185 protein-coding genes and 3 pseudogenes (2 of these 188 only partly in view) are annotated in these 230,686 nt (G+C 45.8%); 66 read left to right on the top strand and 122 right to left on the bottom strand.

The genetic code is table 11. The features are described from left to right. The 7 genes from AC0MA3_RS12550 to AC0MA3_RS12520 form a co-directional block, all read right to left on the bottom strand. Positions 1–550: the 5' portion of a cupin domain-containing protein gene (locus AC0MA3_RS12550; RefSeq protein ID WP_474656452.1), read on the bottom strand. The gene continues 179 nt to the left of window position 1, outside the view; only the first 550 of its 729 coding nucleotides appear in the window; the start codon lies at positions 548–550; the stop codon falls past the left edge of the window. Positions 551–752: 202 nt separating this feature from the next. After that, positions 753–2,345, bottom strand: coding sequence for a sensor domain-containing diguanylate cyclase (locus tag AC0MA3_RS12545; RefSeq protein ID WP_474656451.1), 1,593 nt, complete (start codon positions 2,343–2,345; stop codon positions 753–755). 239 nt (positions 2,346–2,584) lie between these two features. After that, a complete protein-coding gene (locus AC0MA3_RS12540) occupies positions 2,585–3,130 on the bottom strand; it encodes a YfiT family bacillithiol transferase (RefSeq protein WP_474656450.1) in 546 nt (181 codons plus the stop codon). Between the two features lie 49 nt (positions 3,131–3,179). Next, positions 3,180–4,805, bottom strand: a complete 1,626-nt coding sequence (locus AC0MA3_RS12535) for a glycoside hydrolase family 9 protein (RefSeq protein ID WP_474656449.1) — start codon at positions 4,803–4,805, stop codon at positions 3,180–3,182. 55 nt (positions 4,806–4,860) lie between these two features. Beyond that, a complete protein-coding gene (locus AC0MA3_RS12530) occupies positions 4,861–5,598 on the bottom strand; it encodes a GTP pyrophosphokinase (RefSeq protein ID WP_379153520.1) in 738 nt (245 codons plus the stop codon). A gap of 144 nt (positions 5,599–5,742) precedes the next feature. Continuing rightward, a complete protein-coding gene (locus AC0MA3_RS12525; protein ID WP_474656448.1) occupies positions 5,743–6,777 on the bottom strand; it encodes an HD-GYP domain-containing protein in 1,035 nt (344 codons plus the stop codon). Between the two features lie 144 nt (positions 6,778–6,921). Beyond that, a complete protein-coding gene (locus AC0MA3_RS12520; protein WP_474656447.1) occupies positions 6,922–7,386 on the bottom strand; it encodes a hypothetical protein in 465 nt (154 codons plus the stop codon). Between the two features lie 95 nt (positions 7,387–7,481). Here AC0MA3_RS12520 and AC0MA3_RS12515 point away from each other — a divergent pair, with 95 nt between their 5' ends. Next, complete coding sequence (locus tag AC0MA3_RS12515; RefSeq protein WP_474656446.1) at positions 7,482–7,784, top strand: Dabb family protein; 303 nt, start codon at positions 7,482–7,484, stop codon at positions 7,782–7,784. Here AC0MA3_RS12515 and lepB read toward each other — a convergent pair. From lepB to AC0MA3_RS12470, 9 genes are all read right to left on the bottom strand, one after another. After that, complete coding sequence (gene lepB, locus AC0MA3_RS12510) at positions 7,781–8,278, bottom strand: signal peptidase I (RefSeq protein WP_474656445.1); 498 nt, start codon at positions 8,276–8,278, stop codon at positions 7,781–7,783. The two genes, AC0MA3_RS12515 and lepB, sit on opposite strands and share 4 nt — an antisense overlap. 26 nt (positions 8,279–8,304) lie before the next feature. Continuing rightward, entirely contained in the window at positions 8,305–8,706 is a 402-nt protein-coding gene (locus tag AC0MA3_RS12505; protein ID WP_474656444.1) for a DUF4265 domain-containing protein, read from the bottom strand. Positions 8,707–8,749: 43 nt separating this feature from the next. Continuing rightward, the gene (locus tag AC0MA3_RS12500; protein WP_474656443.1) at positions 8,750–9,616 is read right to left on the bottom strand and encodes an SDR family oxidoreductase; all 867 of its coding nucleotides are present in this window, start codon (positions 9,614–9,616) and stop codon (positions 8,750–8,752) included. A gap of 72 nt (positions 9,617–9,688) precedes the next feature. After that, positions 9,689–10,828: a GNAT family N-acetyltransferase gene (locus tag AC0MA3_RS12495; RefSeq protein WP_474656442.1), complete on the bottom strand. Its 1,140-nt coding sequence runs from the start codon at positions 10,826–10,828 to the stop codon at positions 9,689–9,691. After that, the gene (locus tag AC0MA3_RS12490) at positions 10,828–12,144 is read right to left on the bottom strand and encodes a F390 synthetase-related protein (RefSeq protein ID WP_474656441.1); all 1,317 of its coding nucleotides are present in this window, start codon (positions 12,142–12,144) and stop codon (positions 10,828–10,830) included. Before AC0MA3_RS12490 ends, AC0MA3_RS12495 begins: the two co-directional genes overlap by 1 nt. Beyond that, a complete protein-coding gene (locus AC0MA3_RS12485) occupies positions 12,141–12,995 on the bottom strand; it encodes an MBL fold metallo-hydrolase (protein ID WP_474656440.1) in 855 nt (284 codons plus the stop codon). Before AC0MA3_RS12485 ends, AC0MA3_RS12490 begins: the two co-directional genes overlap by 4 nt. Continuing rightward, positions 12,992–13,987 (bottom strand): NAD-dependent epimerase/dehydratase family protein, encoded by a 996-nt coding sequence (locus AC0MA3_RS12480; RefSeq protein WP_474656439.1) that lies wholly within the window; start codon positions 13,985–13,987, stop codon positions 12,992–12,994. The genes AC0MA3_RS12485 and AC0MA3_RS12480 overlap by 4 nt, the downstream gene beginning before the upstream one ends. Next, positions 13,984–15,213: an ATP-grasp domain-containing protein gene (locus AC0MA3_RS12475; protein WP_474656438.1), complete on the bottom strand. Its 1,230-nt coding sequence runs from the start codon at positions 15,211–15,213 to the stop codon at positions 13,984–13,986. Before AC0MA3_RS12475 ends, AC0MA3_RS12480 begins: the two co-directional genes overlap by 4 nt. Continuing rightward, the gene (locus AC0MA3_RS12470) at positions 15,203–16,204 is read right to left on the bottom strand and encodes a beta-ketoacyl-ACP synthase III (RefSeq protein WP_379153545.1); all 1,002 of its coding nucleotides are present in this window, start codon (positions 16,202–16,204) and stop codon (positions 15,203–15,205) included. The genes AC0MA3_RS12475 and AC0MA3_RS12470 overlap by 11 nt, the downstream gene beginning before the upstream one ends. A 305-nt stretch (positions 16,205–16,509) precedes the next feature. On the opposite strand from AC0MA3_RS12470, the gene AC0MA3_RS12465 reads away from it, so the two are divergent. Beyond that, positions 16,510–17,325, top strand: a complete 816-nt coding sequence (locus AC0MA3_RS12465) for a hypothetical protein (protein WP_474656437.1) — start codon at positions 16,510–16,512, stop codon at positions 17,323–17,325. Positions 17,326–17,418: 93 nt separating this feature from the next. Here AC0MA3_RS12465 and AC0MA3_RS12460 read toward each other — a convergent pair whose 3' ends face one another. From AC0MA3_RS12460 to AC0MA3_RS12425, 8 genes are all read right to left on the bottom strand, one after another. Next, positions 17,419–18,210: a lipid II flippase Amj family protein gene (locus AC0MA3_RS12460; protein WP_474656436.1), complete on the bottom strand. Its 792-nt coding sequence runs from the start codon at positions 18,208–18,210 to the stop codon at positions 17,419–17,421. A gap of 30 nt (positions 18,211–18,240) precedes the next feature. Continuing rightward, complete coding sequence (locus AC0MA3_RS12455) at positions 18,241–18,642, bottom strand: ribosomal maturation YjgA family protein (protein WP_474656435.1); 402 nt, start codon at positions 18,640–18,642, stop codon at positions 18,241–18,243. A gap of 32 nt (positions 18,643–18,674) precedes the next feature. Next, positions 18,675–19,148 carry an NUDIX domain-containing protein gene (locus AC0MA3_RS12450; protein WP_474656434.1) on the bottom strand — a complete coding sequence of 158 codons (474 nt, stop codon included), beginning with the start codon at positions 19,146–19,148 and terminating at the stop codon, positions 18,675–18,677. A 485-nt stretch (positions 19,149–19,633) separates the two neighbouring features. Then, complete coding sequence (locus AC0MA3_RS12445) at positions 19,634–20,221, bottom strand: putative ABC transporter permease (RefSeq protein ID WP_474656433.1); 588 nt, start codon at positions 20,219–20,221, stop codon at positions 19,634–19,636. 239 nt (positions 20,222–20,460) lie between these two features. Then, positions 20,461–20,646: a hypothetical protein gene (locus AC0MA3_RS12440; protein WP_379153559.1), complete on the bottom strand. Its 186-nt coding sequence runs from the start codon at positions 20,644–20,646 to the stop codon at positions 20,461–20,463. Between the two features lie 187 nt (positions 20,647–20,833). Continuing rightward, positions 20,834–21,007: a hypothetical protein gene (locus tag AC0MA3_RS12435; RefSeq protein WP_474656432.1), complete on the bottom strand. Its 174-nt coding sequence runs from the start codon at positions 21,005–21,007 to the stop codon at positions 20,834–20,836. Between the two features lie 93 nt (positions 21,008–21,100). Then, positions 21,101–21,640 (bottom strand): hypothetical protein, encoded by a 540-nt coding sequence (locus AC0MA3_RS12430; RefSeq protein WP_474656431.1) that lies wholly within the window; start codon positions 21,638–21,640, stop codon positions 21,101–21,103. Between the two features lie 114 nt (positions 21,641–21,754). Beyond that, positions 21,755–22,657: an ArsR/SmtB family transcription factor gene (locus AC0MA3_RS12425; protein WP_474656430.1), complete on the bottom strand. Its 903-nt coding sequence runs from the start codon at positions 22,655–22,657 to the stop codon at positions 21,755–21,757. A gap of 150 nt (positions 22,658–22,807) precedes the next feature. Between AC0MA3_RS12425 and arfA the strand changes: the two genes are divergently transcribed. Beyond that, a complete protein-coding gene (arfA, locus tag AC0MA3_RS12420; protein ID WP_474656429.1) occupies positions 22,808–24,316 on the top strand; it encodes an arabinosylfuranosidase ArfA in 1,509 nt (502 codons plus the stop codon). Between the two features lie 31 nt (positions 24,317–24,347). On the opposite strand, the gene AC0MA3_RS12415 is transcribed toward arfA, so the two are convergent. Both AC0MA3_RS12415 and AC0MA3_RS12410 read right to left on the bottom strand, forming a co-directional pair. Continuing rightward, complete coding sequence (locus tag AC0MA3_RS12415; protein ID WP_474656428.1) at positions 24,348–25,037, bottom strand: LrgB family protein; 690 nt, start codon at positions 25,035–25,037, stop codon at positions 24,348–24,350. After that, positions 25,034–25,444 carry a CidA/LrgA family protein gene (locus tag AC0MA3_RS12410; protein WP_474656427.1) on the bottom strand — a complete coding sequence of 137 codons (411 nt, stop codon included), beginning with the start codon at positions 25,442–25,444 and terminating at the stop codon, positions 25,034–25,036. Before AC0MA3_RS12410 ends, AC0MA3_RS12415 begins: the two co-directional genes overlap by 4 nt. A 331-nt stretch (positions 25,445–25,775) precedes the next feature. On the opposite strand from AC0MA3_RS12410, the gene AC0MA3_RS12405 reads away from it, so the two are divergent. Beyond that, positions 25,776–26,159 (top strand): winged helix-turn-helix transcriptional regulator, encoded by a 384-nt coding sequence (locus tag AC0MA3_RS12405; RefSeq protein WP_474656426.1) that lies wholly within the window; start codon positions 25,776–25,778, stop codon positions 26,157–26,159. 107 nt (positions 26,160–26,266) lie between these two features. Here the strand turns inward: AC0MA3_RS12405 and AC0MA3_RS12400 are convergent, their stop codons facing one another. Further along, positions 26,267–26,644, bottom strand: a complete 378-nt coding sequence (locus tag AC0MA3_RS12400) for a YkvA family protein (protein ID WP_474656425.1) — start codon at positions 26,642–26,644, stop codon at positions 26,267–26,269. Positions 26,645–26,780: 136 nt separating this feature from the next. Here AC0MA3_RS12400 and AC0MA3_RS12395 point away from each other — a divergent pair, with 136 nt between their 5' ends. Next, entirely contained in the window at positions 26,781–27,869 is a 1,089-nt protein-coding gene (locus tag AC0MA3_RS12395; protein WP_474656424.1) for a low temperature requirement protein A, read from the top strand. A 71-nt stretch (positions 27,870–27,940) separates the two neighbouring features. Here the strand turns inward: AC0MA3_RS12395 and AC0MA3_RS12390 are convergent, their stop codons facing one another. Beyond that, the gene (locus AC0MA3_RS12390) at positions 27,941–28,912 is read right to left on the bottom strand and encodes an acetylxylan esterase (protein WP_474656423.1); all 972 of its coding nucleotides are present in this window, start codon (positions 28,910–28,912) and stop codon (positions 27,941–27,943) included. 127 nt (positions 28,913–29,039) lie between these two features. On the opposite strand from AC0MA3_RS12390, the gene AC0MA3_RS12385 reads away from it, so the two are divergent. The 6 genes from AC0MA3_RS12385 to thiD all read left to right on the top strand — a co-directional run bounded on the left by AC0MA3_RS12385 (position 29,040) and on the right by thiD (position 35,164). Beyond that, positions 29,040–29,861: a sugar phosphate isomerase/epimerase family protein gene (locus AC0MA3_RS12385; RefSeq protein ID WP_474656422.1), complete on the top strand. Its 822-nt coding sequence runs from the start codon at positions 29,040–29,042 to the stop codon at positions 29,859–29,861. 151 nt (positions 29,862–30,012) lie between these two features. Then, positions 30,013–31,119, top strand: coding sequence for a glycosyltransferase (locus AC0MA3_RS12380; RefSeq protein ID WP_474656461.1), 1,107 nt, complete (start codon positions 30,013–30,015; stop codon positions 31,117–31,119). Between the two features lie 147 nt (positions 31,120–31,266). Continuing rightward, positions 31,267–32,034 carry an SGNH/GDSL hydrolase family protein gene (locus AC0MA3_RS12375; RefSeq protein ID WP_474656421.1) on the top strand — a complete coding sequence of 256 codons (768 nt, stop codon included), beginning with the start codon at positions 31,267–31,269 and terminating at the stop codon, positions 32,032–32,034. A 237-nt stretch (positions 32,035–32,271) separates the two neighbouring features. Beyond that, positions 32,272–32,808, top strand: coding sequence for an RNA polymerase sigma factor (locus AC0MA3_RS12370; protein WP_474656420.1), 537 nt, complete (start codon positions 32,272–32,274; stop codon positions 32,806–32,808). Next, positions 32,805–34,244 carry a DUF4850 domain-containing protein gene (locus tag AC0MA3_RS12365; RefSeq protein ID WP_474656419.1) on the top strand — a complete coding sequence of 480 codons (1,440 nt, stop codon included), beginning with the start codon at positions 32,805–32,807 and terminating at the stop codon, positions 34,242–34,244. Before AC0MA3_RS12370 ends, AC0MA3_RS12365 begins: the two co-directional genes overlap by 4 nt. 107 nt (positions 34,245–34,351) lie before the next feature. Continuing rightward, complete coding sequence (gene thiD, locus AC0MA3_RS12360) at positions 34,352–35,164, top strand: bifunctional hydroxymethylpyrimidine kinase/phosphomethylpyrimidine kinase (RefSeq protein WP_474656418.1); 813 nt, start codon at positions 34,352–34,354, stop codon at positions 35,162–35,164. Positions 35,165–35,240: 76 nt separating this feature from the next. Here the strand turns inward: thiD and AC0MA3_RS12355 are convergent. The 3 genes and pseudogenes from AC0MA3_RS12355 to AC0MA3_RS12345 form a co-directional block, all read right to left on the bottom strand. Next, a pseudogene (locus AC0MA3_RS12355) lies at positions 35,241–35,434 on the bottom strand (MFS transporter); the annotation flags it as partial. A gap of 38 nt (positions 35,435–35,472) precedes the next feature. Then, positions 35,473–36,381, bottom strand: coding sequence for a hypothetical protein (locus tag AC0MA3_RS12350; RefSeq protein ID WP_474656417.1), 909 nt, complete (start codon positions 36,379–36,381; stop codon positions 35,473–35,475). Between the two features lie 267 nt (positions 36,382–36,648). Next, on the bottom strand, positions 36,649–37,695 hold the full coding sequence (locus AC0MA3_RS12345) for an aromatic ring-hydroxylating dioxygenase subunit alpha (RefSeq protein WP_474656416.1): 1,047 nt from the start codon (positions 37,693–37,695) through the stop codon (positions 36,649–36,651). A 253-nt stretch (positions 37,696–37,948) separates the two neighbouring features. Here AC0MA3_RS12345 and AC0MA3_RS12340 point away from each other — a divergent pair, with 253 nt between their 5' ends. Continuing rightward, complete coding sequence (locus AC0MA3_RS12340) at positions 37,949–38,074, top strand: hypothetical protein (protein WP_379153599.1); 126 nt, start codon at positions 37,949–37,951, stop codon at positions 38,072–38,074. A 128-nt stretch (positions 38,075–38,202) separates the two neighbouring features. Further along, on the top strand, positions 38,203–38,670 hold the full coding sequence (locus AC0MA3_RS12335) for a MarR family winged helix-turn-helix transcriptional regulator (RefSeq protein WP_474656415.1): 468 nt from the start codon (positions 38,203–38,205) through the stop codon (positions 38,668–38,670). Between the two features lie 73 nt (positions 38,671–38,743). Here the strand turns inward: AC0MA3_RS12335 and AC0MA3_RS12330 are convergent, their stop codons facing one another. The 11 genes from AC0MA3_RS12330 to AC0MA3_RS12280 form a co-directional block, all read right to left on the bottom strand. Continuing rightward, a complete protein-coding gene (locus tag AC0MA3_RS12330; RefSeq protein ID WP_379153603.1) occupies positions 38,744–40,612 on the bottom strand; it encodes an LTA synthase family protein in 1,869 nt (622 codons plus the stop codon). Positions 40,613–40,639: 27 nt separating this feature from the next. Then, the gene (locus AC0MA3_RS12325; RefSeq protein WP_474656414.1) at positions 40,640–41,347 is read right to left on the bottom strand and encodes a glycosyltransferase family 2 protein; all 708 of its coding nucleotides are present in this window, start codon (positions 41,345–41,347) and stop codon (positions 40,640–40,642) included. 110 nt (positions 41,348–41,457) lie between these two features. Next, positions 41,458–42,693, bottom strand: a complete 1,236-nt coding sequence (locus AC0MA3_RS12320) for a cation:proton antiporter (protein ID WP_474656413.1) — start codon at positions 42,691–42,693, stop codon at positions 41,458–41,460. A 57-nt stretch (positions 42,694–42,750) separates the two neighbouring features. After that, the gene (gene mnhG, locus AC0MA3_RS12315) at positions 42,751–43,152 is read right to left on the bottom strand and encodes a monovalent cation/H(+) antiporter subunit G (protein WP_474656412.1); all 402 of its coding nucleotides are present in this window, start codon (positions 43,150–43,152) and stop codon (positions 42,751–42,753) included. Next, the gene (locus AC0MA3_RS12310; RefSeq protein WP_474656411.1) at positions 43,136–43,429 is read right to left on the bottom strand and encodes a Na(+)/H(+) antiporter subunit F1; all 294 of its coding nucleotides are present in this window, start codon (positions 43,427–43,429) and stop codon (positions 43,136–43,138) included. The genes mnhG and AC0MA3_RS12310 overlap by 17 nt, the downstream gene beginning before the upstream one ends. After that, complete coding sequence (locus AC0MA3_RS12305) at positions 43,426–43,905, bottom strand: Na+/H+ antiporter subunit E (RefSeq protein WP_379153614.1); 480 nt, start codon at positions 43,903–43,905, stop codon at positions 43,426–43,428. Before AC0MA3_RS12305 ends, AC0MA3_RS12310 begins: the two co-directional genes overlap by 4 nt. A gap of 6 nt (positions 43,906–43,911) precedes the next feature. Further along, the gene (locus tag AC0MA3_RS12300; protein ID WP_474656410.1) at positions 43,912–45,387 is read right to left on the bottom strand and encodes a Na+/H+ antiporter subunit D; all 1,476 of its coding nucleotides are present in this window, start codon (positions 45,385–45,387) and stop codon (positions 43,912–43,914) included. Then, positions 45,384–45,719: a Na(+)/H(+) antiporter subunit C gene (locus tag AC0MA3_RS12295; RefSeq protein WP_474656460.1), complete on the bottom strand. Its 336-nt coding sequence runs from the start codon at positions 45,717–45,719 to the stop codon at positions 45,384–45,386. The genes AC0MA3_RS12300 and AC0MA3_RS12295 overlap by 4 nt, the downstream gene beginning before the upstream one ends. Before the next feature lies 1 nt (position 45,720). After that, entirely contained in the window at positions 45,721–48,579 is a 2,859-nt protein-coding gene (locus AC0MA3_RS12290; protein ID WP_474656409.1) for a Na+/H+ antiporter subunit A, read from the bottom strand. Positions 48,580–48,611: 32 nt separating this feature from the next. Next, on the bottom strand, positions 48,612–49,259 hold the full coding sequence (locus AC0MA3_RS12285; RefSeq protein WP_474656408.1) for a universal stress protein: 648 nt from the start codon (positions 49,257–49,259) through the stop codon (positions 48,612–48,614). 226 nt (positions 49,260–49,485) lie between these two features. After that, positions 49,486–50,535, bottom strand: coding sequence for a PocR ligand-binding domain-containing protein (locus AC0MA3_RS12280; RefSeq protein ID WP_474656407.1), 1,050 nt, complete (start codon positions 50,533–50,535; stop codon positions 49,486–49,488). Positions 50,536–50,802: 267 nt separating this feature from the next. Between AC0MA3_RS12280 and AC0MA3_RS12275 the strand changes: the two genes are divergently transcribed. Next, a complete protein-coding gene (locus AC0MA3_RS12275; protein ID WP_379153626.1) occupies positions 50,803–51,936 on the top strand; it encodes a glycerol dehydrogenase in 1,134 nt (377 codons plus the stop codon). Positions 51,937–51,943: 7 nt separating this feature from the next. Beyond that, entirely contained in the window at positions 51,944–53,704 is a 1,761-nt protein-coding gene (dhaK, locus tag AC0MA3_RS12270) for a dihydroxyacetone kinase subunit DhaK (protein ID WP_474656406.1), read from the top strand. A gap of 65 nt (positions 53,705–53,769) precedes the next feature. Here dhaK and AC0MA3_RS12265 read toward each other — a convergent pair whose 3' ends face one another. Together AC0MA3_RS12265 and AC0MA3_RS12260 are read right to left on the bottom strand one after the other, a co-directional pair. After that, positions 53,770–54,936 carry an NAD(P)-dependent malic enzyme gene (locus tag AC0MA3_RS12265; RefSeq protein WP_474656459.1) on the bottom strand — a complete coding sequence of 389 codons (1,167 nt, stop codon included), beginning with the start codon at positions 54,934–54,936 and terminating at the stop codon, positions 53,770–53,772. A gap of 432 nt (positions 54,937–55,368) precedes the next feature. Continuing rightward, a complete protein-coding gene (locus AC0MA3_RS12260) occupies positions 55,369–56,124 on the bottom strand; it encodes a YheC/YheD family protein (RefSeq protein ID WP_379153630.1) in 756 nt (251 codons plus the stop codon). 210 nt (positions 56,125–56,334) lie between these two features. Here AC0MA3_RS12260 and AC0MA3_RS12255 point away from each other — a divergent pair, with 210 nt between their 5' ends. Both AC0MA3_RS12255 and AC0MA3_RS12250 read left to right on the top strand, forming a co-directional pair. Further along, on the top strand, positions 56,335–57,147 hold the full coding sequence (locus tag AC0MA3_RS12255) for a DUF6492 family protein (RefSeq protein WP_474656405.1): 813 nt from the start codon (positions 56,335–56,337) through the stop codon (positions 57,145–57,147). Positions 57,148–57,161: 14 nt separating this feature from the next. Next, positions 57,162–58,481: a sugar phosphate nucleotidyltransferase gene (locus AC0MA3_RS12250; protein WP_474656404.1), complete on the top strand. Its 1,320-nt coding sequence runs from the start codon at positions 57,162–57,164 to the stop codon at positions 58,479–58,481. Between the two features lie 70 nt (positions 58,482–58,551). Here AC0MA3_RS12250 and AC0MA3_RS12245 read toward each other — a convergent pair whose 3' ends face one another. Both AC0MA3_RS12245 and sbnA read right to left on the bottom strand, forming a co-directional pair. Next, positions 58,552–59,517: a 2,3-diaminopropionate biosynthesis protein SbnB gene (locus AC0MA3_RS12245; protein ID WP_474656403.1), complete on the bottom strand. Its 966-nt coding sequence runs from the start codon at positions 59,515–59,517 to the stop codon at positions 58,552–58,554. Between the two features lie 42 nt (positions 59,518–59,559). Further along, on the bottom strand, positions 59,560–61,749 hold the full coding sequence (sbnA, locus tag AC0MA3_RS12240) for a 2,3-diaminopropionate biosynthesis protein SbnA (RefSeq protein ID WP_474656402.1): 2,190 nt from the start codon (positions 61,747–61,749) through the stop codon (positions 59,560–59,562). A 166-nt stretch (positions 61,750–61,915) separates the two neighbouring features. On the opposite strand from sbnA, the gene AC0MA3_RS12235 reads away from it, so the two are divergent. Next, positions 61,916–62,737 carry a YheC/YheD family protein gene (locus AC0MA3_RS12235; RefSeq protein ID WP_474656401.1) on the top strand — a complete coding sequence of 274 codons (822 nt, stop codon included), beginning with the start codon at positions 61,916–61,918 and terminating at the stop codon, positions 62,735–62,737. A gap of 107 nt (positions 62,738–62,844) precedes the next feature. Here the strand turns inward: AC0MA3_RS12235 and AC0MA3_RS12230 are convergent, their stop codons facing one another. Both AC0MA3_RS12230 and AC0MA3_RS12225 read right to left on the bottom strand, forming a co-directional pair. Then, positions 62,845–64,071: an MFS transporter gene (locus AC0MA3_RS12230; protein ID WP_474656400.1), complete on the bottom strand. Its 1,227-nt coding sequence runs from the start codon at positions 64,069–64,071 to the stop codon at positions 62,845–62,847. Between the two features lie 110 nt (positions 64,072–64,181). Then, positions 64,182–64,529 (bottom strand): VOC family protein, encoded by a 348-nt coding sequence (locus AC0MA3_RS12225; protein ID WP_474656399.1) that lies wholly within the window; start codon positions 64,527–64,529, stop codon positions 64,182–64,184. A 168-nt stretch (positions 64,530–64,697) separates the two neighbouring features. Here AC0MA3_RS12225 and deoD point away from each other — a divergent pair, with 168 nt between their 5' ends. Continuing rightward, positions 64,698–65,420: a purine-nucleoside phosphorylase gene (gene deoD / locus AC0MA3_RS12220; RefSeq protein WP_474656398.1), complete on the top strand. Its 723-nt coding sequence runs from the start codon at positions 64,698–64,700 to the stop codon at positions 65,418–65,420. Between the two features lie 153 nt (positions 65,421–65,573). Here deoD and AC0MA3_RS12215 read toward each other — a convergent pair whose 3' ends face one another. Next, on the bottom strand, positions 65,574–68,231 hold the full coding sequence (locus tag AC0MA3_RS12215; RefSeq protein WP_474656397.1) for an adenosylcobalamin-dependent ribonucleoside-diphosphate reductase: 2,658 nt from the start codon (positions 68,229–68,231) through the stop codon (positions 65,574–65,576). 483 nt (positions 68,232–68,714) lie between these two features. Between AC0MA3_RS12215 and AC0MA3_RS12210 the strand changes: the two genes are divergently transcribed. The 3 genes from AC0MA3_RS12210 (at position 68,715) to AC0MA3_RS12200 (ending at position 72,750) form a co-directional block, all read left to right on the top strand. Then, positions 68,715–70,460 carry a DEAD/DEAH box helicase gene (locus tag AC0MA3_RS12210; protein WP_379153665.1) on the top strand — a complete coding sequence of 582 codons (1,746 nt, stop codon included), beginning with the start codon at positions 68,715–68,717 and terminating at the stop codon, positions 70,458–70,460. Then, positions 70,457–71,533, top strand: a complete 1,077-nt coding sequence (locus AC0MA3_RS12205; RefSeq protein WP_379153667.1) for a YqhG family protein — start codon at positions 70,457–70,459, stop codon at positions 71,531–71,533. Before AC0MA3_RS12210 ends, AC0MA3_RS12205 begins: the two co-directional genes overlap by 4 nt. A 137-nt stretch (positions 71,534–71,670) precedes the next feature. Continuing rightward, entirely contained in the window at positions 71,671–72,750 is a 1,080-nt protein-coding gene (locus tag AC0MA3_RS12200) for a hypothetical protein (RefSeq protein ID WP_474656396.1), read from the top strand. A gap of 157 nt (positions 72,751–72,907) precedes the next feature. Here the strand turns inward: AC0MA3_RS12200 and AC0MA3_RS12195 are convergent, their stop codons facing one another. After that, positions 72,908–73,096 (bottom strand): YqzE family protein, encoded by a 189-nt coding sequence (locus AC0MA3_RS12195; protein ID WP_379153671.1) that lies wholly within the window; start codon positions 73,094–73,096, stop codon positions 72,908–72,910. 188 nt (positions 73,097–73,284) lie between these two features. Between AC0MA3_RS12195 and AC0MA3_RS12190 the strand changes: the two genes are divergently transcribed. Continuing rightward, complete coding sequence (locus AC0MA3_RS12190) at positions 73,285–74,064, top strand: N-acetylmuramoyl-L-alanine amidase (protein WP_474656395.1); 780 nt, start codon at positions 73,285–73,287, stop codon at positions 74,062–74,064. Here the strand turns inward: AC0MA3_RS12190 and AC0MA3_RS12185 are convergent. The 3 genes from AC0MA3_RS12185 to AC0MA3_RS12175 form a co-directional block, all read right to left on the bottom strand. Beyond that, positions 74,051–74,977, bottom strand: coding sequence for a divergent polysaccharide deacetylase family protein (locus AC0MA3_RS12185; RefSeq protein ID WP_474656394.1), 927 nt, complete (start codon positions 74,975–74,977; stop codon positions 74,051–74,053). The two genes, AC0MA3_RS12190 and AC0MA3_RS12185, sit on opposite strands and share 14 nt — an antisense overlap. An 87-nt stretch (positions 74,978–75,064) precedes the next feature. Continuing rightward, positions 75,065–76,168, bottom strand: coding sequence for a glycerol dehydrogenase (locus tag AC0MA3_RS12180; protein ID WP_474656393.1), 1,104 nt, complete (start codon positions 76,166–76,168; stop codon positions 75,065–75,067). Positions 76,169–76,278: 110 nt separating this feature from the next. Then, the gene (locus AC0MA3_RS12175; RefSeq protein ID WP_379153680.1) at positions 76,279–76,734 is read right to left on the bottom strand and encodes a MerR family transcriptional regulator; all 456 of its coding nucleotides are present in this window, start codon (positions 76,732–76,734) and stop codon (positions 76,279–76,281) included. A gap of 196 nt (positions 76,735–76,930) precedes the next feature. On the opposite strand from AC0MA3_RS12175, the gene AC0MA3_RS12170 reads away from it, so the two are divergent. After that, the gene (locus AC0MA3_RS12170) at positions 76,931–77,800 is read left to right on the top strand and encodes an SDR family NAD(P)-dependent oxidoreductase (protein ID WP_474656392.1); all 870 of its coding nucleotides are present in this window, start codon (positions 76,931–76,933) and stop codon (positions 77,798–77,800) included. 269 nt (positions 77,801–78,069) lie between these two features. Here the strand turns inward: AC0MA3_RS12170 and AC0MA3_RS12165 are convergent, their stop codons facing one another. Then, positions 78,070–78,993, bottom strand: a complete 924-nt coding sequence (locus AC0MA3_RS12165; RefSeq protein WP_474656391.1) for a hypothetical protein — start codon at positions 78,991–78,993, stop codon at positions 78,070–78,072. 261 nt (positions 78,994–79,254) lie between these two features. Here AC0MA3_RS12165 and AC0MA3_RS12160 point away from each other — a divergent pair, with 261 nt between their 5' ends. Further along, a complete protein-coding gene (locus tag AC0MA3_RS12160; protein WP_474656390.1) occupies positions 79,255–80,100 on the top strand; it encodes a YihY/virulence factor BrkB family protein in 846 nt (281 codons plus the stop codon). A gap of 8 nt (positions 80,101–80,108) precedes the next feature. On the opposite strand, the gene AC0MA3_RS12155 is transcribed toward AC0MA3_RS12160, so the two are convergent. From AC0MA3_RS12155 to AC0MA3_RS12125, 7 genes are all read right to left on the bottom strand, one after another. Then, a complete protein-coding gene (locus AC0MA3_RS12155; protein WP_474656389.1) occupies positions 80,109–81,521 on the bottom strand; it encodes an FAD-dependent oxidoreductase in 1,413 nt (470 codons plus the stop codon). 15 nt (positions 81,522–81,536) lie between these two features. Next, entirely contained in the window at positions 81,537–83,078 is a 1,542-nt protein-coding gene (locus tag AC0MA3_RS12150; RefSeq protein ID WP_474656388.1) for an extracellular solute-binding protein, read from the bottom strand. 37 nt (positions 83,079–83,115) lie between these two features. After that, positions 83,116–83,991, bottom strand: coding sequence for a carbohydrate ABC transporter permease (locus AC0MA3_RS12145; RefSeq protein ID WP_379153694.1), 876 nt, complete (start codon positions 83,989–83,991; stop codon positions 83,116–83,118). 22 nt (positions 83,992–84,013) lie between these two features. Then, positions 84,014–84,874, bottom strand: coding sequence for an ABC transporter permease (locus tag AC0MA3_RS12140; RefSeq protein ID WP_379154205.1), 861 nt, complete (start codon positions 84,872–84,874; stop codon positions 84,014–84,016). Positions 84,875–85,090: 216 nt separating this feature from the next. After that, the gene (locus tag AC0MA3_RS12135) at positions 85,091–86,935 is read right to left on the bottom strand and encodes a cache domain-containing sensor histidine kinase (RefSeq protein WP_474656387.1); all 1,845 of its coding nucleotides are present in this window, start codon (positions 86,933–86,935) and stop codon (positions 85,091–85,093) included. 55 nt (positions 86,936–86,990) lie between these two features. Further along, positions 86,991–88,655, bottom strand: coding sequence for a response regulator transcription factor (locus AC0MA3_RS12130; protein WP_474656386.1), 1,665 nt, complete (start codon positions 88,653–88,655; stop codon positions 86,991–86,993). A gap of 81 nt (positions 88,656–88,736) precedes the next feature. After that, positions 88,737–89,648, bottom strand: a complete 912-nt coding sequence (locus AC0MA3_RS12125; RefSeq protein WP_474656385.1) for a GNAT family N-acetyltransferase — start codon at positions 89,646–89,648, stop codon at positions 88,737–88,739. Between the two features lie 457 nt (positions 89,649–90,105). Between AC0MA3_RS12125 and AC0MA3_RS12120 the strand changes: the two genes are divergently transcribed. Genes AC0MA3_RS12120 through AC0MA3_RS12105 form a run of 4 tightly spaced genes read left to right on the top strand, consistent with a single transcriptional unit; the run spans position 90,106 to position 99,016 of the window. Beyond that, the gene (locus AC0MA3_RS12120; protein ID WP_474656384.1) at positions 90,106–90,885 is read left to right on the top strand and encodes a ParA family protein; all 780 of its coding nucleotides are present in this window, start codon (positions 90,106–90,108) and stop codon (positions 90,883–90,885) included. A gap of 1 nt (position 90,886) precedes the next feature. Then, positions 90,887–91,957, top strand: a complete 1,071-nt coding sequence (locus AC0MA3_RS12115; protein WP_474656383.1) for a ParB N-terminal domain-containing protein — start codon at positions 90,887–90,889, stop codon at positions 91,955–91,957. Further along, positions 91,941–92,396: a DUF6075 family protein gene (locus AC0MA3_RS12110; RefSeq protein WP_474656382.1), complete on the top strand. Its 456-nt coding sequence runs from the start codon at positions 91,941–91,943 to the stop codon at positions 92,394–92,396. Before AC0MA3_RS12115 ends, AC0MA3_RS12110 begins: the two co-directional genes overlap by 17 nt. A gap of 44 nt (positions 92,397–92,440) precedes the next feature. Next, positions 92,441–99,016 (top strand): N-6 DNA methylase, encoded by a 6,576-nt coding sequence (locus AC0MA3_RS12105; RefSeq protein ID WP_474656381.1) that lies wholly within the window; start codon positions 92,441–92,443, stop codon positions 99,014–99,016. Between the two features lie 188 nt (positions 99,017–99,204). On the opposite strand, the gene AC0MA3_RS12100 is transcribed toward AC0MA3_RS12105, so the two are convergent. The 4 genes from AC0MA3_RS12100 to AC0MA3_RS12085 form a co-directional block, all read right to left on the bottom strand. After that, positions 99,205–101,040, bottom strand: coding sequence for a hypothetical protein (locus tag AC0MA3_RS12100; protein ID WP_474656380.1), 1,836 nt, complete (start codon positions 101,038–101,040; stop codon positions 99,205–99,207). Between the two features lie 117 nt (positions 101,041–101,157). Next, the gene (locus AC0MA3_RS12095) at positions 101,158–101,934 is read right to left on the bottom strand and encodes a hypothetical protein (RefSeq protein WP_474656379.1); all 777 of its coding nucleotides are present in this window, start codon (positions 101,932–101,934) and stop codon (positions 101,158–101,160) included. A 70-nt stretch (positions 101,935–102,004) separates the two neighbouring features. Then, on the bottom strand, positions 102,005–104,452 hold the full coding sequence (locus AC0MA3_RS12090) for a DEAD/DEAH box helicase (RefSeq protein ID WP_474656378.1): 2,448 nt from the start codon (positions 104,450–104,452) through the stop codon (positions 102,005–102,007). Beyond that, a complete protein-coding gene (locus AC0MA3_RS12085; protein WP_474656377.1) occupies positions 104,452–105,264 on the bottom strand; it encodes a Hachiman antiphage defense system protein HamA in 813 nt (270 codons plus the stop codon). The genes AC0MA3_RS12090 and AC0MA3_RS12085 overlap by 1 nt, the downstream gene beginning before the upstream one ends. A gap of 426 nt (positions 105,265–105,690) precedes the next feature. Between AC0MA3_RS12085 and AC0MA3_RS12080 the strand changes: the two genes are divergently transcribed. The 6 genes from AC0MA3_RS12080 (at position 105,691) to AC0MA3_RS12055 (ending at position 109,910) form a co-directional block, all read left to right on the top strand. Continuing rightward, complete coding sequence (locus AC0MA3_RS12080; protein ID WP_474656376.1) at positions 105,691–106,173, top strand: hypothetical protein; 483 nt, start codon at positions 105,691–105,693, stop codon at positions 106,171–106,173. Then, complete coding sequence (gene mobP3 / locus AC0MA3_RS12075; protein ID WP_474656375.1) at positions 106,127–107,392, top strand: MobP3 family relaxase; 1,266 nt, start codon at positions 106,127–106,129, stop codon at positions 107,390–107,392. Before AC0MA3_RS12080 ends, mobP3 begins: the two co-directional genes overlap by 47 nt. 104 nt (positions 107,393–107,496) lie before the next feature. Next, positions 107,497–107,652, top strand: coding sequence for a hypothetical protein (locus AC0MA3_RS12070; RefSeq protein WP_474656374.1), 156 nt, complete (start codon positions 107,497–107,499; stop codon positions 107,650–107,652). Then, complete coding sequence (locus tag AC0MA3_RS12065; RefSeq protein WP_474656373.1) at positions 107,639–108,289, top strand: hypothetical protein; 651 nt, start codon at positions 107,639–107,641, stop codon at positions 108,287–108,289. The genes AC0MA3_RS12070 and AC0MA3_RS12065 overlap by 14 nt, the downstream gene beginning before the upstream one ends. Positions 108,290–108,320: 31 nt before the next feature. Further along, positions 108,321–109,028 carry a hypothetical protein gene (locus tag AC0MA3_RS12060; RefSeq protein WP_474656372.1) on the top strand — a complete coding sequence of 236 codons (708 nt, stop codon included), beginning with the start codon at positions 108,321–108,323 and terminating at the stop codon, positions 109,026–109,028. Between the two features lie 27 nt (positions 109,029–109,055). Beyond that, complete coding sequence (locus tag AC0MA3_RS12055; protein ID WP_474656371.1) at positions 109,056–109,910, top strand: hypothetical protein; 855 nt, start codon at positions 109,056–109,058, stop codon at positions 109,908–109,910. A gap of 228 nt (positions 109,911–110,138) precedes the next feature. On the opposite strand, the gene AC0MA3_RS12050 is transcribed toward AC0MA3_RS12055, so the two are convergent. After that, positions 110,139–110,372, bottom strand: a complete 234-nt coding sequence (locus AC0MA3_RS12050; protein WP_474656370.1) for a hypothetical protein — start codon at positions 110,370–110,372, stop codon at positions 110,139–110,141. On the opposite strand from AC0MA3_RS12050, the gene AC0MA3_RS12045 reads away from it, so the two are divergent. The 22 genes from AC0MA3_RS12045 (at position 110,373) to AC0MA3_RS11940 (ending at position 128,212) form a co-directional block, all read left to right on the top strand. Beyond that, a complete protein-coding gene (locus AC0MA3_RS12045) occupies positions 110,373–111,965 on the top strand; it encodes a VirD4-like conjugal transfer protein, CD1115 family (RefSeq protein WP_474656369.1) in 1,593 nt (530 codons plus the stop codon). 2 nt (positions 111,966–111,967) lie between these two features. Next, positions 111,968–112,309: an Mbov_0395 family pilin-like conjugal transfer protein gene (locus AC0MA3_RS12040; protein WP_474656368.1), complete on the top strand. Its 342-nt coding sequence runs from the start codon at positions 111,968–111,970 to the stop codon at positions 112,307–112,309. A 69-nt stretch (positions 112,310–112,378) separates the two neighbouring features. Beyond that, on the top strand, positions 112,379–112,609 hold the full coding sequence (locus tag AC0MA3_RS12035) for a DUF6133 family protein (RefSeq protein WP_339192341.1): 231 nt from the start codon (positions 112,379–112,381) through the stop codon (positions 112,607–112,609). 61 nt (positions 112,610–112,670) lie between these two features. After that, a complete protein-coding gene (locus AC0MA3_RS12030; protein WP_474656367.1) occupies positions 112,671–113,507 on the top strand; it encodes a conjugal transfer protein TrbL family protein in 837 nt (278 codons plus the stop codon). Between the two features lie 3 nt (positions 113,508–113,510). After that, the gene (locus AC0MA3_RS12025) at positions 113,511–113,720 is read left to right on the top strand and encodes a mercury transporter (protein ID WP_076146555.1); all 210 of its coding nucleotides are present in this window, start codon (positions 113,511–113,513) and stop codon (positions 113,718–113,720) included. 45 nt (positions 113,721–113,765) lie between these two features. Next, positions 113,766–114,098, top strand: a complete 333-nt coding sequence (locus tag AC0MA3_RS12020) for a hypothetical protein (protein ID WP_474656366.1) — start codon at positions 113,766–113,768, stop codon at positions 114,096–114,098. Continuing rightward, positions 114,095–114,529, top strand: coding sequence for a prepilin peptidase (locus AC0MA3_RS12015; RefSeq protein WP_474656365.1), 435 nt, complete (start codon positions 114,095–114,097; stop codon positions 114,527–114,529). Before AC0MA3_RS12020 ends, AC0MA3_RS12015 begins: the two co-directional genes overlap by 4 nt. Positions 114,530–114,554: 25 nt before the next feature. After that, positions 114,555–115,316 carry a Flp pilus assembly protein CpaB gene (gene cpaB / locus AC0MA3_RS12010; RefSeq protein WP_474656364.1) on the top strand — a complete coding sequence of 254 codons (762 nt, stop codon included), beginning with the start codon at positions 114,555–114,557 and terminating at the stop codon, positions 115,314–115,316. Continuing rightward, positions 115,309–116,160, top strand: coding sequence for a MinD/ParA family ATP-binding protein (locus tag AC0MA3_RS12005; RefSeq protein ID WP_474656363.1), 852 nt, complete (start codon positions 115,309–115,311; stop codon positions 116,158–116,160). The genes cpaB and AC0MA3_RS12005 overlap by 8 nt, the downstream gene beginning before the upstream one ends. Next, entirely contained in the window at positions 116,157–117,497 is a 1,341-nt protein-coding gene (locus AC0MA3_RS12000; RefSeq protein WP_474656362.1) for an ATPase, T2SS/T4P/T4SS family, read from the top strand. Before AC0MA3_RS12005 ends, AC0MA3_RS12000 begins: the two co-directional genes overlap by 4 nt. Then, on the top strand, positions 117,494–118,429 hold the full coding sequence (locus tag AC0MA3_RS11995; protein ID WP_474656361.1) for a type II secretion system F family protein: 936 nt from the start codon (positions 117,494–117,496) through the stop codon (positions 118,427–118,429). Before AC0MA3_RS12000 ends, AC0MA3_RS11995 begins: the two co-directional genes overlap by 4 nt. Further along, a complete protein-coding gene (locus AC0MA3_RS11990; protein WP_339192350.1) occupies positions 118,426–118,644 on the top strand; it encodes a hypothetical protein in 219 nt (72 codons plus the stop codon). Before AC0MA3_RS11995 ends, AC0MA3_RS11990 begins: the two co-directional genes overlap by 4 nt. Further along, positions 118,635–119,381, top strand: a complete 747-nt coding sequence (locus AC0MA3_RS11985; RefSeq protein WP_474656360.1) for a JAB domain-containing protein — start codon at positions 118,635–118,637, stop codon at positions 119,379–119,381. The genes AC0MA3_RS11990 and AC0MA3_RS11985 overlap by 10 nt, the downstream gene beginning before the upstream one ends. An 18-nt stretch (positions 119,382–119,399) precedes the next feature. Further along, positions 119,400–120,272: a secretion protein F gene (locus AC0MA3_RS11980; protein WP_474656359.1), complete on the top strand. Its 873-nt coding sequence runs from the start codon at positions 119,400–119,402 to the stop codon at positions 120,270–120,272. Between the two features lie 34 nt (positions 120,273–120,306). Next, positions 120,307–120,699, top strand: a complete 393-nt coding sequence (locus tag AC0MA3_RS11975; RefSeq protein ID WP_474656358.1) for a DUF4320 family protein — start codon at positions 120,307–120,309, stop codon at positions 120,697–120,699. Further along, positions 120,696–121,238, top strand: coding sequence for a hypothetical protein (locus AC0MA3_RS11970; protein ID WP_474656357.1), 543 nt, complete (start codon positions 120,696–120,698; stop codon positions 121,236–121,238). The genes AC0MA3_RS11975 and AC0MA3_RS11970 overlap by 4 nt, the downstream gene beginning before the upstream one ends. Before the next feature lie 127 nt (positions 121,239–121,365). Next, positions 121,366–121,950 carry a DUF6550 family protein gene (locus tag AC0MA3_RS11965; RefSeq protein WP_474656356.1) on the top strand — a complete coding sequence of 195 codons (585 nt, stop codon included), beginning with the start codon at positions 121,366–121,368 and terminating at the stop codon, positions 121,948–121,950. A 73-nt stretch (positions 121,951–122,023) separates the two neighbouring features. Next, positions 122,024–123,760 carry a DUF8193 domain-containing protein gene (locus tag AC0MA3_RS11960; RefSeq protein WP_474656355.1) on the top strand — a complete coding sequence of 579 codons (1,737 nt, stop codon included), beginning with the start codon at positions 122,024–122,026 and terminating at the stop codon, positions 123,758–123,760. 18 nt (positions 123,761–123,778) lie between these two features. Next, on the top strand, positions 123,779–124,450 hold the full coding sequence (locus AC0MA3_RS11955; RefSeq protein WP_474656354.1) for a TraC-like domain-containing protein: 672 nt from the start codon (positions 123,779–123,781) through the stop codon (positions 124,448–124,450). 2 nt (positions 124,451–124,452) lie between these two features. Next, positions 124,453–125,274: a C39 family peptidase gene (locus tag AC0MA3_RS11950; RefSeq protein WP_474656353.1), complete on the top strand. Its 822-nt coding sequence runs from the start codon at positions 124,453–124,455 to the stop codon at positions 125,272–125,274. A gap of 13 nt (positions 125,275–125,287) precedes the next feature. Continuing rightward, positions 125,288–127,102: a VirB4 family type IV secretion system protein gene (locus tag AC0MA3_RS11945; protein ID WP_474656352.1), complete on the top strand. Its 1,815-nt coding sequence runs from the start codon at positions 125,288–125,290 to the stop codon at positions 127,100–127,102. Positions 127,103–127,198: 96 nt separating this feature from the next. Further along, positions 127,199–128,212, top strand: a complete 1,014-nt coding sequence (locus AC0MA3_RS11940) for a hypothetical protein (RefSeq protein WP_474656351.1) — start codon at positions 127,199–127,201, stop codon at positions 128,210–128,212. Positions 128,213–129,126: 914 nt separating this feature from the next. Here AC0MA3_RS11940 and AC0MA3_RS11935 read toward each other — a convergent pair. Further along, entirely contained in the window at positions 129,127–130,350 is a 1,224-nt protein-coding gene (locus AC0MA3_RS11935) for a helix-turn-helix domain-containing protein (protein WP_474656350.1), read from the bottom strand. A 164-nt stretch (positions 130,351–130,514) separates the two neighbouring features. On the opposite strand from AC0MA3_RS11935, the gene AC0MA3_RS11930 reads away from it, so the two are divergent. Beyond that, positions 130,515–131,480 (top strand): SDR family NAD(P)-dependent oxidoreductase, encoded by a 966-nt coding sequence (locus AC0MA3_RS11930; RefSeq protein WP_474656349.1) that lies wholly within the window; start codon positions 130,515–130,517, stop codon positions 131,478–131,480. 182 nt (positions 131,481–131,662) lie between these two features. Here the strand turns inward: AC0MA3_RS11930 and AC0MA3_RS11925 are convergent, their stop codons facing one another. The 3 genes and pseudogenes from AC0MA3_RS11925 to AC0MA3_RS11915 all read right to left on the bottom strand — a co-directional run bounded on the left by AC0MA3_RS11925 (position 131,663) and on the right by AC0MA3_RS11915 (position 133,639). Next, positions 131,663–132,106 carry an NADPH-dependent FMN reductase gene (locus tag AC0MA3_RS11925; RefSeq protein ID WP_474656348.1) on the bottom strand — a complete coding sequence of 148 codons (444 nt, stop codon included), beginning with the start codon at positions 132,104–132,106 and terminating at the stop codon, positions 131,663–131,665. A 655-nt stretch (positions 132,107–132,761) separates the two neighbouring features. Beyond that, positions 132,762–132,944: pseudogene (locus AC0MA3_RS11920) on the bottom strand (IS5/IS1182 family transposase); the annotation flags it as partial. Further along, a complete protein-coding gene (locus AC0MA3_RS11915; RefSeq protein WP_474656347.1) occupies positions 132,926–133,639 on the bottom strand; it encodes an SDR family oxidoreductase in 714 nt (237 codons plus the stop codon). The pseudogene AC0MA3_RS11920 and the gene AC0MA3_RS11915, both read right to left, overlap by 19 nt. Before the next feature lie 184 nt (positions 133,640–133,823). Between AC0MA3_RS11915 and AC0MA3_RS11910 the strand changes: the two genes are divergently transcribed. Beyond that, a complete protein-coding gene (locus AC0MA3_RS11910; RefSeq protein WP_474656346.1) occupies positions 133,824–134,699 on the top strand; it encodes an AraC family transcriptional regulator in 876 nt (291 codons plus the stop codon). A gap of 373 nt (positions 134,700–135,072) precedes the next feature. On the opposite strand, the gene AC0MA3_RS11905 is transcribed toward AC0MA3_RS11910, so the two are convergent. Next, the gene (locus AC0MA3_RS11905; protein WP_474656345.1) at positions 135,073–136,254 is read right to left on the bottom strand and encodes an MFS transporter; all 1,182 of its coding nucleotides are present in this window, start codon (positions 136,252–136,254) and stop codon (positions 135,073–135,075) included. 122 nt (positions 136,255–136,376) lie between these two features. On the opposite strand from AC0MA3_RS11905, the gene AC0MA3_RS11900 reads away from it, so the two are divergent. Beyond that, the gene (locus AC0MA3_RS11900) at positions 136,377–137,300 is read left to right on the top strand and encodes an AraC family transcriptional regulator (RefSeq protein ID WP_474656344.1); all 924 of its coding nucleotides are present in this window, start codon (positions 136,377–136,379) and stop codon (positions 137,298–137,300) included. Positions 137,301–137,725: 425 nt separating this feature from the next. Here AC0MA3_RS11900 and AC0MA3_RS11895 read toward each other — a convergent pair whose 3' ends face one another. The 15 genes from AC0MA3_RS11895 to AC0MA3_RS11825 form a co-directional block, all read right to left on the bottom strand. Next, entirely contained in the window at positions 137,726–139,501 is a 1,776-nt protein-coding gene (locus AC0MA3_RS11895; RefSeq protein WP_474656343.1) for an extracellular solute-binding protein, read from the bottom strand. 96 nt (positions 139,502–139,597) lie between these two features. Further along, complete coding sequence (locus tag AC0MA3_RS11890; protein ID WP_474656342.1) at positions 139,598–140,485, bottom strand: carbohydrate ABC transporter permease; 888 nt, start codon at positions 140,483–140,485, stop codon at positions 139,598–139,600. A gap of 33 nt (positions 140,486–140,518) precedes the next feature. After that, positions 140,519–141,478 (bottom strand): ABC transporter permease, encoded by a 960-nt coding sequence (locus tag AC0MA3_RS11885; RefSeq protein WP_474656341.1) that lies wholly within the window; start codon positions 141,476–141,478, stop codon positions 140,519–140,521. 158 nt (positions 141,479–141,636) lie between these two features. Then, complete coding sequence (locus AC0MA3_RS11880; protein WP_474656340.1) at positions 141,637–143,313, bottom strand: extracellular solute-binding protein; 1,677 nt, start codon at positions 143,311–143,313, stop codon at positions 141,637–141,639. Positions 143,314–143,451: 138 nt separating this feature from the next. Continuing rightward, a complete protein-coding gene (locus tag AC0MA3_RS11875; protein ID WP_474656339.1) occupies positions 143,452–144,603 on the bottom strand; it encodes a response regulator transcription factor in 1,152 nt (383 codons plus the stop codon). Next, a complete protein-coding gene (locus AC0MA3_RS11870; protein WP_474656338.1) occupies positions 144,596–146,284 on the bottom strand; it encodes a sensor histidine kinase in 1,689 nt (562 codons plus the stop codon). The genes AC0MA3_RS11875 and AC0MA3_RS11870 overlap by 8 nt, the downstream gene beginning before the upstream one ends. A 504-nt stretch (positions 146,285–146,788) precedes the next feature. Further along, positions 146,789–147,622: an MBL fold metallo-hydrolase gene (locus AC0MA3_RS11865; RefSeq protein ID WP_474656337.1), complete on the bottom strand. Its 834-nt coding sequence runs from the start codon at positions 147,620–147,622 to the stop codon at positions 146,789–146,791. 252 nt (positions 147,623–147,874) lie between these two features. Beyond that, positions 147,875–148,846, bottom strand: coding sequence for a prolyl oligopeptidase family serine peptidase (locus AC0MA3_RS11860; protein ID WP_474656336.1), 972 nt, complete (start codon positions 148,844–148,846; stop codon positions 147,875–147,877). After that, positions 148,843–148,977, bottom strand: a complete 135-nt coding sequence (locus AC0MA3_RS11855) for a hypothetical protein (RefSeq protein WP_474656335.1) — start codon at positions 148,975–148,977, stop codon at positions 148,843–148,845. Before AC0MA3_RS11855 ends, AC0MA3_RS11860 begins: the two co-directional genes overlap by 4 nt. 227 nt (positions 148,978–149,204) lie before the next feature. Then, positions 149,205–152,228: an S-layer homology domain-containing protein gene (locus AC0MA3_RS11850; RefSeq protein WP_474656334.1), complete on the bottom strand. Its 3,024-nt coding sequence runs from the start codon at positions 152,226–152,228 to the stop codon at positions 149,205–149,207. 329 nt (positions 152,229–152,557) lie between these two features. Then, positions 152,558–153,205 (bottom strand): acetate uptake transporter family protein, encoded by a 648-nt coding sequence (locus tag AC0MA3_RS11845; RefSeq protein WP_474656333.1) that lies wholly within the window; start codon positions 153,203–153,205, stop codon positions 152,558–152,560. 41 nt (positions 153,206–153,246) lie between these two features. Continuing rightward, positions 153,247–155,880 (bottom strand): glycosylhydrolase-like jelly roll fold domain-containing protein, encoded by a 2,634-nt coding sequence (locus AC0MA3_RS11840; protein WP_474656332.1) that lies wholly within the window; start codon positions 155,878–155,880, stop codon positions 153,247–153,249. A gap of 25 nt (positions 155,881–155,905) precedes the next feature. Beyond that, positions 155,906–158,059, bottom strand: a complete 2,154-nt coding sequence (locus AC0MA3_RS11835) for a glycoside hydrolase family 3 N-terminal domain-containing protein (RefSeq protein ID WP_474656331.1) — start codon at positions 158,057–158,059, stop codon at positions 155,906–155,908. A 43-nt stretch (positions 158,060–158,102) separates the two neighbouring features. Beyond that, complete coding sequence (locus AC0MA3_RS11830) at positions 158,103–158,975, bottom strand: carbohydrate ABC transporter permease (RefSeq protein ID WP_474656330.1); 873 nt, start codon at positions 158,973–158,975, stop codon at positions 158,103–158,105. 11 nt (positions 158,976–158,986) lie between these two features. Further along, the gene (locus AC0MA3_RS11825) at positions 158,987–159,919 is read right to left on the bottom strand and encodes an ABC transporter permease (protein WP_474656329.1); all 933 of its coding nucleotides are present in this window, start codon (positions 159,917–159,919) and stop codon (positions 158,987–158,989) included. A gap of 211 nt (positions 159,920–160,130) precedes the next feature. Here AC0MA3_RS11825 and AC0MA3_RS11820 point away from each other — a divergent pair, with 211 nt between their 5' ends. Beyond that, positions 160,131–161,741: a response regulator transcription factor gene (locus tag AC0MA3_RS11820; protein ID WP_474656328.1), complete on the top strand. Its 1,611-nt coding sequence runs from the start codon at positions 160,131–160,133 to the stop codon at positions 161,739–161,741. 71 nt (positions 161,742–161,812) lie between these two features. Here AC0MA3_RS11820 and AC0MA3_RS11815 read toward each other — a convergent pair whose 3' ends face one another. Next, positions 161,813–164,272 carry a glycoside hydrolase family 3 N-terminal domain-containing protein gene (locus AC0MA3_RS11815; protein WP_474656327.1) on the bottom strand — a complete coding sequence of 820 codons (2,460 nt, stop codon included), beginning with the start codon at positions 164,270–164,272 and terminating at the stop codon, positions 161,813–161,815. Between the two features lie 232 nt (positions 164,273–164,504). Between AC0MA3_RS11815 and AC0MA3_RS11810 the strand changes: the two genes are divergently transcribed. Further along, positions 164,505–166,187, top strand: a complete 1,683-nt coding sequence (locus AC0MA3_RS11810) for a sensor histidine kinase (protein ID WP_474656326.1) — start codon at positions 164,505–164,507, stop codon at positions 166,185–166,187. Positions 166,188–166,252: 65 nt separating this feature from the next. Here the strand turns inward: AC0MA3_RS11810 and AC0MA3_RS11805 are convergent, their stop codons facing one another. From AC0MA3_RS11805 to AC0MA3_RS11705, 21 genes are all read right to left on the bottom strand, one after another. Continuing rightward, complete coding sequence (locus AC0MA3_RS11805; RefSeq protein WP_474656325.1) at positions 166,253–167,644, bottom strand: alpha/beta hydrolase family protein; 1,392 nt, start codon at positions 167,642–167,644, stop codon at positions 166,253–166,255. Continuing rightward, positions 167,589–169,952 carry an alpha-L-rhamnosidase-related protein gene (locus AC0MA3_RS11800; protein WP_474656324.1) on the bottom strand — a complete coding sequence of 788 codons (2,364 nt, stop codon included), beginning with the start codon at positions 169,950–169,952 and terminating at the stop codon, positions 167,589–167,591. Before AC0MA3_RS11800 ends, AC0MA3_RS11805 begins: the two co-directional genes overlap by 56 nt. 23 nt (positions 169,953–169,975) lie before the next feature. After that, entirely contained in the window at positions 169,976–171,118 is a 1,143-nt protein-coding gene (locus tag AC0MA3_RS11795) for a pectin acetylesterase-family hydrolase (protein WP_474656323.1), read from the bottom strand. 19 nt (positions 171,119–171,137) lie between these two features. After that, a complete protein-coding gene (locus tag AC0MA3_RS11790; protein WP_474656322.1) occupies positions 171,138–173,609 on the bottom strand; it encodes a glycoside hydrolase family 3 protein in 2,472 nt (823 codons plus the stop codon). Positions 173,610–173,681: 72 nt separating this feature from the next. After that, complete coding sequence (locus AC0MA3_RS11785) at positions 173,682–175,208, bottom strand: tannase/feruloyl esterase family alpha/beta hydrolase (RefSeq protein ID WP_474656321.1); 1,527 nt, start codon at positions 175,206–175,208, stop codon at positions 173,682–173,684. Positions 175,209–175,451: 243 nt separating this feature from the next. Beyond that, positions 175,452–176,282 (bottom strand): alpha/beta hydrolase family protein, encoded by an 831-nt coding sequence (locus AC0MA3_RS11780; protein WP_474656458.1) that lies wholly within the window; start codon positions 176,280–176,282, stop codon positions 175,452–175,454. Positions 176,283–176,856: 574 nt separating this feature from the next. After that, on the bottom strand, positions 176,857–177,825 hold the full coding sequence (locus AC0MA3_RS11775; RefSeq protein WP_474656320.1) for a glycoside hydrolase family 43 protein: 969 nt from the start codon (positions 177,823–177,825) through the stop codon (positions 176,857–176,859). 21 nt (positions 177,826–177,846) lie between these two features. Continuing rightward, positions 177,847–179,400, bottom strand: coding sequence for a glycoside hydrolase family 43 protein (locus AC0MA3_RS11770; RefSeq protein WP_474656319.1), 1,554 nt, complete (start codon positions 179,398–179,400; stop codon positions 177,847–177,849). A gap of 12 nt (positions 179,401–179,412) precedes the next feature. Then, on the bottom strand, positions 179,413–180,252 hold the full coding sequence (locus tag AC0MA3_RS11765; RefSeq protein WP_474656318.1) for a carbohydrate ABC transporter permease: 840 nt from the start codon (positions 180,250–180,252) through the stop codon (positions 179,413–179,415). Further along, entirely contained in the window at positions 180,245–181,189 is a 945-nt protein-coding gene (locus AC0MA3_RS11760) for a carbohydrate ABC transporter permease (RefSeq protein ID WP_474656317.1), read from the bottom strand. Before AC0MA3_RS11760 ends, AC0MA3_RS11765 begins: the two co-directional genes overlap by 8 nt. Before the next feature lie 159 nt (positions 181,190–181,348). Beyond that, complete coding sequence (locus tag AC0MA3_RS11755) at positions 181,349–182,623, bottom strand: response regulator (RefSeq protein ID WP_474656316.1); 1,275 nt, start codon at positions 182,621–182,623, stop codon at positions 181,349–181,351. Beyond that, complete coding sequence (locus AC0MA3_RS11750; protein ID WP_474656315.1) at positions 182,616–184,511, bottom strand: sensor histidine kinase; 1,896 nt, start codon at positions 184,509–184,511, stop codon at positions 182,616–182,618. The genes AC0MA3_RS11755 and AC0MA3_RS11750 overlap by 8 nt, the downstream gene beginning before the upstream one ends. Before the next feature lie 54 nt (positions 184,512–184,565). After that, positions 184,566–191,744: a pectinesterase family protein gene (locus AC0MA3_RS11745; protein ID WP_474656314.1), complete on the bottom strand. Its 7,179-nt coding sequence runs from the start codon at positions 191,742–191,744 to the stop codon at positions 184,566–184,568. Positions 191,745–191,784: 40 nt separating this feature from the next. Next, a complete protein-coding gene (locus tag AC0MA3_RS11740; protein ID WP_474656313.1) occupies positions 191,785–193,503 on the bottom strand; it encodes an S-layer homology domain-containing protein in 1,719 nt (572 codons plus the stop codon). Between the two features lie 72 nt (positions 193,504–193,575). Further along, complete coding sequence (locus tag AC0MA3_RS11735; RefSeq protein WP_474656312.1) at positions 193,576–198,660, bottom strand: pectinesterase family protein; 5,085 nt, start codon at positions 198,658–198,660, stop codon at positions 193,576–193,578. A gap of 165 nt (positions 198,661–198,825) precedes the next feature. After that, complete coding sequence (locus tag AC0MA3_RS11730) at positions 198,826–200,193, bottom strand: ABC transporter substrate-binding protein (RefSeq protein WP_474656311.1); 1,368 nt, start codon at positions 200,191–200,193, stop codon at positions 198,826–198,828. Positions 200,194–200,601: 408 nt separating this feature from the next. Further along, the gene (locus tag AC0MA3_RS11725; RefSeq protein WP_474656310.1) at positions 200,602–203,058 is read right to left on the bottom strand and encodes a glycoside hydrolase family 2 protein; all 2,457 of its coding nucleotides are present in this window, start codon (positions 203,056–203,058) and stop codon (positions 200,602–200,604) included. A gap of 181 nt (positions 203,059–203,239) precedes the next feature. Next, a complete protein-coding gene (locus tag AC0MA3_RS11720; RefSeq protein WP_474656309.1) occupies positions 203,240–205,051 on the bottom strand; it encodes a family 43 glycosylhydrolase in 1,812 nt (603 codons plus the stop codon). A 19-nt stretch (positions 205,052–205,070) separates the two neighbouring features. Continuing rightward, a complete protein-coding gene (locus tag AC0MA3_RS11715) occupies positions 205,071–207,536 on the bottom strand; it encodes a glycoside hydrolase family 3 protein (RefSeq protein ID WP_474656308.1) in 2,466 nt (821 codons plus the stop codon). A 66-nt stretch (positions 207,537–207,602) separates the two neighbouring features. Beyond that, positions 207,603–209,309 carry a type 2 periplasmic-binding domain-containing protein gene (locus tag AC0MA3_RS11710; protein WP_474656307.1) on the bottom strand — a complete coding sequence of 569 codons (1,707 nt, stop codon included), beginning with the start codon at positions 209,307–209,309 and terminating at the stop codon, positions 207,603–207,605. 120 nt (positions 209,310–209,429) lie between these two features. Then, a complete protein-coding gene (locus AC0MA3_RS11705) occupies positions 209,430–210,458 on the bottom strand; it encodes an alpha/beta hydrolase (protein WP_474656306.1) in 1,029 nt (342 codons plus the stop codon). 111 nt (positions 210,459–210,569) lie between these two features. On the opposite strand from AC0MA3_RS11705, the gene AC0MA3_RS11700 reads away from it, so the two are divergent. Further along, positions 210,570–211,541 (top strand): helix-turn-helix domain-containing protein, encoded by a 972-nt coding sequence (locus AC0MA3_RS11700; protein ID WP_474656305.1) that lies wholly within the window; start codon positions 210,570–210,572, stop codon positions 211,539–211,541. Positions 211,542–211,592: 51 nt separating this feature from the next. On the opposite strand, the gene AC0MA3_RS11695 is transcribed toward AC0MA3_RS11700, so the two are convergent. The 4 genes from AC0MA3_RS11695 to AC0MA3_RS11680 form a co-directional block, all read right to left on the bottom strand. Beyond that, positions 211,593–212,450, bottom strand: a complete 858-nt coding sequence (locus AC0MA3_RS11695; protein ID WP_474656304.1) for a class II fructose-bisphosphate aldolase — start codon at positions 212,448–212,450, stop codon at positions 211,593–211,595. Between the two features lie 20 nt (positions 212,451–212,470). After that, the gene (locus AC0MA3_RS11690) at positions 212,471–213,601 is read right to left on the bottom strand and encodes a carbohydrate kinase family protein (protein ID WP_474656303.1); all 1,131 of its coding nucleotides are present in this window, start codon (positions 213,599–213,601) and stop codon (positions 212,471–212,473) included. 23 nt (positions 213,602–213,624) lie between these two features. After that, positions 213,625–214,665, bottom strand: coding sequence for a TIM barrel protein (locus tag AC0MA3_RS11685; protein WP_474656302.1), 1,041 nt, complete (start codon positions 214,663–214,665; stop codon positions 213,625–213,627). A gap of 329 nt (positions 214,666–214,994) precedes the next feature. Beyond that, entirely contained in the window at positions 214,995–215,966 is a 972-nt protein-coding gene (locus AC0MA3_RS11680) for an NAD(P)H-dependent flavin oxidoreductase (protein WP_474656301.1), read from the bottom strand. A 144-nt stretch (positions 215,967–216,110) separates the two neighbouring features. Between AC0MA3_RS11680 and AC0MA3_RS11675 the strand changes: the two genes are divergently transcribed. Continuing rightward, complete coding sequence (locus tag AC0MA3_RS11675) at positions 216,111–216,470, top strand: winged helix-turn-helix transcriptional regulator (protein WP_474656300.1); 360 nt, start codon at positions 216,111–216,113, stop codon at positions 216,468–216,470. A gap of 65 nt (positions 216,471–216,535) precedes the next feature. Here AC0MA3_RS11675 and AC0MA3_RS11670 read toward each other — a convergent pair. Together AC0MA3_RS11670 and AC0MA3_RS11665 are read right to left on the bottom strand one after the other, a co-directional pair. Next, positions 216,536–216,745: pseudogene (locus AC0MA3_RS11670) on the bottom strand (DUF6431 domain-containing protein); the annotation flags it as partial. A 180-nt stretch (positions 216,746–216,925) separates the two neighbouring features. Continuing rightward, positions 216,926–217,630, bottom strand: coding sequence for a DUF3153 domain-containing protein (locus AC0MA3_RS11665; RefSeq protein ID WP_474656299.1), 705 nt, complete (start codon positions 217,628–217,630; stop codon positions 216,926–216,928). A gap of 161 nt (positions 217,631–217,791) precedes the next feature. On the opposite strand from AC0MA3_RS11665, the gene AC0MA3_RS11660 reads away from it, so the two are divergent. Next, positions 217,792–218,319: a TetR/AcrR family transcriptional regulator gene (locus AC0MA3_RS11660; protein ID WP_474656298.1), complete on the top strand. Its 528-nt coding sequence runs from the start codon at positions 217,792–217,794 to the stop codon at positions 218,317–218,319. Between the two features lie 34 nt (positions 218,320–218,353). On the opposite strand, the gene AC0MA3_RS11655 is transcribed toward AC0MA3_RS11660, so the two are convergent. Beyond that, entirely contained in the window at positions 218,354–218,806 is a 453-nt protein-coding gene (locus tag AC0MA3_RS11655; protein ID WP_474656457.1) for a TetR/AcrR family transcriptional regulator, read from the bottom strand. A gap of 366 nt (positions 218,807–219,172) precedes the next feature. On the opposite strand from AC0MA3_RS11655, the gene AC0MA3_RS11650 reads away from it, so the two are divergent. Continuing rightward, complete coding sequence (locus AC0MA3_RS11650) at positions 219,173–220,309, top strand: pectin acetylesterase-family hydrolase (protein WP_474656297.1); 1,137 nt, start codon at positions 219,173–219,175, stop codon at positions 220,307–220,309. A 339-nt stretch (positions 220,310–220,648) separates the two neighbouring features. Here the strand turns inward: AC0MA3_RS11650 and AC0MA3_RS11645 are convergent, their stop codons facing one another. From AC0MA3_RS11645 to AC0MA3_RS11615, 7 genes are all read right to left on the bottom strand, one after another. Continuing rightward, positions 220,649–223,210 carry an alpha/beta hydrolase gene (locus AC0MA3_RS11645; protein ID WP_474656296.1) on the bottom strand — a complete coding sequence of 854 codons (2,562 nt, stop codon included), beginning with the start codon at positions 223,208–223,210 and terminating at the stop codon, positions 220,649–220,651. 208 nt (positions 223,211–223,418) lie between these two features. Beyond that, entirely contained in the window at positions 223,419–224,468 is a 1,050-nt protein-coding gene (locus AC0MA3_RS11640; RefSeq protein ID WP_474656295.1) for a HAMP domain-containing sensor histidine kinase, read from the bottom strand. After that, complete coding sequence (locus AC0MA3_RS11635; protein WP_474656294.1) at positions 224,465–225,139, bottom strand: response regulator transcription factor; 675 nt, start codon at positions 225,137–225,139, stop codon at positions 224,465–224,467. The genes AC0MA3_RS11640 and AC0MA3_RS11635 overlap by 4 nt, the downstream gene beginning before the upstream one ends. Before the next feature lie 26 nt (positions 225,140–225,165). After that, complete coding sequence (locus AC0MA3_RS11630) at positions 225,166–226,446, bottom strand: alpha/beta hydrolase (protein WP_474656293.1); 1,281 nt, start codon at positions 226,444–226,446, stop codon at positions 225,166–225,168. 309 nt (positions 226,447–226,755) lie between these two features. Then, a complete protein-coding gene (locus AC0MA3_RS11625; RefSeq protein ID WP_474656292.1) occupies positions 226,756–227,928 on the bottom strand; it encodes a serine hydrolase domain-containing protein in 1,173 nt (390 codons plus the stop codon). Beyond that, positions 227,918–230,617 (bottom strand): family 78 glycoside hydrolase catalytic domain, encoded by a 2,700-nt coding sequence (locus AC0MA3_RS11620; RefSeq protein ID WP_474656456.1) that lies wholly within the window; start codon positions 230,615–230,617, stop codon positions 227,918–227,920. Before AC0MA3_RS11620 ends, AC0MA3_RS11625 begins: the two co-directional genes overlap by 11 nt. A gap of 52 nt (positions 230,618–230,669) precedes the next feature. Beyond that, on the bottom strand, positions 230,670–230,686 hold the end of the coding sequence (locus AC0MA3_RS11615) for a glycoside hydrolase family 3 protein (protein ID WP_474656291.1). Its footprint extends 2,542 nt past the window's final position; only the last 17 of its 2,559 coding nucleotides appear in the window; its start codon lies beyond the right edge, outside the window — the gene reads right to left on this strand; it ends in the stop codon at positions 230,670–230,672.

The raw sequence follows: 230,686 nt of genomic DNA, 5'->3' as shown, positions 1-230,686 counted from the left end.
CCTCTGTCTTGCCAGGTTCACAGCAACCCGCAGGCGGTCCAATAAAGGTTCCCGGTTTCACCGGTGCCAGCGCTTCCTTGAGTTCAGCTTCATTCATACAATACGTATGGGCAAGCACTTTGGGTGGTGTAAGCGTCAGCAGATCGGAGCCCAGTATGACTTCCGGAATAGGGGCATTGAATATTGCCAGCAAATGCGTGCAATCGGTTGTAGCCACCTCATAATGCCACCACCCTTGCGGTACATTCGCCACCTGGCCCGGTGTAATGGGGAAATGCAGCAGCTCATTGGTAAATGGATTGATCAAGGAGACGACGGCTTCACCAGCAATACAGTAGACCAGCTCAGCCGCATTCTGATGGTAATGGGGTTCCACTACGTTAGACTTGCTGAGAAAAATATCAAGGAGAGAGGTATTCTCCAGCGTGTTAAGCTCTTTAATCGACAGCGTATTGATATAATTACAGTCATCCTTCTTAAACGTTGTGTTGCAGTTCACATCATAGCTGAATTGTGTATTCGGTGATTTGTAATCCATGTATGAAGTCATCTGGGTATCCTTCCCTTCCGCAAATCCGGTTTTTAGCGTTCTTGGAATAGGATATGTACCCGCCCAGGCCCAGGTGAATGATTTTCTCCAGCTGAAGCCCGCAGAGACGGAACACTGAAGAATAAGCGGTCGATTCTTAGCATAGGGGATATCCTTTCCAGCTCAAAAAAAAGCACCTTCCTTGTGGAAGATGCTTTCACATTTATTCACCTGCGATAATCGTCCGGTTCCTGCCCTGTTTCTTAGCTGAATACATCGCATAGTCCGCCTGCTTCAGCAGTTCCTCCAGTGAGCTCCCGTCGCTCGGATAATGGGCAATCCCCTGTGAGGAGGTTACCTTCATCGCCAGCGGAACATCACAGATTTCGAGCGTTTTACGGATTCGCTCCGCAACTAAATAGGCATCGCCAGCCTTAGTTCGCGGGAGAAGTACTACGAATTCCTCCCCGCCCAAGCGGCAACAGACATCACCTGGACGAATGCTCGCTTTCAGTATACCCGCAACCTGCTTCAGAACCTCATCCCCTGCCAGATGGCCATAAGTGTCATTCACAAATTTGAATTTGTCGACATCCAGTACAATCACAGAGAAAGAAAATTGCGCGGCAATCCACTGATTCATCGTATTTTCAAGGGATCTGCGGTTGGGAAGTCCTGTCAAACTATCCGTCATCGCTTCCTGGGTGAGCTGATCGGTCTGTTCCTGAATATCTCTCCAGGCAATGGCCACCGCTTTGGTCAAAAGATCCGCCTCCCGGTTCCAATGCGGCTTCAGTACAGGGAGCTCAGCCTTTTCCTTCCCCACCTTGTTCATCAGATCAGCTAGCATGACAAAGGGCCTGGCTAATTGATGCGCCAATACAAGCACCAGCATCAGGAGAATCACAAAAGGGATCAAAGTATAGGCAAGGGTTTTGCGGAATTGGCTCCATAGCTCATCCTGAATGTAACTAACAGGAGATACGACAACCACTCCCCAGCCATTGGCCGGAACGTTCGAATAACCAGCCAGCATAGGGATACCTTTTACATTGGTTGCTTGCCTTTGCCCGCTGTGTCCTTGCATTAATTCCTGTACAATCTCATTGCTGCTGATATCCTCGTTGAGCCTTCCCTTATCCGGATGAAAGATCAGATGACCGTCCGCGCTGACAATATAATAATAGGAGCCTGTATGGTCAACTTCATTATCGTTACCATATATCATACTCAGTATATTGTTATCCTGCAGATAAATAGTCCCGCCCAATTGACCAAGATAATGTCCTTCCGAGTCAACCATGGGTTCACTCATAAAAACAATCATTCTTCCGGTTGAAGCAGAGGTATACGGCTCCGAGAGATATGGAGTTCTAAGCCGAAGCGCTTCCAGAGCCCACGGGGAAACAACCGGTTTGCCTGCCATTTCAAGGGTTGCCGGTGAAGTATTGCGGATGATCCCATCTGCGCCAACCAAGAGAATTGAATTGAAATAGGTGCTACTCTTCCGCATCCATTCAAGGTAATCGTCCACTTGTTCAGGCTGCTCCCTCTGGATTCGGGAAAGTGTGTCCGCATTGTACTCCATACTGCTGCGCATGGACCGGAATAGTGAATCCACTGTCTTGCTCATGCGTTCAGCGTTGGTAAGATTTAAATTCAGGGTCGTTTCGGTTAGAGAATTTTTTTTCGATTGAAAAGAAGCTGTAAGCAGGATCGTTGAAGTCAGAACAACCACCAATGTGACCAGACCAATCAACAATAGGGTCAGACTGAGTTTCTTGTGTGTGTGTCCTGCTTCTCCCAGTCTAGACATTCCTCAGCCTCCTTATGTTACTGGGCAGCCATTGCCGGCAGGTCCATTTGGTATTCATTATATACGATCGGCAAACAGAGTCTAGACCGTTAATATTTCCAAAACATTGCACTGCGGGCACAATTGGGGGACGGCTAAGTGGAGCCTCAATGGCAAACCGGCCGCCATGTGCAAACATCCGAAAAGAGCAAGCGGCGGGAACTGCTCCCGTATCCGCTTGCTCTTTCTGTTCTCTAGAGTTACCAGCCGCTTCGTTCAATCAATGAAGTAATATGGGCCAGATGATGTCGGTTATGCCAGTTGTATCGCTGAATTGCTGTATCTAAAGTCAACGTACCCAGCATAAGGCTTCTAAAAGTTCTTTGAAATTGTTCCTCTTCCAGAGAATCCAGCAGTCCTGCAAATCTCCGGTTCAGATTCTCAAGCAGTGCAAGTGAAGTTTCAATCGGCTCCTCATAATAATCACTTAACTCAGCCCAAAGCTCCTCCCGGTAGGTAGGAATCTCCGGCGCTTCTTCGGTGAGTCCCCGCTTAAAGCGCAGGTAAGCATTCATATTGTTGTCGGCAAGATGGTGAACCACCTGCTTCACATTCCAGCCTCCTGGGCGATAGGGCGTATGCAACTGCTCGATCGTGAGTGGCAGTACGGTTGCTCTTAACACTTGCGCTATGTTACGGATTTCGTCAATGGATTGTTTGCGCTCTGACGCCGTCGGCTGTCCCGGGCTAACAAAAGGACCAATGGGATAACGTAATTGTTCGATATCTGGTAGATTAGAGTTCACTGGGCTCACGCCCCCCTTTCTGCGTGCAATGCCGCACCCGTCTTATTCCCTACATATTAAACCGTGCCGTCACAAACACAGCCGGGGAGTTCCAGTAGATTGTAACCTCATTCGTAGAATAGCTGAGATCATGATCGGCGAAGCACTGTGCGGCTGGCTTGCCTTGCAGATGCTGAACAACATATTCATCATGCAGCCCGCGGTCCGGTCCGCCGGATACCATGCCGGGAACCGGATCGGCCACACCGTCTCCAACAGAAGGACGATGATGGGGATGCATAACCGGACGGTCGCCGAACCCGGTCACATAACTGATGTCCAGCACATTGCGGCCCATCAGATAATGCAGATGATCCAGCGCACAGTCGCTATAGACAGTCTCCCCGCTGAAATGCTCAGCCGCCAGCAGAAGCATTGCGTTATTCATAACCAGCATATTGCTGCCCCATATATAATCCTCTTCCAGTAAGGAAATGAGGTAGCCATCCTCCCGGCTCTGCCGCACCAGACGGTCAGCTTCAGCCAACAGCCCCTGCTTAAGTGAAGTATATAAGCCCTTCTCAGTTGCAGATTCTCCGGTTAATAGATATGCCAATGTTCCATAACCGCCCATATCTGCCCAGCCCAGACTGTATTTCGGAAAAGAAAGCTCAGCCAGTGCCTGAACCGCCTGGTGATAGACCTCATCACCTGTTGTCCGGTACAGCTCAGCCGCTGCCCAGAAACGCTCGTCACGGTCCATTCCGTCTCCGTATTCTCCGGTGGTAATCTCCGGCGGATTGGTGAACCCGGGCATCTCCGGATGTTGTTCCAGCCAGCCCCATGCAGCCTGAGCCGCTGCGAGGCACTTACTTGCATAGCCTTGATCGTAAGGCTCATATACCCTTGCCGCCATCGCCATCACACCGGCAAAGTCTCCTGTAGCAGTAGCCGAGACTGGTGAAAAATATAGAGCAGCCGTATCCTCCTCGGGCATCACATCAAGATCAGGAAAGTTCAAAGTAGTCAGCTTGTGATATACTCCGCCTGTACCCGATTCTTGCATTTTAAACAGCCAATCCAGCTCTACCTTGCATTCCAACAGCACATCCGGTGTCTTGCCATCGCTCTCCGGGAGCGGAATCGAAGCCGTAAATGCAGTCGGATACAGCTCATAGGCAAGCAGCAGATCGGCAATGGCCTTCGCTCCAGGACCAGAATATTTGCCGTAATCTCCGGCATCATGCCAGCCGCCGCAGCTATCCATCCGCAGCTCCGGTTGTCCATGTACGATGCCTTCTGCCGTGTGGCACGCTCCGTGGGCCCATGGACCAGCAAATTCTTCGATCAGCTCGACACCGCAGCGGAAATAATAAAAGGCTTTCAAAAGTCCCTGCTGCAGTTCTCCATACGGTTTATCCGCAATGACAAAGGAAGCAGAGATATAACCACTATCTCCCTCAAGATGGTACCTTCCTGGTGTGTTAAGCCCGGAGAAGTCCGCCGTACGAACGATGGCACCGCTGGGTTTATCCTGGACCGCGGGACCGGAATTTCCGGTATATACTACGCCCCCCGTGTCTTCATCGATCACTCGGAATTCATGTTCTTCCCCGCTGAATATAGCGACTTTGGCTCCTTCTGTGGCATAACCGATTTGATTCACAACAATATGGCGATGATCATGCGTGCTCAAGTGTTCTTATCTCCTCTATTTAAGTGATTTTTCAGAAAAACATTCATTCCCTCTATTATTCACCTAGCAGCTTAATGAAATTGGCCGGCAAATTAAACTGCTGGTTATTGATCATGATCCGGTGCAGCTCTTCATCGGAATCGTCGCCTTGCGCCTCCTTGATTTCCTTAATTTCACGGTGGAGACGCTCCATCTGCAGATCCAGCTCATACGCTTTATCGGCTGCATTCTTCAATTCACGTGTCAAATGCTCTGGCACTGCTTGGCTGTATTTATAGAAAATCTTATGCTCCAGGCTGGCCCAGAAATCCATAGCAATCGTACGAATCTGTACCTCTACACATACATGCTCCTGGCAGTCTGACAAAAACACCGGAACCTCCACCAGCAAATGCAGGCTTTGATACCCATTAGGCTTGGGATTCTTGATATAATCTTTCACACCCAGTACCTTCAGATCATCCTGCTTCTGCAGCATGGCACTGACCTGATAAATATCGGAGATAAAAGAGCAGGTTATCCGCAGTCCGGCGATATCTTTAATGCTGGCTTTGATCGCATCGAGCGACAGCTCGCTATTTTTGCGTATCATTTTGTTCATAATGCTCTCTGGGGATTTAATCCGTGATTTGGTATGTTCAATCGGACTATAGTCATGGAGCATCTGAAATTCCTGTTTCAGGATATCAATTTTGGTCTCAATTTCCTCCAGCGCAAATTTGTAAATCATCATAAAACGGGTCAATTCATATTTAATCTGTTTAAATTTCTCGATCTGATCCTGGGTGTTCATGCTTAAGTCTCCTATCTTAATCTTTCATTCATCATAGCCAATCTACCAGCTGATTTCAAATTCCTGGCAACCAAAAAGGTTATCCCGAACTTCCGCTGCGAAACGGCTGGGATAACCTTCAGTCATGGCTCATGATTTCTGAGACTATAAAATTATTTCTTCAACCGACAAGCTGCGCTCGCGCGACAAATCCTTGAAGACATCGTCCACTTTGACGAGCGGTTTGAACATGTCCTGCGGATTGTTCATCACAATTATACCGATTTCCCCGTTGGACAGCTGAACACTTTTGCCGACAAATCCTGGCAGAAGATGTCCCGTCAGCGCCTGCACTACCGTTCCGTTCAGTTTGCCGAAGCCCATCTCATGCACCTTGCGGAGTACAGATACGAGCCCTTGCTTTGGCTGATTCAGCCTGGAGGTAGTCAGCCCCATATAAATATTCGCCACTGTGACGATTTCAGTGTAAGGATGAATCTCATTCTTAAGAATCTGATTCGGATACCCTGATCCGTCCTCTAATTCATGGTGCTGAAGTGCTACGAGTGCCGTCTTCTCATCCATCTTGGAGCCACGGATAATATCATATCCATAGGTGGTATGACGTCTCAGCTCTTCCTCCTCGGCAGGAGTCAGAATTCCGACTTTGTTCAATATGGATAATGGTACCTGGCTTTTGCCGATATCATGCAGGTAGCCCGCACGGCTAATCTCATAACGCTCCTCTTTGGAGTGGCCGAGCCAAGCAGCGATATAGTACGACAGCAGGCCAACCTGCAGGGAATGATGATATGTATCAATGTCGTCACGCTCCAGCAATAACAGCAAAGAAACGACATCTTTCTGCGCGTCCAGCGTCAGGAGCAGCGGCTGTAGTGTCTCATCCACCATGGATTGCGTGAAGGAGCCATGAGCCAAAGCTTCCAGGAAAATGGATTCGTAATTCTGGATTGCAAAATCGAAATTGTCATTAAGATTATGACCGAGCCCACTTGCATTTTCGGCTGTGCTAATAGGGCGCGGCTCAATATCCACATAATCAATTTTGTGCCGGATTAGGATGATGACTTCTTCACGCTGAATAACGGTTCTCTTAGGGAGAACGTGCAGGCCTACACTGTTGAAAGTGTCTGTCAGAAGACAGTCGCCGTGTTTAAGATCTGTGACATGAACTTTCAAGTCTCAGCACCCCTTTTTATGTATAGGAATAATTCCTTGAATCTTAACTAGATCATAGCCCAAAAGCCGGCAAAGTAACAATATGGTTAAAGTCATGGAACCTGACCCTGTATAGGTATTTTGAATCCCCGACTTTAGCCTCTGCTACATCCATTTCACGAATCTTTTATAGGCCAGTTTGACCCTGTTCGCTTCCGCCCAGCGGGTTAATTCTTTCATAGCCTGCTCACGGTTATCGATAAAACGGAAGGTAAGTCGAATAGGAGCAATCTTTTTGCCAAGCGGTTTGATGCCTACGTCGGGTCCGTCAATCTGGATCATCTGAATCCCCTGTGGGTAAATGGTTTCACCGCGGATTTGCAGCGAATCGTTCCCCCACTTGATTTCTGCCGCCGGCCGCAGGGCCTTCACTATCGACAGCACAAGGATCACCCCGCATACTACCAGCCAGACAGCCATGACAAGGTGAAGTGTGGAATGGGGATGAAACGCATTGCGCGTCTCAGTGTTCCATAACCAAAATTGCATTGTAAAAATCAACCCAAGCCCCAGAATCAGACGTAGGTTCAGCGGATTCTTGATTCTGGATACAGGTAATTTGTCCTGCATGTTATCTCACCTTTCATGAATCGGAATAACGTAACCATATCCTTTATCCCGTTATACAGCTATAATCGAAATAAAATACTGGGAGGACACTAACTATGTATGAACATCTTGTTGTTTTTAGATTCAATGAGCAATACCAGCCCGAAACCGGAGAACAGCTGGTGCAGACCCTTATGGCACTGAAGAATGCTATTCCAGGGATTGAGGCGCTTACGGCAGGTATCAACGAAACGGAAGAAACAGCGAATATCCATGGATATACGTTGGGGCTTCGCGTGACCTTCACGGATCAGGAAGCCCTGCGCAACTATGGACCGCATCCGGCACATCAACATTTTGTGGGGCTGCTTGAGGGGATCATTGAGAATGTAGTGGTAGTTGATTACCCAATTCATTAGAAAAGGTCATTGACATCCACGAGAACTTTGCCGATCAGCTTATCTTTGGCTACAAAGGGTGTGGTCCACAGATGGGCATCATAACTCGTATTCCGGTTGTCGCCCAGAAAAAAATAATGGTCTGCGGGAACCGTGACCGGCCCGAACGTATAGTTCATCTTTTCCTGAAGATATGTCTCCTCGATCTGGCCGCCGTTTCTGTACAAGACCCCGTCCTTGATCTCAATAGTATCCCCTGGAAGTCCTATAAGGCGTTTGACATACTTTTTCTGTTCATCCCCAGGCACCGGTGGATTGAATACGACAATATCGCCATGCTTAAGCGTAGTCATCCAGAGCATTTTCTCCACCACCAGCCGGTCATTGATCTGTATCGTTGGAATCATCGAACCGGTTGGAACTCGCATGGCTTCAGCTACATATGTACGGATAAACAACGACAGAACAATACCGATGGCTATGCTAGGCACCCATTGCTTCAGAAACTTTTTCATATTATATCTTCCTTTCAGATCCCGGATTATATATCAAAACGTTCAAGAATCAGATTCATCTCGCCCTCTACATCAATCTCAGAGAACCTGGAAATATGGATCACCAGCAGCCCGCCGAAGATCTGCTCCCATCTGCCCTCATGAGCTCTAATCCTTTGCTTAAACTCTTGGATCTCACGCGATCCTGCGGCCACCTTGCTCAGCAGCCAGGCATATCGGATGTAGCCCGATTTCTGCACCGTTTCCACATAGTACGCAATTCCCTGTTTCTCCTCGACCCGAATGATATCTCCAAGCGTAATACACGGGTTGAAAATCGGCGTTTCTTCAATACGGTACTTGCCCCGTGCTACAGGCGTCACATCGAGAATCTCAATCTCCCGGCCAAGCTTATCAAAGCAAATATGCAGTCCTACTGTACCCGGCACTAGACACACCTCCATTCCTGTCAGGCCAAATATATCCTGTTAATTATTTCATGTTTTTAAGCGATTTGGCAATAATCCTTTCGAACACTTTCCAGGGCAGCAGTGTTTTGCCAATCACCAGCAGACGGGAGCCCTTGCCGACAGGGTATCGCAGTCTTGGAGCTTGCATTGCTGTAATCCGTGCAATCAGCCTGGCAACCTGATCCGGTTCGGGTGCGGTCTCGGCACTTTGCCGGGAATAACGCACTACTTGGGACAACTGCTCTTGATAGGGAGATTGGTCGCGGGTATGCATCCCCTCCAGCCCTTTGCCCCAGATCGGTGTGCGGAATGAAGCAGGCTCTACCAGTACGACCCGGATCCCAAACGGAAGCAGCTCCTGGCGCAGGCTTTCACTGAAACCTTCCACAGCGTATTTGGAAGCAGCATACGGAGCATATCCTGGAAAGCCGGTTAAACCGCTGACGCTGCTAACATTGACGATCAGACCTGTCCGCTGATTGCGCATCATTGGAAGTACGGCTTGAGTTACTTCGATCAGGCCAAAAAAGTTCGTATCCATCTGCCGGCGCCATTCCTCCATGCTCACCTCTTCCACAAAGCCGCCAACGGCAAACCCGGCATTGTTGACTAGTACATCTATCCTTCCGAATCTCTTCTTAACTGCTGCTATTGCAAGCTTTATGGACAATGAGTCCGTAACATCCAGGGCAAGCACATGGACCCGCTCTGCGACCCCGGCTTCCTCAGCCTGACGCAGCAGTTCTCCTTGGCGGGTCAGATCCCGCATGGTGGCCGCGACCTGATATCCTTTGCGTGCCAGAGCCAGTGCGGTCAGTAGACCAAAGCCGGAGGAGGCGCCAGTGATGAGGGCAATGTCATCTGCGCTTTGTCCGTTGTCGTTATTCATAACTGTACCTCGATTCAAGGAATTCACTTAGTGGAAGACTTTCTGTGGCAGCTTTAGCGTAAAACAAATCGGTTAGAGCTTCAACTTTTGGATCAAGGGTATGCCTACCCGCCTGAGCAGCAGCCCCAGAAACGACCAGCCGGAGCGGTTCAGCCAGGGTGTTCCTTTATCCAATACTGCAGAGTACTCTGTGGCGGCCACAGCTCCGCGGTTGCGTTTGAATTGACCTACCCCGGAGCTCTCATGCAGCAGTTCTCCCCGGCTTTCAGCAAGATCAATCAACACAGCTGACAGCATCCGGTACAGGCCGATTGACTGGGGCAGCGTAGTATCATAGCCGAACAGTGGCGCCGTCATCGCACCTTCACGGCTGTAGAAGCCAAGCACGGCGTCAAGCCTGCCATTTTTACGCAGACCGTAAATATGTAGTGTCCTCTTCTCCAATGCCAGACGGATGTAGGCTGCGGTGAACTTCGGATTGTGCTCCGAATATTTATGAATATATAGAAGCTCATATAGCTCCACAATACGGGAGATGTCCTCCTGCGTAATCCGATCAGGCGGCTCAACAGTGTATCCCTGCTTATCCAGCAAAGCCCGGTCACGTTTCACCAGCCATTTGGCCTTCGAGCCCTGGGGATGCTGCAGCATATAAATCTGGCGGCTGGGTACCCATTTGCAGCCATAACCGCTGAGTGCATCCATTAATTGCCCTGAAGTCTCCTTGCTTAAGGAACGAAGTAGAATCGTATAACCGGGATACTCGGCGCGCAGATAATCCAGCACCTTCAGCAGTTGCTCCGGGTTCACCGGAGGATACAGGTTGGTGGAGAGCAGCCAGTTGTTAACCTGAACCACCCGGTTAAACCGGGCAGTTCTAAGCATAAAACCCATACCCCGCAAAAGAGCGGCAAGGACTCCCTCCAGCAGCCGGTTATTCAGCAAAGCAAGCTCTTCATGGGCATAGCTGATATAGTGCGTATAGGGAGAGCAGACATACGAGTTGGTATACTCGGCTTCATTTATGGTAATGGGTATAGGCAAGCCGTCAACTGCAACTACCCTGATGGTTGTACGCACATTAGTAAAGTAATGTTCTGCAGGATGCTCCAGCATAGCTGAAATATATTGCTGTGCATGGCGGCCATAATCCGTATCCGGCCATTGCAGTTCCCGTAGGCTGTTCCTGTCGTATTCAAATACTCTGCCCATCAAAGCTTCCAGCTCCTCTCTACCCGCCGAAGCTTCACCGGACCAGGAGAGAAGCTATATTCGGTGAACTGAAGCTGAGGCGGAATACACCTGAGACGGGAAAACACACGCGCGAATTCCCCGGTTAACAAGGATTCAATATCCTCAGAGCATCCCTCTCGTGAGCGGTACGAAATTTCCAGATCCAGCGGACTGCGCTGAATAACCCGGTAATGCTCGATCTCCGGAGAAGCAGCCAGTACAGCCCGGGTGATAAAATCGGGAAACAGCGTGACGAGCTGTCCGTTCTCCAAATGGGGAAGATACAGAATATCATCGCACCGTCCTTCAATACGTTCTATGGCGGTAAACAAAGAACCGCAAGGACAAGGCGCAGACCGTTCGGTCAGAATATCATTCAGCCGGTAGCGGATAATGGGCTGGATCTTTCTTGAAAAGTCCGTCACCACCGGCACGAAACGCCTGGATTCACGATCCAGATACTCTTTTTCAATATGAACAATATCTTCATTAAGATGCAGGGTGCCGTGCTCACAGGTATATCCAAGAAATCCCTCCGTACATTGGTAGGCCTGATGTACCTTCTGACCGAAGATTCGCTCGATATGCTCCCGGTCCAGCGGGTCCAGAACCTCCGCAACAGAAATCAGGCGACGTGGATGAACCGTCAAGCTGCCCGACAGACGCGCTTCAGCGAGCATACGAAGCATGGACGGCGGCGCGATCCAGATGTCCGGGCTGTACTGCTCCAGCCTTGCCACCAGCTGATCGACCGGATCCAGCAGATCGAAATACTGGAATTGCAGCCGTCCTTGTCTGACAGATTCATAGAGATTACTGTTAGCCCGCAGGAAAAATGCAATCTTCGTCCGTTGCCATAGTCCTCCCGGCAGCAGCTTGGCCAGAACGGTACCCGTCCAGGCAGCCTGTTCTTCTTCACTGACAAGAAAGATCCCCCGGCTTCCTGATGTTCCCGACGACAAACCAACCGTAATTCCATGCAATGTTGGTTTAAAATGACGGCTGTTCTCTGCTTCATAAGCCTCAGCGAAAGCCATGTCTTTGGTAATCCCTACTGTATTGAGTGTATCAAAATGATCCATCATGAGCTGCTTCTCAATGATTGGAAAGCGGCGCCAGTCCGCGGCTGGGATATTATCCCACAGATCACGGTAATAAGGCGAGTCACGGCGGATCTGTTCCACATGGCGTCTGATCCTCTTCTCCTGCCACCGTTCCAGAGCATCCCGGTTCTTCCAGTGCTGCCGCCGCTTCGTAAGGCCGTAATACCATAGTGTCCGCAGGAGCCGTCTCATTTCACACCGCCTGTTCCCCACAGTGCCAGTGCTTCGCGGCAGTGGCTGGGTACAATCCTCAGCCCTGGGAAGTTCTCGTGAATCTGACGTAAACGGTCAAAATTCAGCCGGTATTCCTTGCGGTTAGACATAATGATACCGGCTGCAGGATGCGGCCTGCGGTTCTCGCGAAAAGCACGGCTCGACCATACGGTATCCGCGCAGAGCAGGTAGTCGTTCCCTCCATCAGAGACAAACAAGCCGATCATCCCGGCGGCATGACCGGACATTTCTACCGCCAGCAGACTTCCGTCTCCCAGCAGGTCATATGCATCTTTGAAGGGAAATCCGGAATCTAGCGGGCGTCGCGGTGAACGCTCGTCTATAGGTAAAGAACGTGCAGCAAAATCTTCAGGAAGCAGGCCCGGAAGAAACCCGGCCCGCAGTGCCTTAATGGTTCCAAGATTGCGTACGGACTCGTAAGCTTTCTGCAAATAAATGAACTGTGCCCGGGGGAAGTCCCGGACACCACCGATGTGGTCAGCATGAAAATGCGAGAGCACCATATAACGAATCTCTTCAGGCTGAATACCAGCTTCCCGAAGCCGCTCCACGGCACTTTCGCCTTCCTTGAAAACTACGGGTGTAATATGACGGTACAGTGCAGCCGGAAGCTTCGCTGTCTCTTGAAAGAACCGGGCACTATATCCTGTATCGAACAAGATCGGTCCATACTGTGGATGCCTCAGCAGCGCATACCCTGCTGGAAAAGGAACGGATCTAAATGTGCCTCCCCTCAGTGTCAATGCTTCAGGATGCACGCAGTATCCAGCAGACAAGATCGACACCGTTACCGGGATTGAAGTTATCATTTGTATTCTCTCCACCATTCCGCAAAGGACAGAAGACCTTCGTCTATAGTTACACGGGGATGATAGCCAAGCATTTCCCGCGCTAGTGAAATATCGAGTGTCTGAGAGACCCCGAGGGCCGAAGCCGAATAACGGGTAAGCATCGGCTCACCCAGAAATGGAAGCAGTGTATGTACCCCCTCCAATATTCCGGCAACTGCATAAGCGGAACGATATGGAATCTGTCTGCTACGCAGCGGGATCTCTAGCCGGGCAAACAGCCGCACGAGCAGTTCCTTGAACATAATTGGCTCGTCGTTTGAAATATTGTACGCTCGTCCGGCCGCTGTGGACGGGGCGCTGCTGCAGAGCAGCATAGCATCAACAACATTCTCCACGCAGGTCACATCGATCATAGCCCCTCCACCATCAAGCAGAGGTACACCTTTAGCCTCATTGGCCGCGAGCAGCCGCGGAAACAAGGCATTGTCCATAGGACCGAATATCGCCCTCGGGCGCAGTATAAATGCCATTAGTCCCTGGGCAGCAGCCTGCTCTACTGCCTGTTCCGCCATTAATTTGGTTGCCGCATAGCGGTTAGCCGGTTTCGGAGGGAGCGGATCTGCTTCCCGGATGCCGAACCGGCTTTGGCGGCTTGAATATATGCTCGGGGTCGATATATGAATCAGCCGCTGGACCTTGTGCCGCATGCAGCCCTCAACAATATTCTGTGTAGCTGTAACGTTGCATGAGTAAAAGTCACTATATTTGCCCCAGGGCGATGATAGTGCCGCACAATGGAAGACTACATCCATTCCGGCACACGCCCGGACCGCTCCTTCACGCTGACGCAAATCCTCACATACAAACACAGCACCAGCCTGTTCAATCTGTTCGCCGGTTTCCCGGTTGCGCCCGAGGCCATATACTTCCCAGCCCAGTTCAACAAGCCTCCGTACCGTATGACGGCCAAGAAAGCCGGTTGCGCCTGTTACAAGTGCTCTAGCCATCATTCACCGTTCCATTCTATGTCTTCTGTCAAGGCTTCAGTAACCGAAATCTGATTCTGCCTGGCTAGGCGATAGGCATGGTAGACAATGCGAAGCTGCTCGCGGAAAGGTCGCATATCATCCTTGCGGAAGATCACATCTTCAGCTGCACGGAACGCCTTTATCCACCTCACCCAGCCCCCCGGTCCAGGGTGTAGGCCACACGAAAGCATGGGTAGGGCGAGCATTGCTTTTTTGCCTGAACGCGGTGTACTGACGCTTACGTGCTGTTTAATCATATCAGGACTCAGCAAAGCCTGGACCAGCCCATCCTCCGGAGCGAACAAATGAATTCCGCTGGTCGCCCGCGGGTTGCATTCGATCGGGTACAAAACGCCGTTCTCCGCCTGGATGAAATCGAAGCCGATCTGGCCGCTGAATCCGGTGGCTCTGGAGAAATGCTGTATCCATTCAAAGGCTCCCTTATGCTCGACTAGCTCGAAATACACGCTCGCCCCCGCCTTACCCGTCCTGTACCTGCTGCCATATGCAGCATGAGCGGACACCTCACCTTGATGCACAACACTATAAGTGCATATTGCCGCTCCCTTAATAAATTGCTGAGCCACCCAAGGAGCAGCCGGGCCAAGGTCAAGCGGAGCTGCAGGCCTGCTTGATCCGGCAAGGTCTTCCTGACCTCCGCTGATATCACCAGGCAAAATGACTTTGGAAGCAAAGCGGGAATATGCCGGCTTGTACACCCAGGATTCTCCCATCCGCGCCGCTTCCTCCGTCTGACTGTTCCATTCTTCAGGGCTGCTTAGCAGACGTGTCACAGGGACAGTAAATCCCAGCTCCCTCGCCCAGGCCATGAAGTCACCCTTATGATGCAAACGGGCCAGCGTCTCCCGTCCCGCAGAGAGCACGCGGCAGCCGCTAAAGCGGTCAAGGCTCGCTGATATATAAAAAATCTCTTCGCACAGTGGAATGAGCACATGAATGTCCAGTTCTTTGACCAGCTTCACCAACTCATCAATATAGTCCGTCGGACGATGCCTTGGCGGGGGCACAAGATAGCTGCATTCTACAGCCGAGGAAACCCTGCACAGGTGATACTCGGCGCTTTCAGCAGCAAATACCCGGTGGCCAGATGCCCGCAGTAGCCTGGACAGCTCCAGTGCCACAGGGGCCCTCCCCCCTGTAATAAGCACATTCTTTACTGCCGGTTTGTCTGGGAGATCAGTAGTCAATAATCATGCCCCCCAGTGATAATCCTGCCGCAGTGCCAATGAACAGTATGCGGTCTCCCCGCTGCACCCGCCCCTGTATGACCGCTTCATGTAGTCCCATGGGGATGGAGGCTGCAATGGTATTGCCATGTCCTGGCGTATTATCGAGAAATCTGTCCTCGGCAATACCAAGCTTTTTGCGGAGCAGCCTCATTGCCATCGCGCTTCCCTGATGAGGTACAACCAGACGGAAATCATCCATTTGCGTATCTGTCTGTGTCAGCATTTCATTTATGAAATCCGGAAGAAGCTTGGAAGCTTTGCGGAATATGGCTTGCCCGTCCATATGAAATAAATAAGGCAAGGCATTCTCCTTACTGTATTTGTGAGCATGCAGCCTTGTTCCTCCGCCGGCAATCTCAGAGTATCGTGCACCGCTGCTGTAGGTTTTGAGCGAGGCATGGAGAATCTTCGAGGAATCACCGGCAGCACTCGGGCCGATGACCACTGCAGCCGCCCCGTCGCCAAATAACGCCGCACTCTCCTTATCCTCATAATTAAGTCCAGCTGAGGCAATCTCTGAAGCTACCAGAAGCACGTTCCGGTATCTGCCGGCTTCCACCATATAAGACATAACATCCAGACCTACCAGAAAGCTGAGACAGGTAGAGTCGATATCAAAAGCCGGGACACCGGAGTCCTCCTGTCCCATCGCCTGTTGAATAAATACTGCCGTACTGGGCAGGGGTTGCTCTTTAGTTCCGCTCGTGCAGACCAGGCAATCAATATCGGCAAAGCTCAGTCCCGCTGCCGCAAGCGCAGCTTCAGCGGCTCTGGCACCCATACTGGAGGCGGTTTCGCCCTCCCCGGCATAATGCCGTACGCCTACTCCTGTTACTTTGCCGACCCAGCCGGAAGGTGTGCCGAGCCTCATATCCAATTCCTCGTCCGTCACCTTTCTGCCTGGTAAATACTTGCCGGTACCCAAGATTTTCACATGTCTAAGCTGCACGATGTCATCTCCCTGTCTATACTGCTTCTGCTGCGGGTTTTATCCATTATTGTAAACTCTAGAACTATTCTACTAGATTTCTTGGATCAGTTACATGAAAATAGCAGGAAAAGACAAAATAAGCGAACCTGCGTTCTTTTTTTTGGTTGACGATCTCAGGATTACCAGCTATAGTAAAAGAACAGATTTCATACGATAAGCGGGAGAAGCACCTCGCAGGACAGGCCATTGCGCCTTTCTTGGAGGTGCTTTTTGGCGTCTATTATCGACCATACTATTCGACCATACTTTAGGAGATGATGAGAATGATAGCGGGAACATGGAAATGGAAAACTTCTTCAGAACAAAGGAGCAGCACAGCCTTTTACCGCACGTGGATAGGAATACTGTTACTGCTGGCTGTATTCAGCATGTATATCCCCCATGCTGAAGCGGCATCGGATTGGGACTCTTCCTTGGAAGAGATTCATGCGATGTATAGCGACTACACCGGGCTCCAAGCGACTCTGAAGTCTGAAAGTACAAGAACCCAGACACTCCGTAAGCAGAACAATGCCGATCTCACAGCCATAAATCTCAAGCTACAAGCCGTAGATTCCGCCTTGATAAACCGGTTGAAGGCTGAAGCCGAAGCCATGAAGAAGAAACATTCACCGCTGCTGGAGGAATACAGTTCACTCGGACAGCAGATTACAGCAGCCCGAAAGGCCGGAAATCTGAGGTCTGTGACCTTGCTGGAGATTAAGCGTAACAAGCTTAAGGTGGCCGCAGCCGCTGCACGGGCCGAGGTCAAGGCGAAGAACTCCCTCTTAACGGAAGCCCGGGCCCGGACAGCAGCCAAACTCAAACCCGCCAAGGATGCCCTGGCTCCCATAGCCGGCCTAAAGAAGCTGATTACTGCACAAAACAAAGCAGCCAGCACCGCTCAGGCAGAACGCACAGAAGCCGATAAGCGGTATAAAGCAGCGGTTGCAGCAGGCGATGCCGTCACTGCTGCAGCGGCAATGAAATCGTCTTATGCCCGGATGGGCGAGCTCCGTACGTTCGGCCAGCAATCGTATGCCTGGGAGCAGAAGATCACACTTGCGCTCCGTGCAGCGGAAGCCAAGCTGCCTAACTAAGTGTGTAACTCTATACGGTTCATATAATGAAGCGTCTCGTTTAATAGATCATCTATGTATGGATACAGCGGCTATATGTGCTTGGGCTTTCCTTTAGATCAGCTGTACAAGCCAGATAATCGAATGGGCTGCGGGCAAAAGCACAAGCTGGCCAAGCAAGGTTCCCAGGAATCGTGAACCCATCAGGAGAACATAGATTTTGCCCAGCTGATCACGGGAATCTGCATTTTCAGTGGCCTTATGGGTTATAATTCCAAGCTGGGGGTCGATGAAGATGGTCAGCATAATAGTGGCAAGCCCGTTGATCAACCCTGAGGCCTGGGAAGCAGTTGTGCTCAGAGCTGGTACGAGATGCGCTGCCATTAAAGAAGATAGTACACCGACCGTATAAAATCCCGTAACAAATATATTCATGACAATAAATCTCTTCGGAATGCCCAGATACCGAAAGCTGTGCAGCTTCACTTTGGGCTTGCGGATATACTTGCGGGTATTCTTAAGCTGGCTGATCGTCACACTGGTCAGCAGTTTGGGTAGTGAGCCTTCGACCTCCAGCTTGGAGATGATTCTACCTGACAGCCCCACAAAGGTAGGGAATAAGGCAATAGCAATCAATGTACCCAGCGAGGAAGCCAGCATGGTGATCCGCAGATAATTCTCCAGAGGGAAGCTGACATCTATTTTGGCAAGATCAACAAATTTGGCCGTGAGCGGGGCTTGAACCATATTGGCGGTTCTGGATACCAGTACTATGATTCCGGTTAGAGATAAGGCGATGGCGATTTTATTCAGCTTCACGCCGGCAAAACGAACCGAATAAGACAACGTTTCGGCTGTATGAATGATCATCGTCAGCATACACACTAAGATTAAACTGTTTGTCATAAGACCATCTCATCTCCACATCAGGCAGTATTAGGAAGACTTCAGGCTTCGATCATGCCAATAATTACATAGGCAGTCCAGTACATGGGCGAATATTATCCCCGCCGTGTATCGCAGAAGATCGACCCAGAGAAACCCTTTTCCGAGGATCAATCCGCCGATTACCGTATCCCGCACGCCATTAATCCATTCACTCTGATAGAGCTGGCTGAGTTCAATTCCGAAGCAGAAACCTAAACTGAGCAATAGTGACAGCCATAAAGACTGCCGGGTGAACAGCACCCGACAGCTGAAATAAATCATCGAAGCCCAGAGCGCATCTCCTAGATGGTCGGCAACAAACGTTGGCAGACGGTCACCATAAACTCTGGAGCCAAGGCCCAGGACGATGGCCAGGAGCACAGCACAAGCATATATGATTTTGGCCCTCATTGCCTTCATCCTCATTATTATATTGACGTCTATTATTCGAAGATGACCCGCTCTTCAGCAGAACCCTTCATGAAAATCTCCCTGGGAAATGGAATGGCGAGTTCCGGAAGCTCTTCCTCGCTGAAAAATACGAGCTCCTCTGCCTCTCCGTCGATACTCCGGAGCGTTCCCTTGACGATGGAGCATGCAAACACAATGACCGAATATTGTACCCGGTCACCATTGATGTATTCATATGTATATTTCTCTCCGCCGAATACCCCAATGATGCGGAGCGGATTCACCATCAGCCCAGTCTCTTCATACACCTCCCTGCGCAGTGCCCTGGACGGTGTCTCTCCGGGTTCAATAGCACCTGCGGGCAGCCCCCACAGCTGTTCCCCGCCTTTGCGGAGCAGAAGAACCTCTCCTTCCTCATTTCTGATCACCGCCGCGACAGACGGCACCATTAACAGTTCACTCCCAGCTCTTTCCCTCAGCCCGCGGTAATATTCAGATATTGGCATAGTATCCCTCCTGTTTGTGGACTAGCGATATTCAGCATCAGCGCCTATGAATAGCTCTTATCTTTTATCCTTGGGGAAAGAAATCAAGCTGATGGTCTCTTCTTTCGCATAACCGTTGCAATCTGACAACTCCACTCTGTATAATTCCGTCGTCTCGGAAAGGCCAATTGCCTTGCATATATATTCTGTTCTCCCCGGGTTAGCGGCCATGCCGTCTCTGGAATTGTCCACGAACCAGTGGATCTCAGTGCCGTCACTATAGAAATCGTGAATGAGCCTCCAGGACGATAACAAAGGTACTAAGCTTTGGAATTCTGCGCATTTTCCCTCCCGGCGTATGTGCTCTTGTGGACTTCTCTCACTATATTTTACAACATTAGCATGTATTCCTTGTCTCTACAAACAGGAAAGGGACATTATCGGCCAGAAGGCTGATAATGTCCCTTGATTTTCCATATAGCATATACAATATCATTACTCAGTTGTTACCCTTCCCTTAGCTCCAACACTTTTACACCGTGCCGCCAAATCCGCCAGGTCCAGAGCAGGTCAGCAGCAAACACCAAAGCTATTAGTGGCAGAAGCAACATCCACACAGCGGAAACAGGTAGGTACAGTAACTCTACAAGCGGCTGCAGACCATAAATACAGGCAGTTGCCAACGCCCACCAGTACATTGAGAATTTCAAACAGATATGCCCCTTCAATTGATAAGCCATCCCCGAGTAATCCCACCACTGCTTATGAAAAACGGACTTCAGCATCCACCCGCTCGCAAACTCCACAGCGGAAGGGATAATGAAGGCCAGAGATATAATGAGCAGCAGCGGAAAGTGCAGATCCTTAGCCGCCAGCAGCAGCAATGGAGCGAAACCGTACATGGGCTTGAAAGGCCCCTTGAGAAATCCCTCCTTGCGAAAAGACCCCCGGCTGTATAGATTATAGCTCCCTTCCAGCACCCAGCCCAGAAAAGAATACAGCATAAAATAGAAAAAATATTCTCCCGCCAGCATCGCACCGGGGGAATGTCCTAGCGACAGCAGATTTGATATCGATATTGTTCCCGCCCCCACCCTTTTTTAGGTTTAATTGGGAGTAGTATGCCCGGTATGGAGCAGAAACCATTAAGGTAAATACTGGTTGTTATTAAACAGCTATTCCTGAACAGTCTGATAATGCTGTAACAAAAAAACATAACCCGCAGGTTATGTTCTCATACGCAAAGCTATCAAAAACATACTGCCGAATGCTTTGGTATTCAAAGCCTTCGGCAGCTATGGTTAACCATTCTATTGTTCATCTTGTAAAGCGGTTAGTTTTTATCCTGCTGCTCTTTGAGCAGCTGTGTGAACGACAGTCCGCCATGCTGCCTTCTTAGCGTCTCCAGCTTCATGTCGCTGCGTACGCCAAAGTCCGAACCGTACTTTTTCTCAAGGTTGCCTACAAGCGCGTCCCCGCGCTTTTGCCTATAACGGCCGTTCTCGTTCCGACTCCTCATTTAGGATTCCTCCCCGCAAAATGGATTGCCCAGAGAACTGTGAAATCTGTAATGAAACGGAGAATGAAGAAATGCCGCAGTTGGACTTATTTTCAGTATACATTATTTACTAACCGCTTCTCAATATGAACTCGTATCAAAAAACAGACTACCTTGGAGGGTAGTCTGTCAGACAGGCATGCTGTTGTTAGTTCTTAGGAAGCGGATCAGGATGAGAGGTTTCCGCAGGTTTGGCTACCCAATCGTCGGCCTCCGGTTCAATGTCCACGCCATTTTCCATCTTTTTACGTTCCGCCAGTGAATCGCCTTTTTTATTTTCTTTATTGCGGATGTCCGCTTCATTTTCAAGTTGATCTGACATGTGAAATCCTCCTTTGCATGCTTTGCAATGTAGTGGGTTACTTAGTTTATAGTTACCCATTGAACTGTTTTGCAAACATATTTTCTGGAGGAGCTAAGGATTCCGGCTTGTTAAGCGGTCCTGCCAGCGCTGGATCAATTCATGGGATTCCTTCAATGAAGCCTCACGGCCGACTGTGGACAATGTCATGATAATGTCTCCTGCTGTACCTGTAGAATCGCTTTTATTCAACAGGGTATACAACTTACTGTAGGATCTCTGGACGGTGTATGAGGGACCGATCAACAAGCTCCACTTCATATAATCCCCGCTTGAAAATACCATTCCGATGATGTCAGAAGTGGCACCCTTTGCGCCGGCGCAAGTTGCTATACCAAATTCAGGTGATAACCTGCATCTCTCCAGTTCGTTTCCATTAATCGTTATTTTACCTAAATAACTTTTGGATTTCTCATCAAAGACGCCTTTGAGGAGCAGAGTCACTGGCTGAGAGAACTCCGGATTCCCTTCCTTGTAGGCGGTGACTTTGATCTCCTTATCCACATGAAATACTCTGGGGGCACTGACAAAGCCATACACGATAATTCCTGCCAGAGCGAGGACAGCACTGATGGCATAGAGTACTTTTTTCACCTGCTGCACCTCCATATTTTGAAAAGAAAAGCGCGCACGCACCATTTTTTAACAATATATGAAAGGTTATGGAGCAGCAAGACCATATTTCACATCCTTCTGTACTTACACGGCTTATTCGTAATACACCCTGAATACAATATCCTGCTCATAATTTCCGAAGCCACGCCCAAACAAGGTTAATCCTCCCCGTCTTCGGGTGCTGTCCTCCGCAGTCAGCCGGAAGCTCCACTGATCCTGTTGCCAGAATACATCATCAAGCGTCACCGCCGAAATCTGCTGTCCATCAATGTAAGTGCCACCCTTATTGATCCTCAACACTTTCAGCAGCCCGTATTGATTCACCTCTGCATTCCACCAGGACGGGGTTAGACGCCCTCTCATGACGCCAAAGTCACCGGGACTCGTCCACTTGCCCAATTCCACCCCGTTCAAGCTAAATGTAATATCCGAAGGCCATTTTTCATTCACATGAGGAGCTTCTGAACCCATCTCCATGGAGATTTCGATTTCCTGCACCGTCTGATCCATGAAAAGATAATTGGGCACCTTGTACTCCACGTAACCTTTGGCAAACCAGAGTATTCCGGCATCCACACGTTCCGGGTCCAGAAAATAGCGCGGGTCATCATAATAACCTATCAGTTTCTCCGTGGTGGCAATGCCGCATGTAGGCGCTGCCTGTAAATCGGTATATTGTCCGACAGGTACAGATACCTCGACTACCTTTCTGGATATTCCCCGTGCCCCTGACAACTTAATCTGCAAAAAATTAGCCGACAAAGAACAGTATTTATAAGTTCCGCCGCTGATTCTTTTCATCTGCGAGCTGACGAGTCCGGCCCTTTGCAGCTTGGCGACGTGCGAGCTTACAATTGCACTACTCAGGTATAGAGCCTGCGCAAGTTCTTTGATATGCATTTCCCGGACACTCAGCAGATCTATGATCCGCAATCTTACCTCACTGGCCAAGGCTTCGTACACTTTTAGCGATTCAGCACTCGTCGTTAAGTACATACTCAGCACCTCCACATCAAAAGGATTAGTGATTTTATTAATCCTGAATTTTTATATTGCTAAGTATAACGGATGATTCGTATGATGTAATTAACAAAATAAATACTTAATTAATATTTATATTAATTCTGTAAAAGGAGCAAATTATCCATGACTATTAAAACCTCTATGATTGTGGACAAAGACTTCCAGCTGGCAGAGGTAGATCCTCGTCTATACGGTTCATTCATCGAACATCTGGGCCGGGCTGTCTATGGCGGAATCTATGAACCTGGACACCCTACTGCAGACTCGAACGGATTTCGGCAAGATGTTCTGAATGCTGTCAAGGCATTGAATGTTCCAATTATCCGTTACCCTGGCGGTAATTTTGTCTCCGGTTACAATTGGGAAGATGGAGTTGGCCCCCAGTCGGAACGCAAGCAGTCGCTTGAACTCGCCTGGTGGACCACCGAAACCAATCAAATGGGCACCAATGAGTTCGCGGAATGGGCCAAGCTGGCTGGGTCAGAGGTCATGATGGCTGTGAATTTGGGTACCCGGGGCATTGACGCCGCCAGAAATCTGGTCGAATACTGCAACCATCCCTCCGGCTCCTATTGGAGTGATCTGCGGATCTCCCACGGGGTGGAAGCTCCTCATCGTTTCAAGACCTGGTGTCTCGGCAATGAAATGGACGGACCTTGGCAAATCGGGGCCAAAACCGCTGTGGAATACGGACGGCTTGCCAATGAAACCGCCAAAGCCATGCGCTGGGTTGACCCGACACTGGAATTCGTCGCATGCGGAAGCTCGGGAAGTGATATGAGCACTTTTGCCGAATGGGAAGCGACTGTTCTAGATCTGACGTATGACAATGTGGACTTCCTGTCTCTGCATACCTACTACAACAATAATGTGGGCGACACTGCCAATTTCCTGGCCAAATCACTGGATCTGGATCAGTTCATCGACAGCGTGGCAGCGATTTGCGATTATATCAAAGCGAAAAAGAAGAGCAAAAAGAAGATTTATCTGTCGTTGGATGAGTGGAATGTGTGGAAATCCCAGGGATCAAGCCGTATGGAGACCCGCTGGCAAGTTGCACCGCCGGAATTTGAGGATGTCTATAACATGGAGGATGCGCTGGTTGTGGGCTGCTGCCTGATCAGCTTACTCAAGCACGCAGACCGGGTGAAGATGGCTTGTATCGCCCAGCTGATCAATACCATCGCACCGATTACGACTGAAAATGGCGGCCCACTGTGGCTCCAGACCACCTATTATCCTTACATGCATGCTTCCCTGTATGGCCGGGGAACTGTGCTGCATCCGCTCATTTCCAGTCCTAAATATGATTCCAAGGATTTCACAGATGTCCCTTACCTGGAAGCAGTGAGTGTGTATAACGAGGAGCTCAGCGAGATTACAATCTTTGCTGTAAACCGTCATTTGAGCGAAAAGATGGAGTTCACTGTCGATCTACGCAGCTTCGGAAAAACTACAGTCATCCAGCACACCGTTATGGATCATGAAGATCTTCAAGCGGCTAATACCAAGTCAAGTCCGGGCAACGTCCTGCCGCATGACCGTGGAACAGCCTCAGCAGAAGGCGGCCGTATCACCGCCCTGCTGTCCAAAGCCTCGTGGAATGTAATCCGGCTGCGTGTAGAAAATTAAAACGAACAATTTGTGATAGTATAGTGGTGCTTTAGTGGTACATGACCCAGGCCACCAAAGGCCCCACTACGGAACCTACAATGGCACAGACTGTCATAGCTACCGAGCTCATGGACACGGACTGTTCACCGTACTCCAGAGCCTTAGCTGTACCGAGGGCGTGAGATGCAGTACCCAGGCCAATGCCAATCCCGGACTCACTGCGGATTCTGAACAGTTTGATAATATAAGGGCCGCCAATCGCTCCGGTAAATCCGGCAATCATCACAAATACGGAGGTTAAGGACGCGTCCCCGCCCAGGTTGCTTGAAATCTGGATCGCTACGGCTGTCGTAATGGACTTGGGCAATATCGAGAGCATATAGAGCTTGGAAAAGCCCAGTCCGGCAGCCATCAGCAGACCGCTGAACATGCCTACCAGCAGGCCGATAACCGTCCCCCCAAGAATAGCGGGAAGGTTCTGCCACAGCACAAGACGCTGCTTGTAGAGCGGATAGGCAAGGGATACAACGGCCGGTCCGAGCAGGAGGTTGATCCATTGTCCGCCGATCATATAGGTGTCATAGGAAATATGGAAACCAAGTAAGAGGACTACAACTGTAAATGTCGCAGTTAGCGCCGGCAAAAGTACGGGAAGACGGAACCGTTTGTAGAGCATGGACATAAACAGATAGATGCCCACATTCATTAGAATGAAGCTGACGGCAAGCAAAATATTCATGCTTCGCTCCCCTTTTCGCGCACAACTGTTAGGTTAGAGTGATTACTGCGGGCTGCGCGGCGGCCTGTAATCCACTCGCTGGCATGTGCAGTCACAACCATCGTAAGCACACTGCTTATAACCAGTATGCCGATCATCAGCAGCCCGCGGCCGCTGAATATATCCAGGTGATTCATAATTCCGGCAGTCGCCGGGATGAAGAACATGGGAAGATAGGCCAGAATGAACAATGATCCTTCTTCAATCAGCTTCACCGGCACAATGTTAAACAGCAATAAAACAAAAAGAAGCAGCAACCCGACAATGCTGCCTGGAACCGGAAGATGCAGCAGCTTCTGCAAATAATCACCGGCAACAAAAAATATGTACAATACAGCAACCTGGGCAATGATACGAATGATTTTCATACTGCAGGAATCCCTTCAATCTTGAAATGATAATCCATTAGAAAAAGGCTCACTTCATTAGACTATCAGAATTTTCAGCAAGTTTTCAATTCTTTTTCGAAGCTTTTATGTATTTTCAGGACCTTCACACCACAAAAAACTGCTTTGCAGGAAGGCACGCGCAGGAAGCAGCCACCAGCATAGCAGTTTTATCCCATTCATTACACAACCTGACCCGCGCTTTATTGACGGTATGAGGCTGCACTTTTATATTAGAATATACATTCGCGTTTTGATGTACACACTGTAATATGATGTAGTATATACAATGATACTGAGGGAGTGAGCTGTGATGCGTGACCGTAAAGGCGGATTCGGTGAATGCCCAGGAGACGATATGGCAGCCTGCCCTGTGGAGTTCACCCTTGACGTGATCGGCGGCAAATGGAAGGGTGTGCTGTTGTACCACATGATGGAGGAAAAGAAACGGTTCAGTGAATTCCGCCGGATCTGTCCCGGAATTACCCAACGCATGCTGACCCTACAGCTGCGTGAGCTGGAAGAGGATGGCGTTGTCCACCGTGAAGTCTATCAACAGGTTCCGCCTAAAGTGGAATATTCCCTGACCGAATTCGGCCGCACACTTATTCCTATTATCCGGCTGATGAAGGATTGGGGCGAAGAATACCAGACCAAACAGCTTTCCAAAGAAAGCTGCCAGGTGGAGCGTTTGTGAAGGTGCAGCTAAGGCTGCAGCTTTTTTTATAACATTTATACCATGTCCTGTACAAGCTTATAATGAAGCTGAGCTGTGCGGCTAAAGGCCTCACATCGAATATATTTTTAGGTTTCCTGCTCAAAAAAAGCCTCTGATTTCTGACGGTGTTCATCCGTCACCTGTCCGGCTATCGCCCTTACCCCTGCAGCAATTATTGCTGCATCATCGGTAAGGCCCAGGCCAATCAATGCATCTGGAATCGCATCAATAGGGGAAATGAAATAAGCCAATGCTCCAAAGGCGATCCCTTTCGCCCACAAAGGGGTTTTGGCATCAATGGCACAGTAATACATGGCCACCGCATCTTTGGTAAACGGGATTTTTCCGGCAAACTTCCGGGTTTTGCTCCAGAAGCTTTTTTTCACAAGCTGTTCGTTCTTCTCACTGTATTTGAAATGTTCTGCTTCAAGTTCTGCAGGAAGCTTGCCAACATCCTTCTCCATCTGCCAGTTCCTCCTCTAGTGGTCAGTCTGCCTTGCAATCACTCGGTAAGAGCCTTTATTATAACATATAACCCGGAATGCTCCGGGTAAACAGATGACAGGAACCGAATTCATCCGGACATCAAAGGAGCGCTGTATGATTGCAAAAAAAGTAACCTGGCTGGAGCTCTTCTACGATCTGTTGTTTGTGGCCGCCGTGTCCAAAGCCAGCCATGTGCTGCTGCATGTAGAGGACGAAACCCTCTCGCTTGAAACACTGGTCAAATTCGTGCTGATATTCATTCCCATTTGGTGGGCATGGGTAGGGCAGACACTGTTTGTCAACCGGTACGGGCAAGATATTGTCTCTCACCGGATATTTCTGATTATCCAACTATTCTTCGTCCTTATCATGACGGCCAGCCTGTCAGTGGATTTCGACCAAACCTATTATTCCTTTCTGATAGGCTACATTGGGCTCCGCGCGATGACTGCCGTGCAGTATCATTTCGTTCATTCCAAAGAAACTGGTCATTTGAAGACAACCGCTCAATATTTGGGCACCCGGTTCTGGATGGGGCTGGTGATATCCGCCTGCTCTCTGTTCTTCGATTCCTGGGTTCGTTATGCGGTGCTGTACGCCGGTATTGCCCTTGATATTCTTCTGCCGTTAATAGGCCGGAGAATCCTGATCAAGACGCCAACCAATACCCACCATCTGCTGGAGCGATTCTCCCTGTTCGCGCTGATTCTGCTCGGGGAAGCTGTGGTCAGCATTCTGGCTGTGCTGCAATCGAGCACTTGGACCTTGCATTCTGTCGGCTTCGCAGCCCTGACCTTTGTGCTGATTATTGCTATGTGGTGGCAGTACTATGACAATCTGGAGAAGAAAGTGGACAAAAACGTCCATACCGCAGGACAGACGATCATTTACGGCCATTTGTTCATCTTTCTGTCGCTATGTATGCTGGCCGCCTCGATCCAGCTGCTGTTCCTGAGCAAGCTGCATTATGACCAGATGCTGAATCTCATTTTTGGCTCGGCACTACTCTACTTTGCTTCCACTACCCTTGTCTTTCATGTCTATCGGCATAAGCAGCATCAGCTCGGGATCGTTCATCTGGGGATGCTGACAGCGATCCTCGTCTGCTTTTACATTCTGGACGTAATGGTTCATATGCCAAATGTGCTGATTATCGGAGAACTGGCGCTATTCTTTGCCGTCTATGCCAGAATCACAACCTGATAAAAAACAGGGCGCTCACAGCTGCATATGGCCGTGACGCCCCTTTGTGTTCGTACAACCCTATTCCCGTTCTAGCCTTTCGCCTGACTGAGATGCTTTTGCAGAAACAAGACCTTTTGGCGGTTATGATATTCACTAACCTCATGTCCTGAAAATGGATAATCCATTATCTGCTTATCCGATTCTATGCGGTTGTAAGCAGCATATACGGTTTCAGGCATGCATACGGTATCCTTCCAGCCGACAGAGATAAGAACCGGAGCCTTGATGCGCGGTGCCAGGTTCACGATGTCAAAATAAGCTAGCGTATCCAGCACCTGCTCCAGATGCTCAGGATACCGTTTCACATAAGCGCCAATTTCCGTCAGAGAGCTGGTTGAATTCAGCACACCGAAATCCAGACGGCACAGGTTGGGAATGTCTGCGGCAACAGCGGCGACCCTCGTGCTTAGTGCACCTGCCAGCAGCGCAATCCCGCCCCCTTGGCTGCCGCCTGTAATCGCAATTCGCGATGGGTCCACTCCAGGAAGCTGTGCAGCTGTTTCCAAAGCCCTGACAGTATCCATGGCTACACCCAAATAATAAGAACGCTCCTTCTCCAGAAGACCCTGGGTAATCCAGCCCTTTACCACTCCGCCCTCCAGTGCCAGCAGGTTGCCGGTCTCTCCGAGCTGTCCCCTCACATCCACGGCGAGAACGGAATAGCCGAGCAACACCCAGGAAGCGTAACGCTCCGGATATCCTCGGTCATCCGTATAGCCGGGAAACGTAACGATACAGGGAAGCTGCTCCCCGCTTGCTTCTGTATATGAAGGCTGAATATGCCAGGCATTGACCCTCGTGTCATCAAAGCTGTGAAAGCTGACCTTGTCCACCCGCATGCCTGGATAAGGCGTCACTTCAGGAACGGAAATAATATCCAGAGGTTTGCCGGCATACTCTGCAAGGATACCCTCCCAAAATCTGTTGACCGTCTCCAGCTCCAGGGTCGGTTCAGGACGGCAGTTCTCCAGTTCCTGCTTGCGCTGCTCTATCGCATTCATTAGTTTCTCTCCTATTCTGTCAGCGCTATACCGTTGCATGTAGTTGAAAGCGCTATTAATATAATAGTTAATACTAATACAAATCCCTACTTTTCAAAAGGAGCTGTTTTTTATCCGTTACGGCACTTTGGCCCACACCGCAGGTTGTCTGCCGCTTAAAGAACTCACTGCTGCACTTCAAGATTACGGAATCAGTTTTGTACAGCTGGCTTTGTCCAAAGCCATACAAGATATCGACACCTCTACCGGAAAGCTTAGTCCTGGCCTTGCCAATTATATCGGTGAACAGTTTGACCGCGCCGGGATCCGTATCGGCGTGCTCGGCTGTTACATTAACCCGATTCACCCCGACCCGGCTGTCCGCCGGCAGGAGATCGAACGGTTCAAGGAACATTTGCGTTATGCCCGGCAGTTCGGAGCACCGATGGTCGCTACAGAGACCGGTAGCTTGACTACTTTTGCAGAATTCGAGCCTTACCGGTATGAGGAGCTGGGCTGGGAGACTCTGCGGGCCACCGTGGAAGAACTGGCCGAGGAAGCAGATAAATGGGGCGTGTTCCTGGGACTTGAGCCCGTAAGCTCCCATACCTTGTCCACTCCTGCCAAAATGCGCCGTATTCTCGACGAAGTCCCTTCTACCTCCATTGGCGTTGTCTTTGATCCATGCAATCTGATCGGGGACCAGGTGGAGCGGCAGGATGAAATCGTTGACGAGGCCTTCAGCCTGTTCGGGGACCGGATCATCCTGGCCCATCTGAAAGATATATATGCCGAGGGTGCTCGTACCCGTCACGGGCAGGCAGGCGGGGGAATCTTCCACACCGCGGAGTTTCTGAAGAAGCTCCAGGCCCGCAAGCCGATGATCGATGTCTCACTTGAAGATATCAAAGGCCAGGAAATCCGCAAGACGATAGCCCTGTTAGAGAGTCTCGGCAGTCTTTCATCCTAATCCTCCCATACCATAATGCACATCCGGTTTGAAGTGCTGCTGAAGAAATAATACCCGCTGATCTGGTACATTTCAGTTTCCGCCTGAATAAAATAGCATGCATAATCTTTATTCGCTATTTTTTGCAGCTTCAGAAGGGATCTGATCATTGATGAAGTTTACGTTCCCCATTCTTACCTTGTGTCATGGCGGGGCCCAGCGCATGCTGGTAGAACTCACCAACGGACTCACTGCCCGGGGCCATGAAGTTGTGATCCTCATGCCATCCGGTGGCGATATTGCCTATGAGGTCCATTCCCAGGTAGTGCGTACGGATCACACGGTGCTGAGAGAAGCTGATTTTCCCGTCAGTGAAATTATCATATCCAATTTCTACACGATTGTCCCTGTATCAGAGGCTGCAAGTCAAAACGGAAAAGGCATGCATATCCGTCTTTCCTTATGTTACGAACCGCTATTCCTGCCGGATAATGCCGTGTCTTTCTCTACCTATCATATCACTGACAAGCTGCTAGTTTTATCCCGGTGGCAGCAGGAAATTATAGCATTGAGCCATGGGATCACCGGGAACATTGTGCCCGTAGGTATCAGTACAACGTTCCATAACCAGCATATCCGTCATATGCTGCAGGAGCCGCTCAACATCACGGCAATTTTGCGTAAGGAAGATAATGGATTCAGCTCACACCGTGAGCAGGACTATCTGGTAAAACAGCTTGACATCGTCAAGCTTATCGCTCCACAGGTGAACATCAACTTCATCTGTCCGCCGGAAGAATTCAATACCTCAGAATCCTTGCAGAAGATGAGAGCGCTAGGGAAATACCGCTTTTTCACCCCGAAGAATGATGTTGAGCTCTGTTATCACTATAATGGAGCAGACCTGTTTGTCAGTTCCAGCGCCTTTGATGCCGGATCTTTACCTGGGCTGGAGGCTATGCGCTGCGGTGCAGCCCTGGTCTCCGTATACTCCGGAGGGAATCTCCAGTATGCCCGTCACGGTGAGAACTGTCTGCTCTCCTACCGTTATGAGAACCGGCTGGCTCAAGATATATTGCGTCTGATCTATGATACTCCGCTCAGAACCCGGTTAGCTGAACAAGGAGAAGCTGATTCTTTGGCCTGGACCTGGGATAACAGTGTAAATTGTCTGGAGCAGGCTGTTATACGGTTTGTGCAGAATATTTCCCAGAAGGAGTCAAGCCGAACCTCAATATTACACCGATTGGCCAGCTCTATAAAGCACAAAGACCAATAGCTTAAGCGAAAATACAGCAGTTGCGTCCCGTTTCCACGGATGTCGCAGCTGCTTGTTTGGTATGACCCGTGACGTTTATACATAGGCAATGCCTCCATGAATGGTTTACACTAAGATTAAGTACAATATAGTGTCGGAGGTGAGCCAATGCCTGGCAATGAAGGTCGTGTGACAGCAGCAGGTCTGGAGTATAAATATATGGTTAGCGGAGACTCCATCTCGAAGGGTGTAGTCTATGATGAGGGCAGAAGTAAATATGTAATCCTGGAGGATAATTACGTTTCGCTGCTCCAAGGAAAACTTAAGGGAGCATTGCGCAACACCGCCAGGTTCGGCAATACACTGCTCAAAGGTTTCGGCAATCTGAAACGGGATGTGCTTAAAGAGAAGCCCGACCTGGTGCTGATTGAATACGGGGGAAATGACTGCGATTTCAACTGGGAGGACATTGTAAGCCATCCTGAGGCCGAGCATAATCCCAAGACCGATTTTCCGGCATTCGAAAGTATGCTCAGAGATATGATTGATTTTCTGAGAAACCAAGGGATCATGCCTATTCTAATGAATCTACCGCCGCTAAATGCAGACAATTATTTCAAATGGGTCAGCAGAAACAACCCCGCTTCGGAAGAGAGTATCTTGAAATTCCTCGGCAGTGTCACGAAGATCTACTGGTGGCAGGAAAGGTACAACTCTACGATCATCAGGGTCGCTGAGAGTACGAAGACCAAAATCATTGATGTCCGCAGCGCATTCCTTCAGCAGCCGGATTATACGGAGTTCATCTGCCGTGACGGAATCCACCCCAACCGGGCGGGACACCGCATCATCTATGATAAGGTACTGGAGTTCATCTCCAGCACTGAACCTCATCTACTGCTGGACAGCAAGGGACAGGCTCTGCATAGCCATTAGAAAAAATCATAGTCAGGGCCCGCAGCACATTCGGGTATGTGCCGCGGGCCCTTGTTTGCCGTTCAGGAACGTTTGCAGTACACTCCGGGAGCTGCGCCGTTTCCCCTAAACGTTGTACTTCTAGATGGACTGCCTCTCTTTAGCTGCGCCAATTTACCTGCCTAATATTTTTTCCCAAAAAAAGAAACTTTTCCGGGAATGCGGAGGTCAATACAGTAGAGAACAAGGGGGGACAGCATGTCTATCGTAACGAATGAATCGGCCACCATGACCGCCGCCGCGCTGCAGACACTGATGGAGCATTATGGCGAGGATGTATGGAACTATGCCTATTACCTGGCTCGGAGCAGGAGCGCTGCTGATGATATTGCCCAGGAGACCTTCATCCGGGCCTTCAAATATATGAATACCTTTCGCGGGGAAGCCGCAATCAGAACCTGGCTGCTTCAGATTACCCGGACCCGTTGGCTCTCCTACCGGAGCAGCAGCTTTATCCGGCGCGTAACCCTGCAGGAGAACATGGGCAAAGATCCTTCTAGCCCGTCTGCCGAAGAGGTGTTTTTGCAGCAATCCCTGAGCAGTGAGGTATGGAGGATTGTTCTGCAGCTCCCCCGCAAGCATAGAGAAGTGCTGATGCTCTACGCCCACTACGGGCTGAGTATGGAGGAACTATCAGGACTGCTGGGAATCTCACTCTCTGCGGCCAAATCGAGACTGCACCGGGCAAGGAAACAAGCGAATGAATGCTGGGAGAAGGAGCTGGGAAGATCATGAGCACATCACCTGAGGATTGGGAAAAACAATTGAAGGAGAAGCCTTTTGACGGTACACGATTCACGCCGCAAATGAGACAGAATGTCGAAGAACGCCTGAGAACACAGCGGCACAAGCGGGCTAGGAGCTGGAGCTACGCAGTTGTACTGCTACCGCTAACCGTCATATGCTTATGGCTGGGTTACAACAGTTGGGAGCCGGGTAAACCTGCCGCCTCCCCCCTAGCCGCAGTTACACCGTCCATCACTCCACAGGATAATGGAAAGCCGGAGAACGCCCCGGCGAACAGCGCTCCAGGCAGCCCTAACAATGATCGTGCAGTTGGTATTGCACACAACTATAAAGCCACGGTCCCCTTCCCTTCTTCAGAAGAGGGGCATGCAGAAATAACCCTACCGCTGACTGCCATGTTCTCCGTTTCAGCTCTGGAGGGTGGCGAAACACATCATACTTATCCGCCTCTGCCTGACATGACATACCCGTTGCCTCCAAATATGGAAGGCAAACTTCAGGCGGCTCTTGTCTACAAGGCCGATACCGGCAGCGCCTATATGCTGCTGGCACCTGCAGACTGGACAGCATCTGCCGTAACTGGAGCCAATGGCTCCTATGGTGTCACTTTTGAAGATCCGGAAGACCCGCAGCAGACCTTGGAATATTCGGATAATGCCTGGGGCTGCCAAGGCTGCGCCGTAGGTAGCATCGGCACCTATTTCCCCGGCAAAGCCGAGTGGGCTGATGACTATGGAATCACCATCAATCCCCCGGAATTCACCCGGCAACAGGTGATGGGAACTGAAGGACCGGATGCCCGGACGGTGCGGTACACAGGTGCAGCAGAAGCAAAGGGATATCAGACCGATGGAGCCGCCTATTATGAAGAGGGGGAATGGGGTTACCTTTTCCGCAATCTGGAGCTGACCGTCTCCCCCGGCTCCTCCGGGCAGAGCATGATCGACACCATTCTGAGTTATTTCACAACCTATCATGGTCCTCTTCTCCTCCCTGCTATCCAGAATACAGACCTTGCCGCAGGCGATACGGGAAATACAACAGAGTCCCTCTACCTGGCTCTCGAACAGCGGGGAATGAGGCTGAACCGTGTGCCGGACACCGAGGAGCATTTGTTCAAAAAAGAGCTGGCGGGCAGATGGCCGGATGAACTGCTGATCGACAAGACCAATACTCCGGTGCGCCCGGACCGCTTGTCCGTCTATACCTACGATAATGCCGTGGAATGCGCCGCCGGGCTGGACGCGCTAAAGCTTGCGATCAACCGGACGACCTACGATGGAGGGGCACGGATATACCCTCATGTCTTCAGAGGAGGTAATTTTCTTGTGGTGTACTGGATGGGCGGTGACAACGCGGAGCCTTTCCAATATGACAAGGCCATTAAGACAGCGCTAAGCAGCCTAGACAGTCACAAGGAGTAGGCCGTCTATCTAGGTCTTACACGGAGTGCGGACACCGGGAGTGATTTTTGTTATAATGTCGTAGAGTTAAGCAGTATCTATTCATATACCAGAAGGGGACGTTCACTTTGTCAAAAATTATTAAGACCCTAACCATTGCCGGAAGTGACTCCAGCGGAGGCGCCGGCATTCAGGCAGACCTCAAAACCTTTGAAGAATATGGCACCTACGGCTTCAGCGCTTTAACCACCATTGTCACAATGGACCCGGATAACGGCTGGCATCACAATGTCTACCCGATTGATGCAGCCATTGTCGCCGAGCAGCTGAAAACGATATTCGCAGGCGGTCCTGTCGACGCTATGAAGACCGGAATGCTGGGCAGTGTTGATATTGTGCAGGTCGCGGAAAAAGCGATCAAGGACAACCGTCAGACCAACGTAGTTATTGATCCGGTTATGGTCTGCAAGGGCGAAGATGAAGTTCTGAGTCCGGAAAGCGCCAATGCTATCCGAGATCTACTGCTGCCTCTGGCTACGGTGGCAACACCCAATCTGTTCGAAGCCGGGGTTCTTTCGGGGCTGGGCAAGCTTATTTCTATCGACGAAATGAAAGAAGCGGCACGCCTGATTCACGGGCTCGGCACGAAGAATGTTGTCGTTAAGGGCGGCAAAGCACTCGGCGGCGATCTGGCAATCGATGTGTTCTTCGACGGCTCGGAATATACCGTACTGGAAACAGCCAAAATCGAACCGGCGTACAACCATGGTGCAGGCTGCACCTTTGCAGCTGCGATTACAGGCGGCTTGGCTAGCGGATTGTCTGTACACGATGCTGTCTCAAAAGCCAAGGATTTCGTCTCCGCAGCTATCCGGAATGGATATGCGTTCAATTCATATGTCGGCCCAGTCTTTCACGGGGGCTACCGGTTGGAGCATTAACATTAAGACAAGCTTTCACTATACAAGGAATGGCGGAACACAAGGGTATACCCTTAAAGTTCCGCCATTTTTTTGAGATAGGTCCAACCATTCTTGCCAGAGCCTGAATCGATTGGCTACTTCCTTGATTACCCCTTGTTCACTGGAATCGGCAGACTTGGAGAGCATCCCATCGAATGAGGGTCCAAAGATCGAACCCCCAAAACCAAATATGAACATTCCAGCAATAAAAAGAGGATAGAATGTGTTCAAAGCTGATAGCGCAAGAATAACTATCTGTCTATCCTCGCTTTTCCCCGCTTATCTTCTTACTTGCCAGTGTTCTCGTCGACAATATGCTTCACGAATTGCAGGATCTTATCCTTTGGCTCATCTCCGCCCAGCACTCCAATTTCAATCGACTCAGTGTTATGGTTGATCGGCAGGGAAGACACAAACTTCGAGTCCGTTATATCCACGGCGTAGAGCTCGTCCAAGGTACTCTCCCCTAATTTCCCCCATTTCAGACGGGGATCATCTTTGGCGATCTTACCGTCTGCCAGAATCGGCTCCAGATTCTGAAAACCATCCTGGCCGCCGATCCATTGGAGCGTGGCTTCATCCAGAATCAGAATATCCGGTGAGTTCGCAGCCAGCTCAACGACCGCTTTTTGCATATAGTTCATATCCAGTGTATCTGAACCCTCGCCAGTCTTGGGAAGGTATACAATGCTGGTGTCCACCCGTTTCCATTCGGGATACTCATCAATGATCGCCTGATTCAGAGCGTCCATCTTGCCGTCCTTGTCCTTCACACCAAAATTACCGATGAACATAATCTCCGCATCAACCGGCGGCAAGGAAGCCAGATACTTTCGGTGCTGCCAATTGTTATACAGCGCGTTACCGGCAACGATAAGTACAATTACAGCGACTATCGAGATAATGACATGTGTTTTGTAGAGCCGCATAAATCGTTCCCATTTCCGTGCTCCGCCAGCAAGACTGCCGTATTTGGCCAGCCGCTGATCTTCAGCCTCCTGAATCTCCTGCTGATCTCTCGAATCAAGAATAAATTTGATGGCTTGAAAATCCTCTTCATACGCGGCAATTTCCGCGTCAGTGTTCAATGAACGCCGCCGTCTAAGCAGCAGATCGAACCTTTTGTTCAATTCCTCTCTGGTTACGGTCTCAGGCAACCCTAACCTTTCATAGGCTTGTTTCAGTTTCTCGTTCACAATCAAGTCTCCTTTGGGTTGATGCCGGTCCTGCATTTCGCCGCTGCCGGAACAGTCTGGAATAGCTGTATCTTCTACTTCTCTATTTTATCAGACATGCACCTACTTTCTCCAGTCGACATCCCTCCTCTTTAAAGTAGAGTAGTTATTTTGTTAACTCTCTAATTCACTAGATAACAAGCCATCAAAAAAACCTTCCTGCGCGCTGCTCGGAGAACATGCACAGGAAGGGAAATCTTCGAATCGTATTCTGCCATAAATCCATGATTAAGAAGTATAAGACCGTCCAAGCCCCAGTTCCGTTAACAGCTGGCGGTAAGCAATCGAGGTGCGGTCCGCTGGAATATGTGCTTCTGCCTGCAGATCAAGCGGCAGATCCTCCGGAGTCTGTGACTCCACCATTTCAGCGTCTTCTGCGAAGACCTGCAGATTGAAGTTGATTGTATCCTGGACCGGTGCGCTTTTGTCGAAGTTTCTGGAGATCGGACAGAAGAGACGAGTATATCGTGCGGATACCGGGGAAGCACAATTTAGTATTTTGAGTCTGCCTTCATCTGGAAAATAGACGGTAAGCGAAGCCGCAAACGGCGGGAACACGCGGAATTCGCGCAGCCACATGAAGCCTTCCGGAGCGGGGTTTTCCTGGCCTTTCCCGTAATTGCTGACAGTACTCCAGTATTCTGCTACCAGTTCGTTGCCTTCGCGTCTAACCTTATACTGGGGAACCTCAGTGTTGTTGCGGTCGCCGAAGGTTGCCGTATGCACATAAGCGAAATGCGAGACATCGAGGAATCCTTCCATCTGGCGGCCGGATGAACCGGCAATATCGAAGCTCGGCGGCAAAATATTAATATAGTCCGGGTCCTCCCAACCAGGGAAGGCCGGAATTTGCTCAGGTGCTGAGCCCAGACAGGTCCAGATCAAACCGTAGCGTTCAACAGCCGGATACACGATCAGCTTCAGCTTGGGTGAGATTTTGGAGCTGGGATGGGCTGGAACGGCGGTACACTTCCCTTCGCAGTTGTAACGGAATCCATGGTACGGGCAGACAATTTCACCATTCTCCACCCAGCCCTTGCTCAGAGGTGCCCCCCGGTGAAAACACAGGTCACGGGCAATCACCACCTTGCCTTCACTGCGGTAGCAGACCAGCTTCATATCCAGCAGCTTCACCGCCAGCGGTTTGTCCTGCACCTCATCTGCAATCGCGACCGGGTACCAATATTCAGCGAGTACACGCCAGTCCTCCGGGGAGAACGTGCAGTCACGGGGAAGTTCGAGTTCTTGGACCAGCTTCTTATTTTCCTCTATCATGTTCGTTCCACCTCTCCACTCCCAATAAACACCGTTAAGATAAAATATTTTATGTTAGTTTATATAACTTATTGTGTATATTTTAATCTTTTTCCTCTAAAAAAATCAATTCTAAATCGTTCCTTTTTGTATTTTTGACTAAAAATAAGCTATGCATGTTATGCATTATGACATTAAACATGTCTAATCAGCCTCAACACATGTTACTTTTCAAGAATTAACCCAAAAAAAATCCTGCCGGCAGCGAAAGGAAATGAAGCGAATGGGCTCGATCCAATGGACTGTAGCTTCCGCACCACAGTGGTTTCCTTTCGTTCTTGCTGCCGTAGACGCATGTCTGATTCTGCTTGTATGGGCTGTGTTCAAGAAAACCGATTAGCAAACCCCGTTTTGTATGCGCCTACTTTTCGTAACATATTAGCTTTATTCAAAAGTTTTTGTCCTTTCCTTTCTTTTGGTTCATAGGATGCCTATAATTAAAGGAAACAAGGTCCATGAGGTGTGCAGATGAACGAAGACAGAGAAGACAAATACGACAATATCGATGAGCTGATGGCAGTATTTCAGCAGTTCTCCAAAATCAACTGGCAGAACAACAACCCGACGATGCTGAAGCCCAGTGAAATCCGTGTACTGATCACGATCAAATTAGGAACCGAGAAATCCGGCAAGCCGGTGCTTACCATCTCCGACATCAGTAAAATGCATAAGGTTACCTCCCCCACCATCACCCAAATGGTGAACAGCCTGCTGGCACAGGGATATGTAGTCCGTACCAGCGATGCTCAGGATAAACGGGTCAGCGGTATCGCTTTGACAGACAAAGGCGAACGTTGTGCTGATGCCGCTGTTGATAGAATCCGCGATACATTCAAGGGGATGATTGACTATCTCGGCAAGGAACGCAGCGAAACGCTTATCGAGCTTCTGAACGGGGTCTACCACTATTTTGAAGATATCCACGGACAGCTGTAAGACGGATGAATTATATTTTCGGCACACAAAAAAACAGCAAGTACAGGGCAAGCCCTATACTTACTGTTCCGGGTTACTGCTGATCCGGCCGGTCCGGAAGCTGCAGCAGATAACTGTTCGACATGTTCAGGAGCCGCTCCGCAGCTTCGAACTGCGCTTCCGTGGAGCCGCCTTTGGTCACCGAATTATCGCTTAGATTGTAGTTGCTTCCATCCTCATAATCATTCCCCGTCAGATAAATACTTGTGTTATTCACGAAAGAACCTGTAGGCAGGAAATGTCTGAACGGGATCAGGTTGGAAGTAGAGTTCAGCAGATCTTCACCGAAATGCAGCTGATTCTGCAGCGGCACACCCAGCAAGTTAGACACTGTAGGCAGAATATCAATGTGTCCGCCTGTCCGGTCAATGACCTGAGGCAGTGAGCCGCTTGGGGAGTGGACAATGAACGGAATATTGAACATATCCGTATAACCATACTCATGCCCGATCATTTCTTTCATCAGATCCTTCTCATCATTGCCAAGCGTATACATCGGCACACCCTGATGATCCCCGTAGAATACAATCAGACTGTCATCCCACAATCCACTGGTCTTCAGCTCCTCCAGAAATTGCCCCATCGCATAGTCCGCATAATTCTGAGCCTGAATATAATCGCCAAGCAGCGTACCTTGATAGCGCTCCGGCAGCTTCATCTTGAACTTCTCTTCCGGGAGCCGGAATGGATGATGTGCACTCATAGAAATGACCATAGCATAGAAAGGCTGGTCCTTGGCATCTAATGCGACAAGCTCCGGTACTGTTTTGGCAAATAGCACTTCATCCGAAGACCCGAACGCGATATGGTCATCATCACCAAAGAACGACTGGTCATAATATTTGTCAAAGCCTATCGCTTTGTACAAGTCCTTGCGATTCCAGAAGTCCACACTGTTGGTATGGAAAGTAGCGGTAAAATAACCGTTCGCACTCAGCAGCTTCGGCAAGCTGGGCACGGATTTTCTCATATAAGGCGATGATGTTGCAGGTTCGTTCTTCGGCACATAAAATGAAGAGTTGACCACGAACTCGGCATCCGAGGTTGTACCCTGGCCTGCATTGGAGTAAAAATTATTAAAATACGTGTTGCTGTGTGCCAGCTTGTTGATGTTCGGAGTGATCTCCTGACCATCGATGGTCAGCCCGATCAGGAAGTTCTGGAACGATTCCATCTGTACTACAATCAGGTTTTTACCCTTATCGGCACCCTGGTATTTCGGGGACTGGGGAGTCTGGACGCCTTTGATCGCATCCACCGCCTGCTGGGTAATCTCCTTGCTGTCAATAAGTTCTTCCTTCTCCGTGCTGTCCGCAAACAGCGTATACACCTCGTAATTCAGAATCCCCATACTTTCCGCTTTTTTGATCTCATTCATGCTCGCATGGTTAGGCAAGATATTGAAGACACACAAGCCGAGCGATACAGCGGTCACGGTAAGCAGAACAGGACGACTGAGCCGGTACGCCCCTCTTTCCTTCCACTTGGCAATATATTTGGGACGGAACATAAAGAGCAGGAAGAAGACGATGTCCACAAAAATAAACAGATAATACGGCGTGATCAGGGAATAGGTGCTCTCTCCGACCTTCGTAACTTTGTCTGCTTGCTGCAGCGCATGGTAGGTGGCAATTACGCCATAATACTTGTAATACATCAGGACGGAAAAATAAATAACGGTAATAAATAAATTGGCTATCATATAATACAAGATCTTTCGTTTGGAAGACAGCCATTCAATCAGACTAAACACAATAATGAAAAAAGGAATTTCGGTGAAAACCATACTCCAGTTCGGACCGTCGCTGAACACGACAAACCAGGCCACGGCACTTTTAAGCAGCAGCACGAAACTGAACAAAAGAATAGGCCGATTTAGAATGCTGTTCAATGATTTCTTCATGAAATAATTCATTTCCTTTCAAAAAAATTAATCGCCTTTGATCCGGTAATGGATAACCCGCTTTTGCAGCCTGCCGATAACAACTGCGTCCATAAAGCCTACGAAGATACGGTTAAAAGCACCATAACGGTACCCTCCGTCTTTTCCTCCTTGATGGCTCACCGACACCTCAATTACAGAATAGCCGTTCATCTTCGCCAGTGTGGGTAAATACCGGTGCATCCCGCTGTATAAATGAAAGCTGTCCGCCACTTCGCGTCTCATCAGCTTCATGGGGCACTGTGCATCATACAGGCTGTCGCCAGTGAGGAAATTCCGCAGCCCGTTTACGAGCCGGAGCAGCGTCCTGTGAAGCAGCGGACCCTTGCGGTCCATCCGTTTGCCGTTCACGAAATCTACCCGCTCTATAAACGGCATCAACCGGAAAATGTCACGTGGATCGGTCTGCATATCCGCATCGAGCAGGGCGATCAGCTCTCCGCCGGACGCTTTCATTCCCGCCCAGATCGCTGCGGTCTGGCCGCAGTTTTTCTCGAAATGGATGACCTTCACTGCTGAATCGGACCGGGCGATCTCCTCCAGAATACCAACGCTGCGATCCCTGCTGCCATCGTTGACAAACACAATCTCATAGTTCTCCGTCCGGCTCTCCATGGCACTCTTAATGCTCTCGTAGAGCTGACGGATACTGTTCTCTTTATTATATAGTGCTGCGACTACAGATAGTCTGATCAAACCGAACCACCCCGGTATTTGAATCTTATTTTCCTTGACCACATTGACCTCTCCGCCGACTGTATCAATACCACTACTGCATTAAATCACAAAGTACTTAGGTTATCAACCTATTTTTGTGTAGAGCGGATGTCCTGCGTTAATCTAAGCTTTTTCACCAGCGGCTTGATCGACAGCCCTTGAACCAGCAATGAGAATAAGACCACACTGAACGTCAGTACTAATATATCCTGCCTGCCTTCAAAGGACATGGGCAGACTCAAGGCAAGCGCAATGGACAAGCTTCCCTTGAGTCCGCCCCAATTCAGCACACTTTTCCAGGAGCCCGGGAAATTCTTCATAAAAGCAAGGCTGGTGTACAGCGCTACCGTTCTACCCAACAGTACTATTACTATCGCAGCAAGAATAAGCCACCACTTATCGGAGAAGTTGATATTCTTGATCTCCAGACCAATCATCAGGAAGATCAGAGAATTCGCTACAAGGGTAATCACGTCCCAAAAGGAGTTAATGTTCGTCTTCGTAGTCTCGGACATGCCGACCCGCGCCCCATAATTGCCAAAGATCAACCCGCTGACCGCTACAGCAATAACCCCCGAGACATTAAAATGCTCTGAAATGAAGTAGCTCCCAAAAAACAGCAGCATGGAAAAGCCAATCTCCAGCGGGAAATCATCATAAAGGCGGATCAGCTGTGAGAATACATAACCCATAATCGCACCGACCAGAATGCCCCCCAGCGCAAACTTCAGAAACAGCAGAATTCCGCTGCCGATCCCCGCCCACCCCATCTCCATATAGGACAGCAGGTATACAGAAGAAATCTGGAACAGCACAACAGCAATACCGTCGTTAAATAATGACTCCCCTTCGATGATGGTCACGATATGCTTGGGAACACCCAGTGATTTGAAAATGGATATCACACTTATAGGATCCGTTGCGCTCATCAACGCCGCAAAAGTGAAGGAGACGATCAAAGGAAGACCCAAGCCCCAATAAACTGCCAGACCGATTAACAGAAATGACAACAGAGTTCCGCCAAAAGCCAAAGCCAGCACCGGCTTGCGCTGTTCCATCAGATGGAAAAAGGGTAGCTTAAGGGTAGCATCTCCCAGGAGAATAGGCAGGAATAATGAGATAATAATCGCCTGAAACACATGAGACTGTGTAATAAAAACTTCTGCCTCCTCCAGTACTGGAACACGAACCAATCCCAGGAGAAGTCCTACCATAACCAGCGCAATGGAATACGGTTGATTGACCTTTTTCGCCACCGCTATAACGCCTATCGAAATGGCTAGCAGAATCAGGACCTGGATAAACGTTTCATCGAAGTGATTCATACGACACCCCATTTTTCAAAATGATGAGACTTAGGCTAAGTATCTAAGATTATACTTCTATTCTTCCTTAGTAGCATGCTGGCACTTATCCTCAGAGGTTGACTGCTTCGTCACGCCCTCCTCCAGTACCGGCTTCAGGTCATCAAGCACGCTTCCCTTCCATAAGGGCACACCGGACCGGTAGGCCGCCCGGCCATTCAGATGACCGGCTACGGGGGATGTGATGAAGACAAATACAATCGCCAGCAGCAGCTTGATACTGACTATATCTATATAGAAGAAAAAAAACAGAAAGGCTCCCAGGAGCACACATAATACACCTAACGTTGCGCTCTTGGTCGCGGCATGGGACCGTAGATAAACATCCGGCAGACGGACAAGCCCGAACGCCCCAAGCCCGCAAAATAAAGCGCCGAGCAGCACCAGGATCGCAATCAGCAGCTCACCGGTCAAGTTCATCACCTCCCTGTTCGATAACTGCATCTCTTTCAATATACCTTGCTAATGCCGTAGTTCCAATAAAGGTCAGAATTCCGATCACAAGAACAATTTCGATATAATCCTCCGTCTTCTGCTGGATGCTCAGCACTGTGATCACCGCCAGCAGATTGATGCCCATCGTGTCGAGTGCAGTAATCCGGTCTGAGCGCGTAGGTCCCTGAATCAGCCGGTACAAACAGGCCAGCATGGCTAATGACAGGATAATTAGCGCAAGATTAAGCAGTACAGCAATCATAGCCGGGTCACCTCCATAATTGCCTTTTCAAAGGTTCCCTTGATCTGGAGGGAGAGCTGTCCGGCATCTTCAATATCCATTGCGTGAATATAGAGGGTCCGGCCGCTGCCCGAGACTTCCAGTGTAAGCGTCCCTGGTGTCAGACATATAAGGCATGACAGCAGAGTGACTTCAAAGTCGGAGTGAAGTGCAGTCTCATAAGCGAAGATCCCCGGGCGGATCGTCAGTCTGGGCCGGAGGATTTGCCCGATAACCACGAAGCTGGATAACACCAGTTCCCGCAAGAAAAGCACCAGCAGCTTCACAATGGACCACACCCGTTTCAAATAGAGCGGATCAGGCAGGAATTTATGCAGCACCATCAGAATTCCGCACCCCAGCAGATAACCAATGACAAAGCTTGAGCCTGACCCGTCACCCGTCAGCATCATCCACAGAAATGCAGTCATCAGGTTCAATAAGATTTGGATAGCCATCTTCATCTACTCCTTCAGTACAGCTTCAATATAAAGCCGTGGGGAACTAAGGACTTCCCCTGCCTGTGATACATACGTACTTACCCTCTCTGCTCCAAGGCCCATCATAATGACCAGAACCAGGAGTCCAGCGGCTACTGCCGTCCCGCCTTTAAGATTTACCTTAGGCAGTTCCTGGTCCGGGGGGTTACCCCAGAAAGCCAGCTTGAACACCTTGATCAGTGAATACAGCACAAGCAGACTGGAGGCAAGCCCGATTAAGCTTAACGTCAGCATTCCCGAATCCAGCCCTCCGCGGATGATCAGCACTTTGCCGGGAAACCCGCTGAAGGGAGGAATACCGGCAAGCGTCAAAGACAGCGCGAAAAAAATCCAGCCCATTACAGGGTAACGTTTGATCAGCCCCCCCATGCCCTTAAGCCGGTCTGTGTCCGCAGCAGCAATGATTAATCCTCCAAGAATGAACATGAGGCCTTTGCCCAGCATATCATGCAGCAGATAAAAGACGGTTCCGCCCAGCGCATCCGGTGTTCCTGCAGATAGACCGAAGGCAACAAAGCCCACACTGATAATCACGTTGTAATTCAGGATGCGGGGAATGTCATTGTATGCAACAGCGCCTATCGCACCCAGAATCATCGTGGCCGCCGCCATCCAGGCGATCCAGCTGTGTGTGAAGTCAGGATCACCGGCAAAGACGAGCGTGAATGTCCGTATAATCGCGTATAGCCCCACTTTGGTCAAAAGCGCTCCGAACAAGGCACGAACCGCTGAAGGCGGTGCACTGTAAGAGCCGGGAAGCCAGAAGAAAAGGAATAGCCCGGCTTTGAGAGCGAAGACAGTCAGGAACAGCACAGCGATCACATTCAGGACGCCGCTTTGTCCTGTCTCGGCTATGCGCTGGGATAGATGGGCCATATTCAGTGTGCCCACTGCCGCATACAGATAGGCGACTGCCGCTACAAAGAGCGCCGAGGACACAATATTAATCAACAGATATTTTGATGTCTCCCTAAGCTGATGCTTCTTTCCTCCGAGTGAGATCAGCGCATAAGACGAGATGAGCATGACTTCAAAAAAGACAAACAAATTGAACATATCGCCCGTCAGAAAAGAACCGTATACGCCTACTAGAAGAAATTGAAAAAATGAATAATAAAAGAACCTTTCCCGAGCTGCACCAATGCTGGTGAATGAATAGAGCAGGATCCCCAGGCTCACGGCTGAAGCTGTCAGTACAAGCAGTGCTGCCAACATATCTCCAACCAGGACAATGCCGTAAGGCGGAGCCCAGCCGCCCATATGCAAGGTCAGTATACCTTGCTCATGGATACGGGATACCAGCATCCAGGACAGTACAAGATTCAGAATGCCGCTGAATGTGCTTATGAACCGCTGCAGCAGCACCTGTTCTTTCAGAAACATCAAGATAACGGCGGTGCACAAGGGAATCAGGATCGGCATAACCAAGAGATTATTCATGATCCCTCCTCCTGGACAGAGTCCATATCATCCGTCCCGTGTGCCTGATAGGCACGATAGGCTAGGACGAAGAAGAACGCTGTAACCCCGAAGCTGATCACAATGGAGGTCAGAATCAGCGCCTGCGGTAATGGATCTACATAGGCATCCGCCTCACCGCCCAGTACAGGTGCAGCTCCTTTTTTTAGCCCGGCCATAGTTAGAAGAAGCAGATGGACGCCATGGGTAAGCAAGGAAGTACCGAGTACAATCCGCAGCAGGGTTCTAGATAAAATCAGATACACGCCGACCGTAAATAAAATACCGACTGCAACAGCCATCATCCCTTCCATATCACTCATCCCCCCTTATGGTAAAAATAATATTCATCGTCACGCCGATTACCGCCAGATAGACTCCGAGATCGAACAGTACAGCTGTCGCAAGCTCTGTATCTCCAAGCAGCGGCAGATCAAAATGGCCAAAGGAATGGCTCAGGAATGGCGCTCCAAAGGCAAAGGAACCGGCCGCTGTCAGAATAGCGATCAGCAGCCCCACCGCTGTGAGAATGCGGTAATTGACCGGAAGAAACTTACGGACAGGTTCGATTCCCAGAGAAATTGACATTAGAATCAAACCGGCAGATGTCATCAGAGCACCAATAAATCCGCCGCCCGGGTGATTATGTCCGGCAAAAAATAAATACAGTGAGAAGACAAGAATGATCAACACAATTCCCTTGGACATCGTCCGCAGAATCACATCATTGCTGCGCAGCGGAAACAAATAAGCTGCCGGTTTGCCTTTCTCCGCCGGTGTCAAAGTTCCTGGTTCCATTCTCAGATGGACGAGTCCATAAATTCCAAGAGATGCAATGCCAAGAACCATAATCTCGAACAGAGTGTCGAAACCTCTGAAATCTACCAGAATGACATTAACCACATTTTTGCCGCCGGCCTGGGAATAGCTTTCTTTCAGGAAAAATTCCGAGATTGGAGCAAAGGGGCTGCTTCCCATCGCGGCCAGTGCGATCAGTGTCATCGTTAAGCCAACTCCAACAGCGATGATGAGATTCAGCCATTTGAAAGAAGCCTTTTCCTTTTCTTGCTTCAGCTTCGGCAAATATTTGAAACACAGCAGGAACAGGATTACCGATACCGTTTCTATGATCATTTGGGTTAAAGCAAGATCAGGCGCACGGAAGATCACAAACAGTAAGGTCACCATATAGCCGACTGCACCTGTGAATAGAATGGCGTTGACTCTTGACTTGGCAAAAGGGACTGCGATGGCGGCAGCCAGCATGACTGCAACTACTGCTATTTCGTATATTGAGATCGGAGCATAATCTGACATTCCCAGGGTGATCCCCTGCGCTCCTATCAGTGTACTTCCGAGGGCAATAATGAAAAATCCGAAGATATACAGCAGATAATTCCGGTTGCTCCCGGTCATATATAGATTGGTGAAGCGGGCGGATCCGCCTTCCAGAGCGCGGAGTCCAAGATCATACATGCGGTTAAGCGAATCCCGCCCGTTCCACTCCCGATCCAGTATCCGCAATCTGCTGTAGCCTCTATACAAAAGCATACCGGCAGCAATTACACCCAGGGTCATGAAGATTTCCGGTGTCCAGCCATGCCAGAAATGAATAGGGACATGGAATCCCTCCTCCGCTGGCAGAAGCCCGTATTGAATCGAAGCGGTTGCGGGTTCGATCAAGGATGAACTCAACAGGTCGGGGAAGATAGCAAAGATGACAGTCAAGGAAACAAGCAGTACCGGGGCGAACAAAAGCCCCGGCGGAGCTTCATGCGGCACTTTATCCAGCCTCTCCGGCTGTAGCTTGCCGGTGAATGTTCTGAAGACCAGGATCATGCTGTACACAAAAGTAAATACGCTCGCGATCCAGGCAATGACAGGAATAAGCACAAGCCAGGACGGAGTGCTCCATAGATCCAGCTCACGGATATTCACCACGGCGGTGAAGAACATCTCCTTACTCAGGAATCCGCTGAACGGCGGAAGACCAGCCATGGAAAAGGCTCCGATAAGCGCCACAGAAAAGGTGACTGGCATGAGGGACATTAAGCCTCCCAGCTTGCGCAGATCCCTTGTATTCGTCTCATGGTCTACGATGCCAACCACCATAAACAGGGTTCCCTTGAACACGGCATGGTTGATCAGATGAAAGACAGCTGCCGCAGTAGCCATTGCATAGAATACCGATTCCTCTGTACCTGGGAAAAAGGCTGCGGCAGAGCCCAATCCCAGCAGGCACATGATTAAGCCCAGTTGGCTGACTGTAGAGAAGGCAAGCATCGCCTTCAGATCGGTTTGCTTGATCGCTTTGAACGAGCCATACAAAAGAGTAACAAGTCCACATATGGAGACCAGCCAGAACCATTCCGGCTGCCCGGCAAATACAGGCGTAAGCCGCGCTACCAGATACAAGCCTGCTTTGACCATTGTTGCCGAATGGAGATAGGCACTGACCGGAGTAGGTGCCTCCATCGCATCAGGAAGCCAGATATGAAACGGAAATTGAGCCGATTTGGTGAAAGCGCCCAGAAGAATCAGCAGCATGGCCGGAAGAAACATCGGTTCCACTGACAGCCGACTGGCTTGCAGGATAATCTCCCGGATGCTGTAGGTTCCGCTCATCACATACAGCAGGTTGAACCCGGCAAACATCGCCAGTCCCCCGAACACGGTAATCAGCATCGACTTGAGCGCTCCATAGCGTGATCGTTCCCGGCGGTGCCAGAAAGCAATCAGCAGGAAAGAGGTAATACTGGTCAACTCCCAGAACCCGTAGAGCACCATCAGGTTGTCAGATAGGACTACGCCCAGCATCGCTCCCATGAACATCAGCAAATACATATAGAAGTTGCGGATAGATTCCATCCGGCTGTTCAGATAATAGATGGAATATAGAACTACAAGAGCCCCCATCCCTGTAATCAGCAGGGCGAACAGAAGACTTAGGCCATCGAGTACCAGGGTAATATCAATCCCGAGCGAAGGCATCCAGGATATCGTAGCAACCGTATTTTCACCAGCTTGAACATCCGGTATCTTCATCAGAAAGTATACAAAAAGAACCGTTGGAACAGGCAGCACCGCCCACCCGGTATGAAGCCGCGGGATACGCTTAACGAGCGGGACCAGAACAGCCAGCAGAAATGGAATCAAGATAGCAGCATGCAGCACAGCTTAGCACTCCCCCTCTTTACATCAGTAATCTATTTGCCCGGCTTTACCCAGACTCCTTGCACAATCCGTAAATACTCCGCTTCGCCGTTCTCTACCTTTTTGAACAAGCCGGTATTGAAATCAGTGTCCAGTTCGCGAAAGAACACACCTTTCAAAAATTCTGATTCTTCCCCATCAGGCTCTTCCGCAAGCTCATACGTTTCACCCTGTTTCACCAAATAAGCGTTAAAGCCTTGTTCATGGGACTGTTCCAAGAGATCGGGATAGCGCTGTACAGCTACAATATGGAGATCAATGGGGCCAACCAGTTCAACCAGGTCATTGATAAAATTCCCCCGTGTAATCTCCTGCCATAACGTCTGGCCGGACTTCCCAATAATAATCTGCGTAACTCCCCGCTCCCGGGCAGTGCTCACAATGACTTCAGCTGGTTTCTTCCCCAGGCATTTCCGGACCAGAAATTCTCCCCCGGCTTCCTTGGTAAGCTTCTCCCACCCGGAGAGATATTGTTCTTTCTCATGGTTGTACTCATTATCCTTGGACGAATCCACAGTGAGTACACATAGGGGAGCGCCGAGCAGCTTGGATAACTGGCTTCCTCTTTGAATCAGCCGCTGTCCGTGCGGACCGTAATGGACACACACCATAATACTTTCGCCGTTCTGTCTAAGGGTCATATGCAATGCCTCCTGCCTTAAATTTCCATAAAAGAACGCAAAAAGAGCCCGCTGTTGGCAGGCTCCTCCGGGTACATCTATATACAATTAAATTGATTATATAGGTTACCGGGTTGATTGTAAAGGAACAAGCGGGGCAGCTCCCAGCTTTGCGATCAGAATTCGCTGTGTATCCACTCCAATAATATCCCCTTTCCCCGGAAAATTATGACTTCCCCTACAGCCCTCATTTCCCCCTTATCCATGAGCGGTAGGCTGCAGGAGTCTGCTGCTCATGTTTTTTGAAGATTTTGATGAAATATCCGGCATCGCAAAAGCTGAGATGATCACTGATCTGATTAATAGACAGCTCTGTTGTCTCCAGAAGCTGCTTGGCCCACATGATTTTGAGCCGGGAGACATAGACTGAGAAGTTCTCTCCGCTCTCTTTTACGAATAAACGGCTGAAATAACTGGGGCTAATATGGCAGAGCTGTGCCATTGACTCCAGCGTGAAATTCTCGTGCTTGTGGCTGTAAATATAATCAAAGGCCGGCTGCAAGGCTTTATTGGAACAGCTGACCAAAGGTTCGGCTGAAACAGGTGGTAATATATCTCCACTTTCGATCGGTGCACGTACACCAGTCAGCTCCTTATGCCCCGCTTGAACGTTTGAATACATCGAATCTGCCAGCACCTTACTGGGCATAATATCAACCGTCGGTGCCGCCAGTGACTGCTGGTACAAATCCATAATTTCATTTTTGCGGCTGGCTTCTTCAACTATATAATTGCACAGATGGGACAGCATATCAGCAATCAGCTTCACTTGTGCATATGACATAACGGGCAGCTGCTCATATTCCGGTCTTAAATCTGCGAACGTGCTTGCGCTCTCGGGGGTACCCGGGCGGGATACAATCTGCTCCAGACGTGAATGATTGCTCTCCGCAAGCCTGACCTGCCCCGCCATCACAGCTCCAACATACTGATTGTCAACCGTTATGGGAATGGCTATATCAAGAATGTTGAAATGACATAAATACACATAAGGCTCGTTCAGCCGGACCGCTTCGAGGCCACCGCGCGCATCACATTTCTGGCAGTAAGAGGATAGCTCTGCATCCTGTCGCACCGCTTGACAGAAGGATTGGCAACGGCTGTGCCGGGTCACTGGAACCCCTTTATAATCGACTGTGATTATTGCCATTTGTGTAACAAGAGACAATGAATCCTGTAGCGCATGCCACTTTTCAAGATCAATAATCGACTTTAGGTCATATTTCGACTGTAACATCATCCGGTCTCCATCTCTGGCAGAATAACGCCTGTTCTATTCTTGAATTATATCGAACTCTGGCATCATAGAACAAGATAATTATATTTTCATCAAAAATAACAAGAATTTACGATCTGAAAACGCTTAAACTCGCTTGATTACTTCCATGCATCTGTCACAACCCGTGTCTATAATGAAGATATATTAAGCGTACGCTTCCGAAGCCAGTTTTGTACGAAGCTGTTCAAGGATGCGTTGCTAACAAAACTTTAGGAGGAACAAGTCATGAGAAAAGTGTTCATCAGCCCTACCAAATATATCCAGGGTGAAGACGAGCTGCTTAACCTGGGGTACTTTGTCAAAACCTTCGGAGACTCGGCCCTGCTGATCGCTCACCCGGATGATGTGAAGCGTGTCCAAGCCAAGCTGGATGCCACCAGCAGCAAGTTCGGCATTACCCTGATCACGGGGAATTTCCATGGGGAGTGCTCCCGTCAGGAAGTGGCCAGACTGCAGGCGCTTGCCCGTGAACATGCTTGTTCCTGTACCATTGGCCTCGGCGGAGGCAAAGCGATTGATACGGCAAAATGCGTAGCCGAAGGGGATGCCTTAATCATCGTTCCCACCATTGCAGCAACTGACGCTCCTACCAGCCATTCGGCTGTCCTGTATACGCCGGAAGGCGCTTTTGATGACTATGCCTATTTCAAACAAAGTCCTTCCGTGGTCATGATCGATACAACCATTATCGCGCAGGCCCCTTCGAGATTCCTGGTATCAGGGATGGGAGACGCTTTATCCACATATTTTGAAGCCAGAGCTACTTCGAGATCCTTCTCCAACGTCAATGCCGGCCTTCCCTGCGGTGTACGTGAAGGTGTGAGCACAGAGGCCAAAGGAACCAAAGCCGCGCTCGCGCTGGCCCGTGTATGCTACGAAACTCTGCTGGAGGACGGCGTCCAGGCTAAGCTTGCTTGTGATCAGAACGTGGTTACCCCTGCCCTGGAAAATATTATCGAGACCAATATCCTGCTGTCCGGCCTTGGCTTTGAGAGCAGCGGTCTTGCGGCAGCGCATGCTATCCACAATGGTCTGACGGTGCTGGAAGGCAGTCATCATTATTACCATGGTGAGAAAGTAGCCTTCAGTACATTGGCCCAATTAGTGCTGGAGAATGCAGAGAGCTCCGAAATCCAGGAAGTACTCGGATTCTGCGTTTCAGTAGGTCTTCCTGTATGCCTTGCCGACATCGGCGTGGAATCCATTACTAAGGAAGAACTGCTGGAAGTAGCCCGCAAAGCTTGTATCCCAGAAGAGTCGATCCACTCCATGCCATTCCCGGTCACACCGGAAGCGGTAGCTGCAGCGATCACCGTTGCCGATCAGTTAGGCCAGGCCTTCAAGAAAGGCAAGGTGTAAGCGCCACATGAAAAAGATAATCAATCAGCCGGAAACTTTAGTCCGCGAAATGGCAAATGGTTTGGTGATGGCCCATCCAGAGCTGGCTTTTGACAGCAAATACAAGATCATTGCCAAAAAAGCGCTCAACGAACAGAAGGTCACCCTGATAAGCGGCGGCGGCAGCGGACATGAACCTGCCCATGCGGGGTTTGTGGGTCAAGGCATGCTGGATGCCGCAGTCTGCGGGGATGTATTCGCCTCTCCGTCCCAGATCCAGGTATATCAAGCTATCCGCAATACTGCTGGCAGCAAAGGCACCCTCCTGATCATCAAAAATTACAGCGGCGATATTATGAACTTCAGGAATGCAGCACAGCTGGCGATTGAAGACGGGATTCAGGTCGACTACGTGAAGGTCGAAGATGACATTGCGGTGGAGGACAGCCTGTATACTGTTGGCAGAAGAGGTGTGGCAGGGACCGTGTTTGTGCATAAAATCGCGGGAGCCGCAGCGGAGGCCGGCCTGTCCCTGGAGGAAGTGAAGCGGACGGCCCAGCATGCAGCGGATCGGGTCCGCAGTATTGGATTTGCTTTTACCTCCTGTACTGTTCCAACCAAAGGCACCCCTACCTTCCAGCTGGCAGAGGATGAAATGGAATATGGTGTCGGCATCCATGGTGAACCGGGTATCCGCAAGGAAAAGGTCGTGAGCGCTGACGAGCTTGCCGGACGCATGGTCTCCTCTCTGCTGGCAAATCTGCAGCTTGAGGGTAAGACCGGCCAGGAAACCGCCGTTCTTATCAATGGCTTCGGAGCCACACCGCTGCAGGAATTGTACGTTCTGAACAACGCGGTAATGCGCGAACTGTCAGAACGCGGTATTGTTGTCCGCCGCACGCTCGTCGGCAACTTTATGACCAGCATTGATATGGCTGGCGCTTCTGTGACCCTGATGCATCTTGATGATGAGCTGAACCAGTGGCTGGCCGCAGCCTGTGATACACCGGTCTTAAGAATTACAGGCGCCTCTGAACCTGTTCTATATACAGATCCTCTGGAACGGCACACCGATGCCAGAGAAGTTAGCTATACCAATGAGACTAATCCTGAATATGCAGCCATTAAGGACGAACGCTTGTCACTGTCCAACGTCATCTATCTCATCGACCAGATGAGCGAGATCATTATCGAGAACGAGGTACCCTTCTGCGAATTGGATGCTCACGCAGGAGACGGCGATTTCGGTATGAGCGTGGCGAAGGGCTTCAAGCAGTTGAAGAAGGAGTGGCCGGATCTCCTGGAGAATCACTCCCAAGACATTGGCACCTTCCTTAAAGGCTGTTCCCTGATTATTATGGAGCATTGCGGGGGTGCTTCCGGTCCGATCTGGGGCTCCGCGTTCCGTGCGGCAGGTAAATCTGCAGACAGCATGACCTCCTTGTCCATTCACGAAGTCGCTAAGATGCTCGCCGCTACGGTCCAGGGCATTCAGGATACGGGCGAACGTTCTTTCGGACGGGGAGCCGTCGTCGGCGACAAAACCCTGATTGACGCTCTGGTACCTTGCGCTGAATCGTGGCAGAGCAGCGCCGAGCAAGGTGACACGCTACATGCCGCTTTCACCAAAGCCGCCGCGGCCGCCGTTCAGGGCGCCAAGAGCACGGAGGCCATCGTGGCCCGGATGGGCAGAGCCGGCACCGTCGGTGAACGCAGCATCGGCTACCCGGATGCCGGGGCTTACGCACTAGGTGTAATCTTCACAGCACTGGCAGAAAGTATGAAATAAACCGCAGCCGTTATTAGCAAACAGCGCGGCCGTCCACTCGGGACGGCCGCGCTGTTGTTTTATTTTTATATATGATCGCTGTTCTGCAGGTTTTTATGAGAGACTCCGCTTTTGAACGCCGCTGCAGCAACGGCATCGCGGATTCTTTCCACTACCCGCGGATCAAAGGCATCCGGGATAATATATTCCTCATGAAGATCCGCTGGATCTATCACCGAGGAAATCGCCTCAGCCGCCGCCAGCTTCATCTCGTCATTAATGTCGGTTGCTTCACAATCCAGCGCCCCTCTAAAAATACCCGGGAAGCATAGCACATTATTAATCTGATTCGGATAGTCCGAACGGCCTGTCGCCATTACTCTTACATGCGGCGCAGCGATAGCAGGATCAATCTCCGGCATGGGATTCGCCATCGCAAACACGATGGAATCTTCAGCCATATTCATCACATCTTCCAGCTTCAGCACATCCGGTGCCGAAACACCCACAAAGACATCCGCACCCTTGATTACATCCGACAGCTGGCCGCTCTCCAGGTTCGGATTCGTCAGCTGGGCGAATTCGCTCCAATGTGCACGGTTATATTGAACGGTCCGGTTGATGGCCCCTTCCCGGTCCACACCGATCAGATTCACGGCTCCGGCCTGCAGCAGCATTTTGGATACGGAGATACCGGCTGCGCCAATACCGTTTACCACAATTTTGACATCCTTGATCTGCTTCCCGCATACCTTCAGGGCGTTCAGCAGCCCGGCAAGCACAACAATGGCCGTACCGTGCTGGTCATCATGAAACACAGGGATATCCAGCTCATTCCGCAGTCTCTGTTCGATCTCAAAACAACGGGGTGAGGATATATCCTCAAGATTAATGCCGCCGAAGGTAGGGGCAAGTGCTTTTACAATGGTAATAATCTCTTCCGTATCTTTCGAATCCAGGCAGATGGGGACGGCATCCACATTGGCGAACTGCTTGAACAGCGCCGCTTTGCCTTCCATAACGGGCATGGCCGCTCGCGGGCCTATATCTCCAAGACCGAGCACTGCGGTTCCATCGGATATCACGGCTACAGTGTTTTTCTTCGTCGTCAGTTTATACGCCTGGGCCTGATCCGCAGCAATTGCCTGACAAACCTTTGCTACTCCTGGTGTATATACTTTGGATAAGTCCTCTTTCGTCAGGATCGGATTCTTTAAGGTTGTTTCGAGTTTGCCGCCTTTGTGCAGGAACATGATTTCTTCCAATAATTCCACAATATCTCCCCCTTCGACTGATCCACTGCTTGTTCAGACTATTTATGAGCCTCTGTATGTATACCAAATAGTATCGGTAATACTCGCCAGATTCGCAAGATAATCGCTCTAATCATATGAGTGTTAACAGCTTAACTTCTTAACTCTACAACGCTCACTCGTTCTTTTCGCTGAAGTAGATCACACTCTTAGCCACTTTCGCTTTTTTTCGACAAAAAGACTGTGAACACTTCAAGCTTCGTTAACGTCTGACAAATTCTCTTTGAACGGATACCCGTAAAAAGTTTGAAATCCCCTATTTTTTTTCACAAGCCAAAGGAAGTATCCCGGAATGTCCAAAAACGCGAACAGCGATTCTCCAATAACTGAAGAATCGCTGCTAGGACTGGCTCATTTATGGAATATACAGCTTTAGTGTTTCATGCCAAAACGCCGGTACCTCATGACTTTTCTGTACATGGATTTATCCTTCAGCTGATTGAAGATATAAGGGTCCGGATTCATGTTCACTTCAATAATCCATGGCGTCAGGGAGCGGTCCAGCCCGACATCCACACCGATATGGCGGATACGGGGATAGGTTTTCTGCATATGAGCGGCCATACGGGTTCCCAGTCTATTCAATTCGTCTGTCAGTTGTCCGAGCCGGTTAGAAGTCATATGAGTGGAGAGCAGCGTTTCGATCGCCATCGGTTTGCCTCCGCTGTGATAGTTGGTAACAATTTTGTGCGGATGCCCCAGTCTTCCAATGATTCCAGTAGCTTCCCAGACCCCCTTAGGACTAAGCTGCACCATTACCCGGATATCGAAGCGGCGCCGGTTATGCTTCAGCAGATGAATGCCTTTTTGAATCAAATAGCTTCTTCCGCCTGTCTTCTTCGCCAGACTCTTGTGAAAAGCTTCAAAGGTATCAAAATGACGAATCTTCTCCTCATACTGGTACGTGAAGCCCTGCCGCTCCCCACGCTCCGCCCGGATGACCCCATTCCCGTAGGTTCCCCGTTCCGGCTTCACATAGATCATGCCGTAGCTGTAAATCATCTGCTCCAGATTACTTCTATTAAATCTTCGGGTATCGGGGATAAAAGGCTTGATCGAAGCATTGCGGAGCAGCAATTTGGTCTTAATCCATTTGCTCTGTACTGCGTTCACCGGTTTTGCCTTCACACTCGCACTCTCCTGTCTGAGAGGGAGGATTCTCCCTCGCTGATTTGCATGGTCACTGCATTGTATGCAGGATCAGCCCTGGCTGAATGAAGCAAATATCCCGTACGGGAAGATTAACTTTACAGTGCTCTTTGCCCGGTCATGCAGTGCTAATGGAGCATACCTTAATTCAGACGCCCTTAGTGTCAATACGTGCACGGAGATGAACCTATGTCAGCAATTACAGGCTTAACGACCAGCGGTCCCGCGATCGATGTCCTTATCCCGGCCATTGAAAAAGATCTGGCGACCCTTCCCTATGTGATCGACAGTCTTCGCCGCTATGTACGCCATCCTATCAGCCATATCTACATTGTCTCGCCGAACAGCAACAGGATCAGAAGTCTGTGTGCCCGCAAAAACTGTATTTTTGTCGATGAGACCACCGTTCTGCCTTTTACCAAAAAGGATATTCATTATTCCTCCTCCCGCTGGAACCGTTCCGGCTGGCTGTATCAGCAGCTGCTGAAGATGAACGGAGATCATATCTGCAGGGAGAACTTTTTTCTGGTTATTGATGCCGACACGGTGTTAATCCGTCCCCACCGTTTCCGTTCCGGGGGTAAAAGCATCTTTTACTGCCGCAGCTGGAGCCAGCCGGAATATTTCCGCACTTACCGGAAGCTGCTGGGTGTTCCCGCACCCTCTCCCAAATCCTTCGTCACCCATTACATGCTGTTTGAGAGGGCAAAGCTGGCGGGACTTAAAAGAAAAATCGAAGCCAGACATGGGGTATCCTGGCATACCGCCATTCTCCGCAGCATCGACAGGAAGAAGCAGTTCGGTTTCTCCGAATTCGAAACCTATGCCAATTATGTATACAGCATGGACAGCAGCTCCGTACTGCTCAAGAAGGCAAATAATAAATCCCTGACAACAGCTGTGGCCGATCTGGGCAACGCCCGGCTCCAGAACCTGGCCCGAACCTTCCGCTCGCTTTCCTTCCATCAGCGAAAGGGGTATTCCATTCCAGCCAAACGCTAAGGAGGCAGACAGCCATGCATACCATTTTTTTGTGCGGAGGCTCCGGACAGCGGCTGTGGCCCCTGTCCGGCCGCATCCGTTCCAAGATGTTTCTGGATCTGCTCCCTGCTCCGGATGGAGGTACAGAGTCCATGATCGGGCGGGTATGCCGCCAGCTTGAACAAGCCGGACTGGGGCAATCAGCCTTGTTCGTGACGCATAAAGATCAGCTTGCTCTGACGCAGCGGCATACCCGGGGGAGATACCCGGTAATTGGGGAGCCGTATAAGCGCGGCACATTCACGGCTGCCGCGCTGGGGGCCCTCTATTTATATTCCACAGGAAAAGCTAAACCGGAAGACACCCTGTGTGTGGCTCCGGCCGATATGTATGCAGATGACGGATTCTTCCGGCTATTTCATCAATTTACCGATATCTTGGCAGAATCCCAGGCCGACCTTGTATTGCTTGGGACAAGACCCGCCCATCCCTCAGACCAGTATGGCTATATTGTCCCTGGGAAGGCTGTGACCAGTCGGTATTCTCCGGTGGTCTCATTTGAAGAAAAGCCGGATACCTCAGTAGCTAAGGAGCTGATCCGGCACAATGCCCTATGGAACTGTGGTATTTTTGCTTTTCAGTTAGGCTTCATGTTATCCCATTTGCAGCAGATGGGGCTGCCCACGGAACCGGCTGCATTTACAGACCTCTATCCCGGACTCCCTGTCCGCAGCTTTGACAAGGAGATAGCTGAGCACAGCAATAAATCCGTTGTACTCAAGCATGAAGGGGAATGGCTTGATCTGGGGAGCTGGGGATCGCTCAGCGGACAACTGGCTCAGACGGTTATTGGAGCGGGCGGAATGTGGGGGGAATGCCGGAATACGCATATTGTTAACGAACTGGACATTCCGCTGCATGTAATCGGCGTATCCGGAGTTGTTGCTGTCAGTGGTCCCGAGGGGATTCTGATCGCCCGGAAAGAGGAAGCAAACGCAATAAAGGAGATCATCCAGGATGTTACAGCTGAATCCAGATATGGCGAAACCGAATGGGGAAGCTATACCGTACTCGACCGCACCCCATGCGGTAAAGGCCTGGTTATCACACTGAAGCTATCCCTTCTGCCAGGCCAGACGATGTCCGAACAGCTCTGCGGCCATTCCGGCACATGCTGGCTGATCCTCTCCGGTGAAGGAGAATTCCTCCTGAATGGTTTGGCTACAGAAGCACAGCCGGGCGGAATATTGACAATTTCCAGGGGAGACAGCTATGGAATCACAGCTTTTACCGCCATGAAGCTGATGGAGATACGGACTGTGGAAGAAAACGATGACCCGGATTCCAATAAATAGCCGATCACATAAAATAAGCGGTCCAATGGGATTTTGCGCTTAACCGCCTTCTCATGGATCGCTTGTTCATTTAATTAAGCTCAGTCCCGATCCTTTTCTCTCTTGCACGCTTCACGTAATATACGGCTGTAGCAATATCGAAGACGGCCATGCCCATCGGGCAGAAAAGAATCGGTTCATCTGCGGAGAACTCCGTCAGGCAGCGCTTAGAGACAACCTCGGTAATCGTCCGGATACCGTCACGAGTCAGCCCCTGCTCCAGATGGAGGCGCTCGATGTCCGTATTCTCGCGGCACACTTCATCCCAATCGTCCACGATGATGGCTTTTACTGTAGTCAGCGCCTCCGGCTTATAATCCCGCAGCGAAACATTCAGCAGAAGACTGCCCTTGGCAGGGGGAGTATCAATGTACCGGTGATCTGACACCGTACAGGTGATGAAGATATTGGAATGCCGGTAAACATCCACCCAAGTCTTAGCCACTTCTATCCTATCCCTATATTGAGGGGGGATTCCTGACAAATCTGCCCCCCTTATATCATAGATGCGTATAGATTCGATCCGGTCCCCATACAGAGCTGCAGCCATTTGACAGTGATACTGTCCGATCGGTCCCCAACCGATAATGCCAAGATGAATCCGTACCTGCGGGCGCACCTCCATAAAGTGGCGAATCATCAGAGCGCTGACCGTTGCTGTTCTGACAATGCTCGGGAGCGGCGAGTTCAGAACGGCTGACGGTTCGCCCGTATCAGGATCATTCAATACGATCATGCTGTGCGCGCGGGGAAGACCCGCTTTTATGTTATCGGGGAAGCTCGAAATCCACTTGATCCCGGCTGCACTCACCTCTCCGCCTACGTATGCGGGCATGGCAATAATCCGGTTCTGCGGATGGTTATACCTTAGGTAAGGTTTTACCGGCTGCGCGTAATCACCGGAATCGATAATGCGTACCGCAGCTTCCATCCTATTCACAAGGACAGGCCAATCCAGGCCAACTTCCCGAAGGTTCTGGTCGTTTAAATACAGCATGCAGATCCCTCCTAAACCTATACTTTATATCCCCTGTTATGTTCAGTCTTTAGCTGTAAGTTCCCGGCCGAATTGGCTCTGAATCCAGGAGTCCGAATATACAGTATCGAGGTAACGTTCTCCCTTATCATGCAGAATGACCGCACAGACCGATCCCGGAGCCAATTCCTGCTCCATCTTCTTAACAGCGGCAATGATCCCCCCGGAGGATGCACCTGCCAGAACTGATTCGCTCCGGGCGAGTGCCCGGCAGCCTTGAACGATATCCAAGTCCGTGACATGGATGATACGGTCGATCAGATCTGTTCTGCAGAAGGGCGGTACGATACCGGCACCGAGTCCCGGAAACCTCCGTTGCCCCTTATTTCCCCCAAAAATAGCACTTCCCTCCGCATCCACAGCCACGATTTTGGTCCCAAGCGCATGATCCTTTGCATATTCCGCAAGTCCCCGGATCGTGCCGCAGGTACTTACGCTGCAGAACAAGTAATCCACACGGCCCAGCTCTGCCACAATCTCCTTCATTGTCGTATGGTAGTGAGACAGATAATTATGGGGGTTCGCATACTGATTCGGCCAATAACTGCCCGGTATCTCTGCCAACAGCTGCTGCACACGGTTTAGCCTGGCAGGCAGAAATTCGCCTGTTGCGGGGTCGGGTTCGGAGACTAAGTCTATTGTTGCACCCAAAGCCTTCAGAATTTGCAGATTAGTATCTGTGGTTCTGGGATCGACCACACTGATGAAACGCATCCCCACAACCTTACAAATCATTGCCAGGCTGATCGCCATATTTCCCGAACTCGATTCAACAATGTCTGTTCCCGGCCCGATGATGCCCTCATTCCAGGCTTCCTGGATCATCCGCAGAGCCGGACGGTCTTTTGCACTTCCCCCTGGATTCAGCAGCTCCATCTTGGCGTAGACCTCAAATCCGCTATTCTGGAACAGGTTGTTCAGCTTGATTAAAGGCGTGTGCCCAATGGCTGACAAAATCCCGCCATTCAGGTCCATTCCGGCATTATCCTTGCCTGTCCGGTAATACAGCTTTTTGTTCTTCACCTGCCTGCTCTCCAGCGGTTCATCATCCCCTGCCAGAATGACCTCTATAACATCAAGCAGATGGTTTCGAATCATCATGCCGATTTCCGGGATGCATTCTCCGATTTCCTCCCGGATAGCCGGAATCATGGAGCTTTTCGCAGATTTGCTGTGAATGTATACACCAAGCGTGTTGTTCTCTACTCTTACGCGGATGATCGCATCCTCGAGATGACGGTATACAACACGTTCGATATCGTACAGGCTGATTTTCTCGCCGTGCTTCAGTTCCCGCCCTACTCTTTTGACGATAGATGCGAAGCTCTGCTTCTCTACACCGCCTATATTCACAGTCCTGAAGTCCCTTACCACGTCATAGGTCACAAAACGGATGGCAGGCAGCATCTTGCGGACGCTCGAGGTAAGTACCAGGATACTTTCACCGTTAGCCAGCGGCCTCAAATCCTCGCCTAACTCCTGCGTCCCGATCCCCTCCCCGTATATGCCCTCGGCCAGAATATATCGGCCAAGATCATGGGAGTAATAAGCAATCGTCCCGATTTCAATGGAACCATACGTATCGATGATGTCACGCGGCTCAAGACCGAACAGACGGGCCATATTCCGCTGCCACTCGGGTGTGGCGATTTCTCCGACTAGAATGATCTTGCGGATGCCGAAGGCGAGCGGATTGTCGGCGGCGTGTACAATATGATCGAGGATGGAAGGCATCGTGTACAAAAGGTCAGGCTGAAAAGCTTCCAGCTGTTCAATGTGCTGCTGAATCGGCAGTTCAAAAGGAATGGACCTGCACTCCAGGCCCAGCCGTTCAAATATGGTTAGGGCAGTGTTTGCTGCGTGTCCTGTACCCATGTCTGCCAACGCTCGGCTGCATCCGCTGCTTCCGATAAGTTCACCGAACAGCTTTGTTTTGATATCTACATAGTAGTTGTCATCTTCCTCAGAGTAGAGGATCGCTTTCCTGCGGCCTGTGCTAGTACCCGACGTCCGGTATACAGCAAGAGAAGGGTCGTACTGCTCTGTGTAATAATGGGTTTCGAGGATTCCCGCAGTCATCAGAGGAAGGTTCTGAAGGCTATAATTCGTCGTCCTCCCACCGATCAGCCCCTCGTACCAGGGAAATATCTCCATAACTTCATGCACCTTATCCTGCAATTTGTCCAGCAGCATCATCGCCGCCTCCCGCTCTGCTGCAGCTGCAGCCTCTTTAGATTCACACCTGCAATAATCATATGTAGCACGCGCTGGGTGTGTTCTTTTATCGTCTGGCTGCCCAGTCAAAAGCGGAGTCATCTCCGTAAGATAGCCCATAGGCTTATTGTGACGGAGGGACATAATGAAGGGACAAATCACACGTATATCCAACAAGATGATAAAGACCAGGGTACTGGCTGGAAACCAAGAGTTAAAGAGGCATATCCCGGTAACCAAAAGAATGACCCGGAGTGTGCTAAAAGGGATGCTGCTCAAATATCACATGGTGTACATTAAGCCGTGCTGCGGATCTATGGGGCAAGGCGTGATCCGGGTAGAGAAAATTTACGCCAGGAGTAGAGAAAACAACTCAGAGGAACACGCACAATACCGCTATCATGCAGGTACGCAAGTGCATAGTTTCTCCGACTACGACACCGCCTATCTCGCAATCTACAGGGAAACCAAAGGACGATCCTATTTAGTACAGAAGGGAATCCAGCTGCTTACCTATGATCAGCGGCCCTTCGATATCCGGGTAATGGTGCAGCGGAATCCTAAGGGGAAGTGGGTGGCTACAGGAGTAGCAGGACGGGTGGCGCATCCCGGCAAAGTGGTTACAAACGGCAGCCAAGGGGGGAGCATTTATCCGGTTGAGAGTTTGTTGGAAGCTTACACAAGTATAGAAAAGCGGGCAGCATTGATCGCGGCTATGAAGAAAATTGGAGTGAAGTCTGCCCATCAGCTAGGCTCTGCTTTCCCCAGCCTTCGGGAAATCGGTGTGGACATTGCCTTGGATCGGCAATTGAATCTAAGGATCCTGGAAGTGAATACAGTCCCCGATCCCTGTCCGTTCACCAAGCTGAAAGACCGCAGCATGATCCGCCGGATCATCAGATATGGTAAGACCTACGGGCGGACTTACAACCTGAAGTGTATGAAGGCGAAGCAGGGGGTGGTATAAGGTAACGATTTTATTAAGCGCACAAAACAACGGTAATGCCAAAAGCCCACCATCGAGCCGGATCGGCCGAGTGCGGGCTTTTGTTACGCTGCTGGATTGTCGGGGAATCAGTTCACCTTAGGTAATGAGATAAAGATTAAGGAACCTATTAGAAACAACGGAATAATGGCTAATATGCTAAAGCTGGCGTCGCCCGTTAGCGTAGTAGTCAATGACATTAGCGCAGGGCCGAGAATTGCCGCAAACTTGCCAAAGATATTATAGAACCCAAAGAATTCATTAGAATTCTCCTTCGGAATAATCTTCGCAAAGTAAGACCGGCTTAGCGCCTGGATTCCGCCCTGGGCCGAACCAATCAACGCACCCAGAATAAAAATATGCCAGACCGATGTAATGAAAAAAGCCGCAATACAGGAAACAATATAGGTGAAAATCCCGACTATAATCATGGTCCGTGCGGAGTACTTTTTTGCCAGATTCCCATAGAGGATCGCGCACGGAAACGCAATGATCTGGATGATAAGCAGAATCCCCAGCAGCGTAAACGTGTCCAGGGCGTCCGAACCCAGCACCGAAGTGGCATACGGCACAACCATTTTAATAATGGTATCTACCCCATCAATGTAGAAGAAATACCCGATCAGGAATACAAACACAATTTTGTGCTGGCTGATATTCCTGAAAGTGATGGCCAGTCTTTTAAAACTATTCGCAACCGGCCTGGGTTCAGGCTCAATATAGTACTTCTGTTTCACATCTCTGATGATCGGCACCGTCAACAGCCCCCACCAGAGCGCTGTAATGATGAACCCGATCTGGTAGCCAATAGCCTTGTCCATCCCCATCATGAAAATGAGCAGCAGGCTGATCCCAAAAGGAATACAGCTGAAGATATACCCGAAGGCGAACCCTCTCGTAGAGACCTTATCCATCCTCCCGTCCTCCGTAACATCTACCAGGAAGGAGTCATAGAAAATATTAGAACCGGCAAATCCAATCGCTGATAAAATATAAAATACAATCAACAGCTGCCACTGCCCGCTCTCCGGTGAAATAAATGCCAGCGAAGCCGTAGCCAATACGCCGACCGCAGCGAAAAATACGAAGAAGCGCTTTTTCCGGTCCTTATAATCCGCAATGGTCCCTAAGATAGGACTAAGGACCGCCACCAGAATACTGGCAATGGAATTAAAATACCCCAAATCCATACTGCTGCCCACATTCGTGAACATGCCGAAGATAATAGGCAACAGCGCCGTAGTCACCGCCATCGAATAAGCAGAATTCCCGCAGTCATACAGAATCCATGATTTCTCCTCTTTGCTCAGCTTCATCCAACCTTCTCCTCTTATATCCGATTGTTACAGTTATATCACGCGAAGATATGAAGCATATCAAAGGGATGTAAAATCAGATGAGGTACCCGTATTAGGCTCCATTCAATCTATTTTTCCCACAGCTCGACCAGTCGGCCATCAGGATCTTCAATCCAAATAAACGTTCCATATTCACTGCTCTCTTTTTCCTTTGCAAGAGGTACACCCATATGTTCAAGATGTTTCATCATCTCGTTAAGATTATCCACTTGGAAATTCAACATCACCTGTTGTCCTGTTGGAAAATAACTGTCATTCTCAGTAAAGAAAGACAAGATAGTCGCATGTTCTGATTGAGGTTGTATCACAGTCCCATTCCAGCTTTCGAATTCAATCTGCAACACTTCACTGTACCATTTTTTCACAACTTCAAGATTACCCGTTCTCCAAAATATCCCTCCAAAACCTTTTATCATCGTAACCCACTCCTGTCTTTCGTTAAATTTTTAGCTATTCGATTACCTTAGATATTCTAGGTTGAAATTAAAGTTCCTTTCCTGCCCATGCTGAAAAACAAGTTCATAGATGGTATAGTGAAATGGATAAAATAATTATCGAGTAACAAACTTTAGGAGGAATTAATCATGTCAACCCCACATAATGCCGCACAAAATGGTGATATCGCCAAAACGGTATTAATGCCAGGAGATCCTTTAAGAGCGAAATATATCGCAGAAACCTATTTGGACAACTATACCCAATTCAATACGGTACGGAATATGTTCGGATATACAGGAACTTACAAAGGTACACAAGTATCTGTGATGGGTTCGGGAATGGGAATGCCAAGTATCGGTATTTACTCTTATGAGCTATACAATAACTATGGTGTGGAGAATATTATTCGTATTGGTAGTGCAGGAGCTTACACAGACACATTGAATTTATTTGACGTGGTACTGGCAGACAGTGCGTGGAGTGAATCTACATATGCTTATGTGCAAAGTGGTGTAGAAGGAAATATACAGCTTCCAAGTAAAGCCTTAAATGATATCATTGAAGCCGCAGCTAAGCGCATCAACAAGCCTCTTTTGACTGCAAGAATTCATTCAAGCGATGTGTTCTATCATGAAGACAATGTGCCTGGAGTCAATGAATTTTACAATGAACATGGCTGTGTTTGTGTAGAAATGGAGAGCTATGCGTTGTTCCATAATGCTAAAGTATTAGGCAAACAAGCAGCGTGTATTCTTACCATCTCGGATTCCTTGGTTACCCATGCCGTGACTACTGCAGAAGAAAGACAGAATTCTTTCAACAGCATGATGGAAGTAGCTTTAGAAGCAGCCATTTCGATTGAAAAATAAAGGTTAGACAGTTCCTAACAGTTCATATTCAGATCCAAATCATACACAAACAGTCCTGATGAAAGTTTTCATCAGGACTGTTTGTGTATTTGTATAATGTTAGCGAAAATTCTGAATAAAAAATATTCACCGCTTACTTAACCTAAGCTCCTCTTAACCGCACCGGCTATATCCGCAATTGCTGCAGGTTTTGCAGCCCTCGATATTAACCAGCGAGGCGCTGCCGCAGGATGGGCAGAGGTCGCGGGAGGCGGTGGCGTGGCTGTGTGCACCGTGGCCGCCGTGACTATCGTCCGTGGAAGCTGCCGCCGGCACGCTTGAATTCAATTCCGCATTCAAAGCTTCATTGAAATCAAGCTCCAGGGTGGCCGCGATTGGAGCGGGCACATGGTCGTCATGGGCATTGTTCTGCACATGAGTCTCCAGTGCTTTGGCTACCGCGTCAGCGATGGATTCAACGCGGTTCGCGCCGAAGCCAATGGCACCGGAGCCGCCGATGCCCTTGAGATGCTTGATCAGCAGCTCAACCTTCTCGCCGTGGTCTCCGTAACGGAGGAACAGCGAGCAGACACGGCCCAGTGCTTCGGCCATAGCGAAGACGTCGGAGCCTGCTTTGCCGACATTCAGGAAGATTTCGGCCGGAATGCCATCCAGGTCGTTGATAGTGATATACGCCATGCCGAATGGCGTGTTGATCTTATAGGTAGCGCCGCGCAGAACCTGCGGGCGTTTTTTGTATTGTTTGTCTCCACTGCCTGCGGTGCTGGCTTGCGGTGCCGGCGATGCTGCTACAACTGCGCTGGCTGTTACTGCCTGTGCTGCCTGTTCCACTGCCGGAGCTGCGGCTTCTGTTACTGGAGATTCCTTCTTGTCTTCCTTCTTCGCCGTTTCCAGAATCTGTACGTCACGGCTGCCGTCACGGTAGATCGTTACGCCTTTGCAGCCCAGATCGAAGGCCATTTCATACAGCTCTGCTGTTTCCTCAACGGTGAAGTCGGACGGGCAGTTCGCTGTCTTAGAGATCGAACTGTCTACCCAGCGCTGAATTGCGGCCTGTACGCGGATATGATCTTTCGCAGACAGATCCATCGAAGTTACGAAGTAGTCCGGAAGGTCTTCACCCGGATGGGCTTCCAGCCATTCCTGGGCAATCGGTACGAACTGTTCGTCGTATCCCAGACGGCTCTGACGGAAATATTTGAAGGCGAAATACGGCTCAATACCCGTCGATGTGCCAACCATGGTACCCGTACTGCCTGTAGGCGCCTGAGTAATCACGGTAACATTGCGCATACCGTGCTTGCGGATGGATTCGCCGACTTCCGGATAAGTTTCGGTGATATTCTTCATGAATCCGCTGAGCAGATATTTTTCTGTATCAAAGGCCTGGAAGGAACCCTTCTCACCGGCAATACCGGATGAGGCCAGGTACGCTTCGCGTGCCATGAAACCGTAGAGCTTGTCCAGGAACTCCAGGGATTCCGGGCTTCCGTAACGGATGTTCAGCTTGATCATCAGCTCGGCCAGACCCATGGTGCCCAGACCTACTCGGCGTTCCAGCTTCTGGTTCGCTTCATTCTCAGGGAAGTGGTAAGGCGTTTTGTCGATAACATTGTCCAGGAAACGTACGGAATAGCGGGTGGTTGTTGCCAGATCCGCCCAATCTACATCATGATTCTCCGCATCATAGAACTTGGAGAGGTTGATGGCCGACAGATTGCATACACCCCAGCCCGGCAGACCTTGCTCACCGCATGGATTGGTGCAGATAATCGGATTGAAGTACCAGCTGTTGGACATCTGGTTGTAGTATTCCATGAATACGACACCCGGCTCCGCCGATTTCCAGGCCGATTCAATAATGGTGTGCCATACCTCACGCGCCTTGACTGTACGGTAAGGAATCACGGCCCGGCCATCGGCCTTCCATTTATCCAGATCCCCGTCCCAGACAGTATCGTAATCCGGATCAGTCGTATCCGGGAATACCAGCTCCCAGTCCAGATCTTCCTTCACTGCTTTCATAAAGGAGTTGCTCACACATACCGACAGGTTGGCGTTGGTCACCTGGCCCATCGTCTGCTTCACGGTGATGAAATCGACCACATCCGGGTGCCAGTCATTAATCATCAGCATTAGCGCGCCGCGGCGGCTTCCGCCCTGTTCGATTAATCCAGTGGTGTAGCTGAACAGTCCGCCCCAGGATACAGAACCGCTCGACGAGCCATTAACGCCTCTAACGATAGCACGACGCGGACGAAGCGAGGACAGGTTGATGCCTACACCGCCGCCACGGGCCATGATCTCAGTCATTTCAGACAACGTCTGCATGATGCCCCCGCGGCTGTCTTTTGGCGAAGGAACGACATAACAGTTGAACAGGGTCAGTTCTTCACTTGCCCCGGCACCTGCGGCAATGCGTCCGCCCGGAACTAGCTTCCAGTCATCCAGAATGGAACGGAATTTGCCTGTCCATTCTTCCTGAAGCTCCGGGGTTTTCTCTACCGAAGCCATGGCAGAAGCGAGCCGGTCCCACATTTCCTCAGGAGTCTTCTCTATGTTAAGTGTTAATTTTTCCACATCCGACTGTACAAGCTCGCCGCTACGCGTCTTTACGGTTACCACACGGCCGCTACGTTCAACAATCTCCCCGACTTCCTTGGTTGGGAACTTCGGATCGTCTTTGGTCAGCACGAGCACAACGTCGCCTACCTTGGCATTGTTGTTGTCCGCATCCTTCCAGGCATAACGGTCCAAAAATATTTTTTCACTCAGACCTTCAAGACGCTGTTTGCGTTCCACTGTACTCAATAGAAAAACCTCCCGGATATTGTGATATGTAAAACTCTCCAAGTGGAAACGGCTTCGCCATCCTTTTACGGGACGGAATCCGTTTCAGCGAGAAATATAAGGATGATGTATAGCGTGAACCATATTAAATCCTTATATTTCAACCCGAACTTCGGCGGATGGACTGCACCAGACTTGCACGCAGAAACTTTCCCTTGTCAATAAAAAATAACCGAAAAACGCCCGGATTAATCAAACTTTCAAGCATTTGTAACAATATATTGTGTCAATCAGCTTTTCAACTATACCACATATTGTGTAGAAGGTCTTTTTCGAAAATAGGAGCCTCTCAGCGAAATATCGGCAAAAGATGGCACATTTACTCCCGCTTGCTCGCTATTTTACAGCATCGGACCGAAAATAGCAGGTTATGAATTCTCTCTTTTAAGAGCATACTACTGCTACACATTTCGCTATGAACCAAGCGCCGGAGGAGGCTGCAACATGACGCAATTATTCCGTAACCCGTTACCCGAAAAGGATCTGGCCCACGAAACGCTGCTGCCTGTCCCTCTGTCATTCGACCGGAACTGGCTGGATGATCTGGAGTCGAGGCTGGAGAAAGGCGGACCTTGGGGAAATTGGAGGCTGTCCCGGTTAGCCATTCAAGGTGAAAAATCAGGGCTTGTAACCAGCTTTGATGAGCTTCAGTGCATGAAGCATCTGTCCGGTCTGTCCCCTCTCCCCCACCAGCTCGATACCGCTCATAAAGTACTGTTCCAAATGTCCGGACGCGCCATTCTCGCCGATGAGGTCGGACTTGGCAAGACCATTGAAGCCGGGCTCGTGCTGAAGGAATATCTTGTTCGGGGACTTGTGACCAAGGTCCTCATTCTTGTACCAGCTTCACTGGTGCTTCAATGGGTGCGTGAGTTGAATACCAAATTCGGTATATCTGCTATTGCCCAAAAAAAGACCTACTCCTGGGACAACCATATCGTTGTCGCCTCTATGGATACCGCCAAGCGGGACCCGCATAAGGAACTGTTGCTGAATCAAGAATACGACATGCTTATTATCGATGAAGCCCATAAACTCAAGAACAAGAAATCAACCAATTATCTCTTCGTCCAGCAGCTGCGCAAAAAATACTGCCTTCTGCTCACTGCCACACCGGTGCAGAATGATCTCGGCGAGCTGTTTAATCTGATCACACTGCTAAAGCCGGGCCAGCTTGGTAATCAGGGGGATTTTGCCACCAATTTCGTGGTAGACAAGCGCCAGCCGAAGAACGAGGTTCAACTGCGGGGCGAGCTATCCAAAGTCATGATCCGCAACCGCCGCGGCGAAGGCCCGGTGACTTTCACGAAGCGAAAAGTAAAGAATATACCGCTCACGCTCTCACCGGAGGAAAAAGTATTATATGACGGAGTTACGGCCTTTGTCAAAGACCAGTATCAGGAATCGGGCGGCAATCTCAGCAGCATGCTCTCTCTGGTTACTCTGCAGCGCGAGGTGTGCAGCAGCCGGGATGCTGTTTTTATAACCCTGGTCAACCTGATCAAGAAGCTCCCGGCCGACTCGCCAAAACGCGAGCGGATGATGGAGCTGCTCCAGATCCTCCGCACCGTCAAAACGAATACAAAAGCGGAGAAAACCATGGAGCTGATCCGGGAAATGAACGAGAAGGTGATCGTCTTCACTGAATACCGGGCTACTCAGGAGTACCTGCTTCAATACTTCCGGGATCACGGTCTCCAGTGTGTAACTTACTCCGGCGGCATGAACCGGGGCAAAAAAGACTGGATGATGGACTTATTCCGCGGCCGCGCCCAGGTGATGATTGCCACCGAAGCCGGCGGCGAGGGCATCAACCTGCAGTTCTGCCACCATATGATCAATTTCGATCTGCCCTGGAACCCGATGCGGGTGGAGCAGCGGATTGGCCGGGTGCACCGGCTGGGGCAGGAGAATGATGTGGTGATCTACAATCTTTCAACTGAAGGCACCATTGAGGAGCATATTCTCCATCTGCTGCATGAGAAGATCAATATGTTCGAGATGGTCATCGGAGGACTGGACGTCATTCTGGAACGCTTCGAGAAGAAGGAATCACTGGAAAAAAGCCTGTATAAGATCATGCTCGAAGCCCGCAGCGACGAGGAGCTGCGCAGCGGGCTGGACCATATCGGTGAATCGCTGAGCGAGCTGACCCATGGGGTTCAAGGCGAAAGCGAGGCCGGGGCATGACACTCACGCCACAGGAAGTGCGCAAGCAAGTCATGGATTATCTGGAGGCTACAGAGTGCTCGATGATCGAAGTGTCACCCCTGCATGTGACGGTGAAGCTCTCACCTCGCGCGGACCGCATGCTCACGGAGCGGCCTTATTATTGGGGGTTCGTCGAGCGGACGGGCGCCCCCCCGGAAACGCTGTCGTTCACTTTCGTCTTCGATCCGGAGAAGTACGATCATCTGGCGGCAGCCGCGCAGGCAGCACCGCCAGTAAGACAGCCGCGCGGAGCGGGAGACCGCACAGCCGCGGCGGGACTGCCGGCCGGAGCGGGCGCGGCCGGGATAGAAGCCGGCGCGGAGCTAAGCGCCGGCTCAGGGATCGGCCCGGCGGCTGGAGCACCGCCGGGGGGTACAGCTGATCCGCAGGACAGCATCCTTTCCCGCTTCTTCGGGTTCGTTCCGCCGCTCCCCCGGATCGGCCCGGGGATGATCAGGCGCGAGGACGTCACCTACGGCAGCAAGCGCCTGGGACAGATCTGGTCAGCTGCCCGGGAGGAAGGCAAATGCCTGCAGCTGTTCGAGGATCCCGGTGGCAGGCAGCGCTTAACCTTGCTCTCGGCTGCCTATGAACCGTGGCTTGCCGTCTGCTACAAGGTGGAGATGAGCTGTGATCTGAAGCGCGAGGAACTGCATTTCATTGGTGTCTCGCTCACCTCGGGGCTTATTGTCCCTGACTTCGAGGCCAAGCTGGGATCACGTGAATTAACGCCGCGTTTGCCGGAGAATATTCACATTCAACCATCTGAGCTGAACATTGCTGCTGGGGCAGACCGGCTGGAGGGTTATCTGACTTCAAAGCTGGCGCTGCTGGATTACACCTGGGCCGAAGAAGCACGTGAACGGCTGCAGTTGGAACTAAGCATAGTGGATATCTATTACGAGGAGCTGCTCAAGGAGCTGGATGAAGAGAAACGGCTGGCGATCCTTGAGCAGTACAACCGCCGGCGTAAGGAGACCACCTGGCAGTATGAGCCGCAGATTGCAGTATCTGCCGTGACCTATGGCCTGTTCCATCTGCGCAGCACATAAGATGCGACCCTGCTCGCTAAAAGCAGGCAAAAAAACAGTGGAATTCCCGCACACCAGCGCGACAGCAAGCAACAGCCTTTTCAGAGCTTGTCCTCTACAATAAATTCAGTACATCAGTGAAGAAAGGTGAACGCCAAATGAAGATAAAAGCTAGGCAGAAGGACGCTCCCGGACACCGCGGGCGCCTTCTCCTCTGCCTGTGTCTCAGTATAATGCTGTTCTCGGCTAGCTCTGCATTTCCTTCGGAGCTGTCAGCCACAGGAACCCGGGTAACTGTCACGCAAGCAGTCTCCACAACCAATTGGCCTTTAATTGCGATGAAACCCGTTACCTCACCGGAATCCCTGCAGGATTTCGCAAGTACGACCATTCGCAAGCTGTCCGCCGATCCTCCCTTCACCAGCTGGAGCAACGCCGGGACTGAGTATTTCCCCCTTGGACCGGGAACCCATAGCTGGCTGGTTAATGTGATGAATGGAGAGCAGCGAATTGGCTATTTGATTATCACCGCTGCAGAACAAGGCGGTTATATGCTCAGTGAATACGGAGCCGGCAGCTACGGCCTCCCCTACAGCTTGCAAGATCTGCGCCAGTTCCTGGTGCAGCAGGAACTTATCCCAGTCCATTATTCCGGAAAGATTGAACTCACTGCGCTCTACGCACCCCTGCTGCCCGTATGGAAATTAACAATAGACAGTAAAATCATGTATATTAATGCATCCTTGTTACAGGTTCTGCCTTGGAGTTCCAGCCATGCAGATGATGTTCTACATGGCAATACTGCCGGAATCAGCACAATATCCAGCCTGGATGTTGACCGTTCTCCTCTTCCTGTCTACCGGACCGAAGGGCAGGATGATCCGTATGCTGACTTGTTATGGCTGTCGGCACCACCACTACCTACACTTAACGTGGACCAACTCACTCTGACTCTGGCCTCAGGCAGCAGTCTTGCCTTCCAGTCCCGGGGCCGGAACGACGTATATGGGGCTCCCTTTATGGTTACCGGCTTTCAGCGCTGGCGACCTGCCGCCAGGAGCAATCCGGCTAACGGAAGCCCTGGCATTCTATACGCCGCTTCCGGCCCGGACGGCAGACGGTATCTCCCCCTTGACATGCTTCAGCGTAGCGGAACCTTGCACAAGCTTCCCTCTTCGGGAAGTGCTGCACTAGGGGTCGCCTCTGTTGCAGCACAAGCAGTTCCGGCCTCTAAATAAGTTTAGTGCCGCGATGCACTGCAAAGAACCTTCCCTTGTCTGGAATAGGCATAGGAAGGTTCTTTGCTTTAACGTATGTTATATAAGGCTGAAACGTATTTTCCTTCAGTGTCTCTTAGTGTTGAATCCATTTCAGCGAATAAAGCCGCGCCTGGCTTTATTTCCTGCTGCTGCGCGTCCACTTGCTGCGCCACATGGACCAGCCAAGCGGGAGCATACCGAACCATTTTTCCGCCCAGGGCTGTTTCTCAGCCTTTCTGCGTTCCCTGCTGGCCCGCGGATCTTCCATGTAGACGACTACCTTCTCCGTAATATACTTCACCAGATCATCACCCCCGGAAGCCATACGGTTCACCTCCTGTTTCCCTGAACGGGAATTCCTATGTCTCTGCCACAAGCTCCATGCTGCTAGTCTGCTCCAAAAGGACCTGTGTTAAACCTTTTGTACGTTTTTCCGTATAGCCTTGACTGCTGTGGCACAATCTATCAAAGTATCCATCCCCATGACCCGTCCCGGATAAGGAGGTTATTCCCTTGAGAAGCTCATTTCACTTGAAAATTCTGCCGAGAACAGGCGACTATCTGACACAGACACGGCGTGTATGGCTGCTTTTGACGTATGCCGGTCTACTGATGTCACTATTTACAGGAACGGCTGCGGGAGCGCGACCGGCCCTAATAGAACCTTCACAGGTCGGCGGGAAGCCGGAACGTCATCAAATGCTGGGCCACGACCAGCGGATCATTCTAATTGACGCGGGACACGGGGGGATTGATGGCGGCACCTCGTATGGCAACATCCTGGAAAAGGATATTACGCTGGCGATATCCCGCCGTCTGTTCCTCCTGCTGCGCAGTGATGGCTTTGACGCCATTCTGAACCGGACCGGGGATTATGCGCCCAGTGACGAGAACCGCTGGCTGCGCAGCTCCTCCCGGCATTTGCGTGATCTGGCGCAGCGCAAAGAGCTGGCCGAGACCCTGCCGGCAAACGTAGTCGTCAGTATTCACATCAACTGGGCTCCATCTCCTTCGAAGCAAGGTCCACTGGTGCTATATCGCCAGGAAGGCCGCAGCTTCCTGCTCGCAAGATCCATTCAAGACCATTTGAACCAGCTTTACGATGTTAAGAAAGCGCCTAGGGCCGGCAAACCCTTCTATCTGCTCAACAAAATAACCGCCACAACGGTTATCGTTGAGGCGGGATTCATTAGCAATGCAGACGACAGGGCCAAGCTGTGCAGCCCGAAAGGCCAGGAGGACATTGCCGAAGCCATCGCCGGCGGCATTGCCGCCTATCTTATGGAAGTGTGAGACTGGAATTCCATTTCCACTGGTCCTTGACCAGATCGGAGATGCCTACAAATTCAACACTATCTTTCAGTTCAGCAATGCCGCTGCGGATGCCTGCAGCGGTTTCTTTTCCCTGAATGCCGACATGTCCGATGGTGACACAATATTTTTGATTCACTGCCCTTTCCTGCACCAGCCGCATTTGCTTGGCCACATGTTCAGAGGTATGAACATCATCCAGAAAAATGTGATTCTCTACCGGAGGAAGCCCCATCTCCCTGGCCATTCTCCCGGCAATCGAACGGTAGTTGGTATGGCTGTCGACAAAGAACAGCCCCCGCTCCTTGCATACACTCAGGATAATGCCCATCACCCGCTCATCACCGGTCACTTTGGAGCCCATGTGGTTATTCACCCCGATGGCAAATGGAACATTATCCAGTGCTGCCTCTACCCGCTGGCGGACCTCCGTATCACTCATCCGTGTCAGTACGGCTCCCGGCCCCAGCCATTCCGGCTTGCCTTTGTTCGGTTCCATGGGCAAATGCACTAACACATCAAGCCCACGGTCATGGGCACGCCTCGCGTCCCTCTCTGATGTCGGAAGAAACGGCATAACCGCCACTGTAAACTTAACAGGAAGCTTGAACATTTCGTCCGTCCCCCGCAACCCGTTGCCAAAATCATCAATAATGATCGCTACACGCCTATGCCCAGAAACATTCTCTGCCGGCTGAGCATGTGTATTTCCGGCGCCACTCGGTGGAACGGGATTCGTCAGCAGAAAGCTTGAGCGTTCCTGCCCCCTGTACTGGTCTTGGACGGCTTCCTTGCCGTGAGCAAGCGTCACAGCGAAGCACTGGCCAGTTAGTATCACTACAGAAGCAATAAGACATATCATAGTGCCTTTAACCAAACGATAGCCTTTATTCATCAGGAAATCCTCCTTCGAGTTCTACAACCATTGTTCTCATTGTTTGGAACCCGGAGGATAAATATGTACAGAACAGCTACGCAATTATTAACAATCCCCAGCCAGGGCTTGCAGTCCACGCCGATCCGCTGCAAAAATAGCATTGAGTACCTGCTGCGGAGTCACAGTAAAAGGCATATTGCCCATCGGTCCGTCTTCCGCACAGCTGGCTTCAGCAGCATTCATAAGCCGCTCTCCCGTTATACCGGACAACCCCAGTTGACTTAGGGTTAAGGGCAGGCCCGCCATCCGGCAAAAAGAGATTACCTCAAGGATCTCTTCTTCCGGTGCCTCCTCAAGCATCAGCTGCACGAGCGTTGTGAACGCGACCTTCTCCCCATGCAGCACATGCCGGCATTCCTCCAGTATCGTAAGTCCATTATGGATAGCATGCGCTGCAGCTAATCCGCCGCTCTCAAAACCGATGCCGCTGAGATAAATATTGGCTTCCACAATGAATCCAAGAGCCTCAGAGCCGATACCTTCCCGGCAATCCCGAAGCGCTTCTGCCCCATAGGCCAGCAGAGTATCACGGCAAGCACCCGCCAGAACGAAGGCAGCAATGGTGCCTTTTCCTCCCGCCTCAGTAACCGCGCCTGAGCGCCGGCAGGCTCTGGCTTCATAATAAGTCGACAGAGCATCGCCCATACCTGCAGCGAGCAGCCTGGCCGGAGCCTTGGCGATGATATCCACATCGGCAACCACCACATCCGGACTGCGCCGCAAGTGCAGATAATGGTCCAATTGCCCATCCTCCGAATACAGTACAGACAAGGCGCTGCAGGGCGCATCCGTGGAGGCAACTGTTGGCACGAGGACCATTGGCAATCCCGAAAAGTGGCTGACCGCTTTTGCCGTATCCAGGGTTTTCCCTCCACCGATGCCGACAATCACACTAATGCCCGCATCAAGTCCGGCCACAATCTGATTAACTTGCTCCATGGAACACTCTCCCCGGAATTCACGCTGAACCAAAGGGAGCTGAGCCCGATCGAAACCGTCTGCAATCTCCTGCCCGTATACAGAAAGAATATAGGGATCTATGATCGCATAAGCCCCCTTGGCTTCTAGCTGTAAGCAATGGAGTCCAAGCTGCGCGAGTTCGCCTTTCCCCTGAATATATTTTGACGGAGAGCAAACCAGTTGTGTCATTAGTAACTCCTCCCATAAACGTAATCTTACTCATTCCTATCATTCTAAGCAGACTGTCCGAATCCGGCAATGAAAAAAGCCCCAACCTGTGGGCTGGAGCCTGCTGCATATTATCGTATGGTCCTGCGCACAGGCATTTTCTTCTGATCTCCGGTCAATTCACATTCCTGTGGCCCAAGAAAATCCTGGTCCATTTTGCTGTCAATCAGATCTACAATCTGTTGCAAGGATGCGATCTGATCCAATATTTTCTGCTTATGATTCCGTATCATTGCATGCAGTTCCGGGTATTCAGACAAATTGGAATCCAGTGACAGATCCAGGTAAGGACGCATATCATCCAGTGACATCCCAGTTTTTTTGAGGCATGTGATCAGCTTCATGGTCTCAATATCGTTGTCGCTGTAGATACGGTGGCTGTTTCCCTTGCGCTGCGCCCGGGGCAGCAATCCAATTTTCTCGTAATACCGTATTGTATCCTCCGTAATCCCTGTAAGCTCCGAGGTTTGTTTAATGGAATAACTTTGCAGTAGATCTACGCTGGAGTTCGCACCAGATTCGCTCATAGGATCACCTTCCACGGTTATTTTTCACTGTGTCTCTTTATTGTATAACCTGGAGTCAGCTCCAAGTCAACCTTGGTTTTGCGTGAAATCCCCTGCTTGACTTGGAGTCGGCTCCAAGTTATACACTAAGCGCATGAACCGCCAGATCTGCAACTCCGTTACGCAGACTGGGACTAACATCAAAGGAGAATGACAAATGACTACAGGACAACAGTATCGCGGAACAGCGCTTATCACAGGTGCGAACAACGGCATTGGACTTGAATTGACCCGCAAAATGCTGGGTGAAGGCTGGCAGATCATCGCCTTGATCCGTTCAAATTATCCAACGGACGATACATTAATCAGCAGGGCAGTGAAAAGCGGGCAGCTTCGGATCCACAAAGCCGACCTGAGTGATTTCACCGCACTGAGACATGCCTTGAATGAGATCAAAGCTAAAGAGCAGAAGATCGATCTGCTGTTCAACAATGCGGGCGGCAGCTTTCCCGAGCTAAGTAACTCCAGACAAGGGCGTGAAATGCATTTTGATCTCCAGACCGTGGCGCCGTATTTGATTACGATGGAGCTCAAAGAGCTTCTACAAAAAGGACATTTAAAAACTGTAGTCAACACTTCATCTAATGCGTTTATGACAATGAAGCAATTTGACCCGGACATGCTGGAGCATCCCACTGCATTTAAAAAGCTATTCGGTCCGTATGCAGCCTCCAAGCTGGCCCTCTCGCTCTGGACTCGGGAGCTTGCACCCCAGCTCGCAGCAGAAGGAATCCTGGTCCGCAGCGCAGATCCGGGAGGGAACAATACCATTAGAAGCGGCAAAAGATCAGGCTTGCCCTTCTGGCTGAAGCCGATCATGAAGCTCTTCTTCCACCACCCCAGCCATGGCGCCGGACTGCTATACAATGCAGCCTTAGGCCAGCACAGCAAACTGGCTGGAGTTTTTCTGGTCAAGGACCAGATCACCGAGCTGAAGTTCGCTGCCCACAGCGCTGCCGTTCTAGCGAAGGTCCAGACCATCTATGAGCAGGAATTCGCCGAATCAGGCAGTGTCCCTTCTTCGTGAGGAGGATAGGGGGCTGTCGTAATCTTACTAGTACGGTGGATAGCGCGCCATAACCGCACCGTTTCGGGGAATAATGCGTTTAACAACGGAATTCCTGTTGTTGTTTGTGCCTTTACGCGCACAGTGCTTAACCGCAAATCAGAATCGCCGTGAATTTGGCCCCGGTGAAAATTGAAACATGTCAATACTCCCTCATCGCTTGGTGGGTACCATCATCGGATCTATGGCCGGCTAGCTCTAATTCCTCCAGATCCGATCGGGTGCATCTGCTAATAACGGCCAAACGCGCGAAGAAGCAGCATATTCTCAATCACGATATGCGTCTTCCACCAGTTTTCACTGATGGCGAACTCCCGTTCGAAGGCGCCCCAGCTCCAGGTCAAATTCCAGATACCTTCCTCATTTCTTGTCTGAAGAAGATAGTCCAGCTCCTCATGAAGAAGAGCGGCATTGCCAGCATAACCCGGGCTTTCCGGTGATTTGATAAACACCGAGGGTCTGCAGCTGTAGCCGCTCCACTCTCCCGCTTCCCGCTTAATTAATACTGTGATTTGCTCCAATACAGCTTCCTGAAGCTGAGTATAGGGCAATTGTTCCTGCAACCCCGCCTCCGAGATACACTCGAGGAGTGTAACGACACATTTAAGCGGATGCATCTCTAGACCAGAGTCCATAAGGAAATTTGTACTCAATTCCCTGGCAATATCCATCCCTTGATGATAAAGCCTGCTGCTTCTGTCCGCATACTTCAGGATGAATCCGGCCAAAATGGCTGTTGGATTGAACATACTGTGGGCCGTACTATTCGAGCTTGTATGCCACCATGGCGCATGCGGATAATGGTTGTTGGACTCAACCACATTCCTCCACGTATTCCCCTCCATCTCAGCTCCACTATCCAGATAACGTAGAATACCTTGAATCACTGGATGCGATCCATCCTCATAATGAATCTCCAGCAGTTTCTCCACGGCATTAGCTGTCTGAATCGGCGTGGAGCATGGGTTCCACGAATCTGCCTCCAGTGCATGAGCGAACCCGCCATCCTCATTCTGATAAGCCGATAACGCAACAAGCACAGCGTCTGCAGTCCCTTCCTCGAAGTGAAACTTCCATCTTGCCAGGTCAACCAGCCGGGCATTGCGGTACACCCAGTTACGGATCTTTTTGAAATCCGGTTCCATTAAATTCATCCTCATTCTCCTTTGGGTCAAGCTCTTCACATGAACATCTTCTGCACCTGCCTGTATTTAACCCGACTATACTTTTAAATACTATGATATCCTTCATTACGGGGATCAAAAATTAAAAATAGAATACTCTGGGAAAATATCAGGATTCCGGTTTTAGGATAATCTGAATGTTCTCTCCCGCCTCACCTGCTGATTCCAGGCCGGGAAGTTGAGTTAAATATATGCGATAAGCATATTATAGGATAAGCAGAGGAGGGACTTATGAAGAACACTACCGCCGGAAGAGCCTTTTCCTTTTCCAAACAGCTGTATCAAAAGATTAAACTTGATGATGTTCAGGGGATTAGCGCACAGCTTACTTACTATTTAATCCTGTCCTTCTTCCCTTTTCTGATCTTCATTATGACGCTGATTGGGTATGCCCATATCTCGGTGGAGGACAAAATCCGTGATCTGGAACAGATCATGCCTGCCGAGGCAATCTCTATTATTGAAGAAATTCTGAAGGATGTAGCCGAAGGCCGAAGCCAGGCCTTGTTGTCCTTTGGGATGCTGGCCACCTTATGGGCAGCATCCAAGGGGATCAACGCGATTATAAAAGGCCTTAACCGCGCTTATGATATTGAGGAGAGCAGGGTATTCTGGGAAGTGCGCGGTATTGCCTTTCTGGCCACGCTTTTCATCGGGTTTGTGGTGCTGCTCAGCATTTTGCTGCTGGTGCTTGGCTCCTGGCTCAAAACACAGGTCTTCCTGCTGGTCGATCTGCCTTACGGCTTTCAGAAAATATGGGACTTGCTGCAATATGCCGTTCCACTGTTCATCATGTTCATTGTCTTCACCCTGCTATACTGGATTGCCCCCAGCCGCAGGCTCACACTGAAAGAGGTTATGCCCGGCGCGATGTTTGCCACCATCGGCTGGATCATAACCTCTACCCTCTTCTCCATCTATGTCAACCAGTTCAGCAGTTTCACTGAGACCTATGGCAGCCTCGGTGGAGTCATGGTTCTGCTGATCTGGCTGTACATCAGCTCCATCATCATCCTGGCTGGCGGTGAGATCAACGCCATTCTAATGAACCGCAAGCTCAAGCGATCCATCAAGTGAACTTATCCTTAATGGTAAAGAGCCCCGCCGCTGTCTCCTATACTCTTGATTGTCACCGCTCCAGTCGCCTTATCTTCTGCTTCCGTGAGCGGCAGATACGCCCCTTCCTCCCTTAACCGTCTGCGGAGGGAAACCGTGTCTACAGTATGGACGTCAGGCAGGGGTTGCAAAGAAGCCATGGCAGCAGCAATCCCGGCAGCCTCACCCATTGCCAGACAGACAGGCATGACTCTAACGCTGCCCTGCACTTCGCGTACGCACGAAATGGAGCGTCCGGCTACCAGCACATTTTTGAGCGAACGGGGGGTCAGACACCGGTAGGGAATCCCATGGGACTCCCCGGGACCATATCGCTTAATCACTTCCTGCTTGCCTCCGGCCTGTTTCTCCTCCTTCTCGGTTCCGTGAATATCAATGAAATAGCTGTTACGGCATATTTCATCGGCGAAGCTGCGGCGGTTGACGTAATCATCCACACTAAGTACATAATCTCCGGTAATTCTCCGTGTCTCCCTCACGCCCATCAATGATCCCGTATTAGCTACGTATGAGTTCCCGAAGGAGGCTGGCTGATATTCAGCAAGGGCATCCCTGTAGGCTGCAGCCAGCTTACGTCCCTGCATCAGTGCCTCCGATATGGACATAACATCTGTATTGTCCACGTCCCACAAATGTCCTGCATTGAAACCAACCGTTCGGGGTGCAATGATATTGTTACAGATATGCGCATCCGGGATCAGCGGATATTGGCCAGAGCTGAGGATATCATAAATCGGACTGGTTTTGTTATTGTTATGGAGCATCGGTCCATGGAGGTACGCATACTCATCCACATTGCCCAGCGTGAAGCAGTGTGTAGCTGGCATCAGCTCACCAGTATCCGTATCCCCTTTCAAATACTCCGCTCCCGCCCATGCGGCAACATCCGCATCACCTGTACAGTCAATATACACCTTGGCCTTCAAGGCCTGAAGTCCGCTTTTGCTGGCTGTAATCAGAGCTGTAACATTGCCATCCTCATCTGTATCTACCGCTCCCAGCTGTGTCATGAACTGGACTGTTGCCCCCGCCCCTTGGACCAGCTCATCGTAGACAACCTTCAGCTTCTCAGGCTCAATGGGCACCCAATCCATGGCATCCTTATTTACATGCGGCATCTTCGCCTTCAACGTTTCAAATACTTTCATCGCCAGGCCTCTATAGATGATCGATTCCATGTCAGAGAATGGACACCACGCCGGCACAAGTCCCGAGGTTCCCATTCCCCCAAGGCTGCTAGTGGCTTCAATCAACAGTGTCTTCGCCCCTTCACGCGCCGCAGCCGCAGCCGCAGTGCAACCGGATGGACCTCCGCCGACAACAATGACATCCCAGGAATCCTGGAGCGGAATTTCGTTATTCCGCATTCTGTAGCTGTTCATGCGCTTCCCTCCTGACTATTTCTTCACGGATGCATACCACTCATTGACTTCCTTGGCACTGGCTTCTCCGCCGGCGGCATTGTATTTCTCTACGAATGCGGCCACTGCATCGGCAGATTCCTCGCCAACTATCACTTTTACAGCAAAATCATTGATCATCTGATTCAGCGATGCGTTGTTCTTGGAATACTCCGGCAAGGAAGGAGCCATTGCCAAGGGATCCGAGATCCGGAATTCCGCAGGAATTTCCTTGTTCAAGAAGGTGAAGCCTGCGAACAAACGCGGGTCTTTCTGCACACGGGCCTGCCAGTAGACGGGATACAGCTTTTCATCAATTCCGGTCAGAAAATTGCTCGCCAGTCCGCGCTCATCCGTAAACAGCGGCAGAATCGGGCTATACACCCCATCTTTGTAAGTGAAATGCTTGCCTTCCTCGCCAATCGCGATCAGCTTGAAGGTATCTTTGTCCAGCTTGGCATTGATCCACTTGATGGCGTCCTCCGGGTGCTTCGAGGATTTCGGAATAAAGGTCAGCCGGTCAAAGCCGCCACTCATCCCTATACCCGCTTGCCCATCCTTCCCCTTCAACGCCGGAACATAAGCATATTTGGCATCCGGAAAGTTCTTGGTCAGGGCATCTGCAATGCCCGGAATGTCATACCAGGCAAGCGGGATCACGCCGACCCGGCCGCTGGTGAACTTTTCCTTAAGCGTAGCGTCTTTATTCACTGCAAATTCTTTGTCCAGCAGTCCTTGCTTATACAGGTCAGCCATATAGCTCAGATAGTCTTTAAACCCCGGATGCACGGGTGTCGCAACTAGTTTACCATCTACTACATTCCAGCTCGTGGCGATGCCGAAAGCTCCGGTCACATTAACCATCGTAGCCATTGCGCCGTCAATGGAGAGCGGAGCGCCTTTATCACCGTTGCCCCCCGGATCTTTGTCCTTAAAAGCCTTCAGGACGGAGGTTAATTCATCCAGGGTTGTAGGCATTTTGAGACCAAGATTATCCAGCCAATCCGTGCGGATCATCAGACTGCTGCCGGCAAACTCGGAGGCCCGGTTCGGAATGGCATATATTTTACCGTCCACCTTCATAGCTTCAAAGGATTCGGGGGAGATCGAGGCTTTGATATTCTCGCCATACTTGTCAATCAGCGGGGTCAGATCGACAAGCGCACCCATCTTGGCATAATCTGTGTAGACCGCTTTTTCACCCGAGATGGTAATGACATCGTAAGGCTCAGCGGAGGAGATCAGCAGATTCAGCTTATCCATGGCCTTGTCAGCCGGCAGCATCTCGTATTTGACCTTGTAGCCGGTTTTCTCCTCCACCACCTTAGCGAGTGTGTAAGTATTGTAATCATCCTTCGACCATAAATTAAGTGTCTTCAGCTCCGGCTTCGCCCCGCTCTCCGTTTGCGTGCCAGCCGTTTGCTCCGCTGCACTTCCCGCCGCCCCTTCTTTGTTCGTGTTACCGGAAGAACCACAACCGGCTATCGATGCCACGAGCCCTGCAGACAGCAACAGTGTCAGCCATTTTCTATTTAGCATATGAAATAAACCTCCCCATAAGTTCTGCAATCTCAGTTCAGCCCTTTACCGAGCCAATCAGCACGCCTTTGATGAAATACTTCTGCATAAAAGGATATACGAGCAATATCGGCACCGTAGATGCGACCACTGTTGCTGCGCGGATGCCTTCCGGAGACATATTCATGAGATCGTCTACGCTTTTATTCGTAAGATTCGCACTGTTTGCGTCCATCACCACATCCTGCAGATACAATTGCAGTGTCTTCAGTGCGGTGTCATTAATGTAGATCATCGGGCCAAAATAATCGTTCCAATATCCAACGGCGTAGAACAGCGCAATCGTGGCAATCACCGGCATACTAAGCGGAAGGATGATCCGGAACAAAATCGTGTACGTCTTGGCTCCGTCAATCCGTGCGGATTCCTCAAGGGCTTCAGGCAGGCTCTCATAGTAGCTTTTGATCACCAGCATATTGAATACGCTAATCATTCCGGGAAGAATCAGCACCCACAGATTATTGACCAGATGCAGCTGGCGCATCAGCAGATAATTGGGAATCAGTCCGCCGCTGAACAGCATCGTGAAGATGAACAGCACCATAATGAAGGAAATGCCGGGCAGATTGCGTTTGGATAACGGATAGGCTGTAAGCGCCGTCATAAGGATGGAGATTAGCGTGCCGACAGCGGTAACACCGACGGAGATACAGAAGGCCCGAATGAACAGGGATGAGGAAATGACCTGCATCAGGGTGTCGAGCTGGAACCCTACAGGCAGAATGCCGACTTTGCCGGAGGTAATTGCCCACTCTTCGCTGACCGATTTGGAGAAGACACTCGCCAGGGGCAGCAGCATAATGAGTCCGATGGCAATCAGGAATAGATACACTCCGGTATCCAGTAAAAAATCCCCTTTGGTCCGTTTTGTCATGGTTGTCCTGCTCCTTTCCTCCTCACCAGATCCCGCGCTTCAGCAGCTTGCGGCTGAGATAATTGCCGGAGACAATAAGGATAAAACCTACTACGGAGTTGAATAATCCGACTGCTGTACTGAAGCTGTAGTCCATTTTGCCAAGACCGATCCGGTAAACAAAGGTACCGATAACATCAGCCGTCTCGTAGACCACCGGATTGTACATGGTGAGAATCTGTTCAGTCCCGGCATCCAGCACGGAGCCCAGGCGGAGAATGAACATCAGCACTACCGTAGGCAGGATCCCCGGAAGCGAGATATGCAGCATTCTGCGGATCCGGCCTGCCCCGTCGATGGAAGCGGCTTCATATTGCTCCTGATCAATCCCGGCAATCGCGGCAATGAAGACGATGGCATTCCAGCCTACCTCCTTCCATCCAGCAGTGAAGACCACCAGGCTACGGAAATACTGGTTGCTGACAAAGAAACTGACCGGCTCTCCGCCGAACCACTGAATGATATTGTTGACGAGCCCCCCGGAAGTGGAGAGAATCGTCACGAACAATCCCGATATAATAACCCATGACAGAAAATGCGGAAGATAGATAATCGTCTGGATCGTCCGTTTGAAAAACATCAGCCGGACCTCATTCAGCACCAGGGCGATGACGATCGGAACGGGAAACAGCAATACGATCTTATACACACTGATCAACAGCGTGTTCGTGAACACCTGTCCGAACTCATCGGACTGGACCAGCTTGTGGAACTGCTCCATCCCCACCCATTCACTGCCTCGGATGCCGTCAAAAATATTAAAGTCCTGAAAGGCAATCAGCACGCCATATAAAGGCGTATATTTGAAGAGCAGCAGAAACAAAAGTCCGGGTAGCAGCAGCATATAATAATCCCTGTTTCTCCAGGCTAACCTCCATTTGCTGGCGGACCTGCTTCGGGCCGCCGCGGCTCTGCTCTTCGGGTTCAACTCCGTGGCACCTGCACCCAAGTTCAATCACCTCCATTTGCTTGTGAGTTGATTATACTGAGGAAGGGGGCCCGGCTAGTAGAGGGTAATCTGATTATTTCTGGTCACTGGCGACTGTAAATGCAGATGCGTTTATTCCGCCCGGGTTGCTTTGACAGTAATGGTTACGGCAGTGCCCTTTCCAGGCTGGGTATGGATAGACAGACCATAACGGTTCCCGGCAAAATAACGGATTCTTTCATGTACATTGTATAATCCGAACGACCCTTCCAATCCATCCGCCCGTTGCCCGGCAGTTTCGAGCAGCAGCCGTTTAGCCTCCTCCGGGTCCATACCGATACCGTCATCTTTAACAATCAGCACAACATCGCCATTCTCCAGACTCGCCGAGATTTCTATCGTTCCCTGCTTATTTTTCGTCTTGCGGATGCCATGCAGCAGCGCATTCTCCACCAGCGGCTGTAATGTCAATTTGGGGATGATATATGGCATGAGCCCAGACTCCGCCTGGATAGAGAACGTGAACGTAGACGGAAAACGGTTCTGCTGGATCTCCAGGAATACCCGGGCCAACTCTAATTCATCGGCAATGGTGACATTATCACGGCCCTTGTTCAGGCTTAGACGGAAGTACTGTGCCAGCGCTTCGATCATTTCGCTGGTGTCCTCCGCATCATGGGAGATGGCCGACCAATTGATCATATCCAGGGCATTGTAGAGAAAATGCGGATTAATCTGTGCCTGCAGCGTCCTCAGCTGGGCTTCCCGTTCTTGTATCTTCGCCTGATAAGACTCTTCCATCAAGTTGTTGACCTTATGGATCAGATGGTCAACGCTGCGTTCCAGCAGCCGGAAATCCCCGTCCGGCAAGGACCGGCGATCCTCCAGCCAGCCGATGCCCTCCTTGCGAATCATCCGCAGGATCATCTTCACCCGGCCCTGCATGCTTTGGATCATGAACATCAGCAGCACAAACACCAGAACAAGAAACATCACTGTAATTCCTGCCAGGGTGGCAATACTGGTGAATTGGCTGAGCGCCGTAGCACGGTGCGAAATCTCTGCTTCCGATACCTGCGCCACCAGCTTCCAGCCTGTCGTACCAATAGTGGTGTATACCACATTCACGTTGTCGCGGCCAATAGTTCTTTGGATAATTCCTTCTTCGGAATGGCCGATCTCGTTAAGCAATTTTCCAGGAAGAGGATTCACAGCTTTCCCCGAGCCTGCCTCTGCATCCCTATCCCCACCCTGATCCGGTTCATCTGTTCCATAGATCAGCTTACCGGCTCCGTCCAGGAGGAAGGGTGTATATTGATCCGAGAAATGAAGCTCCGATACAATCTCCTGCACTACGGTTTCGGATATATCCATCACCAGTATCCCGACAATTTCCTCGTAGTCCCGCGGGTTACGCAGCAGGCGGGCGGCTGAGAAAATATTCTTTTCGCCAAAATCGTTATAAACTTCCGGATATATCCCCGTCCAGACAATCCCCCCGCCAGCTTCCTTCACAGCTTCATACCAGGGGTACTTATTCATATCCGTTAACGGATACAGATTAATCCGGTCTCCACCATATATCCTGGAAGCTTCGGCAAAAAACCGCAGACGGAAAATATCCTGATTCTCCTGGGCAGTTTCGGCCAGATTACGCAGCTCCTTGATCTGTCCCAGCTGGTCGGTTATCTTATCTTTTTGCAGCAGGTTGTCATACAGAATCTGGTTCATGAAGACAGAATTGCTGCTGTCGCGGATATGGTTCAGCTTATAGGACAGGTTCATGCCAGCTTGCTTCAGCGTAAGCTGCATCGTCCGGGTCACCTCTTTCTCCAGCATGTCATTGGAGCGCTGATAGAAAGAGCCCAGCATAATGGAAACGGGTAGAAGAATGAGCAGGACATAAGCAAATAGCCATTTTCTCGCAGCAAGTATCCCCTGACTTAAACCGGTAAGATATGCCCAGAACTTTGTCATCGTGTAGCCCTCCCGGTCTGCCCGGTTTGTACCAACATGATTTCAGACGCCATACTCATTTATGCAGCTCCCTGAATGCACTTGGTGTTCTTCCGGTCATTTTTTTGAACAGCTTGCTAAAGTGGCTGGGATCGGTATAGCCCACCGCATAACAGACCTCGTACAACTTATTCTGTGGATTCTTCAGCAATTCTTTGGCCTGTTCAATCCGCACTTTGGTTAGATATTCAAATAAGGTTTCTCCAGTTTCCTGCTTGAACAGCAGCCGGACATAGGTAGGGCTGAGATATACGCCTCCGGCGATGTCGGCTGCGCTTAGATTCTCCGCATATCTCTGCCTGATCAGCACGCGCACCCGTTCAATAACGTCACTGGACTTTCCACTGCGCTTCAAAAGAGAGTACTCACATACCTCCTGCAGATATTCAGCGGTATACTGGAGCAAATCCCGCATCGTTTCCTGGCGCATGACCTGCTTCCAGGCCTCCATTTCCTTCTGCTCCCACTCTTCTGTCATCCCGTTCAGCTCAAGCATGACCTGCCCGGACTGCAGGATCAGGTGCAGACTGACGTTCTGGGCGTAACGGGAACCATGCCGGCGATTCTGCGCCAGCTGCGCAAAAATCCACTCCAGCTCACTCAATGTCCGCTCTGAGTCCCCCGATCTCAATGCCGAGAGCACCCGTTCACCCCACTCCGCTTCGTACCGGTACTGCAGATAATCACCGGTCTCCAGCTTATCCATAGTCAGGATACGGTTTTTGCCCAGATACCATTTCTGGTCAGCCGCACCTCTTGCCTGCTTATAGGACAACGGCAGCTCCGACAGACTGCTCACTCCCTCGCCCACCCCGATGGTCACGCTGAGCTTCAGCCATTGCCGCAGATTGCTGCGAATGGATTCCGCCAGTAAGAGCAGCTCCTGCTCTGGGGACTGATCCTCCTCAAGCTCCTCAGTCTCCTCAGTCTCATCGGTATCCCCTTTCTTCAGCTCCGGTGTAAGCAGAATCCCTACATATTCTCCGGGCTGCTTCTCAAAGGTGATGCCCCTCATCTGTTTGTCGATTAATTCCTGAATAATATTCAGCACCGTATAGGACAACAGTTGCTTGTCCTGTTCACTCCGGGTATCCATTACTTGCGGTACGTCATCAATCATAATAACCATGATGATGTAATCGCTTGCAGATAACAGCGGCAAATCCAGGAACTCCAGCTTCTCCCGGATATGTGCCGGATGGATGCTGTCGCTGATGACGGACAGAAGAAACTTCTCCCGCAGCAGCGGCAGGCTCTGCGCCAGTTTCACCTGCATCTCTTTCACCCGGCTTCGTTCTCGGGCTTCTGCATCAAGCGACTCTGTAACTTTGCCCATAACAGCGGCAAGCTCTTTGCGGCGTATGGGCTTCAGAAGGTAATCTACCGCATGGATCTGAAGTGCAGACCGCAAATAATCGGCGTCATTATGCCCGCTAATGAACACAATCTTGGCGAAAGGCAGCACGGTGCGCACCTCCGCTGCCATCCGGATTCCATCCATTGCCGGCATTTGCACGTCCGTCAATACGATATCCGGTTTCAGCTCCTTGATCAGCTCGAGTCCCGCATCCCCATCATCCGCTGTTCCAATAAGCTCAATTCCCTGCGCTGCCCAGTTCACATAGTTTCGTAGACCGTTCAGTACAGACGGCTCATCATCCACTATGACCAGTGTTTTCATTGAAATGTTCCTTTCTGTTCCCGTTAGTTATCCTGTCAGTTTCCTAAAAAAAGTAAAACGCCCAGTCTCCCGGGCGCTTCATCATTTCTGATCTTTAGCTGTCAAATCAAAGGCAAAGCAAGCCGCAGCCTCCACCTGCTTGAAGCCCTCTCCAATATAAAGTGCCTGGGCACGATCATTTTCCGCATTTACACACAATACCGTCTGCGTATAGGAATGATCTTTGGCGAACCGCAATGCCGCCCTTAGCAGAATTTTCCCCAGGCCTTGTCCTTGATACTCCGGAAGTACAGACAGTGGCCCAATGTTCATGATCGGTGATCCTTGGTAATCATCGTCTGCTCCACGGACAACACCCACAGCAAGCCCGTTATGGTACAGGATCATGAGGCCGCCTTCAATGTAGCTCTTGCGGGAGATCATCTGAGTGACCATTTCCGGTGTGGCCGGTGTTTCACTGCCTTTCAGTTTGGCAAATCCGGCATTTCTCACCCCGCACCAGACAGGCTCATCGATTCCAGGCCGAAAAGCCTTAATGTCGTATCCGTTAGGCAAGCTGAGATCAGGAACAGATTCTTCATCCCGTACAAGCAAATAGGAATAACGCTCCACAGCAAAACCGGCAGCCAGTATATTCTGCGTCTCTCTTGTATTGACTGTTGGCACGAAGATATTCAGCTTATCCAGGCCTGCCGTATGCCGTAGAACAGCTTGTAACAACTCCCGGTAGATGGCATGTTCAGCTGTATCCGCCTGAAAAATCCGGAATTGGCCTTTCCGTCCCCTCCAGTTATAGTCATTCAAAATCAGTGAAGCGGCTGCAACCAGCGATCCCTGCTCATTGATGGCCACATAGGTAGGATTCTCGTCGGACAATTCAAACTCGGCAAGCTGTTCTTCATATAAAAAGGAATCATCAATATCCGGCCGGTGCTTCCGGCAAAAGTCCAAAAACTCGTTCCTTCTCTCCTGACTTAACGCTTCAATCTTCATGTAATATGCACCCTTCCCGTCCATTATATGGCTTCTATAAGATATCAGAAGTTCAGTGAACCGAAAAGGGTAAAAAACAATTATATGAGCATTCGGGCATAAAAAAACAAGCATCCCTTCAAAAGAAGGGATGCTTGTTTAAACCGTGATGCGGTCAAGAGGACTCGAACCTCCACGATATTGCTATCACTGGCACCTGAATCGCGTATGCAATTCGGTAACTAACGTACTATAGGCGAAATAAGAGGACTCTAGAACCCGAGAAAAGCCTTGTAGAATCAAGGTTTTTTACGGGTTTTTCGTTTTTTTTCAAGTACAGCAAGGGTTTACCGAGTTGACTTAAAACGCAGTCATTTTTGCACGTTTGGAAGAACTCGGAGAGAACCAGACAAGAAACAGCCCCGCTCCCTACCATTGACAAATTATGTGGAGCATAAACTCCGGGGAGGTTTTTCTGATGAATAAAGCCAAGACGATAACCATTGCCAACCAAAAAGGCGGTACAGGTAAAACAACCACAACCTACAACCTAGCCCACGCCTTATCCCATGCAGGAAAAAAAGTATTGCTTGTAGACTTCGACCCGCAGGGTAATTTGTCATTATGCTTCGGAATCGAACAGCCGGATCAACTCGCTGTCAGCATGTGCAATATTCTGGATGCCATTTTGAGTGACAAGCCACTTCCACCTAAAGAAGAATATCTGCACTCTCAGGACAATCTTGATCTCATCCCCAGCAACATCGAGTTATCGGTTTCGGAAATCAATTTGCGGGATGAAATGGGTAGCGAAAAAACACTGACTACATTGCTTGAACCTATGAAAGAGCAGTATGACTACATCCTTATTGATACCAATCCATCTCTGGGACTTTTGACTATCAATGCCCTCGCAGCCAGTGACAGCGTCCTTATTCCGGTCAATCCACAGCTCTGGTCGGCCACTGGATTAACGCAATTGCTCAATATCATTGTAAAGGTAAAGAAGCGGATCAATCCTGCTATCACGATCGAGGGCATTCTGATGACCATGTGCGATACCCGGACCATCCTGTACAAAGAAGCCTACCAATTGGTACAGGAATACTACGGCGAGATTGTCCGCATTTTCCAATCGCAAATTCCAATGTCCGTCAAAGTAGGAGAAGCGAACTTTTACAGTCAGAGCCTAATGAGCTACCAACCGAAATCAAAAGTCACGTTAGCCTATCATAATCTGGCAAAGGAGCTGATGTAGCATGACGGTTCCTAAGCGAATTGTTCCCAAGTTAGGCAGTATCGATGAGTTGTTAAAGCTGTCCGACCAATCCTCTCAACAACCAGAAGTCTTAAACATCGGTGAAGGAGGAATTATATCTATTCCCATCTGTAAAATAAGATTTTTTAAAAATCATCCGTTTCGTCTTTATGAAGGAGAGCGTTTAACAGATATGGCTGACAGCATCGCCAACAATGGTGTGCTTGTGCCCGTTATCGTCCGAAAAATCGAAATTGACGAAAACGGCTGCGAATACGAAATGCTTGCAGGCCACAATCGGATGAATGCCTCCCTCCTAATCGGCTTGGAGTACCTGCCTTCCATCATCAAGGACAGACTCACCGATGTAGAAGCAATGATGTATGTGGTAGAAACTAACGTTCTTCAACGATCTTTTATAGACATGCTTCCCTCCGAAAAAGCAAAAGTGCTTTCATTACGTCATTCTGAAATGTTCTCTCAAGGGAAACGTAACGATATTATTGAAGAGCTAAAAAGCTTGGAAGACCCACAATACAACAGGGATAATGAAACTTCTGCCCCACTGGGGCAGAGGTCTACCAGTCGGGATAAGGTTGCTCAGGAATATGGATTATCCAAAAATTCTGTCTCCAGGCTGCTGCGGATTGATAAGCTGATTCCCGGATTAAAACAGCGTGTCGATGCTAATGAGATACCATTACGCTGTGCCGTTCACCTGTCATATTTATCAGAAGGTGAGCAAACCATGGTCGAACAATCCATTACTGATAATAGCTTTAAATTGGATATGAAAAAGTCAGAGCTTTTGCAGAGTTACTCCGGCAGGCTCAGCATTGAGCAAACCAATAAAATTTTATCTGGCGAAGCAACTCGAAAGCCCCGTAGCCAAACACAACCACCATTCAAATTAAAGCATAAAGTCTTTTCCAAATATTTTACCAGCCATAGCAAAGCTTCCGAGATCGAGCAGATTATCGACAAGGCTCTTGAAATGTATTTTTCCCATCAAAAACTATATGCTTCCGCCCAAAATGATAAGGAGGTCGATGAACATGAGCCCGAACTTTAAAGATATCGAGCATGAGCAATTCTATGAGGGTAATCTACGAATGGCCAACATACCGCAAGATTCGTACCACAAATCTTTATTCTACACATTGGGCCTATCACCGCAAACCCGCCAGCATATTAAAGATCTTTACGACCATCAAGATAACTGTATCCGACTGGAAGGATTGCTGGAGGGCTGGCAAACCGGCACAACCTTGAAAATCACCCGACTGGCCTTTAATTTGTTCAACGGCTTTACCGGGGATAGCGAGTTGAATCCGGACCGTCCTCGGAATTACAGCCCATACTTTTTGTTTGATACAAACCTGATGCCTTACTTTTTTGAATCCATTAAGTTACGGTATGCAGAGTATACTCACTCCCTTGATCAGTCATCCCTCCCGTTCTCCCTGCTGGATGCTAAAGACATGCTGGGCTTTTATGAACAGGAAATCTAACTCTACTCCTCCCTATGCCAGTTCCAAAGAAAGGAGAGCCAGTCATGAGCCGTATGGATCAACTGCGAGACCTTTACTCATCTGCCATTGCAGACATTACTCACAGCGCAGAAGCTTGGCGTGACTACTTAGAATTTGCAGCATCCATCTACAAGTATTCCTTTGATAACACTTTGCTTATCTATACGCAACGCCCGGACGCCTCTATGCTGGCTCCCTTATCTCTGTGGAATCAACTGGGGAGGTACGTTCGAAAAGGTGAAAAGAGTGTCGCGGTTTGCGACTTCACAACGGGAAATAGCCCCTCTTTGACCTACCTGTTTGACGTAACACAGACAACAGGTAAGAACGCTCCACAGCTTTGGAATTTGAATCAGGTGGACACAGAGGAGCTTGCCGGAAGACTTACTTCTTACGATACGCTGATTTTACCTGAGGCCATATCTCAGATGACGCATACAGCTGTTCTTGCTTCATTAGACGATTGGTTACAGGATATCGAACTTGATATCAAGGATCATTTCTTAGGAACGGTTCCTCTACAAGGTCTAGAACAACACATCGGAGATTTAGTTAAGGACAGTCTTCGCTATCTTATTCATCAGCGCTGTCAGTTAGCTGAACCTGACAATGTAGACTTTACCACCATCACTCATTTTCATACGCTCCCATTGGCGGCGAGGTTAGGCAACCAAGTCAATATTCTAGCCCGCAGTCTGCTAGGAGATATTGCTCGATATATTAAAATCATGGGAGCAGAAAGGAATTTGCAAAATGAACAATCCGAACAACCCGAACCTTACGTATCGCGAAATCGACGGTCTCCTGTACCCCAACTTGAACATTTCGAACGAAGTCAAAGTAGACCAGCAGCCTTTGGGCAAGTACGGCCGGATGGCAATGAGCTATCTTCGGGACAATCATCCACAGCGTTTCCAGATTCTCTTGATGCAAGGCATCCTCATGGAGACATTACACAACGTCGAGCAGGAAGCGCTGGAACGGATGGTGCAACTGACCGAGCAATTGCTCCACCTTCGACCGATGCCAAAGACCGACGACACGCTGGAACGGACACGACACCTGAACCAGATCAAATCGACAGCAGAAGAATTGGTCTTGAACCACATCGTGCTGAAGCCGAGATAGCACAAGTCAGCACGCTTCCTCCCCAACCTTCCGAACCGCAAAAAAGCGGTTCTTTTTTTATGCCCGGCACTTCTCCTAATTTGTCTCACGGCCAAACTGGAGAAGAAATGCTCATCTTTCTGTTATCCAGCGGAAAAGGTATTGAATCCAGAAAGCAGCACATCTATGAGTTTGTGGTTGAGCATCATCCAGTAAAGTCTGCCGATTTGATTGCATATCTAAAACCGTTATATGGCATAAGTGGTGCTAGAGGCGAATTTGAGCATGGCTTAATTGGATATATGTACGATGGAAAAGGTGTTACGATTGATTGGAGAGACTCAAGCGGATCCCATCAAGAGCAATACAAATGGAAAAAAATAAGTGACACCCTCCTTCAATTAATTTCGGAAGGTCGCTATGATGAGGCACTCGCTCCTTTTCCTTCGCCAGAACCTGAATTTACATTATTTGATTTTGCCGAACAATCATCAATAGAAGATGCAACTCCAAAAGATGAGATAGCAAACCATCCTCTAAATTTAAACAAGGATAGCAGTACTCCACTGCATGAAAAATCAGAGAGTGAAGCACAGCCTAGCTCCTTGCCAACACCTGCAGAAAATTATCGTTTTTATCCTGATCATTCTCCTTATGTATCTGGCCCAAAAAGCAAATATAAGCGTAACGTCGAGGCCATACAGTTGCTTAAGCTATTGGAAAATGAACAGCAGCAAGCTAGCCCGGAACAACAACAGATTTTAGCTGGTTACGTGGGCTGGGGTGGCCTAGCGAATGCTTTCCACCCTTCAGCCAAAGGCTGGGAAAATGAATATGCTGAGCTGAAGCAATTACTGGATGAAGAAGAGTATGCAGCTGCCCGCAATTCAACAATTACCGCCTTCTATACAGAACAAGCAATTATCCAAACTATCCATTCTACCTTTCAGCGTTTCGGTTTATCGGAAGGAAATGGGCGACGCATATTGGATCCTGCGATGGGCAGCGGTAACTTTTTCTCCGTACTCCCCACAGATTGGGAGAACGCGGAGTTGCACGGCGTGGAATTAGACTCAGTTACCGGCCGAATTGCTCGTCAGCTTTACCCTACTGCATCTATACACCTACAAGGATTCGAGAGCGTAGATTGGCGAGAAATGCGCTTTGATGCTATGTTTTCCAACATTCCGTTTCATAATATCCGTATTCATGATCGCCGCTTTACCAGTAGCCATCTTATCCATGATTACTTTTTTCTCCGTTCTTTGGAATTACTCAAGCCAGGTGGCATGCTAGCCTATATCGTTAGTAAAGGAACCATGGATAAACAGGATTCAACAGTTCGGCAGCTCATTGCTCAACAAGCGGAAATGATTGGTATGGTGAGATTGCCAAACACCACCTTTCAATCGCTTGCAGGTACTACAGTTACAACGGATATCGTGTTTCTGCAGAAACGTGAGGCCTCCCTTCTCTTCTCCCAAGAAGAACTGCCTGAATGGGTTAACATTGGTGAGACCTCCGACGGTATTCCTATTAATCGCTATTATCTTTCCCATCCCGATATGATGCTCGGAAAGATGCAGTGGGATCGAGGTATGTACGGTGCAGAAAAATCTAGCGCATGTATCCCAGATGAAGAACAAATTCTGCTTCCTACTCTACAGCAAGCGCTTGGATCTCTGCAGGCTAACTTCCCTAAATTGGTTGGTCATTCAACTGAACAGTCTCTAAACAGGCTCTCTTCTCATTGGGAAGAGGACGAAGAACCATCCAGCAGAAATGTTCCACCGGGAACCAAAAATTACACATTCATCGAAGACCAAGGTCAGCTCTTCTACTGCGAAAATGGATTACTTCTACCACAAAATATTCAGGGAAAAAAGGCAGACCGTATAAAAGGATTATGTAGTATACGCCAAGCTCTGATGGATGTTATTAATATTCAAACCCGAGAGTATGGATACGAACTTCCAGAACTACAACAAGCCCAGTCTCATCTTAATCAGGTTTATGACCGCTTCGTTCAGCAACACGGTTATATTAATGATCGGGCGAATACCTCTGCTTTTGCCGATGATGATCAACTACCTCTTCTTCGCTCCATTGAGGATCTTACACCTGAGAAAACCTGGAGCAAAGCCGCGATATTCACCCGGCCAACCATTCGAATTAATACACTGCCTGAGCATACCAACAATCCACTGGAAGCAATGCAAATATGCTTAAATCATCGTTTACAAATCGACCTCTCCTACATTGCCCATCTGTGTAATCTGAGTATTGCTGAAGCAAAAGAAGCCCTAGGGGAACGGATTTATCTGAATCCTCAAAAGTATAGTGGTGATGAAGAGGAAGGTTGGGAACTTGATGAGGAATACTTGTCCGGCAATGTCCGAGACAAGTTGTCTTATGCAACACTAAAGGCTCAAGAGCATCCCGACTTGTTTCAACGAAATGTTGACGCCCTAACTCGTGTGCAGCCGGCTCCCTTGTTGCCCGGCGACATTGATTTTCGTATCGGCAGTCCATGGATTCCAGTTCGTTACTACCGGGAATTCATGTATGAGACATTCGAGACCTCTCAAGTACTGCGAAATTCGCAGACTGTAGATGTAGATTATTTAGAATTCACTAACACATGGCGTGTCTCAGGGAAAAGTATCGAACCGGGTTCCATCAAGGTCAATCAAACCTTCGGAACAAGACGAGCAAATGCTTACGAGATTTATGAAAGTAGCTTGAATCTTCAAAGTATTACAATTCGCGACCCCGTTACCTATTTAGATGCAAGCGGTAGCGAGCAAGTTAAGTATGTTGTCAATGCCAAAGAAACGATGATTGCCCGTGCCAAACAACAGCAGATGAAAGAGGCCTTTGCTACTTGGCTATTTCAGGATAAGACTCGTGCAGACACTCTACTTACTATTTATAACGATAAATTCAACACAATTCGCCCGCGAACTTACAGTGGTGATCATCTCGTTTTCCAGGCAATGAATGAAGAAATCAGTCTACGCAAACACCAAAAGGATGTAGCAGCTCGTATTATTTATTCTGGCACTGCACTCATGGCCCATGAGGTTGGTGCTGGAAAAACAGCAGCAATGATTGCCTCCGGGATGTATCTCAAACGAATCGGTGCGATTCACAAGCCACTGTATTGTGTTCCTAACCACCTTACTGAGCAATGGGCAAATGAATTCTTAAGGTTCTTCCCCAGTGCTAATATTCTGGTAACTACAAAAAAGGATTTTGCCCTATCCAATCGCCAGCGTTTTGTATCCCGTATTGCTATGGGTGAGTACGATGCAATCATCATTGGCCACAGCCAATTTGAAAAGATCCCGATCTCCCGGGAGCGACAAGAACAGCTCCTACAGAACGAAATCAGCAATGTTTCCCAGACGATTAACCAAATCAAAAAAGAAAAAGGCGACAACTGGAGTATCAAGCAAATGGTTGTTTTTGAGAACAACCTCAAATCTCGATTAGAACGCTTAGCCAACGAAAGCAAAAAAGATGATCTTCTTACCTTCGAACAGCTTGGTGTAGATATGCTCTTTGTCGATGAAGCTCATGCTTACAAAAACTGTTTCACCTTTACGAAAATGCGTAACGTAGCCGGTATCGGTAAATCCAGTAGTCAACGGGCAACCGATATGCTGCTCAAATGCCAGTATCTGCAGGAAATGAATCAAGGACGCGGTGTTGTGTTCGCCACTGGCACCCCAATAAGCAACAGCATGTCCGAGATGTACATTATGCAGCGTTACCTTCAGCCCCGCCTTTTGCAAAGGCTAGGTTTAGACTTCTTTGATAACTGGGCAGCTACATTTGGAGAGGTAGTCTCCTCTCTCGAAATTACTCCGGAGGGCAGCGGCTATCGAATGAAATCCCGGTTTGCCAAGTTTCACAACTTGCCGGAACTGATGAGTATGTTTCGACTCGTTGCTGACATTCAAACCGCTGAAATGCTCAATCTGCCCACACCAAAATTAGTCGGTGATAAGGCAACCATCTTCGTCAGTGAATGCTCCCCTTTTCAGCAGAAAATGATGGACGAATTCGTGGAGCGTGCCGAAAAAATCCGCAATAACGATGTGGATGCCAGCGAGGATAATATGCTAAAGCTCACGCATGAAGCAAAACTGATGTCGATTGACCCCCGTCTGGTGCATGAAGATGCTCCGGCCGAAATTGAATCCAAGCTGAACCGATGCATTGAGAATGTCTTTGACATCTGGAATGAAACACAGGCTGAACAATTAACTCAAGTCATTTTTAGTGATAGTGGCACGCCAAAGCCCGGACGATTTAACGTTTATGATGAAATCAAAACACAATTGATCCAGCGCGGTGTGCCAGAAAATGAGATAGCGTTTATACATGATGCTAATACCGATGCGGCACGGGAAGCTTTGTTTGAACAGGTCCGTCGTGGTGAGGTACGTGTGCTACTTGGCTCTACACAAAAAATGGGCACCGGGACCAATGTACAGACTCGGCTTGTCGCTGCCCATCATTTGGACTGCCCTTGGCGTCCTTCGGACATTACCCAACGCGACGGCCGCATTTTACGGCAAGGCAATATGAATGAGATAGTACAGATTTTCCGCTATGTTACCAAAGGGACATTCGACTCTTATCTTTGGCAGATCCAGGAGCAGAAATTGAGCTACATTTCCCAGGTTATGACCGGTAAGAGCATTTCTCGTTCCTGTCAGGATGCCGATGAGACCGTCCTATCTGCAGCAGAAGTTAAAGCCATTGCCGTAGGCAATCCTATGCTGGCGGAAAAAATGGAGGTCGATAATGAAGTAATGCGGCTAAAGATGCTGAAGACGAATTGGCAGAATGAGCAGGCCATCTTGGAACGTCAGATTCATCATCAATATCCGCAAATGATTGCCTCTTGTGCTGATATGTTGGAACAATACAATGCGGATTTAATGCTTGCAGAACAGCACCAGCAAACAGAGTTTTCGATGTTAGTGGATGGAAATGTTTACTCTGAACGCCTTCTAGCTGGAAAAGTGTTAATGTTATTAGCAAAAATGATGGAATTGGATCATCAGGCGATTAAGGTTGGGGAATTCCGGGGGTTCGAAATCTTCCTTTCTCGCTTGGGTTTTGACCGATTGAGTATGCAGCTTCGAGGCACAGCCAGTTATATCGTAGAACTAGGCGAATCTGAGCTCGGGAATATCTCACGACTGGAGAACTTGCTGGATAAAATTCCTGCCAAAATTGCTTATACGGAAAATCAACGTGAGAATTCAATCTGCCAACTGGAGGCAGCCAAGAAAGAGAATGGTAAACCTTTTGAATTTGAAGAAAAGCTTCAGCAGTTTGTTGTTCGACAATGGGAGATAAACTCAGCACTGGAATTTAAAGAACTACAAGGACAGGAACTAATTGATACGGAGGATGAGCTCACAGAGAAATTAATTTTCAAAGAAGATAATATCGAAGAGAATACATTAGAATAATTAAAGTAAACAGTAATTCTAATAAAATGCTAAACACAATGTATAAAAGCAACCTTTTTCTTAGAGATTTTCTTAACCAGTATAGTAGCCTTACAATCTTTTAATGAGAAACGAATTATACGAAAAAGGAGGAAATGTAATCAGGCCCTGTGCTTATAAAGCATCAAGGCCCTCTTTAATTATTCAACTTATTTATTGCTGACAGTATTATTCGAGTTCAATTCACTATAATTATGGTTGATCGATACACAATTAAAAAATTCATCAATTGTATTATTAAAAAATTGATACAACTGGGAGAATCGAACATAATCCCAATCACTGAAATAATCAGATGATATAGTTTTATCTAATATATCTTTTATTTTGATTAGGTAAACAGTGTCTATAGCTTTGTCACCATATTTTGCAGAGTATTCATTCTTCCATTTATTGTTCGCATTAGTTATAGCTTTTACTGCTTGAAAACGATTAATAATTGAGTATCCTCCAAAGTTGGCCCAGACATCTGTAAAAGAATTTTGCAATACGTACTTTAAACATTGCTGGATTTCAATAATATATTTATTCAAAACATCTTTATCTTCCGGCATTTCACAATGTTTTTTTATACAATTCACAATCTCATCTGATTCAAAAAGACTTACTATAAGTGCATTTATTGCTTTCCAAGCCGTAACTGCAAACACCCCAGTTGCTCCGAAAGCATAAGGTCTATCAACCGCCGAAGTGGTAATACCATCCTTTTTACCTAGTAAAGGACCATAAATTAGATCATTAAGAAGGTTAGTTTTTGAATATCCTTTTGTAACAGGTCTTACTATATAATTTTGATTGTTATATTCAAAATATTCTTTAATAATAATTGAATACATTTTTTCGGAAAACACTTCAAAAAACTTATCATGTACATCATTAACTTTGAGTTGATCATCAAAAAACAACATAATTTTATTAAGGAGATCTCTAAAATCTGAAAGGCTACTTAATAATTTATCAAATACCTCAATAGAACAAAACTCATAAATATGATATTCTGGATCGTTAAAATCGACTACTTTTTCTTTTAAAACTCTCACCTCAGGCAGAAGTAACTCTCTCTTATGGGCCTTAATAAGCTGATTGGAAGCATCACCTTTTTCATTAACGATTCCTAATGAGTAAAGAAACTTATGTATTTCTTTAAAATTAAGATTCAACACTTTTTTATTATTAACGAGACCGTTATAAACTTCTGCACTAACACTAATTCCGTTATCTTCGCAATCTTCCAACTTACCTGCAAGTTTTCCGCTACGTTCTATAATAAATGTTGGAACTGCCTCAAAAATTGATTTAACAAACTCTCCGTAAATTTCTCTACCCAGATTAGGCATTGGAGAATCCTGGCCATTCATTAGTATACAGGCTTGAATACCATCTAAGCCTGCTTCAACTAAACTAGGAGGTTTTTTCTCAATTTCATCCATCTTTGCATCTAAGAATCCACGTGTATCACGTAATGTAACTGATTTAAAGCCGTATTTGCTCATTATAGATGAAACTCTCTTAGAGGCTGGTACACTTATTTTGATATATCTAACAAACTTCTCAGCTTTAGGGTTATTAATAATTGAAATAGCAAAATTCATATCGTTTTTAATTTTATCACAAAGATTATTTAAATTCATTTCTAAAGATTTACTGTAACTTCCATCTTCTGAAGCAATAACAGGATAAATATTAAAACTTTTGTAATCTGCACTGTTCAATCTTTGATTCAAACCTTCAATATCATTATTATTAAGATTCTTTGTAATCTGTCCAATGTCAAAAACTACTTCGCTAACTTTCGCTCGGTCATATTCAGAAAGTTCATAAAATGTAGTAACTTTAGTCAAACCACCATCGTTTTGATGTAGTTTATCAATCAACTCCCCAAATTTATACCGGTCAATCATAGATGCAATAAATGTAGATTTTCCTGAGTTAGTTAGTCCAACTATTGCTACATCGATAGCATTACCAAAAACTTTGATGCTCACAAAAACCCTCCTACAATATATTTTTACTTTTAAATTAATCCATTCGATTAAAAGTAATTAAATCAATGTCTTTATACTTAAAAATCTTAAAATGTTATATATTTGTTTTTTTTAAAATCACACAAATTCTTTATATGATAAAACTTCTGTTGTTGCACCAATAAAAGAGTACACTGCTTTACATTTTTTGCAGAGCTTGTTGTCACTCACTACGAACGAATCAACTTTAGTTGCATAAATGGCATGTGTTATATCATGCATTCTAGATCTTATATTTTTTTGCGATTCAGGATAATACCCTATTATCTCCAAAACATTAAATAATTCCTCGATATTTCTTTCGAGTAACCAATAGGTTCGCTCGTGTATTTTCCATACCTCCTCATCATGAGCTAGATAAAGATCACCAAATCGAGTATATTTTGTTACAAATTCTTTAACTGGAGAAATACAAAATATATCCTTCGGATCAACATTATTAATTTCTACCGTTGAGAGGTTATATTCCTCTCTGAGGTAGTCCCATTTTTTTTTGTTGCTAAAAAATCTTTCATTTATTGTCTCAGATTTCTTAGTTTCTGAATAATTCTCTGCAACCCTTTGAAAACATGCCAATGGATTTTCCCATCGAGTAACAATACCATTATCTGTTGTTGGTAGTAATTCTTTATTTTCTGTTAATTGAGAAATTTTTTTAATGTGTACTTCAATTCTATCATTTAGTATTTTTTCGTTAGGCGCTTTTATATTTGCAATCTCTTCAAGATATGCCGGGCTATAATAGTATTCATAACTTTCTTTTAGCTTCTCCAGTCTACCTGAAATGATTGGATCTTTAATATAATTCACGAAAACATTAAAATCTAAGTAAACAGATTTTTTAATTATACTCACTCCGTTTCATTACGAGATGAATAATCATCTCACTTTTTAATACTCTAAAAATATTAATACTTTATTGGTGCTATACATTTAATTTTGTATTGTATCTAACTTCGTGAATAAAGATACCACTCTCATCATTCTCAATCATTTTATTTACAAGCTCCGGCTTTATTAGTACTGTGTTTAAACGTGAATCTACTTCAATATATGATTGATAATCATTAATTATCAAATTGGCTAAACCACCACTTAACCCACTTTTTATTAATGCAATTTTATGTTTATTTGTAGTACCATATTTAACTTTCTCATAAAAATCACTAGTTAAGATTCCAACATCGTTCATTACTTCGATGTACTTTATAAAAGTATTATCTAAAAAATCTTGTTCATCTTTAATACGCACAATTGCTAAATTGATTCGTTGCTGTCTATCCTTAAGTTTAATATCAGTCCATAATTCTCTATGCCCATCGCGCTTTTTATCTCCCCATCTACCCACATAAATATCGGTTGATCCACTAGATGACTCCACCTTACTCCAATAATTCAAAAAACTAGTTATCATTTCTTTATATGTAGCATTTTTTATTCTCCAATTCAAAAACATTTGATAAAAACGTTGGGACTCCTTGTAACTCAATCTGTTTAAGTTTTTATAATCTTCATCGTCTTTAATAAATGGCAAAAAAATCTCTGCAAAAGCCTCAAAAACTTCTTCAGCAGAATTAATACTAGCAACTCCATATGTACTTACAATGCCTTGCATCAAAAATTCATTTTGCATAATATCGATTTCGAAAGTGTTATTCATATAACATAATTTACCTATTTCAGTTTCTGTATGCTTTCTATTGTAGTTTGATATTACTCCTGGTTCGAAATTTTCAATAAAATCATCTGCTTCATTTTTCCTCATAACATTCACTTCAGAAATTTCCACATTTTTTAACAACACATTCTGAGGTTCATCTTCAATTTTTTTATCAACTTTCATACTTACACGAATGAAATTTTCCAGATTTGCTTTGCTAGAAAAATAATTAGAACCCACCAAATAGATTTGAGGCTGAAGTTTTTCTAGATCTCCATTAGTTGGAGAAAAAACCTCACTAAACCTATTCACTCTTCCTATCAAATTTTTAAACTGTGAAGGACTTAGATTACTACGACCTTTTTTATTATCTAACAAAAACATCTTTTCAACCGGTAAGTTTACTCCTTCTAAAAGTGTAGAACTTGTAATTACAAAATCCATCTCTTCTTCCGATGTAAATAGATGTTCTATATATATCCTAACGTTATCTGGGACAGAGCCGTGGTGGTAAATAAACCCTTTTCGCAAACATTTAATCATGAAGTAATCAGGATGCATATAGTCACTTAATTCATTGCAAGCTTGTTGAATTTTTTGAGAAGTAATATCATTCATTCGCGAAACAAATCTTGTTGATAACCTTTCAATATCAAAAGGTTTATTTAAATAAACTAGATTTTTCTTACTTTTATTATTAATAATAAAATCGACATCATCTTTAAAATCACCAGCATCTAAGTCAAAAAACTGATCCAAAAAATGATCATATAACAAAAATTTCTTTTTATCTCTAAAATCGTAAATATAAAACTTCTCGGTTTTAATATATTCAGTAATTCGATATGCTTCTAATGAGTAATTTGAATATTTAACACTCAAATTCGTACTATCAATTAGGAAAGGTGTTAAAAATTTAAAAATCACTCCATTGTTTCGTTTCTCTAATATTGAAATTGTGGCAGCAAGCAATATACTGCGATCATTATTTTCAAGCAGATTATGCGCTTCGTCTATAAAAACTAAATTAAATATCAAATCAGGATTTTTTCTAAGGAGTCTTAGCAATCTTTCTTGGGTTAAAACTGCTGTAATATTACCTTCTCCCTCAACGTACATTTCAGGATGGGTTATAATTTTATTAATATTTTTTATGTCACTCTTAATTAGACGTTGCTTTGTTTGTGCTAGCAAGGCTTTAGTAGGTACAATAACACAAGCATTTCCCTTAATTCTGTTTTTTAAAGATGATATGATAAGTTCTGATTTACCATAAGAGGTCGGCGCAACTACAGATACAGTTTCTTTAATTTTCTCATCAAAAAAGGCAAATAACTCTTGTTGCTGATCACTTAGGTAAATTGAGCCTTGTTTATAATTTTCGCCATATGCAGAATAAAATGAGCCAAAAAAAGTATCCTTAAAATTCCTTTCATATTTTTCAAGATTTTCTATAAGCTTCACTATTGGAATAAGTCCTTCATTTAATGCTATATCATACAGCGGTTTATAATCTTTAGTATCATTGCAATAAAGCACAAGAATTCTATATCCTAAACGCCTTACATCCAAGTTATCATCATTTATAAAGATAATAGCAAGTGATAATAACTTTCTATATTCCGTTTTACTAGGAACTTTACCTATCAATAGCTTTCGATATAATTCTTTAAAATTTGTATTACGTATTCTACTCAGTGTCAGGCCCTTCATCACAATGCCTCCGATTTCAAAAAGTCGACAACTTTTTTGTAAGTACCCTTTTGAAACGAGAAAACAATGACTTCTTTAAAAATTTTTTCTTTCGAAATACTTAAAGAAGCTCCCCTAATTTTCTGTTCTTTAATCTCATCTGATAAACTTGAAAATAGTGAAGATACCAAAATAACATTCTTATCAATACTTTTTGCATTTTCATCCACTACTTCATCTTCAATACTTCCTAAAATCTCTATAACTGCCTCCTTCATATCCTTTTTATTCTCCAGTGCTATTGTTGCACCATTTATAGCATTTTCCCAGAACGTAGGATGATTCTCGTTTAATCTAGCAAACAAATCTCTCTTCGCAGTACCTAAAAGATCATTTACTGTTTCGTTAGCATCCTTGTCCTTATGAAGTCCCCCCGATTTCACCTCAGTTATCCACAACTCATTTTTGCCTCTTGAGTAGAGAACTACATCAAAGCCTTTTTTTATACTTTGCTCTTCGAGATTAAAATAAGGAGAAACGGCATTAAATTCCTCGAAAAATTGCATAACAAGAATATGTGTTAAAAGTTCGCCGATCATGCCCATTTTTGTAGAATATGCTTTACTTTCGTATCTATCTAGAAATTCTTTTAAAGTCTTTTTATAACTGTATGCTTTCCTAGTGGAAGCTGCCTTAGAAGGTCCATAGCAAACAGAAGATAACTGTGCACGTAATATCTCTTTTATATCATCTGACAAATTGTCAATATGGCAAATTGCATATCCTTTTTTCCTTGAAAATCTGATTCCACTTATAGAATTAGCAGTAATCAAGTCTTTCCCTCCAGTAATTTTCGGTTCGAATTATTATGGTAATTTAGATCTAATGGTCTAAGAGGCATACTTTATAACTATCTTTTTCTATCATTCGACTTTTTCCTAGTTTTTCCTTCTTGACAGTGTATTTTTTTTACATCTGTAATTTTTTGTTCACCGGACTTTAATTAATTTTTTAAATCTAAACAAACTCTCAGGAATCGAGGAGATTCAAAATGACACTTGATTTTTTTATTTGGCTTTATCTAATGCCATTATTCTCAAGAAGTCCGCCACTAGTCTTTTGGAATTGTGTTAAAGGCAGGAATAGCCAAATGTCATTTGGCGAAGAAACCGCGTGGAAGCAGAGCTTCCACCGACATTTCTTATTGTTTTCCTCCGGCTATCGAATGTCGTCCAAGGACTCAAAGCGAGGTGCACCTATTGGCTCAATCTGAAAGAACGGTACAGATTACTGTCAAGCTTCCCAAAAAGCAGTATGACACTCTGAAAAAGTATTCAGTCTCCAAACATCTCAGCATGGCAGACATTGTGCGGGCCTTCATTCAGAAAGGTATGTCTATCGAGTCCTACACCCAGGAGATTGATTTTATCACGACAATTATCCGCCAAGAAATCAACATTGCCATTGGTGGACTCAGTAACCGCTTAGCCGGCCTTGCTAGTAAAGACCTCATTATGTCTGCCGCAGCGTACTATTCCACCATCGCCATTATTGCAGACCTCATCGACACGAACCGTTACACAACCTTCCGAGAGATTGAGAAGAAGGCTCGTCAGTTAGCAGTGGAGTATACGAAAATGAAACTGACGGATGCCGAACAGCTCTTCCTCTCTGGCGACGCGTTTGAGAAGAATCTTGCCAAACTACACGGAGGTGCCGAAGATTACAGCCCTGATCTATAAACAACGCTTTTTTCATCCTAATCGCCCTAAAACGGCAGTAAGCAATTATGTACACATCGGCTATATTGCTACTCGTCCTGGGGCCGTTCGTCATGAGAATTTGCCTCATGGACTCTTTGGTAAATTGAAGCCCGGAAATATAGACATCTTCCAGTCTTGGCAAGAATTTGCCCGAATCGCCAGAGAAATATCCAAGCAAGGCAAGAACATGTATCGTAGCGTCATTTCACTTCGTACAGAAACGGCCATGGAGCTGGGCCTTAATGATTTCGAAGCTTGGCAACGATATATAGAGCAGCATATTGCTACACTCGCCACGCACAACCGGATCAAAACAGAAAACCTCTGTTGGGCCGCCGCTTTCCATAACGAAAAGGATCATCCCCATCTTCATGTCGTGTTCTGGGACAAAGAACAAGCAATTCTGAAGAACTTTACTCACCCTGAAATTCCTAACCGTATTCGCAAACAGCTCATTAAGGATACCTTCGCTTTTAGAATAAAGGAGTTTTGTGCTGAACGAGACTTAGCCAAAACAGGAATCACAAGCATCACCGATGACATTCTGGAGCAATTTGAAGCTCACATGAAATCATTAAATCCACAATCTTTTCGCGCTCTTCAACAACGGTTCGAGCATCAATATGAAGATTCATTGCTTCGTCTCCCCAAACATAATCTGACCAATCCCCAATCCGGGGAGCAGCTTGCATCTCATCTATTCCAACTCCGCCAAGCATTACCCCAAAAAGGCCGCTTAGCTTATCAGCTGCTTCCCCCTGATGCAAAGTCGCTCGTAGACAAATTCGTCCAAGATCTGCTGCAGCAAAATCCCTATTTAGCTGAGATGGTGGACACGTATGTCAAAGCCAAGCTAGAGGTTGCCAAGCTTTATACTTCAGACCCTGCTTCCCTCACCCAACAAGGCAGCAAGTATCAAGCAGAAGCTGAGAAACGCATTGCCAATCGTATACTCTCCACCGTTCGCACAATTATTAAACTTGAACAAGCATCAGATGTTGGCATTCGTCAAATCGAACGCTATAAGGCCTGGACGGAGCAACTGATCTTGGAGTTGCTGTCAGCCATGGAACAACTCTCCATGCAGGCACAGCTCGATTACGATGATAAAGCCAAGGTTGTTTTCGGCGGCGAATGGTCCAAACAAGCAAAAAAGGAATGGCTCCTTAAGCAAAAGGACAAAGGAGTAGATCGTTAGCCATCCCTCTTGCAACTACGCTCCCGAAGCGTTTCTTTGTTTCCAGTCAGTGTACAACCTGTGAATAATCTGATGATAACTTATGTAATTGAAAGGAGTCTTTTATGTTATTTACAAATGGAAGATTACAATCTTTCGAAAAACTAATGAAAACAACGCCGCATTGCCCTGCAAAGCCAATGAAAAACCCTGAACCAATGAAACCACTGACAGAACTTAAAAGTCCTCTACAAAAGGAAAAGCCTCATGGAAATCAATGATCGCTTGCTTGATGTCCTTCGCTACGAGTTAGAAAAAGTAGGACTTCAGACAACTCCCCCTGTTCTCGATGAAGTTTTGCTTGTCGTTAAAGGCGACACACCCGTCGCGTACGTTCAAGAAAATGGATTTATTATCTACTCCACTCTTTGTAACAAGGAAGACGCCCTACCCGTTCCAACAATAGTTAACCAAGTCTGGGAAATGGAACGTGCTTATCAAGAAGCTCCTGTTATGCATATTGATTCTGTCAATAATCACCGGAAATTAATTGAGTATAACGGTATCATTCTCACGGCTCGTTACGATGGCAATGGCCAATTCACTTTTGCTAGCTGGCAGTACACGTACGACAATAACGCTGTTTCATTTGGACATTACTTTCATAAAAATCATTACGCTGCCGCTAAAGCCGACTTCTTATACCGCAGTGGGCTTGCCGACCGTTCTATTCTCTTTCAGTTGGATGAACTAGAAGTAATTCGAGACACTCTTTTGTTTCGAGGAATGCAAGACTCTGCACTCCAATTAAAAGAACAGGAGGGTTTAGACAATCTGCTGCATCGAGTGGATTCTATGCTAATACCACTTAATGAACCACTGCTGATAGCTGAGATTGAAATGGAGCAGGAATCCTAATGGTACCTTTCTGTATAAGGAGTGACTCTCATTGAAAAGTAAGAACGAATTTTATAAGGCTTACTTTGCTGCTCTCATGGAACAAGGAATTGAAGTCCGCCGGTCCACTTCTGCAGACTATCTTGCTGATTTTTACCAAAAGGATCAACTGATTGCGTTCTATACTCGTGCCGACCAAATTGAACGTAACCCTTTCGTTACCGTACCGGATCGTCTGATGAGCAGCATTCACGACTTGGCGCGAAAGACCGCCCTGCAGCTTGGCATTTGTACGGAAAAGCCCTATTCCGACAAAAGTGAGAAAATCGTAAACGGAGTCTATAAGCTATGTGAGCATGGCGATGTCGTGCTGGCCTGCAAACATCATCCTTTGTTTGATTATGTATTCTCTACCTATCGCTTATCACCAGACAATCAAACACCTGTTCAGCGGCAGTATTTTTATAATCGCGATGAAGCCACTGAGAGCTTCGCTACACGCAGTGGTCTGGTCGATGCCCGTAAGCTATTCAGTGAAACAGAATTAACACTCATTCACGATGAGATGGTCAAATTCTTGATCACGCCAAACGACAAGAATATGGAACAGTTTGAACAAGTACAGATCCTGATTGACCGGCTCGAAGATCTGATTCCCGCTCTTAAAGAACGGGATATTCACTTAGATTACGATGCTGAATTTGCCCTTGACCTGGATGGTGATCCAGGTTCTCTGGATGTCGCCGAATTATCTCGTTAATCATCTACAAAAAGGAGATGGCTTTTGATGCCCCAACCACAAAACTCTATGTGGGGAACGATTCTGACTTGTGTGGAGATTGGATTGCATATATATGCGCTGCAAGCCGAGCGCGACCAAGGGATTGTCCTGGATGCTGATTATGCAAAAAAAGCACTCAGCGAAAATGCGTTACAATTGGGAAAAGAACGCGATGGCCATATATATTTTGATGATGTGAAAAGCATTGTTCCTACGTATGAGCTAGCCAAGCAAGGTGCGATTACGCATCCAGAATTACAATCAGTAGCCGAAAATCCAGAACAGCTCGTCCCAGAGGGCCATTACTTTGCTCCCGAATATTTTGGTGATTTTCCTCCGCCACAAGACGGCCAGGGTCAAGCATATCCTCAACAACAGACCTGGGATAACGGTATTTATCTGGTTGAACGGCCACAAGGAATACAGCTAGCCGTCCATCAGACGATCGCAGAACAGGTATTGTCCGATATGGCCCTGATGCATGCTGCCGGTCACGGAGACTATTGGTTTTTCCCCTTAAACGACTGCGCGATCCCCATTTACGAATTGTCCGCCTCTCACCCCGGTGTCTTAGCCAAAGTCATAAACGAGGACAGCTTACTCCACACTCTCTGTGACGATCACCCAGCCTATGTCGGCGTGCATAACCTGCACACTGAAGAATGGGGTCATATCCATGATTGCCCTGCGCCTAGTTCCCTTTTCCTGCAGGCTCAGTTGGATGAGGCGGCTGAGCGAAACAACGAAGCCCCTCCCCTTTCACCTTCCATCTATCCGGCGCAAAGTCAGGAGTTTCACACCATGCAGACTCATGAATCTACAGACGCCTTCTACGAGCCAAGTGATGGGATGGAGTGGTGAAAACAAAGCCCAGGCTTGGACTAGCACTACTGATCGTCCTATTCGGAACAATCTGTAATCTGTTTTTCAGCACTGCCTTGCACAACCTTCTATCGGGCATAACGTCCTCTTTGGCATTCCCTTCTCCGAGTCACAGTCTCCACAGCCTACTAAGTAGCAAACCCCACCTACTCTTATTCTTCTGCTTTCAAGGCCTGGTTATTGTACTGGCTACCTTGTTATTTGTCTTTAACAATCAGCCTTATCAAAGTGAGTTGAAACAAGTAGCTCCGGGAATTGAAACCCCAGTGCCGACAGGGCAACATCAACATGGTTCTGCTCGTTGGATGCGAGAGGAGGAGCTTCTGCATCTGTTTGATAATGAGACGCTGGATCTACAGCATCCTTACCTGCAGAAGTTAATCGCAACTGGATATGAGGATTTGACCTTTTTAGAACAACAGAAGAAAGAAAGGACCGCATATGAACCTCCTTCACCCTAAAGGGATTCCCAGAATAACGAGAAGGAATGACACCTCTTCTTCTCCGCTTATATCTTCTGGTGGAATTGTATTGGGCATGCAGCGAGAAAGTAACCGTGAACGTCTCTACTATATCGGAGATGATGTGCATTCCCTATGTGTAGGAGCTACCCGCAGCGGAAAATCGCGTACTGTGGTGCTACAGTCCATCGGACTCTTAGGACTGGCTGGAGAATCCATGGTCATCAGCGATCCGAAAGCGGAATTATTTCATTTCAGCCATGTGCTGCTGGAGAAGCTGGGATACACCGTATGGACACTGGATTTCCGGCATCCCGAAAAAAGCCATCACTACAACCTACTGCAACCAATCATCGATGCTGCACTGGCCGATGACCAGGAACAGGCGGAAATGCTAGCTTGGGATATGACACAGGTGTTGGTGGGCAAATCTCAAGGAGAAAAAATCTGGACGAACGGAGAAATGTCGGTTATCGCTTCTTCTATTCTTAGTGTAGTTTGGGACAACATCAAGCGCCCGGAATATCAGAACCTTACCAATGTGTACTGGTTTTTGGCAGAGATGAACCGACAGATCGGCAGCAAGACTCCAATGCAGGAATACCTTAAACGCCTGCCGCAGAATCATCCGGCTCGTGCCCTGCTCAGTATTTCCGACATTGCGCCTTCTCGCACCAAGGGTAGCTTTTATACTTCGGCACTTACGACCCTAAGGCTTTTCACATCCAAATCCATTTATGCGATTACCCACAAAAGCGACTTTTCCCTGGCTGATCTTGGCCGGAAGAAACAGGCGCTTTTTATTATTCTTCCGGATGAAAAGACCACCTTCTATCCCGTCGCTTCCCTGATGGTTTCGCAGCTCTATGAACTCCTCACTACGCAGGCCGATATCCGCGGCGGGAGATTGGAGCGGCGAGTCAACTTCATTTTAGATGAATTTGGGAACTTCACACCGATAGCCGACTTTACCAACAAGCTCACGGTCGGCGGTGGTCGCGGAATGCGTTTTAACTTGTTTGTTCAGAGCTTTGAGCAGCTCAAAGAGAAATACGACGACCATGTCGCCGGCACGATCAAGAGCAACTGCCAAACCTGGATTTATCTCCAGGCCGACGATCTGGAGACCTTGCGCGAAATTAGCGAAAAGTTGGGGACATACACCACTTCCAGCTACCAACTTTCGGCATCACATGGTAAGTACTCCACTCCCAGCACTTCGCACAGCCTGAATTTACTAGAGCGCAAACTGCTTACCGTTGACGAAGTGCGCCGGGTGTCGAGGCCTTATCAAATCGTCCTTTCTCGGTCCCACCCCGCCATGATGTATTCTCCGGATCTTAGTCAATGGGCATTCAACGCCATGATGGGGCTAGGTGACAAGGAACATAATCGAAAAGTTCGCGAAGAACGAGAGCAGCGCCGCCCTATCCTGACCAACACGAGAGAGGAGGTGAAGCTTTGGAACATCTGGATTTATTATCAAAAAGACATCGCAAGACAAATGGCCGAGCAACGTCAGCAGTCAGCAACCTCTTCCGGCGGATTCATGCCTCCGCCCTTCGACGAGTAGAAATGATCAAGAGATTCACTTATCGCTTTACACTAAGCATGATTATTCTTTTCAGTTGGGTGCAGATTATAAACTCCCAATCAGTTTATGCATCAGGAGATATCAAAGGCAGCAAGCTTGTGACCGGCACAGAGAAGTTGATCGGGGATGTCACAACTTGGTTGATGATCCTCGCCCCCATAGTCGCTGGCCTGCTTATCATTTACTTCTGCATCCGGCGCTCTGCTGCAGATGAGATGGACACGAAGAAATGGAACAATCGGATTATCGTGGCCATCGTTTCTTGTATTGGAGCCGTGCTTGGTTCAGCCACACTCAATGTCATTATTGGCTATTACAAGTAATTCGAGCGTGTCCCCTGGGCAGGCTCTTTTTGTTTTCTTACCACACTACATTTCTGGAGGTTATGGACAATGAAAAAATGGTTGAAGGCAGTAAAGGAAAAAAGCATGGTTACTGCGGCGCTGGCAAAACAAACTCTGCGTAATCGCCGCGGTGAAGGTTACGTGGATACCGGGATCAAAATTCTGATTGCCGTTGTCCTCGGAGCCCTGCTGCTGACTGGCCTGTATCTGCTGTTTAATGGCACGATTCTCCCAACCCTGACACAACGTATCAAGGATATGTTCAATTATAAAGGCTAATCCCACTACCTTTTGCGGGGGCGGCCTGATCGCCGTCTCCTGCAGAAAGGAGGCATGAAGCTTGGAAAAAATCATTTTGCTGCTCATCATCGCGCTTTTGAATGGTTCCTTGGTCTATATCGACTCTTTGCTCAAAGACATCATTCCGATTTCCCTGTACGCCGAGAAATATATGACGTTAACTACCGGAGCAAATCTGCTTGAGGACCTTTACGACATTGTGTTCTCGTTCGGTGTAGCCTTAATGATCCTCAAATTCCTGAAAAAAGGCTTCGAAATATACGTATTATGGACCGATGGCGATCCTGATGAAGAACCACTTTTCCTGCTCACCAACTTTTTTCGCTCCATGGCTGTTGCGATCTGCTTCCCCACCATCTATACCTGGCTTGCTCAAATTGTCGAAGACTTATCTAATCAGCTGCTGGGGGCAATCGGGCAATCCACTAATTATGATTGGCAAATGTGGGTCAATGCGCTGGAGTCTGCCGGATTGGTTACCGCGGTCTTTGGCCTTATCTTCGTGGTGTGCTTCTTTATTCTATACTTTCAGTTCTTAATGCGAGGACTCGAAATGTTCATCTTACGTGTTGGTATGCCGCTGGCCTGTGTCGGTTTACTGGACAACGACAAGGGCGTGTTCCGTGCGTATGCTCAAAAATTTATGCAATCCATGCTGGCAGTTGTCGTCCAGATTGCCTTGGCAAAGCTAGGTGTCGGATTAATGTTACAGAATCATGTGTTTTGGGGTATGGCCTGCATGATGCTGGCGATCCGGACCCCTCGCTTTCTCTCTGATTTCTTGATCACGACCGGAGGCAATGGAGGCGTAGTTAACAATGTCTATCACAGTATTAAGCTCGTGGGCATGGCGCGAAAATTAGGCAAGGCGGGCTAGACGATGGTAACTCTGGAGGAATTAGCCCAAGCTTGTATCCTGCTTATCCGAGTGGGATGTGTATTTCGCTTCATCTATACTATGGTCCGGCTTTCCGGAGCAGACGAGGATTCAAGCAAGTATAAGAAACGCGCTCGAAATGTCGTCATCTTCTATGTACTTGCGGAGAGCATTTGGCAGATCAAAGAGATCATGCTGCATTATTATCAGTAGCACGCCTTAAATAGCTCATACACGCAAAGAAAGGAGCATCCAAACTTGAATGATGAATCACAAACGTTATATATCCCCATGGGGGTCAAACCGCAAAGCGAATGGTTTCCAGGCTTCGGTAAATCGCAACTGATTCAAACCTTCATCGGCTCCTTCGGAGCCTTTTTTCTTGCCCTGATGATCTGGCTCCTGAAAGGCAGTGTCCCCTTTGCCGTCGTCACCTTCCTCAGTGGCGTTGCTGCATCTGTGATGATGACAACCAAAGATCGGCATAATCTCTCTGTACTGGATCAACTACGCTTTATGGTGGCATTCAAGAAGAGTCAGAAGTATTACCCTTACCGTGCTCAGCCAGAATGGGACAGCCATTCGATATGAGCAGCATTCCCCTTCATCTATGGCTGCTCTTTCCACTTTTGCTCTGGGCAAGTATTCGCGACTTGAAAACAAAACAAATCCCAAATGCGATCCCCCTTAGCATTTCCCTCGTAGGTTTACTCCATTTCTCCCCGCTCTTCTCCATCGCTGGACTACTGTGTACCGGACTTCCTTATTGGATTGGTGCCATCGGTTCAGACGGTAAGATTGGCGGCGGCGACATCAAACTGATGGCGGCTTGCGGCTTTGTGTTCGGCCCTATATATGGGACGCTACAAAGCCTGTTCGGCTTGGGATTCGTGCTGCTTTTTGCGATTACTATTGCCTTTCGTCATGGATTTCACAGCGCTAAAAATACGGCCATACCGCTTGCTCCCTTTTTATCTGCTGGCGGTGTGACGGTCGTTCTACTGGCTTATCTCACTCAGTAAATATCATTTCCAGGAGGTCGCTCAATTGAAAAACCTTTTTCGAAAACGCTCGACCATAGGCATTCTTTGCATCATCCTCTCGCTCATTTTGACATTGGGGATCGCTCCTCTGTTGAATCAAAAAAGCAGTGAACAAACCATTATTGTCCGTTTGGTTAAGAATGTATCCAAAGGAAGCATCATTGCCTCGGACGATTTAGAGACGGTACATGTTGGGGCATATCATTTACCGGCCGATGTCCTGTCATCACTGGACAATGTAATCGGGCAATACGCAACTGTCGATATGCTCAAAGGGGATTATCTTCTTCCCGGGAAATTATCTGCGGTGCCGCTGGACGCCTATACAAGCCGCTTGAATGGAACCAAACAAGCCATTTCGATTTCAATCAAAAGCTTAGCTGCTGGTTTATCCGGCAAACTACAATCTGGGGACATTGTAACCTTAATTGCTTCCGACTATGGTGAACTACGGATTACAACTACCCCGCCGGAATTACAATACGTAGAGGTTCTGGCGGTAACAACGAGCAGCGGTGCAGAGGCCCAATCACCGGAGAATGCACCAACGGATTCGCATGAAGATGAACAAGAATTGCCGTCCACGTTAACATTGCTGGCTCTTCCGCAACAAGCAGCAGTCTTAGCCGACCTGGAAAACAAGAGCAAACTTCATGTGGCGTTGGTCTATCGCGGAGATGCAGCTACTGCCAAAACGTTCACTGATAAACAGGATGCTTATTTTGCAGCAATGTCTGCTCCGAAGGAGGAGAGCGGTCATGAATGACAAAACATTGATTGCTGTATGGGGCAGCCCAAGCAGCGGAAAGACGGTGACGGCGGTAAAGCTAGCTCAAGCCTTCGCCAATCGAAAGCAGAATGTACTCTTGCTGTGCAGTGATGCCCTTTGCCCCTCTGCGGCCACCATTGCACCAAAAGGTAGTGCACACCATGCTTCTTTGGGAGAACTGCTTAGCTTGCCAGCCTTAAGCCAGGAAGACATTTTACACTATGCTCTGCCGCTAGACGTCTCTCCGCATATTGCACTTCTGGGATACAAAAAAGGGGATAACTCCTTCAGTTATGCAACCTATAGCCGTGAGCGTGCCGTAGATCTGCTGACGCTTGCTCGTCATTTAGCAGATGTGGTCATTGTAGATTGCTCCAGCTATCTTTCAGCCGACCTCTTATCCGTTATTGCGCTGGAGTTGGCCGATCAAGTGGTCCGCATCCACAGTTGTGACTTGAAAAGCCTGATGTTCTACGCTTCCTATTTGCCGCTTTTGACCGACCATCGTTTTCGCCGCTCCAGTGTTGTTCCGGTGTTGTCCAAAGTAAAGCCCGAGCAGGATAGCAACGAATACAGTCAGATCTTTGGCGGTATCGACATCACACTACCCCATCTTGTGCAGATAGAACAGCAAGTTGCTGCGGCTCAATTATTGGAGGATTGTTCAGGCAAAGAGGCCGCTGCCTACCTACAGGGTATTCATTCATTGATCGAACACCTATTGCCGGCCACCAAAGCAGCCACTCCACCTAAACGAGCAGATTCTTCCGGCCCCTTCCTTTCCTATTTCAAAAACGTGTTGAATCGTTTATCGCGAACGAACCGAGGTGACCGTTCTTGAATCATGTTGACCATTTCTTCTCTACCGAGTCCAAAACGTTTACCGATGTACTGCAAGAGGTTCAGAGTTATCTTTCCGGAAAATACGCAACCTTGATTAGCCGGAAACCAGAAGAACAGAAACAGCAGCTTATTGCCTATATGAGCCAATATCTGACTGACCATCGCCTTCATGTGCCCGGATTATCCTTTGATGACCTGGTCAACCGTCTGTATGCCGAAATGGTTGAGTACTCCTTCCTCACCCGCTATCTGTATTCCAGAGACGTCGAAGAGATCAACATCAATGGCTATAACGATGTCAAAATCAGCTACACGGATGGCCGAATCATTCCGGCGGAGGAACAGTTCTCTTCTCCTGAACATGCCATTGATATCGTCCGGCGGCTTCTGCATCAATCGGGAATGATTTTAGATTATTCACAGCCGATTGTACGTGGGCATCTTGCCAATAACATCCGTATTACGGTATTCGGGCCACCGATTACAGATAAAGAAAAAGGCATTGCCGCCTCCATTCGGATCATTAATCCGCAGAAGCTGGCACGGGAAGATTTCGTTGACAACGGCACGGCAACTGCCGAAATGCTCGATTTTTTGAGCCTTTGCTTGCGCTACGGCTTGTCCATGTGTGTGACAGGCGCTACAGGTAGCGGCAAAACCACCTTGATGAGCTGGCTTCTCTCCACCGTCCCCTTCGAGAAGCGAATTTTTACAATTGAAAATGAGACGCGAGAATTTGATTTAGTAGTCCAGGATGAACAAGGACAGGTCCTCAATAATGTTGTGCACACCGTAACCCGCTCCAGTGAAGATCCACGGCAACACATTGACCAGGAAAGGTTACTGGAGTTTGCCTTAACAGCCAATCCAGATGTCATTTGTGTGGGCGAAATGAAATCAGCAGAGGCGTTCGCTGCACAGGAAGCAGCCCGAACCGGACATACCGTCATTACTACCACCCATGCTAATTCTTGTTTGTCCACTTATTACCGCATGGTCACACTCTGCACCCAGAAATACGAAATGAATGACGCTACGCTGTATAACTTGGTGACAGAGGCGTTTCCGTTGGTGTTATTCGTAAAGAAGCTGGAAGATAATTCTCGGCGGATCATGGAAATTACAGAATGTCGCATCCTGCCAAATGGAGAGCGGGAAATCGCTCCTCTGTTTCGCTATGCCGTTCATTCCATTCGCGAAATCAGCGGAAAAACCGTAGTGGAGGGTGGTTACGAAAAGGTCCATGACATCTCACCTGAACTGCAAAAGAGACTTTTAGAAAATGGAATGCCACTGGCTCGGCTCAATACACTTCTGGAAGGAGGGGCAGCATGATTTTGTTTTTAGTTTCCTTTACCGGCTTATCTGCTGGCTGCCTGCTACTGCTAAATGTCTCTCCGCGGGAGTTGCAACAGGAATTATCGCACACACTCACGCATTTTCCCTCTAGGCAGCTTGCCCTCGGCAAACGTGTCCGATTGGCTCAACACCCAAAAAAGCTTAAAGGGTGGCGCGCTGCTATTCAGGAAGCGAAGGCTATTCTTCAGCAAACCGGGCAAGCAAATAAAATCGGTATCATGGCCGCAAGTTCTCTGGCCTTGGCTATTTTAGGTGCTATCCTCGGAATCATGCTGCATAACGGTTGGCTCGCACCGGTACTGGCTGGAGGATTCGCCCTCTGTCCAGTATGGATGGTCATCTTCTCTTCAACTTTCTATAAGAAACGGCTTCACGCCGAGCTCGAAACAGCTCTCTCCATCATTACCACCTCTTATCTACGCAATGAGAACATTCTAATAGCAGTCGAAGAGAATCTGCCGTACCTTAATCCCCCGGTATCTGATGTCTTTCAGGCATTCCTCGCCGAATCGAAACTGATCCACGCCAATTTACGTTTAGCGCTCCAGCAGTTGCAGGCTCGAATTAATGACAGCGTCTTTCATGAGTGGTGCGCAGCACTGATCGCTTGCCAGGATAATCGCACACTCAAGTCCACGCTAATGCCCATTGTCTCCAAGCTTTCAGATATGCGCGTGGTTTCTGCTGATCTAGATTATCAACTGTACGAGCCATTGAAAGAATTTTTAACGATGGCTCTACTCTTGTTGGGAAACATTCCTTTACTGTACTTTCTCAATCGGGATTGGTTCCACAGCCTAACCAACAGCTTACCGGGACAAATGGTGCTGGCTCTTTGTGGTGTGATGCTCTTTATTGGATTTGCGGCAGTCATCCGATTAACCCGGCCTTTGGAGTATAAGCGATGAAGGACGGAGCGATCGAAACGGCCTATTGGTTGGGCGAATTGCTGGAGACGATGCCTCAGGAACAGGAGAAGATTGCTTACCTACTCGATCAGCATGGGACGAACGAATTCTGGGCGCGATTGAAAGAGTGGGATTTCTCGGATGAACTCTATACCAAATTGCAATTTGTCGGCGAGGTATTGAAGAACTTAAAGGAGCCTACCTCATGGCCTTAAATCCAATGGATGATCAATTGGCTGCAGATTATATCCAATCGCTTTCCCGTTTGACTGGCATCCCTCTTGATAAACTACAGCAATATGGATCTGCTAACAATTTGCTGAACGCTTTGGAGCATCCGTACTCCTTGGAATTAACAAGCGCCCAAATTCGTAAGGTCGATCTACTGAATGCGTTCCTTCGTTCTCATCGTTTTCTGCAATGGGAGGAAGAAAACGCCAAACAAATTATTTCGTCACCTGAAATGGCAAATCGCTATTTTTCCATCCACCTGGCTGGCATAAAAGACCGGGAACGTTTTATGGTTGCTTTTTTGGACCGCAAAAACCAAATCATTGAAACAAAGGTAATATCCGAAGGAAGTGTAGACGAAGCACAAGTCTATCCCCGGAACATCCTGAAGGCCGCTTTGAATGCTGACTGTTCTTCGATTATTCTGGCCCATAACCATCCAAGTGGCATCTCCACACCCTCCCCAGAAGATATCATGCTCACTAAGAATCTAGTCTCGATATTTACTCCCCTTCATATCCAGGTTCTTGATCATATTATCATTGCAGGAACAACCTTCGCCTCGCTTGCCAATCTTGGACAAATGCCGCGTGTTGCAGAAAGTACACCGAATTATTGTGGTCAAAGGCATCATTCCCGTGAAACGAATACCCCCTATTTAGTAGAGCCCCTTCCTTGTTCTGCGATGGAGAAGCAGGCTGATGATGAATGGGAGAGATAAAGGAGGTACCTCTTACTCATGACCGGTATACTAATTGGTTTCCAGCTCCTCATGGCAATTGGGACTTATTTTCTCTTGGCGGACTGGATAAGGCTTCCTACTTTATCTTCTACTCGAGCAATCCTTCTGGTTGCCAAAATTGGGAGGGCTAAAGGCTCCATTTTGCAAAGTGCCATTTTTCGCTTAGCTACTTGGTTAGCCGGCAAATTAAAACTCGGTGATTACTACAAGCGAAAAACGGCGGCAACCTTGCGTTCGGCGGGGATAACTATCACCCCTGAGTCTTACTTAGCCGGGGCAATAGTAAAGGCTGGATTAATCTTCTGTGCGGGTTGCTTAATGCTTCCACTGCTTCCCCTATTGTTTCCGGTATTTCTGATTCTCGCGATTGCTGTTTTTTTTAAGGAATCAGGACAGGCAGACGAGATCGTGCGCAAGAAACGGGAGCAAATCGAAGTGGACCTTCCCCGTTTTGTCGCCACCATTGCCCAGGAGCTTAAGTCATCCCGCGATGTGCTCCGTATACTGGAGGTTTACAGTAAACATGCTGGCAGCAGTTTAGAACACGAACTGAATATGACGGTAGCAGACATGAAGAGCGGCAATCAAGAAACAGCTCTTTTACGGCTGGAAGCCCGTCTGGGAAGTTCCATGCTATCTGATGTAGTGCGTGGGTTACTTGCTGTTATGCGCGGTGATCAAGGTTCAGTCTACTTCGATATGCTAGCTCATGATTTCAAACTCATGGAAATCCAGCGCCTTAAACTCACAGCCATGAAACGTCCTGGAAAAATCCGAAAATATTCTCTTTGGATGCTGGTCTGCTTCATGTTGATGTATGTAGTCATTCTGGGCATGGAAATTATGAAGGCTGTCGGTACTCTTTTTTAGTCATTTGCTCAACTTATGAGAAAGGAAGCTGGCCATGAAGTGCCTTATCAATAAACGTGGCGAGGGATATGTAGATGTTGTCGTGTTGGTCATGGCCGTTATGCTCTGTATCGCACTGGTGATAAAAGTTGTCCCCGTCTTTGTAGCAAAAGATCAATTGGATACCTTTGCGGCAGAGCTTGCGCGTGAAGCTGAGATTTCAGGCAGAGTGGGTCAAGAAACCACTCAGCGGGCGGCAGAGCTACAGTCTCAAACGGGATTACACCCTGCGATTTTCTGGAGCAGAACCGGGCAGATTCAGATCAATCAGGAATTCACTGTGACGTTGAATGCTACCGTTAATATCGGATTGTTCGGCGATTTCGGTTCCTTCCCAATCGAGCTAACGGCGAAAGGCACCGGCAAAAGCGAGGTGTACTGGAAATGAAGGCTCTTCTGAAAAATCGTTCCGGTAGTGGAATCCCTCTGACTGTAGCTGTTGTTTTAGCGGTACTGATCCTTTCTTGCGCCTTGTATGAGTACCTGCGACTCAGCATCATTGCCTCTGGAGTACGCGATGCAGTACAAAGTGCCATTATTTCAGTTGCAACAGAAAACTACAGCAATGTTTACCCCAGCCTGCGACAAAGTTACTCTGGAGGATATATTCGTTCATCGAGTGGATGGGCAATAAAGATTTCATCAGGAGACATCTACACTCAGGTTGTGAATACTTTAGGATTAGTCCAACAAGGAAATCAATATGTAAAACGGACAGCCGGGGAGGTCGAGTACACTATCTCCGATCTAAAGGTCACAATACAAAACCCAACCTTTGCTCCCACCTCCACGGAGAACATTCAGCAGTTCACTACTCAGGCCGTTATTCATCTGGAAGTTCCGCTTTCTTTTGGCTGGGGACATTTACCCTCTATGAAAGCGGACTTGCCGATTCAAGCCGTTTACCGCCCTAAGTTCACTAAGTAAAGTATTATTTTATAAAAAAATAAAAACCGTTACACTGTTTCTATTGGAATTTACATTTTTATACAGTACTATAGAGATAGTATCTCCCCCTCCAAATTAATATTTTTCATAAAGGAGATGTAGAATTTTGAAGAAGAAAAGAGTTTTATTGATAGCCAGCGGCCTGGTTATTGTAGCCATCGGAGTATACTTGTGGAGTGACTCTTCCCATCCAGATGATAATATGAATGTAGTTACTCTTGGTAATACGGTTTCCGTTGCTTCACCCTCTCCTGCAATAGAAGCACCCGACGTAACAAAGGCCCCCGTCATCTCTTCGGAACAACCAAGTTCATCACCGGTTGCTGTACCCGATATTAGCCCCCAACCCTCGCCTTCTGATGCTCCTATCCTCCAGCCTGAAAAGGAAGTAACTAAGGTTGAAGTTCCCATCTCCCAGCCTAAAGTAACCTCTAAACCTACAGAACCACCAAAACCAAAAGTTAAGGAACCTGAAAAAGCAAAGTCTTCTGCGGCCCCTCCTAAGTATGACGAAAAGCAAACTGAACCAAATAAGGAAACGGCAACTTCTCCTAAAGCAGGAGATAAGAATGACAAAGGACAAGTTTATGTTCCTGGGTTTGGTTGGATTAAGGATCAGGGCGGCGGAAGCACAGCTGTAGATACTGGTAATGATGGAGATCTTGATAAACAAGTCGGAAGCATGGATTAATCCAGATTTACATTATGCAAAATGAAAGGCACAGCCTCGAGCTGTGTCTTTTTCTTTTGGGAGGTAATAGGCAATGAAAAAAACATTCATGAGAGCTTTAATACTACTTTTATTTGCCGTCTTATTTACTAACTCTGCCATCTATGCGGAAGGCGATGGAAACATAGATATCGGTGGTGGTGGCCTGGGAAGTGGGACAGGCCAAAATTATTGGAACACTAATGATGAGGGGGTTCGGGTAACTGTCATAAGAGCAGCTGATCAAATCCCTGTTACCACCTCTATTGATTTCACGAATCGTTCTCCCTCAAACTCGCTTATTCATTTTGGAAAGGTCAGCAAAATTCATTATCGCAATGGTACACAATTACAACCTTCAACAGCTCCTTATACGTATGTGCAACCAAGTGAGCCTATCCCTTACATTATTAAATCAGATCGCGCTCAACCTAGTTTGGAGGAGATAAAGCAATACTTTTGCTCTGATTACATGGCGAAACGTATTGCAAGTGCTATTGGCATGAATTATGACTCCTTAATTAACGGGAACTATAAATTACTCATTGAACCTATTGCCTACATCACCTTTCAAGGTGTAAAAATGGCCATGACCGCACACGAAGCCGCCTTGTACGATCAAATTCTTAGTGGTGGATTACGCTCTAAAATGGTCAGCCTGACGCATCAAAATCTCCCTCTGGCAATCTTCCTCGAGACACCAGATCTTGGCTTTCCAGCCTGGGATGGTTCTACGAATAGTCGCGTTAGCAACGATCAAATTATCAGTTTTCTTGGACTCGGGATAGTGCGCTTTAAAGATGCTCCGACCACTCCCCCTTCCACCGAAACCAGCTTGCAGTACCGCACTGACACTGACGTCATCACTTCCGTTCACCTTTCCACAAGCACTCAGATTACTCCCAAATCTCCTGCCAGTGTTACCTTCAGTATTATGGGTAGCAGTTACACGGTAACGAACATCGTTATTCCTGATGGAGATAGCCAGGTCGTTTGGGTAAAATGGAGAACCCCGAGTAAACCACAAACTACTTCGATTCAAATTACATCCTCTTATGGCTGGCTTAGCGAAAATACGATCATGGTCTCCATTGTCGATCTAAACCAAAATCCACCGCCTGACCCGAAAGCAACCGACCAAAATTCCAGCTATGTTCCACCGAGTGTTCCATCTTACTTTAATCAACCATCAGCATCTTGGGGAGTATGGTCCGCCAGTTGGCATACGTATTGGGTATGGATATCCAAGTGGCAATGGTATACCACTGGAAAAGACACTGGCTACTGGCAAGATAATGGACATTGGCGGGACGATGGATGGTGGGACTATACACGTGCAAGCTATTTAGCCACCCTCTCCGCGACTCAATCCATCTTACCTGATCCAAAGTCCCCTTCTCTCTCATCCAATCAAATGAAATCTGGATACGGAATCGAAATTAACACTACTACCATTCTATCTTCTAACGCTCCAAGCAGTCACATCACAGGAGCGCAACATGCCATATCTTATTTCCCGGAATTTGCTTACCAAAAATACTGGCGGTTGCACGATGTAAAGTCCTCAGGATATAGCAACAGCTTCTGGCTTAAGCCCAACGAATACTCCACTTATCAAAGCCGTGTGCATTTTACCCCCATATGGTTCCCTGACGGTTTTTACACACCTATCACTCGAATCTTGGACGCGTGGACGCCCGAAGGAATGCTTACTATTCAGCTGCAAAATTCTATCACAATCTCCGGAAATTTATTTTCAGATTGGCATATTGCACCGGAGAATACTAAATAGAAAGATGGTGGCGCATCAATGCTGCTTCCTATCGTCATGCTGCTCCTCTGCCTTCTCGGTGGAGGAGCTGTTCTATTTTACTTGAAAGCAAGCAAGCCCGGCTCCAAATCTCCTACCAACCTAAGTGGGCAAACAGCCCAGCAATTCGTAAATGTTCAAGAAATCCGAGATAACTTTCTATATACGCAAGATGGATGGCTGCTCTGCTATCTTCGTATTTTCCCGATTAGCATGGATTTACTCAGTAGCTCTGAGAAAAAGCTTCTTATCAATAAACTAACAGCCGAATTATCCTCCATCCGCTTTCCCTTCAAGTTCTTGGCGGTTAGCCGCCCAGTTGATATTTCCCCACTTATCTCCGAACTTGTCACCGCAATCCCTACTGCAGACCTCAAACAAAAAGAGCTTCTACGACAAGAGATTGCAGAAATGAACACTTTGGCTTTGTCCGGAGAAGTAGTGGAACGACAGTTCTATTTGATTCTATGGCAGCAGCAAGAAAAAGGGGAACGGGAATTGTTGGAGAAAGCCAAACGGCTTGTTCAGCATTTTGAAGAGGGACAAGTACAAGCTCATGTATTGAAGCAACATGAAATTGTCCAATTGTGCAATTTAGTCAATAATCCTTCTTTCATTCATTTAGAAGACTCAGACTTCAGAGCCAATATCCCCGTGTTAAAGGAGGTTTAACTTTGGATCCGGCTACAACAAAACTAATACTCAAACTTGCCGCGAGAATTACAGCCGATGAAGAATCGCGCAAACGGATCGTGATGCTCATTGTCGCTCCTATTGTTATTTTTCTGCTCCTCATATCTTTGATACTTCAGATTCTTACCTCTCCCATTGGATCGCTCAAACTCATGCTGAACTCAAAAGAAACCCCAGTAGTTGATGAACTGAGAATGGACTACGGCTTCACTCAAGCACTTCAATCCTCGGATGACGGATATCAAGAAAGTCTGGGACAGCAATATGAAGGCGTTACTTTTCAAGATGGAAGCCTTGAAGTTGTTTACTACAATCAACTCGATAAACGCTGGGCGGATATGCCCTACGGCCCAAGTAGCACTATTGGTGTTGCTGGCTGCGGGCCAACTTCATTGTCTATCGTAGTTTCAACTTTGACAGGGAACAACGTCGATCCCGTAACGATGTCAAAATGGGCATATGAAAATGGCTACTTGGCAGAAGGAGTTGGCAGCTATCATAGCTTGATTCCCGATGGAGCCAAACATTTTGGACTCATTGTAGCCGGAGCCACAATCAAGGAAGCGCAAAAGATAATGGATGCCTTAGATCAGGGCAAACTTGTAGTCGCTATTATGGGCAAAGGCCACTTTACTTCATCAGGGCATTTCATGGTGCTGCGTGGTGTTACCACAGAAGGGAAAATTTTGATTGCTGATCCGGCCAGCCGCAAACGTAGCGAACAAGTGTGGAATTTCTCCATCATCTTGAACGAAGCCCGGAAGAATGCTTCTGCCGGTGGTCCGTTCTGGATTATAGGTTGAGGGAGGTCAATAGATGCAGAATGAACAAAAAGGTTCGAACGTAAATGCTTCGTTGCTAAACGTGATAACCCCTATGGGGTTAGAGTTTTCGCGTAATAGCTTGATCATTGGAGAGCAGGCTGCGAAGTTGTACGGTGTCATTCAATACCCGCCAAAGGCTAATGTAGGTTGGCTATCCACTCTCACTAATTTACCTTCCACCATGGTTTCCATTGGATTTCAACCCATCGACAATAGTGCCCTCATCTCATCTATTTCCAAATCCATAACTCAAAACCGCAGCACAGCGGATAACGCCAAAGACGCGCTGACACGACAACGAGCGGAAAAAGCTGCAATAGATGGAGAAAGCATTATGCTTCAAATTGATCAAAACGGCGAAACCGTCGGGCTTATGAATGTACTGGTCATGCCCTTTGCTAATGATGACAAGCTATTTGTTCGGACCTGCCGGCGAGTTGAGAATACCTTCAGTCTGATGCGCTGTAAGATTCGTACTCTGGCTCACTTGCAGAAAGAGTGTTTGCAGCAGTTATCCCCCATGTATCCTGCGCAGGAAACCATTGAAAACATCTTGAACAAAATCATGCCCATGAGCACCTTCGTTGGGGGATTTCCGTTCGCCAGTAGCGGTTTTAATGATGGCACCGGTTATTATCTGGCTAAAGACTCCAGTGGTGGCCTCATTATCATCGATCCCTGGAAACGCGGTGGAGATCGTACCAATTCCAATATTGTTGTTATGGGTGTGGCCGGAGTTGGTAAGTCCACAGCGGTAAAGCATGCTGCACTGAGCGAATATATGAAAGGTACAAAGATCATCTTCATAGATCCGGAATCAGAGTACAAGGAGCTTTGTCAGCAGCTAGGCGGAGACTGGATTAATGCAGGAGGTGGTTCCCTCGGCAAAATTAACCCACTACAGATCCGGCCAGCTCCGCGGGATGAAGAGGGAGAAGAACATCCCCTTTATAAAGATGAAGGAAACGGCATGTCCGACATGGCCCTGCATCTTAAAAACCTGGAGATTTTCTTTAATCTATATCTTCCTGATTTGAATATGATGCAGCTTGCTGTGCTAAAGCAATGCCTAATCGAACTGTATAATCAATTCCACATCACCTGGACAACCGATATTTCGACACTTCTGAGCACCGATTTCCCTACCTTCAGTGATTTGTACACTCTCGTTCAGTTTAAAGAGCAGGCTTTAGGCGATCAGATTTACAAAGAGCTAGCACTCCTACTTTTTGACATCGCTAATGGCGGAGACTCTTTCCTCTGGAATGGTCACAGCACCATTCAGACCCGTAGTCGCTGCATTTGCTTAGATACGCATTCCCTACAAAACACCAGCGAAAACATCAAACGAACCCAATATTTTAATCTACTTTCCTGGTGTTGGGAGCAGATGTCCCAGGATCGGACGGAGCGAGTTCTCTTGATCTGCGACGAAACCTATTTAATGATCGACCCAAAGGTTCCTCAAAGCTTGGTCTTTCTTCGCAACGTTGAAAAGCGCGCTCGTAAATACGAAGCTGCATTAGCTATAGTTTCGCATAGCGTCGTTGATTTTCTTGCTCCAGAAATTAAGATGTATGGGCAAGCTTTGCTAGACATCCCCTGCATTAAAATATTGATGGGGACAGATGGTAAGAATCTTCAGGAGACTAAAGAAATCTACAATCTGACAGATGCTGAGGAAGAACTGCTGGCCAGCAAGAAGCGTGAACATGCTCTGCTGATGATTGGCTCCAAGCGTATCCATGCCCATTTTGAGATTCCCGATTATAAGTTTGCTTATATGGGATCCGCGGGAGGACGTTAACGATGAACAAACACAAACAGATTATTGAGCTATTCTTTTACATCGGTCTGGTGATCGTTGGAGTCATTCTCTTACTGATGAAATGAGGGGTAACGTATGATCTTATATCTAACAAGTGAAGCTCATGTTAATTTACTGGATTATTTGGAGCAAGAGTTTCCCATTAAGAAGTTAGTCGGAAGCTTTAGCCTTCTTTCCTTTGTAGTAAAGGACATGAGGAATTTTTCTCATGCGCACTTTGTCGTACTGGATCGGATCGCAATAAGAGAGTCAGATGAGGATTTGATTCAAGCACTTCTCTCCTATCAGACGATTTATAAAATGCGTGTAGTTGTCATAGCTGAGGGGCTGCCAGCTGGCAGCCCCTTAGTTCAGCAGTTAACTCAGATCGGCATCTTTGAGATTGTAACGGCTTCGGAAATCGGACAAATCCAAGACGAGTTGAATGAGTGCTTTTCGGATGATGGCATGCAGAGATTTAAGCTAACTGCACCTGCCGAGGTAGTAGCGAAAAAAGGATCTTCTCAACTTCATCCCGAACAGACAAAGTATAAATTCGATTGCACCAATCTGAGGATTGCCGTCGCCGGTAGTGATCGGCGCGTGGGAACTACAACAACCGCAATGAATTTGGTTTGTTGGATCAACGCGCATGGTGGTACTGCTTGCTATGTAGAGGCTAATTCAAATAACCACTTGGCTCATATCATTCATCTATTTAAACCAGAGAAGACTGGAAACGCCTATAGATTGGAAGATAATGATATTTATATGACAAAAGGCTTGAACCGGAATTACAACGTCATTGTGATGGATTGTGGGGTGCTCGGCGAACGCATTCAGGAGAGTTTTTCTTCGGCCGACATTCGAATTTTATGTGGTTCTGCAATGCCCTATGATTTGGCGCAATTTTATCGAGCTATCGAACGTTGTAAAAGTCTTCCTGTACAGTCACTAGGTTTCTTTGTTCCTACAGACTTAAAACCATTCATGCTTGAAACCATTGATTCACGAATAAATTTTGCTGAATCTTCCCATGGCTTATTTGATTGGGTTGCCAACGGAGCTTTTTATCAAAAACTGCTTAATAAGCATATCACCCAATTATAAATAGATCTACGATCCTTATAGAGTTGACCCTCATAAATTGTTTTTAGTGAATTAGGAGAACTCGTAATAAACATAATCATTAAAATCACAATAGATTGTTTTGTAAATTCGCTAAGATGTCAACTCTCTATATAAATACAAAATCTAAATCTTTCTTTTTCTCGGCAATTTCCGAAGTTCAGCACTCTCCAATTAAAATGTAGTAAATACCTGAAAAGAGGAGATTGTAATGACGGTAGAAAAGCTTACTGCGGCCATGAAGACCACGACTAAGGGACTGGAATTTAGTTCACGCCCTCCTCGCCCAAAGAAACTAACCGACCAACAAACCAACAAGAGGAACAGCTTCGGCAAGTCGTTGCGGAGAAGCGCCCGCCGATGTCGGTTTTGAGGCCAGTTACACATGGACGCTAAGGCTTTTTTGAGCTCGAATTCTTCAAAAATTTGCCAAAACGTATAGACCCAAGGACGTAGCCAAAGTATGACTCACCGGGAAGAGGAAATACTCGACGCCTCGGCGTTTCATCGTTTTTTGACCGATATTCTGAATGCCTACTCCTGGAAAATTGCTGTTGTACTAGAAAACGCCCGCATCATGTGGAAGAAATTAAAGCGCTCCTGAAACAGTATCTGAAACTTCGTCTAATCTACCTGCCTATGTTTAGTCCGGAACTGAACCCCACCGAAGGTTTGTGAAAATGGCTCAAGCATGTTGTGGTGGATAATGTCTTCTTTCATAAGTTCTATGTCATTCGCTCTCATGTTTCTTCTTTTATGAAACAACTAAATCAATCTCCATTTGAAGTAATTGATCATTTACTTATTCGAGTATTAAGATTACAAGTTCAACCTATATAATCTAGAATTATCTCATGATTTCCTTTCGGTATGCTGTATTAAAAAATCCAGTCTTCTCACAACAATACAGATTTTCTGAAAGCATGAGGTGTAATGTTAAAATGCTCTTTAAATGCTTTTTGAAAATGGCTTTGGCTGGAGAAGCACAGATATGCACTGATTTCGCTGATGCTTTTGTCGGAGAATGCAAGCAGATCTTTGCCCTCCTCCAGCTTCCGCTCTTTAATAAAATCGCTCAGATTACGTCCCAGTGCTTTCGAGAACTTTCGGGACAGATGGGAGCGGTTGTAGCCTATATGGTTTGCTACATCCGCAACGGCGATCTTCTTGTTCGTATTCTCCTCAATATATTGAATGGCCTGATACAAAATATGATCCAGCCTGGAAAACGAATTGGAATTTTTGACGCGGTGAGTGTAGTCCCTCAGCACCTGGCCAAACAAATAAGAGATAGAAGAAATATCCGTTATCCGCTCGACATGTTCCAGGTAAACATCATACAGCTGATATGAGATGCTGGGAGCAAGCCCTCCTTTGATTGCAGCACGCGAAATCAGGGCGATTTTGGCGATGAATTTATTTCGCACCTGTCGGAGAGTATCACTCTCATTGATGCATATCCCCGCTTTTTTTACTCTGTCCGTCAATATTCCCAGCCCATCCAAATTTCCGGTCTCCACATAATGAAACATTTCCGTTTCCATGGCATGATTATTGTTCAACAGCTCTTCCTCTTTATTCACATAGGCGTCTGTTGAATATTGCTGATGAATAGAATGCTTCATTTTTCCTTTCGTACAAGCGGAGATGTCCCTTGTCGTACCCTCTACATTATTCAAAGTAAAATTAATGAAAAGCAACGAGTTTATAAAAACATCAAAATTTTGCGTGGGTATATTATAGAAGAATGCAGAAAATTTCTCCATTTTTGAAGAATCCACCGATAATTCTTTTCTTATCTCCTCTATCCATTCTGCTGTATAAGAAATATTGCTAATCGGACCTATGACGAGCGAATAGTCATATTGTTCAATTTTTATGCAACCATAGAAAGAATGAAACGATGTCAAAGTATAAGACACCGAATTCGGCGTGTCCCATAATTGCGATAAATAAGATTGGGGCGGCAAAGTATCCGTATTCTGTTCAGGGTAACAAACCTTTAGATGATTGTGTTCATACAAATAAACGGGAATATAGAATGTTTGATATAAATATTCGCAGTACTTTGTAAAATCAAGCATACGTTTGCCTCCTTGATGTGGATCTGCTAAAGCCATGCAGCGTAATGCACCAATAATTTTATGTCACTAATATATAATCAAAGAAACAAAAATGCAATAAATGAAATTACATCATGTCTACAATTGGTATAGAAGTTGAAGTAACAAAGCAATCTGTAGTTATTTACTGCCCCCCCAATTTGATAACAGGAGAGGATACCATGACTGTACATTTTAATGCGAAGTCGACAACAGAAGATGTTCTTGCAGGCATTGATCTTAAAAATAAACGCTATCTTGTGACTGGAGTGTCATCCGGCATGGGTATTGAGACTGCTCGGGCCCTAGTAGCCCATGGAGCGGAGGTAGTGGGTACCGCACGCAATCTGAAAAAGGCTGCTGACGCTACAGGTGAAGTGCGCGCTACAGCCCAAGAGAGTGGCGGCAGCTTCGAGGTTATCGCGCTTGATCTGGCTGACCTGGAAAGCGTTCGTGCGGCAGCCGACCAGCTCTTGGCCGATGGTCGTACCTTCGATGCCATTATCACGAACGCTGGTGTAATGGCGACCCCATTCGGAAAAACCAAAGATGGCTTCGAAACACAGCTGGGTACAAACCATCTAGGCCACTTTGTTTTAGTTAATCGTATTGCCTCTCTAATCCGTGAAGGCGGACGTCTTGTGACCGTTTCTTCCAATGGCCATCGTTGGGCCGATATTGATCTAGATGATCCCAATTTTGAGAAAAGACCTTATGATCCTTGGATCAGCTATGGGGGAGCCAAAACCGCTGTTGTATTATTCGCTGTCGAATTTGACCGGCGGTATCGTGAACGTGGCATACGCGCGTGTTCTCTTATGCCTGGCGTAGCCTATACCGGTCTTGCCCAACATTTGTCGGAAGAAGATTTAGCGGCGCTCCAAAACAGAATCGAGATCGAGAACGCTGGGGCAGATCTCCCTCCATCCGAATTTAAGACGATTCCTCAGGTCGCAGCAACATCCGTTTGGGCAGCAGTAGTAGCCGATGGGACTGAGATTGGCGGACATTACTGCCAAGACTGCCGGGTGGTGCCCATTGATGATGCGCCTGGGCTACGTGATGCCGTAATGTCCTATGCAGTTGATCCCGAACGCGCCAGGCTGCTTTGGACAAAGAGTGAGGAGCTTGTCGGCGAACACTTTTAAACAGCAGATAAAGTAGAAATGGCCATCATTCTGATCTTTACAGAGTGATGGCCGTTTCCATAATTGTTCTCCTAAAACAGCTCTTTCTTGAATACCTACTTCATCTCACTCGCGCTGCCAGGTCTAAAAATGCTCGGGTTGCCGCTTGGACCCGGTATAGAATTTGCGGCTCCTTAAACCAATCATGCTGCTCGCCGCCGATTGACACCCAATCCGGTAAGTTTATTCCGTGCAGATTGCGTACAATCGCTTGCAACTGCTGCAAGGAACGTGTTCCTGTGGCCCCCCCCTGCTGAGCTGATTGATAGGACAACCTTGCCGTGGAAGTGTCCATAATTCAAATGATCCAGTGCATTTTTAAGAACACCTGATATGCCGCAGTGATATTCCGGCGTCGCCAGCACAATGGCCTCTGCCGCCTTCATTTCCTGATGTAGCTCCAAAATAGTGTCCGTGTCTGTAGTACTATACTCGCCATCTGGTGAGTAGAACGGTAGCGGCTTTTTATACAAATCAAATATTGTAGTCTGATGGCCTTGAGATCTTATTAAAGAAGCTACATATTCCGATAGACTCGTGCTAATTGCCTCCTTACGGTTACTACCTGCTATAAACATAACATTCATAGTCTGAAATCTCCTTTTACAACCAACATGTGTTGTTGACGAGTACATACCGTCTCTCTAAAAATATTGTAGATCATTTTTGCCACATTTTATTGCACATATGTATCTTAAATTATAATTTTGTGCGATTTGCGAGAAGCGAAGAAGAAAAGATGACTAGATCAATAGATTAATTGAATGAAATAAAGCGAATTGAGTTAGAAGATTCTCTATGGAACGCTTTCTCTCTCAGCTACACCATCATTCTATAGCACAAATCCCCCTATAAGCTAAAATGATCCCCTTTACTGAACGGTGAAGGGGATCGTTTCTTTTAGCTCATCATCTTGGAGCAGTAAATAATTAGCATTTCCATACTTGCGGATGCTGAAGGTAGCTGGAATGACGTTAAAATGGGGTTTTCCGCTTTTTGACTACGGCCAGAATGCTAAACGACGACAAGGTCCGATTCCTATTGTATTCTGAAGGGGAAACTGCCTTAGGCCGGTGATGATAGAACAGAAATGCTACTGCCAAAAAGCCAGTGCTCCAATCTAGAAATTGTCCCTAGCAGCGACTCTTAGATTGCGTCACCTACCCCATTCTGGTGAGACAGTTGCAGCAAATGCTAAGCCAGTTTCACTCGTTTCTACCTTCTCCCCCAGAGACGCAGAAGACCCTTGTCCAGACACAAGTGCTGCGGACTCGCCTCGTCGGGTTTCTGTCGCTCCAACACAGGCTCGGACAACGTCAACTGAAGCAGCTTAATGTCATGTCGATTCGCCCCATCAATCGCCACGGCTAGGGGGATAGCGCCGCTCTTTCCGCAATCTAAGTAGTTTAAGCCGGATGCCCAGCCGAACGCACAATCAATTCATTTACATCTACTTCCGCTGGCTGTTCAAGGGCATAAGCAATGGCGCGGGCTATGCCGGAAGCAGGCAGAGGATTATCGCGGAAAGATTCCATCATATCGCGGGCCGCTTCATCCGTAATGGTATCTGCCAGTTCAGATTCGGTAACTCCCGGAGAAATAACAGTTGTACGGATTATACCTCCCATATCCTGGCGTAATCCCTCTGTGATTGCCCGAACCGCAAACTTGGTGGCGCAATACACCGCTGATTTTTGGAATACAATATAGCCACCCACTGAGGAAACGTTGATAATATGGCCAAAGTTCTGTTCCTTCATCACGGGAATAACAGCACCGATCCCGTGCAACACTCCGCGAATATTGACATCAATCATGCGGTTCCACTCCTCGACCTTCAATGCATCTAGCGATGACAAGGGCATCACACCTGCGTTGTTAACGAGGGCATCTAGGCGTCCGAAGCGATCCAATGTGAACTGAACGACCGCTTGCATCTGTTCCAGATCCGTTACATCAAGCGAGTGGTATTCCGCCGTTCCGCCTTCATTTCTGATCTCTTCCGCCAACTTCTCCAATCGATCCGTCCGTCTCGCTCCGAGCACTACCTTGGCTCCCCGTCCAGCGATCCATCTGGCGGTTGCTTCGCCGATGCCGCTACTGGCACCGGTAATCAGCACTACTTTCCCTTTTTATCCAGACATGCATATCTCTCCTTCATCGTTTTTTAATTATGTTGCTTGTTACATGTTCATTATGGCGGTAACTACGCATCATGCGGTAGCCGAAAGATGCAGTAGGATTGCCTATTCCTCCAAAATGTAATAAAGTGAATTATAAATTGAATAGAATGGAGAACTAGGATTGACCGAGTTGGCCAGACAAATCAAACGTTTTGCGATACAAGATGGGACTTACATTACTGCCTATCCTGATCTTTCTTTTGTTCGTTCTTCTGAAATATCTGAGCCGGTTCCTGTGGTATATAAACCTTCTCTATGCGTGATTGCCCAAGGCACCAAGCAAGTGCTGCTGGGATCAGAAAGCTATACTTATCGACCGGGAAGCTACCTGGCCGCTTCTGTGCACCTGCCGATTACTGGACAAGTGGTTGAAGCCTCGACGCAGACCCCTTACTTGTCTCTGCAACTTCAATTTGAAATTGAACAAATTCTAGATGTGATTCAACAATCCTATTCAAAAGGAAGCACTCGTCCGGAACCTCACCGTGCCCTGGTCATTAGCCGAATGAGCGATTCCCTTCATGAAGCTATCTTGCGGCTGATCCGCTTGCTGGATACCCCGGACGACCTGCCCGTACTAGCTCCCTATGCTGTACGCGAAATTCTTTACCGCATGCTACAGACCGAGCATGGTAACGTCATACGGCAGTTCGCTCTGTTAGGCAGCCGCGCGCAGCGAATCGCCCATGTGATTGAATGGATGAATCAACACTATACGGAACCTATGCGGGTGGAGAAGTTGGCTGAAGCAGCCCAGATGAGTACATCGTCTTTTTTTGCCTGCTTCAAGGAAGTGACAGCAATGACTCCCCTCCAGTACCAAAAACGGCTTCGGCTGACAGAAGCTCGGAAGCTTCTACTCACAACTACGAGCGATGCGACTAGTGTCGCTTATCAGGTTGGTTACGAGAGCGCCACACAGTTCAACCGCGAGTATGCGCGCCTGTTCGGACAACCGCCGATTCGAGACGTACGCCGATTCGGTGAAACAATTTAAAGGCATTACAAAATAAAGGCATTACAAAACGCACTCACCCTTAAGGAAATAACTGAGCTATTATCAAAGATCATTACGATGAATACGAGCTTATTAAGAAGGCCATGTCATTTCCCCTTGACTATACACTTCAACAAAATTAAAAGGATAAACTGCTAAAACCCTGACTGTACAAGGTTTAATACGTAAGCGTCAAACCCAGCCCACCTGTAAACCCAACGCCTGTCATTTGAGCATAGGCATATTACTTCGGCGTCCCGAAGGACATGCGAAGCATAGAACTCGAATTTAACCCGCAGGTGCAACAGCATTTTTTTGAACTGGCCCTTCCACCGAAATGGCAGAAGGGGCTTTTGCTGTAAATCTTTTTTACCTAATATCTAGGCTTAATCTGTTCTTTCAATATTTTTTTTAATAGTAATGTAGAAAATATCATGATTAAAATTAATAACAAAACAAACATTGGGAAAAAGGATGCCCCCAGTTGCTGAGCTAAAATGCCGAATACCGGCGGGATGAAAGTAATGCCTATATATGCAGCAGCCATTTGTGTGCCCATCATAGAATGAGATAGCTCTCTACCGAAATGTATTGGTGTTAAATGAATTAGGTTTGGAAATACTGGTCCATTTCCAAAACCTATAAGGAACAAAGCAAACGCCGAGACGAAAGATGCATATGGTAGCACTAATACGATAATAGCCATGCAAACAATGCCTAGACCGATATGAATTAGTTTCCAACTTGATAATTTGTTTGCTAGAATTCCTGACAGCAGCCTTCCAAGTGCCATTCCAACATAATAAATCGTGATGAATTTTGCAGCATCTTCACCTGACATTCCTTTTCCATCAACAAGAAAAGTGCTGCCCCACACCCCAACCGTACTTTCAATTGCACACGAGCTAAAGAAGAATAACCAAACAGCCCTTGCCGCAGGCAGCTTGAAAAGATAAGAAATACTCACAACTCTGTATGTTTCCTGCTCAGATGCTTTGTTTTCATTTCTGATTTTTTTCCAAACGGGAAGAGAGAAAATCGTTATCAACGCAATAAAACCCTGAATAAAGAATACTACGCGGTACCCCGCCCTCCAATTATTGTCACCAGACAGTGCGACCGACATCAAATAAGGACTCAAAGAGACTCCCACTCCATAGAAACAATGGAGTAGGTTCATATGAACCGCTTTATAGTTCAGGGCTACATAGTTATTTAGAGCTGAGTCTACGCTACCTGCACCAAGTCCCAAGGGTAGGGCAAATGTACAAAGCCATAATAAGTTTGGAGAAATTGAAAAACCGAACAATGCTATTGTGGTCATCGTTACACTGATTGCCGCTACCATCCCTGTTCCTAATCTATTTATAATCTTTGCAGAAAATAAACTTGAAATTATGGTACAGCCAGATATTACAAAAGTGACGAATCCTGCGGATGATACCTGTAATCCAAATTCAGCATTAATAGCCGGCCATGCTGTTCCAAACAGTGAATCAGGTAGTCCCAGACTAATAAATGCAATATAAACAATAATTAATAGCATTGTTGCCATACATGATTCCTCCAATATAATCTCTTTTGTATTATTTGCATATTATCACTATTCCTTTTCCCGATCTTGTAATATACAATGAGATAATTGCACAATATCACTTAAAATGGAGATAGTTTGACATGAAACAAATCGTAAAAACAGATCAGCAGCTCAGGGAAATAGCACCACACGGCTCCGATGATTTTTCTATTGAATACTATCTGGATGATATCGATATATTCGGGAGCAATAAAGTCAATCAACATTGGCATAGCGAAGTTGAATTCGCATATGTTCTTAAAGGAACAGCAACTTTTCAAATAGGGAATCACTTTATCCCACTGAGTCAAGGAAACGGAATTTTTATTAATTCAAAATCTATTCATGGTTATGAAGCAACCGAAAAAACAATAATTCCCAATATTGTTTTTTCTTCAGAAATCATCTCTGGATTAAACCAAGCCGTTTACCGAAAAATAGTGGAGCCAATTATATGCTCTGAAATTGCCTATCTCCCATTATCAGATGACGTAGATTGGCAAAAAGAAATCTTGGAGAAGCTTCATTTGGTGATTGAATTAATGCAGTCTGATGATGAAACTAGAGAATTAGATGTGCAGCAATCCTTAACCTCTATATGGCGTATTCTTTATGTAAACCGTACCTTTTGCATCCACTCATCTCAAACCACAAGTATTTCCACTCAAGTTAGGTTAAGAGCAATGCTGCAATTCATTAGTAGTAATTATTCACAAAAGCTAAGCCTCGTTGATATCGCATCAGCGGCGAACATAAGCAAGAACGAAGCGTTGCGTTGTTTCAGGGAGGAAATAGCAATTTCTCCAATAGGTTATTTAAATAAATTCCGATTAGACAAAGCTTCTAAACGGCTTCTGACCACAGATAATTCTATGTCAGAAGTATCGCTCTCCGTTGGTTTTGAAAGTTCTAGCTATTTCAATCGATTATTCAAAAAACATATGGTATCACCCCCACCACTTTTCGTAGGAGAAATTTCTCAGCAGCAGGTTTATAAATTCCCCAAAGCAAAAATCTATAACTAAGAAAAGACAACGTTCACTCTAAAATAATAGGGCGAATGTCGTCTTTTTTACACCTCAATACAATTTATCAGGATCCGTTGTTATCAAATTCTTCTTCAGACTTACCGACCCGTTGACATCGCCACCTCTGATAGCTTTATCACATTTACTTTATTAACATGAGCAGTATCGCTTTCAAATATAGTATATGTTTTAAGCGGTCGATCCACTCTGCATCGATAACCCGTTGACCGTTTACGCTTATACTAATCCGCGCCAGATTATTTCCGGATGAAGCAATAGCATCACCTAATATTGTAATCTCCGCTTTTCAGCAATAGAAAGCAAATCCGCCAGCCGCATAAACTGAATCATCTAGAGACCGACCTTATTATAAGTAAACACCCGTACCAGATGAACTGGTACGGGTGCACAAATACAGATGTTTATCTGTAAGGGAATACCATTTTTTCAGCATTGCCAACTTCAAATTCAACAGCTTCGTCATAACCAAGACCTTTGGATTTTGAAATCATATCAGCCTTAAGCTTGTTATATTCAGCATCGTTCTTGGCAAAGATCATTTTCCAGGAGTATTCCTTGATGATCTTGCCGATTCCGTCGATCTTCTGCTGCAGTTGAGCAGGAACGGTAACCGGGGTTTCTGTTGTAAAGAATGGCTTCGAGACTTCAATCATATTGTTCTTCACAAAATAGTCCTTCGCTGTCATTACACCCATTGCTTCACGCCAGCTCTTCGTAACCGGGTCTGGATCATGGTTCAACGTCGATGGCCACAGATTGTAGTCGTACGTTTCACCAGTATCCGGGTTGATATTGGTCAGCTTAAGAGTCGTATTATTAATCTGATTCGTACCGTCCTTGAACGTGCCTCCGCCGTATTCCGCCGGTACCGGTTCAGCATTCGCAGGAAGCGCCTTCCAGCCGAAATCAGTAACGAACGGCTTCCCGCTCTCATCTATATCCCACGCCAATCCCTTAGGACCATAGTTGGATTCCATCACACCTTCCGGAGAATACAGCCAGCTCAGGAATTCCATGATCCGTTCAGGTTCCTTGGCTTTTGCGCCGATTGCCCATACCCGGTTGCCGCCATACGGACTCTGTCCGTAAGAGGTGATTTTCTCCTCGGAAAATGGCACAAGTGCAAAGCCCTTACCTTCAGCTGTACGTTCAGGAGTGTTGTACACGTTATCCACCCATGGGAAATGGGAGAAGAAGACTTGCCCGTCCTTGATCTTGTTGGAGACATCCGAGAACTTCTGCGTTAAAGAGTCCGGATCGAGTAGGCCCATCTGATTCGCATCGTAGTAGAATTTCAGTCCTTCAAGATAATAGCCATCTTCATCAAGAACGCCCTGCCATTCATCTTCATTCTGGTGGGTCAGAGTCAGTCCAGCCGGATTCAGGCCGTCGCCTTCATTATATCCGTGGAACTGGGCGATAACTTTAGCCAGTGTCATGTAAGTGCCGTCCCAGTCGGACCACAGGGAAATCCCATAGGTCGGCCGGCCATTCTCACTTTTTGGCTCGAGCTCCTGCATCTTCTTCAGCAGTGGCAGGTAATCATTAAGTGTTTTAATTTCCGGACTGCCTAGCTTCTGGTACAAGTCCCAGCGGAGATTCGGGCCGTAGGTCATAGTCGCGCCTTCGGATGGCCCTTCGCCTGTTCCCACATCGAATCCGACTCCGTACACCGCCGTGCCGCCTCCAAATTGCTTTTTATTCGCTTCGATCGCTTCAGGAGCATTAGCGAGTAGGCCTTGACCATACTTATTTAGCATATCATCTTTGTTGAAATCCAGCAGCAGACCCGCTTTGATTGCATCCTGATAGTCTTTTCCATTGGATCCGAATACCACCAGATCCCCAAGGTCTCCGGAAGCCATCATGGTCGCAATCTTTTGCTGCCCGCCGGCCAGGTTCGAGGCAATGATGTTCAGCTTAATATTGAACTTGTCTTTGACCAGCTTGGCGAACCATCCGGGCTGCTCCCCAGCATAGTTAGCCAGTGTGGAGAACACATCAATCGTAATTTCCTTTTTATCTTTCGCATCTGCACTTGCGTTGTTAGAAGAAGTTGGAGTAGTTGTTCCATTATTCGCCGAATTCCCACCGCTATTATTGCTGCAGGCTGATGTTAATACGAGCATTGCACTCATCAGAATAAGCAGCGCAGAACCAAGCATTTTCTTTTTCATTTGTCTAAATCCTCCCCTGTTCATACTTCAGACTATTTTCGGATATGGACACCTATCAGCTGATGAGCCTCACCTCCCTCAAGAATAGCGCGGCCTTTAACCCTTAACTGCGCCAATCATAATTCCCTTGACGAAGAAACGCTGGAAGAACGGATACACCAGTAGAATGGGTAGTACAACGACCATTGATACTGTTGTGCGGATGGAGGTCGGCGTGGCCATATTGGCCAGATTTAGATCTACAGCACCTGTAGACTGCTTCATTAATTGGGCTATTGAGGTGGCCTCATTCATATAGCGGTATAGGATGAATTGAAGTGTAAACAGTTTCTGATCCGTAACCAGGAAAAGTGTATCTGTGAAGCTGTTCCATTGGGTAACCGACGAGAAGATAGCGATGGTAGCCAAAATGGGTGTAATAAGCGGAAAGATAATGCTTGTGAAAACCTTGAAATAACCAGCACCGTCTATTTGCGCAGATTCCTGCAGGGCAGGAGGTGTAGATTCTACGAAGGTTTTGACCAGAATGATAAAGAAAGGCTGAACGATGAAGGGCAGAATATACGCAGCGAAATTATTGGTCAGACCTAGATTCAGCATAGTTAAATACCAAGGAATCAGACCGGCATTGAAATACATCGTAATGACCAGGAAGCGGTACCAGAATTTGCGTCCCCACATTTGCTTGGTGAACAGGTAGCCCAGAAAGGCGGAGGCCGCAACCGTCAGTACAGTCCCTATCATCGTTCGCCCTACCGACATCAGTGCGGCTTGGCCTAAACCGGGAATTTTGAAGACATCCGTATAATTGGTGAAATGGATATCCTTCGGATAGAACATGACCAGCCCCCTGCTGCTGAGGTCATTATTGCTGATTGTATTGATGAATAGGTAATAGAACGGAAAGACACAAATGAGCGTGACGACCGCAAACACGGCATAATTAATGAAATGGAACAAGGTGAATTTTTCTTTGGCAGGCATGATGTCGATTCTCCCCTTTTCTGTCTTTTAGATTTAAAAGATGCTGTCTCCGCGAATGAGCTTGGACATGCTATTAGCTATGAACAGCAGGAATAGACTAACTAGTGATTTCAACATGCTTACTGCTGTCGCGAACCCAAAGTTTGAATTCGTCATTCCAATATTGTATACATACAAATCCAGCACTTCGATATGGTTGGTGTTCATAGCGTTCTGGAATACATAGAACTGCTCCATACCGTTATTAATAAAGTTACCGATTGAGAGTAGCAACAGCACGAAGAAGGTAGGCATAATACCCGGAACCGTGACATGCCACATTAACCGGAAGCGTCCTGCACCATCGACCCTCGCTGCCTCATAGATTTCTTGATCAATTCCAGTGATGGCGGCAATATACATAATTGCACCCCAGCCTAGCCCCTTCCATATACTCCATAAGGTCATCGCCATCCAAGTATGATCATCGGAAGCGAGAACATTCAGCGGTCTTGAAATCCAGCCCAAATCCAGCAGCAAATTATTCAGGAAACCATTGTCTACCGAAAACAGCATGAAGGCAAATGAATACACAAGGACCCAGCTGATAAAGTTCGGCAGTGTTGTAAGTGTTTGTACAATCTTTTTGAACCGAGTGCTTCTTAGCTCAACCAGAAAGACTGCAAAGATGACCGGTAAAACCGAAGTCGCAATATTCAATGAACTAATGGCGAAGGTGTTGCGCAGCACTCTCAAAACTTCCTGTCGCTGAACTTCGTTGGATATCATTGAAGTGAACCAGTCCAGGCCCATGAACTCGGAAGCAGAGAGCCGAATTCCGGGGCGGTAGTCATAAAAGGCATAGATCCAGCCATAAAGCGGCAAGTATGAGAATAGAAAGGCCAGGATCAGAAACGGTAGGGCCATTAGAAATAACTGATACTTGTCTTTGCTTTGGAACCGCTTTGGGGGCTTTACATCCACCACAGGTTTAGTTGCAGTATTGATATCCATAGTTTTCCTCCACCATTCAAATTAAAATTTAACTCATATTAAATATTTTTACATTAATAGATTGTGGAAGGCCGCTACCGGAACTAATTCTTTGGTAACTCCCGACCGTGGCACCGTAAGCAACTCCGGGGCCACGGCGAGAATCATCATGACTAAAGTTATGGATTAAGTTCATTTACTTCCCGGATGATCTGCTCTCCTCCTTGCTTCATCCACTCGGTTGCAAACTGGTCAAAAGCATCCAGAGGAGCAGCGCCGAGAATGATCTTCAAAAAGGTCTCATCTTCAAGCCGCTGGAGCTTGGACCACCTGCTCTCCATCGTTGGGGTCTGGGTATAGGTGGCACTGAATATTCCCTTAATCTCATTGTCTACAAGCGGTGATCCGCCAACCATTAAAGAGTAGGCACGAATCCACATAGCCCTGTTCTTGTTAGGATCCCAATACTGTATATCATATTTGTCGTAAGGTCCAAGCTTGACAGATCCGATATCCCGGATATCGGATTGAAGCATTTTATATTCAGGCTTATCCAGGAAATCTTCAGCAGTTTTAGTCCCTGCAAAGACATGCCGGAGTGCTTTTACTTCATATTCCGTCTCATCAGCTGCCGCATAAGTTAACCGTAGAGGATACTCCGTAGGACCTCTTTCGGTGGTGAAGGTCCCTTCGCTTTCCCCAAGCACCAGATTATTAAGGATTAACATCGCTGCTTCAGGATGCTCATACCCTTTACGGACAACCACAAACTGACTTGTCGTTGTACTCATATGCGGCCGATACTTGCCGTCCAGGTCAAGCGGAAGCGCGTATGCCTGCCAATTAGCCTCGGGATCGTTCTTGATTGCATCATCTATCGGCCCATAGGGCGCCCACCAAGGTGCGAAAAACATCCCGGTCTTACCGGCGGAAATGCGTTCACCCGGATCTTCTCGCACTCCCATTTCCGGATCTATCAGACCCGCAAGATACATTTCCCTTAACTTTCCTAAGGCTTCCTTCGTCTCCGGCTGAATGGAGCCGTATATCACCTTACCGTTATTCTTCAGCCAATAGCCCGGATATGCTTTATACGCCGCAAAAATACCGTCAAAACCATACAGCGTGTTGGTAGAATGCAGAAAATTCGCATACAGCTTCCCTGTCGAGCTGGGTCCGGCCAATCCTATGGTATCCGGCTTATGATTACCATCTGGATCTTGTTCAACAAAAGCGCGGGCAACATTTTCAAACTCCTCCATCGTTTGAGGAGGTTCCAGATGAAGCTTGTCTAGCCAATCTTTGCGGAGCCATAAGAGATGAACCCCATCTGCGTATAGCTGCACATTGGGAAGAGCAAGTATTCTTCCGCCAAACGTTACACTGTTCAGAGCTTCTCCATTAGTACTGCCGACAATTCGCTTGATAACTGGCGAGGCATACGTATTATAAACCTCTGTGAGATCCGCTAGCTGATCAGCCTCAACCATCTCTTTAAGCTCTACAGGACCTACAACCATCGCATCCGGCAAATCACCGCTGGCAATGGCCAGACTTACTTTCTGATTATAATTTGCTGGCGAGGCTTTAAAGGAGTAATCGATAATGATATTCAAGTTATTCTTGATATTTCGCGTATATTGATTATCAACAAGGGTTTCACCTTCCAGCAACGATTTGGTAGACTCGACAGTGGTGCCAATATGGATAGTAATAGGCTCCTTATATTTACCTGATGAATCGGGAAGCAGCCTGGACTGTTGAACGTTGTTTGAGATGGAATGCCTGTTTGTACTGCACGCGCTTACAGTTATCAGCATGACGATCAGGAGAACGATCCCATGGGTTCTCTTCATCTTTCCTTCCCTTCTCTCAGTAATGGTACCTTGTTAACTGAGTATATATGATAGGAGCGTATTCGTAATAAAAAGCGGATGTCAGTTTAGGTAGAGATATGGGGGAAGATTGTGCCAGATCAGTAGACATTTCTCCCCCTATAAATCGGACATTTGCACTCCGGACTGAGCAGCTTGTCGATATTCACTCGGAAGCATGCCCGTTTTCTCAAAAAACACACGACTGAAGTATTTCTGGTCCGTATACCCCGTATGCTCGGAAATCCACTGCATGTTCTTTTGCGTATACTTCAAATATTCCTTTGCCTTATCTATGCGGATTGAACGCAGATACTCATTGAAGGTCATGCCAATTATGTCTTTGAAGCACTGGCTGAAATAGCTGCGGCTCATGTTCACTCGTGTAGACAGTCCGGAAGCGGTGACAGAATCGGCCAACTCTTCATGCATAATTTGTACTGCCCTTGCGATGCATTCCTTGACTTCTGACGAATATTGGGATTTTCCTATAGCAGTAGCTAATGATGCTCTCACCTGATATAACCACTCCTCCACTTCGAACCAAGCACCGAAGGTAGCTGGCAGTTCGATTTGCTGCTTGGTTACCGAAGTATAGATTCTGTTCCAAGCAGGGAGCAGTGAATTCAGAAAGGCCACCAAACGACCAGGTGGCAATGCCACCTTTTTTATATGCTCCAGAAAGCTGTCAAACTCGGATTTCCGATGTACCCAGCCAAGCGCTAGCCCATGCTTCTTCAATTCCGTCAGCTCTCCTTCGTTAACTACCCGAGGTAAGGAAAATTTCTCTTTGTTCACATCATCTTGCTTGGATACGGGAATAGAATCATAGAAGTTGATCTGGTTCTCTTCCAGCCCTTCTCCTGCAACCAGAATCGCATGCTTTGTTTTCTCTTCCATAACTCTTGCTCTGATTCTGCCCATAACCTCATCATAATTGTCCGTCTCCAGCTCAACTTTGGCTATATAATCAATAGCCCCTAGTCTCAGACAATCTTGTATATATTCAAAATCCTGATGAAGCGTAAGCACAACTATTGATATTCGGGGATATTCCTTCCGTACAATCCGCATGAGTTCCATCCCTGACATGACAGGCATCGCCAGATCGGTAAGTAATAAATCCACATTTTGTCCGGCTAGGAACTCCAAAGCCTTTTCGCCATTCTTGGCTTCACCCACCACTTCCATGCTGTATTCGTTCCAGGGAAGCATCGATATGAGCCCTTTCCGCACCAGATTATCGTCATCCACAATCAGAACTTTAATCATTTGGCAACACCTCCAAACTTGGTAATTTCAAATAGACCGTCGTTCCTTTGCCTAGCTCACTTTGTATTTCCAGACTGGCTAGGTTACCATATTGATTCTCAATCATTCGTTTGACATAGTTCATTCCTATACCCATACCCGCCCGCTGCTGTTCAACCTGCTTCTGATGAAGCAGATTTCCGATTTCCTCTTCTGAAATGCCCGCTCCGTTATCATAGACAGATATAATAATCTGTCCCTCAACCTTCCCCACTTCCAGCTGGATATATCCCTCATCATGCAGCCCATGGTAGAGCGAATTCTCCAGAATCGGCTGTAAAATAAATCTTGGAACTGTGATATCCAGCACATCATCATTCACATGAATCCGCACATCAAAGACGAAATCATACCTTACCTGTTGAAGCATTAAATACTGTCTAACAGAATCAACTTCCTCACGTATAGTTGAGACTTGCCCTCTTTTGCCCAGATTGTAATACAACAGCTTGTTAAGCGAGATCACCAGCTTGTCGATCTCCTTTTGTCCGTTCATCGCCGCCAGCCAGTGGACAGTATCCAAGGTGTTCATCAGGAAATGTGGATTAATTTGATAAAGTAGCTTTTCTACCTCTAAATTCGCTTTTCCCTTTTCTTTGAGCTCTACTTCCTGGATCAGCTCTAATATTTGGTTTTTCATATTTTGTAGCTGTTTGAGCAGAAAATCGAACTCCGGTATTTTGATACGCGGAACCTCAATAGTAGCCGTATTCTTTTGTGTAATTGATTTAATCGTGTGATTAAATTGCTGTAGTGGAACATAAACCATTTTCCAAAGAAACCAAGCCATTAGAAGATTGACAGCAAGAAACAGTAAAAACAAATAGATTATTTGCATAACCCAACGGTTCTTTTCCTTGTTGTATTCGTCTTTTGGAATGAGCGAAACGACACTCCATCCCTGATTGCTTATGCTCTCAAACCAATAATATCCGTTCTCTAACCCTGAACCATTATTTCCCTCACTATCATTAAAGTAACGGTTCATGGCAAAATCTACAGGCACATCGCTGTATGCAATTCTCTTGTCGTTATCCAGAATCAGATAGTATGAAGTATCCTCAAGCTTACTTTCAAAGATTGAAGGGGTCATCTTAAATCCTGACTCAACGTACACATACATATCATCAGGATCCCCGGGTAGATCCACTTTACGGAGAGCTGAAACCACATACTCATCATTATAGCGTTCATTGCTGACATGAGGTCCAAAGTAAGAGATTCTAAAATACTCGGCAAGCAGTGGTAACCCGTTAATCTTATAATCCTCCTTCACAATAGAGCTGTTGAACATATAAGACCCTTTGACTTGGGAATAGTACATCATCAAACCAATCGTGGGATTTGTAAATGAGATCAGATTCAACTCCGTATTAATTTCTTCTGTCAGTACAGCTCGTTCATATTGGTTGCCAGAGGATAACAGAGAATCTACCTTCTTGCCGATGCTGCCTTGCAGTGCTAGCTGCTGGGAGACGTGGTTCAGGTTGCTAATTGTTCTTTCAAGAGACAGTTCCGCCTGCTTCAAATTGCTGCGCACACTACTCTCTAGATTACCGGCCAGAATCGAAGACATCGTATGATAAGAGAGCAGTACGACACAAATAAAGGGAACCAAGGTGCCGCTCGCAAATATAAACATGATCCTCTTTTTCATTGTTGCCTGTTGAAGATAATTCATTATCAGGTTAAATCTTCTTCCCTTCACTGATACACACCCTCTCTTGCAGCAACTACACTCTTCTATTATTGCACCTATTATTAAGCATATTAAAGAGTTACACCTGCAAGCGCTCACAAAAATGAAATTGAATTCTCATTAATGTTAATTCAACAAGAAAAGCAGCTTATCTAAAAATAAGCTGCCCCATCTTACTTGCTTCATAAGTATAATAAAGGTTGACATTACGCACTTAGATGAAAATATTTCTATCGTATCTAATCGCTCACGTTTCAACATACGAAAATCCGTTATAACGATATAGGGACTCAGCTCTAGTGTCATATGGTAACCATTAACACCATCATTGGCACAGACAACGTCTTAGCATTCAGGCAAAATGCGTTTGATTATAATCTTTAAACCTTTACCTACACTTTTTTGAAGTCCTCCCGGTTTTACCCAAGCTTATCAAGCTAACTCATTTTATACTTTTCTCAATGCCTCAACACACTCTTCTCTCCTTGCCGCAGGAACCACAAAATCAAAATATGTTTCTTCTTTCTCGTCTCCCCGTACTAAATGGATAAACTCCTGTCCAAGAAGTTCTATTCTTTGGCGGGCTTGAGGGAGTTGCTTAAGACTTTCAATCATAAAATCAATAAATGCTTTTGACAGTGGGGCACGATCATGACAGGTATATATAGAAGTAAAATCTAAATTTTTGATTCTCACTAAATCATGGATTAACCGGTCGAGCGGAACCCATTTCCCCAGTCCATATAACAAGCGTCTGGCGATCGTATCACTGGTGAATAAAGATTTTGTTTTTTCATCCAATAACAAGATACTTCCGTCTGTATGCCCAGGCACATGAAAAATACGAATAGCATGGCCATTGCCGATATCCATAACATCTCCTTCTTGCAGATAATGAATGTTTTCTGGAATGCCCTCGTATGCATTTAATCCGTATTCTCCCTTGAGGAGTCCCTCATCATCGGGATGAATCCAGCATTCATCAAACTCATTTAGCTGGTATATATGATCGGGGTGAGTATGGGAGAGCACCAATTGTACCGGTGTTTGTGCGATTTGTTCTGCAAAAGCTTTAAACCCCGGCAACGGTAGCGCCGAATCAATTAATAGTGAAATTTCTTTCCCCTTAATCAACCAGGAATTCCCTGTAGGACTCCCAAACTCTAAGCTGCGGCCCCAGTGGACTCCGTTCTCTACAACTTCGCATCCGATTAAATAAATATCCGGTTTAACTTCTACGGCAAAAAAACCAGCTGAATCTTCATATTCTATATACATCATAAGTATAAGATTAGCTCCTTTCAGAAATATGTATTTTGAGTTTGAGAAGAATGTCGAAAATCCCTAAATCTATCCTACAGAATTTTTGATTTGCCAACTATTGCTTTGACGACTTTGTAATATTGGTTAGACGACTTTTACAGAAAAACACCTTTCATTCATATCCCGAATTAACTTGGACATAAACTGAAAGGTGCTTTAAATTCTACCCAGAGAGATAATTCCTCGATAATCTCATCTCATACGAATATTTTATTCACTTTCCATATACCGTTCCAGATACTCATTTAACTTTTTTATATATTTCGCATAAATCTTAGTGTCATTTTGCAGACCATGTCCCGAATGGGGAAACTCGAAATAATCGTGAGGGACATTGTTTACCTCCAAAGCTTTAACCAGATGTCTTACTGATTTAAAGGGAGCTACTTTATCGTACTTTCCATAGGCAACCAATGAAGGTACAGAGTTCTCATCAATCCACATATACGGTGAAATATCTTTAATTGCTTCCTCATACTTTGGCGTTCCTATCATATCGGTTGTGATGGTGTTGCCAGACATCAAGCTGAATAAATCTGCCGCTGCCTCTGGACTCTTATCTAAACCGTAGGTGGTCCAGTCCTCTGGATAAAAACTGGGCGGTCCAACCATCTCAAAGACCATTTTAACAGGGAGTGGAGAGGTAGCTGCGTCACGGTAGGCATACAATAGCGCCAGAGTCCCGCCCGCTGATCCACCGGATATCGCCATTCTATCCAAACTGTAGCCTAATTTTTTAGCTTCTGCTTTTATAACAGGAATGCTGCTTTTGATTTCCTGAGACATATTATATACGCTGGCTTCGGGGTTAGCATCATTACGCAGCGTATAATTAATTCCTGCGGCGACATAACCTTTTGAAGTGAGCCATTTCAGCATATTGGCATCATCGCTTTTGTCACCGGTTGAGAAGCCACCAGCATGAAGATATACCACAAGACCGTAAGTTTTCTTTGTATTGTCCGCTGGAACATACAGGTCAAATTTGTTCTGCTCTTTTTTGTCGTATGCAATATCTGTATATACACGGCCAACAGATTCATTCCAGTCCACCTGCATTTCTCCAGACAGTGGATTATATGTCATTTTAATGATGGCCGAAGCCGCAAATGCAGCAATGAAAGCTCCCACGTATATAAATCCCCATAATACTCTTTTTTTCCCTGTCTTTTTGTTATTCATAAAAAGTTACCTCCGAACAGTGTGCCACCGAGTAAAGTATTCAAAAATACCCGAACCGCAAGCCTTCCCAAAACAGCGGCTACGATAATAACAGCAACTAAAATAACGACGCGCTTTTGTCTAAGTGTCATCTCTTAATCCCCTTTCTAATTTAACCGTTGACAATTTACATGCAACAGCTGTAACTTTTTTTGTGTTACAAATGTATCATCGTATAAAGTCAGAATCAATACCAGAGAAGAAAATGATACAGAAAGGTGAATATGTAACAAGATCTAACAAAGATATTCTAACCTTATTAAATTATTAAATACGCGAAGAGGGCATCGGAAACGAGATCCGGTGCCCTTTTTCACAGTTAAATCAGTTCTGACTTTTTCAGTAACCGCTGTACAATTGCTGTGGCTTCGGCTTTTGTGATAGGAGCCTGAGGAGCAAGAACAGAGTTATCTCTGCCTATGATGATACCTGCATCAGAGCAATCCTTTATTCCGTCTTTTGCCCATTCTGATATGTTCTCCGAATCGGTAAATGGATCCAACATGGAGTTGGTTGACAGCTCGCCAAGCTTATTTTTCAGACCTGTAATTACCATAGTCTTGGATGTAATAGTCATTGCTTCTTCCCTTGTTATCTTGGCATACGGCCGGAACAATCCATCCTTAAATCCGGTAATAAAGCCAAAGGCGTATGCAGTCTGAATCTTATCGTAATACACATCAGATCGGCTTACATCACCAAACGGGACATATCCTCCTTCATGCTGTAGCCCCAGCCCTTTCGTCAGGATAGCCACAAATTCAGCCCTGGTTATTTCCTGGTTCGGATTAAATCGGTCATTGGTGGCTTCATCCAGAATCATACGGGCACTCAAGTCACTGACCACATCTTCCGCCCAATGATTTAATATATCGCTAAAGATAATCCGGTGTGACACCATGGAATAAAAACCACTATTTAAACTGCTTATTTGAGCGTAAACCTTCCCGTCTCTAACAACAATTTTGGTGGGTACATGGCGTACCGTACCGTTAGGTTCAATGGCAATTCCTGTGGTAATCGATTTGGGATCCGTATTTTCAGGAATGGCAATAAAATGTTCAACAAAAGCATTAAAGCTTGTAATTTCTATTGTTATGCCTTCATGTAAAGCTCTAACTCTAAATTCAGCCGGAGAGCCTATGAGCGTAAATCCACCAATTTTTGCGGCATTCTTAACGATAGACATTGAATCCTGTCCAGGTTTCGAGATTTCAATCTGTATTGTAACATCGTTAAGATCTTTATTGGAGGCACTGCCAACCTGATTGGATAGAGCCTTGATGATATGTTGAACTGGAAGTTTGATGCCAGCGCGATCCGTGCGAAGTTCCAAAACCGCATTTTTATTTCCCAGTGCGGCGATGGTTAGATCGTTTAACTCAACTACTGCGACTTCGGTATTCATAGTCATAGGAATCGTAAGAACTGCTCCTTGTCCTGTTGTTGCAAGCAGAGCTTCAATTCTCTTCTGATCGAGTTTGACTGTAGCGACACTTTGGCCATTTCGCTTTGTTGTGGTAGTGGTTCCCAGCTTCGCCAAATCTGGATCCACAGCGACAGAATCAATACCTCCAGCAGACGGGTTCGCTGGAGTTTCTGATGCAACGACATTGGTAATCGCGCTTACTACATTCGAGTTACCTGTATTCGCGCCACCAGTGACAACCAACCGAAAATCATAGCCGATTCCTGGATTCAATCCTGTGACAATTGCGCTTATGGCATCCGTCGCAATCGTCCCCATCAAGCTAGCCGACCAGAGATTTTTCCCCGCCGGCGACTGCTCTATCGTCAATTTCGTTGCTCCTCTGGCAGCAGCCGGCCAATCGAATGTAGCTGTGGTTGTTGTTGTTGATTTTACCGTGAAGTCGACAATGGTTGTGGTTCCGTTGAAATATTTCTCTGCATACTCAAGTGACTTATCAAAAAACATTTTGGCTTCTTCAGGATCAGCATAAAACCCATGAATCGATTTGGGGAATGTAAATAAATCATTCCTGATGTTCTTGTTATCCAGATATCCCTTTAACGTTTTCCCATTGTTTGGATTCTGTATATAATCAATCTTGGAGTATCCCATCACAGTGGGTAAACCCCCATTTGTTTGAACGTAGTGTACAGGAGACATGGAATTGATATAGAATTCCTTTTCTTCCTCTGTTAAATTCGGATTATTCACCGCCCCCGTTAATAAAAGGGCATACAGCGGGCCAGCACCCGGCTGAGTCATCATGCTGCGATCCGGCCAGGTTTCATCCCCATACCAGGCGGATTCATGCATATCTACCGGACCTACCTCTTCCACCACAAACTTTACTGGTAAAACCACACTTGTATCGAAGTATGGCATATCACTTCCCCTGGAATACGCATAGTTCATCGCAATATTTCCTCCGGAAGAGCCACCAAACATAGCAATCTCTTGAATATTCCAGCCATGCTCATCGGATAATTCCTTTAGCTTTTTTATGCTGTCTTGAACGTTATTCAACATATCGTAAACGGTTACTTCAGTTTTTTGAGTAGTCTCATTAACAAAAGCATTTCGCATATTTATAGCAACTGACACATATCCTGCGGAAGCAAAAGGCTCTGCTACACCCTCCATTCCTTCCTTAGTGCCACCGGTCCAGCCTCCCCCGTAAATAAGAATGAAAGCACCGTTATTTCTACTGGTATCTATATTTTTGGGTACAAATATATCCATTTTTGTACTTGGATCCGATTCATCGTTTCCATACGAAATATCTTTCATTACGTTGTAAGCAACTGTTGGCGCTTCCTCCTGAGGGGGGGCAACCACCTCTTGATCTATGGAGAACACTTCACTTAAAACAAAAGAAGATGTTCTGGATAGCGAGCCATTTTCCAAATTCATCTTAAAGGTATCATCCTTCGTTTTAACAGTTGTGTTCTCAATATCAACCGTGTAAGAATCAGACAATACGTTTACTGTCTGCTGTTGATTGGTGTTAACACTTTTAAAAGCGTCATATAATGTATTTGATAATTTATATGCAATCCATACTTTTCCATCCGGATAGAAAGTAACACTTGCACTTTCATAAATATCGCCAACTTTTTGTAAACTTGCCAATGCCGTCTTAGCTTCATCGGTCATCATATTCATCATAAAGTTTGCAAGAGGTGAATATTCCAGAGTTCCATTCAAATCAATCTTCTTGGAAAATGCTTGTGCAAAATATCCCTGCACATTTAAATCAAACAATGAGGTAGTTTCAGCTGGTTTCGAATCATCTGCTGCATTGGCATATTGTCCCAACGGAAAAATAATCAAGGCAAATAGAGTAAGACAAATTAGCAGCTTGCTGTTTCTCATTCGATAACACTCTCCCTATTTCAAATTATTTGAATCTTGCAAACAAACCTCCCATGTTTTCTTATATACAGAACTCATAGGTACTTTCCCTCACCTCCCTTCAGCAAGTTGTATGTATACGTTTACATTATTTTTTTGGGGAATAGGTTGAACGCTCACACTCCGAATTTAGTATAGGCTGAGGTATTTGACAGCGATATAGAGGATTGTTAACATGCATATCGCATTTTTAAGCTGATTTAGGTAAATATATATAAGCTGGCACAATGAAAGCTTAAAAGAACAAAAAAAGCGAAAAATATATATTTTCCGCTTTTTCGTCCAGAGATTTATTCTGCGATTGCTTTCTTTTTTGGTCGGTATGGACGTTCCAGAATCTTCATTAGTGGGTCAGGATTAGGATATATCTTATTCTTAAACGTGTTATTTACCACTATAGCCGCAGCCAGATAGATTCCGATTAATCCGGCCAATAGAAGCAACCAGCCGGAAATATAAGAAAATTGACGTGATAGAATGCCTAAATCGATCAAGGCCAATAGGGGTAAAGCTACATCTAAAATAATCACGATAAGACATAAGAGCAATGGTGATTTAAAATAAGCCGGAGTAAATAACATTAATGCTAAGGATAAGCATAACCATGCCCAACCATCAATTCTGGTATCCAATATAAGCTGACTATTAATCTGATAAAATTTAAAGAGCTGTTCAAACCCGCCAACCAGCATAAAAAAAGCGCTAAAATAGAGAAAGGTATTGCCTCCGACCGTGTTCCCTTTTTTCAATTCAATTAATCCAACCATTAGCTGGATTACAAAGCCGCCTAGCAGCCACCATCCTAAAAGAGGAGCAGCATTCTCGCTCACACGCTCGGTAAATAGTGCAAAAAAGCAAAAACAGGATACCGCCAAAGCCACCAACCCTGCCGGAGCAGGATCAGCCCATGGATGATCATGTTTATTATTTTCTATCATTTTTATCCTCAATTCTGATCGCAATTTCATTCATTTCATTATTATTGGGCAATCAACCGGACAGGACCAAGAAGACCGCTCGGTTCATGCTGAGCTACACGAGAGAAAAAATCACTGATCCGCTTCGCGAGAGTATTGGTTACTTCAACGACAAGATGATTCTCTCCAGGATGAATAATCTCGCCTACGTCGAATCGGTAAGGGCTACTGATCCGGACACCGACAGATGTACCATTGATGAACACTTCCGCCGTCTCAAATACTTCTCCAAGGTCAAGGATCAATCGTTGTTGTGATATCTCATCGTAGTTAAACGAGGTTTCATACCGGAATGTCCCAGAAAACGACTCAAGGAGCCCAGGTTGACTTAAATCGGTCAGCTGTTGATACTCGGCCCACGGGATAAAATCAGGGTATTGTTCGGAAACGGCTGTTGAGACGGACCATAAGGTATCCACGGGAAACACTGCACCTTGAACTTTCAAGCTCGGTGCTGTTGCAATTGCTTCCAGACCTGCACTTGATAATACAACGATAGACTCGAAGGGAGCCAGTTCTAGCGGTATGCGGGTATAATCTCCTTCCCGCACACCACCTGATGGGCTAACCGTATTGGTGTATGCATCATAGAAAAGTGCTTGATCCTTAATTGGTAAAATGATTTCCGTATGAATCTCCTTGATTGGATGTTCATTGAAAAACATATATACCTCCATATCCTGCTGCCGGACATGATGGTAACGCAAATAAGGATGGCTGCCTTCCGTGAGTATTTCTCTAAATCCTGAATCTTGTAGCTTCTGTGCCAAATCTTCAAGCGCTACGTTCTGTACTTGTTTGCTGCGTTTCAATTGCTCAAGGTATTCCTCACTGCCGCCCTCACTCGTTCTTGCCGGCAGTCCGTCAACAAAGTAAATAGGCAATCCGTTATTCGTTAACTCTGTGAATCGCTGCAACACTTCAACCGGAAGGGCTTCACTGTAAGGAACAACCAAACAGTCATATGATTCATTCAATATAATCAGTTTACCGTTGTGAACTGACGCATCCTCACGAATCAAATCACATGGCACCACATCGCAGTCAATTTGAGCACGCATCAGTTCTTTAACCGGTTTATGAAAGTACATATAATGACCTGACCATTCCGCCTCAGCGTGATATAAAACAGCGGCCGAAGCGACATGAATTCCTCCAGTCAAAAGGTGCGACATCCGATTCGTATAATCGTTTAAATATTTGTAATAGCGGTACTGCGGATTTTGTCCCCGGGCGTACATGTGTGGAGGACAATCCGGGTCCGGAAATTCCTTTGGTGAAAAAGCATGCGGAACGAAATGATTTACACCGCGCACCAGCATATGGTCAGTCATCCACTTCATCAGCTTCAAGCCTTCCACCCATCCGTATGCCCCGAAGACTTCAGCCACCGTTCTGCCCTTTTTTTTCGGATCAAGATGTGCCAGTGAGGCTGCCATCTTGGCGAGACCATAGTTAAAAAACTCGTTATCCGCTTCACCGGCAACCCAAGCCGAAGGGATTTCATCGAACCCGGGATTGAGCTGCCACAGCACAACATCTAACCCCGACATATCCTGCCCTCCCAGAGCTCTGAAGAAATGTCCGCTGCCAGGGCCTAATCGCGAGTGCGTATTATTATCTTCGATCACATGACCGATATATTCAACATTCCGTTCTCTACACCAATCACCGATTTGAGTGGTAAAATGTTTAGCATACAGAGAACTTACCAGGTCCATATAGCAATAACGTATCTTTGAAGTTCTTTCCTTACCGCCAGCTTGCCACAGCAAGGGCAAAAGTTTTTTATAATCAGCACCTAATTCTTGTTCAAGCAACCGTCCCAACTCTGGACACCACGGCAAATCTGCCTTATCCTGTCCAACAGTAATGTCAAAGTTGGTAATCACTGCGCTCTTGCCGCTGTAAAATCCCGGCTCATCCGAGAAAAATCCGGCAAAAGTATCGCCGAAGTATTCCTGGTAACGCGAATAAAAGGCTTCGTATACAGTGTCGATCAAGACTTTGGTCGATTCGCCTACCAGCGGATTTAAATAATCCCGTTTGGAGGGATCACCTCCGGTAGCATTCTCAAAAATCGAAAATATTCTCCAGCAGCCATCAGGCACATCCCAATACAATCTGCCTTTTACCACATGAGATGTCAGATCAAAAGTCTCCTCCATTAATTCACCAGTTATCGAATCTCGTTTGACTGCAATAACTGTCAAATTGGATGACACGGCCTCATAGACTCCGGGAAGATGGGGAACGGCAACGAGAAAGGAAGCATTGCGCTTGGGTCCAATTGCGTCAATATGCAGCTTCGATAAAAATACACGGCGCAAATCATGCGATGCATCCTTTAACCGGCCCGCGGCATTACCTGTCGGGAAATGATCGTCATCGAGTACCCAGACCCGCATTCCGCGAGTGCTGGCTTCCTCTATAATTACATCCATGTCTCGCCACCATTTAGGTCCCAGAAAGTCTGGATGGGGTCGCGCTTCTACACATACTGCGCCTATGCCCGATTCGTAAATACGGGCCATTTCTTCCCGCAGCACCGCCTCATCTTCCCCGTGCTGCCAAAAAAAAGGTAATATATAGTTGGCTTCTTTTCCGGATAAAACTTCATTTAATTTGTTTGGCATCGCCTGACTTATCCCTTCGGTATTGTTATAAATGAAACTTGTCGGACAGACAATCTACTGAATTCCCACCAACATAGACCGCAAACTCACCTTCTTCTACAACATAGTTCATATTCGCGTCGTAGTAGCCCAGTTTTTGATAGGACAATTGAAAAACGACTTCTTTTGTTTCTCCCGCTTGGATGGATACCTTTGCAAAATCAACTAATTGCTTTATCGGTCGTACCCGTGCTGCCACAAGATCCCGGATGTAGCATTGAATAATTTCAATTCCCTCACGATGTCCGGTATTCGTCACCTTAACATTTACCTTGACACCTTCCTCCTCCCTACTCACAAAAAGATCCGAATAGACAAACGTCGTATAACTTAAGCCATATCCGAAAGGATAAACGGGTGTAAGCGGTGTATCCAAATATTTAGAGGTGAATTTGCTCTTCCCTCCTGGCCGTCCTGTATTTATATGTGCATAATACACCGGACATTGCCCGCTGGAATAAGGGAAAGTGGTGGTTAGTTTGGCTGATGGATTCACCTTGCCGAACAATATATGCAATAGAGCATTCCCGGCTTCGACGCCCGGGTGCCAGGCTTCAATAATTGCCGGTACATTGTCCGCTACCCACGGGATTGCCAAGGGTCTTCCGTTAAACAGAATGGCGATTACCGGTTTCCCGGTTTTGATTAATGTTTCCAACTGATGAATTTGTTTTGCTGACAGCTCAATTGAAGCACGACTGGCCGCTTCTCCGCTCTGATTCTTCATTTCTCCGACAGCGGCTACATAAACTTCGCAATCTTCCGGGATGGCTGTATGATCATCGAAGTAAATATAGTCAATGCCTTGGATCAGGCAAGCATCGATCAGGCTCACACAGTCCTCACCGTTTGCTTTAATGGCCCAGGCACCTGTCATTTCCTCCCGATTCCTGGCCAACTCACCGTAAATACCTACCTTCATCCCTTGTTTCAGAGGTAGCACATCGTTATTTTTCAACAGAACGATTGATTTTTCGGCAGCTTCCCTGGCCAATGCACGGTAAGCAGGCTTTAGCATGGCATCTTTCTCGCGTTCTTCAGATGTACGATAAGGATGATCAAATAACCCCATCTCGAATTTGACTCTCAGTACATCAGCTACAGCTCTGTCCAGGACCTCAACATCCATCTTGCCTTCAGCAATCAGCCCAGCCAATGATTCACTGTACACATTTGAAGTCATATCGATATCGAGTCCGGCTTTAATGGCCTGCCTGGCGGCATCAGCTTTATTCTCTGCAATTCCATGAGTGACACATTCAGCAATTGCATTAGCATCACTAATTGTTACACCGTTAAATCCCCACTGCTTGCGGAGAACATCCGTGAGCAGCCAAGGGTGCACACTACACGGAGTTCCGTTAATATCATTAAAGGCCGGCATGACCGCTTTGGCACCGGCTTTAACACAAGCCTCGAATGGCGGGAGATACTCTTCGAATAGACGTTGCATGGACATATCCACCCGGTTGTAATCTTTCCCAGCTTCCACAGCTCCGTAAGCCGCAAAATGCTTAACACAGGCCGCCAAAGCATCTGTATTTGTCAAATCATTACTTTGGAATCCTTTCACCTTCGCAGCACCATAAAGCGAAGAAAGCAATACATCTTCTCCAGCACCTTCACTGACACGGCCCCATCTGGCATCCTTGGATACGTCTACCATCGGAGCAAAGGTCATATGAACGCCTCCGGCAGTTGCTTCTTCCGCCGCCATTCTCGCTGTTTGTTGCCAAAGCTCCGGATCCCATGCGCAGCTTTCCGCCAGCGGGATAGGTGTAACCGTACGGTATCCATGAATGACATCGTAACCAAATAAAAGCGGGATACCCAAGCGGGTTTCGGTTACCGCTATTTTCTGAAGTTCATTCGAAGTTTTTGCGTCATTAATTCCGTTATAAGAACCGATTTTCCCTGCACGTAAATCCTCCTTATGAAAATCTTGTTTAGCGTTGCCCATCATGTTCTGAAACTCGGCTTTACTGATTCTACCGTCGAACACCATGTTGACCAGTTCTTCAAAGCTTACATCAAACGCTCCTACTAAAGAGGGACCACACTGTTGAAGCTGACCCACCTTTTCCTCAACAGTCATCTTCTTTAACAAGGCTTGAATTTTATGCTCAAAGTTATTCGTCAATAATCCCACCTGCTTAAATCGATATTTTTGAATATTAGCTACCCTACTCCTTCACAGCACCGATCACAATCCCTTTGGTAAAGAACTTTTGGAGCAAGGGATAGATCAGCAGAATCGGCAGCGCACCAATGAAGATTTGAGCGGAAGTGAGCGACACGAAACTGTATTTCGCCGCTTCTTTCGCGTTATTCACATCAATGCTTGGCATGGAAATCACTGCTTTTAAGAAGGTGCTTAGCGGGACGTTATCAGGCTTCATATAGAGTTGTCCCATTAGCCATTCGTTCCATACCCCTACCACGGTGAACAGCCCCACGGTTGCCATAACCGGCAGCGACAAGGGAAGCATCACTCTCAGATACACCTTCCAGTGCCCCGCACCGTCAATATAAGCTGCTTCTTCTAGCTCTTTCGGCAAAGCCTTAAAAAAGTTCATAATCAAAATGATGTTAAATACATTTACCATTGTAGGTAAAACTAGCGCCCAGATTGAGTTATACAGGCCAATCTTCGTTACTACCAGATACGTGGGAATCATCCCTCCGTTAAAGAGCATTGACACGATAAAGAATCCGACAAACAAGGGATAGCCCGCAATTCCGCTGCGTCCGCCGCCTTTGGATAGCACATATGCTGCCATACTGTTAATGAGCAGTCCCAGCGTCAAACTCAAAACGGTCCGCTGCAGCGATACCCAGAGCGAGCTTATTAACTGGCTGTCTTCCATCGCCTTACTATAGGAATTAAAGTTCAGCCCAATCGGCCAGAAGGTAACTTGATTCGCTGAAACCGCGGCGCTGGAGCTTAAGGATACCGACAAAATATGGACAAACGGCAGAACGCAGATCGCCGCCAGTGCGATCATGGCTACACTATTGATTAATTGAAAGGTATTAAATTTCGCTTTTGTATGCATAACTTCACTCCTTAAAAAATCTTGTATCCGGCTAATTTGTATGCGAGGCGGTATCCACCCAGGATCAGGATCAGACCCACCACAGATTTGAACAAACCTATTGCCGTTCCGAAACTGAAATTTCCTCCGATCAAGCCGATGCGGTACACAAAGGTATCAATAATATCCCCGCTTTCATAGACCAGCGGATTGTACAGATTAAAAATCTGATCAAACCCTGCATTAAGCACGCCCCCCAGGCTGATGGTCAGCATGACGCACACGGTGGGGACCAGGCTGGGGAGAGTGATATTCAGCATTTGTTTGAGTTTTCCGGCTCCGTCGATTTGTGCAGCTTCGTATAGTGCAGGATTGATGCCTGCCAAGGCTGCCAGATAGATGATCGACCCGTACCCGAATTCCTTCCAGACCTCCGTCACCACGACGGTCGGTACAAACCACTGGTTACTGCCCAGAAAGAACACCGGTTCGAAACCCAGAGCCTGCAGCAGTTGGTTTACCATTCCATACTCCGGATTGAGCAATTGAATGAATACGCCGCCAAGCACAACCCAGGAAATGAAGTGAGGGAGAAACACAAAGGTCTGAACCGATGTGCGCAGAAATTTATGCTTCACTTCATTGATCAGCAGTGCAAAACCAAGAGTACTGCACATGATAAAAATTAATTTGAGAAGCGAGATCTTTAAGGTGTTCCAAATGACTTGCAGACTGTCGGGATACTCAAACAGAAACTTGAACTGGTCGAGTCCGACCCACGGAGACTTGGCGATTCCCAGATGGGGTTTATAATCCTGGAAAGCCATTAACAGCCCGCTCATCGGTGCATACACAAAAATGACCGTCAGTACCACCGCAGGGAGAAGCATAAGGTATAGTCCCCATGTACCCTTTTGTCTGGATTGTCTTGATTTTTTTGAAGCAACAGCAGTGTTCATACCCATAGTCTAAATCCTCCTACTTTGATTCATATCATATGTTCATTATAGGTACGGGCATTTCAGCTTGATATAAAGCAATCTAAACATGCATAACGCATTTGTAATTTATAGTCGAATTTATTCTATAGACATTGCAAGACGTTATAAGGATTCTTATAATGGGGTTACCTTGAGCTGATGCTGGAGCCTAGCAAACAATCGGAGGAATCAGAACATGTACCAACTGCTTATCGTTGACGACGAAACTTCAGTCGTAGATAGTCTGTCATTGACTGTGCCCTGGAAGGATTACGGAATTGAAGAAGTGCATTGTGCCTATTCGGCGAAAGAAGCTCTTCACATTGCCTCCAAGCATTCCATTGATATCATGATTACAGATATCCAGATGCCCGAAATGTCCGGTTTGGAATTAATTGAAGTGATGCAGCACTATTCCCGTAAAATCCGCTGCATCATTCTATCGGGGCATGACGAATTTGAGTATGCCCGAAAAGCGATGACTTATCAGACTCTGGATTATTTACTGAAGCCGATAGATTATGAAGAATTAATAAACTCCGTTAAGAAAGCGATTCAACTGGTGGAAGAGGAATGGAAGGAGGTAATTTCCCTCCAACGCATCAAGCAGACACTTGAGGTGAATCTTCCGTTATTACGATCCAAGCTGCTTAATGACCTGTTCAAAAACAAGAGTATCCGCCAGGAGGTATTGGAAGAACGTTTGACACTTGTAGATGTTCCCTTTCGATTCGATGACCCCTATATGATGATGGTTGTCCGGATGGAGGAAGATTTCTCGGGATACGACCTGCAATCCTTATCACTCCTTGAATATGCGGTGACGAATATTGCCGAAGAAGTGTTTCAGGAGCTGTTTAGTCTATGGCATTGCGTCACTGATCAGGGGTATTTGGTCTTTCTCATTAAGGGTAACCAGAATGACGCTTTACAGCTTGTAGACTCGTTTGCAGTGAAGCTGCAGAATCATGTGCAAAAATTCCTCAAAGGCTCGCTCTCCATCTGCCTGAGCAACATCGCCAGGTTTCCTGACGACCTGCAAAGCTTATATCTGGCTTCAATTAACGCTATTAACCGGAATGTAGGAAACAACAAGAGCTTCTTTCTTACCATTAATGCAAATTACGATCAGCATCCGAACTCTATTATTAACAAGTTAAATGCTCCGCCTACACTCCTGTCACTGTTGGATTCAGGCAGTTGGGACGAGGCACTCGTCAAGATTGACGATTTGCTCATTATCGACGATCAAACACATGGAGCATCGCCAGAACTTTCCCAGGATCAATTATTTACAGTGCTGCTGTACCTTTCCTCCACATTTACCCTCTGTCTACAGCCGGAGGGTTCCAGTCTTTATGAACAGATGGGACCCGAGTTTGAATTATTGCTTCACAAGAAGGGGCATCTTTCCCGACAACGGATTTATGAATGGTCCAGTAAAATGATAGCTTCTCTCAAGGCAAGAACGTCGGCTCAATTGGAAAATGCACATCAGCAGATTGCAACAAAAGTCCGTCAGTTCATCCATGAACATTTGTCCGAAGGGATTTCCCTGCAAATTATTGCCGACCATGTAGGACTCCATCCTGTGTATCTCTCAAAAATATATAAAACAGCCATGAATGAAACGATTGGCGATTATATTTTTAAGTTCCGGATGGAATGTGCCATTCATCTTCTGAGGAGCACGGACTTGAAGATTACTGAAATTAGCGACAAACTGGGTTATCAGGCTACTCCCCATTTTATTAAAATCTTTAAAGAGCATTTTGGTACGACGCCTCTGGAGTACCGTAACCGTTAAAAAGCAAACAAGAAAATCCCGGTCAATGACCGGGATAAGAACAATATTAATTCAAGCTGAACGGACGATTTTTACATCCTCACTTCTCCCAACCGTTCGTCCAGTTTCTTCATTAGCTCACGCCACACTTCGGATGTCTTGTCAAAACCATTCAATGAATTCTCCAGATATTTTTCCAGTGGTGTACTTGCAAAATAATCAGCCTGGCTCTTCAGCTTGGAAATGATAAAGCGCTCACCCAGAACCTCCTGACAGATTCCGCAAGCCTCTTTATTTCCTGCAATAAAACTTATTGTAGACTTTAAGGAGCAACCATACGGGTTTTTACCTTTCAGAGTCACTTTTATGGATCCGCTAATATTCCGGGAAGAATTCCCCACCAGCAGCTCATAATCTCCAGGTTCCATTGTCCATTGCTTAAAGTCTGTATTATAAGACGCAAAGGCCTTGGGCATCAGCTTCATTTCTACTGTTTTTTGCTCCCCCGGCTCCAAGCTAACCTTCGCAAACCCTTTGAGCTCTTTCTCCGGTTTTAGCAGCGTGGACTTCATATCACGAACATACAGCTGGACTACTTCCTTAGCTGCCATAGCACCTTCATTTCTTACTGTCATCGAGACAATTAACGGGGTCGCGGAGGCATTGTTGTAGACTGATTCTGACACCTTAATGTCCGTAATGGAAAATTTACTGTAACTTAACCCGAAACCAAATGGAAATAGAGGATCAATGTTCTTGTAGTCATAGTACCGGTACCCCACAAAAATCCCCTCTCCATAAACTACCTGCCCGAATTCACCAGGAAAATTGATGCTGGACGGACAGTCTCTATAGGTTTTCGGGAAAGTCAGCGGCAGCTTTCCACTAGGGCTGACTGTGCCGAACAAGATATCCGCCACCGCCCTGGCCCCTTCCATTCCCGGGAAGAACACGCAGACCAGCGCATCAATATCATTCAGAAATTCACCCAGTTCTACCGGTCCCGCCACATTCATCAGAAGTATCATTTTCTTTCCCGCTGCCTTGGCTTTGGCGATGGTGGCCCGCAGCATACTCCGGTCTTCTGCGTCAAATTCCATACTCGGACGGTCTTTACCCTCCTGGCCTGAAGCACCTGCCGTAATGACTACAACCTCTGTGTCCTGATTGATCTCATCTACTGCAACCCAATCAGTGTACCTGGAAACCTCGATGGGAAGGCTGGTGAATTTGTTTGTATCTACCTGAGCGCTGCCGGAACCTGACTCCATAAAACGATTGGTCAACCTGCCGAATAACGAAAGCTTGGTTCCTTTTGTCAGTGGCAGCAATCCGTCGTTCTTTAACAGTGTAATTCCTTCTACCGCAGCATTGTAGGCTGCTTCTCTGGAAATTTCATTGTCTATGAGGGTGTATTTCTTCCCATTAAATTTTGGTGTTTTCAAGATGAGCTTCAGCATTCTGCTCACTGCATCGTCCAGACGCTCCCTTGTAATTATGCCTTCTTCCACTGCATGATACAATTTTTCCTTTCCTCTGGGTCCCGGCATATCCATGTCATTTCCAGCCCTCAAAGCCTCCACCTGATTATATACACCGCCCCAGTCTGACACCACTTGACCTGCGAAGCCCCATTCCTCTTTAAGCACCTTTGTAAGCAGCCATTCATTGTGTGAGCAAGGGATACCATTTATGGAGTTATACGCACTCATCACCGTTTCAACGCCCCCCTCTGTTACAGTGGCCTCAAATCCGGGCAGGTAAATTTCTCTTAAGGCACGCTCCGAAATAAGTTCATTAATCCCCTGACGCAGAGTCTCCTGATTATTAGCCGCAAAGTGCTTAACATTAGCCACCATTCCCTGGTCCTGCACGCCTCTAGAAAAAGCCGGTGCCATGCGGCTGCTGAGATAAGGATCTTCAGAGAAGGATTCAAATAACCTGCCATTATGGGGATCTCTGTGAATATTGGTGTTGGGCGACCCTAACAGGACATCAACTCCATAAGCCATTGCCTCTCTGGCTACAGCCTCCCCAACCTTATATATTAACTCCGGCTCCCAAGTGGCACCCAATAACATTCCGGGAGGAAAACAGCCAGGTTCTTCCCCATTTGGCCGGATGCTGTTAATTTTCTTACGCAATTCCAATATCATACCTTTCATCTTGTCCGGCATTTCCTCAGGCAGCAGAGCATTGCTGGTAATCAGTTTAACCACCTTCATAAATGAAGCACCGCTTTCATTATTTGAAGTATCATCCTGCCCGCCGGAAGCTTCTGCTGTATTCTCCTTAATTGCCTCCTCTTTAGCCTGATCATTGTCAGTCACATCTTTAGCAAGCGACGCCATCATTACACTAGATAGTTCTAAGACATACTGCAACAAATTGACTCCGGTAGCCCCATCCAAATACAGTATCTGCGGAATACCATATTGAGGCATCTCTAATGAAGAAAAGAAGCTGCCTCCCGTCAGCAGATCCACTTTTTCTTTCGGCGACATTTCGCTCAGTAAAACCGGAATGGAACTCTCATTTACAAGCTTGCTCATATACATTCCTCCGACCTTCTATTATTCTCTTTATGTCTATTTGTTCAACTAAACATACATTTCATACGATCTTCATGAACGTACTCTATTTTATTTTAATAACACCTTCTCTCTCATTAAATAACGAATAATCAATTTATATAACTTATTCCAAACCTCTACCGGGTTCGTTGTTGCCATCTGAAATCTGAATTTTTATAATGGAGGTACCTCTTCGAAAAGGATTGTTGTTATGTTAAAACAATACCGCACCTTTATCAGCGCTGTAGCTATCATTACACTCTCGACTTTGGTTGTCTTGCTGATGTATTCCTATACAGTTGAGACTAGCCTTGACACTGTGAAACATGATATTCAATCAAACAATCTAAACCGGCTTCGGGTTCTTGTTAATTCGATAGATTACAATGTCAAGCAATTGGATATGTTGTCTGTTGCACTGGATACTGACTCTAAAATGGGCCTGCTGAAATCAGTAAATCTGATGAATAATTATGAAAGGGATCAGCTCATGCTCGATCTATCGGATAAAATGAAGCTGCAAAGCTTTACCCAAGGTTGGAATGTCCAGCTTAACATTTACTCCCCTCTATTGAAGAAATGGGTAGGGTCATCTCAGAATCAAAATCTCCCGCCAGCTGATTTGGCAGAAGGACAATGGATATTGGAAGATTTGCAAAAATCTTTTTCAATGTACCGCAGGTATTTGCATTATACTGTTCGCGTCACCTTTCCTTTGGCTAATTTGGAGAATATACTGGATTCGGCCAAAATGGAAAACAACGATCCCTTTTTTTATTATTCTGATCCCCTTATTATCGCCAATCGTTCCGCTCATACCCATCTAATACACGAACTGGTCACTACTATATCTTCAAAAATGCAGAATCAAAGTGAAGGAACGGAGCTGTTGACAGCCGGTAATACAGATTATATGGTCAGTTATTTAAAATCAGAGACCTTGGACTGGTATATGGTGGATTATGTACCTTTGGACAATGCGCTACAGCCCATTAAAAGGACACAGCTGTTTTTTTACTTGACCTGTATTTTGTTATTTTCATCTGGAATGATAACGCTTCTATTCTTCTACCGGAAAGTTCAAGTGCCAATTCTAACTATGCTGAAGGGTGTCCGTCATTTACAAAGGAGCGATTTCTCTTACCGGATCAGTAAAACGAGCAACAACGAATTTGCTATCCTCTATCACAACTTCAATCATATGGCCCAGCAAATCGAAGACTTGATTGAAAATGTATATAAAGAAAAAATCATCTCCAGGGAAGCCATGGTAAAACAGCTGCAAGCGCAAATTAATCCGCATTTTTTGTACAATTGCCTCTTCTTCATAAACAATATGAACCGGATGGGTAATGATGAAGCTGTACATGCTATGACCCAGAACCTGGCAGAGTATTTCCGTTATACCACCAGGATCAACAATCCACTCACTACGCTTGAAAAGGAAATTGGGGTGGTCCGCAATTATCTTAATATCCAGAGTTTACGTATTCAGCGCCTTCAAACACAAATAACAATTTCAGATTCTATGATGACTATACCGATTCCTAAGCTGCTGATTCAGCCGCTGGTCGAGAATAGCGTTATACACGGCATAGAGAAGAAGCAAAGCGCCGGACTTATCCTTATATCCGGTACCAGCGATAACGACCATTTCTGCCTTGTTGTAGAAGACGACGGAAACGGTATGAGCATAGAAGAAATTCAAAATCTGATGCATCGCATTGAACAGCCGCTGGATGATTCCATGGGCTGCGCATTATGGAACATAAGACAACGTATGCTGATCCAACTTGGCCCCAAAGCAAGTTTGATTATGACGCCAAGCCAACTCGGTGGACTTCGCATTGAGCTGAGATGGCCCAGGGCGACCAGCCATTCTCCTGAGTTGTGATCAAAAAAAGGCAGTAGACATTTGGATCTAGCGATCCATTTGATCTACTGCCCTTTTAATAATATTTAAAACAAATCCATCAGATTCTGAAGTTCTTCCCGATAGGCGGCATATGCTTGCGCATCCAGCAGTTCTTTTTCAACGGCTTTCCATGCATATTCTCCATTGTCCTTCTTCCATGCCGTCAGTTCCTCAACTACCTCAATGCGATAAACCTTTAAAGAACCATACACTTCATCATCTACGCCTTCATGCGCCGGTAACTGAATGCTTTTTCCCTGATACCGTTCGAGCAAAAGCTGCAGCTTCTGCGCTGTCAGCACATTCGTCTTTGCTGAGGTCATGGACAGCATTTCCTCCAGATAGGGAGTATCATCAAGCCTGCCTGTTCCCGGCTGAATACGGTGACTGCCATACCCTTCTACAGGGCCTTCATCATAGATATTCAGATTAAATCTTTTATTTGCTGCATAGGGTAGAACACCATCCTTATTAGCATCCAGGGCTGGAATGCATTCTATTCTTGTCTCCGCTTCCGGAAGACGTTCCTCTAGGGAATATCCCAGCTTACCATCGATATCTCCAGGCAGCCTGGTGCTGAAAGAATCTGGAAGTGAATCTCCAGGATTTGCATAAGTAAACCGTTTGGATACTTGATCAACGGGGACCAATACATCAGAGGTGAAATGATTTACAACGAGCGGATTACAGAACATTTCTGCCAGAGTCACCGGTGAGAGTGCCTCCCATCTTGCCATATCTTGCGGGTCCGGGAAATTTCGTAGAATGGGCAGGAACAATCCCGATAAGCCAGCCAAAAAAGGTAATGGCAGACCCATCACATTTTTCATTACATCCATGGGATTCATATCCTTCTTTTCTTCGTTGTGAGTATTGTCCTTGGACATCTCCTCAAGTGCCTTCTGATTCAGCCGATTCGCTTCCATAAAATACCAATAAAAATTAAAATAAACATTCGTAATGGGACAATTGGCAATAGAGCAGCAAATGCCTAATTGCAGAGCATTAAGCATTAAGGACATATAACCTCCTGCACTGCCTCCCACCACCGCAATCCGCTTGCGGTCAATCTCCGGCAAGTTACGCAGTGTGTATAAAGCCGCATTGTTAAATACAAGATCATCGTCTGTCAGTTGTGCATTATATTTATTATCGAATTCCACCACAGATGCAACCGCCCATCCCTTTTGCAGATATGTCCGCAGTTCCATAGCATCTTCTCCCATTTCATAATGGGGAACAAAAATCAAAGGCAGCGGAGAAGCAACCCCTTTGGGCGTGATCAGCCGGACCGGGCGCCGCTCAACCTTTTTTTCTTTAGTGATATAAGGGATTTCCAGACGTTTTCTCTCTACATTCTCCAAAGGTGCCGGTGCCTCCTTAGGCTGTGCCAGCATGGCCAGTACCTTTGCCATATCCATCTTTTCCGGTTTCATATGTTTCCTCCCTCACTTCTTCAATCAATTGATACTGAAGTTCAATACCCTCTCCCGATTTCTTCCACTGGACCTTCACCATACCCTTAGGAGTAATCACTTCTCCTTCAGCCCAAGTAAAGTGTCCAGGCACCGGCTTCACTTCCATCTCTTCAAACCCCGGCTTTATCGGGCGGACCCCGAGTATTACTGCTGGCAACTCATACAGGGCCAAAGCTCCCCAGGCATGGCAATCGCTTCTCTGCCCGACCGGATCTTCTACACATGTAGTCAGATTATTGTTTACCATATCCCGCCATACATTCCATAGCTCGTTGGTATAATCATAGAGATTGCATTTTTCTAAAGCACGGTACAGATAGTACGCCATAGCGACGGAACACTGAGGATAGTCATGTTTGTTTTGAAGGGTCTTTAAGAGATTGGCTTTGCCTTGCTCCAATTCAAGTGTATCTGTTAAAATGGCGAATACTTGGCAATGTTGGCTGAATTCATGGATACCAGGCCCATCTTGGATCATACCGTCATTGCCCAGACAATATTTCCTTACTGCTTCCTTTACTGCTCCTGCCCGCGCTATATATTCGTCAGCTATTGCGTCTCTTCCGGCAAAGGCAGCGATTTGCGCAGCATGTTCAAGACCCATGATATAAAGCAAGCTTTCCATAGTGATTGGCCCTGATAGGGATGCAATTGGAACTCCATTGGTTTCATTCCACTGGGCAGTCCAGTCGATAAAGGACCAAGCGGCATCCCGGAATAAAATCCCACCAATTTTATCTACGATACCTTTCGGGGTTAGATGTCTATGGAAGTACTCCAGAATTCCGTCAACCGTTGACAGGTATGAATGAAGGAGTTCTTTATCGCCGAAGTACATCATATGGTCATAAAGCATTATAATATAATAAATAGAAAAACCAGGGATAACAAGAGGAGTATAGTTTGGGTAGGAACAGTTAATCATGCCGTCATAACGCCTGGATCTACGAAAATCATCAAAGCACTTACGTGCCAATCTATCATCAGCAGAGGTCGTATAAGTAAACAGAATCTGTGATCTGGCATCCATCGCATACTGAAGCTGCTCATAGAAGGGACAATCTTCATACGTCTCATGCATACATCTTCTCAAACTTCTCTCACTGATGTTCCAAATGGCTTGCATGGATTCGTCAGAGGTCTTCACCCATGTTTTTACTTCCAAAGGATATCCTGTTTCCTTGTAATCAAAGCTTGTAATGGTTAAGGGTTCATCCGCTGTAACGATCTCAAGCTGAATAAAGCGGAAGGTCCGAAACCAAAAGGGTTCATACGTCTCTGCCTCGCCGTTTCGACCTAGCCCGACTACTTCATAGGTATCCGTTAATCCATTCAGCTGTCCATTCTTATAGTCTAGACGATCTCCTTTTTTCGGCATAGAGAGCTTGGGCGTATTCGGTTCTTCTGGTAGAACGTATCCCTCGGACTGCAGTATTTTGATTTTAGTCCCCTTCCCATTTATTACAGAGAGCCTAAGGAATCCAGTCATCAACTCTCCGGCATTGATTTCAACAACTTCTTTTGAATGCGGCAAAAGGGTAATAGCTTCCGTTCCTGCTAACATTTTGTTCCATTCCGATTCTTTTACTTTTGAATCCCGGATTGCAAGGAGACCCTCAAATTTTCTTGGAACTTTATTCATGTAGGGTATTGTCCTGGCTTGAAGATTACCAGGACTACCCGCTTTATTTATCACAATTTGCCACCCTATCACCTCTGCTGACTGCCATTTACTATCCTGGTAATCTTCCTTCATCCATCCAAAAGTATCTGGATTGCCGGATGCTTCCTCTAAAATATATAAAGGTGCCCATCCCATCTGCTCCGGTAATATCTTAATACTTGACTCTCTTAAGCATTTCCAGCTCTCGTCAGCAGATAGGCTGACAACATCTCCATTGTCATCCACATACTTTCCTGCGAAATAGAGCCCTGGTGTATGTGTGCGAAATATCCCGCTACTGCCTTTCGTATGCTCCATCGGATAGCGGAGAACAATAACAGACAGAATATTATTCCCATCTATAAGATGTTCTGCCAAATCTACGGTGTCATAATACCAAATCTGATGATCACCTTTGCTCGGTCCAATCTCAATCAGGTTTTCGTTCACATATAGCTTGTATCTCGAATCAGCCGATATCTGTATTTCCAGTTTTTCCGGAACTTTACTCAATTCAATCTGCTTGCGGAAATAGATGATCCTCGGTTCTTCCTTGTCCTCAGCTTCCCAACCTGGAATCCAGACCCAATTCGTTTTAATCATCTTCCCCCCCTTACTGCAAATAATTAAAGGTACCCCAGTCCGATCCGCTCAACCCGACCATCCAGCGCACTTAATATCCACTCACAAGCACTCTTCCCATCTTCCCTGTGTTCAAACATGTGTGCAGAATCCAGGATACAGTGCATGGTCAGTTCCGCATCCTGATATTCCTGTTCGTGCATTGGACGCTCAAAAATGAAAATTCCTGCTGTGGGAATTCGTTCGAGCAGCTTGCTGCACATTTCTCTCAAGGTACTCTGATAGTGCTGCCCACTAGCCTTATCAAAGAATTGTCCCTTGCCATTTAGAGCATTCTGAGCTTGAACCAGCAAGGCATCTCGGGGAGAACTGGCAAACAGGTATTTCAACCTGGCACCAAATTTTTGATACAGGGCTGTATAGGAATCGAGGGTAATATTATCCCCCGTCAATCGTTTCCAGATATGCTCCGGGCTTTGCCATACATCTTTTGCTACAAGGCTCCAGTCCTTCTTGAGCAATAAAGAACTGTCTACAACACATGTTATATTTTCACACTCTGGAAACTCACTGATTACATCCTCTGCCATAAGCGACACCCCAAAGCCTCCGGCACTGACACCTGCAATTAACAAGGTCTCAGGGCTCTTCACCCACCTTTTGGCCATTCGCAACAAGGCCATGGTGTTTAGATAGCCGTGATGAGACAGCTTTCGGCGAGTGTCATCCAGGGCAGTGTAGGGGAAGCCTCCGGTCCCGCAGTGGAAATCCCCGGTGGAATAAGGGATATTGATGATGGTCCATTCCTGAAAGGGGTTGTCTTCCCTGGAAGCAAATACACTATGGTTTAGAGCATAGTCTCCCATCCAATCCGTGTTATTAAAGTAGTATCTGTCGGGTAAATGGGTGGTGAACAAACTGTTGGGTCTGGCCGCAGTGTACTCGTTCCAGGATACTCCGCCGCCATTAAAAAAAATCAACAGCTTATCCGTCTTCTTTCCCAGTCGCAAAATACCGTGAAAACGACTACCATTCCCACCGAAAGCTCCTTCGGGATACATACGGTAAAGCTTGCCCGTTTTCGGTTCCTCTGGAATCTCCGGATATTTTTTCTCCTCAATGATGGGCAGCCACTTCCGGACCTCATCCGAAATCTTCTCCCATGGTTCCAACTTAATATTGTGCATATCCTGCCGCCTCTCGCCGCTAATTATTCCCTGCCAGCTTCCATGCTATAGAAATCATTCTTGAAGTACATCTCTCCAAATTTGCTCTGGTCAGCGGATAAGCAGCCTCCTTATCCTGCAGTGCACTCAGCATATTCTCTAGATGGGCTTTTCCTCCAGGCATCATGATATCGTTGCCCGCTGCAATACTACCGGATGCGCAGACCTTAGCATGTTTGTTCGTTTCACTCGGCACCACCTGATCGCCAGAAATAAAGTCTGACATGACGATTCCCTGAAACCCCCATTCCTCCCGAAGCAGAGTTTCCATCAAATCATATCTCTGTGAGGTGTGCTCCCCATTCAATAAATTGTATGAACTCATCACAGCGAGCGGCGCTGACTCCTTCACAGTGATTTCAAAGCCCCTCGCATAGATATCACGAAGTGCCCTCTCGCTAACTACACTGTTAGAAAAGAAACGGTTGGTTTCCTGATTATTACAAACAAAATGCTTGATGGTAACGCCCCGGCCCGGATGCTTTTGGACTCCCCTGGTGATGCCTGCCGCCATTATCCCGCTGATCAGAGGATCTTCTGAAAAATATTCAAAGTTTCTGCCGCAAAGGGGACTTCGGTGAATATTCATTGCTGGTGCCAGCCAGAGATGTATGCCAAACCGCTCCATCTCTTCCCCTACAATGTCCCCACACTCTTGGCTAAGTGCCGGATTCCAGCTCTGTGCCAGTGCTATCCCTACTGGAATAGCCGTGCAATTTTGCTCATAAAGCTCACCTTTGCGCTCAGGCTTCACTGCGTCGGGGAAGGCAGCAAGCACCTGTTGGAGCAGCGCCTCCGGCAATAGCTCCAGATCATTCTCGTCTTTCTCCGGATTCACAGAAAAGATACCGTATTCATCCACACCATACTGCCGGCTCAACCGTAAGCCCGCCGGGCCGTCTGCCATTACCAGCCGAGGGATACCTTTCTCAATAAACAGACTGGTCGTCTCCCCAGCCGCGCCTGCCACCGTTATCGCTGCATCACCAATGATGCTCTTGCTGCCTTCACCGACAAATCCTCCAGTACATAGATGGGCCAGTTCTCTATCGCTCAGCGTCTGCACCAGCGCCAGTGCCTTCTCATCCAGTTTTGGGGCGGCATGCGTGACAGGTGCAAAAGCAGAGGCGGTAAGGAAAAACATATTAGGGCTTACCTGATTACTTCGGTCTGTTCTCATTTTCTCCGGCTTCCAGTCCATGAAATCCGAACGGCCCCCCACATGACTAACCCGCTCAACGACAACTGTATCTTCCAGTCTTACCACGCCAGCGATCTCAGTATTGCGACTGCTGTTGCCAATTCGCAGGATATAATCTCCCGTCTCCAGCATCCGGCAGTTGCCTTCTGCATCGTAGGATGCAAGACTTTCCATTGTGAACTTCATAGTCAGCTGTGCGGTTTCTCCTGGTGCCAATTCGGAGGTTTTTTCAAAAGCCGCCAGCATCTGATAGGGCTGATCCAGCTTTCCTTCAGGCACAGAAACATATAACTGTACCACCTCTTTGCCACGATGTATGCCTGTATTCCTTACAGTTACAGGCACTGTCACAGTAGTTGATTGCAGCCGGGGCTTTCCAGTGATAATAGAAAAAGTACTGTATCCAAGTCCGAAGCCAAAAGGAAACAGGGGCTGTTTCCCTACCGAATCAAAATACCGGTAGCCCACATAGATGCCTTCGCGATAATGTGTATCATGGCGGTCTCCGAAATCCCCCACTTTACAATAATCCTCCCAGGCAGCCCAAGTAGTAGCCAGCTTTCCGGATGGGTAAGCTTTACCCAGCAGTACATCCGCAAAGGAATCTCCTACGGTCATACCCGGCTGGGATAAAAGCAGGATATTGCTTACCTGTCCAGCCAACGGCGACAAATCCACTACACCGCCAACATTCAAAACCAATATAAATTTACGATATTGCTTTTCCAGCTGCACAATATCCCGGATTTCAGTCTCACTCAGCATCAGGTCTCCGGCCACCTCCTGACGGTCCACACCTTCTCCGGAAATTCGTGCAAGGACATAGACTGCCGTATCGCCTTCTCCGTCGAGCGGAAGATCATACTCCGGCTCCGGCATGACGATGCTCAACGTCTCCATCAGCGTGTCGATCCCCTCAGAAGCGATTTTCTCCTTGAGCCATACTCGAAATTTGATACGCGCCTCTGCCCGGATATTATCGTAGGCATCCATCCAATTCTTCGTAGTAATCTCAATTCCGGCGTTCAATAGCCCTTGTTCCACTGTAGTGTAGGTTCTGACGTTCACATCACCGGAGCCAGTTCCTCCCTTGAGCGTCCGTCTCGCACCACTGCCGTACAAGGCGATTCGCTCAGCCTTCGGCAACGGGAAGCTACCATCCGATTTCAGCAGCACCATACACTCCGGTGCCAGCTTTCTTACTTTCTGAATATGGTCAATTTCATATTGCTCCATTTTTACATCATGCACTTCTGATCTCCCTCTTCCTTTTCACCATGTATTTTTGAATCATCAGATACAGCTTTATATCATTTCTTCGATTTATTCATATGCTTCCGCATCTTCCACCGGGCAATAGCTTTCCGGATTTTTAGGATCGCCTCCCGTGTATTTAGCTACGTAAGGATAAACATAAGACGGTCTTGCGTGATCAAACTCCAGTCCAGCACTACCTCTCTCAAAATGGGTCCCCAGCAGCCTCTCCGGTGCGACCCCCTGCTCCACCCACTGCTCCAAGGCACAAATGACGTCATGTTCCGGATCCTGCGGAACTGCTGTGAGCCCTACTATTCCCACCTCTTGTACACCGGGCCCCCCCACTGTATGCGAAAAACCTGGCATCAACAGGAAACGGAAGAATGCTTTCGTCTCTTCCAATCCCCCCTGTTCTGCAATGACCTTGTGGTAATAATCCAAGAATCCTGTATATGGGATAATAGCATCTACACTGCCGCCAACGACCAACAGCTTTCCATTACGTGCTTTAAATGTATCGAGATCCGGATTGGTCGCATCCAGTATAGGACTCAGTTGTGTGATTGCCTCCTGCAGATCTTTATGAAAATCAAATTTCATAAAATTATAATCCTTGCCCCAAATCCATCGGAACGGAAAAAAGAATCCGCGTGAAAAGAACTCCTTATTACTCATATCAACCAGACTTAAACTTTCCGTCTCCGAACCAGGCAGAAACGGTGCAATAATACGCTCACCTGTAACCGGGTCTTTGGGTCCGTCATACATTAATCGCAGCGCCTCTTTCTGGCCTGCTGTCAATTGCTCCTCAATGGCCTCCTGCAGCGCAGGATCATCCATCGGATTCCCCTTAACACCGCCGGGATAAGCCAAAAATGCATCATCCTCATTGCTCCCGCAGGCTTTTCCATATACTTGTACAATGCTGTCTTTCCATCTTTGCGCCTGTTCCGGAGTAAATGTAGCCTCTTCTCGTCCATGAAGCTGCTGCCAATTCCAGATGAAGAAGCTGTGCAGTCTGATTCTGTCAAAAGCCGGAGAGAGACAGACGATTCCGTCATAATCCTCCGGATATCGTTGTGCCTCGGAAAGAGCCTGCTGTCCTCCAGTAGAACCTCCTGCAAAATAAGAATATTTCGGAGCTTTGCCATAGAAATATGTAGTTAGTTGCTTCCCGACTACGGTCATTAAATGAGTTGCTCGATGTCCAAAATCGATCCATACCTCAGAAAGCCCGATACAATCATCCGGATCCAGTGTTGTTCCCAGGTCGGTATTAGCCGTGGCGTAGCCTCGGCCAATCCCATTCATGAGTCCACCTTCTGCAATACTTCCGGCATAGCCTCCATTTCCAGTCCCCAGGAACTTCCCATTCCATGCTGCGGGTTCCGGCAGATACATCATCACCGTAATATTGGATTGTTCCGTCGGATGTAATTTCATAATAACTCTATAATAGCTACCACCATTCACAAGGTGTAATCCCAATGGATTCGGGTCTGGCGTCTTTATGCTTTCCATCCATTCTACACTTGTGAGTTCCCCATCCATGAGCGGGAATTTATTAATTTTTTCGATGTTTGCCTTTATCATGTATAGTCCTCCTTGTAAAATTTGATTTGCTAGAATTCAGACATAGGATCTTTCTTAAGTATAGGGCTGCATACTTGGAGGTTAATATAATGGAATTCAAACATAGGTATCGCTTTTTAAAGTTGGGAGGATCATTCCAGGAAATCTTTTGGCATAAAGCAAAAAAAGCACCGGAAGCAAATTCCGGCACCACTTTTTTACTGTAATATTATAAGTTTAGCACCTTCAAAACTGAAGGTATATTTAGAGATTTTTCACTACGTCCTGCCAATTAGCATTTGTAAGGATCTCAGCATTGTCACCAAGGAATGCCTTTCCTGCTTGTAGATCATTTTTCAGCCAATACATAAACCAAGCTGTCATATATCCGTCAGCATGATTCAGCATATCACTGTGGTCAGTGTTTACACGCCTTGCCATAACTTTAGTTACCGAACCAGGAACATTCGTATAATTCTTGTTAAGTGACCAAAGTGGAGTAATACCTTGCCCTTCCGTAGCCGTTATGTCTTCTGCTGTTCCCGCATCAAAATTCCCCGTACCGGCATCCATAAAATAGGGTATATTGATTTTGGCTATGTTGTAGCTCCATTCCGTACCGAATACGTTTTCCTGTCCCCAGTAGCTTGAAGTGGCACTTGCCGTAAACATGGCTTTATAGAAATTACCATTCTTCTGATTGGTTACGGCATTTATTGTTCCCACACCTCCCTGCGAGTGTCCGCCGATTCCAATGTTACCAACATCAATTTTCTCATAGAAATCGCTCGCGCTGTCTTTATTTAGACTCAGTATAAAGTCAAGACTTGCGGATGATGAAGCTTCCGTTCTCAAATTTCCGTCCTCATTTCCGACTACAATAAACCCCCAAGATGCAAGATGCTTAAAAACCGATTTATATTTTGAGGCCGTGATTCCCGTGCCGTTTGCCATTACAATGTGAGGATATGCGGAAGAACTACCTTTCATTCTGGATGGATACCAAACCTCATATTTTTTATAGCTATTATTTTCTGCGTCGAATTCAGAATATGAAACCTTATTGGATCCAAGTGCCGTATATTGAGCTTCTATTGACTTGTCAGTCTTTACAAATTAATAATAATTATTATTGCGGTATGACAGAAATGAGAAAACCGCCACAACTGCAAGAATAATTACAATAAATACAATGGCCACAATAAGTAATATTCTTTTTAAAAATTTTATTGTTACCTCCAGTTTATAATATTTTTTTCGTATAACAAATGCATCATCAGGTAAACTTGGAATCAATAATCTTATAACTTAGTCCCATTGCCGATTAATTTCCTATTTTGGCCACAAAAAAACAACTCACTCGAGTTGTTTTGATAATCATGCTTTTTATATATGAACTGCGTCAGTTTACTACTTTTTTATTGCAAACAGTTTTAATTACTACTAACCACCTAAAAATATCCAAATCAGGTTCAATACTTCATTTCTTATAAAAACAAGACTGCCTCGTTTATGAGTACAATCTTGTTTTTTATAAGCAGCAGCTTTTCTTCCTAAATGGTCTAATAATAGTATATCCCAGTATATTAGATATATTCATATAGTGATCCAGAAATCCAACAACTTTGTAACATATAACCTTGTAATCATTAGAGCACGCTAACCTAATTTAGTATGATTCAACCAGCTGGAGAGTCAAGTCCTCATTATATTTTAACTCCGCATATTTCACGCAACGTTTGTGACTTACACCATTAGATAATGAACTGTCATGATAAAAAAGATACCATTTGTCCTGAAATTTCACGATAGAATGATGTGTGGTCCATCCTATAACAGGATTGAGCAGCGTTCCCTGATACACAAACGGGCCGAGAGGGCTATCACCCATAGCATATACAATTTTGTGTGTGGTGCCAGTTGAGTAACTTAAATAGTATTTCCCTTCATATTTGTGCATCCACGGGCCTTCAAAATATCTTCTCTCTTCATCTCCCGCAGTGATGGGATGCCCCTGCTCATCAACTATTGAAATTTCATGCACACTATCTTTGAAGGAAAGCATATCCTGATTTAACAGCCCTACTCGCGGACCCAGTGCCGGTTCATTCTCGCTTGGTTCCACTCCATCCGGCAAGTAACTTCCCGTGCTCCACTTCTCGAGTTGCCCACCACGTAGACCGCCAAAGAAAAGATAGGCTTGATTATCTTCATCAGTAAATACAGCTGGGTCGATACTAAAACTCCTTGCCATGTAATCTGATTCGGCCTGGAATGGGCCTACTGGAGAATCCGCAGTTGCAACTCCTATTCTGAATATCCCACTGTGATCACGAGCCGGAAAATAAAGATAGTATTTCCCCTTATAATAAGCTGCATCAGGTGCCCACATTTGTTTTGAGACCCAAGGAACATCATTCATATGTAGTACGTTAGCATAATTAACAATCTCGGATGACATATCATCCATAGATAGAATATGATAGTCCTCCATGGCATAATGGTCCCCGTCTAAACTGTTAGGCACACTATTCTCTAAATCGTGAGAAACATATATATAAAGCTTACCTTCGAAAACGTGTGCTGATGGGTCTGCAGTGTATATATGTTTTACCAATGGTTCATTAGGATTGGGCACGTGTACCTCCTGCACATCTTGTTATTTGGTTATCCGGAACCAATCGATATCCAAGTATCCTTCTCTATCTGAGCTCTTGGCGAATACTCCTGTCTTCGCACCTACCCAATGACCTTCTCTTGCTTGAAAGGATTCAACCATTATAGAAGTGAATCGTTCTCCCTCAATTTGATACCCAAATCTGCACGTTGCATCTCTAAACACTTCAGTTTGTAAAATAATACTACTTAGTGTATTCAAGGAAACAGACCACAGATGCTTTTCTCCAGATTCATCCCCTTGAATGAGCGAAAGTGTCACTGTATTATTCTGCTCATCATCCTGAAGCTTTTGAACGGCCAAATAACAATATGAATAGCCGAATACAATTAGACCTCCTAAACAGCCCGCTGTAAGTCCTGAAGGGTCCACTTTGCAAGATGCTACAAATCTAGGAGCAGGAAATTTCTGCAGTAGAAGGTTGGGAGCATAATAAATTCCCTCCTTATTACTATTGGTAGCATTAAGCCGAAGATAACTATGTCTTGTATCTAGACTATACCATGACTCCTTGGGATTAGCCTGCCACTGCCATTGAAGTCCTAGTGTTGGAGTAATAAATTCATCTGACGTTGCAGGCACCTTCACTGCGTATGTTAGGCCCACATTAGGCTTTCTATACCTCATTACCGGTTCACCAATTGTCTTGCCAGGTTGAATATCTCCCATTAGCGGCCAGTCATCTTCCCAATGAACTGGCTGCAGATGAACAACTCGACCATAGGGGCCTTTATCCTGAAAGTGAACAAACCACGATTCACCAGATTCAAGTTCTACTAAACCGCCTTGATGCGGCCCATTGATAGAAGTTTCCCCTTGCTGAAGCACAATTTTGTCCTCATAAGGACCCCAAATATTGCGGGAACGAAACGCCGTCTGCCAACCTGTCGCAACCCCACCGGCAGGTGCAAGGATATAATAATAACCATTTCGATAGTAAAGTTTTGGACCTTCCAGTGTTGGATGGTTTTCTGTCCCATCATAGATAATTTCACTTTCACCAAGTAAGCTTTTTCCATCAGGAGACATCCGGTTTAAGCGTAGCTTATGCTTAATACCACTACGGCTTTTCGCATAAGCATGAATTAAGTAGGCGTTTCCGTCTTCATCCCAAAAAGGGCATGCATCAATTAACCCCTTTCCTTCTTGCACTACATGCAGTGGCGTCCATTCACCAGCTGGATTTTTAGCTGAAGTCATCATAATTCCGACATCTGGATCACCATAAAATATCCAGAACAATCCATCATGAAATCTAAGACTTGGTGCCCAAACACCATTTCCATGTTGTGGTTGATCATATCCATCCAAATTCATTTTAGGGATAGCATGATTAATAATCTCCCAATTGACTAAATCTTTTGAATGCAGAATCGGTAAACCAGGAATATGACCAAAACTAGAAGCAGTCATATAGAAATCATCACCAACACGAATCACGTCTGGGTCTGAATAGTCAGCATGTAGAATGGGATTGATGTATGTTCCATCATCTTGGTCAGATATCCATGCTTCAATAATTTTTGCGTAAGACATATTCTCCTCCTATTATCCTTTGACAGCGCCTCCGGCTAGGCCTTGAATCAAATAACGTTGAATGAACATGAACAGTATGATAGGTGGAATCAAACCGATAATACTTCCTGCAGCAAGTGAACCGTACTCGACACTGTATTGACCAATCAAATATTTAAGACCGATTGGAATCGTAAATTTAGACGCATCAGTCAGGAATGAGAAGGCAACCAAAAATTCGTTCCAGCAGCCGATAAAAGCAAATAGTGCTGTTGCTACGATCCCGGGTAGAATTACAGGAGTAATGATGGTGAAAATAACTCTAAATCTTCCAGCTCCATCTACCATGGCCGCTTCATCAATTTCCTTAGGAATACCTCCAACAAACCCTTGCATTAGTAAGGAGTTGAAAGCGACTTGAGATACAATATAGAACAAAATAATAGCAAATGGCGTGTTCATAATCCCCATATTTTTAAATATCAAGAACAGTGGAATAACAAATAAAATTACCGGAAGCATCTGTGTACCAAGCAAAATGAGCATAAATGCATTTTTACCAACGAATTTGAAACGACTCAATGCGTATCCATTAGCTATCGAAAGTAGTGTTATAAAAATAACAGATACAGAACAGATTAATAAACTATTCACAAAAAAGACCGAAAAATTATTGACGCTCCACACCTTAATGAAGTTATCAAACGTTATTGGACTAGGAATGTAGCGGATGGTAGAACTGATAATATCGTTTTCACGTTTTAGAGAAGTAGATATTGCCCAAAGAAAAGGAATTAAAACAAACAATAGGGTAGCTACCAATGGAATATAGAACAAGAGAAGTCTATTGGAAACATGTTTTAATTTAATCATCTTGGCCACCTCTACTTAATCTCATATAGACGATAACGAAGACCATCAGAACAGCAAATGAGAGAACCCCCATAGCAGAACTATATCCATAATTTCCGTTCAGAATCGCCGTTTGGAACATATAAATGGGAAGCGTGGTTGTCATATTCATTGGCCCACCATTTGTCATGGTGAAAATCATATCAATAGAGTTAAATTCCCAGATGGCTCTAAGCATGGTTGTGAAAACAATACTTTCTTTCAGATACGGAAGCGTAATCGAAAACAGCTTTCTAAACCGGCCAGCTCCATCCACTTCACATGATTCATAAACTTCTTTAGGAACTGATTGTAGTGATGCAAGCAATGCAACCGCAAAGAATGGAATACCTCTCCATAACTCAGCAACAATGACTGACCCAAATACTGTATCAGTGTTTGAAAGCCAAGCAATATTTTGTTCAATGATACCTAGCCGTTTTAGAATGTCGTTAATTACACCGATATGCTGGTTGTACATAAGGGACCAAAGCATTGTTGTAAGAACCCCTGATACCGCCCAAGGAATCAGTACAAGCGAGCGAACAACACCTCTAAACCGGAATGTCTGATTAAGGAGGAGTGCCACCCCTAAGCCCAATACAAGCTGAAGAGAGACTTCAATAACTACCCATTTCACCGTTATCCATAAAGAGCTTGGAAATAGATCATCATGGAACAAAATTTGCTTGAAATTACTCAACCCCACAAAGCCGTCATCCATTGGTCGAGTCAAATCATAGTTTTGCAAACTTAACTCAAAGACCCGTAAAATTGGAAAAAACATAATAACCGCCATGAGAATGAGAGTCGGGATGATTAGAACGTATGGAAATACGTTATCATTGCCGATTTTCTTGTATTTTCTCTTTGACGCTCCCGGCATTTTTCCTGTTGCCAGTGGTTGTTTCATATTCATGATTTAATCACCTCATAAGAATAATAGGTGATATACCGTTTTAACTAAATAATATATCTTGTAAAGATTGTTTGTTTTTTTTAACTATCGTTCCCTCAAAAAAATAACCTTACTCCTTTAAAAATCAGAGCAAGGTTGAGCAATTGTTCAATAAAATGACTAGTATGAGCTATACTGCTGCCTATATTCGATAGGGGTAAGACCCTTTTGGCGTTTAAACAACGAACTGAAATATTGAGTATTAACGTATCCTACCTTCTCACCGATTTCATATACTTTCAAATCGGTATGTACCAGCAGTTCAACAGCTTTATCAATACGAACTTTGACAACATACTCTTTAAAGTTTATATCTGTATATCTTTTAAATAACCTGCTCACGTAGGCAGGTGCAATGTGAACTGTTTCGGCTACTTCTGGTAAGTCTAAATTTTCATCATGGTAATGATTCGAAATATAATCCATAACCTTTTGAAGGATGGCTTGATGTGAATTAGTCGAATATTTCACTTGATCATAAAAAACAATAGATTCTGCGAACGTAATATCTCTCGTCTGTATTACAATTAAAGCCTCTTCATAAGAAGTTGAAACATGCTTGAAGCCTTCCCCAGTACTCCCAATGCCAATCTTCACATTGATTTTAAGATATTGTTCAATTAGCCCTTTTAATTGATGAGTAATTCGCATAATTTCATTATTAAATCCTTCTAGATCTGCAGCAGGATAATTAAACAGTAGATTGATCCGGTGATTATATTGAAAAGCATACACCTGAATTCCTGCACAGGTAGCAGCCTCCAATACCTCCTTGCACAAGTTTTTGAGTGTAAATAAGAGCAACTCCAAATCAACAGGTTTATTAGGTTTAAGGAATCGTCCAACACTGTCCAAATCCAAAACGGCTACAGCAAACATTAATCCGCTAAATTCTAATCCAACCAACCTTGCATCACGTTTAATTGCCTCATCATTAACCGTTCCTAAAATCAATCCACTAAAGAATTGATTTACAAAAAGCTCATGGCTCTTTAAATCTTTTTCTCGTAATCTTCTTTCTTCATTTAACGTTGTAGCTGCATTTCCAATTGTCTGTAATATTTTTTCGTTATCCTCATACTTTAATATGAAGTCAAAAGCTTGTAATTGCAGTGCCTCTTTCGCATAGGAAAAGTCATCATAGCCTGTTAAGAACACTACTTTCATATCTAAACCAAATTGTTTAACTTGTGCAGCAAGCTTGAGACCATCCATGAAGGGCATTCGAATGTCTGAGAGCAGGATATCCGGCTTTTCCTTTTGAATGAGCTCCCAGGCTTCATTTCCATCCTCTGCCACGCCAACAACTTCTATATTCCGGCTGTCCCAAGGAATATTTCGTTTTAGCCCTTCTCTGATCCATTCATCATCATCCGCAATAACTAATTTATGCACGAAACCCCACCTCTTTATTGGTAAACGGAATTTTAATAGTGACCTGAGTATATTCTCCCTCTACGCCATCCAGTTGGATACCAAACTCATTACCAAATTGAAGTGCCAATCGTCTGTGAACATTACGAAGCCCAAATGTTAAAGGAGTTTCTTGAATATCCATCGATTGAATTGAATGATTCATTTGGTTGATCTTTTCACTATCCATACCTGCGCCATCATCAAAAACCTCAATTAAAGCCACATCTTCGTGCCGGCGGCCTGATATTTTGATAATTCCCTTACGTCGTTTGTTTTTAATGCCATGATAAATAGCATTCTCAACAATAGGTTGGAGGGTTAATTTCATAATAGGGAGATGCATAAGTTCTTCTTCTACTTGAATAATAAATTCAAAATCCTTCTGATAACGAATATTTTGAATTTGTAAATAGTTTCTTATATGCTCAATTTCCTCTTGCAGAGAAATGACTTCACGACCTCTACTAATTCCAATGCGAAAGAAGTGTGTCAAGGCACTTACCATCGTTGAGGCTTTTTCCTTCTCCCCTAAATCAATCATATGCTTAATGGATCCCAGTGTATTATAAAGGAAATGTGGCTGTATTTGTGCTTGTAATGCTAATATTTCGATTTGCCTTTTCTGTTCTTGTTCATCTTTAACTTGATTTAACAATTGACCAACAGAATCAGCCAAATTTTCCAAGCCATTCGCAAGTACTCCAATCTCATTATGTTCATCAAGATGAAAACTAACATTAATATTTCCTTGTCGGAAACTCTTCACTTGTTTAGACAAGAAGCGAATTGGATTCGTTAAACTGCTTGCAAAATAAGTTGCAAAAATAATAAATACAACTAAAATTACCGCCATAATCCAAAGAGTAATGGATTTAATCTGCTCTGCCTTATCTAAGATATCGCTTTCTGGAACGATTGCAGCCAGTTTCCAGCCATTTAGAGACAGTGTTGTATAGCGGATCATCATCTGATGATTGCTTACGCTCTCTTCCTGCAAATCTCCCTGTGTATTATAGCTATGACGAATCTTATCTATTACATCTTCTCCTATAGCATAATCTTGAGCTAATGGCTTGGAATACATCACGCCGTCTGGACTGATTAAAGCAAAAGCTCCATTTGGACTGACATTAACATTCTGTAAAATATCAAGAAGATAAGATTCTTTCATATTAATTAGAGCAAGTCCGCTAACTTCAGTGGTTGGTGTACCAATAATTTTAAAAACACTTATGACATTTCGTGAATTGACGGTATCAAAAACTTGATCCTTGTGCGTATTTAACCAGTAATAACTACTAGCTGCATCATTTAAATTGTATTTTTCCAGCCAATCATTAAGATTAGTACCAACATTCTTTGGAATGAAATCCTTCTGAATATTAAAAGTCCTTCCATTATTGAATGTAACAAATATAGAATCAATGACTTGTAAATGATTCTGATAGGCATCCTCAAATTGCTTATGCAGTTGAATAATATCATCGTAACGGCGACCATCTTTTTCCTGATCGACATTTAATAATATATTTTGAAAAGCCGTATTATTTTCAATTAGTACAAGCTCTTCAAAAATTGTATACAACTTATCATTAAGGAAATATCCTGTTTGATCAGTCGTATCACTTAGTAAATAATAAGCATTTCTTTCAAGCTGCTTAATGGCAGTGAAGTATGAAAACGAGCCTGTAAACACAACAGATAGAATAAGAAGCGGAAGAAAATAAATAAGTAATTTTATTTTAATAGGGCTTCTTGATAGTAAGGAGATCATGATTCCCCCCAGTTCATTTCGTATAGAGTCTACTCTTAATAATAACTTTTTCCCAAGATTAATGAGTTTCTTTTTTTGAAAATATTGTTTCATTTTATAAACATCAATAAAAAGACGAGCTAAATGAATAGCTCGTCCTTGAATACATCATTTCCCTAGAATGAGTTTGGCCAATGCAGCAAGGTCTACAATATCTAAAATATTGTCTTTGTTAATATCATACAGTTTATACTGACTCCACCCCTCTTGAGTATAATCCATGCCGTAATGCGCAGAGAGTATAGCTAAATCTCCAATATCTGCAGGATTAGCCGAAGCCAAGAATTGACTCAAGGCAGCATCTAATTCGCTAATCGCCAGTTCAATAGAAGAATCCGATGCATTTAGATTGTCTACAACCAGGTTAGCTTTAATTATGGCTTGGTTTAAACTATTTACTGCATTTTGTGAATATTCTCCCCATCTGTTACCTAACAATGCAGAGGTTGAAACTTCTCGGGCTACAGTAACGTTTAACGCCAGGGCAGACCTGTCCGACACGTTATCTAGCATGTCTATAGCCAGCTGTAAATTTGCCGCCGCTGCATTCACTTGACGTTGAGTAGCATTCTTACTTACAAAAATTGATTTTGCGGAGGTTAAATAATTTTGCAAAATCAACCATGATGAAGGCTTGTATGCATCCGATGTAAGAGCAGATGCTGCTATAATCTTAGTGTCTAGCACTGTTTTATCAATTTTAATAGTCCAATTTAGAATTGTATTAGGCAGTGTAGAATTTGTCCCGCTCATCTCTGTAACAATAATGGTATTCAACTTGAAATTAGTTACCGTCTCACCCGCATAATCCAGGTTTGATGATTCCCAATTTATTTGGATCATTTCGCCTCCTGCGTCTATGCCTGACTCCGATATCAGATTTATTGTAACCGTCTCATCATCCTCATCCTGAATAACTGAATCTAACTTCAAACCTTCTTGCAGCAAATCTATTGACTTAAACCGAACGAGGGCTGGGTCAAATTTCAATGTTACTTCTTGTTTGTATACCTTATGATTCTCGTTTTGTGTAACATTATCATTATTTAAACCGTATACCAAATCAAATTGTTGTCCAGCAAATGTTGTACCTTCTCCTTGAATCCAAGCGTAAGGCAAGGTTTCTGATGGGGACAACACTATACCGGTGGCCACATTTGAACTCGCACTCTCCCCCTTAGCATTAACAGCTGTTACTACATAGTTATAGTCTCCTGGTTGCAGCTGGCTATCTAAATATGTGTTGCCTGTGACATTGGAAGCTACAACCACATACTCTTCTGAACCATTCATGTTCCGCTTAACAACATAATGTTCCGCTCCGATCACCTTGTTCCACGTCAACAGAACCTCTACTCGTCCAACAGCTGCGTTTAAATTTGTCGGCGCTTCAGGAATCCGAATGTTTGTAACTTTAATGACAGAGGGACTAATTCCTGAATCCAAATGGAACGGTATTCCAGCCTGCGAATAATCAGTGTCCTTCAACTGAATATTACTCGCGCTTCCTGTCAGATGAATAAAAGTGCTTGTTCCAGGAGGGCATAAAACATTATTAAATTGGATGTTTGAAGCATTTTTCAAAGTATAAATAGTCCCTTTCTCAGGAACAATTCGAACATCATTCAATAAAATATCTTCTGTATTGCTAGACACCCATCCTGTTTGAGTTACCATGCTTACATTATTCAATTGAAGGTTGCGTAGAGGTACATTGTATAACGTATCAATGGATACAGCTTCAGAAGCACCGTCTACCGTGACATTACTAATATAAATATTTTTCACTTCAGGAACACGATTGTTTACTCCTAGTTGAGCATTATCTACTGTGTCATTGTGCCCTGTGTAAAAATCATTGATTGATAATGCGGTGTACCCTATATCTTGCATATGAAGCCCATCAATATAGATGTTTTCGATTGGCCCACCGCTTCCGACTGAGCTTTTGATATTAATCCCGTTATCTGTTCCAATGTATTGATTGTTACGGACGGCAAGATTTCGAATACCGCCAGATGTATTACTTCCAACAGAGAGTCCCCCATGAGCACGGAATACAATATTGTCTGCAATAACTACGTTGGATAACACATCTGTTGGACTAGGATCATTACTTGCTTTCATTCCAATGCCATCGTCTCCTGCATTCACAGTGTTGTGATATAGAACAACATTTTGAGAAGAAGTGACATCAAGACCATCACCATTTTGATACCAGGCATCGTTATTAACCGTTGTATTACGAACAACTAAATTTTGAACCTTTGTAAAGCTAGTAGCAAATTGCGGTGAGTTCGTGATCGTAGGCCCATCGACTAAAATGTTTGTACTATTATAAATATCAACTAATATTGGACGATACACACCAACGGCTTGTTGAGATGGATACCAAACTGTATCATTTTCGGTAAGGACTCCACCTGAGGAGAGTAAATAATTCCACTGGGTATCTGTAACCTTTCCTTTTTTCACATAACGCCAGTATTGCCCATTACCATCAATAACACCATTTCCAGTCAAAGCAATATTATTTTGTCCTGACACTTCAAGCATTGGTCTATACTTGTTATTTACCAAATCGTAATCTTCGTAATCTGGACTGAACAGGATTCGAGCTCCATCTTCTAGGTGCAGATTAATATTACTCAAAAGCTCAATCTTTCCTGTTAGCCATACCCCAGCAGGTACAATAACTCGGCCTCCTCCTGCATGAGCTGCCGCCTCAATCGCTTCTGCAAAAGCAGTAGTATCCTTCGTTATACCATCTCCCACTGCACCATAATCTTCAATGTTAAAATCTGCTTCAGGGAAGGTTGGAAGCTCGATTTCAGGCATATCAAAAGGAAGGTCTTTCAAATAATTTTGCAAGTCATGTCCACCTGTTATGAACCCTACTGAATCTTTAGCCTTAACAGTAACATTGGCCGTAGCTGTTACATCAGTGCCACTTAGCTTCCCTTGCACTATAAACTTACCTTCAGACGAGTATTCATTTTCACTCACAGTACTCCATTCCACAGGAAGAGCTTTCTCTGATTCATCTGTAAATTGTACCGGAATGATTGTTGGTAAGAATGGAGAAATCCCCTCAATTGTATATAATTCTAGTTCAGGTACTTTGGAAATTGTTTGGCTGGGCATTACACTTGTATTAATCACTTCAAATTTAAACTGAAGCTCAGTTCCTGAAGTGAATTTTATTATTACAGTATGATTGCCCAACTCTAACTGAGACAAAAAGGCCTTTCGGAATAAGTACTTATTATCATCGACTGTATAGTCCACTGTGTTAACGAGCGAATATGTGCCTAAAGTAATTTCTTTTACTGTATCCCCAGCAAGTTTTACTGCCATAGACAAGTCAGATTGCTTAGCAGCATTACGGTCAAATACTAATGACTTAGAAATTACCGTCTTTTCAGTTGAATATAAGCTCTCACCATTTGAATTCACAGCAGACACTACGTAATAAAACGGAGTGCCTGTATTGAGAACTACATCTGCATATTCAACCTTCCCCTTCATCCCTTCCATCAGACGAATCCAGTTAACATTGTAAATTCCCGTCACCGCATAAATACGTAAATTCTGTTTACCTTTAGTTAGCTTAACAATTGCACTAATGGTCTCCCAATTCTGCCAATCTCCTGTCTGGGGAAGTTGTACATTTCCAAGCACAGTTCCATTTCCAGTTAATAATTGCAGCTGTTTGCCGCTTTCAGGAGCTGAGATACGTAGGTCAATAGTATAGAAACCATCTTTAGGAACGTCTATTTCATAGTCCATCCAATCTCCGGCTTCAATGTAACTGACATTCAAGCCGCCGCCTTCATCCTTAGTGCTCTGAGTTCTGACTCCAGACATTGCGGTCCAATTCTCTGCTTCAATAGTAGCAAGCACAGAAGTTTGAGATGGAAGTATATTTGAGGTTATAGGCAAATAGGGTCCTCCAGTATTAGTCGCACGATAAACATTATAAGAATTCGCTCCTTCTACAGTATCCCAAGAAAGCGAGACAGGTGAATCTCCTAACGACACTTCAACTTCATTTGAAAAAGCTACATTTAATCCTGACGGAGCATCAGGTAGTTGTTGCTTATGAGGGAGGCTTCCAAATAATGTAGGGTCCCATCCATCTGTTCCATTTAGCACATTTTGAATTGTATAGCGATTTGCTTCTTCGGATGTAAGTTGACTCGTCCAGTTAAACCTTTGTGCCGCATTAGCACCTGGACCAGAAGAGTTGTATTCTCCATAGCTTGCAGTCAATTCATTTGATGAATTAGACCAATTATCCCATCCGGCCAATTTAACGTGGCTATCCATCCACGTGTTAATGTACTTCACATTAGCATAGGCTCTCCAAGGTCTTCCTAAGTCCATCGTATGATTAGTGGCAGCTAAGTTTTTGTCGATATCCCACTCTGCTCTCCAAGAATCATGTGTAACGAAGTCTTTCATGGATGAAGTACCTCGGGTCAATTTGGCATTCATGAATACATAACCAAATTCAGAAGTCTGATCTGTAGATGCTGCTGTCAAATGCCCACCGAAACCGCCAACGAATTTAATTTCCGAGTCATAAAAATATGCAGTAGCATTTCCGAAAATCCAGTCGACATCACCTTCAATAATGCAGCGGTCAAAATATTGACGTCCACTATTTACATATAAGGTATCCTGAAATCCAGCTAATCGAACATTTGTAAAAATAGCCCGGTCACCTGTTACATTAAGTGCTACAGCCGGACCAACATTACCTCTTTCAAATGAGGTATTGCGTACCGTCAAATTTTCAGCTGTAAAATCTTTTGAAGAAATTTGTAAAGTGTAACTATTACCCGTACCAACTCCCGAATTAGAATAATCATCATAGGTGAGGATTGTTCCGTCTCTGCTTTCGCCAACAAAACTCAGGTAAGGCTTTGAGCTTGGAACAGATACCTTCTCATGATAAATACCGTCTCGTATATAAATTACACGTCTAATTGAATTGCCCGCCGGAATTGAGTTTATCGCATCCGTTATCTTAGTGAAATCTCCTGTTCCATCCTGTGATACCACTATAACTTTTGCCGGTGTGGTAATCTGAACCGAACTATCAACTCCCTGTCCTGTAGTGTTTATTGCAGATATAACATAATAATAGGTCGTCCCATTAATCACCTCTTTATCCGAATACTTATTCTGGTTTACACTCGCAATGGTCGTAAACGGACCAGCCATCGAAGTAGCGCGTTTCACATTGTAAGAACTTGCGCCAACTACTTCCCCCCACTGTAAATGAATAATATTGCTCCCAGCTTCTATCGTTAGTTGCTCAGGAGCTGTCGGTACACCTGTTTCGATTTGGCTGAAAGAAACAGCAATTTGTTCAGAATTCATACTCTCTGTATTAGCATCAACTGCAGAAATGACATAATAATAAACTTCGTCATTTGTAACAGAGTCATCATAGTATTCAGGATCAATCACATCCGTTGCCAGCACAGAATAGTTTTTTCCTGACTGCGCGCTTCGCTTTACATTATATGAAGTTGCCCCATCTACCGGTTGCCACATAAGTTTTACGTTTGATCTGCTGACAACTGATTGAATATCAGTAGGCTTTGCAAGTGGAGAAACCGGGGAAATCGAAATCGACTCAGACCGCTCACTTATACCACCTGCATTTTTAGCTTCAACAACATATTTATAGACAATACCATTTTCCAATTTCCCATCAGTATATTTGTTTGACTTCAGTTCCTCTGCAATTATAGAGTATTCATCGTCCCCATTCTCACTTCTCAGCAAACGATATTGCTCTGCCCCTTCGACTATTTCCCATTGCAAAGTCACTTGACTATCTCTTGCAGTTCCTTTGAGTCCAGTGGGGATTTCCGGAACATCTGGCAGGTCAATTGGTGTCACCAAAATCTCATTTGAATTTGGCGAGTCACCATAAGCTGTTATCGAACTAACAACATAATAATAAGGGATACCATTAATTAAACCGTTATCCGAATATTCATTTAAAACGGATTCACTAATTAAAGTGTACGGTCCGCCACTATTCAAACTACGCTTTATATTATAGGAAAGTGCTCCAGTAGCTTTGGGCCAATCCAGCTTCACTTTACTATCACCAGCTGTACCGGTTAACCCAGCGGGTGTTGATGCAGACAACAGATCAGTAAACTTCATCCAGTTTAAATTAAAGTCGCCAGTATCTGTTGTTAATCGTAAATTGTGAATTCCCGCATTTAATTTGATAACAGCACTTGTAGACCCCCAGTATGTCCAAGCACTTGTATTAGGTATAGTTACTTTTGCTAATATATTGCCCGCTTCGTCTTCCAACTGTAATTTCTTATCAGAGTACTTAGTGGCAATTCGGAATTCTACTGCGAATACTCCATCAGAAGCTACATTAACTTGGTATTCCATCCAATCACCAGCATCGATGTAACTCACATTCAGACCACCACCTGTATCTGAACTGGCTTCAGTCTGAACTCCTTTCATTCTAGTCCAATTCTCAGCTTCAATTAGTCCCGGAATTGTGACTGGTGAAAATGTCGGTTCAGGGCTTGGTTGGGCAGTTGGCTGAGCAGTTGGTTGCGTAGTCGGTTCAGGGTTAGTTGACTCTAAGGTGAAATTAAGCCAGTTAACATTGAAGCTTCCAGTATTAGTAAATATACGAATAGTCTGAGGACCAGCGTTTAGATTTGCTGATACACTGACAGTAGTCCATTTTTGCCACCCTGTTGTGTTCGGTACATACACTGCAGCCAAAACAGTTCCTCTACTGTCCTGTAATTGAAGTTGCTTATCGGAATACTTTGTAGCAAGACGTAAATCCACTTTATAAGTACCAGTTATAGCTACATTAACCTTGTACTCCATCCAATCTCCTGCATCAATACTCCCAACGTCAGAGCCCGCACCTGTATCAGATGTTGACTCATTCTGAACACCGTTCATGTTATCCCAGTTCTCGGCTTCAATTTTTCCTGGGATTGCTTTTCCATCCCTTGCCCAATAGGTGGGGCTATTCGAAGGTTCTAAACCATTTTGAGAATTGTGGGCTTGTATGCATTGGTAGTTTTCATTGTTAAATAAAACCCAGTCGTTAATTGCATATGGAGTATTGACCTGCCACTCAGGGAAAGTTGAAGCAGCAATAGCTTTTGGTAAGAATCCCTGTAAGATAATCGTTAACAACATTATTGCGACCAGAACTATAGCTGTCGATCTCCTACCGAAAGTATTCCGACGCTTTATTGGAGAGTTTAATTCCATAAATTATTATTCCTCCTTGGAATGATAGTAATACTATTACTCAAAAGTTATAGAGGTTGTACATCAGTACAGCAACTTCGGCTCTGGTTGTCGATGATTTAGGGTTCACTTTTCCTGCGCTTCCTTTAATCAATCCTGCTTTGAGAAGACTAGCAACAGAATTTGACGCATAATTAGATATTTTTGCAGCATCATTAAATGTGCCTAATATTGATTGATCTCCGCTTAGCAAATTTTTATCCGATATATTTAAAGCTCTTGCGGTTAGAACCATCATATCTTCGCGTGTAATAAATTCTAACGGTTTAAATAGTCCATTTTCTGACCCTTTAGCAATACCGAGACCACTAGCGATTCGAATTGCATCGCTGTAATAAGCTTGTGAAGGAACATCTTTGAAAGACTTATCGAGTGATCCGTTCAACTCTAAGGTTTTGACCAACAATACGAGAAAATCCGCTCTTGTTATAGCTTGGGATGGGCGAAACTCAGTGTCCGAAAAACCATTAATTATTCCTTTGGATGCCATAACTTCAATCGAATGTTTCGCCCAAGCTACTGATTGAATATCATTAAATGATTTAACTATAAAACCGGTTGCAAATGTGCTGAAGTGTGTAGTCTTGAAGAATACTCTACCTAACTGTGAATTATAGTATCCGCTAGTAATTGGAGTGAGTTCACCTAAAGCATCGATAAACCAGACTACAATATGTTCAGGATTTAACAATTCCAAATCAGAAGGAGTATATGGGATGCTAACTGTTACAGGAGCTTGAGGATTGTTCCACTCCAAAGTCTCCCCTTTATTTTTCAATGTTAATTCGATGACCGGATGATTACCGATTAATCTTTGAGCTGATGCTGAAAGAGTATTGATATCTACCTTATTAATGTGCAAACTTATCTCTTGATTGGGCTCATTAATATTTTGTAGCATATGGTCAGGAATCGTTACACTAGCCAAAGAAGTTACAATTTCAAATTCAGAATTTTTAGTGGTCTTTGATATTGCGGAACTCGGAATGGTTAGAATGTATTCATTTGCCCCAGTTTTTGCTTCGATGTTAATTATTACTTTTTTTATCCCGTTTTGATTAGCTGCTGCTTGATCGAGAGCTTTCTGAATGGATTCTAAAGCTACAGAAGAATGGACCGATTGTGATTTTTCATCATAGACAATCTTGGGATTTATTGTTGAAGTATTCTGCACAGCTGGTTCTTCTGTTTTCCCGTTATTATTGCCGCTACCGTTGTTTCCGTAATTATTTCCATTGTTGTTATCTGAACTAGAAACTTTCATTTTTGCCGTAGTTTTGGGAGTGTAGCTAACAGCATTCAACTTAGAATCAACTAACTTTGCACTGGACAAGATTATTTCACTATCCCCTGTCCCAATTGCCTTAAAAGTAACTGTTGCAAGGGGTACATCCCCATTATTACCTGCTGTTTCTCCTAACTCAGTGTGAGCTAGACGAACACCTCCATCAAAAATAATGGCGTCAATGTTGAATCCCCCACTTCCAGCAGTGTAGCCTTCAAACTGCAGTTTGGAAGCATCATAGTTTAGATTTAACTCATACGCGTACAAATCACTAGCATGATCAGCTGTTATTACAAGCTCCAAAGAGTTATTAACTATAGGATTTTGTTTTGACAAGGAGAGAAGAAATTCAGGAGTACCGCTTGCATACATAGTCATAGGACTCAAAAACAAACACATACAGATTATTATCGAAACAATGTTAGCTTTTTTCATTTCAATTCATCTATCCTTTCAGAGATAAGATAGGAGAGGGCGCACTATATAAACGCCCTCGCTTAATTTATATTATTGTGCGAAAATCATTTGAGCCACCTTAGCTAAATCTAAAATGTCGATTTTGTTGTCTTTGTTCCAGTCATAGCGACTTACATCCTTCCAGGCGCCTTCACCAGAAGTCATCCCGTATTGAGAACTTAAATAATAGAGATCATTCATGCTGGCAATACGAATAACAGCTTGATTAAATCTTTCAACTTCATCTGATAACATAGATATTGCTTGATTCACTTCATCTTGCGTAGCATCCAAGTTGTTTAGAACAATCACGGCACTTGTAATTCCTCCATGTAATGAGTCCATAGCTGATTGTGCAACTTGTCCCCATAAAGTACCTGCTGTTGTTGATGAAGCTACTTCAGTTGCTGTAGCAACTGCTGTCTGAAGGACTCCTCGCTCAACTACTTCACCGCCTGTATCAGGGACCTTAACATTCACCTCATATGAAGCCCCGTCAACGGCTATTTCATCCCCCTCACCATCACTAACAGTGATTTGTGAGGCGATAATTGAAGCAGTAGTCGTTTTTGAAATGTCTTTAACTTTAAAATGAATTTGGAGAATGCTCGGTTGAGTCCCAGTAATACTAACACCAGGAGTAGTACTCGCTAAAAGAATACGTAACTTACCCTCATCGTCTGCTGAAGCATTAATGACACGAATTCCATCTAATAATGAATCTGATGAAACATATAGAAGTTGTTCAGGGTCATAGCTAAGGGTAAGGTCAACACCGTACACATCGGCTGTAACTCGAGACCATCCGTAGGTAATGTCTAAATTCTGACCCACGTCTACAGATTCAGGTCCTGTTAGGAAACTACCTGTACGAACAGTAATTATGAGTTCAGCTTTAAGCTCCGTCCCATTTACAGAACCATATATAGAAAATTGACCTTCAACCTCAAATTGTTCGGGAGATATAGAATCCCATACAACTGGCAAATATTTCGTTGCCCCATCAGCATAAACTGCCTCAACTACTGATGGTAAGGTTGGAGCAATCCCCACTGGTGTATCTATGTGAATCGGTGAAATAGTTTGAATATTATTATCAGATGCAAGATCTGTAGGGTCCCAGCTATCTGTGCTACCTATAGCGCTAGCTGCATTAAAAATATTTTCAAGTGTATACTCTTTAGCCTCCGCTTCTGATAATTGATGTGACCAATTTACTCTGGAAGCAGGAGTTGTTCCCTGACCGAAACTCTCATATTCAGCGTAGAACGCTGTAGTTTCATTTTTGGAATTGCCGAAGTTATTCCATCCTCCTGGAGCGATATGGTCACCCATATAACTGTTTAAATACACCGTCTGAGCGTATGGACGCCAAGGTCTTCCTAAATCAACAGATGAAAGGGAGGACAGCAGTGCTTCACCTGTGATTTTACTGTTTAGGAATACAAAGCCGTACTTCTGGCCCTGTGGTGTAGATGCTGCAGTTACATGTCCGGCTAACCTAGAACGAATTTCACTGTTGTCGAAGACGGCAATGCCGGGACCAAAAATAAAGTCTACTGACCCTGAGATGTAACAATTTTTGAAGTAGGACCGATAAGATTGAACTGTTGCATTATTGGCATAATTATTCGGGTCTACATTGTCCGTTAAATTACGTAGCAAGAGTGTATCTTGATACCCAATGATGCGGCAATTCTCAAACTTAGCTTTGTCTGCGTAAACATCAACGGCCACTGATTGTCCTGCACCGGATCCAGAAGAATTAACTACAGTCAGATTTTTAGCATAAAAATCATGCCCTTTAATCATCAATGTATAATCGTTGTAAGTTCCTAATCCTAATTGCACTCCATTAGGTGTAGTCTTTTTCGGATTATCATCATAAGTTAAAACGGTTCCATCTTCGCTCTCTCCAATTAAAGAGATATACGGTTTAGTATCTGGAATAAGAACCTTTTCGTAATACACGCCATTTTTCACAAAAATGGTAATCCTATTGCGATTCTGATTAGGAACTGCATTAACTGCTTCTTGAATAGTCTTATAATCTCCGTCTCCATCAGCTGATACGATGATAACCTTACTATCCATATCGATATCAGGCAGAACGTAGACGGTTGCAGCTGTTGGGTGTTCAGAACCTGTAATTTTCCCCACAACTGTAAACCCTTCAGTGTTAGCCACTGAATACAATTCTGATGAGACAGGTTCCCATGACACAGGGAGTAAGTTAGTACTTTGATCATTATAAGTAACCAAAATCTTCTCAGGTAATTTTGGAGCCTTACCTTGATATGTGGTTACAACAACTGATGAATAGGTAGTTATGCTAACCGGCACGACTTCAACACGGATTTCAGTTCGGGCAGAATAACCTTCAACGGTCCCATTGATTTTTACTGTTCCAATTTTTTGATAGGATGAAGGTGGAATCAAATCCCATACTACAGGAGCATAATCCAACGAATCATCACTCTTTATAACCGGCACCTGTTTGGGTAAAATAGGATTGGTATTAAATGGAGTAAAAACATTTAACGGCTTGTATCCTATAACAGATTCTTGACCAGTAATAGTGATTGGTAGCAATCCGATGATTGCTGTACCGTCATTCATTGATGCGGTAACGACAACTTTTCCATTTTTGTGTGCTGTCAGTACTCCACTTTGATTAATAGAAGCAGCATCCGTAGGAGACAAATCACTATTATAGACTGACCAAGTAACAGTTGATTTTTCACCTGTTGTTTTAGATGCACTAAAGTTCAACTGTCCTTCTGGTACGGAAATGGACTTTGCGCCTTCCGCATTTTTAATCTCGATTCCATAGCCCGTAGCAACTTCTCCTGAAGCAGCAATTGATAAATTATCTAAATAGACTTGAGATGCTACTGCATTGTTATTTGGTCCAATGGATCTGAATGAACTAATATCTGCCATAGCAAGTGTAGAATCGTAAAAAGGCATATCATTTAATACTTGTGTTCCGTTGTAATATACATCAACAAGTTTGTTTGGAAAATCCACAACCGTTTTTACTGAAAACCAAGTATCCAATGGAATGGAAGGGATAATTATCGGAGTAGTTTGTCCATTTATTACGTATCCAAGGGCTCCTGAATTCTCAGTATTTAGCCAGACCGCAATTTTACCACCTGAACTAAGTAACTGAAACACTCTATTATTTGAAGCAGGTTTGTTTGCGAAAGTACCATTCGGCGTACCGTTAGTCAAATTTGGAGGTGTTGGGAATTTCATTTGAACTTCTACGGTAAGTAGGTCTGTTTGCGAGCCAAAATTGCGTGATGCTGTCACATAACCTGTATTTAAATCATTCAAGAATAAGCTCTTTGGATTAAGAGCTCCGTCCTCAATAATACTAATCAATCCTGGAGCATAGCTTGACGCACTCCAATATCCTCCTGGTGTATCTCCTGCTTTATATTCAGTAAAATCTTCATTTACAGGAAAGGCTTTGTCGATTAAGATTGCACCGTCTTGAACAATATTTGCACTGTTCGTCGCGCTTATACCCTTAGGTAGGTCACAATCTGTGAAAAAGATATTTTCAGCATGGGCTAATTGAGCCTTTGCAAATGAACAATTGATAAATTGCACATTCTTTAGTGAATTATCAGAGATTGCTGTTGAAGCAGCTCCTGTGAGTGAAATAATGTTATCTGTTCCCGACATATCATTATTTCTAAGATTAATAAATCGGAAGTTACTCATATCTGGCGGATAAATATCTGGAATAGGTAATTTATCATAATTGGAATTCAGGTCAATTTTATTGATAAGTGAATCGCGCACTTGAATATTACGAATATATCCACCACGGGATGTACTTGTTTTAATTTTGAATCCTGGAGCTACTGTGTTTGATTTGACATCTAAAGGAGCCAAGTTGCAATCTTCAATGAAAATATCGCTTATCCCACCGGACATCTCACTTCCTATAACTACACCACCATGGCCTCCATTAAAAGTATCTCCACGGTAATAAATGAATCTTGAAGGTCTCCCAATTTCTCGTCCCTCTTGATTGATACCCGACTTAATTGCACTACCATCATCTCCGGTTTGAAATGATGAATTTAAGATGTAAACGTTTTCGGAAGAGTTTGGATTAAAGCCGTCACCATTATGCTGAGTAGTATTGATATCAAGATTATAAGCGGTAATATCTTTGCTATATACGGGGACAATAGTCCACATCATTCCGTTTCGAATCTGTAGACCATCCATATAGATATTATGAGCATTATTAAACGATAATAAATGTCCGCCACCATAACTACGCCCCACCTCTTGTAGGTCTTCGTTATATTCATCACGCAATTCAAGACCGTTTTCTTCATCACCAATGGTTCCGGGTCCAAGAAAGGCAACATCTGTAATGCTATACTCATCATACTTTGTATGATCCATTACTCCGGCATTAAATAAACTTTGATATGCTTCCGGTTCTTCCTCACTATGCCTTGCTTTTACAAATGGTAAGAAATCTGCTTTATGGGGACTGGGCATCACTTGAGCTCCAGCATCCACATAAACATTCATATTGTCATGAAGAAACATACCACCAGTCACATATTTACCGGGTGGAAAATATAAGGTATCACCTGGAGTAACTGCATCAATTGCTTTTTGGATTGCTTCCGTCTCCAAGGTACTCCCGTCACCCGTAGCTCCATAATCTCTGACATTAAACCGGATACTGGTCTTTTTGGTAGTAATCTCTACCGCATTGCTATCCAATGATTCATTTCCCGAAGCATCCTGAGCTCTTACAATATACGTATAAGATTGCTGAGGTTTTAAATTAAGAATTTTAAAATAGGTCTTGTCTGTAGAGCCCACCCGAACTCCATTACTGTCATAAAGATTATATTGTGTAATATTGGAATAAAACATCGGCTTTTCCCAAACTAAAATAACGCTTGAATCAGTATTGGATGCAGGTGACATTCTCAACTCTGTAGGCGTATAAATATTACCAGAAACTGTCGTATAGCTGTTGTTAGTAGAAGCATAGGCTGTGCCGACGCCACCGATGGCGGTGATTCCAGGGACTAATGAGACTATCAAGCTGGCACACAATCCCATAATGGCGCTTTTTACAATCTTCAATTTGATACCCTCCTTCTTCGTTTACACATGTAACTTCATTAATCACGGAAATAATATGCAAGCGTTCTCATTTAGTAGAATAATAATATCGGTTTATATTAAAAATCAGGCGGGCTCAATGCAATATAGAGTCCGCCTGATCTAAGCGATTATTATTCCAAACTTCTACTTCTTAGAAGAAGCATCAAAGTCCGCCTTTTCTTTCTCCAACTGTGCTGCCCATTCATCTAAAAGTTCTTTGGCGCTAATTTGCTTTGCCATCACCTTTTGAATTAGCGGCTCCATGTTCGTTTGAACTTTGTTATAGCCTGGCAGATAGACTGGATTGTCAGTAAACTTAGTATCTGGAGAACTCATAAGTTCAGCTCCAGCTTTTACATAAGGGACATCTTGAATCCAATCAGCACTCAAAGCATCAAGATAAGTTGGAATTTCGCCGTACAGTTGTCCATACTCACTATTTTTATGTGATACAAAGTAAGTCATGAACTTCCAAGCAGCTTCTTTATTCTGAGAATCTTTCATCATCATCATTACAGAAGGTGTAACACCCGGATGTACATGGTAGCCTTTCGCTCCCATAGGGAAAGGAATCCCTGTGAACTTCGTCAAATCATCGTTAAACGCTTTGCTGTGAGCGCTTGCGGAACCGAGATTATGGAAAATCATTCCGACTTTCCCCGATTGGAATGAAGCTGCCAATTCGGTCCACCCTTTGTTAAGATCGTCTTCAGGAGTGTTTACATTGTATCCACCCAGGTATTTCTCAACGAATTCAACGTTAAGCGGGTCATTAATGGTGGCTTTTCCTTCGGGTGTAAAATAATTCGTAATACCGGAATATGAATACATCAGGTACTCGAGTGAGGTTGCACTGCCAGCTCCACCACGAATTGAATATCCGTAACGGTCTTTTGTTTTGTCAGTCAACTTCTCTCCGTCTTCAAAAAACTGGTCCCATGTATCAGGTGGAGTCAGGTTCGCTTCTTGAAGCCAATCCGTACGAATCCATTCAATCCACGGTAAAACACCATACGGTAATCCGTAAAGCTTATTATTTACAGGGTCAGCTGCCCGCATTGAAGTAACCGAACCAGTGGATATCTTGTCCTTGTTATCCCAACTATCGAAGTAAGTATCAATAGGCTCCAGTACATCACGAGCAATAAAATCTGATGTAAAGTTGTTGATGAGGTCTGGACCTTGACCTGCTGCAATTGCCACGTTCAATTTTTGCACGTAACCGCTTATATCCCCTGGAACACCAAGATAGTCCACTTTTATGTTCGGGTTCTCAGCCATAAAGTCTTTTACTACCCCTTGCCAAAACGCATCACGTTCTGGTGTTGTGGCTGCTGCCCAAAACTTTATTGTAGACTGCTTCCCCGATTCCTGTGTTCCTGCCCCATTGCTTGGCTGAGCACTTGACTGCGCACTGTTATTATTGTTATTGCCTCCACAAGCGGTAAGCAGCCCTCCAGCTAACATCAACGAAGCCATAACTATTGACAAGCTTTTCTTTCTTTTGAACATAATGCGGAACCCCCTCAATATTGGTCGCTCATAGACGAACACCGGTTTTCGTCATATTTAGTTTAACTTTGATGTACTTCTTTTTACATAAGATTTCTAGCACATTTTGTTTGAAATTTTTAAATCATACTACCAATAAACACATGCATAAAGAAAAAATATCTTTTTTCAGAAATTAAAAACGAAAATTAAGTTTATTTAATGTAGTGCATCGCATTTTTTTAGATTTCATTTTCCTCTCGTAATTCACGAATCCGTTTCTGCATTTCCTGCATCTGATGCTCGTCCGACTTAATCATACATTTTTATATTTTGTGCTATATAAAAGAATCTCAATCAAAAAAGCAAACACCTGATTAGTGTTTGCTTTTTATAATTCTCCATAGTTTATGTTAACATGAAAAGAACTTACACAACCGGTATCTCTATCGTTACTGGTTCCAGGCCCTCTGTCTCGATAGTTAACCTGGCCAACCCTTTGTCTTCGCCGGCCCGAACAACAATTAACATGCGGCCATTGAAAGTTTCCTGCTCTGTATCATCATAATTCACCTCTGTTTTACCTCTTCCAGTTCCGCTTCCCTGAACACTTGCAGGTCCTTCTATAGTGAATGAGACTTTCTTGTCTGCTGCTGTGTTCAATATTCCCTTTTCATCAATAAGCTCAATATTCACATAACAAAGCTCATTCGTTCCTGCGATCAGCTGCTCTCTTTCTTTCGTTACTGATAATTTCGGTGTGCCAGCGGTTTCCAATGGATGACGCCCGACTTCTTTACCTTCTCTAAATGCGATAGCCTCTACAATACCCGGCTCATAAATGGTATCCCAGGTGCAATAATACTCTTTAAACTGATTACCAACGGTTTGTCTGCCTTGAGACTTTCCATTGATAAACAATTCCACTTCTTCGGCATCTGAATATACTTCCACCACAATGCCGTGACCTTCATAATTGGGCCATGTCCAGCTGCTAACAGAATTAGTCCAGCCCCAGTTGCTAAGTTTGGCTTTCTGTCCATAACGTTCCGGCTTTTGCACCGAAATATAAGGAATATTCTTTCTTCCCCCCCAAATGATTTCCCGCCAATACGAAATAGGCAGACGATACCCTGTGATATCGAAATCGCCTGTCAGCGCAGTTAGCCAAGGATAAGCCCCATAAAAACCTTTTTCCTGTTCATCTCCATACCTGACAGCACCTATCCCCACTTCACCAAGATAGTCCCAGGCTGTCCATGAAAAGTCTCCAAGTACGAATCCATGCTCCTTCACAAGGCTCCAGTTTTTATCCAAAGAAGCAGGGTTAGTCTCAGTCCCCAAAAACACCTTATGTTTGGATTGTTTGTGGTCAATCAGATATCGTTCCGGGGAATAATTGTACCCGCATATATCCAGAGCATCAAAAGCTTCCCGAACATTCTCATAGGCTTGACCGTCCTCTATAATCTTTCTGACTAAAGGCCCAAGCGTCTGCATTGTTTCATTAATCTCACCGCTGGTCATCTTACTGACGTCCGTAATTCCTAGGCTTTCGATAAGTTCATCTATTAAATTCTTTGCTGTCATCATTAAATTAATCCCATTCGTTATATAACGTGTATCATCTATACTTCGTATTTTTTCTATTATTTTTCTTCCCATGATGTTTCCATGGGCTGAACCGATTTCTAATAACTCGTTCCCTATTGAATACATGACTACCGATGGGTGATTATAGGACTTGCAAACCATACGCTCCACTACCATCTCCCATGATTCATTAAAGTTAACAGCGTAATCGTATTCCACCTTTTGAACTGTCCATGTATCCGCAAGTTCTTCCATGACGAGCATTCCGATTCTGTCGCATGCATGTAGCATTGCTCTTGAAATCGGATGATGGGACATTCTTATAGCGTTATAGCCTGCTTCCTTCAGCTTTTTAACGCGCCGGAATTCTGCATCCTCAAAGGTTGCTGCCCCTAACACACCATTATCATGATGAATACAGCCTCCCTTTAATTTCACGGTTTTACCGTTCATTCGCAACCCATGAACACTGTCTAATTGCAACTTGCGAATACCAAAAGCAATAGACTCTTGATCTACTACCTGATTATCTATTAGAATCCTTATCTCAGCTTGATATAAATAAGGTGTATCCACACTCCATGGTTCTGGATTCATGATTGTAAGCCGTTGTCGTAACGAGCATTGTGAATTCGAGGCCATACTAAATTTTGTGTTTTCTGTTGTAACTATATTGTCCTCAGCATCTTTAATTTCAATAATCATATGGCCGGTCTTCATTCCTATATTTTCGTTTTTAAGATTAGTGTCCAACTGAATAACCGCTAGCTCGGGCTCTGATTGAATTGTCGTTATTCGAACGCCATCTGGAATAATATGCAAAGGCGCAGCTTTCAACATACTTACGTTTCTGTATATGCCAGAGCCTGAATACCAGCGTGTATTAGGCTGCGCGTTATTCATAGCTACTACTCTTACTTCGTTTTCTTGGCCATAATGTAGGTAATCATTGATTTGCACATAAAAATTTGAATATCCGTACTGATTATTGCCGGCTAAATCTCCATTTACAAACACAAATGCATGCATATACACACCTTCAAATTCCAGGAAAATCACCTTACCCTTGTCTTCTTCGGATACGGTAAACCGCTTAACATATTCATAGTTTCCACCTTGGAAATATCCCCCGCCAGCACCAGTAGAACCACTTTCATTTCTCTTCGTTTTAATCATCGCGTCATGAGGAAGCTTGATGACCTCTACCGATTTCTTTTTGCCAGTTACTGCGGATGTTAATGTAGTGACGTTTTCACCGAATTCCCAATTATCGCTAAAATCTATCTTTAACATATTTATCCTCCTAGAAAATAATGAAGTCTTATTAAAAATTATAGATATACCTACGCAGTAACTATATAGAGCAATCCAAACATAAGTATTGTTTTCTTATTCAGTAAGGCGCTTCATATTGTAAAAGGCTCCCGGGAACGTATATGTTCTCGGGAGCCCGAATGATTGTATTGTCTTCAAATTATAATTTGATCACCTTCCCTTCCGTAATGCCATTTTCATTAAACGCATCCACACGGACATAATAATCCGTTCCTTTGATTAATGCCCTAATATCCTGCTCCTTCTTGCCAAAGATCATATAGCTGTGATACAGCTTATCCTCCCGATGTCCCCATAGAATATTGTATCCTGCTACAGTTTCATCCTCAGAGGTAACGTTTACCTTCATATCCAAATCATTTACTCTTACAGCTGTAAATGAAGGTATTGCTGGAGCCGCTCCATTTCCTGCACCAAAGACACGCAAGCCAGAAATACAAGCAGGTTGATTATAGGGCACTTCCAATACAGTAAGCTTCAGAAACCGTGCCTGTATCCCCTGCTCTCTTACCACCAAATCATGGGGCAGGCAAGTAGCTGCGTCTGATTTATCCTCTATCATAAAATAACGCTCGCCATCCAAGGATCCTTCAAGCGTCCAACGTGTAACCAGATCACGCTCTTCAATATAACGCCCTCCTGTCACACTAAACACAAATGGTTGGGGTGCTTCTATATCAATGTTGTCATCCGCAAAGTTCACCTGGACCGCATGAACGTCCCTTGCTTCACCCAAATCCACCTGTACCCATTCTCCAGATGTATTAGTAGCAGCCCTCCACCAGGTACGAACATCCTCTTCAGTGACTTTGCCAGGATCCTTTCCTTCTTCAGCAGAAGACGCAGTCGCTGTCTTACCATAATTTAACAGCATCCAATCCGGGCTCTTCCAAGGGTCTATCTTACCTTCTTGTACACGCATAGGCCAATCTCCGTATCTCTGGTTACAGAACAGCTCTCCATCTGCATCAAAGCCTGCCGGCCATAAGCCACAACGACGCTCAAACACATGATTTACACTGATCCGCATAGTAGCGGTATGCCACAGATTATCATTCATGTCTCTCATTGTAGAACCGTGGCCTGCACCAGGAATAAAGCCTCCTGGTTTATACGAATATGGGTTATTGCTGGCCAAAGTGAAGGGGCCCAGCGGGGAATCACCTATATATACACCATCACAATATGTGTTGTATTCAGCTCCCGGACATGAATACTGCAGATAATATCGTCCCTCGTGTTTGTCCATCCAGGCTCCCTCAATATATGGACGATTTTTAGCCATCTCCCGAATCATCTTTAGCGCTTTTTCTGAAAACATCTCTTCTGTTTTACCTGCTTTTCTAAAGACTTCCTGATAGGCTTCTTCTAATTGCTCATCTGGAATTGGCGGGGAAGTATGATCTTCACCATTACGTTCATAACCGATGTCATTCCAATTACCGCCAATCAGTTCGACCGGATCGGTCTTGGGCAGCATCGTCTCCGGGTCCATTTCTACGCCATAGAGCGGCTCGGCACTCGAACAGCCCCAGTAGAAGTAGACCTTTCCATCATCATCTACGAACAGATTCGGGTCCCAGAATTCAAAGCTGCCCTGAATTTCTTCATAGGGGCCATTCAGAATATCCTGTGTACGATAGAAGTTACATGGCACGCCTGTGTTAGACGCAGAGAAATATACATATTGTCCCATAACACGCACATCCGGTGCATAATCGTAAAATGGCAAGTTATCAGGCAATCGTTTGGCCTCCCAATGTGCCATGTCTTCAGAGACCCATACACCCAATGTCATAGAAGCAAAGATATAATATAGACCCTTGTAACAAATCATGGACGGGTCTGCTGCCTCTCTCGAAATTTGCAACGGTCCCCACGCTTCTCCAAGCTTTTGCTGGTTAAACTGATAACGATAATCTACATTAATGGGATTACAGTAATAGTTCATCTGTTACACTCCTTCTTATTTATTGTCCGGTCAGTTTCCATGCTATAGCTATCATCCGGGCAGCACACTTTTCCAGATTTGCCCGGGTCAGCGGATAGGCGGCAGCCTCATTATTTAAAGCATTCATTATATCCTCATGGTGCTTCCTGTTACCAGGCATCATAATATCATTGCCTGCCGCTATGCTGCCGGACGCGCAGGCCCGGGGATATTTATTTGTGTCTTCTTTAAGGGGCGGCATTAACCAATCGGACATGACGATCCCCTGAAACCCCCATTCTTCCCGAAGCACTGTTTCTAACAGATCCTGCCGCTGGGAGGTGTGCTCACCGTTCAGCAAATTATATGAACTCATCACTGCCAGAGGCGCTGCTTCCTTAATGGCAATCTCAAAGCCCCTCATATAAATGTCCCGTAGTGCACGCTCACTGACTGCGCTGTTGGAATTGAGGCGGTTGGTCTCTTGATTGTTGCAGACAAAATGCTTGATGGTGGCCCCGCATCCCGAATGCTTCTGAACTCCCAAGATAGTAGCTGCCGCCATTTTGCCGCTGATCAGAGGGTCCTCCGAGTAATATTCAAAATTTCTGCCACAGAGCGGATTGCGGTGGATATTCAGCGCCGGTGCCAGCCAAAAATGTATGTTGAACCTTTCCATTTCCTCTCCCACAATATCGCCGCACTCCTGGCCAACGGCCGGATTCCAACTCTGTGCAATGGCGGTGCCTACAGGAATGGCGGTGCAATTCTGCTCGAGAATCTCGCCACTGCGGTTCTTACCTGCTGCAGCCGGGTATATGCCCAGCAGTATCTCCAGCAACGCCTTCGGCAAAAGCTCCTTAAAGGCTTCCTGCTCGTCTGAGTCCAGTGCGAAAACTCCTTCTTCATCTAAACCATACTGACGGCAAAGCCGTAATCCGGCAGGACCATCCGACATCACCAGATTGGGAATATCCTTCTCACGGAGCAGCGTAGTGGTCTCTCCTACTGCCCCAGCCACCGTCACGCCTGCATTGCCTATGAGGCCCTTAGTATCTTCATCTACAAAAACACCTGTACACAAATAGGCAAGCTCACTGTCCGTCAGGGTATTGGCCAGCGCCAATGCCTTTTCATCCATCTTAGGCGATGAATACGCCGCTCTTGAAAAGGCAGACGCGGACAGGGAAAGTATAGTCTTGTCTCCATAACCGGCCAAATTGACTAGCTCTCTCTTAGCCCTTTCCGGCTTCCAATCCACGAAATCCGGACTGCCACCTGCATGACTGACCTGTTCTACTTTTACCGTCTCTTCCAAACGCACAATCCCGATGAGCTCCGTACTCCGGCTGCTGTTACCCAAACGCAGAATATAGTCTCCGCTCTCCACGATTCTGCAACTGCTTAGTGTATCGTAGGATGCCAGATTTTCCATTTCAAAGCAGATCTCCATGTTCTCCGTCTCTCCAGGCGCCAGCTCTCTTGTTTTTCCAAAAGCAGCCAAAACCTGATAAGGCTGGTCCAGCTCTCCTTCCGGCATAGACACATATAACTGCACCACTTCTCTCCCCAGATGCATACCCGTGTTTTTGATACTTACAGGTACCCTCACCTTGGTACCATACAACACAGGCTGGCCCGAAATAATAGAGAAGGTAGTATAGTTAAGTCCAAAGCCAAAAGGAAACAGAGGACGGACGTCCGCCGTGTCAAAGTAGCGGTAGCCCACATAAATACCTTCACGATACCGGGTATCATGAAGTTCTCCGAAATCCCCCGCCTTACAGTAATCCTCCCACGCCGCCCAGGTTGAGGCCAGTTTACCGGAAGGATATGCCTCCCCCAGCAGCACATCAGCAAGTGAATCTCCCACCGTCATTCCAAGCTGTGACAGAATCAGAATATTATTCACCTGCTCTACAACGGGTGACAAGTCGACCACACCGCCTACATTCAGGACCAGCAAGAATTTTGGATACATCTCTGCGAGTTGTAAAATGTCCCGAATTTCTGTGTTACTTAGCAATAGATCTCCCATTTTTGCTTGCCGGTCTGCCCCTTCCCCGCTGTTTCTGGCAAGGACATAAATGGCTGTGTCTCCCTTGGCCTCCAGAGGAATACTATACTCCGTCGGCTCCGGTACAGCTACGTCTAGCGTCTCCAGCAGACCGCTCATCCCCTCCGCCGCAATCTTAGCCTTAAGACCAGTCCTAAACGTCTTATAGTTCTCCTCCCACACAACGTCGTAGGAATCCATCCAATCCGTCGTAGTAATGTCAAATCCCGCTTGTAGTAGTCCTTGCTCCACCGTGGTGTAGGCTCTGACGTTCACATCTCCGGAGCCGGTCCCCCCCTTAATAGTGCGCCTGCTGCCGTTACCGTATAGGGCGAGCAGTCCTGGCGCCTCCAGTGGGAAGCTGCCGTCCGACTTCAACAACACCATACACTCCGGTGCCAACTTTCTCAGTCTCTTAATATGATTGATTTCATAGGTTTGTAATTTCATGTCCCTATTCATTCCTTTCAAAACCAAGATAGAAAGGTTCCCGATATGATCGAGAACCTTTCCGGTTCATTCCTTAACGGAATCGTACCATGCGTTTACTTCTTCAGTAATCTTGTCACCGCCGGAAGATTTCCATTTATCCACGAATTGGTCAAAGTCATCCACCGGCGACTCGCCATAGATGATCTTCATAAACGTCTCCATCTGCATTTTATTAAGCAGCTCGTTTCTGAAAGACATCGTTGTTGTCACAGGTCCAACATAATGCTGCTTCACACGGGAAGATTCTTCACTCATTCCGACAAGAATTGCTTCATTTGAAATTAATTGTAATGGATCTTTCTGATTTCTAATCACATTAGCAATCACAAACGGATGTTCTTCCTCTGTAATATCTTCGTTCTTTAATATTTTTAACGAAATTTCCGCCACTTTAGTACTATCTGTTGGCATGCCTCCAAACACATAATCGTTTGAATTGATCATCCCACCCGGGATATCAGTCTCTTCACTTACAATTTTGCCGTCCTTAACAACATATGAATATCCTTCCTGGAGCCCTTTCATGTCTTCAACCGGATTATCAGATACCGTAATGTCATATAGTGAATTCATATAATGAAAGAAGGCTTGCAGAGCTTCATCCGAAATCTCTTTATTAATCAAAAAACCACCGTATTGCGCAATAAAGGTATGTCTAGCCGGACCATCCGTCCCGTTAGGTAGCGGATAGGGTTTGTACTGTGCCGTCGGGTTGCTTGCGAACAAAAGAGAACCAGGATATTGGATGAAATAAACAGGTGAAGCTATAATGCCCACTTTATTAGAAGCTACTGCTGTAACAATTGAAGTCATATCATGCAAGGCAATATCTTTCGCGATATACCCTTTATCCTTCCACTCGTTCAGCTTTGTTAATCCCTGTTTGACACCGGGTTGAATGGAGCCATACTGAAGCTTACCATCATCTCCTGGGTACCATATTTCCGGCACGGCTCCGAACAGTCCGAAGATCCAGGATCCGTCGCCGAGAACATTACCGGTAACCTTATCCTTCATGGCAAAATCCAGCGCATACGTATCCTTTTGCCCATTTCCATCAGGATCCTGATTGGCAAACGCATCCATAACTTTTTCTAATTCCTCGATGTTAGTAGGCGCTTTCAAATTAAGTTTGTCCAGCCAGTCCTGACGGACCCATAAAACGTTGTTTCTCTCCCCGCGTTCTACAATTGGTGTAGGGATAACCATTTTTTTGCCATCCCGGATGACTGGTAACCACGCATCTTTCACTTCGGCTAGCGATTCTTTCCAGACCGTAGATGCATATTTTTCAAATACATCCTCCACAGCCATAAATTTACCCGAACTTAATAGAAGATCCATCGAAGCAGGATCGGTCGAATGGATGATATCCGGCACTTCGTCCCCAGAAGAAAGCATAAGCTTTAATTTGGTTGCGTAGCTTCCATCCGTTAAGTTGCCCGTCCACAATGTTTTTATTTTCACACCAAACTTGTTCTCGGCCCAGCGGGTGAACACATTATCCGTAACCGTTTCTCCGTCTCTATACTTCATCGACGGATTATCAATCATAATTGTGCTAAATGATGCTGCAGGTTCGATCTTGCCATCGACAATATTTAATGTCTTCGTTGTTTCTGAATTAGCCTTACTTGTCTCGTTCTCGCTGTTGTTAGACTTACTGCAGCCGACCAGAGCAGTTGTAAGCAATCCAATGGAGAGAATCGTTGCTATCCATTTCAATTTCATTTTTAGTAAACCCCCATAATTTATTTGACTACGCTTTCATTATAAGAATATGTTGACAGCTATAAAATAGCGGATAAACAACATCAATATCTCTATTTAAATCACGTAACTTTAAGCAGCTCAGAACACATTGTGAAATTGATTCAACACAGCATCCGTATACTCGATATGGGTTTCTGGCTGGCCGATCATTAACATAAATTCACGAAGCTTAACCCTTTTTATAGCTTTCTCCAAAACGCTTCCTGCGGGCATCCTCTCTGCTATAAATGCATTTAGCTCCTTAAATAAACTGTTCAGCTCCTGCTGTACCTTCTCCGGCTGCTGATAAAGATGACCGATAGTACAGTCCACGGACAACATCTTTTCCCAATCGCCATTGACTTTACCGGGACAAGCAGGAGCCGTTAATCCGTCCGGCTGCAGTTTGCCGAATACATCCTCCAACCAATCAATACTGTCCTGCACCCAGTTAGGAACACGGCTGCACATTTTCCCGGAATTGATATTGCCTTCCCCCATTGAAAATCCATGCGAACCGTAGGCGTATATATGGGATTCAAACATTATCCCTTTGGCGAGCAATGCCCTTTGAAAATCCACAGTCTCCTGAACAGGCACCATAGTGTCATCACGGGTTGCAAACAGGAAGAAGGGACATGTGTCATTGTCTACATCGTTCATCGGCGCGGGTATTCCTGACTGAGGCGTTTCTGCCATCTTCTCGGAAAGGGCTGCGTACCCAAGGATAGCCGCATTGGGACGCTGTTTCGCTGAGGTTGCCGCACAAGCGGCTAAATGACCACCGGCCGAAAATCCGAGTACCGCAATTCTGTCCTCCTGCACATGCCATTCATCTGCCTTACTCCGAATCACCCCCATGGCCTGCTCATAATCATCCATTGGATTCGGCCATGCTTTATGCTCTCCCGTTGAGTAGCGGAGAATGAATGCCTGAAATCCGGCCTTTAAATAAGGGAAAGCTACGACTTCCGACTCCCTGTCGGAACAGTAGCTGTAACCGCCTCCTGGTAAAATCAAAATAGCCGGACGCTTTTTCAGCTTGCCGAATTCGCCGCCTATGTTTTGAATCATGGCTGACAATTTCACATTTCGCGTTTCATTCAGAATTAATTCATGTATTTTCAATTTAGACATCTCCTTTTTTATAGTCATTCTTATTCTGGCGAAGAGATAGAGGAATTCATTTATATTTTCTGCTAAAATCTATTAGAGGCCAGGCGAGGAGAAAAAGAACCCATGAAAAGAGAATTTGAAATTATAGACCATCCAAGTATCAAATATTTGAATATCTTCTTGATCGATATGGATTATCGTACATCCCATTTGCATCGGGAATTGGAGATAAATCTCGTCCTGGAAGGAAAGTTATCTATTATTTCCAAACAGCAAGTGTATGAGCTGGATGCTGGTTCTGCCATATTATTAAATTCAAACCAGCCACATGAAATTCGGACAGGAAGTAAATCAACCATATTATGCCTGCAGATTTCCCCTAATTTTTGCAAAAGCTATTTTCGTAGAATTTCAAATCTGGTCTTTGATTCTGCAAGGTTAGAAGAGCATATTACCGGAGATTCTTACAGATATATAACGTCCCTGATTATTGAAATGGCTTACCAATATTTCACAAGACCTCAAGGCTTCGAGTTTTCTTGTATGAGCATGCTGAATCTGTTATTTGGCGTACTTTTAAACAAGCTTCCTTACCATGAAATCAGTGACGATGAAAAAAACAAAAATAAGCTTAAGGTTGAACGCTTGACCCGGATATTGAATTACGCCGATGAGCACTATACGCATAAAATCCGGCTCTCGGACATTGCAGAAATCGAAGGACTTTCGATGACGTATCTTTCACAATTCATCAAAGAACATTTAAATCAATCCTTCCAGGATTACATCAATAACCTTCGTTTCAATCATGCAAAAAAGCTTATATCGGAAGATATGAAGCTTCTTGATATCTGTTTGGAATGCGGGTTTTCTGATTACAGATATCTAAATAAAGCTTTTATGGATAATGTTGGATGCACGCCGGCGGAATACAAGAAAATAATCTCAAAAGAAAGCCGGGAAGTCAGGTTAAAAAGTCCGTTGCATACAGTCGAAAACTATTATTCCGAACAGGATACACTTGCTCTTTTGGGCAAGTTACGTCTTAATTATCTTTCCGTTCTGCAAAGCGCTCCAAATCCCTTATTCACTTAGTTATTTAAAAGGGCCTATCTCCATTTGTCATAGTGATAGGCCCTTTACCGTTTAAACTCTGTTGTAAGAACCGAATAGCTCCATCTTTTCCAACACTTTTTCTTTAATGGATTCGACCGTCGCCGGAATCAAATCGATCATTCCTTTGTTAAACGAGGTAAACTGTCTAAACATAGCTTCAACAGCAGCTGTATTAATGTCTGTAAAGATGTTTACCTTACTAATTCCTGAATGTATAGCTTGTTTGAAATCCGCATCGCTTAATCCGGAACCTCCATGGAGAACCAACGGAACCATAGTAGTTTTTGCAATTGTCTCAATTCTGTCAAAATCAAGCTTCGGCGGCCGTTTGTAAGCACCGTGTGCGGTTCCGACAGCAATTGCAAGAGCATCGATCCCGGTTTGATCCACAAAATCCTTTGCAACACCGGGATCCGTAAACAATGCCGAAGGATCTTCCATTTCATGATGATCTTCATAAGAACCCTCGTTGTCGCCTACATGGCCAAGTTCCCCTTCAATGCTCGCCCCGTATGAATGAGCCAATTTAGCCATTTCCTTCACTTTTTGAATATTTACATCATACGTTTCCAGTGAACAGTCATACATAATGGAAGTAAATCCAAGCTTCAACGCCTGGACACATGCTTCTTCGGTCATCCCGTGATCCAAATGGATAACAACCGGGACTTTGGCTTTCTTGGCCATCGGAATCAGATAGTACGCAGCTTCCTCCAGAGGGCAGTAGGAAAAGAAAACCTCTGCTGTTCCCATAATCACCGGGGAATTCGCTTTTTCAGCTGCAGCAATGATACCTCTTGCCATTTCCAGATTCACAGCATTAAACATACCGACGCCATACTTTCCTTTTCGCGCAGGCAGCAGAACCTCATTCATATTAACCAACATGTTTTTCAACCCCTTTTATCTCAGACTTTCTGTTTCTTCCAACCGCTGTTTATTTTCTGCTGCAGCTCTTCTATTGTCATTAGTCCGCTTAGCGGGTCAAATGCCGTTACACAGGAGGCGCCTGTCGCTGCAGCCAATTGAAGACTTTGTTTGAGTGAGTATCCGTGCAGCATTGCAAACAGGAAAGCAGCTATACTCGTATCCCCTGCCCCTGTTGCCGAAACCACCCGGTCCGGGATATAACTTTCTTCAAATCTCTCCAGCTCTGTCCAATTAGAGGCGCATAGATCCGGAATGGATAATTCGGTAAAAATATCTTGCCTTGCTGCGCGGTAATATAATCCCAGGGCTCCGCATTTCAGCAATAATACTTTGGCTCCCATATCCAGCAGCTTGTCCGCCAAAGGCTTGACATCCTCAGTTATGGACAAGATTTCGATGATATCTCTCCCTCCGGCCCGCTGTTGCCAATCCTGGTATCTCTCTCGGTCAACCATGAAGCAAACCTCTTCAATGCTGGGTACGAATATATCAACATAGGGAAGTACGTTACGCAGGATTGTATCCCAATCAGCAGTACCCGCTTGAGAATGGGGATCCACCGCTGCCATATCAAGAGAAGTCGTGACACCTAGCCTTTTTACCGCGCTGAACATCCGTATTAACTGTTCACCATTATTCTCATACATCTGCTCCATTAAAGGCGGATAACCGAAATGGAACAAATCCGCTTCCTTGATTGCCGCCATAGGCAAATCTTCAAAGGTAAACGTATCATTGGCACCTGGATGATGAAGAAAGACCCGATCCATTCCCGGTGGAGATAATACAATGGTATACGATGTATTTGTATCATTGCTTATAACCATATTTTCTGTATCCAAGTGGTTACCCAGAATATTTAGGATCAGTCTTCCAAATTCATCTTCTCCTACCTTGCCGATCAAACTGACATCAGCGCCAAAAAAGTTCAGAGCCAGTCCGGTATTCGCAACGACGCCGCCGGTGTGAACATCTGCATCCTGCATGTGCACCAGTTTTCCTGGCAATAGAAGTTCAGCCAGGTTCGAATTTGTATCCGTCTGAAATTTAGGGGTAATGTCCAGACAGATATGTCCGGCCACTACTATTTTTTTCTTGTTTCCTAACATGCCAGCACCTCCCGGGGAAAACATTACTTCTGATCGATTCCCATCAGCAGGTTCATCACATACATTTCCAATCCTTCAAAATCTCTGTTAGCCACACATTGCTCCTGATACTCATAATCGAACCGTTTCACCTTTTCTTCCAGCGCTTTTACGATATCCAGACTGTTAGCCAGATGCTTGTATCGGTCCTGGTCCTTCGTTGTTCTCATGGCTTTAACATCCAGGCCTACATATTCCCCGTTGGAACCATAATTGTTTTCAACGAGTACTTTAACCTGATTAAATGCCTGACGGAGGTTTTCTACTCCAAAGCTTTTGTCCTGATCGAATTTCAAGCCATTTTGGTCATTAAGATGAACGCCCCATAGCTTATCCATTGCCAGAGCAAATCCAATTTCATGGGATGGATCAAGACCTGCCAACGTTGCATGAGCCGATTCAAGCAATCCGCCCACCCGGGAAGGATCAATCGTGGCGGCCGACACCGCAAGAACGTGGCCCATCGTTCCGCAAATACTGCGGTCAATGGGTTCATTCGGCTTTGGCTCAATCAGTACTTTGATGCCCCCATCATATTGGAGCATTTTGTTAATCGCATCTACCAATTGCTTTGTTGCGGTAACCGGGCTTTTGCTCTCGGCACAAAGAGTTCCTTCTCTGGCAAGCCACAGTACAATTTTGTCACAGCCCAATTCATTGGCAATATCAATTGAACGATAGGATCTCCACAATGCAAACTCTCTATCTTCTTGAGAACTGGACATGAAGCCACCTTCCACTGTATGCGGATCCATCCACAATCTCGGTGCAACAAATTCGGCAACCAAATTGTATTTGTCCAGCAGCGATTTAACCTTTCTGGCTTCCACTTTAATTTCTTCCTCTGTCAGATCATTCAAATTCGGCACAGCATCATCATCATGAAACTGGATGGCACTGAACCCCATTTCGGCAAAGACTTTGATTTTTTCTTCAAAAGAGATTTCTGTCCGTGTTGCAGGTCCGTACGTATCTGCTCCATCATGAACATTCCAGGGGCCAACAGAAAATTTAAACATTGTCATTTCGTGCATCTCCTTATAAAAGACAAATTTATGAATACATCTTTAATGTAATTTATCTTCGGTTTCGAAACTTGCACTAGTTTTCGTTTTTTCACCTACAGTTTTGCTAATGCTTACGGATAGTTCGGCTGGATTAGAAGAATGGTTCGCCAGAGGGGTGCAGGAGTCGGCAGAAGAAATGACGATCCTATTGAAAAAACGTATTTGAACTGAAGCATCATCTGCATCGGGATATGAATTTGGTACTAAAAAAAGCCCACATAGGTGCGGGCTCTTAAGTGGATATTTTTTACCGGTGAACTCTGTTGATTTATTAAAGGATTTACTGATTATTTGTCCTGGCCCGCGATACATTGAACAATTTCATCGATAATTTCTTTGCATGTGTTCATCTGTTTGATCCCTCCGGCTGCAGGTGAGACGCTTATTGTACCATTAACCAAATCACCTTCCAGAATACCCTTCCTTATCCCTTCTTTATAGAAGGGTAGCGCTTCATCCATTTGACCTGTTTTCAATAGCCTGTATGCCATTTTCCCGGCTTCTGTTGGCAAAGTTCGTTCATATACACCTTCGAGTTCAAGAAAGTCTTCACTGTTTGCGCTTATAATCGCCTGCTTCGCGCTTATGCTCGCAGGATTCTCGCTGGCTGTCAAAAATCTCGTTCCCATGTACACGCCTTCCGCCCCCATGGCAAACACTGCTTTGGCACTTTTCCCATCGACAATACCTCCTGCTGCAATAACTGGAATTTGAACGAAGGATGTGATTTGTGATACTAGCGAAAGAGTACTTATATCGTAGTGGCTTAAATGCCCGCCTGCTTCTCTTCCTGTGACAATTATAGAATCAACCCCGATCCGTTCTGCCTCCCTTAAGCCTTGAACAGTAGGACTAAGCGGTCTATATAATATCGTAAAATCATGTTTTTTTAATTTTTCTACTTCTCGGGTATTCATTTCATAACCAATTGCAAGCACTGTCTTCACGTTTTCCTCAACAAGAACCTTGAATAAGGCCTCAGAAAAAGGTGAATGGGGTTCCTTTTCTAAGGGAAATATATAATTCACAGCAAACGGTTTATTGGTCAGCTCTCTGATCTTTCTGATCTCTATTCTGGTATTATGAGAGAACTCCTCAAGACTGGAAGCGGATTTCGTTTGTCCAGCATTTGGACCCAGGACTCCCATACCTCCTGCATTGGAAACAGCTGCAACAAATTCTGCAGAGGTAACCCAGTTCATAGCCGCAGATATGACGGGATAGTCGATTTTCAATAACTCCGAGATGCGATTCTTCATATATAAGCCTCTTTTCTATATAGACAAATTGAGTATGTTCCCTGCATCCACTATAATAATTCTTATTATTCGCTTTTAAAAGTAGGCAATAAAAGACGACAAAGTACCATTTTATGTACTATAAACAAGAGAGGACTTATTGATGTGACTAGAATTTGTAAAGATGGTTTTTACAATGAATTTAATGATGAATATCCTGTAATCTTTGGTATGGCTTATACACAGAATGTGCTATCGGGCCGCTGGAAATTTTTTATTCTCTGGTTCCTAAAAACAAAACCCCTTCGGTTTGGCGAACTTAAGGCATCACTCAATGATATAGCTCAGGGCGCATTGACCAAACAATTACGAGAGCTAGAACAAGACGGACTAATATTTAGAAATGTTTTTCCAGAGGTTCCACCCAGAGTCGAGTATTCACTTACAACAATGGGAACCGAATTCATTCCGATCCTGGAGTTGATGGGTGAATTCGGTAAAAAATACGGAGAAACCATTGACTAAAGGCAGATACGAGTTTTAATTAATGTGCTCGTTCTTAAAAAAACAATAAAACCAATCATTAAATCTCATAACGATCCATATTGAGCTGTCATGATAGCTCCAGTATAAGAAACTATGATGATTACATTATCCATATCCAGATGATAAATTGTAACTTCTAGATTCGTAATGCTTGTACGGCACAAGTACTCCGGGAGTTCGTGGTGAATCTTGCGGCATCCCGTGCACCGTAGTCTGATAATCACAAGGTGGCGCAGCTCACCTCCCCCACCCCGGACCTTCCGCTCCGGCTACCGATCACCGCTAGTTTTTCTGTGCAGCACGGGCAGGGCACCTCCTCCGGCGCGGCCTCTTCCAGGAGGTAACCAACGCCACGGAGATATCCTTTCCTTTGTTAGAATACGGTCATTATATCTGGCAACTTCCGGACAGGCAATCCCGCCAGCATCGCAGCGTTATGGTTCAGCAGAAACAATACGGATTCGAATGATAATAAAAAGAAGGAGTACAAAAAGCATAATCCCCGCAGTTAAGGAGATATTTTTGACATTCGGAACCCTAACGCTAAATTGTAAATGATTAGGCTCAAACAGATTGATATGCCACATCAGCGTTTTCCCCATAACCAATGCTGCATTATGATTTTGCAATTTAATCGGAGTAGTTAATAGCAAATCGAACTTCATTTGACTGTCTACAATTTTTTTTACTGACTCCGGAATTCCCGAAAGGTCGAAGTTTGTTTCAGCCCCGATCATTTGAATCAGGTCTAGGTCAACAGATATATCGTATCGGGTGAACAAAAAGTTAGTCCCTGCTGATTTCACGAATTCGATTTGCTCCTGTTCAGACTTTGAAGCACTGCTCATATTTTTAATATCTATTGCTTTTGAGAATAATAATTCTGAGCTACTGTTATTTTCGATGATTGCAGCATCGATATCCTTCTCTCTTAATATATCCTTCACTTTATTGAGGACATCAGATTGTCCTAAAATCTTCAGTGCTTCGTTGTTGATCGCAACACTTAAATCCAGGTTTGCTGTGCCATTTAAGTGAACCTTGACATGAGCATTTCCTTTTACACATGAGGACAGTATGATTGGTAGTATGAATAGGATTAACAACTTCCTTAGAGCAGGTATTCGTTTACAGGGCATGCTTCCCACTCCCCTTTCATTATTTCGAACCTCTTTTTGGAATCAACGGATTAAATTATTAATGCAACAAATGTATCTTTTTTTGTGCAGCAAATGTATCATTAGTTAATATCAGAATCAATACGCCAAAGGATAATGATACAGAAGGGATCAAATGTAACATGACCAATAACAATAAAAATGTAAAAAACACTTTTGTAAAGCATCAAATTACCAATGCACTGCTTGATATGTTGGAAACCAAAGAACTAAAATCCATCTCCATCAGTGATCTTACTACCCAGGCACATGTAAGCCGCGTTTCCTTTTACAGGAACTATAATGATAAAGAGGATATTCTAAAGGAATACGTCTATAAACTTATAGGTGATTGGCATGAGGAATATCAAGAGCGCATCAAGGCCTCTGAAGAAGATATGCTGGGAAGTATGTTTGATCACTTCAGTAAAAACAGAAAATTCTATCTGCTTCTAAGTCAAAGAAAATTGTTTTATCTTCTTAAAGACGTACTCAAAGAGCTCTTTGGACCGAGACAGGAATATCCAAACTTTGGTGCATATGTGGCAGCTTATTTTGCTTACGGACTCTTCGGTTGGATTGAAGAATGGTTTGCCAGGGGAATGCAGGAATCTGCAGAAGAAATGACCATTCTTTTGAAAAATCGTAATTTAGACGCTTCTACAAAATAAAAAAGCCGCTAAAAATAGCGACTACTCCATTTAATCATTTCATTCCATGCGATGATAGTAAGTCCGCCATCGTTTCTGCTGACTCCTGCATCCCTCTGACAATCCACTCTTCGATCCATCCGTATGTGCCGTATGCGATAAAAGCAGTTGTATATGCCCACATATTCTCGTACTCCTGCTTTGGGCCAAAGGTGTCTAGAAAAACGGTTAAAAATAAATGCATCAGCTTCCTCTTCTTCAAAAGCAGATAGAAGTCACTATTGTTCTTCATATGTTCGAATAGTGTGCCATACATCAGAGCGTTCGATGAACTGCCTGAGTTTTTATGAAACTCCGACCAGAAGTTTAGAAGAGAAGCTATATGCTTCTGAACAATCTCCTCTTTATCAGCAAAATTTCGATAAAATGAGTTTCTACTCACCTGTGCAGCCTTTGTTATCTCGCTGACTGAAATATCAGCAAGCTCCTTTTCCACTAACAGCCTCAGTGCGGCTTCTGAATTTTGTCAGCTACATAAGACGTATATGCGTCTTTTTCATTCATGTTACACCGGCCCCCGTTTTGTTCCATTTTCGCAAGTTACATTGACTTCATCCGCTAAGATTGGTACATTTGGTTCACTAAATGTTACATATGTTACACAAATTCTTCAAGTATTGCACGCTAAAGTAGAGAAACCAATCAAAAAATATTGATGTTGACAACATCGACATTATCGGATTTTCATAGGGTGGTACGGCCACCATTAGAGTTTTACCCTGTATGACGAAAGTCATTATTTCAAAACTGCATTACTGATTAATCCTTTATATCAGGATCAGAAAATAAACTTAACGTCAGAGGAGTAATAGAGATGAAGAAATTATTTAAAGTCTTAGGAATTATATTGGCTATTATCTTGGTAATCGCTTTAGTAGTTTATAAGTTTGTTTTGCAATATCCAAATTTGAAAAGTGATCCGGCAGTAGGCAAATGGTATCGTGTTACCAATAGTGAAATGAAATCATCGGACGGAAGCAAGTATCGTGCGTTCTTCAAAAAAGGCAGTGAAAACAAAGTACTTGTCTATTTTGCAGGCGGAGGGGTCAGTGTCAGCGAAGAGACCGCCAAAGAAGATATGTATAATAAAAAGGTTGTTGCCATCGATATGCTTGCAAATATAACAATGAATATGGGCGGTCTTGCTACAGCAGGTGATGCAAATCCGTTTAAAGATTGGACTGTTATTGCCTTCCCATATGCGACAGGAGATTTTCATACAGGAACGAATGAATTTAAATATGTTGATCAGAATGGTAAGGATCAAACACTTTATCATTACGGATACAGGAATTATAGTGCAGTAATGAACAAGGTTACTGAACTTGCCGATATCGATAACCCGGAGGCCGTAGTCGTTACAGGCTATAGCGCCGGCGGATTTGGGGCTGCTTTACTTGCTGATGATGTGTTTACCAATTACTACCCAAATACCGGTAGCAAAACAGTTCTGGTCGATTCCTCTCTGCTTCTGAATGATGACTGGCATAGCATTGCAACCGATGTGTGGAAAACGCCAACCCAAATATCTGATAGATTAACGACAAATAATATCACGCTGGATAGTTTAACTGCATTACATGAAAAGTTTGGTGATGATGTTCATATCCTCTTTGATTCATCCACCCGGGATGGAGACTTGGCAAAAGTACAAAACTATTTTGATACGGCAATTTTGGATGTTGATGAAAGTAAAGCTGACATCTACCAACAAATGTTGAAAGATGCTATTCCACAATTTAAAGAACAGGCAGGAGCAAATCTGTTCGTATGGGATGGACTGCCTTGGTATGACGATCCTCGAAATCTGACTATGCATACAATCATTGCGGGGCCGCATGTTTTCGCCAAAATGGAAAATCAAGATATGTCTATTGCCGATTGGTTAATAAATGCTGTTAAGGGCAACTTGCAAGATTATGGTCTTGATTTAGTGAACAAACAATACTAAAAACAATCGAGATTTCTTTGGAGACAATGCTGAACTTTCTTCTAATCCCAACTGGCAGGATGTTCAAATAAATCAATACTGCACAAATTGAGAATATTAGTGCATTTTTAGATCGGCAAGAGAAGACTTATCTAACAAGTCTACTCTTGCCGTTGCTGGATTCATCCGGGTGATGAAGGGAAGATCGGCTGCAAGCCGAGTGAATACCGGAGAATGCAGAAGAAATCATCAAATTCCTTTAACCGGCATATATAATCGGGATGAGCATGGGACAGTACCAGTTGTACAGACGTCTCTGCGATGCTTCCCGCAAAAATCCACCCGCCTCTATATGCTTAATCAATATACGGTCAACTTGCTTTCCCGGATACGTTTTTTGGTCCGGGGATCAACTAACAGTCCCGGTAATTCCTTAGGTGGAATTCCCTTTTCAACCCAATTCATTAAAGCCTTCATCCCGGTTGTCTTGGTCAACCCAGGGCCATGCGTATAGCAATTCCCATGCCCGTCGCCAGGATTAAAGAATAAGCGGAAGAACTTCCTTGTATCCTCCTTGCTTCCAATTTGCTGGATAACACGACTATAATAATCAAGTGTACCGTCCGGCGGGATTAACGGATCGTCTGTTCCGTGGTCCATCAGGAGCTTACCGCCTGCATTCCAAAAGGGGCTAAGGTTGGCATCATCTGTAGCCGCCTCCGGAAAGTCTGCGACGCTGCGGGCAAACAATACTACGTATTCAGATTTTGTTATCGCCGTGAAATCATTCTCCGGATCGCGCATTACCCATCGGGCATAAGCAATGGATAGCGGGAATACTTTTACTTTTAGAATACCGGATTCATCTCTTATATAATACAACGCTGTTACAGGGGTGCCCTCAGTATTCCAGAAATGGGACCCCGGCCGGAAGAAACACCATAATTGCTCGCCATCTGAAGTTTTAGGTCCCTCCCATATTTCTTTCATAACAATGGCATCCGTCTCCGTAATCGGCCCCTCTTCCGTCTCTTGGCCGACCAGTTCCAAAGGATTGAAGTCTAATCGTTCTGTAGTGCGGTAGTAGGGTTCACTTCCTCCGTATTTACCGTGGACAGCCAACCGGAATGCCTCCAGTTTCACAGGGGTGAGCTCATTTTGATAATCATTCATAACAGCCAGCGGCCATAAGCCACCAATTACAAACTTAGACCAGTTAATTGCCGGGCAGGAAGCCCAGATGCCATCATAATCTTCAGGATACTGCTGAGCTTCCTTCATCGCCTGCCGGCCTCCGCCTGAACTGCCGTGCATATACGAATATTCCGGCGCCCTACCGTGCAGAATTTCAGCTACAGCTTTGCCGATCACGGTCATCCAGTGTGTGCTGCGGCTTTCCCAATTTTGGATCAGCTCCCAGTCCAAGGTATGGCTCTCTTTGTCTAACCCCCAGTTAGCGTCACCCGCCTGATTTCCCCCGTTAGTCGTGGCAGCTGTAAATCCATTGCAGATTGCATTAGGTAAAGACATCCCCCGATTGGTGTTATCCGTCTGCACAATATGAAATAATCCCCCAGTTTGGTTTCCACCGCCTGCCGTTCCCATAAATCGGTCATTCCAGGCCAGTGGCGACCAGACCACAATATGCTCCGTATGATTTCCGGGGGTTTGGCGTTCAATCTGAATGTCACAATAAGCAGGCAGATTCTTAGATGTAAAAACAGCTGTGTATTGGGGTGGAAGCCCTTTACCGAGCGGATTCTCATAAACGCCTGTCTCGTTAATTTCCGCTGAGGTTACCTTGAGTTGTTCACCGGGAAAGCGCGCGCTCAATTGTTGTTCAATATAGTCCGTCCGGCAAAGCTGCTCGATGCCTTCTGTCTTTGTCCATTCGGATGAATTTATCCATATTGCAGATAAATACGTTTGGTCGCTTGATTCCGTCCAGAATCGGGCGGCACGTTCAATCCATCCGGCAACTGGTGTTGCCGAGCCTAGACCAAAGCCATGCCCGCCGCTATCCGGCATTTCCGCTTTATAAGCCACACCCACCCTGTCCAAGGCTTCGGTGAAGCATTCGGCGTTGTAGACGGGTACGGTATCATCGTCCTTACTGTGCACTATGTATACAGGAGGGTAATAGGTATCCACATGCCGATCTACATTGTATTTATTGATCATTTTATCCGTATATTGAGCCCCGAACATTCCCTGCATGAATATATGGCGGATCTCATCCGACACAGTGTGGGTCATATTCTCAGCTGTTATATAAGGGTATCCAAGTACCAGCAGCTCCGGAGCCGGAAGACCATACTTGCGGAATCCCGACGACTCTGTCCCCCAGTTGGCCGCAACATGTCCGCCTGCCGAGAAACCGCCTACGGCGTAGCTTTCCGGGTTAATACGGAAGGACGGGGCATGCTCTACGATGAAGTGGTAGGCGGCTGCCAGATCTTCCAGCGGTTTCGGTAGCAATCCGGTTTGTCCGGTCCGATAGTTCAGGCAGAAGGCAGTAATGCCAAGCTCATTGAGCTTCGCAGCAGCCGGAAAGGCCTCCTGCATGGAGCATACGCAATTGTAGGCACCGCCAGCGAGCAGAATGGCAAATCTCCCCTCTTGACTCCCCGGGAAATGTATCAAATGTACAGCCTGCTTATCCGGTTCCGCCTCGATCTCTTCCGGTGAGTACACCTGATAGAGAACAGGATTGTCACCTTCGGCAACCTCCGCCAGCCTGTTCAAACCAAACGCCATATCCTTGGCATACCAGGTAGGTGATTTTGCATTCAGTTCATTCAGGGTCAGCGAACCATTTTCATGAAAAAAACTTTCCGCATTTCCCATTAAATATGCTTTGGCTTCCTGCAGAGAATCCATTGTATAAATGGCCTCCAGTGTTGTCTCTTCCGTAATGCTCATTCGGGGACCTCCTTATAGATGAATAGAATTTACAGCTCATTCAAAGTATACGCCACTGCTTTAATCCTATTAAATCCTTAAGCAGGCAGCCATCGCTTTGCCGACTTTGTGGTATCGGTTAGCCGACTTCCCCGTAAAAAACACCATCAAATTTATATCCCAGACTTGTACCTGGATATAAACGGTTGATGGTGTTTTAAGAATTCTGTTACGTGTTTGACTTAACCTCCGGCGGATGCGGAAGTGTAACCGTAAATGTTGACCCCTTGTTCGGAATACTTTCTACGGCAATCTCACCACTACACAAATTGACAATCTGTTTTACCAGCGACAAACCTAGTCCATTTCCTTCATCCTGATGAGAACTGTCCCCCTGATAAAATTTGCTGAAGATATGCTGTATTACCTCCTTTGACATGCCAATACCGTTGTCTTTAATACTAAACTGGACTTTACTTTCACGGGTCGTTAGTCTGATTTCAATCTTCCCGTTGTTAGCGTTATATTTAATGGCGTTGTCGATTAAATTAATCCATAGATGTGAAATCAAGGATTCCGGCCCGTCAAAGACGATATCCTCCATTTCCACGTCAAGCTCGATGTTCTTATTCACCCATTTGTCTTCTAGCAATACAATGGCATGCCGGATCTGTTCGTCCAGCTTGAAGTGATTTTGAGTTAATGGGATATGCTGATTATCCAGCTTGGCAAGCATGAGAATGTTCTCAACCAGACCGGATAAGCGTCTTGTGTTAAAAATAATAATATCTTTATATTCCGTCCGTTCCTGTTCACTTAATCCATCATCCTGTAGAAGGGTGGTATAACCTTCTATGGCATTAAGCGGGGTTTTGAATTCATGCGATACATTTGAAATAAAGTCATTTCGGAAGGTTTCTGTGGCTCCCAACTCAACGATCATAATATTAAAATTTTTCGATAAATGGTCCAGTTCGTTTAAGTAGGTATTTACATCTGCTCGTACTGTAAAATCGCCCTGGGCAACCTCTTGTGCAGCTGCACTGAGTTTTTGAAGCGGGCTTATAATACTTCTATTGAAAATTAAAGCTATCAGACCTCCCGAACAAGCACAGTATACAATGATCTGAAGCGTCGGAGGGATATGTTCAAGTCTATCCACTTCAAATTTGGTTAAAATCAGCTGTATCAACTGAAATACTAACAGGGTAGTTATTATGGATAAAAAAACGGTGATGACAAAATAAAGCTTCATGGACCAGGTTAGCTTGGACTTCATTTTTGCTCCACCGCCTTATACCCTACCCCTCTAATTGTGACAATTGCAAAGTCGTTATTATCCCTGAACCGCTCCCTCAGTCTTCCGATATGGACCTCCACAGTATGGGGATCTGCATTAGAGTCAATGCCCCAGATATCATCCATAATTTGCTGGCGTGTGAAGATGTGGCCTGTATGAGAAACTAATTTATACAGCAGTTGAAACTCTTTCTGTGGAAGAGCAATGCTGCTATTCCCATGCGTGACTGTCATTGTGTTGTAATTCAGCTCTGTTCCACCAATCATCTGCTTTCTCGCACTGATCATTTGAGCCCGACGGAGCAGTGCTTGAACACGCAGCAGCATCTCATCTACATTCACAGGCTTCACCATATAATCATCAGTTCCCGACGAATACCCCTTTTTCATGTGGGCAAAAGAATCTGCTGCAGTGATCATTAGTACAGGGAGAACGTACCCCGCTTCACGCAAGGAAGCAACCAGCTCATAACCATCAAGATTAGGCATCATGATGTCTGAAATCATCAAATCAATGGTTTCCCTGTTAAGCACCTCAAGCGCCTGTTCTCCATCAGCCACTTCAACAGCGGTATATCCGTTCTTCAAAAGAACTCGCGTGAAGAGATGACGGAGTTCAGTATCATCTTCCACCACCAGAATCCGGAACACTGCAGGATCACCTCACCCTCACAAATTTACTCCTTGTAATCAACACGCTCACTTAAAAAATCAATAAAATTTTGTAGGTTCAGTTCTGCTTCTTTGTTGTCCAGCACATCGTACCCATGCACAAGTATACTATCCGTTGATCCCCAGTCAAAAATTAAGGAACGGTGATCCACTCCTAAATTATTCAGCTTATCTTCGAATTCATGCGCCTGGTTCGGGAAAGAAGCAATATAACCATCGGTGATATAAGCGGGCGGAAAATCCTTGGTCACATGAGCAATCACATTGGCCTGGTTGGATTTTTCACTATTTTCCAAGCTTCCAACGTCTAAGTATGCTCTTCCCAGCTGGTAATATACATAGTCGATAGGAAAAATTCCTGAATGTCCGGCTCTTGTCGGATCAAACAATGCAGAACCAAAGTAAACCGCCTTAATATCACCTCTGCTGATTACCGGCTCAATCCCCATTTCCTTGGCGTATTTGGGGTTTGTTTGAATATTAGTGAATTGACCGCTCATTTGAGCGCCTGCACTGCCTCCGCCAAGCACAATTTGATGCATATCCACACCATACTCTATACTGTGTTTCTGCAGGAATTGAATCAGCTCGCTCATTTGCAGCATTGGTGTAGGATACTTGTATTCAGGTGATAAAGCGTAATTATAAGAAATTACGTTAAATCCGGCATCCAGCATTTTATTAATCATTTTATTGAAACCTGTAAATTGTGCAACATTCGGATCTCCAGTGAACTTATCACCGTAAGCAAAACCACCGCCATGTGTATAAATAAATACCGGACGCTGTGAGGAGAAATCCTGCTCCGAACTGTAAATGTCAAAGAACCCATTCGGATACTTACTCTCATAGCTAACATCATTGGTGTAATAATAACCGTTCTCCCAGACTACAGTCTGGCTTACCGGTGCCTCAAAAAAATTTCCGGACCCATCCTTGCGCAAGCTTAATACATAATCTTCAGGGTTAACAGCTACTTTTATCAACCACAAACCTGCAAAGGTTCCTGCAAATATTACTGCTACTCGAAGAACGACGAAAATTTTCCGGATTAATCTCATATCTATCCAGCGCGGAAATACACGGACAACTCTTAGAATCAAATCAAATAAACCTAGCGCCAGAGCAAATGATTGAAACACAATCAAAAGACTATACATGTGTGTTATCAGCCATATTAAGCTCAGTATAAGACCGATAGATGCTGCATAGATTCGAGCTCGTTTTAGCCAAGTGGACATATTGTTATCCCTGAAGGCCAGGAATGTATATGCAGCTATCTCCATGGCCAATAGGAGCACCGTCATTGTATACACACTGACTAAATACAAGCTTGCTATACTGGTGAGCCAGATTAATACACTTAGTGTGTATATCGTTCTACGGCTGAAAAAAGCGGCCACCTTCATTTTCAAACTATCAAGGGATATAAGTATCGTGCCGATCTGTATTCGCCTCACTTTCCTCTTCTTAATTACATCGTAGCGCATGAAGCTCAACTTAACTTCAACAAATCTTTAATTTTATACCGAGATGCATAAAAAACCCCTGTATCATCCAAGGATGAACAAAGGTTTCATAAAATTTCTTAAGGATTACAACAAGTTTGTATATACCAAATCCTCGATTCTCTTGGAAACATAAGAGCCGGCTCCGCCGATATTTGAGCGGTTCAGCATTAATACAACCTCAACCTTATTTACAGGGTCAATCACCAGATGGGTCCCGAAATGTCCGCTCCAACCGTAAGAACCTTTTGTCAGCAAGGAGTTTGCACGTTCAGGTTCTTCCCTGACCAGCACGCCTAGTCCCCAGACAAGGCCCGGGGCAAATTCCAAGTGCTTATAGGCGCGTTCCCGATACAAGAATCTGATGGTCTCTGGTTTCAGAATTCTTATCCCGTTATATTCCCCTTCCTGCAAGAGCATCTGAGCAAAATGGTCGAAATCGATTGCCGTACTAAATAAACCACCGGCAGCTGAATCATAATTTGGGCCGCCTTTAATTAAATCATTTATATCCTCACCCGCCGGAGCCCTATCTATGATTCCGTTATCCGCCTTATACAATATGGCAAGACGCTCTTGCTGCAGTACGTTTAGACGAAAGGCTGTATCCTTCATCTCCAGGGGATCAAATATGTGTTCCTGCAGGAAGTCGGCGAAGTCCATTCCGCTGGCTACTTCAATGATTCTTCCCAGCGCATCAAATCCGACGATAACGGAATACCCAGTCTGTTCCCCCGGTTCAAAATCAGCCGGAAAATCTTTGAACTTATGAAAACGCGACTTTAAAGTATCTTCAGGACCGCTGAGTCCTTCGGATAGAAGCAAGCCCGCCACCCCCATACCGAGCCCGCTGGAGTGGGTCAGCAAGTCGCGGATCGTCACATTTCTTCGTGCAGGTTCAAGCGTAATGGCGGATAGATCTACACTAGCCGGATTATAGAGGCTTTCCAGCCCAAATTCGGTTTTACAGACCATCAGTTCACCCAGTTCCGGAATAAACTTTGCAGCCTCATCGTCCAGTTGAATTTTCCCCTGCTCAACAAGCATCAGTACAGCCAGAGCCGTAATCATCTTGGTCAAGGAAGCCATCCGGAAGATCGTGTTGAATTCTACGGGAATTCTGCGCTCTATATCAGCATATCCCCACTTGTTCTGATAGATAATCGTTTTGTTCTTGCGGACCATCAGGGTGGCACCGGCAATTTCGTTGTTGCGGATATATTCTTTCATTTGATGATCGATTAAATGATTACCGCCCATAATCAACCACTCCCTTCGGTTTCACCGTAAATTCATGCACTCCGCTGCCCAGATGCAGCTGTCCTTGCTCCCTGTCTATCACCGCTTCGGTATTATGCGGAATCTTAAGCCTGTACCGGATATCCTCTCCCTCTTTGATCCAGTTAACATAAAGTTCCCCATAGATCGTTTCGAGCGTGGTCTCTGCATATTCCAGCCCTTCAGTAGCTTCAGGCCGTATTAGGATTTTCTTGTATCCCGGCTCCAAGCTGCTTATTCCCCCTATCTTTTTATAGAGGAAGTCGCTGACACACCCAAACGCGTAATGATTGAAACTGGTCCCTTTCACACATCCGTCTTGGTCTATACCTTCCCACTCTTCCCAGATAGTTGTTGCTCCACGCTTGACTTGATACAACCAGGAAGGAGGAGAGTCATTGTAAAGTACGCGGTAGGCCGTTTCCTTGAGACCGCAGGCCCATAAAGTTTCCAACAGGAAGGGAGTAGACAGAAATCCGGTCTGCAAATGATAATCCTGCTCCACGACCAGTTCGTTCAGCCGCTTGGCAAAGGCCTCCTTCAGTTCGCCTTCAACCATGCCAAAGGCAATGGCCATAACATAAGCCCCCTGCCATTCGCAGCCCGCCAATTTTCCGTCAGACACGTATTCCTCATGAAACGCCTGATGAATACAGCCGCTTAATGTTTTGTAGTACTCGTACTTATCCGCTCTGCCAAGCTCTTGTGAAATCTGCATCATTGTTCTTACAGCTCTATAGTAAAAAAGCGATGCGGTTATTTCTTTTGTCATAGCCACTCCTGTAAAGGCTTCGATCCCCGGCACAAGCCAGTCGCCCCAGTGATGGCCAGTGTTCCACAAATACTTGTGACGGTGCCGATTCTCGAAATCCATATAATACTGCTCGGGCATCGTTTCCCGAGCACATTCCTCCGCATAATCCATCCATTTTAGCATAGCAGCGTAATTCTCTTCGAGAAAACGGATATCGCCATAAGCCTGGTACATGTCCCACGGCAAGAACACGATCATATCTCCCCAACCAGCCGAAGTCCATCCAGGATTGGGCTCGATCTCACTATAGGCTTTATTGTACGGGACAACAATCGGGATCTGCCCTCTTTCAAGCTGTTCCAAACGGCATTGCTCCAGCCAACGGGCAAAGAACCCGCCGACATCCATATTCAGAGCTGCAGCTTTGCCGAAGATCTGGGCATCACCGGTGAATCCGGCCCGTTCTCGTTGTGGACAGTCTGTGGGAATAGAGAGCATGTTCCCTTTCTGGCTCCAGAGAATATTCTTCATCAGTTGGTTCAGGTCCGGATTGGAGCAAGTAAAACTTCCAGTTACAGGCATACCTGTCCCGATGACAACGGCCTGGCACTCTCCCGGCTGAAGCTCGTAATCCAGGCCCGTGATGCGCAAATAGCGGAAGCCCTGAAAGGTAAACTGCGGCTCATAAGTAATCGTTCCGGCTTCAGCAAACCTGATGACATTGTTCTGGTCATGGAAAGGAAATGTCGGCATTACGTCATAAAAGATACCGGCATGATCAAGTGCTTCGCTATGCTCGATGGTTACAACGCTTTCCGGATTCCCCCTAAGAACAATCCGCTCTCTTCCTGCAATCACCTGTCCGAAATCGACGATCAGGCTTCCTTCTGCATCCCGAAAAACCTTGGTGGCAGGAAGCACCTCCGTCTCCACAATCAGCTCACCCTTTTGCGGCATCAAGACCGAAAGGCAATAGTCTCTCTCTACAGTTCCATAAATTTGTCCTTGTCTGGTATGAAGGTCATATACCTCACCCATTAACAGGTCTGCATACTGCAGCGGGCCGGAGAATGCCTGAAAGCTGCTGTCGCTGACAATGGTTTCCACGGTCCCATCTAGATATTCAATCTCAGCTTGCATCAGCAGGGACGGTCGCTCTCCATACAGATGATTATTCCCCGGTATTCCCTGTGCATGACCGGCATACCATCCGTCAGCCAGAATAACATCCAGCCGATTGATCCCTATCTGTACATCCTCTGTAATATCAAATGTCTGATAATAAATACATTTGTCATATGCTGTGAAATCCGGCGCAAAGGCACAGGGACCCGTTTTACGTCCATTGAGGCTCAATTCATAGAAGCCACGGGCGGTAATGTACAGCCGTGCCCTCCGGATACCTGCTTGGAGTGTAAACTCTTTGCGGAGGTACGGAGGCTTTCGTAATCCTTGATCTCTTGCATTTAGACTGGCTTTATCCCTGTACGGCTGATCCTTCCAGTATCTTTTGCATTGCTCATCCGCCATGTGATAGAAGTCTTCGTCAGCCTCAATCCATTTGGCCTTCCACGAGCGCTCATCCCTGAACCCCGTTTCGAAGCTGGAAACTGCGCTCCATGGAAGCCACAGGCCTCGTTCCTGCCCACTATCCACACGGACCTGTACACGCCAATAATAGACGGTCTTCTCCTGAATCTCATTCAGGAGAAGCGGAACCGCGTAGGAAGCAGCACTTTGCTCTTCCCGATTCAAGAGAAGCTGTCCACCTTCGAAGTCGGAGGTTTTCCGCGCCACTTGAATTCTGTAGACTGTTTGTCTTACATTCGTCATGTTTCCGCTCAGCTTCCAGCTTACATAGGGAGAGGCACATGGAATCCCGATGGGGTTATATAAATTCTCACAGCGTAAGTCCATAACTTGCAATGTATAGCTGTCGTCTCTCATCATCCCGGTTCCTTTCGGTGGATCATGGAATTTGCAAAT

It is taken from the genome of Paenibacillus sp. LS-5 (assembly GCF_056121505.1).
The sequence above is the reverse complement of the archived record's forward strand: the minus strand, read 5'-3'. Positions and strand labels throughout refer to the sequence as shown.

Bases quoted from the DNA above. Each gene is read 5' to 3' on its own strand.
- AC0MA3_RS11995 (WP_474656361.1), top strand. From the start codon at position 117,494: ATGATTTTGTTTTTAGTTTCCTTTACCGGCTTATCTGCTGGCTGCCTG.
- AC0MA3_RS12230 (WP_474656400.1), bottom strand. From the start codon at position 64,071: ATGAAGCTGAGCAAAGAGGAGAAATCATGGATTCTGTATGACTGCGGG.
- AC0MA3_RS11660 (WP_474656298.1), top strand. From the start codon at position 217,792: ATGACCAATAACAATAAAAATGTAAAAAACACTTTTGTAAAGCATCAA.
- AC0MA3_RS11690 (WP_474656303.1), bottom strand. From the start codon at position 213,601: ATGTTAGGAAACAAGAAAAAAATAGTAGTGGCCGGACATATCTGTCTG.
- AC0MA3_RS12125 (WP_474656385.1), bottom strand. From the start codon at position 89,648: ATGAAGATTGAAGCGTTAAGTCAGGAGAGAAGGAACGAGTTTTTGGAC.
- AC0MA3_RS11750 (WP_474656315.1), bottom strand. From the start codon at position 184,511: ATGAAACAATATTTTCAAAAAAAGAAACTCATTAATCTTGGGAAAAAG.
- AC0MA3_RS12210 (WP_379153665.1), top strand. From the start codon at position 68,715: ATGACGCAATTATTCCGTAACCCGTTACCCGAAAAGGATCTGGCCCAC.
- AC0MA3_RS11725 (WP_474656310.1), bottom strand. From the start codon at position 203,058: ATGTTAAAGATAGATTTTAGCGATAATTGGGAATTCGGTGAAAACGTC.
- AC0MA3_RS12515 (WP_474656446.1), top strand. From the start codon at position 7,482: ATGTATGAACATCTTGTTGTTTTTAGATTCAATGAGCAATACCAGCCC.
- AC0MA3_RS11745 (WP_474656314.1), bottom strand. From the start codon at position 191,744: ATGGAATTAAACTCTCCAATAAAGCGTCGGAATACTTTCGGTAGGAGA.
- AC0MA3_RS11855 (WP_474656335.1), bottom strand. From the start codon at position 148,977: ATGACACTTAGACAAAAGCGCGTCGTTATTTTAGTTGCTGTTATTATC.
- AC0MA3_RS11905 (WP_474656345.1), bottom strand. From the start codon at position 136,254: ATGGCAACAATGCTATTAATTATTGTTTATATTGCATTTATTAGTCTG.
- AC0MA3_RS11640 (WP_474656295.1), bottom strand. From the start codon at position 224,468: ATGAAGTCCAAGCTAACCTGGTCCATGAAGCTTTATTTTGTCATCACC.
- AC0MA3_RS11650 (WP_474656297.1), top strand. From the start codon at position 219,173: ATGAAGAAATTATTTAAAGTCTTAGGAATTATATTGGCTATTATCTTG.
- AC0MA3_RS12145 (WP_379153694.1), bottom strand. From the start codon at position 83,991: ATGACAAAACGGACCAAAGGGGATTTTTTACTGGATACCGGAGTGTAT.
- AC0MA3_RS11695 (WP_474656304.1), bottom strand. From the start codon at position 212,450: ATGTTGGTTAATATGAATGAGGTTCTGCTGCCTGCGCGAAAAGGAAAG.
- AC0MA3_RS11765 (WP_474656318.1), bottom strand. From the start codon at position 180,252: ATGATTAAATTAAAACATGTTTCCAATAGACTTCTCTTGTTCTATATT.
- AC0MA3_RS12235 (WP_474656401.1), top strand. From the start codon at position 61,916: ATGAAGGGACAAATCACACGTATATCCAACAAGATGATAAAGACCAGG.
- AC0MA3_RS11630 (WP_474656293.1), bottom strand. From the start codon at position 226,446: ATGGAGATAGCTGCATATACATTCCTGGCCTTCAGGGATAACAATATG.
- AC0MA3_RS11975 (WP_474656358.1), top strand. From the start codon at position 120,307: ATGAAGTGCCTTATCAATAAACGTGGCGAGGGATATGTAGATGTTGTC.
- AC0MA3_RS11930 (WP_474656349.1), top strand. From the start codon at position 130,515: ATGACTGTACATTTTAATGCGAAGTCGACAACAGAAGATGTTCTTGCA.
- AC0MA3_RS12245 (WP_474656403.1), bottom strand. From the start codon at position 59,517: ATGCTGTATTTAAACGACCAGAACCTTCGGGAAGTTGGCCTGGATTGG.
- AC0MA3_RS11740 (WP_474656313.1), bottom strand. From the start codon at position 193,503: ATGAAAAAAGCTAACATTGTTTCGATAATAATCTGTATGTGTTTGTTT.
- AC0MA3_RS11620 (WP_474656456.1), bottom strand. From the start codon at position 230,617: ATGGACTTACGCTGTGAGAATTTATATAACCCCATCGGGATTCCATGT.
- AC0MA3_RS12120 (WP_474656384.1), top strand. From the start codon at position 90,106: ATGAATAAAGCCAAGACGATAACCATTGCCAACCAAAAAGGCGGTACA.
- AC0MA3_RS12105 (WP_474656381.1), top strand. From the start codon at position 92,441: ATGAGCCGTATGGATCAACTGCGAGACCTTTACTCATCTGCCATTGCA.
- AC0MA3_RS12175 (WP_379153680.1), bottom strand. From the start codon at position 76,734: ATGAGCGAATCTGGTGCGAACTCCAGCGTAGATCTACTGCAAAGTTAT.
- AC0MA3_RS12320 (WP_474656413.1), bottom strand. From the start codon at position 42,693: ATGAATCACTTCGATGAAACGTTTATCCAGGTCCTGATTCTGCTAGCC.
- AC0MA3_RS11895 (WP_474656343.1), bottom strand. From the start codon at position 139,501: ATGAAAAAGAAAATGCTTGGTTCTGCGCTGCTTATTCTGATGAGTGCA.
- AC0MA3_RS12410 (WP_474656427.1), bottom strand. From the start codon at position 25,444: ATGAAAATCATTCGTATCATTGCCCAGGTTGCTGTATTGTACATATTT.
- AC0MA3_RS12115 (WP_474656383.1), top strand. From the start codon at position 90,887: ATGACGGTTCCTAAGCGAATTGTTCCCAAGTTAGGCAGTATCGATGAG.
- AC0MA3_RS12200 (WP_474656396.1), top strand. From the start codon at position 71,671: ATGAAGATAAAAGCTAGGCAGAAGGACGCTCCCGGACACCGCGGGCGC.
- AC0MA3_RS12545 (WP_474656451.1), bottom strand. From the start codon at position 2,345: ATGTCTAGACTGGGAGAAGCAGGACACACACACAAGAAACTCAGTCTG.
- AC0MA3_RS12340 (WP_379153599.1), top strand. From the start codon at position 37,949: ATGAAGCGAATGGGCTCGATCCAATGGACTGTAGCTTCCGCACCACAG.
- AC0MA3_RS12195 (WP_379153671.1), bottom strand. From the start codon at position 73,096: ATGGCTTCCGGGGGTGATGATCTGGTGAAGTATATTACGGAGAAGGTA.
- AC0MA3_RS11865 (WP_474656337.1), bottom strand. From the start codon at position 147,622: ATGATGTATATAGAATATGAAGATTCAGCTGGTTTTTTTGCCGTAGAA.
- AC0MA3_RS11625 (WP_474656292.1), bottom strand. From the start codon at position 227,928: ATGGGCGGTAATCATTTAATCGATCATCAAATGAAAGAATATATCCGC.
- AC0MA3_RS12415 (WP_474656428.1), bottom strand. From the start codon at position 25,037: ATGAATATTTTGCTTGCCGTCAGCTTCATTCTAATGAATGTGGGCATC.
- AC0MA3_RS11795 (WP_474656323.1), bottom strand. From the start codon at position 171,118: ATGCACAATATTAAGTTGGAACCATGGGAGAAGATTTCGGATGAGGTC.
- AC0MA3_RS11960 (WP_474656355.1), top strand. From the start codon at position 122,024: ATGAAAAAAACATTCATGAGAGCTTTAATACTACTTTTATTTGCCGTC.
- AC0MA3_RS11925 (WP_474656348.1), bottom strand. From the start codon at position 132,106: ATGAATGTTATGTTTATAGCAGGTAGTAACCGTAAGGAGGCAATTAGC.
- AC0MA3_RS12425 (WP_474656430.1), bottom strand. From the start codon at position 22,657: ATGTACTTAACGACGAGTGCTGAATCGCTAAAAGTGTACGAAGCCTTG.
- AC0MA3_RS11715 (WP_474656308.1), bottom strand. From the start codon at position 207,536: ATGAAATTACAAACCTATGAAATCAATCATATTAAGAGACTGAGAAAG.
- AC0MA3_RS11710 (WP_474656307.1), bottom strand. From the start codon at position 209,309: ATGAAATTGAAATGGATAGCAACGATTCTCTCCATTGGATTGCTTACA.
- AC0MA3_RS11990 (WP_339192350.1), top strand. From the start codon at position 118,426: ATGAAGGACGGAGCGATCGAAACGGCCTATTGGTTGGGCGAATTGCTG.
- AC0MA3_RS12050 (WP_474656370.1), bottom strand. From the start codon at position 110,372: ATGCGGTCCTTTCTTTCTTCTGTTGTTCTAAAAAGGTCAAATCCTCAT.
- AC0MA3_RS12310 (WP_474656411.1), bottom strand. From the start codon at position 43,429: ATGATTGCTGTACTGCTTAATCTTGCGCTAATTATCCTGTCATTAGCC.
- AC0MA3_RS12055 (WP_474656371.1), top strand. From the start codon at position 109,056: ATGCCCCAACCACAAAACTCTATGTGGGGAACGATTCTGACTTGTGTG.
- AC0MA3_RS11645 (WP_474656296.1), bottom strand. From the start codon at position 223,210: ATGAGCATTACGGAAGAGACAACACTGGAGGCCATTTATACAATGGAT.
- AC0MA3_RS12005 (WP_474656363.1), top strand. From the start codon at position 115,309: ATGAATGACAAAACATTGATTGCTGTATGGGGCAGCCCAAGCAGCGGA.
- AC0MA3_RS11880 (WP_474656340.1), bottom strand. From the start codon at position 143,313: ATGAAGAGAACCCATGGGATCGTTCTCCTGATCGTCATGCTGATAACT.
- AC0MA3_RS12135 (WP_474656387.1), bottom strand. From the start codon at position 86,935: ATGACAAAGTTCTGGGCATATCTTACCGGTTTAAGTCAGGGGATACTT.
- AC0MA3_RS11890 (WP_474656342.1), bottom strand. From the start codon at position 140,485: ATGCCTGCCAAAGAAAAATTCACCTTGTTCCATTTCATTAATTATGCC.
- AC0MA3_RS12070 (WP_474656374.1), top strand. From the start codon at position 107,497: ATGTTATTTACAAATGGAAGATTACAATCTTTCGAAAAACTAATGAAA.
- AC0MA3_RS11875 (WP_474656339.1), bottom strand. From the start codon at position 144,603: ATGATTAAAGTTCTGATTGTGGATGACGATAATCTGGTGCGGAAAGGG.
- arfA (WP_474656429.1), top strand. From the start codon at position 22,808: ATGACTATTAAAACCTCTATGATTGTGGACAAAGACTTCCAGCTGGCA.
- AC0MA3_RS12185 (WP_474656394.1), bottom strand. From the start codon at position 74,977: ATGAATAAAGGCTATCGTTTGGTTAAAGGCACTATGATATGTCTTATT.
- AC0MA3_RS12140 (WP_379154205.1), bottom strand. From the start codon at position 84,874: ATGCTGCTGCTACCCGGACTTTTGTTTCTGCTGCTCTTCAAATATACG.
- AC0MA3_RS12150 (WP_474656388.1), bottom strand. From the start codon at position 83,078: ATGCTAAATAGAAAATGGCTGACACTGTTGCTGTCTGCAGGGCTCGTG.
- AC0MA3_RS12370 (WP_474656420.1), top strand. From the start codon at position 32,272: ATGTCTATCGTAACGAATGAATCGGCCACCATGACCGCCGCCGCGCTG.
- AC0MA3_RS11810 (WP_474656326.1), top strand. From the start codon at position 164,505: ATGTTAAAACAATACCGCACCTTTATCAGCGCTGTAGCTATCATTACA.
- AC0MA3_RS12265 (WP_474656459.1), bottom strand. From the start codon at position 54,936: ATGTTCCTGCACAAAGGCGGCAAACTCGAAACAACCTTAAAGAATCCG.
- AC0MA3_RS12180 (WP_474656393.1), bottom strand. From the start codon at position 76,168: ATGACACAACTGGTTTGCTCTCCGTCAAAATATATTCAGGGGAAAGGC.
- AC0MA3_RS12380 (WP_474656461.1), top strand. From the start codon at position 30,013: ATGAAGTTTACGTTCCCCATTCTTACCTTGTGTCATGGCGGGGCCCAG.
- AC0MA3_RS12255 (WP_474656405.1), top strand. From the start codon at position 56,335: ATGTCAGCAATTACAGGCTTAACGACCAGCGGTCCCGCGATCGATGTC.
- AC0MA3_RS11940 (WP_474656351.1), top strand. From the start codon at position 127,199: ATGATCTTATATCTAACAAGTGAAGCTCATGTTAATTTACTGGATTAT.
- AC0MA3_RS12440 (WP_379153559.1), bottom strand. From the start codon at position 20,646: ATGAGGAGTCGGAACGAGAACGGCCGTTATAGGCAAAAGCGCGGGGAC.
- AC0MA3_RS12025 (WP_076146555.1), top strand. From the start codon at position 113,511: ATGGTAACTCTGGAGGAATTAGCCCAAGCTTGTATCCTGCTTATCCGA.
- AC0MA3_RS12485 (WP_474656440.1), bottom strand. From the start codon at position 12,995: ATGATAACTTCAATCCCGGTAACGGTGTCGATCTTGTCTGCTGGATAC.
- AC0MA3_RS12500 (WP_474656443.1), bottom strand. From the start codon at position 9,616: ATGAATAACGACAACGGACAAAGCGCAGATGACATTGCCCTCATCACT.
- AC0MA3_RS12160 (WP_474656390.1), top strand. From the start codon at position 79,255: ATGAAGAACACTACCGCCGGAAGAGCCTTTTCCTTTTCCAAACAGCTG.
- AC0MA3_RS12035 (WP_339192341.1), top strand. From the start codon at position 112,379: ATGAAAAAATGGTTGAAGGCAGTAAAGGAAAAAAGCATGGTTACTGCG.
- AC0MA3_RS12090 (WP_474656378.1), bottom strand. From the start codon at position 104,452: ATGAAGGGCCTGACACTGAGTAGAATACGTAATACAAATTTTAAAGAA.
- AC0MA3_RS12495 (WP_474656442.1), bottom strand. From the start codon at position 10,828: ATGGGCAGAGTATTTGAATACGACAGGAACAGCCTACGGGAACTGCAA.
- AC0MA3_RS11985 (WP_474656360.1), top strand. From the start codon at position 118,635: ATGGCCTTAAATCCAATGGATGATCAATTGGCTGCAGATTATATCCAA.
- AC0MA3_RS12130 (WP_474656386.1), bottom strand. From the start codon at position 88,655: ATGAAAACACTGGTCATAGTGGATGATGAGCCGTCTGTACTGAACGGT.
- AC0MA3_RS11685 (WP_474656302.1), bottom strand. From the start codon at position 214,665: ATGACAATGTTTAAATTTTCTGTTGGCCCCTGGAATGTTCATGATGGA.
- AC0MA3_RS11815 (WP_474656327.1), bottom strand. From the start codon at position 164,272: ATGAGCAAGCTTGTAAATGAGAGTTCCATTCCGGTTTTACTGAGCGAA.
- AC0MA3_RS12225 (WP_474656399.1), bottom strand. From the start codon at position 64,529: ATGATAAAAGGTTTTGGAGGGATATTTTGGAGAACGGGTAATCTTGAA.
- mnhG (WP_474656412.1), bottom strand. From the start codon at position 43,152: ATGAACTTGACCGGTGAGCTGCTGATTGCGATCCTGGTGCTGCTCGGC.
- AC0MA3_RS12460 (WP_474656436.1), bottom strand. From the start codon at position 18,210: ATGACAAACAGTTTAATCTTAGTGTGTATGCTGACGATGATCATTCAT.
- AC0MA3_RS11860 (WP_474656336.1), bottom strand. From the start codon at position 148,846: ATGAATAACAAAAAGACAGGGAAAAAAAGAGTATTATGGGGATTTATA.
- AC0MA3_RS11720 (WP_474656309.1), bottom strand. From the start codon at position 205,051: ATGAACTATTACTGTAATCCCATTAATGTAGATTATCGTTATCAGTTT.
- AC0MA3_RS11850 (WP_474656334.1), bottom strand. From the start codon at position 152,228: ATGAGAAACAGCAAGCTGCTAATTTGTCTTACTCTATTTGCCTTGATT.
- AC0MA3_RS11830 (WP_474656330.1), bottom strand. From the start codon at position 158,975: ATGCATACAAAAGCGAAATTTAATACCTTTCAATTAATCAATAGTGTA.
- AC0MA3_RS11900 (WP_474656344.1), top strand. From the start codon at position 136,377: ATGAAACAAATCGTAAAAACAGATCAGCAGCTCAGGGAAATAGCACCA.
- dhaK (WP_474656406.1), top strand. From the start codon at position 51,944: ATGAAAAAGATAATCAATCAGCCGGAAACTTTAGTCCGCGAAATGGCA.
- AC0MA3_RS12040 (WP_474656368.1), top strand. From the start codon at position 111,968: ATGATCAAGAGATTCACTTATCGCTTTACACTAAGCATGATTATTCTT.
- AC0MA3_RS11700 (WP_474656305.1), top strand. From the start codon at position 210,570: ATGAAAAGAGAATTTGAAATTATAGACCATCCAAGTATCAAATATTTG.
- AC0MA3_RS11760 (WP_474656317.1), bottom strand. From the start codon at position 181,189: ATGAATATGAAACAACCACTGGCAACAGGAAAAATGCCGGGAGCGTCA.
- AC0MA3_RS12395 (WP_474656424.1), top strand. From the start codon at position 26,781: ATGATTGCAAAAAAAGTAACCTGGCTGGAGCTCTTCTACGATCTGTTG.
- lepB (WP_474656445.1), bottom strand. From the start codon at position 8,278: ATGAAAAAGTTTCTGAAGCAATGGGTGCCTAGCATAGCCATCGGTATT.
- AC0MA3_RS11825 (WP_474656329.1), bottom strand. From the start codon at position 159,919: ATGGGTATGAACACTGCTGTTGCTTCAAAAAAATCAAGACAATCCAGA.
- deoD (WP_474656398.1), top strand. From the start codon at position 64,698: ATGTCAACCCCACATAATGCCGCACAAAATGGTGATATCGCCAAAACG.
- AC0MA3_RS12305 (WP_379153614.1), bottom strand. From the start codon at position 43,905: ATGGCTATCCAAATCTTATTGAACCTGATGACTGCATTTCTGTGGATG.
- AC0MA3_RS11785 (WP_474656321.1), bottom strand. From the start codon at position 175,208: ATGATAAAGGCAAACATCGAAAAAATTAATAAATTCCCGCTCATGGAT.
- AC0MA3_RS12480 (WP_474656439.1), bottom strand. From the start codon at position 13,987: ATGATGGCTAGAGCACTTGTAACAGGCGCAACCGGCTTTCTTGGCCGT.
- AC0MA3_RS12375 (WP_474656421.1), top strand. From the start codon at position 31,267: ATGCCTGGCAATGAAGGTCGTGTGACAGCAGCAGGTCTGGAGTATAAA.
- AC0MA3_RS12530 (WP_379153520.1), bottom strand. From the start codon at position 5,598: ATGAACACCCAGGATCAGATCGAGAAATTTAAACAGATTAAATATGAA.
- AC0MA3_RS12155 (WP_474656389.1), bottom strand. From the start codon at position 81,521: ATGAACAGCTACAGAATGCGGAATAACGAAATTCCGCTCCAGGATTCC.
- AC0MA3_RS12335 (WP_474656415.1), top strand. From the start codon at position 38,203: ATGAACGAAGACAGAGAAGACAAATACGACAATATCGATGAGCTGATG.
- AC0MA3_RS12465 (WP_474656437.1), top strand. From the start codon at position 16,510: ATGATAGCGGGAACATGGAAATGGAAAACTTCTTCAGAACAAAGGAGC.
- AC0MA3_RS11680 (WP_474656301.1), bottom strand. From the start codon at position 215,966: ATGAAGAATCGCATCTCGGAGTTATTGAAAATCGACTATCCCGTCATA.
- AC0MA3_RS12170 (WP_474656392.1), top strand. From the start codon at position 76,931: ATGACTACAGGACAACAGTATCGCGGAACAGCGCTTATCACAGGTGCG.
- AC0MA3_RS12520 (WP_474656447.1), bottom strand. From the start codon at position 7,386: ATGCAGGACAAATTACCTGTATCCAGAATCAAGAATCCGCTGAACCTA.
- AC0MA3_RS11845 (WP_474656333.1), bottom strand. From the start codon at position 153,205: ATGATAGAAAATAATAAACATGATCATCCATGGGCTGATCCTGCTCCG.
- AC0MA3_RS11665 (WP_474656299.1), bottom strand. From the start codon at position 217,630: ATGCCCTGTAAACGAATACCTGCTCTAAGGAAGTTGTTAATCCTATTC.
- AC0MA3_RS12450 (WP_474656434.1), bottom strand. From the start codon at position 19,148: ATGCCAATATCTGAATATTACCGCGGGCTGAGGGAAAGAGCTGGGAGT.
- AC0MA3_RS12365 (WP_474656419.1), top strand. From the start codon at position 32,805: ATGAGCACATCACCTGAGGATTGGGAAAAACAATTGAAGGAGAAGCCT.
- AC0MA3_RS12205 (WP_379153667.1), top strand. From the start codon at position 70,457: ATGACACTCACGCCACAGGAAGTGCGCAAGCAAGTCATGGATTATCTG.
- AC0MA3_RS12285 (WP_474656408.1), bottom strand. From the start codon at position 49,259: ATGACCCTTAGACAGAACGGCGAAAGTATTATGGTGTGTGTCCATTAC.
- AC0MA3_RS11800 (WP_474656324.1), bottom strand. From the start codon at position 169,952: ATGATTAAAACGAATTGGGTCTGGATTCCAGGTTGGGAAGCTGAGGAC.
- AC0MA3_RS12390 (WP_474656423.1), bottom strand. From the start codon at position 28,912: ATGAATGCGATAGAGCAGCGCAAGCAGGAACTGGAGAACTGCCGTCCT.
- AC0MA3_RS12165 (WP_474656391.1), bottom strand. From the start codon at position 78,993: ATGAATTTAATGGAACCGGATTTCAAAAAGATCCGTAACTGGGTGTAC.
- AC0MA3_RS12330 (WP_379153603.1), bottom strand. From the start codon at position 40,612: ATGAAGAAATCATTGAACAGCATTCTAAATCGGCCTATTCTTTTGTTC.
- AC0MA3_RS11840 (WP_474656332.1), bottom strand. From the start codon at position 155,880: ATGCCAAACAAATTAAATGAAGTTTTATCCGGAAAAGAAGCCAACTAT.
- AC0MA3_RS11805 (WP_474656325.1), bottom strand. From the start codon at position 167,644: ATGAAACCGGAAAAGATGGATATGGCAAAGGTACTGGCCATGCTGGCA.
- AC0MA3_RS12015 (WP_474656365.1), top strand. From the start codon at position 114,095: ATGAGCAGCATTCCCCTTCATCTATGGCTGCTCTTTCCACTTTTGCTC.
- AC0MA3_RS12490 (WP_474656441.1), bottom strand. From the start codon at position 12,144: ATGAGACGGCTCCTGCGGACACTATGGTATTACGGCCTTACGAAGCGG.
- AC0MA3_RS11935 (WP_474656350.1), bottom strand. From the start codon at position 130,350: ATGGCTTTAGCAGATCCACATCAAGGAGGCAAACGTATGCTTGATTTT.
- AC0MA3_RS11770 (WP_474656319.1), bottom strand. From the start codon at position 179,400: ATGTCTTACGCAAAAATTATTGAAGCATGGATATCTGACCAAGATGAT.
- AC0MA3_RS12295 (WP_474656460.1), bottom strand. From the start codon at position 45,719: ATGGAAGGGATGATGGCTGTTGCAGTCGGTATTTTATTTACGGTCGGC.
- AC0MA3_RS12250 (WP_474656404.1), top strand. From the start codon at position 57,162: ATGCATACCATTTTTTTGTGCGGAGGCTCCGGACAGCGGCTGTGGCCC.
- AC0MA3_RS11885 (WP_474656341.1), bottom strand. From the start codon at position 141,478: ATGGATATCAATACTGCAACTAAACCTGTGGTGGATGTAAAGCCCCCA.
- AC0MA3_RS12435 (WP_474656432.1), bottom strand. From the start codon at position 21,007: ATGTCAGATCAACTTGAAAATGAAGCGGACATCCGCAATAAAGAAAAT.
- AC0MA3_RS11980 (WP_474656359.1), top strand. From the start codon at position 119,400: ATGACCGGTATACTAATTGGTTTCCAGCTCCTCATGGCAATTGGGACT.
- AC0MA3_RS11870 (WP_474656338.1), bottom strand. From the start codon at position 146,284: ATGTTTATATTTGCGAGCGGCACCTTGGTTCCCTTTATTTGTGTCGTA.
- AC0MA3_RS12065 (WP_474656373.1), top strand. From the start codon at position 107,639: ATGGAAATCAATGATCGCTTGCTTGATGTCCTTCGCTACGAGTTAGAA.
- AC0MA3_RS12400 (WP_474656425.1), bottom strand. From the start codon at position 26,644: ATGGAGAAGGATGTTGGCAAGCTTCCTGCAGAACTTGAAGCAGAACAT.
- AC0MA3_RS12280 (WP_474656407.1), bottom strand. From the start codon at position 50,535: ATGTTACAGTCGAAATATGACCTAAAGTCGATTATTGATCTTGAAAAG.
- AC0MA3_RS12045 (WP_474656369.1), top strand. From the start codon at position 110,373: ATGAACCTCCTTCACCCTAAAGGGATTCCCAGAATAACGAGAAGGAAT.
- AC0MA3_RS11970 (WP_474656357.1), top strand. From the start codon at position 120,696: ATGAAGGCTCTTCTGAAAAATCGTTCCGGTAGTGGAATCCCTCTGACT.
- AC0MA3_RS12345 (WP_474656416.1), bottom strand. From the start codon at position 37,695: ATGATAGAGGAAAATAAGAAGCTGGTCCAAGAACTCGAACTTCCCCGT.
- AC0MA3_RS11955 (WP_474656354.1), top strand. From the start codon at position 123,779: ATGCTGCTTCCTATCGTCATGCTGCTCCTCTGCCTTCTCGGTGGAGGA.
- AC0MA3_RS11820 (WP_474656328.1), top strand. From the start codon at position 160,131: ATGTACCAACTGCTTATCGTTGACGACGAAACTTCAGTCGTAGATAGT.
- AC0MA3_RS12275 (WP_379153626.1), top strand. From the start codon at position 50,803: ATGAGAAAAGTGTTCATCAGCCCTACCAAATATATCCAGGGTGAAGAC.
- AC0MA3_RS12405 (WP_474656426.1), top strand. From the start codon at position 25,776: ATGCGTGACCGTAAAGGCGGATTCGGTGAATGCCCAGGAGACGATATG.
- AC0MA3_RS11730 (WP_474656311.1), bottom strand. From the start codon at position 200,193: ATGTTCAAAAGAAAGAAAAGCTTGTCAATAGTTATGGCTTCGTTGATG.
- AC0MA3_RS12300 (WP_474656410.1), bottom strand. From the start codon at position 45,387: ATGAATAATCTCTTGGTTATGCCGATCCTGATTCCCTTGTGCACCGCC.
- AC0MA3_RS11945 (WP_474656352.1), top strand. From the start codon at position 125,288: ATGCAGAATGAACAAAAAGGTTCGAACGTAAATGCTTCGTTGCTAAAC.
- sbnA (WP_474656402.1), bottom strand. From the start codon at position 61,749: ATGCTGCTGGACAAATTGCAGGATAAGGTGCATGAAGTTATGGAGATA.
- AC0MA3_RS12110 (WP_474656382.1), top strand. From the start codon at position 91,941: ATGAGCCCGAACTTTAAAGATATCGAGCATGAGCAATTCTATGAGGGT.
- AC0MA3_RS12455 (WP_474656435.1), bottom strand. From the start codon at position 18,642: ATGAGGGCCAAAATCATATATGCTTGTGCTGTGCTCCTGGCCATCGTC.